Source organism: Streptomyces lavendofoliae, assembly GCF_014649735.1.
Classification (GTDB): Bacteria; Actinomycetota; Actinomycetes; order Streptomycetales; family Streptomycetaceae; genus Streptomyces; species Streptomyces lavendofoliae.
This window is the reverse complement of sequence record NZ_BMTP01000011.1, coordinates 1-226,308: the sequence shown is the minus strand read 5'-3', so window position 1 is coordinate 226,308 and position 226,308 is coordinate 1. Positions and strand designations below refer to the sequence as shown.

Below are 226,308 nucleotides of genomic sequence, written 5' to 3'. Positions count from 1 at the left end.
CTGGCTTTTGGCAACGCTGATCCAGCGCTCCAAACGAGGCCGCATCCCGTGTAACGGCGTAGCCATCACGCCGCGCGCTCACAACCAAGTGGCATGCCCACACGGCTGCTCCGCAGCCGAGTGACAAAAACAGCGTCCGGCGCCGACATCCCCAGCTCAGGTCGGCCCACAGCCGCCCAAACACCATCACCAGGACAGAACACTCTTCTACTGAATTTTTCGTTAGTTCTTTGGTGGTTGGGGATGAATGGCCAGGCCGGTGTGGGTGAGGAAAGACCACGGGAGTTGCTCGCTGTAGCAGACTCGGTGGATGCCACGTTCGGCTGCGTCAGCCACATCGGCGAGGTGGTCGCCGGCGAGGTTGGCCAGCTCGCAGGTCTTGATGGCCGACCACAGCAGATCGACCGGGTTGAGTTCGGGTGCGTAGGCCGGCAGCCGCTCGAGCGTCAGCCAGTCCCGCTCGGCCACCCAGGCCCGCATGCCCCGACTCCAGTGGGCGGACAGTCCGTCCCCTACCAACACCACCGACTCACCGGCGTAGAAGGTCTTGATCTGTTCCAGCACCTCGATCAGGGAAGTGGTGCTGCCCGGCTTGAGGGGGAAGCACAGCCGCGGGCCGCGTTCGGGGTCGGCGGCGTGATAGCCCAGGGCGGCAGCCATCCCGGCTCCTGTCCAGTTCAGCCGGTGCCGCAAGAGCGGAGTGCGGCCGCGGGGGTGCGTAGGTGCGACGTACCTCGGGCAGCAGCGAACGCCTGATTCGTCGAAGGACTGGATCCGGGCACGTTTCTTCACCGCCCCCCTTTCATGCGTGGCCACTCCTGGGCGACCCATCGGGCGATCTCGGACTCGTCCCGCTCGACGGCCTGACGCCTGGGCCGCCGCAGACTCCACCACTCATGACGACCCAAGAGAAATCACCCAGCGATCAGGATTCAAAGCGCTACGTGAGTTCGAGATGTCGGATCAAGGTTCGACAGGCGCGCCGCGACCTGGCGGAACGCGCGCCCACTCATGCCGTCGCCCGACCGAAGGCACCACACGGGAGTTGCTCGGCATCGGACAGCAGGCGAACCGCACCAGCCACGAGGTGACCGGCGTCGGAGATGCCTCCCGTCCGCGGCTGGACGCCCGTGAAGCCCGCGCATGTGCACGGTGCTGCCGCTCGGCCGCTTCGGAAGGCCGTCGACACGCGAGGCGTGCGCTGCCGCACGGGTCGGACGCGCCCTCGGCCGCCACTCCCGGCCCGCGCGGCCGGTCAAACGCACGCACAGCACAGGGCAGGCGAGCGGCCGCCCTCTCGACCTGTCCCCCTGCCTGAGAGCCTGTCGGGTGGCCGATCGTGAGCGGCGCGTGACTGAGCCTTGGTCGTCGGGCATGGCAACGGCCCCGGAATGATCACGTGGTGTGTGTGCCGGTGTGACAATTCCGAGGCCGTAAGCGGCTCATGCTATCCATCAGCCTGCGCGAGGAGGCGTGGGAGATCATCCAGCCGCTTCTTCCGTGTGTGACCAGCGAAAGGGCGGCGGGGTGCGCAAGTACGGAAACCGGTTGGTGCTCGACTCGGTCCTGACCAGGCAGGCGGAGGCCGGACACGACGGCCACTTCGACGCCCGCCCACGATGCTCACCTGGCTCGTCGGCGACGTGGACCCTGAGAGCTGATGCGGAGATGACGGGCGCCGGTGCGCCGGCTACGCCAGGGCGAGCAGGGCGACGGCGCCCAGCAGGTCGACGACGCAGCACCACTCGGACCAGGCCCGTGGCACCACCCGGCCGGTGCGGCGGTGGGCGAAGTCCCAGGCTGCGTGGCCGAGCCAGCCCGCTGCCAGGAGATAACGCGCGAGGGTGTCGTCGAGGGCGAGCGCCAGCAGGGCGACGGTACCGAAGGCGAGCAGCCCGTAGAGCTGGCGGGCGAGTGCGCCCCGCGGCCGGAACTCGCCGCGGGCGGCTCCGAAGAGCAGGTAGCAGACGGGCATGACAAACAGCAGCCAGGCCAGGAAGGCGAGGCCGGGCAGCCCGTCCGCGAAGGTGGCGACCGCCAGGGCGACGGCGAGCAGGGTGGGCCAGCGGTGTCCGGCCGCAATCAGCAGGCGGGCGGGCGCGGACCGCTTCGGGCCGGTCGTGTCGTCGCGTGCGGTGTCGGTCATCGTGCGGTCCCCCCGGATGATGGTGTCGGTGATGGTCCTGAGTCTCCGCCCTGGCGGCCCGCCGGGCCCCCGGTCGCTGAGTAAATGTCAGAAACCTTGGGCTGGTCGTCTTTAGCGCCTAGGGTCACCCGTGTGGACGACCGGTTGATCGTGATCGTCGGCTATGACTCGGCCGAGCTGCTGGACATCTCGTGCGTCTCCACCAGCCTGGCGATGGCGAACGGGCTCGGTGAGCCCGCCGTGCCGTACCGGGTCACCGTGGTGAGTCCGGGTGGCAACCCGATCACGTGCGGGGCGGGGCTGACCTTGCTGAGCCGGCAGCCGCTGGAGCGGCTGACCGGCCCGCTCGACACTCTGGTCGTCTCGGGTGGCCTGGGGCACGAGAGGGCCGCCGCGGATCAGCGGCTGGTCAGCCACGTCCGTCGGCTGGCCAGTGAGAGCCGGCGGGTGGCGTCGCTGTGCACCGGTGCGAGCGTTCTGGCCGCGGCGGGTCTGCTGGACGGTCGCCGGGCCACGACCCACTGGCGGTACGCACGCGAACTCGCCGCCCGCTACCCGGCGGTGACCGTGGACCCGGACCCGATCTACGTCCGCGACGGCAACGTCGCCACGGCGGCCGGCATCACCAGTGCGCTGGATTTGACGCTCGCTTTCATCGAGGAGGACCACGGCCCCGACCTGGCCCGCCAAGTCGCCCGGAACCTCGTCACCTACCTCCAGCGGCCGGGAAACCAGGCGCAGATGAGCCTGTTCACTGCAGCGCCGCCGCCCCGGAACGAGGTGGTGCGCGAGCTCGTCGCCTACGTCACGAGCCATCCGGAACACGACCTGGGCGCCTCCGCGCTCGCGGTCCGCGCGGGTGTGACCCCACGTCACCTGACCCGGCTGTTCCTGGAGCACCTAGGCCAGACGCCCGGCCGATTCGTCCGCCAGGCCAGGACCGAGGCCGCCGCGCAGCTGCTCGCCACCACGGCCTTGCCGGTGGGACGGGTGGCGGCCCGTTGCGGGTTCGGCTCCGCGGAGACGCTGCGGCTGGCGTTTACCCGGCAGTACGGCGTCTCGCCGTCGCACTACCGGGCGACGCAGGCCGGACGCCGTTACTGAGCGCCGGTGCCCGGGCGGACGTGGAGCAGCGCGCGACCTCCGTGCCCCTTGCGTCGGCGTCCGCACCGTCCGGCCGCGCAGGCCGACCCGGGACGGGGCACCCACCCGAAGGCCGGCTTCGCCCTCGCGAGCATCCTCGGCGGCCTCATCTACGGCGCCCGCACCTGGCCCGCACCGTAGAACACCCTCCTGCTCATCATCATGATCGCCGGAGTCACCGCCACCGCACTCGCCCCCACCTCGGCCGTGATCGCCATCCTCCTCGCACTCACCGGCCTCCTGCAGGCAGCCGTACTGATCACCCGCAACCTCACCCTCCGCGAACAACTCCCCGCCGGCCTCCACCCCGTCGGCTACTCCGCCCTGTACGCCGGCAGCGGCATCGGCTACGGCCTCAGCGCCGCCGCCACCGGGCTCCTCCTCACCACCACCCCCGCACTGCCGTCCTCATCGCTGGAGGAGGCCGAGTTCTGGGTCGGCACCTTCCACGGGAGCCACGACGGCCTCCCCGCCAAGGTCACCGCGACCCGCGACGACACCCGCCCCGAACCGCACGTCTGGACATGCACGTGCGGCGCGTCCCGCTCCTTCCCGACCGAACACGGCGTGTGGCCCGCCGCCTGGCGGCACACCCACCCGACCCGCTACGACCGGCTGCGGTCGTGGGCCACCCGCCGCTCCCGCACCGCCCGCTGACCTGTCGCCCTGCCTGGCCCTCGATCGCCCCGCACCCCGGGGCCGGGCGAGGACCGGACAGGCCGCCCGGCCGAACGCACCACCCACCGCGCCCCGCCGACACCAGGACCACGTCGACGGGGCGCAACGCTGCCCACAGACGACTGGAGGAGATCACTCGTGCTTATCCCCCGCCCGCGACGCCGGATCGGCCGGCCCGCCCGCAGCGTCCCGGCCCCGCTACCCGCAGCGCCCCGACCGGTTGCCCGGCGCCTGGAGCCGCTGATGCCCAGGAGGCGCAGGAAGCGGCGCCGCGCTCCGGCTCGTGAGGCCAGCAGTCTGGCGAGGTCACCGCTGCCGGATCCGACGTCCAGGGCGCTGTTGAAGCGTCTCGGGAGCCGGCGCAGGATCCGCCGCTGGTAGTGGGGATTGTGGTCCCAGGGGGGCATGGAACTTTGCACGTGCTCGAAACATGCGGGACAGCAGCGTCGTCATGGCATGAGTCCATCAGAGTGGCTTTGTTGGTTGACGACAAGACCCCGCCGGCGGGGTTACGCAGTGGAGCGCCATTCCCCTTCGAGGATGCTGAAGACCATCGAGTCTCGCCAGCCGTCGCGGAGCAGCGCCGTGTGGCGCATGCGCCCCTCATACGTCATACCTATCTTGGACAGCACTCGGGAGGAGCCGAGATTCCTCGGGTGACAGGTGGCATAGATCCGATGAAGCCCCAGCTCGTCGAACCCGTACGCGGGCCGCCGGCGACCGATCTCCGTGCCGATGCCCTGCCCCCCTACCCGGGGATGCACGATGTATGAGATCTCGCCCTGGCGCTGCTGATGGCTACGGACATGCAGTTCACCCATGCCCGCCACAGCCCGCCACAGCCCGACCGACACGAGCGACAAACGGGAACCGGCGCTGAGGGGTGCCCGACCACACCTTGACCGCGGAGGCCACGAAGTCCTGCGTCTGAACCTCTGTGTTCGGCCCCCAGGACTGATAGCGGCACACCTCCGGAAGGCACGCCCACGAGTGAACGGCCGGCCAGTCCTCCAAAACGATCTCGTCCAAGGTCACCGAGTGCCCGGTCATGCGACGATCATGAACGCGTCTCCCTGTGAAGAGCAAGCGTGGACCGGGTGCGCGCCTCGCTCGCATCGCCCAGCTTGCCCTCAGGTTCAGGACGACCTGAACGCCGACGACGTCGACGCCCGCGAGCTCGCCGCGCTCCTGCGCGAGCCCCAGGAGGACATCGACGTCCCCGGCCTCTTCTCGATGCTCTCCCAGGTGGTCAGCACCGTAGCGCGCCGGGCGGAACAGATCGAGCCGGACCGCGACGGCGACGCCTCCTGCCCCCTGCATGATGCCGCCGCCCTGATCACCGACAACGCCGGGCAGCGCCTGAACTGGGCTGCCCGCGCCCTCGACCCGCAGGGAGACGTCGAATGACCTCGGTGCTGCACCCGGAGCTGCCGGAGAACGGGTTGATCGTGCTGATCGGCGCCTCCGGTGCGGGCAAGTCGATGCTGGCCCGCACCTGGCCTGGCCTCCCAGGTCCTCTCCCTCGACGGCCTGCGCGGCGTCGTCAGCGACGACCCCGGATTTGCCCACCCACCACGTGAGCCCTTCAACCGGTGGGGCCGCCCCGGCCCTCTCCAATGCACCGACGAAAGTCGTTGACCTGGTCCCACGCAGGTGCTGTTGGAGATCGTCTCCCACACTCTGCGGCTCCTTTCCCACGGTCGAGGACACGGGCCGGAGGGCCGTCGGCAGCGCAGCCCCCGCGGAAGCTGACTGGCTGCGGGGGTGCGTTGCCGATCGTCAGGCGGGTACGGCGCCGACCAGGCCGCCGTCGATGACGAGATCCTGGCCGTTGATGTAGGACGCGTCGCACGAGGCGAGGAACGCGACAGCCGCAGCGACCTCTTCCGGGCGTCCGAAGCGGCCGGCGATGATCTGGCCGGTGACCGCCGCTGCCTCCGCTTCGGTCAGTGCGTCGGCGGGGTACATCGGGGTGTCGATATAGCCGGGACTGACGGAGTTGACGCGGATGCCGCGCGGGGCGAGTGAGGCAGCGAGGGTTCGGGCCAGGTTGTGCACGGCGGCTTTGGTCGCCGAGTAGAGGGTCAGGACGCTGTTGCCCCGGTGGAGCGTCCAGGAGGCGTTGACGACGATCGAGCCTCCGTGCGCCAGTAGCGGCAGCGCCTTTTGGACGGTGAAGAACACGCCCTTGAAGTTGACGTCGATAGCGTGGTCGAAGTCCGGCTCGGTGATGTTCTCGAACGGCAGGAATGTGCCGGTGCCCGCGTTCGCGAAGAGGCCGTCCAACTGGCCGTGACGGTTCCGGACGGTCTCCATCAGCGCTTCCACCGCGCCCAGGTCGGCGGCGTCGGCCACGATCCCCGAGGCGTTGGAGCCGAGCTCCTTGACTGCGGAGTCCACCCGCGCGCGGGTGCGGCCGGTGACGATGACGTGGGCGCCTTCGGCGACGAGGCGGTGTGCGGTCGCCAGGCCCATGCCGCTGGTGCCGCCGGTGATGAGGATGGTCTTGCCAGTGAAGCGGTTCATGCCGATGTTCCCGTCAGGGTGTGCGTGAGGTGGTCGCTGAGGTGGGGCAGCCAGTCGGGCCGGGCGTTGCCAAGGAGGTGGTCTCCGTGGGGGACGGACAGGTGGGTGCCGTGCGGCGCCAGTCGGGCCAGGGGCTCGCCGTTCGTCACGCCGGCGATGACGTCCTGGTCGCCGTCCACGACAAGCAGCGGGGTCGCGATGCGGGGGGCCAGGGCGGTGAGGTTCACGTGACGTACGAACTCGCGGGCGGCGTCGGCTCCTCCGGCGCGTTGGGCGATGATGTCCTTCACCGGCGGGGGTAGTTCCTCCCAGTCGAGGCGGAAGGGACCGCTGACGGTGGCGACGGCTGCCACGCGCGGCTCGAGCGCCGCGGTCCGGGCAGCGAAATAGCCGCCCAGGCTCAGGCCGACGAGCCCGATGCGTGCGACGCCGAGGGCGTCGATGACCCGGCCCACGATCCGCTCGTAGTCCGGCACGAAGGTCGTGGTGGCCGCGAGCACGCCCTGTCCGGGGCCGTCCATCGCGAACACCGCCAGCCTTCTGGCCAGCAGCGCGGACACCAGATCGAGGAACTCCTCCTTGGCCGAGTCCAGGCCGGGGACGACAACCACGGTCCCCGGCGCGTTGGAGGGGCCACGCAGCCAGCCGGTGAATCCCTCACCACTCACCCGCCGCGCACCGGGCTCCAACAGGGTGAGACCTCTACTCAAGGCGTGATCCGCCTCGACGGCAGCACGATGCGCTTCCGCGTACGGCGCCAGGGTGGCCAGGTGGAACCACCGGGCCACCATCAGCAGGTACTCACCCGCTGAGCGGGACGATCCCGCGTCCTCCGCGCGCTGGAGGTAACTCTGCCCGCTGCGCAGGAAGGCCGGCCCCCAGTCGACGACGGAGGTGAGGCCATCGGTGACGCGCTGGTACTCGTGCGGGTCCACGCCCGCACCGGTGGCGCGTGTCCACTGGGCGGCGGCGAATTCGGTGACGCTCATCGTGCTCCTCCGGTCAGCAGGACGGCCTTGCCGCGTATCCGGCGCTCTCGCAGGTCGACCAGGGTGTCTGCGGTCCGTGCCCAGTCGGTGGTGCGGCTGATCTCCGGGTGCAACCGGCCCTGTTCCACGAGGCTCACCAGTACCGAGAGATCGGAGCCGTACGGGGCGCCGGCGTAGTGAAAGTGCTGGATCGTGACCCCTTCGGATCCGCCGAGGAGTTGGAAAAAATCGAGGGACACCGGGGTACGGCTCGCCTGACCGAACCAGACGAGCAGGCCACCCGGGCGCACCTTCGACAGGGCGAGTGCCAGGTCGGGCCCACCCGTGGACTCCAGCACGACATCGAACGGCCCTTGAGCCGCCGCGACCTCGTGAACCACATGCGCACCCAGTTCCGCGAGGCGCTCGCCGCGCGCCGGCGTGGACGTCACCGTGGTCAGCTCGGCTCCTGCCCCAACCGCAAGCTCGGTGACGTAGTGGCCGACGCCACCTGAGGCGCCGGTCAGCAGCACCCGTCGGCCGACCAGGGAACCGGCCGTACGCAGCAGCCGCAGCGCAGTGATCCCGGCCAGGGGCAGAGCAGCGGCTCTCGCGCTGTCGATGCTGTCCGGGAGCACCGCGAGCGAGTGCGTGGGCACGGCGGCGTACTCGGCCCAGCCGCCCTGCGCCGGGTGCCCGACCACGCGGGTGCCGATGCCGGGGCCGGAGCCATCGGCTGCGGCCTGTACAACGAGCCCTGCGATGTCCTTGCCGGGCAGCAGCTCCGGCCGGGGCTGTTCGAGGAGGAATGTCTCGCCCCGGTTCGGAGCGAACGCCTCGACTTTGATCAGTGCCTCACCGGGCTCCGGCACGGGCTGGGGGACCTCGGCGAAGGCGACCGGGCGCGCCGCGTCTCCCGTGGGAATCAGTCTTTGCATGGTGATGATGCAACCCCCCGGGCCACCCCGCGATCCAACAACAGCTGAGCAAAGCCGACAACTTTTGGTTGTCACCTATGGTGGGAGCCATGGATCTCGACGTGGCGCAGGTGCGTGCCTTCGTGCACACCGCCGAGGAACTGCACTTCGGGCGGGCAGCCGGGACGCTCGGCATCTCCCAGCAGGCCCTGTCCAAGAGGATCGCGCGGCTGGAATCCCTGCTTGGCACCGAGCTGTTCCAGCGCGGCGGCAACGGCGTTCGCCTCACCGAAGCCGGACAGCGCTTCCTCCCACCAGCCCGGCAGACCGTGGCCGCCGCCGACACCGCAGTCGCGGCGGCAACCGACGAGGAACGCCCGCTGCACGTAGACGTCTGGGGGCACCTGTACGCGCCGATGCGGACGCTCGCCCAAGTCGCCGGACGAGCCGGGGAACTGGCGCTGGGGCACGGGCGCGATCTGCCGTCGGTGACAACGGCACTGCTGAACGGCGACATCGACGCGGCCTTCGGCCGCGTCCACCCCCCGCTGCCCGCCGGCCTTGCACACCGCCTCGTCCGCCTCGAACCGGTGGACGCCGTACTGAGCGCGGACCATCCGCTCGCAGCCGAACCGGCTCTGCGGCCCGACCAATTGCGCGACAGCACGCTGTGGGCACCCGGCGCGCTGGACCGGCTCGACTTCCTCCACCGGTTCGCCGACCGATTCGACATCCAGAACACGGCCACGAGCGTCAATCTGGGGCTCGTCCACTTCCTCGCCGAGGTCACGGCGGACCCGCGACGCTTCTCGCTGATGCCCGCCGATGTGCCACTGCCGCAGGTCCCCGGGTTGCGCTCCCTCCCCCTGGTCGATCCCACGCCGCTATACGCCTGGTCACTGCTGTGGCGCACCGGAAACAGCCACCCAGGGCTGAACGACCTCGCCGCCGCCTGCGCTGAGGAAGCAGGGCGAAGCCGATGGCTGGAGTACGACCCGACGCGCGACTGGCTGCCCGAACCACCCACGAACCATCCCCGGCGCGGGAGTAAGCAGCATTGAACAGTGCTGCCCCAAACCTGCCCTCCCCATCGGGTGCAGAACCGGGCCCGATCCGGGCAAGGCTGCCACGGCCGGTGAACATCGGCGCCGAGTTGGGCGGGGACCTTGGTAGGGAAACGGGCTCATCGTGATCAAGTGAGCCAGTTTCGTCGGCACTGCCAGACACCTTTCGCCGGTGTCCCTCTCCACGCCGGGGTGCCCCCACCCGATCCGCCCCTCCGTCAGAGACAACTCACTGGCTGGGCAGAGGAACTTGACAGGGAAGCCGACCGTCGCGGTGATCGTCACCACGCCGCTGCCGGTCTGCTGGGAGCGACCAGGGCCCGCGGCCGGAGAACCGGCGCGTGCCCGAGGGCGTAACCCGCGCCCAGAACCGGGCGACAATCCACTCGCACCAGCGGCCGGCCGCCGAAGGCTTCAACACCATCGTCTTCGCCAATGCCCTGTACTGCCTGGAGCCCTTCCTCAAGCCGCTCTCGCATGCCGGAAGACCGACCCTGGGCGCGACGGCAGCAACGGCCTGGGCGATCTGCTCCTGGTCCGCCGCTTCATCGGCCCGGAGATCCTGCCGCTGTGGTAGTGGCGGCCGGGCTCGGACCTGGTGACCGGCCGGGACCGCGTCGCGGAGATCCGCCTCGGACAGCAATACCTCACCCTGGCGTTCCGCGACGACGTCGACGGCGAAGGTGGCTTCGGCTTCGGCATCCTGCTGCCCTGCCCCTTCGACCCGGAGTGCACCCGGTAGGCGTGGGCGCCGGCCTACTCGGTCACCGACCTGCACAAGGCGCTGACCGGCGCCATGGACAACGCCCCGGACATCGTCTGCACCGTCCACGACGACAGCGTCGAGCACGAGGCCGCCGACTACGACCAGGATCGACGCCCCCCGAGGGCCGGACGGACCTGGCAGCGCAGTACGCGGACGCGGTCCGCGCGTGAGGCGCGTCGCCGGCGCCCCGCCGAACCACAACCAGAACCCGCCCCGACCCGCCTGGCGCCCGCTGTTACCCCGGGAAGGACACCCACGCATGAACATCACGATCACGAACACATACGGCACCGCGCATCACGTCAGCGAGACCAACCCGGCCCACGTCACGAGCTGCGACTACTACCGGCTACCCCCCGTCCGCACGATCGCTCCCGGAGTGTGTCGATGGACGAGATCCAGCCTTCGTTGTCACGGTGGCGGTCCAGCCCCACGGCCTCGAACTCGTCCTCACGCAGGCCCCTTCGCGCGCCCAGCCGCCCAAGGGCCTGGGAGATCGGGCTGACTGTTCGGGAGAACCACTTCTTCGTTGGCACATCCAGCGGCCCCAGCACCAGTGCCCCGTCAGCCCAGACGGCGGCTCGTTGCTCGCCGACGCCACCGAAGTACTCGGCCTCCACATAGGCAGCCGGCCCTGAGACCGACCACTGAGCGAGCAGTCTTTCGAAGCCACCCGGCAGCCGCCAGAATCCGAGATCCCCTGCGGAGCTGCCGTCCGTGACGCCGTCGAAGACCTCATCCGTCATCGGCATCAGCGACAGGCCCTGCCGAAGAGGCGCCACTCGTGCTCCCGGAACGTCCCGTGCCGCGGCACTCAGCAGCTCGTCCCCTGCGATCACCGCCTGCAATACATAACCCACCCCAGGCCCCTTCCCAACCCATTGGAGCCTCATCTCGCCTGACGCGTCGCGCACGAACCCGAGCGCCTCCCACTACAAACCCACAACCCGCCAGTGAGTTCCTGCCACGACTACCACCATATTCTGCGAACCCGCTGGTTTCCGAGTACGACCGCAGCGCCTTCCCCGAATGCTTAACCACCCGCCGTCGGTTACGGGACAGGGGCCTCAGCCCCGGTGACAACGAGGGCCCCGGTCGTGATCCTGCGCTGCAAGAGGAGCGTCACCGCCTCGATGCCACCATCCTGGTCGATCTCTGGCCAGCGGCCCTGGTTCCCTGTCATCGCCCAGACCCTACCGAGGCGTCCGCAGCAGTCAGCTTCCAGCCGGCGGGTCAGGAGGCTCAGTTCCTGGGTTCCGTTCCGGCCAAGAGTTCACTGCACTCGCTGGCGAAGGAACAGAGCTGGTCCACGACCTGCCGGTACTTCTGCGGATCCCGCAACAGGTACGGCGTGGCATCGGTCCAGTGCTGCCACAGGCCACCCGCGGCAAGGTATGGGGATGCTCGCTCGGCCCCAAGGACGGCATCAAGGTGAAGCAGTGTGCTGAGAGCGACGATCTGGTCGTAGACGCGGTCGGGTTGAGGCAAGCAGCGATCAAGGTATCTGCAGACCAGATCGGCGTCCGCGCCGGTGCCGAGTAGGCCCCGCCGCCGGGGCCTTCGCCGGCCAGCAGGAGTTCACCGATGCGGCTGCGGAACTCGGTCCTGCCGGCTACAGCAACCAACCAAGAGGCAGTCTTACGCTCTCGCCAACCGCCTTCGAAGAGGACGCCGAGCTCAGCGGGAGTGATCTCCCCGGCAGCCTGGACCAGCTCCCTCACGAACAGGTCGCGCTCAGGCCCGCTCAACCGCAGCGAGCTTCCACCCAGCCGCTGGTATCGCCGGCCAGGCGTGACGAACCGTCGGACCAGGTCCATCAGCTCGGGGTCAGTGCTGGCGTAACGCATGGCTGCATCCTTGCGCGGGGACTACCCAACTGCCAGCGGTTTACCCAGGCCCTGAGTAGCGATCGCTAGTTGAGAGAAGCCCGCATCCGCTGCCCGCTGCTGAGTATCAACCTGAAGATTCAGTCTCGCCTGGACGAACTGGAGGAGGACCTCCTCGCCCGCTGCGAACGCGCCATCGCCGAGGGACTGGCGAGGTGAGATCGACGGCTTCGACCTCACCCTCACCTTCCTGCGAAGCAAGTGAGAACAGACCCGACGTTTCGAGTGAACCGGCCGAGCCGCTGTCGGCCCGCACCCGCTCACCCCGGCTGTCCGGCCCGGCTTTACCGTTCGACAGCCTTGGGCCACCTGCCTTCTCGCCGGGAAGAGCCCGGAGAACAGGCCCGCCCCCTGGTTTATGTTTTGCTGAGCTGCGGTTTGCGGGGGTTGATCTGATGTTTCCCGTGGCGGACATGTCCGCCACGGTTACCCATCGGGAAAGCCGCCGATGTCGTGTCATGCGGCAGGCAGAGCCGGAACATCACCTACCGGTGGGTTGAGACGAGCGAAGCCTTCCTGGCGTTGGTAAGGGAAGTACGGGTAGGTCGCTACCTTGCTGCTCGCCGCGTTGAGTTTCGCCAACTGGTCGGGTGTAAGAGCCCAGCCGACGGCACCGAGGTTCTGACGGAGCTGTTCCTCGTTGCGGGCGCCGATGATGACGGAGGAAACGGTCGGCCGCTGGAGCAGCCAGTTGATGGCGATTTGCGGAATCTTCTTGCCCGTCTCCTGGGCGATCTCATCAAGGGCGTCGACCACGCGGTAGAGGTGTTGATCGTCGACCGGCGGGCCGTAGTCCGCGGTGTGGTGCAGTCGACTATTGGCCGGTAGGGGCTGGTCGCGGCGGACTTTACCGGTGAGCCGCCCCCAGCCGAGGGGGCTCCAGACGAGGGCTCCGAGGCCCTGATCCAGTCCGAGGGGCATCAGCTCCCATTCGTAGTCGCGGCCGATGAGGGAGTAGTAGACCTGATGCGCGACATAGCGCGGGTGTCCGTACCTCTCCGCGATCGAGAGGGACTTCATCGCCTGCCACCCGGAGAAGTTGGAGATGCCGAGATAGCGGACCTTTCCTGCTCGTACGAGATCGTCGAGCGTGGACAGGACTTCCTCGATCGGCGTGCCGGCGTCGAAAGCGTGCAGTTGGAACAGGTCGAGGTAGTCGGTACCGAGCCGGCGCAGGGCGTCCTCGCATGCGGTGATCAGACGCGAACGGGAGGAGCCCGCATCGCCTGGACCGTCACCCATCGGCAGGCTGGTCTTGGTGGACACGATCACCCGATCCCTGCGGCCTTTGATCGCTTCGCCCAACACCTCCTCAGAGGCGCCACCGGAGTACACGTCGGCGGTGTCGAACATCGTGATCCCGGCGTCCAAGCAGATGTCCACGAGGCGGCGCGCCTCTCGCGCATCGGTGTTGCCCCAGGCGCCGAACAGCGGCCCCTGGCCGCCGAAGGTGCCGGCGCCGAAGCTCAGCGCGGGGACCTTGAGGCCGGATGCACCCAGCCGCCTGTACTCCATGGCTGTTCCTCTCTCGCTGCCTGACTGTCTAATGGTTCTGCAGTTCCGTTACTGTGTGCCTCAACGTAGCAGGTTTGGGCAATTAACGAAACTGGAGTCCCGTTATGAGGTCTGAGGACGCGGAACCGGGGACCATCCGTCCTGGAGGGCGCACGGCGCGGGTGCGGTCGGCGGTGCTGCAAGCGGCTGGGGACGCCTTGGCGGAGCATGGCTTCGCCCAGCTGGATCTCGCCGACATCGCGCGCCGTGCCGAGGTGGGCAAGACCACCGTCTACCGCCGCTGGGGAACGGTGACCAGCTTGGTGGCTGACTTGCTTGTGGACATGGCCGAGCAGTCACTGCCGCGTACCGAGACCGGCTCGCTGCTCGGCGATCTCAAGGCCAACGCCCGGCTCGTGCAGCGCACCTTGGCCGACCCGCGGCAAGGAGCGCTGTTCAAGGCGGTAATCGCCGCCGCCACCTGCGAGGCTAAGACCGCTGAGGCCCTGCACACCTTCTACGACATCCGCGTCAAGGAATGGGCGCCCTGCGTTCAGCAAGCCATCGAGCGGGGCGAGGTGCCTGAAGGCACCGATGTCCAGGAGGTCATCCGTGCAGTCTCCGCCCCTCTCTATTACCGCCTGCTGACCACGGGCGACCGTCTCGACGAAGCCGCCGCGGACCAAGCCGCCGAGGCCGCCGCAGCCGCAGCGCGCGCGGGAGCATACCTGCGAGGGTGAGCGAGGTCTTGCGTGACCATCTCCTTGTACCGTCCGCCCGTCCGCTGATCCACCTGGACGCCAACCCGAACCTGCCGGCCCCGGGCCTGGGCACGCTACTTCACGAGCCTCGACGACCTGGTCCGCCAGCTCAAGGTCGCCGAGGCAGCCGGGCGCCTCAACAGCAAGCTCCGCACCTACCTCCGCCCCGGCGTCCTCGTGGTCGACGAAGTCGGCCACGAGCGACATGCCCGGCACCACGCCGCTCGAGCGATGACCCCGCACATGGCCATCAGCACCTTCGGCCCACGACTCCCCCAGCCGTGGAGCAACCTCGGGTAGCCACCGTTACAGCAACGGTGGCAGGCCCGTAACCCGCACCCCACTCCCTCCCTACCGGCATCCGGGTTACCGGCCCGGAGCGTGCTTACGCCTGGGGTCCAACCGGTAGTCGGGGCAGTCGCGGTTCTCACATGCACTCGGACCCCACACGGGCACGAACACCCCGAGGGTCTTGTGTCGGTGGGCTGCGGCTGGCACGGGCTGTCGGCAGGTCGGACACACGTACGCGGGGGCCTCACGCTTCATTTTGACCATTTCTTTACGATATGCCCCTATTGGCTTCTCGGGAAGTGGTCGGTTTGCTGATCGACCCGAGCGCGGGAGGGCGTCACTGCCCTGCCCTGATGATCCGCTGGGCGGCTCAGGGGCATCCACCACGGGTGGTGCGTTGCGCGCCTTGACCTGGCCGGTGGACGCGGAGGCGCCCCTACGCTCGTCAGCCTGTTCCGGAACACCAGTCGGGGCCGGCCTTCTGAGGCTGAGCACCACGGAACCCGCCAGGACGACGACGATGACCGCGAGGCTGATCGGTGAGGGGATCTCCGGGATACTGGGGCTGATCAGCTTGTGGGATGCCTGGAGGATGAGCTTGACGCCGATGAAGGCGAGGATGATCGCCAAACCCTTGCTCAGGTAGTGGAAGCGGTCCAGCAGGCCGGCGAGCATGAAGTAGAGGGCCCGCAGGCCGAGGATGGCGAACGCGTTGCTGGTGTAGACGATGAAAGCGTCGTCGCTGACCGCGAGAACGGCCGGGACGCTGTCGACGGCGAAGATCAGGTCGGCGGCCTCGATCGCGGCGACCACCGCGAGCAGCGGGGTCCCTACGCGCTTGCCGGCTTCCCGGACGAAGAATTTCGCCCCGGCGTACTCGTCCCGGACCGGGATGATCTTGCGGAGCATCCGTACGGCGAAGCTCTTGCCCGGGTCGAAGCTCTCCTCCTCGTCCTTGAGGAGTTTGTAGGTGCTGTAGAAGAGGACCGCCGCGAAGGCGAAGAGAACGGCGGTGAAGCGGCTGACCACGGCCACGCCGAGGGAGAGGAAGATGCCGCGGAAGACGAGGGCTCCGATGACGCCGAAGAACAGCACCCGGTGCTGGTAGGCGCGGGGCACCTTGAAGTAGGCGAAGATCACGGCGAAGACGAACAGGTTGTCGACCGACAGGCTCTTCTCCAGAAGCCAGGCCGTCGTGTACTCGGTGCCCGCCGTCGTGCCCAGGACGACGAAAACGACGGCGCCGAAGATCAGTGCGAGGCCTACCCAAAGGCCGCTCCAGGCAGCCGCCTCCTTGAAGCCGATGACATGTGCGGTGCGGTGGGACAGCAGATCCACCGCCAACGACACCACCACGGTCGCGGCGAAAGCCCCCCACAGCCACAGCGGGACCTCAAGCACACCGAACACCCTCATCATTGCCGACGCGAAATACGCCGACCCCATACATCGGAGTGTGAGGCATTACGCCCGCTGGCGCACGCGGAGCGGGTCTAGCCGCTCGCGTCTGGCGTGCCAGGGTCCGCTACTGGGGCCGGTCAGGACCTCGTACCTTTCCACCGCGGGGAACCCCTGGATCCTCCTCATGCCTGCTGACCGTCTCGCCGAGGGTGGTGACCTGCCCGGGCGATGGGCAGGGCCACGTCGTCGTGGCCACCCACGGCACGCAGACTGCGCAGAAGCAGGTCGCAGGTGGCGTCCAGCGAGCGGTCCAGGTCGTCGAGGACGTCGGGGAGAGCGCCCAGCCGTGCGTCGGCCGGTCGCGAGTCTCGACCAAGCCGTCGGTGTAGAGGACGAGCCGGTCGCGCGGCCCAATCCTGGCGGTGGCTGTCGGCGGGCCCGACTGCACGAAAAGGTCCTCCACCGCCTCGACGACGTCGGCCTCATGGTCATCATGAGGACCTCTTAGGGGTTCGCGACGCACCTCGCACGTCTTCGCCGGTAGCCAATCAGAAACCGAGCGTGGTTGCCTTGCTCAACGCGAACCAGGAGCCCGCAGCGGCGGCGAACCCGGGGCGGCAGGCCCCTCAGGGCCGCAAGATCAATTCATTGCCCCTTTGCCCGTATCTCGGCGATACCCCCAGATCCCTATGGGTTTAGGGGAAACCGACAATCACTCAGCGCAAACCCCCGGGTCCACCGGTGTGCGTCAGGCCAATGCATCCGTGGGTTCGGGTGAAACACGAGGATGCTGAGCGGTCCGAAGGGTCTCGGCGGTGACGTCGGCCCGGATGTCCTCGGTCATCACGAGCGCCTGCCGAACTGCCAGTTGTGCACCCAGGGTCGGGGTACCGGCCCGGGGTCGGGATGGCGCGTGTCGTGTCCAGGTCGGGCCTTCGGACCGACGCCGCCGTCCCCAGCCGGGTGGCGCCGTTGTCGGACAGCCGTAGGCGATCAGCTCGTCCCGGTCGAGCGGCACCCCGCGAGGTCGGCGGCCTGCCCCGTAACGAGGCCGGGCACCAGGTCAGGTCCGACCCGAGGCGCGCAGGGCCCGCGCCAGCCATTCCAGCTCCTCGGTCGCGTCGGGCGACGAAACCTGCCCGCGCACACGGGCGACGAGCCTGCGGTAATGCTCCGCTCCTGCCTCGATCCCGGCCTCCAGGCTGCGCAGCACGGCGGCCCGATCGGCGGCACCGAACAGCTGGGACAGCACCTCGGCCGCTGCCGGCCCCTCGGGGGCGACCCCGCCTTTTCTGACCTCCGCGACGGTCTGCACGATCTGCCTGGCCCACCAGATGGACGCCCCGCGGGGACGGCCCTGCCCCGGCACGGGCGTGTTGAGCTCCATCCATGTGCGCAACCGGGCGCGGAAACCGGGGTCCCGCACCAGTTCGGCCAGTTCGATCCAGGCGTCGACCTGCTCAGGTGTGGGATCGTCGGGCAATTCGATGCTGAAGGTGCGCATGCGGTCGCGCAGGCGCGGGTCGTCGAGGCCGCCGAACACCTCCTCCTTGAACTCGTCGATGATCTGCTTGCGCTCGGCGGCGGAAAGCCGCGCCAACCGGTTCATCAGTGCTGTCTCCTCAACGGTCGAACCCCGTTTCGCCACGGTGGACAGGACGGCCCGGCTCACCTTGAGCGAGCGGATCTGCGCGTCGAGCGCGGCCACATGCGCGTCGGCGACCTCGGCGACCGTGGTGCGGCCGCTCAGGACACGGCACACGTCGTCGAGCCCGAGGCCCAGCTCCCGCAGGGTGCGGACCAGCTCGACGCGGGCCACGGACTCGGCGTCGTACAACCGGTAGCCGCCCGCCGAGCGGGCCACAGGCGGCACCGCCCCCTCGTCCGACCAGAAGCGCAGGGTCCGCACCGGAACTCCGGTGCGGTGCGCGAGCCGGCCGATGGTGAGCACGTCGGGGCGTTCGTCGTCCATGAGTAAGATCCTGAACCCTCCGGCGGCTGGAGACTCAAGCGCCTCAGTGCGACATCCCGTGAGTTCTCCAGAGTTCTGCCGCGCTTCCTCACCACCGTCAGCGCCGACAACATGCGCCTCCTCGCCTTCGACCAGACTGCAGCCTGATCAGATCGGACGAGAAAGCTGCAGGAATCCCGAAGTCACGTCACCGACCGGCCGATCACGTGACGAGAGAGAAGCCCCAGGCCAGGGGCTCAGGGTTCCGGCAAGAACCACGGGAACCCACGGGATGTCGCACAGAAGGGACTGACAGCCCATCGCGGCCGCCTCATCCCGGAGCTGCGACACCCCAAGCCATGAATCGAACAGAGCCGGAGGCAGGTGCCTCCCGAAGTGGTGAACATTTGCTGTCCGTTCTCATGGACAAAGCCAGGCCGCGGCGGACGCCGCCGACGACATCGACTGGACAGTGTCGGTCGACTCCAGCGTCGTTCGGGCTCACCAGCATGCCGCCGGAGGCGCTCGATAGGGGGCAGGGGGGCGCCGGGAGCAGTTGATCACGACCACGGACGCTCCCGCGGCGGCCTGAGCACCAACGTCCATTTGGCGGCCGACGGCCGGGCCCGCCTTCTGGCCTTCACCGTCACCGCAGGCCCAGGCCGCTGACGCACCAGCCTTCGAGACCGTGATGGACCGTATGCGGGTGCCCCGCACCGGTCGGGGCAGGCCCCGGACCACGCCCGCGGTCGTCCTGGCCGACCGCACCTACTCCTCACGCGCTATCCGGGCCCATCTGCGGCGCCAGAGCATCCGGGCTGTCATCCCGCAACCGTCCGACCAGATCGGCCACCGCCAACGGCGAGACCGTCACGGTGGGCGCCCCCCGCCTTCGACCGCGAGACCTCTACACAACGGAACACCGTCGAACGCTGCCTTAACCGCCTCAAGCAGTGGCGCGCCCTTGCCACACGAACCTACAAACTCGCCATCGCCTACCAGGCCGCACTCCCCCTCGCCACCTGGACCGGACACTGGCCAAAGAGGCGGAACTAGGCGGTGTTGTCAAAGTGCCACATTCACATCAAGAGCGAGGGTCACGGCTGCTGGTAGAACTGGGCCGTGCCCGCTTCGGAGCCGGCACGGATGACTCTGTTTGGCGGCCCTTCCTCCCTCCGCCCCGGCCTTCACCCTGGAGCCCTCATGCCCCTGCGGACAGGTAGTGCCACCCGCCCGATATCCCTGGTCCTGTCGACCGCGCTTGCGGCCGCAACGCTCACCGGCTGCGCGCTGCTGGAACTCGCCAGCGACTGCGAGGGGACTGACGCCCGGGTGAAGAAGATGACGGCGCTCGACATCCTCGACTCCCGGCCCGACGGGGCCTCCATCGCCCGGGGGTTCGAGGAGGTGGACGCCGGCTGCTGGGCGGACAGCGGCGATGTCGTGGTGTACGCCGACCGGACGTACGCCTTCCCCGGCACACGGGCCGAAGTGACCGAGCACTACCAGACGGCGGTGGTACGAGACGGATGGATTCCGGACCCCGAAGCCTTGCCCGGCGAACTCTGCTTCACCAAGGAGGACATGGCCCTGTCGATCGTCTTCCTCACCGCCGAACGCCTTGAGGAGGACGGTCACGGTAACCGTCCCGACCTCACCACCGGGGCTGGCTACTCGCTCAGCGCCGATTCGTACGTCGGTAGCGGCGCCGAGGCGAGTTGTTAGGTTCTGTCGCCTATGTGGTGTCGGTTGATGGGTCGTGATCGGGTGATACGACGTCATGAACTGACGGATATCGAGTGGGACTTCGTGCGGCCATTGCCGGTGGTCTCCTCCCAGCGCTGGTCGGTGAACTTCTGCGCGCATCGGACGCAGGCTCACTCGCCGGTCCGGCGGCTTCGCGCCGGCCAGCTGGTCCTCGTAGAGGTCACGGATCACTGCTTCGAACCACCAGGGGACGGCGCCACGTGAGCTTGTCATGCTGGTTCTCCGGACAGGTCAGCTTCCACAACTGATCGGGCGTCGCCCTCTGGAAGATCCCCAGCGCTTGCAGCAGCAGTTCCACATCCGCAGTGACGCCGGCGCCGGGTACGTGCCGAGTGCGGCCTGAGCCGAACGGAAACCGGGTCAGCGCCCCGGGGGCGGAAAGTTCCCCGCCGGGCGCTGCCCTGTTTCGGGTGCAATGCCGCAGGTGGCGGAGGTGGGCAAGGGGCAACCGGAGCGTCGGTGTGGCGGCGCAGGCTAGTTGGCAAACGATGACGTCGGACTGCCCTCGCCAGCGCCGTGTGACGCCCTGCACCTGGCACGGATGCCGCAGGCTGGTTGGCGAGCCGCCATCACCGTGGGTGACCTAGCCGACCGGGGATACCGCCGGTGGAGCGGGGGACGTGCGGTCGCTCTGGTAGCAGTGCTGTTCCGCCTGCGGGTGCCAAGTAGCAGGATCAGCGAGGGCGGTGAGGATGGGGACACTCAGCGGCTTTACGGTTAGCCACGTGCCGGGTGCCGACCACCACTCGTGCGGGTGAACTGCAACATGGGACCTCGGGCGCCGCTGCCGAGCCGCCGGCGTCGACCGCACCCCCCCCCCGGCGACTTGAAGTGTTCGCTCAGTCACTCGATGTGGATATCGGGGTGGATGAACAGCCCTGAAGCTGGGCAGGTCCCGCCGAGTCAGCATGCTGAGGGGCCCGCCTGCCCGGCCTCTACCGACGTGCTGGCCGGACGAAGGGACTCCATGAGCACATTCATTAGCGCGGCTCCTTCTGAGCTGCGTGCACAGATCAACCGGCGCAGCGACGGCAAGCACCAGGTGTTCGGCATCCACCTACGCTGGCAGATCGGGGCCAACTCGCCCGATCAGGGGGAATGGCCCCCGCCGTCGGACTGGAACGAAGGCAACGCGCCTTACCCTCACACGTACGAAGTGTGGATCAACGGTCAACCCCGGCAGACCGTCTTCCTGCACTGGCCGACCTGGGACTGGACGCTGTCCAACTCCCACTGGGTGGACCTGGGCGAGGCACCCGACGCCCGGTACCGGGTGAAGATCCGCGCCATGGACCGCAACGGCGAGTTCACGGAGTTCACCAATGAGGTCACCGTCGCCTCCGAGGGGGCAGATTTTTGGGCCCCTCGCACACCCCGCTCCGGCTCGGGTTCGGCCGAACACAACGGCGCGCCCCGGCACGGCACCGTCAACCATCCGCGCAGCCGGGCCGCCGCCGCCATCCGCGACAACGACCCCTCTCCGATCTGCGCTGAGGCGCGGCGGCTGAACACCAGCACCACCTGGCAGGAGGTTCTCCCGGGTGCTGAGCGCATGCTCGCCGACTACCCCTGGAACCACTCACTGCGCTACCTGGAGTACCGCAAGTTCTTCGAGGGCAACACGGTCGCCTCCACCGGCAACCCGGCATTCCGCGGCCTTGACCTGGCCGGCGACTGGCCCGTGACCGAACTGCAGGCCGACGCCGACAGCCACACCTTCAGCTACGACTACACGGCCTACCACACCAATGAGACCTGGTCACATCGGTGGTTCATCACCCGTGACGGGTGGGACCCGGCCGACGGCCTGTCCTGGGAGGACCTCGATCCCACCCCCTTCCTGGTCGAGAACCAGGGCGCCGCCCGGCAGGAAGAATCCACTGACTGGCAGTTCGCGACCCTCCCGCGCCGGCAAGGGAGGGCCGCGATCGTGCAGATCTGGGGCGGCCACGGCGGTCCCGACACCCCGGACGGCGGCAACGGCGGCAAGAGCGGTGAGTTCTTCCTGTCCGTCTGCGACGTGATCTTCACCTGACAGCAGCGGCACGGAGCCGGAGACTGGCACTGCCGCCAGGCGACCAGCGCGTCAACCCCGCATACAGCCCGCCCTCGGCATCGGAATCGCCGAGGCCGGGCTTCTCCATGGCCAGCCCGCTGGAAACTGCCCCTCCCTCAACCGCAGCGCGGCAGACCGAGTCCCAGGATGCGACAACAGGCGCAGGGTGACTGACTTCGCAGAGGCACCCGACCGGTGAAGAGGTCTTCACACATCCCCGCCCAGTCCGTCCTTCCCGCTCCAGGGCCTACTTCGTCGGCAGCAGGCGGCCGACAGCGACCGGCCCGGGAGCACACGAGCATGTCATCTGGAATCTTGCTTGTCGCTGATCACGACGGATGGAGCGCCCGGCCCTCTCCGGTTGGGCCCGTCGGCCGTCGGCTTGGCCGGGTAGGTCAGGTCCACGGGGCAGGGGTCTTGCAGGGTGAGGCGCGCTGGGCGCTCACCGTGGACGACGTCGAGCGCCAGGCCCTGGTCACCGAGGCGGCGCGCTGCCCGGGGGCGACAGTGACGTACGAGCCGGTACCGTGACCGGCTGGCGGGATCACCCCCCGGTGAGCGCCTTGTCAGCCGCGCCGCTGTGCCCCGCTTCCGCGCGCTTTGGAACGAGGGCACGGGCGCCTTGAAGGCCGGGGCCGGCGAAGGCCCCCGCCACCGCCGGCAGCGGCCACGTGGGGGCGACGCCGAGGACGTACCCATCCCGGCGGGCGGCGTCAGGCGATACCGTCGCCGCTGAACCGACCATCAGGGGGAAACAGATGCGTGGGGAATGGCGATGGGTCGCTCTGGGCGCAGCCGTTGTCGGGCAACTGGTCGTTAACGCGTGGCCGCGTGCCGCTGACGAGTCGGATGAGGCGGTCATCGACAGGTTTCGCGATGACCCGGGCAGCTTTGGCACCCACGCGAGCAGCGGCTCCGGCGGGTACCGGGCGTGCGGCCACCAAGCGTGCAGCAAGAAGGCGAAGGAGTTCATCAGGAGTCACGACTGCTGTGGCCGGTGCCGGATCGCGCGTTACCGGGACTGCGCGGGGAGAGCGATGCGCGACTACGAGGGGCCGGGCACCTTCTTCCACGACTTCCACGACGGGATCATGGAACCTGGGGTGTGTACCGTCTGTGGTGAACCGCAAGAAGCGCACTGACGAAGCAGTCGAGCCCTCGAACGCCGCCCGTGGTCGGCCCTTGATCAACACCGCCGCCGCACAGTCCAGACGGGAGGGGCTGGCCGCGACAGATCCTCCAAGCACTCGAAGCACTCGAAGCACTCGAAGCACCCACTGATCACTAACCGTGACCGCTTCACGGAACTCGTGCGAGAAGCCGAGTTTTGACCGCGGATCGCGGCGGTGGCGGCTTCCCACGTGGCCTCGGCCCGCTGGGCGTCCCCCACCTGCCGTCCGCGCTCGGCGAGTCGGCGTCGTCGTCCGGCGAGGGTGCCGAAAGCGAGCAACTCACGCAGTCCGTCGACGACTTCCACCGTGTCGGCCGACAGCGTGGCGACGGCCGAACGGGTGCGGGCGCCGCGTACCGCCCGTCCGCGCGCGTCGGCGAAGGGAGCCGCTGCGAGGAGGGCCGCGGCCGGCAGCACCGCCGCGAGCAGCCACGGCTCCACGGTGGCGAGGACCGCACCGCCGCCGGCGAGGACCGTCCCCACCGCCAGGAGCTGGGCGGTGGTGTGGGCGTAGAAGAACTCCAGCGCCTCCACCCTGGCGATGACCGCCGCCGCGCCGACCGGCCTCGACGGCGACGCATGCGTCGACAGCGCCTCTCGGCACCCGGCAGAGTGGCCACCTGTGACGAGCAGTGAACTGTGGACCCGCGCGACCGCCGACCGCTACGACGCCGAGGAGGCCGAAGCGTTCTCGGCTGCCGTTCTCGGACCGGCCGTCGCCTTCCTCGCCGAGCTGGCCGGAGACGGCCGGGCACTGGAGTTCGCCATCGGAACCGGACGCGTGGGCGTCCCGCTCCGGGAACGCGGCGTGCGGGTGGTGGGCATCGAACTGTCCGAGCACATGGCTGCGGTGCTGCGGCGCAAGGTCGACGAGGACACCCTCCCGGTAGTCATCTTACGCAGGACGAGCAGGTCGAGTGCTTCCGCAACGCCGCACGGCATCTGAAGCCCGGCGGCCGATTCGTCATCGAGCTGGGTGTGCCGCCGCTGCGGCTCCTGCCGCCCGGCCAGGTCGCGGTGCCGTTCGACGTCTCGCGGCAGCATCTCGGCTTCGACACCTTCGACCTGGTCGAGCAGATCCTCGTCTCACACCACTTCACGCGCGACGGCGACGACAGCCACTACCGCCGCGAAACCTCCCGGCACCGGTACGCCTGGCCGGCGGAGCTCGACCTGATGGCACGGATCGCCGGGCTCGAGCTGGAACGTCGCGTTGCGGACTGGGACGGGTCTCCGTTCACCCAGGACTCCACGAAGCACATCTCCGTGTGGCGCAAGCCAGCCTGAGGTCGGCCACCGAGCCGTCAACGTTGGTCGTGCCTGTCTTGCACTTCTCTCGGGAGTCCAGGCGTCGCCAGCAGATCAGTGCGCATCCGAGAATGAGGAAGGCTTCGTTGATGTCGTCGCGGATCTCCCAGCGGATCCGCAGGCGGCGAAACCAGCAATAGTCAAGATCAATCAACGGGACCCTCCCCCACGCCTCGGCCCCCCGGCAGTGACCCTGTCGTGTCCGCCGGCATGAGCAACGCAGCGCAGTGGGGTGCGGTACTCGATGTCCGGCAGCTCGACCTCGCTCTCAAGGCGCTGGAGCCGCAGGCACGTCGGGAGCACAAAGAGCGCATGTTCCGGCTGGAGATGCAACAGGCGGCTGCCGAGCAGGAAGCTCGGGCGCGCCGTGAGGTCACAGCCCACAAGCGCTGCATGGCCGGCCTGGTGGCGGGCACGGTCGCGCGATCACGGCCAGCCGGTGGCCGGCTCCCGGCGTTCGTTCCGGCCGGCTACGAACCGCGCACCCCCGGGCGGAGGGCGCCGGCTCCTACGGAGCGGACGCCGCGGACCCGTCCGGGGCCCGTTCCGGCACCTGCGCCAAGGCCTGCTCCAGGTCCGCCCACAGGTCCTCGACGTGCTCGATGCCGACGGACATCCGTACCGTCCCCGGACCGATGCCCGCCGCGTCGAGGGCCACCGCGTCCAACTGGCGGTGGGAGGTGGAGGCCGGGTGCATCACCAGGGTCTTCACGTCACCGAGCGAGGCGGTCAGGGCGGCCAGCCGGACCGCCTCGATGAAGGCGCGGCCCGCCTCGCGCCCGCCCGCGAGGTCGAAGGAGACGACCCCGCCGCCGCCCCGTGGCAGAAGCCGTCGCGCGACCGTGTGGTCGGGGTGCCCGGCGAGCGCAGGGTGGCGAACCGCCGCGACCACCGGGTGCACGGCGAGCCGGCCGGCCAGGTCCACGGCGCTCGCGCACTGCCGCTCGATCCGCAGCGGCATGGTCTGCAGGCCGCGCAGCGTCAACCAGGCCGCGAACGGGTCGGTGATGGCGCCCTGTTCGATCGCGTAGTGGCGGATTCGACCGTACAGCTCCGGATCCTGGAAGACCGCGATCCCGCCGAGGACGTCGGCGTGCCCGGCGAGGTACTTGGTGGCGGAGTGGATCACCACGTCGGCGCCGTACTCGATCGGCCGGCACAGCAGCGGCGAGGCGAAGGTGTTGTCCACGGCGCTGAGGACGCCGGCCTCGGCGGCGACGGCGATCAGGGCGGGCAGGTCGGAGACCCGCGTGGTGGGGTTGGCGATCGTCTCCAGGTAGAGCAGCCGCGTTTCCGGCCGCAGCGCCCGTCGCACCTCCTCGGGGTCGCGACCGGAGACGTATGTGACCTCGACGCCCCAGCGAGCGGCGAGATCGCCGAGGACCGCGTAGGTACCTCCGTAGAGCCCGCTCTGCGCGACGACATGGTCCCCGGAGGAGAGCAGTCCGAGCAGGAGGCCGTTGATGGCTCCCATGCCGGAGGCGAAGGAGAGGGCGGCGGCTCCGCCTTCGAGGCGGGCGACGGCGTCCTCCAGCGCGCGGACGGTGGGGTTGCCGAGGCGGCTGTAGACGAAGGTGTCGGGCGAGTGGAAGGCGTCGGCCATCGCGTCGGCACTGTCGAAGGAGAAGATGTGCCCCTGGTGGAGGGGCACGCCGAGGGGCGTGCTGCCGGTGATCCGCACCTGGGGCGGGTGGACGGCGAGGGTTTCGGGCCGGAGGCCTGCGGTGTCGTCGCTCATGGTGTCCAGTGAAGGCGCGATCGACTTGCGTTCACAGGGCCAATCCCGGCAGATTGGTCCGGCGATGAAGCCAATCACTGTGCCGCTGGACGAACTCGTCGCCCGTCTCGGCCGCTGGTCGGCCGGACGGGGGCCGCTGTATCTGCTGCTCGCGGCCCGTTTCCGCCAGTTGATCGACGAGGGGCTGCTGGCCCCCGGCGTTCTGCTGCCGCCCGACCGGAGGCTCGCCGGAGCGCTCGCGGTGGGCCGGACGACGGTCGTGGCGGCCTACGACACGCTGCGGCAGGAGGGGCGGTTGGTGCGGCGGCAGGGCAGCGGCACGCGTGTGGCGTCCGCCGCGCTGCCGGCCGAGCCACGCGTGCGGGAGACGTCCAATCCGCTGTTCCTGCACCTGCTGGAGGCGACGCCCGACGACGTGATCCTGATGAGCTGCGCGGCACCGGTGGACCCGCCGCCCGAACTGGCGGAGGCGTACCGGACGGTGACGTTTCCCGCCGGCGACCTGGGCTACCACCCGGCTGGGCTCCCGCCTCTGCGCGAGATGATCGCGCAGCGGTACGGGGCGCGGGGCGTCCCGACCGGTCCGGAGCAGGTCCTGGTCACCACGGGTGCCCAGCAGGCCCTTTCCCTGCTGACCCGGCTGCTGGTCGCGCCGGGGGACGGAGTCCTGTTGGAGGCACCGACGTACCCCGGGGCGCTGGACCTGTTCCGGGAGGCGGCGGCCGTTCCGCACCCGGTGGCGGTGGGACCGGACGGTGTGGACGTGGCCGAGGCCGTGGCGGTGATGGAGCGTCACCGGACCGCGCTGGCCTATGTGATCCCCCGGTTCCACAACCCGACCGGATCAACCCTTCCGCCGCTGGCCGGCCGCCGGCTCGTCGAGGCGGCGAACGGTCTCGGGGTGCCGCTGGTGGACGACGAGGTGCCGGCGGACCTCGCTTTCGGGGCGGGGGCGCCGTCGCCGCCGCTCTCCTCCTACGGTGACGTGATCGGTGTCGGCTCGCTGAGCAAGGTGGTGTGGGGCGGTCTGCGGATCGGCTGGGTGCGCGGTCCGGCTCCCCTGATCGCGCGGCTGGCCCGGCTCAAGGCCATCCACGACCTCGGGACGGACGTGCCGGCGCAGTGGGTGGCCACACGGCTGCTGGCCGACTTCACGCCGATCGCGGCGGCCCGGACACGGACGCTGCGGGCCGGCCACGACCACTTGCGGGCCGAACTGGCTCGGTCGCTTCCCTCGTGGAGCTGCCCTCCGGCCGAAGGCGGCCAGACGCTGTGGGTCCGCCTGCCGTACGGCGACGGCGTCGCTTTCGCCCAGGTCGCGCTGCGCCACGGGGTGGCGGTGCTGCCGGGCGCCACGATGGACGCGCTGGGCGGCAGCACCCGATGTCTGCGGCTGCACTTCCTGCTGCCCCCCGACGTCCTGTCGGAGGCGGTGGCGCGATTGGCGAGCGCGTGGGCCGAGTACGCGCCCCAGGCGCGATCCGACGGCCCCCGGCCGGTCGCTCCGGCGACGCTGAACGCGATCGTCGTCTGAGAGACGGGACATCGGGAAGCGATGGCGGCCCGCGCGGACCGGGCGCGTGCTGGCCGGGCGCCTGCGGACCGGGGCCTGCGGATCGCGCCGCATTCGGGTCGGGCGCACACGGCCGGACCGGTTGTCGCCGACACACCAGGGCTTGGCCCCGGGACGCCGGCAAGATCATCCATTGGCGAGAGCACGTCCATGTCCTCCGGCAGGTCACGATTCGGACCGGGACGCTGAAGTCTCGCTCTGCACGGGCGGGTCCGGTCGGCGGCCTGGCAGGCCGGCACGCAGGCGGCCCCGCTCCCCCGGCGCGTTCCCGTGCCGACAACACGCTTGCCATGGCGACAACTGTCATGCCTCGGCTCACCTCCCGCGGATGCACGAGCAAGCCCCGGGCTGAGGTAGTCAGGGGCTGTGCTGGAGGGCTTGATCCGGCGTCGATCGCCAGGTGAAGCGCTCAACAGCATCCGGGTGCCAAGGCGGGAGAGGCAGCCATCCGGCGCCGGTAGTAGTGCACTGTGACGGCGCCCAGCAGCGGACCCCAGAATTGCCCGGCGGACGCTGTTCCGGAGTCGGCGCAGCGCCTGACATCGGGCGGCGGGCTTGGCTTCAACGACCGCAAAACGGGGGCTGACCTGCAATCGGCTGCTCGAGACGCGACTGGTCCTGGCCGACGGCTCCCTGGCGGGGGGCCGGCCAGAAGGAGAATGCGGACCTGTTCTGAACCTACCTCGGCTGCTGCCGCGTCCCTCACCACGAGTGACTCCCCGGGAAACACCGAAGGCAAGGAGAGAGATCTCCTTGCCTCTCCCAAGGTATAGCGCATCGGGGGGCTTGCGGCAAGGCCCCCATCATGGCGCAGAATCGTCGGCCAAGGCCACAACCTGCGGAAACGGGGACACGAGGTGCGTGTGTTGAATATGAGGACCTGCTCGGTGGGCGGTTCGGCAGCGCTGGAGACGCTGCCGGCCCGAGCTGCAGACGCAGGACGATGGAGCACGGCCGCGTCGGTGGTGTCGCGATGACCGAGCAGTTCGTACGGGGCCTCCAGGAGGTCGACGAGACACAGGTCGCGGTCGTCGGCGGCAAGGGCGCGCACCTGGGCACGTTGTCGCGGATCGAAGGCGTCAGCGTGCCGGCGGGGTTCTGTGTGACGACTGACGCCTTCCGGCGGATCGTGGCGGAAGCGCCGTCGATCGGGGACCACCTCGATCGGCTGTCGCTGCTGAACCCCGACGACCGGGAGGCGATCCGAAGCCTCAGCGCGCAGGTCCGCCGGACCATCGAGGAGATCGCCGTCCCCGGCGATCTCGCGGCGGCGATCACCGCCGCGCTCGCCCGGCTCGGCGAGCAGGCCGCCTACGCGGTCCGGTCCAGCGCGACGGCGGAAGATTTGCCGACGGCGTCGTTCGCGGGCCAGCAGGACACGTACCTGAACGTCGTGGGGCCGGAGGCGATCCTCCGGCACGTCAGCCGTTGCTGGGCCTCGCTGTTCACCGAGCGGGCCGTGACCTACCGTCAGCGGAACGGCATCGACCATCGCACGGTCGACATGGCCGTGGTCGTGCAGCGGATGGTCTTCTCCGAGGCGGCCGGGATCCTGTTCACGGCCGATCCGGTGACGGGGAACCGGAAGGTCGCGACCGTGGACGCCGGCTTCGGGCTGGGCGAGGCCCTGGTCTCCGGCCTGGTGAATCCGGACGTCTTCAAGGTGCGAGACGGCCAGGTCATCGCCAGGACGATCGCCGCCAAAGAGCGTGCCGTGCACGCGCTGCCGGACGGCGGTACGCAGACGAGGTCCGTCGACTCGCGGCAGCGGGAGCAGCCGGCGCTGACGGATGCGCAGGTCGTGCGGCTGGTACAGCTCGGGCGCCGGATCGAGGCGCACTTCGGCAGCCCGCAGGACATCGAATGGTGCCTGGCCGACGGCGGCTTCCAGATCGTGCAGAGCCGGCCGATCACGACGCTGTTCCCCATCCCGGAGACCGACGACCAGGAGAATCACGTCTACGTCTCCGTCGGCCATCAGCAGATGATGACCGACCCCATGAAGCCCCTGGGGCTCTCCTTGTGGAAGCTGACGGCCATGGCGCCGATGTGCGATGCCGGCGGGAGGCTCTTCGTCGACGCCACCCGCGCGCTGTCCTCGCCCGCGAGCCGCGCCAACCTCGTAAACCTGGTGGGGAGGTCCGATCCGTTGACCAAGGACGCCCTGGAGACGGTCCTCGACCGGGACGACTTGATCCCCTCACTGCCGGACCCGGAGCCCGGTGGCCGTCCCGCCGGCGGCGCGCCCGCCCCGATCGAGACCGACCCGGCCGTCGTCACCCGGCTGATCGAGCGCAGCGAGGCGTCCGTCGCCGCCCTACGGCGCGACATCGCAGCGAAGAGCGGACCGGCGCTGTTCGACTTCCTGCTGGAGGCCTTCGAGGAGCACAAGCGGGTCCTCACCGATCCGCTGAGTTTCCAGGCGATCATGGCGGGGATGGAGTCCACGTGGTGGCTCAACGACAAACTGCACGAGTGGCTGGGCGAGAAGAACGCGGCTGACACTCTTACGCTGTCCGCCCCCGGCAACATCACCTCGGAGATGGGACTGGAGCTGCTCGACGTCGCGGACGTGATCCGTCCCCATCCGGAGGTGGTGGCGTTCCTGCAGGCCGTCGAGGACGACAGCTTCCTCGACGAGCTGGCGAAGCTTCCGGGCGGGCCCGAAGCGCGCGACGCCATCGAGGCATACCTCGACCGGTACGGCATGCGCTGCGTCGGAGAGATCGACATCACGCGGCCCCGCTGGCGTGAACGCCCCAGCACGCTCGTGCCCGCGATCCTCGACAACGTCAGGAACTTCGAACCGGGCGCGGCCGAGCGGCGCTTCGAGGAAGGCCGGCAGAAGGCGCTCAAGAAGGAACAGGACGTGCTGTCCCGCCTGCGGGCCCTGTCCGACGGGGACAGCAAAGCGGACGAGACCAAGAAGATGATCGACCGGGTCCGGACCTTCATCGGATACCGGGAGTACCCCAAGTACGGCATCATCAGCCGCTACTTCGTCTACAAGCAGGCGTTGATGGCGGAGGCCGAGCGTCTCGCGCAGGGCGGCGTGCTCCGCGACAAGGAGGACGTCTTCTACCTCACCTTCCAGGAGCTCCACGACGTCGTGCGTTCGAAGCAGGTCGACGACCGGCTCATCCAGCAGCGCAAGGAGGCGTTCCGGTCGTACCACGCGCTCACACCGCCCCGGGTCCTCACCTCGGAGGGCGAGACCGTCAACGGTGCCTACCGACGCGACGACGTGCCGGCCGGTGCCCTGGTCGGCCTGCCGGTTTCCGGCGGGACCGTCGAGGGACGGGCCCGCGTCATCCTGGACATGGCGCAGGCCGATCTCGAACCGGGCGACATCCTGGTCACGGCTTTCACGGACCCCAGTTGGTCGCCCCTGTTCGTCGGCATAGCGGGCTTGGTGACGGAGGTGGGCGGCCTGATGACCCACGGCGCGGTGATCGCCCGGGAGTACGGCTTGCCAGCCGTCGTCGGCGTGGAGCAGGCCACCCGCTCGATCCAGGACGGCCAGCGCATCCGCGTACACGGAACCGACGGTTACATCGAGATCCTGCCTTGACCGGTCAGGCCGAGAAGACGCTTCCGTAGGTTCCACCAGGGATGACCACCGCATCGGACAGGGCGGTGCCCGGTCCTCGTCCAGGCGTCCTTCCCACCCTGCTGCCCGTGAGTCATATGTGTTGCAGCATCTCGCACACAAGCAGCGGGCAGCGGGTGGACGAGGGGGCCGGGGCCGATGCGGTTACGGCGCGGACCTGGTGGGCTGTGGCCTTCCGGGAGCCCGAGCCAGATGGCGTGGCTCGTTCTTCTGTGCCTCGCCGTCCACGGGGCTCATGGTGGTCCGCCGCGCCAGGTCCTCCACTGTCGCCACCGTCCCCGGTCGCCGAGCGCTGCGAGCGTGGTCCGCACACGAGGTACGACAACGGCGAGTCGGGCAGACAGACTCCCCTACCGAGCCGAGTGCCCGCACAGCGGCGTCCCGGGGCCGGTCGGGCCAGCCCCCGGCCGGCGCCGCTCGGCACGCGGCCAGCCAAGCGCAGCACCGCGTCCAGCGCCGCCCGGCACGCGGCCGCGACCACCTCGGCGCGCTCGGCGAGCCCGCATCGGCGCCGCTGCTCGCCGACGTGGGCGGGCGGCCGGGTCAGGTCCGTTTCTCCAGCATCGCCGCGGCAGTCGCGAGGTCTGCCTCGGTGCGGGTGATCAGCGCGTAGAGGGCGAACCCGATCGGGGCTGCCTCCCACAGGTGCTTGGCCTGCGCGGCCAGCCCCGGGTGCGGGCGCCCGCCGGCTGCGGCGTAGGCGTCCAGGGTGACCTGTAGCATCTTCTCTCCCGCTGCGCCGTATTGGGCGGACAAGTCGCGGGCCGGGTCGTCCACGCGCGCTGTGGTCCAGTCCAGCACTCCGGTGATCTTGCCGTCCTCGGCGAGCAGGACGTGTGCGGGGTAGATCTCGCCGTGGGTCATCACTGTGGCCTGGGGCCAGCAGGAGTCGTCGGCCAGCCATGCCTCCCAGTCCTCCGCGAGCTCGGGCGCGACGGTGAACTCCGCGCGCACCTTCTCGATGTCGTCCCGCCACGCCTGCCGGACCTGCTCGGGGGTGCGCACTTCGACCCCGGCGGCCTCGGCCTGGGCGGGAGTGATGGAGTGCAGGCGTGCCAGAAGGCGGCCCAGCCGTGCGGCGTAGTCCGGACTGGCCGGGTCCATGTGCCACTGGGGCTCGCCGGCAGCGCTCAGGGTCAGGCCGGGCGCTCCGGGCAGGGCCGGGTATGCGACGAGATCCGGCTCGCGCACCTGCCAGTCGGGCACAGCCACGCCGTCAACCGCCAGTGCCGGGCCCACGAGGTGGAGGATCCGTGCCTCGGCGGTCATCCCGGACGAGACGTCCGGACGACGCGGCACGCGCAGCACCCATCGTCGTCCGGAGCGCTCGGAGGCCATGACGACCTGGTAGTCCAGTCCTGCCTCGTTCAGATCCGCAGTCGTGGGAATCAGGTGCACGCCGTGGGAGGTCGCCAGGGCGATGATGTCGTCGATGTTGCTCATGCGCACACGCTCTCACCGGCCGGTGCCACGGATCCACCTGATTTCGCCGCTCTCAGACCTGTGTTGAGGGGAACGGTTGCCTGAGAACGCCTCCGTCAGACATGGCCTGTCTCCACCAGGAGGAGCGTGCTCCGTGGTGGCCGCCGGGTGACCGTGCTCTGCCCTGCTGTTCCGGCCGGAGCGCGGCGTGGAAGGCACCCGGGCACGACGTGGCCCTTCCCCGATGTCAGTACGTAAAGGCCAGGCCATGCGTGCGGGCGATGTGCCCGGTGACGTGCCCCGCGTGGATCACCACAGGGTTGCCCCACGTGTTCCTGACCTTCAGTGACACCCGGACCCGGGGGCAGCCGCCGAGGTCGGCGGTGGCAAGGTAGAGCGTGTTGGCCGACGCCTGGTGGTGCTTGGCATCCGAGATGCGCCAGGTGGCGGTCGTGCTCACCTTGGGGCTGCCGCACCGGGTGCCGTCCGGGCGCTGCGGCTGGGCCTCTATCCATGTCTGAACGCTGGTGCCGTCGTACGCGGTCGTGCCACCCGGGCAGATCTTGGAGCCGGCCTTGCAGGTGGTCAGGGCGGTGTCCTGTACGACGGCTATCCGGTCGGCGCCGGTGGGAGCGATCGTATAGCCGAGGGTTGTCGCGGTGGTGCCGGACTCCACCACCCGCTGGTTCTCCTCCGGCAGCGTCCAGCGGGCCGTGTACGGGTACGTGGCCCGGGCGAGTTCCGCGCCGGGGTCGACCCGCATGGTCACTTCGCGGCCGGAGGCGACGATGCTGGAGTAGCTGGTGACCGACAGGCGACAGCTGTACGTGCCTTGCTCGGGCGCGACGAACGCCCATCGCACCGTCGGTGATTGCGCCGTCTCCTTCGTGGGCAGGAAGTTGGCCGCCCAGTACGCACCGGCTTCCACCTTCGCGGGCAGCGGGGCGGTCTCCGGGGTCCCGCCGGCGTAGGAGCAGCGGATGGAGAGAGTGGTGCCCACCACGTCCTCCTCACGGAGGCTGGTGACGTTCGAGACGACGACGTTGCGGGACCAGAGGTAGGAACGCTCCCCTGCCACCGCCGTGAAGGTCACCTCCGTACCGGGGATGTCGCGGTACGGGTCGGCCCCGGGCGTCACCTGGTAGTCGAACGGCTCTGTCGGCGAAGCCCGCGCGGGAGCGGCGGTACCCACAAGGCAGCCGAAAGTGAGAACGGATGCGGCGAAGGTGCCACCGAAACGGGCGGTGAGCCGGCCTTTGAGACGCATGCGAGGCATCCCCCTTCGATGATGTTGACGCGTGAAGAGCAAGAGACTGTAGCTGTTGCGCTCGCCTCACCTTCAGCAGGTGACCGAAAGGCCCCGCGGGTACCGCACACCCCCTTGACCACGGTCTGCCCGGCGGCCGGGACGTGTTGTGTCGGGGAGAGACGTGGGAGTGCCGGCCATCGCCGGGTGGTGGGCGTGTGCGGGCGACTGCGCCCGCACTCGTGTCCCGGCCCGGACAGGCCGCGGCCCACCGCGTCCGCCCGGTCCGGCCCGGTCCACCAAGGGCCGATTCGCGCCAACCACCTGCGGTTTTCAGGCCCTCTTGGCCCTCGAAACGTTGAGTTAACCCTGCAAACGACTTTGCCGGGTAATGTATTTCTTGACCAATGGTTGACCATGTATTGGCACGCGCTATGGACGCGAACTGGTGGAAGGGGGGCGCATGTTCCGTGCTGTGACGCCCCGGGCGACGACCGGGGACCTGATGTCCGTCCCGTTCGCCTCCGGTTCTTCGCACCGCTCGCATCCTTCGCATCCGCGCACACCGTCCGCTCTACGGAGGCGCGGAGTCAGGCCGAAAGTGATCCTGCCGCGAAGGCGTGACGCCCCGGAACACCCTCTACCGGGGAGGCGCCGCGCGACGAGGTCGCCCTCTGCCGCGCCATCGGCCGTTCCCACGGCCCCGGCGCGGCCTCCGGCGCACCCGCGACCGGCTCCGCGTCCCGGACGCCGTCCCGGGAGCGCCCGCCCGTCCGCAGCTGACACCGAGCCTGTCGTCGATACAGGAAGCACTCCGGTCCGGGGCCGCCACCACCGCGCTCCGAGACCGCCGTCGGCCCCGACCCCGGCCGCGCTCCAGGTCTTCCGTTGCCGAGCAACAGAGAATCCACCCCGTCCCTGTCCTGCAGGCCCGACGCGCCCCCACGCGCGCCAGGAGGAGTTACCCCACCATGCAGTCCCTCATCGACAACGCCCGTACGTTCGGACGGCGCCCTGAGGAGTTCGCCCGCCTCGCCGAAGGGCAGACCCCCGACGTCCTGTTCATCACCTGCTCCGATTCCCGGGTCGTTCCGGCTCTGATCACGGGCGCCCGGCCCGGCGAGCTGTTCGAGCTGCGGACCGCGGGCAACATCGTCCCGCCGTACGCCTCCGCGCACCCCACCAGCGAGGCGGCCACCATCGAGTACGCGGTGGAGGTGCTCGGGGTCAGGGACATCGTGGTCTGCGGCCACTCCCACTGCGGGGCCGTCGGCGCGTTGGTGCGCGGTGACGACCTGACCCCCGTACCGGCTGTGCGCGAGTGGCTCACGTACGCCGCCGACGAACCCCGGTGCGCCGACAGCGGCGATCCGACGGTGGCCGAGGCGGTGCAGAACCACGTCCTGGCCCAGGTTCTGCGGCTGCGCTCGTACCCGTGCGTCGACAAGCGCTTGGCGGACGGCCGACTGGGACTGCACGCCTGGTACTACGAGGTGCACACCGGAACCGTGCACGCGTACCAGGCGGGGTCCGACACCTTCGAGAGGCTCTGAGGGGACCGGTGACCACCATGAACGTACTGTCGAAGTTTCCTTACTGGCGGCAGGACTTCACCGCCTCCCTCGTCGTCTTCCTGGTCGCCGTGCCGCTGTGCGTCGGTGTGGCGGTCGCCTCCGGGGTCCCGGCCGAACTGGGCCTGGTCACCGGTATCGTGGGAGGCATCATCACCGGGCTCATGCCCGGCAGCAGCCTCCAGGTGTCCGGGCCCGCCGCCGGCCTGACCGTGCTGGTCTTCGAGGCCGTCAGCGAGTTCGGGGTGTCCGCGCTCGGCGTCATCGTGCTGGTCGCCGGACTGCTCCAGCTCGCCATGGGCTTTTCGCGGGTGGGCCGTTGGTTCCGGGCGATATCCGTCTCCGTCGTCGAGGGCATGCTCTGCGGCATCGGCCTGGTGATCATCGCCGGTCAGATCTACGCGGCGGCCGGCCTGAAGGCGCCCGACACCGGCCTCGGCAAGATCGCAGGGCTGCCGGGAGCGGTCACCGACGCCCTGAGCAGCACCGCGGCCCTCACCTCGCTGGCGATCGGTACGGGAACCATCGCCATCATCGTGCTGTGGAAGAGGATGCCGAAGGCAGCGCAGGCTGTGCCCGGCGCCCTCGCGGCGGTGCTGTTGGCCACGGTGACCGCGCTCGTCTTCGGCCTGCCGGTCGCCACGGTCGAAGTGGAGGGGCTGCTCGGTGTGATCCAGCCGCCCGGCTCCGCGGCCTTCGGCGAGCTGGCTTCCCCGGCCATCTGGGGCACCATCGTCGCCTTCGCCCTGATCGCCTCCGCGGAGAGCCTGTTCAGCGCCGCCGCGGTGGACCGGCTGCACGACGGCCCGCGTACCCAGTACGACAAGGAGATGATCGCCCAAGGCGCGGGAAACACGATCTGCGGTGCGCTCGGCGCGCTGCCGATGACCGCGGTGATCGTGCGCAGCTCCGCCAACGTCGCGGCGGGTGCGAAGACCAAGGCGTCCCGGGTGCTGCACGGCGTATGGCTCCTGCTGTTCGCCGCCGCGCTGCCGTCCGCCCTGGCGTTGATACCGATTCCCGCACTGGCCGGCATCCTGATCCACGCGGGCTGGAAGCTGATCCCCTTCCGTCAGACCGCGGCGCTGTGGCGTTCCCACCGGGGCGAGGCTCTGATCCTGGCGGTCACGGCCGTCTCCATCGTCGCGGTGAACATGTTCGAGGGCGTGCTGATCGGACTGGCGCTGTCCGTGATCAAAACCGCCTGGGACGCCTCGCACAACAAGCTGGAGGTCATCGACAAGGGAGCCGGTCCCGTCCAGGTGTACCTGTCGGGCAACGCGACCTTCCTGCGGCTGCCGAAGATCCTCGGCAGCCTGGAGGCCCTGCCGCAGGACCGTCCGATCGAGCTGGACCTCACCGGGCTGCACCACTTGGACCACGCCTGCCGCACGGCGCTGGAGAACTGGGCCGAGCGGCACAGCGAGGCCGGTACGGAACCCGTGAAGGTCACCGAAACCGTCCTGGTCCCGGCAGCCGTGGTCACCGCGACCCGCGGCGAGTTGCAGAAGGCCGCGGGCGGGGCACCTCCCGTGTACAACGGGGGCCCCAGGGGCTGAGCGAAGTGGGAGCCGTCGCGAAACGGTGAGCGTTTCACGAGAGGGGCGCGGTTGCGGCCTGTCCGGCCGCCGGCGCAAAGGCACGTGGCCGGTGGCGAGGTGGAGTGGTTGTCGGCCCACCCCGGGGCCGCCCGATGGCCTGGACGGCGGGTTCGCCGACCGCGTCCCTCTTTCGCGAACCCGACCGTGTGCGACTCGCGGCCGGGGCGCGTCGCACACGCGCGTGCCCGCGGGGATGCGTCGCACTCCCGCGACCCGGCGGGCCCGCACAGCCGGCTCGGCTCGGCACCCGCATCCGGCACTCCGCCACCTCGCGTCACCGCCCTCGTGGTCTCAGCCGGAGCAGCGTCGCGTGAAGTGCCGACCTGCCCCCAGCCTGTCCCCCACCGGTTGAGTCAGCGGGATCCGGCCCCCCGACCAGCGACGACGGTCGCCGGGGGCCGCGCCGGCCGGCCCCGACCCGGGCCGCGGTGTTGTCTCCGTCGGGCGCCGCGCCCGGCGGAACCCGGTGGGGTCCGTCACGCAACTGGGTCGGCGCCGCACCCGCCCGCCCTCAGGAGGGTGAGGCGGAGAGGACGAAGCCGGTGTAGCCGCCCCGGCTCACGGCGTCGCATTCCTCCCGGTACCGGTCCAGTCCGCCGGCATAGGCCAGGAACACCCGGGGTTTGCCCGGAACGTTGGCTCCTGTGTACCAGGAGTCCACCGCAGGGTAGAGCGTTCGGGCGGCGAGGTCTGCCACCCGCGTGCCCCAGTCCGCCTCGGCCCTCGGGGTGGCGTCGATCTCGGTGAGCCCACGCTCCCGAAGGTGGGCGATGCAGTCGGTGATCCACTCGACCTGCTGCTCCAGGGACACCGCGATGTTGGTGAGCACGGACGGGCTGAGCGGTCCCAGGACGGTGAAGAGGTTGGGGAAGCCGGACGAGACGAGTCCCAGATAGTTCCGGGGGCCGTCCGCCCACTTCGTACGGAGGCTCACCCCGCCCTTGCCCACGATGTCGATGGCGAGCTGGGAGCCGGTCAGGGCGTCGAAGCCGGTGGCAAGGACGATCGTGTCGACGAGGTGCTCCCCGTCCGAGGTGCGGATGCCCCGGGGCGTGATGGTCTCGATCGGCGTCGTGCGGAGATCCACCAGCGTCACGTGCGGCAGGTTGTAGGTGGCGTAATAGCCGGTGCCCAAGCACGGTCGCTTGGTCGCGAAGGGGAACGTGCGCGGGGAGAGCAGTTCGGCTGTCGCCGGATCGGTGACGATCGACCGGATCTTGGACCGGATGAACTCGGCCGCGGTCTCGTTGGCCGTCTCGTCGGTCAGGATGTCGGTGTAGGTGCGCAGCAGCCCGTTCAGCAGACCTGAGTCCCAGGCTGCCTCGTAGGACGCCGTGCGCTCCGCCTCGTCCGCCTCCAGGGCCGACCGGGTCGGTGGCTCGAAGACGGTTCCTCCCCTGGACGACCGCTGGGCTTGCCTGAACCACGGGTACTGGGCCTTGAGTTCCTCGACCTCCGTGGTGCGCAGCGGGCGATTGTGGGCCGGGAGCACGTAGGCCGGGGTGCGCTGGAAGACGGTGAGGGCGGCCGCCTCGGCGGCGACAACGGGGATGGCCTGGACACCGGAGCACCCGGTGCCGATCACGGCGACCCGCCGGCCGGTGAAGGAGACGCCCTCGTGCGGCCACCGGGCGGTGTGGTGGATCTGGCCCGTGAAGCTGTCGGCGCCCGGTATCTCCGGGGCTTTGGGGGCCGACATGCAGCCCGTCGCCAGGATGACGAACCGGGCGGTGACCACCCGGGCGGTGTTCGTGGAGACCCGCCAGAGGTGTCTGTCCTCGTCGTACACGGCACGGGTGACCCGGGTGCCCAGTACGACGTCCCCGCGCAGGTCGAACCGGTCCGCCACGTGGTGGATGTACCGCAGGATCTCCGGTTGGGAGGCGTACCGTTCGCTCCATTCCCACTCCTGGTCCAGTTCCGGGGAGAAGGAGTAGGAGTAGGACATGCTCTCTATGTCGCAGCGGGCCCCGGGGTACCGGTTCCAGTACCAGGTTCCGCCGATGTCGGCACCGGCCTCGAAGACCACCGCCGTCAGGCCGAGTTCACGCAGCCGGTGCAGCTGGTAGAGACCGGAGAGTCCGGCCCCGACGACGACGGCATCGACCGAGTGGGGGGCGGAGGGCGGGCCGGGGGTGGCAACCATCGGGAATCTCCTGTTCTTCCGCGTCACCTCGCGGACCGGGTGTGGAGGCCTGCGGTGCGAAGGAGGCGGCGTGGCCGGTGGTGGTCTCGTCGTGACGGATGGCCGGGACCCGCCGCCGCGTGCTCCCGGCCCTTCTCACCGGCTTCGGCCTCTCCTGCTCAGCGCCACCGCGGGAATCACCGCGAGGGCGAGGGCGCCCGCCGCCATGGCCAGGGCCGGGTAGCCGCTGCCGCCGGCCACCAGGCCCGAGACCATGCCGCCCGTCGCGCCCGCCGCGGACATCCCCACGTCCGCAAGGCCCTGTACCGACGCGCGGTTCTCGGCGGAGGTGGCGTCCGTGATCAGGGCCGTGCCGCCGAGCAGGGCCAGGTTCCAGCCGACGCCGAGCAGTACGAGCGCGCAGGCCAGCAGCGGGACGGAGGTCGGTGGGGCAAGGCCCGCGAACAGGCCGGCCCCCAGCAGGACGACGCCGGCCGTGGCGGCGACCCGCCGCCCGCCGATCCGGTCCGCCAGCAGACCGCTCAGGGGGGACGGCAGGAACATCGCGCCCACGTGCAGGGCGATGACCAGACCCACCGCCTGCGTCCCATGGCCGTGGCCGGTCATGTGGACGGGCGTCATGGTCATCACGGCGATCATCACCAGCTGGGCAGTGATCATCACAGTGGCGCCGATGACGACACCAGGGGCACTGCGCACGGAGCCGTGGGGTCCGGCGCCGGGCTCGGCCACCGTACCGCCGGGTTGCCGGGGCTGGGCCGGGCCCAGCGGGTCCGGGCGCAGCCACGGCAGCAGCACCAGGGCTGCTGCCGTGTAGGCCGCCGCCGCCAGCAGGAAGGGCCCCGCCAGCCGCGGAACGCCCCAGGCGTGGGCGAGGGTGCCGGTGGGGCCGATCAGGTTCGGGCCCGCGACCGCGCCCAGTGTCAGGGCGAACAACAAGGTTCCGGCAGCCCGGCCGCGTCCCCCGGGCGGGGCGAGGTCGGCACCCGCGTAACGCGCGAGCAGCCCGGTGACCGTACCCGCCCCGTACACGAAGAGTGCGGCCAGGAGCAGGACGGGCCAGCGCGCCGCAGCTCCGGCGACCACGCCCGCGCTGCCCAGCGCGGCGACTCCATTGCCGAGCAGCAACCCACGGCGGCGCCCGAAGCGCTGGCAGACGCGTCCGAGGACGGCCGCTCCGAGGGCCGCTCCCACGGCGAACAGCGCGGCCGGCAGCCCGGCCAGGCTGGTCGAGCCGAGCAGGTCCTGGGCGAGCAGCGCGCCGACCGTGATACCGGCCGCCATTCCGGCACCGCCGAGGATCTGCGAGGCGACGAGGACCGTCAGAGCGCGACGCCGTTCCGGGGAGAGGCCCGGCACAGGGATCGGCGGGGCCGTCTGGGTCACGCGTGGGTCCCCACCGGAGCCGCGGTGCCGTCGGGCGTCCGAGCGTCGTCGGCCAGGGCGGCTATCTCCTCCAGGGACATGCCGAGTTCGTCGTGCAGGAAACGCACGATCGTCCAGTGCGGCAGGGCGTCGGCGTCGAAGGGACCGAACGCGACCGTGTAGAGGGGAATCCAGCGCAGGGCCTCCTCGACGGCGGTCTCCCGTCCGGGGGCTTCCCGGTAGTCGTCGTAGGAGATGCTCCGGTGGTGGATGAAGTGACCGCCGGGCAGCCGGCGCTCGCACAGGTCGCGGTACTCACGCGTCTGCAGGATCAGGTAGTGCCATATCTCGTCGATGTCCTGCTCGACGGGGAGGAAGAGGCCGCCGAGCCGGTCGGGGTGGCGGGAGAGGAGGTAGAGGTAGCGCAGGCACTCGCGGACCTGGTGCCGTACGACGGACGCGGACGGTGCGTCGGGCTTGGCCGTGAAGTGCCGCACCACCTCCTCGTGCAGAGCCGGGCCGAGCAATGTCTCGACGTCGGGCACTTCTCGGGCGGGGGTGCCCGAGGGGGCGGAGGGTGCTGTGGAAGTGGACATGGGACTCCTGTCGGGAAGCCGTCGCCGGGCGCGTCGGACGCCCCGCGCGCATGCAGGGCCGGTACGGACGGGGTCAGGACGGGTCGGACCTGGTCAGCCAGGCGTACTTGCCGGATCGCCCGATGGGGATTCCGGTGCGGTGTTCCACCTGGCAGGCACGCCCGGTCAAGGCGGTGACGGACTCCGACAGCTCGGCCGTCTCGCCGGGTGACAGCGGCGCGTCGTCGAAGGTCGTGTACGACAGGCGGGATCCGACTTCGCCGGTCAGGTGCAACTGGTACAGGAAGACGCGAGTGCGGATGCCGGCGATACGGGCGTCGAGGTCGGCCTGGGAGACGGGGCCTCCGGGAGTGGGCAGCAGTTCCTTCTCCCGCCCGCAGAAGGAGACGATGCGCTCCGGGTCGGCGCTGCCGTCGCGGGTGCGCACACAGTCGCCGGACCGGTAGCGGACCAACGGCATGTAGGGGTTGCGGACGCTGGTGACGATGAGGCTGTGGATGCCGCTGTCCGGTTCCACCGGGATCAGCTCGACGCTCATGTCCTCCAGGTAGGGCTGGTAACCGCCTTCGGTATCGCTGTAGAACAGGTAGCCGAGTTCGGTGCTGCCGAAGAGGTCGACCACCGGGCAGTCGAAATGGGCGCGCAGATAGGCACGGACGTTCAGCGGCGTGTACTCATAGGCGTGGACGATGCCGGCCGGGCGGGGGAACGCGTCCCACAGGCCCCATGCCGAGACCTTCCGGATCAGGTGCGCCAGGTGGTAGCCGGAGCAGTCCAGCAGATAGCCGGCGCCGGAGTGGGCGGTGGCGGCCTCGCGGATCTCGGCGAGCATGCGCTCGACCTCGTCACGGTCCCAATCGGCGGGGTCCAGCCGGAGGTTGAGATACAGCGTACGGTCGTCGAGCCAGCGTTCCCCGGGAGTCGCGCCGGGCTTGCGGGCGTTCACCCGCGCCACGTGTTCGGTGGCGAGGACGGTGGTCAGCGAGACCCGCCGGGCGCCCGCGTGCCACGAGGCGCCGAGGTCGGGGTGTTCGCTCCACAGGCGGTAGTAGGAGCGGAGCAGGAAGTAGGGCGGCCGGATGAGCTGCATGCGAGCGTGGTTGGTACCGGTGGACAGTACGAACTCGGCTTCTCCGGCCTCCAGCGCGCGGGCCAGCTCCGGGGTCATCCAGTTGTCGGGGAAGCCCCGGGCGATCTCCGCCTTCTCCAGGATCGGGAAGTGGCCGAGCTCGACGGAGGAACGGTAGATCGGGATGTCGCGCACCTTTTCCAGGACATCGGCGCTCGGCAGGCGGTTCAAGGGAGCTCTCCGGGACGGGTCGAGTGCGGGGAGGAGTGAGCGGGGCGTGCCGGCGCGGCGACAGCCGCGCCGGCAGCGCGGAGCATCAGCGGGTCAGGAGATGCAGCCGCTCTTGGGGGCGGCGCTGATGCAGCCGCTCTTGGACGTGGCGCTGATGCACCCGTCCTTCGCGGCCTGGGCGGAGTTGACAGCGACCCACTTGCGCCACACGGACTCCTCAGTCATGCGCTTGATGAGCTGTTCCATGGCGAAACCTCCAGGAGTAGCAGAAATGCGTCTTTTTTCATGAGGAAATGGTTTTGTGGCGATCAACCATCGGCATCGAAGGTAAAGAGACGGTCAATCAATCGTCAATAGATCTTCTGCCGATTGGCCGGAACCCCATCCTTCACGCGGGTCGGTCGACCGGGGAGCGCCACCGCGCGTGTCCCCCGGCGTACGCACCAGCCAGCGTGCTGAGCTGTTGCGAATGCGACCGGAATGTGCCCCGTGATCCCGATTCACTCCATCAGGGCCGACTGGTCCGTTTCGCTGCCCCTAGGCCCTCCCCTCTCTCAGGATCGGTCTGCGGAAGCTACGAGGGCGGCGTCTTCTCTGCGCTTCGTGGTGCTTGCCGCGCGGGTGAAGCGACGAACAGGAGAGGGGGATCGGCATGCATCTGACTCCGCACGAGCAGGAGCGTCTGTTGGTCCACGTGGCAGCTGATGTCGCCCAGCGGCGGCGCGAACGCGGTCTGCTGCTGAACTATCCCGAAGTCATGGCGCTGCTGACGGCGCATGTCTATGAGGAGGCGCGGGCCGGGGCGACGGTCGATGCGGTGATGGAGTCAGGGCGCCATGTGCTGCAGCGCAGCGAGGTCATGGACGGCGTGCCGGAGATGGTCGACAACGTCCAGGTCGAGGCGACGTTTCCGGACGGCACGAAGCTGGTGACCATCAGCAGGCCGTTCGACGAGGCGTCCACCGAGGTGGACGTCCATCCCGGTAAGCCGGAGCTGCTGCCGGACGAGGACGAACACCGGGTGGCCTTCAACGACGGGGCGACACCCGTGCCGCTGGTGGTGCGCAACCCCAAGGACCGCCCGATCCAGGTGGGCTCCCACTTCCACTTCGCCGAGGCGAACGAGGGACTCAGGTTCCGCCGTGAGGCGGCCCACGGAATGCGGCTGCACATCCCGTCCGGCACCTCCGAACGGTTCGAGCCCGGCGACAAGCGCACCGTGATGCTCGTGCCGATCGCCGGCGAGCGGATCGTCCACGGACTCCAGGCCGACAAGAGCGAGGAGGAGAAGCACCTCGATGCCGGACAGCACTGAGAAGGACAAGCCCTGGGACCCGCTGCCGCGTACCCGGTACGCCGACCTGTACGGGCCGACCGCCGGCGACCGGGTCCGGCTCGCCGACACCAATCTCGTCCTGCGCATCGACGCGGACTGGTGCGGCGGGCCGGGGCGCAGCGGCGACGAGATGGTCTTCGGCGGCGGCAAGGTGATCCGTGAGTCGATGGGCCAGTCGCACATCCCCCGCGACGACCCCCGCGAGCCGGTGGACACCGTGATCACCGGTGCGCTGATCCTGGACCACTGGGGCGTGGTCAAGGCCGACGTCGGCCTGCGCGACGGACGCATCCGGGCCATCGGCAAGGCGTACAACCCGGAGACCATGACGCCCCGTCCCAACGACGACCCGCGCGCCTCGGACTTCGTCGTGGGTCCCGAGACCGAGGTGATCTCCGGCAAGGGCCGCATTCTGACCGCGGGCGGCGTCGACACGCACGTGCACTTCCTGTGCCCGGAGCAGATCCACGAGGCGGTGGCGTCGGGCGTGACGACGCTGATCGGCGGCGGCACCGGACCGGCCGAGGGCAGCACGGCCACCACTGTCACCCCCGGCAAGTGGCACATCCAGCGGACCTTCGAGGCGCTGGACGCCTTCCCGGTGAACATCGGCCTGCTCGCCAAGGGCAGCACCGTCTCGAAGAAGTCGCTGTACGACCAGGTCTCGGCCGGCGCCCTCGGCTTCAAGATCCACGAGGACTGGGGAGCCACCCCGGCGGTGATCGACGCCGCGCTGACGGTGTGCGAGGAGACCGGCGTCCAGGTCGCGCTGCACGCCGACTCGCTGAACGAGGCCGGCTTCGTACAGAGCACCTTCGCCGCCACCAGGACCGACCGCAAGGCCAAGAAGGGCAAGTACCGCAGCCTGCACATCTTCCACATCGAGGGCGCCGGCGGCGGCCACGCCCCCGACATGATCAGCCTCGCCGGCAAACCCAACGTGCTGCCCGCGTCGACGAATCCCACCCGGCCCTTCACGGTCAACACCGTCAAGGAGCACGTCGACATGATGATCGTGTGCCATCACCTCAATCCGGAGGTCGAGGCGGACATGGCGTTCGCCGACTCCCGAATCCGGCCCTCCACCATGGCCGCCGAGGACCTGCTGCACGACATGGGTGCCATCTCGATGATGTCCTCCGACGCCCAGGCCATGGGCCGCATCGGCGAGATGATCATGCGGACCTGGCAGACGGCGCACGTCATGAAGTCCCGTTACGGCCACCTGCGCGAGGACGACGCGCACGCGGACAACTTCCGTGCCCGCCGCTACGTCGCCAAATACACGATCAACCCGGCCATCACCCACGGCATCGACCACGAGGTCGGCTCCGTGGAGACCGGAAAACTCGCCGACCTGGTGCTGTGGGAGCCGAAGTTCTTCGGCGTCAAGCCGCACATGGTCATCAAGGGCGGACAGATCTCCTACGCCCAGATCGGCGATGCCAACGCCTCCATCCCGACCCCGCAGCCCTACCTCCCGCGCCCCGTCTGGGGCTTCCAGGGTCGCGCCCCGGCGGCGAACTCCTGCAACTTCGTGGCCGAGGCCGCCCTCGACGGCGAACTCTCCCGGGCAGGGCTGCTCAAGCCCCTGCGCGCGATCCGTTCCACCCGGGGGGTCACCAAGGCCGACATGATCCACAACAACGGCGTCCCCACAATCGACATCGACCCCGACACCTTCGACGTCACCATCGGCGGCGCCACCACCTCCGACGTCCGCACCACAGTCGACGGGCAGGAAGTCGGACGCAACTACGCCACCGAGCTGCCACTGGCACAGCGCTACTTCCTGTTCTGACCCGCTCCGCCGGGGCCGGTCGCGCCCGCGCGGCCGGCCCCGGCACCTCCTTCGCGAAAGGCGGTGGCGCCACCTCATGAGCCGCACTGCCCTGCTCGTCCTGGCCGACGGCCGCTTCCCCGCCGGCGGGCACGCCCATTCCGGCGGGATGGAGGCAGCCGTCGCCTCCGGCCGGGTCCACGACGCCTCGAGCCTGGAGGCGTTCTGCCGGGGGCGGCTGCACACCGCGGGACTGGTCGCGGCCGGCCTCGCCGCAGCGGCCGCCGACGGCTACGACGCCCTCGCCCTGGACGAGGCCGCCGACACCCGCACCCCCGTACCGGCGCTGCGCCACATCGCGCGCCGCCTGGGCCGACAGCTGATGCGCGCGGCCCGGGCCACCTGGCCCAGCGCCGACCTCGACCACCTCGCCCGCCACCGGCCCCAGGGCGCCCACCAGCCGGTCGTGCTCGGCGTCACCGCCCGCGCCGCCCGGCTCACTCCACTCGACGCCGCACAGGCCGCCGCCTACGAGAGCGTGGGCGGTCCGGCGACCGCCGCGGTGCGTCTGCTGAGCCTGGACCCGTTCGACGCCACCGCCGTGCTGGCGCGGCTCGCCGGCGAACTCGACACCGTCGCCGACGCCGCCACCGATACGGCGCGACGCGTCGCTGTCGAGGGCGTCGGTGTTCTGCCTGCCTCCTCGGCACCCCTGCTGGACATCGCCGCCGAGCAGCACGCCGCCTGGACCGTCCGGCTTTTCGCTTCCTGACCAGCTTTGATCGACGCCTGGAGCACCTGTGCATCTCGACCACCCCGTGACCATGCCGCACCGCCACACCCACAGCGCCGAGCCGCTGCTCGCCGACGGCAGCCGCCGCGCCCTGCGCATCGGCTTCGGCGGGCCCGTCGGATCGGGCAAGACCGCGACCGTGGCCGCACTGTGCCGCACCCTGCGCGACCGGCTCTCCATCGCCGTGGTCACCAACGACATCTACACCCAGGAGGACGCCGCCTTCCTGCGCCGCGAGGCCGTCCTGCCACCGGAACGGATCACCGCCGTGGAGACCGGGGCCTGCCCGCACACCGCCATCCGCGACGACATCTCCGCCAACCTCGAAGCCGTCGAACACCTCGAACAGAGCCTGCGACCGCTCGACCTGATCCTCATCGAGTCCGGCGGAGACAACCTCACCGCGACCTTCTCCCGCGGGCTCGTCGACACCCAGGTCTTCGTCATCGACGTGGCCAGCGGCGACGACATCCCCCGCAAGGGCGGCCCCGGCATCACCACCGCCGATCTCCTCGTCGTCAACAAGACGGACCTGGCCCCCTACGTCGGCGTCAACCTGGACACCATGAGGGCCGACACCCGCAAACAGCGCAAGGACCTGCCGTACGCCTTCACCAGCCTCACCACCCCCGACGGCGTCCAACCGGTCGCCGACTGGGTCACCAGGTGCCTCGCCGCCTGGCACGCCGCCGGATCCACCCGGTGAACGCCACCACCGCGCGGATGCCGGCCCTGCGCTCGGCGCCGGCCGCCGAACCCCTCCGAACCGACGGTGCGCCATACGAGCGGCGCTCCACCGGACCCGCCCCGGCGCACCCTTCCGGAGTGATCGCCACCGCCCGGATCCGGGCCGGCCACAACGGCCGCACCACAACGGTCCCCCTCCTGCACCACGACGGCCCCTTCCACCTGCGCCGGCTACGGGCCCGCGGAGGACAGGCGCGCGTCCGCGTACTCGGCGCGATGAGCGCGCCGCTCGGCGGGGACCGGCTCGCCCTCGACATCAGCGCCGAGGCACACGCCCGTCTGGAGGTGACCACTGCGGCCGCCACCATCGCCCTGCGTGGCCCCACCACCGCCCCAGCCACCTACGACGTGAGGGTCAGGGTGGGCGATCACGCGATGCTGCACTGGCTCCCCGAGCCCCTGATCAGTACCCGGGGCAGCACTCTGCACCAGACGTTCGTCATCGACCTCGCCGCCACCGCCCACCTGCTCATGCGAGAAGAACAGCTCCTGGGCCGCTCCGGCGAGGCGCCGGGCCACCTCTCCACCCGCCTGACCGTCCGCCGCGGCGGACGACCGATCCTGGAGCAGCACACCGCCTACGGCGACCCGGCACCGGCATGGGACGGCCCCGCCGTCCTCGGAACCCACCGCGCCACCGGACAACTCCTCCTGGTCGACCCGCAGCTGCGCAGTCCCCGGGAACCGCATCTCATCGGCGACGACCCGGCCGAGGGCCACGCGGTACTGACTCCCCTGGCCGACCCCCAGGCCCTCATCGCGACCGCAGTGGCCCCGACACCGGCCCAACTGCGCCACCTCCTGGACGCCGCCCTCGCGTACGCCTACCAGACGCCGACGCCACAGGCCCAGGGCGAGCAGTGACTCCGTGGCGGCACATCCGGCCCGGGGGCAGGGCCCGGGGCAGGCATCGCGCCGTCCAACGACGCTGCCCTCTTCGCGCAGGACCACGAACTCTTCGAGCCGGCGGCGAGGACTTTCGGCCTCGACGCGCCCCGGACTTCCGCGCCAGCGTGGTCGCGAAGCAGTCGGCACGGCGGGCACCGCGCGCAGTGCACCGCCGAGGTCACCTCAGGGCGTGGGCTTCGGAGGACAGCGGCCACGACGGTCAGGTCACGACAGCGATGTCTCGTTCAGCAGGGTCCGTATGGCCGGGATGCTCCCTTTGACCCGAGCGTGGGCCGCCTGGCCTGCGGGGGTGATGTACAAGCGGGTGTCGGAGGACCGGCTGATCAGGCCGTCGGCAAGGAGGGCATCCGCCTCGGCTTGGAGGTCGTCGCCCGGGAGAACGTACTGCTGAAGAAGGTCGCTCAGTTCCTGGAGGGTACGGTCGGAGGCATCGGCTCCCAGATCGTTCGGGGCCAGGTAGCGAAGGATCCAGTACTGCGGCTGGGTGAGGCCCAGTGACGAGAGTTGGCGGCGTATGGAAGCGATGCGGTCCGTCTTTTCTGCAGCCATGTGCACAGGATTCAACCTCAAGCCGGGTCGAGGTCAAGCGAGGACCGACGACGGCCTGCTGCTGCCGCATCCGCGAACGGGCGGTAGCCCGGCGGGCGGGCGGTGGCTGCACCGGTTCCCGGCCGGGGCGACCGCCGCCGGGCCGGCCCTGGCCCGCGGTAGCGCGGGCCGGGGCCGGAGATGGTCATACGGCGCAGGCTGAAGGCCCTGCCCGGCGGCCGGCCTGTCGCGCAACGACGTCTTCGGCCTGGGACCGGACCTGTTGCGACACCTCCCAGGCATCGACACCATTGATCCGCCTGCGCCACCGGCTTCGTGGCATCACGGAGCAGTACACCGTGAACTCACGCTCGTGGAGAGTGACGTCGGCTACGACAAGGATGACCACGTCGGCACGGCCGATGCAGGTGTACGTGTGCGGCGCAGCGGACAGCTTTGCGCGCCCTTTCAGCCCGGCGGTGAAACGATCGGCGAGATCACCAGCGGTGAAGCCGTACGGGTTGATCCCAGCGATCTCGAACCGATGGTGGCCTTCGGTCATGTCAGGGGTCATGGGCCTGCCGACACGGCGGGCCGTGAGCTTCGAGGACAGCAGGTGAGCCGTGGCGAGCGGGACCGGGATCAGCAAGAGGGCGCAGGCGAGCATGAAGCCGAAGGGTCCGAGGGACTCCCCTGCGCTCACGTCAGGATCCAGCGCCAGGCCCGCAGCGAGGACCGCGCCCGCCAGGACGCCCACGGCCGTGGCCAGGACGAGAGCGGCACGCAGCGCGCGCAGCCATATCAGAAAGGGAGCGGAATTGCGCAAGACCGTACACCTCAGCGTGAATGCATCAGGGCAGGACCGCAAAGGGCCTTCCTGAAGGGGCAAGTAGCCGACGGTTGCCGACCCGGCAGTATCCCAGTGCCCCGGCACCCCCTCTACAGCCCGGTGGAGGACGACCGGATGCGAACGAGCCGGACGGCGAGCTGGTCGTATGGGACGCCGCGGGTCACCTCACGGAGAGCCCCGGTATGCGCTCGGAACGCATCGGGCGCCGCCGCGGAAGCCGTTGTGCTGTTCCACCCGCTCCACTACCCGACCGACCTGGCGGCGCAGTGCGTGGCGGCTATGAACCCGGGGTCCGTCCTGCAGGCAGGGTGATCAGTCCTGCTCCGCCGCCCGGGCATCGACCCTTGTGTCCTGCGGTGTGGGCGCGCCCCGGCCGTGCACGGAGGGGGAACCCATATGGCGCACAACCTGCCACCCCTGGCACACCGAGGTACGGGCGCGGCGCCCAGAAGCGGCGGCGGGCCCTCGCGGCCGGTCCGCGCACGGTCCCGACGCCACAGCCGCTTCCGGACAAGTCCTAGGCGTCGGCGAGGAGGGGGTCGTACGGGGCGCTCGTACGCCGGCCCGACATGAAGGAGAGGAATTCGCCCACGAAGACGCTCCGGCCGTAGGCGCCGTCGGTGGCGGTCAGGTCGCGGTGGAAGGCGGTGCGGAAGAGAGCTCGGTACTCGTCCGCGTCGATGGTCCCGCTGCCGTCCTTGTCGGTGGCGTCGAAGAGTACCTCGGCGACGCGGATGAGCGCGGGTCCGGCCAGGGAGGGGACGGCGGCGGCGTACTCGGCGGCGCTGACGCGGCCGTCGCCGTCCGTGTCGAGGGCGGCCTGGAGCTCTCGCCACCAGGCCGCGAAGGCGTCATAGAGACGGGTCTCCTCGGGTTCGTCCAGGTCGAGGCGGGTGGAGAGTTCGCGGGCCATGGCGGCGAGGTCGGGCCAGTCGAGGTGGCCGTCACCGGTCTGGTCCAGCACCTGGCGGAAGAACTCATCCGCCGAACGCCGGCCCTCTCCTGTGCCCGCCGAGGGTGCCGGGCCGGGACCGGGGTCGGCGTCGCCGCCCAGCGGTGTGACGAGGCGGATCAGGGCCGACGCCCGCTTCATGCGGGCGTGCAGGGCGGCCACGGTCCGGGCGCGGGGGTCGTCGCTGTCGGGCGCGAGCGAGAGGATTTCGATGATGCTCTCCGCGTTGATCCAGCCTGCGGGCAGGAAACGGGTGAGCCCGGCGGCGAGGTAGGCGCCCTGCATGAGGGTCGGCGCGCCGGGCATCTCCGGCAGGCCGGCCCGGCGCCGGTACGGCTCGGGGAGCGAGGCGACGGTGATCGCGCCGAGGAGCGGACCGGCGACGGCCCGGCCGGCCGCCCAAAGCGTTGGTGCGCCGTCGAGCAGCGCGGGGGCGGGCAGGTGGTCGAAGAGCCGGTAGAGGATGACGCGGGCCGCCTCCGTGTTCTCCAGTTCGTCCTCGACGACCCGGTCGAAGTACCGCCAGAAGTCGTGCAGGTCGTCGGGGAGTTCCCCGGCGTCGCCGTCGAGCGCGGCGAGGAACTGCCGGTACTCCGCGTACATCCGCTCCATCGTGTCCTGGTCGAGCGGCTGGCCGCTCAGCCGGCACATGGTGACGGCGCTCTCGAAGAGGGTGGCGACCACCCAGGCGCGGGTCGCGCGGTCCATCGCGTCGTAGGCACGGCCACGGGAATCGGAGCCGCTCATGCGGGCGTGCAGCCGGTTGAGCCGGGCGGCCTCGCGTTCGCGTACCGCCGGGTCGGCACCGAACATGCGCCGCATGCTGAGGAAGGTGTTGCGGAGCCGCCGCCAGGGGTGGGCGACGAAGGTCGAGTTGTCGAGGAGGGCGGCGCCGATCTGTGGGTGAGCGGCTTCCAGCACCGTGGCGCGGATCATGGCCAGGGCCCAGCGCGGATCGTCGAAGAAGGTGTGGAACTGCGATTCCGGGCCGAACAGGGGCGCCTCGTCGGCCGTTCCCGTGTTTCCGGTCGTCATGATGGGTCTCCGTCCGTCCGAGGCGCCACGCCGCCGTAGCGGCGGTCGCGGCACCGGTAGGTGTGCAGGCAGGCGAGGAAGTCGGGGGCCCGGAAGTCCGGCCAGAGCACCTCGGGGAAGACCCACTCGGCGTAGGCGACCTGCCAGAGCATGAAGTTGGAGATGCGCTGCTCGCCGGAGGTGCGGATGACCAGGTCCACGTCGGGGGTGTCGGGGAACGGCAGGTGGTCCGCGAAGAGCTGCTCGGTCACCTCGTCGGCGGGCGTCCCGCTGCGGATCAGCGACCTTGCGGCCTCGACGATGTCCCGGCGCCCGCCGTGGTCGAAGGCGACGGTCAGCGTCATCCCCCGGTTGTCGGCGGTCAGCGTGGTCAGGTCGTCGAAGTCGCGGGCCAGTTCAGGGGGAATGCGCGGGTCGGCGACCCCAAGGAAGCGACAGCGGATGCCGCGGGCGAGGAGCAGCGTCGCATGCTTCCGCACGACCTGCCGGACCAGGCGCAGCAAGTAGTCGACCTCGGCGCCGGGGCGGCTCCAGTTCTCAGTGGAGAAGGCGTACAGACTGAGCCACCCGACGCCGGCGGTCCGGGCCGCCTCGATGACATCGATGACGGTGGTCTCGGCGGCCCGATGGCCCGCCGTACGGGGAAGCGAACGCTGCTGTGCCCACCGACCGTTGCCGTCCATCACGCAGGCCACGTGCAACGGCAGCGCGTTCGCCGGTTCACCGCCGCGCCGCTGCTCGCCCGGCCCCCCGCTCCACCGTTCCCGGACCGGCCCGTCGCCCTGTCGCTGCCCGCCGGACCCGTCGCCGTACTGTCGCCCGTCCGGTTGGTCCCTCGTCGTCGCGCGCGGCCGCGGGGCGCTGTAGTCAGTCACGTCCGGCCCCGCCCCGCCGGAGTGGCACGACCCGTCCACCGCGCTCGGTCACGCCCACCCTGTCTCGCCGCCCCCGCCTCGCCTCACGCCCCACCGGCGCGTCTCTTTCGAGTCTGACAGCGCGGCGGAACCTGACCGGCTGATACGGGTGGCCATCACCCTTAGCTCGTACGTCCGAGTCCCTCGTGTCCGTACCGGGCGGCGTTCCTCCGGTGACCGCGATCGACCACCTCGTCCGCCTCTGCCCACCCCCGGTCGAGCGGCCGTCCCCCGCCGTCCGGACTCGGGTGGTACGCGCCCTCGGCCGCCACTCCCGGCCCCGCGCGGCTGGTCGACGCATGCACAGCAGCGGGGCAGGCGAGCGGTGGTCCGCTCGGCCGCCCGCTGTCCGAGGTGTGTGGTCAGGGCCGCACGAGGGTCCGGGGGTCGGTGCGTGGCGGTCGAGCCGACGCACGGTCGCGCGCTCGACGCCGTGACCGAGACCGGCCGCGCGGTAGACGTCCCGGCGGCGCTGGCCTGACGACCGCCTATGCCATCCGTTTCGGACGTAGGAGAGTGGGCCGATCCGAACTGGCGTGCTGCGAGCGCGGTCCGTCGCCGACCTGCCGTGGCGTCCGCGCCTCGGGTGTCACCACCTCGGCGGCTGCGCCCACCGCCTCCTCGACGGCGGAGTCGAGGTCGGCCACCGGCAGGTGGCGGGGCGGTACGCCTCGCCACCACCGACACCGGGCCCGCAGCGACCGCCTCGCCCTCGCGCTACCGCCCGCGCCGTGGCGGGCGGCGGTCCCGCCGGGCTCTCCCCACGCCGAAGCCCCGCGCGGCGGGGCCGGGCGGGGCTTCGGCGGAGACGTCGGGCTCAGGTGTCAGGCGTGTCGCCGGCCCCACAGAGGAGTGACCACGGCAATGAGGGCGGCGGCGATGCCGATCTGGAAGATGTGGCGGATCCAGTCGATGCCACCGGTGTCACGGACACCGAAGGCAGTGGCGAGCGCGTTGCCGCCGACGGCGCCGACGATACCCAGCAGAACGGTCAGCCACAGGGGAATGGGCTGGCGTCCGGGCAGCACGAGCTTGGCCAGCAGGCCGATGATGAGTCCCGCGATGATGGCCCACAGGAATGACAAGGCAGCTCCCTCAGTTGATCCCCGACCTTCGGTGTCCTCCTCGTGCCCCGTCATCGACCCGGTAAGCGTCGGAGATGACGAGGGCGCCGAGCACGCGGACGGGAGCGGGAGTGTCCCGGCGGCGTGAGCACTGTCGACGGCCGCTGCCGCCACGCTCGCAGGCCGCGCCGCCCCGTTCGACGGGGGACGGCACCGCCCGGGGAGGGATCACTCCAGCGTCATGTGCAGGCGTACGACGAAGCCCGAGTGGAGCGTGCGCGTCTCCACCAGGTCGCAAAGCTGGTGCATCATCCACACGCCCCGGCCGCCGGCCGCGGAGAAGGGATCGGGACGCCGCCGGCCCACGAGCAAGTCGGTCATCCTGCCGCGGTCGCGGGTTTCGGCGATCAGGGTGTCCGACGTACGCCACAGTCGTAGCGTCCCCTCCCCGCCGCCGTGCCGGACCGAATTGCTGGTCGCCTCGCTGACGGCCAGGAGCCAGTCGGTGCGGCGGGCCGGTGCCAGTCCCGCCGCCTCGGCCCAGTGCGTGGCCGTGTCCCGGGCGACGGCGAGGTCGTGCTCCGCGAAGCGCAGGACGACCGGGTCCTCCGGTTCGGGCAGCGTCGTGTCGCAGTCCCGGCACACGCCGTGAGGGTCCAGGTTCGCCGGACTGGGCCGGTACTCGCCGGGACCGCCGATGACCGGATGGGTGCGGTGTGCCAGCGCCAGCACCCGCCGCGGAAGCGCGCTGTCGTACGGGCACAGGATGGTGGCGTCGCGGTGAGCGAACGCGAGGTTGATCAGTGCCTCGTGGCGGGTGGCCTCACGGACCTCCGCGGCGCTGCGCCCCACCCATATCGGCTCGCCCACCAGGAACGGATGCCGATCGCCACTCCGGTCGGCGAACGCCTGCAACATCGACAGGATGCGTCCGGGGTTCCGGCCGGCGTCCCGCATGTCGACCCAGGTGACGCCCGGCCGGTCGGCCCCCAGGCTGTCCTTCAGGAGCCGCAGACGCTCATCCGGCACAGCGACGAGTACCGGCCGGTCCTCCAGGAGCGCGGCGCGGACGAAGTCTCCCACGCCGTTCAGGTAGTCCTCTTCGGTCGTGTAGAAGAGAGCCGGGTGGTGAAAGGTCGCTCCCTGCTCCGGATGGGAGGGCAGGTGTGTGGCTGCCGTCATCGGCCGGTCACCTCCAGGCCCGATGCCAGTTCGGGAAAGAAGTGCAGCATCCGGGTCAGCGCGGGCGGCGCTCCGAGGACGTGGACACGTGCGGGAAGCCGCCGCATCGCGGCCTGGGCGATGTCGGCCAGTGCGGCGACGTCGAGGTGATCGAGGGCCGACAGGTCCAGGGTCACCTGTTCCGTCGGGGACCCGGCCAGGGCGGCTGCCGCGGACTCCACCGTACGACGACTCTCGTAGCCGGCCGATCCGGAGAGTCGCAAACCGGGCCGGTCGGACAGAGGAGCGACGGCAACGCTCGGGGCAGGGCCGGCAGCGCTGCTCGCGCCGACCCGCGTCAGATGTGCTCCCGCCAGCACTTCGAGTGCGTCGTGCGGCACGACGCGCTGGTCGTAGAAGCAGGATGCCGTCAAGGGCAGGCGCTCGAAGACTTCCTGGTGAATGCGCAGTTCGTACTCGAGCAGACGATCGGCACCGGCGATGTCACGGACCGCCCAGGACATCTCACCGATGGCCCGCAGGGCCCGGTGCCCCCGCGACGCGGCCGATTCCACAGCCACCCGCCACAGCTCGATCATGGCGTCGGGATCGAAGCGGCCGCCGGTCAGGTACGTCTCGGCGGCGGTGGTCACCACGAACTGTCCGCGCCGCACGGCGGACGCCGCGTCGACGCCCCGATCCGTGAGTGTGCGCATGACCTGGCCGGGCTCGGTAGCGTCCGCGAAATACTGAACCTGTTCGCCGTGCTCCAGCCCCGCGCGAACGAAAGCCACGAGGTGGTCGGCCCACTCGGCGTCGGTGGAAAAAATAGCGGCCGTATGCCTGTCGGCGGCCGACTCCATGCCCTCAGCAGCGGGCACCCGCATCGTGACCACCCACCCTTTCCCGTGACCCCGCGGGCGCACGTCGCCCCGCCAGCGTACAAGCCGGACCGTTGCTCGCAGCGTCCGGCTGGACGCCGACGCCGCCGTGACGCGCACGGGGACCGTGCCGCGCGGCGGTGACGGCCTGCTCGGCAGGCGCGCGGGCGGCCGGACACGGGGAGCCTCCCCCGTCCCGGGCGCGGCGGCCGAGCCGAGCCGGTGGGCGTACGGCAGGCGTCCCGCCGCACCGCCGGTTTCCGTGCCCGGCACCCGTAGCCCGGCCCTCCGTCACACCTGGCAACATGATCCCTTGCCGCACCGGGTCACCTGCCCGGTCCCGCCGCACTTCGCCGCCGTCGCAAAGACCGAACAGAGGAGGGTGGGCTGTGCCTGCTCCACGGATGCGTACGACACCGCTGCCCGGTATAGGGGTCCAGTACGACCTCACCACCCGCGAACACCGGCACCTGTCGGTGATCGCCCATCGGGACGGGACAAGGACGGTGAACGTCTACCGGGCCGACGACCCCGATGCCTGCGCGCAGTCGCTGCACCTGACGGGAGCCGAGACGACCTCGCTGATCGACGCGCTGATGCCCGACCACCACAGTCCGAGCCTGCTCCACACCACCGAACTGGGCCTGGTCGCCGAGCGGATCGAGCTGTCCGCGCATTCGTACTGGAACGGCCGGGTGCTGGGTGAGACCCGGATGCGCACCGAGACCGGTGTGTCGGTGGTCGCTGTCCTGCGCCGGGCCGAGGCCCGTCCCTCCCCCGCGCCCGACTTCCGGCTCGCCGGCGGGGACACCCTCATCGTGATCGGCACCCGCGAGGGCGTCGACGCGGCCGCCGCGATACTCGGACGGGAGTGATCGCCCGTGCACTCCGCGGTCTTCCTGATCGAATTCGGCGCGATCATCCTCGGTCTCGGCCTGCTCGGCCGGGTCGCGGGCCGGCTCCAGTTCTCCCCGATCCCGCTGTACCTGCTGGCCGGCCTCGCATTCGGCACGGGCGGCCTGCTCCCGCTGGGCGCGAGCGAGGAGTTCGTCGCCATCGGCGCGGAGATCGGTGTCATCCTCCTCCTGCTGATGCTCGGGCTGGAGTACACCGCCAGCGACCTCGTCTCCAACCTCAAGACCCAGTATCCGGCCGGCCTGGTCGACTTCACGCTGAACGCCCTGCCGGGCGCCGCCGCCGCGCTGCTGATGGGCTGGGGCCCGGTCGCCGCCGTCGTCCTCGCCGGCGTCACCTGGATCTCCTCGTCCGGCGTCATCGCCAAGGTGATGGGCGACCTGGGCCGCCTGGGCAACCGCGAGACCCCGGTCATCCTCAGCATCCTGGTCCTCGAAGACCTCGCCATGGCCGTCTACCTGCCGATCGTCACCGCCCTGCTGGCCGGCGTGAGCCTGGCGGCCGGCAGCGCCACCCTGGCCATCGCGCTCGGCGTCGCCGGTGCGGTGCTGTTCGTCGCCGTCCGCTACGGACGGCTGATCTCCCGCTTCGTCTCCAGCGACGATCCCGAGAAGCTTCTTCTCGTGGTCCTCGGCCTGACCCTGCTGGTGGCGGGCATCGCCCAGCAGCTCCAGGTCTCCGCGGCCGTCGGCGCCTTCCTGGTCGGCATCGCTCTCTCCGGCGAGGTCGCCGAGGGCACCCACACACTGCTGAGCCCGCTGCGGGACCTGTTCGCCGCGGTGTTCTTCGTCTTCTTCGGCCTGCACACCGACCCGGCCAGCATCCCGCCCGTGCTGCTGCCCGCCCTCGCGCTGGCCGTCGTCACCGCCCTGACGAAGATCGCCACCGGCTACTGGGCCGCGAAGCGCGCCGGCGTCGGTGTCAAGGGACGCTGGCGCGCCGGCGGGACGCTGGTGGCCCGTGGCGAGTTCTCCATCGTCATCGCCGGCCTCGCCGTCACCGCAGGTATCGAACCGGCGCTGGGCCCGCTGGCCACCGCGTACGTGCTGATCCTGGTGGTGATCGGGCCCTTGACCGCCCGCTACACCGAACCCGTGGTGGCTTGGATCACCAAGCGCCACAGCCGTGACGAACAGCGCTCGGCCGCGAAGCAGTCCCCGGCCGAGCGGCGAGAGGCCGTCCCGGATCAGGACCCGGCCGGCCGCGCGTGAACGAGGACGACGGGGGCGCTCACCAGCACGGACGGCGTGGCCGGAAGCCGAGGCCCCCCGGGCTCGTCGATCGCCAGGTCGATGTGTCGTCCACACCCGGCCGACCGGCGGGGCCGGGGTGCGCTCACCGGGGCGGCTGGACCTGGACCCGGACCCACCCGTAGGGGCCGCCGGGCCACCGCCCCTCCGCTCGGTCAGCGGGGAGCGTGCCGCCCTCGTACGCCGGCACCTCACGTACCGCCCGGCCGAGGAACTCCACCACGTCCGTCAGGCTGTGCGCGGGCCCCGGGACCTTCCCGTCCGCGCGCACCCGCCGGCCGTCCGGGGGCGACGGCGGTGGACGATCACGAGCCGGTGACCGGGCGTGCCCCCCGGCCCCACCGCCGGCCCCTGGTGTCGGGGAGGCCGTCCGGCTCGTCGACGTGGGTGTGGACCGTGGTCCCGGGTGCCACGGGGGCCGCCGGGGGTCGGGCGGGCCGACCGATCATCCCGGTTCACCGGTGCCGCCGACGGGGTTCACCGAGGGTCCGATGGGATCGCGGGCTCGCCCGAGGGCCTCTCGGGTGTGGGGAGCAGCGGGATGACCTGGTCGATTCCCGCGATCCGGAAGACCCGCTCCAGGTGCGGCCTCAAGCCGGCGATGCTCAGCGTGGAGCCCGCGCTCTTCGCTTGGTGATGGCCGGTGATGAGCGCCGTGAGACCGGTGGAATCGCAGTAGTCCAGGCCCGACAGGTCGACGATCACACCACCGCTCGTGGCGAAGGGTACGGACGTGAACGTCTCGCGGAGCCGGTGGGCGGTGTGGTGGTCCAGTTCTCCCGCCACGCGAAGCCGGACCGGCCCGTCGGCGTCGGACTGCTGCGTGATGGTGAGAGTGCGCTCGATCTCGGTCACCGTTCGTCTCCTGTGCGGCGGATGCGGAATGCGGATACGGATGCGGATACGGGGCAGGGACCGTGAAGCAGGGCATGCGACAGGCCGGACGGGGGAGGGTGGGAAGTGTGCCTCCGCCGACGCCCGCCGTCGCCCCTGTGTGCGGTAGCGCTCCGATGCCGGGCCGGGACGGGTGCCCGGACCGTTGGCCTATTGTACGAAGTCGCATCGGCTCGCGGACGAAGCAGTGACCGGAGTGGACAGGAAGGTGTGGCGTGGCACGCTCGGAAGACGCTGGGCACGAGTTCCCGGCGGCGGCCGGCGAGGTGTTCGCGGCCGACTCCGAGGTCGGCGGGGACCTGACGGTCGTGGACTGGGCGGCGACACCCCTGGGGCCGCCGGAGGACTGGCCGCAGAGCTTGCGGACCGCGGTGAACATCCTGCTGTCCTCGAGGTTCCCGATGTGGATGGCGTGGGGGCCGGAGCTGACGTTCTTCTGCAACGCCGCTTACCGCCGCGACACCCTGGGACGCAAGTACCCCTGGGCGCTGGGCCGCCCGGCCGGCGAGGTGTGGGCCGAGATCTGGGACGACATCGGCCCGCGTATCGACACCGTCCTCACCAGCGGGGAAGCGACCTGGGACGAGGCACTGCTGCTGTTCCTCGAGCGCTCCGGCTACACCGAGGAGAGCTACCACACCTTCTCCTACAGTCCGCTGCGCGACGACGACGGTGCCGTGGTCGGCATGCTCTGCGTGGTCAGTGAGGACACCGAGCGGGTGATCGGCGAGCGCCGGATGGCGACCCTGCGTGATCTCGGTTCCGACCCCAGCGTCATCCGCACCGAGCAGGAAGTGCTGGACTTCGCCGGCCAGCAGCTCGCGGGGAACCGGCAGGACCTGCCCTTCACCCTCACCTACCTGTACGACGACGACGGTTCCGCCCGGCTGGCGGCGGCCACCGGGCTCTCCACCGACCATCCGGCCGCGGTCGGCACCGTGCCCGCCGACGCCCAGGACGCCCTGTGGCCGGCGGCGGCCCTGGCTCGCGGTGAGTCGGCACTGATCGACCTCCGGGGCGCCCCTTTCACCGGTCTTCCGACCGGAGCCTGGGAGCAGCCCCCCGTGCAGGCGCTGGTCGTGCCACTCCTGCAGCAGGGCAACTCGCCCTTCGGGTTCCTGGTCGCCGCCCTGAACCGCTACCGGACCCTGGACGAGGGCTACCGCGGCTTCGTCGAACTCATCGCCGGGCACCTCGCCTCGGGGATCGGCAGCGCCCGCAGCTACCAGAGTCAGCAACAGCGGGCGGAGGAGCTCGCCGAGCTCGACCGGGCCAAGACCACGTTCTTCTCCAACATCAGTCATGAGTTCCGCACCCCCCTCACGCTGATCATGGGACCGGTGCAGGAACTGCGCAGCCGCCTGGCCGACGACGAACCGGCCCTGCGCGACCTTGACATCATCCACCGCAACGGGCTGCGTCTCAGCAAGCTCGTGAACACCCTGCTCGACTTCTCCCGCATCGAGGCCGGCCGCATGCGGGCGGGCTACGAGCCCGCCGACCTGGCCGCGGTGACGGGGGAACTGGCCAGTGTGTTCCGCTCCGCCATCGACAAGGCCGGCCTCGACTTCCGCGTCGACTGCGTCCCCCTGGGGCAGCCGGTGCACATCGACCGTGACATGTGGGAGAAGGTGATCCTCAACCTCCTGAGCAACGCTCTGAAGTTCACCTTCGACGGCTCCATCGCCGTCACCGTGCGCGAGGAGGAGGGCCAGGCGGTCGTCACCGTCGAGGACACCGGCATCGGCGTTCCGGAAGCCGAGTTGCCCCGGCTGTTCGAGCGGTTCCACCGCATCGAGAACGCCCGGTCCCGCTCCAACGAGGGCAGCGGCATCGGCCTGGCTCTGGTCCGGGAACTGATCGGGCTGCACGGAGGCACGATCACCGCCCGCTCGGCCGAGGGCCGGGGCACCTGTTTCACCATCCGCCTGCCCTTCGGCACCGGCCACTTGCCCGCCGACTGCCTCGTCCCCGCGTCGGGCTCCGCCGCCGCACTGGCAGGCGCCGACCCCTATGTGCAGGAGGCCCTGCGCTGGCTGCCCGGCGACACCACGGAGGACTACCCGGCGCAGGTGCTCACGCAGGAGGCGGTGACCGCTCACGCCTCGGCGTCCCTCGCCCCGGCGCGGGTGCTGGTCGCCGACGACAACGCGGACATGCGGGAGTACCTCACCCGCCTCCTGACCGGCGCGGGCTACCAGGTACGGACCGTCAACGACGGGAGGGAGGCGCTGGAGGCCGTGCGCCGGGAGGTCCCCGACCTCGTCGTCAGTGACGTCATGATGCCCCGCCTGGACGGCCTGCAACTCGTCGCCGAGCTGCGCGGCGACGCCCGCACCGCGCTGCTGCCCGTGCTGCTGCTGTCCGCCCGGGCCGGGCAGGAAGCCTCCATCGAGGGGCTCCGGGCCGGGGCCGACGACTACCTGGTCAAGCCGTTCGCCGCGGCCGAACTCCTCGCCCGGGTCGAGACGAACGTGAAGCTCGCCCGGCTGCGTACGCACCAAGCGCGCTGGCGTACCGCGCTGGTGCACTCCCTCCAGGAGGCGTTCTTCGTCTGCGACGAGCAGGGCGCCGTCATCGAGATCAACACCGCGTTCACCGACATCCTCGGTTACGGCCCCGAGAGCCTGCCCTACGAGCCGATCCACCCGTGGTGGCCGGACGCGGAGAGGGACCCCGAGGCGTACCGTCAGGTGGGAAAGGCATTCGACCAGCTCCTGGGCGTACCGCAGGGCTCGTACACCATCCCCGTCACCCACCGCGACGGGCACCGGATCTGGGTGACCGCCAACTTCGCCCAGGCTCAGGACCCCGACTCGGGGCGCCGCGTGACCGTCGGCACCTTCCGCGACGTGACCGCCGAGCACTACGCCATCCAGCGCGAGAGCGCCCTGGCCTCCCTGAGCACACTCCTGTCGCGGGCCTCCAGCCTCCCCGAGGCGCTCTCCGGCGCCCTGCGCGAGCTGAAGACCCTGTGGCGCGCCCGGAGCGCCCTCGCCGCGGTCTTCCCGGGTGGCGGCGAACCGATCGTCACGGGCACCGACGACGCGACCTGGCACGAACTGCCCGAGGACCACCGGCGTGCGATCACCGACATCCGCGAGCGTCCCCTCCTCACCCCGGTGCCCGACCGCACGGGTGCCGGCATCGTCATCGAGCACCCCAGCGGGCCGATGGTCGTGTGGATCGACCTGGGCGAACACCGGCCCTTCACCGAGCAGGACCAGCTGCTGCTCTCCCTGCTGGCCGGTCATCTCGCGCAGGGCCTGACCCGCGCCCACCAGATCGACCAGCAGCGGGAGACCGCCATCGCGCTCCAGCGCGCCATCCTGGGCCCGTCCAACCTGCCCGACGGGTTCGCCGTCCGCTACGAGCCCGCGACCCGGCCGCTGGAGGTCGGCGGAGACTGGTACGACACCATCTCGCTGCCCGACGGCCGCATCGGCATCGTCGTCGGTGACTGCGTCGGCCGCGGCCTGGAGGCCGCGGCCGTCATGGGCCAGTTGCGCAGCGCGTGCCGAGCGCTGCTGTTGCAGGACGCCAACCCCGCCCAGGCGCTCATGGCCCTCGACCACTTCGCCGCGACCGTCCCCGGTGCCCTGTGCACCACCGTGTTCTGCGGCGTCCTCGACCCGGGCAACGGCCGCCTGACGTACTCAAGCGCCGGGCATCCGCCCGGCATCCTCACCCACCCGGACGGCACCACCCGGCTGCTGGAGGACGGACGCTCCACTCCCCTCGCGGTGCGCCCGGGCAGGACGCGTCCGGAAGCCGAGTGCGTCATGCCGGGGCGCGGCACCCTGCTGCTGTACACCGACGGCCTGGTGGAGCGGCGCCGGCGACCGCTGACGGTGGGCATCGACCTGGCCGCCGCGGCCGTCAAGGACGGTCGCGACGTCGCGGTGGACGACCTGGCCACCGAGGTCATGACCCGCCTGGCTCCCACTGACGGCTACGACGACGACGTGGCCCTGCTCCTCTACCGCCACCCGGCGCCCCTGGAGATGTCCTTCCCCGCCGAGTCCTCCCAGCTCGCCCCGGTGCGCAACGCGCTGCGCAGCTGGCTGGACCAGTGCGACCTGCCCCCGAACACGGTCCAGAACATCCTGGTCGCCGCAGGGGAGGCGTGCGCCAACGCCATCGAACACGGCCACCGTGACGCTCCCGGCGACACCGTGCGGCTGCGCGCCGAAGCGTTCGTCCACGACCTGCGCCTCACCGTCACCGACAGCGGCCGGTGGAAGACGCCCCAGCCGGAGCTCAACTCCCACCGGGGCCGCGGCGTCACCCTTATGCGTTCCCTGATGCAGCAGGTCACCATCACCCCCGGCTCCGCCGGGACCATCGTCGACATGCACACGAGGATCGCCTGATGACCACGCCTCTCACCCTCGTCCCCGGCCGGCGCCCCGACGGCACCCCGCATCTCGCCGTCACCGGGGAGATCGACATGAGCAACGCCGGGTCCCTCGCCGATGCCCTGAACGCGACGCCTGGTCCCCTGGTACTGGACCTGACCGCCGTCGGCTACCTCGACAGCGCCGGGCTGAGCGTGCTGTTCGCCCACGCCGACCGCCTGACGTTGATCGCCACGCCCCTGCTGGCGCCGGTTCTGACGGTCTCCGGGCTGGCGGACCTGGCCACCGTCCACGGCCTCGACGACGGTCGGCCCACCTCCTAGCCGCCGCACGGAACGCGATGGGACCGGGCCCGGCGGGGAGTTCCTCGCCCGCGGCCGGGCCCCTGTAGCAGGGGTGACGTGGTCGGGTTCGGGAAGATGGTTGGTGCGGCGTGCCTCAGCACGCCGCGTTGCGGGTCGACCGGGAGGAATCTGGTGGTGACGGTGACGCTGCAGGACGGGGACCTTTCGGTGGCCGTGCTGCCGGAGGAGGTCGACTACGACAACGCCCGACTGGTCGGAGCGCAGTGCGAGTTCCTGGTGCGGCACGGGTGCCGCACCCTGGTGGTGGACGCCTCCCGCGCGAAGCACCTGGACTCCTCGGCCGTCAGCATGCTGGTACTCCTGCACCGCATCATCGAGGAGCACGGCGGTTGCCTGCGCATCGCCGGCCTCGACGCCTACTACCGGTCGGTCTTCAGGATTCTGGGCGTCGACAAGGTGTTCAGCCTCTTCCCCACGGCTCAGGCGGCTGCCACGGAACCCTCCCCGGCGGCCGGCACCCGTACGCGCGACCAGTCCCACGAAGCGGTGTCATTGAGGGGCCAGGCGCGCGCCCTCAACGCCGAGGACAACACCCTGGCGTGAACGCCGCAGCCGAAGCCCGGCTTCCTTCGGCGGGCCTGACGGGGAAGCGGCGCCGGGCGGACGAGGGATTGCCTTGCCCCGACGCCCTGCGTCGCCGGGCCCGAATGCCGTCGCAGCGGCGGCTCCCCGGTTCCCCGGCCGGACGCAGGTGCGTAAGCGGGGTGGGCTCCGATCCTGTGCCGCGCACCGATGCCGAAGGCAACCGCCCATAACGGGAACAGCCGCTCGCCGAGACCCCGGCGGGGCCGGCGGCTGTGCGCGGTGACAACGTTCCGTCAGCGGATGTCATGGTCCGGGTGGGTTCGGTCGTACGCGTGCCGTGCTTCGGCGATGACGGCACGGTGGGCGAGCGACCAGTCGGCAAGCGCCTTGACCAGGTGGGTCAGGCCGGCTCCGGTCTCGGTCAGGCGGTAGTCGACCTGTGCCGGAACGGTCGGGTACACGGTCCGCAGCACCAAGCCGTCGCGTTCGAGCCTGCGGACCGTGAGGGTGAGCATGCGCTGGGAGATGCCGTCGATCGCGCGCTGCAGTTCGCGGAACCGGCGCGGTCCGCTCGCGAGTTCAACGATCACGAGCACCGACCATTTGTCGCCGATGCGGTCCAGGACATCGCGGATGCCGCAGTCGGGATGGTCTTCGCTGCCGCAGGGGTCGAGGTCGGCGGCGGTTACCCCGGTGTGCGTGAGTGACATGGAACTGCCTTCTTGTGGCCGGTGAGCGTGCGATCAAGGATCAAGCGTAGTTACCGATGAGAACCACGGCGGAAGAGGGCGATGACATGATTCTGGTGACGGGGGCGAAAGGGAACCTGGGCTCGGCCACGCTTGCGGCGGTGCGCGCCGGGGGCGCCGCTGCGACGGGCGGCAGCCGCACCCCGGGCGAGGGGACGCGGCGCCTCGACTTCGACGACCGCGCGAGCCTCGATCTCACCGGGGTGTCCACCCTGGTTCTGATCTCCGCCGGCTATGCCGAGGACGACGAGGTCGTCGCGCGGCACGAAGCGGTCCTGGACGCCGCCGTACGCGACGGCGTCGACCACGTCGTCTACACGAGCCTGACCACGGCCGGCGACCACCTCGGGTTCGCGGCGGCGCATCGTGCCACCGAGCGCCTGGTGCGAGCGAGCGGGTTGCCCTGGACGATCCTGCGCAACGGCCTGTACGCCGAACTCTTCGGCAGCCTGCTGATGTGGACCGCCGATGGTGTGGAGTCCGCGTTCGGGGAGGGCGCCCTGGCGGCGGTCGCACGGGAGGATCTCGCCGATGCCGCGGCGATCATCGCGTCGAGTCCGGCCCGACACAGCGGGCGCGTCTACGACCTCGTCGGTACACCGATCACGGCGGGTCAGGTGGCGGAACGGCTCGGGGTACCGCACCGCAGCGTGGGGCTCGGGGAATACCGGCGCAGGCTCCTCGAGGAGACGCGGGGACTGCTGCCCTTCCAGCCGCCCATGCTCGCTTCGATCGCCACGGGCATCCGGCATGGCTTCCTGGACGGCACCGCTCCCGACCTCACGGATCTTCTCGGCCGTCCGGCCCGTGATCCACTGCCTCCAGCCGTCGCAGCCGCGTTGGCCGCACGGCCCGAGGGGGGCCGCTGACGGTGACTCCGTGTCAGCACGTGCCCGAAGTGTCGTGGAGGGGAGGGAAACGCCCGACGCCGACGGGGACAGCCCGGTGGCCGGTATCAGGCGCGGTGACGGGCCGGCGCCGCGAGGACCCCGGCTCGCCCGCGCCGCTGCGGCGCCGAACGCGCGGCTGACCGGAACGAGAGCCGTGCCGGCGCCGGTGCGCAGGCGCTCCTCCGCCTCGGCGGAGGAGTGAAGGAGGCGACCGTTACGATCGCCTCCGTGGAACTCGAAGCGCAGATCTCCCGGTTGGCGGAGCTCGGGCTGCCCCTCGCAGCCGCGATCACCGTCGACGACCTGCTGTACTCCCTGCCCAGGGACATGTTCGAACGCGAACCGTACGAGTATCTGCTGTCCCTGCTGGGGGCCGAGGTCGAGCGGGAACCCTGGGGGCGGTGGTTCTGCGATCGGGCGTGGAGCTTCGACACCGAGTGCGTCTACGGACCTGGCGCGTACGTCACCATCGCCCGTAACCTGTGCCGGATCGCCGGCCGCCCCGACGCCTTCACCCACCTTCGTGATCATGTGGACCTCGAGTCGGGCGAGGCGTGGCTCGAGTACACGATCGGCGGCCGGCGGCAGCGTTGGACCGTCGAGGTGTGTGACGACTGGGCGGACACCCTGGTGGTCAGCTATCTGATGGACGACCTGGAACAACAGGGACGGCGCTTCTTCCAGAGGGACAACGGGCAGAGCACGCACCTGTACTTTCTCGACGAGGCCGCTGCGCACGAGATGAACGAGCTGCTCGACGACCGGCGCCCGCTCGTGCCCGTCCTCGGCCGCTGAGACCGAGCACCGCGGGGCTCGGTCCGCATCACGAAGGTCGTCCCTCCGTGCCCCTGAGGCCGGCGGCGAGGACGTGCGCCGACAAGTCCCTGCCCCACGGCCCGAAACCGCCGGTCCCCCGCGTCCGGCCCGCCGTGATCGGCACCCGGGTCCGCGGGACGTGAGTGGCTCTTGGTAAAGGTTCGGGCTGCACCGTGCCACGACCGGGCTAAGGTCTGCGATTCCCCTTCCGCGTACCGGACCGCACGAGCGATACTTGCCGCCAGACAACTGTTGCCTCCTCTCGGGAGTCGACCCGACAGGTATCCGCTGATCTGCCGGCGCGGACAGTGGGAGATGTGAGAACGATGGTCAAGCCAGGCCAGGGAGCGTGCGACGCCGCCTTCGGTGTGCTGCACGGGGCCCCTCCGGCCGGATTGCTGACAGATGTGTTCGAGTGCCTCCCGGACGCGGTGACGGTGTCGGTGGCTGTGCGGGACGCCGTCGGCGAGCCGGTGGACATGCGGCTGGAGTACATGAACGCGGCCGCCCGGGCCGGCGTGCCGGACGGTGTGGAACCCCTGGGGGGCCTGTGCAGCGAGATCTGGCCGCACATGGTCGAAAACGGTTCGTTCGCCGCGTGTATGCGGGTGTTGAGAACGGGCGAGGCGGAGCAGGGCGCGTTCACGTGGACCGAGGCGAGGACCTATCGGGCGGCCGACTACGAGTACCAGGCCACCCGCGTGGGACAGGACCGCCTGGTATGGGTGCTGCGCGACAACAGCGAGCGCGTGCTCAGGGCCGAGCTTCTCGCCGAGGTGACGGCGTCCCTGTCCCGAGCGGACACCCTGGCCTCCGTCATGACGATCCTCACCGAGAGGATCATGCCGGCGGTCGGAGCGACCGTCAGTGCCGCCGTTTTGAACGAACCCGGAAGCAACCACTACACGGTCCGGCACATCCACGACGTGGAACGCGGGGCGCTGCAGCCGGCACCGTTCAGCATCAGCGCGCCGTACCCCTTGGCCCATACCGCCAGGAGCGGGCAAGCCCTCTTCTTCGCCGATCCAGCCGAACGGACCAGGGCATTCCCGGAGGCTGCCCACCTCTTCACCCCGCGGCTCCACTCGACAGCGGTCCTGCCCCTCGCCGTGGAGGGGCGGCTGTTCGGCGCGGTGAGCTTCCACTTCGCCGTCCGCCACGACTTCGCCGACTCCGAACGCCGCTTCCTCGCCGCTCTGGCCGGGCAGTGCGCCCTGGCCCTGGAACGCGCCCGGTTGCAGCGGGAGGCCGCGGACAAGCAGGCCCAGCTACGTGCTCTTGCGGAGGTCAGCGCCGCGCTGGCCACATCGCTGGACCCCGCGACCACCTTCGCCAACATCGCGGCCGCGGTCGTGCCCCGGATCGCGGACGGATGCCTCATTCACGTCATCGGTGAAGCCGGGCAGCCCGAGCTCGCCACGCTGGTCCACCGCGACCCGCGCCAGGAACGCGCTTTGCGTGAGGTGGTGGACGAGTTCCCGCCGCGGCTGGACGCCGAAGGCGGGGTGGGCGCCGTCATCCGCACCGGAAGGCATGAACTGGTCACCGACGTTCCCCGCACCCTGGACCGCCTCGCCCGCAGCACCGAACACCGCTTGGCCCTGAGCAAGCTCATGCCGGCGGCGTCCTGGCTGGCCGTCCCCATGCGGCAGGCGGGGATCGTGATCGGCGCCATGGTCCTGGTCCAGGCCACTTCGGCACAGGCGTCGTTCACCGAGAGCGACATTCCCTTCGCGGAGGAACTCGCCGGCCGTGCCGCACAGGCGGTGGCCAACGCCCGGCGTTTCGCCGAGCAGAGCGAGGTGGCCCACTACCTCCAGCGAAGCCTGCTTCCTCCGGCCCTCCCCCACATCCCGCAAGCCGACATCGCCGCCTGCTACCACCCGGGAGAGCAAGGCACCCTGGTCGGGGGCGACTTCTATGACATCGTCCCCACCAGCCCCCGGCAATGGGGGGTCGTCATCGGTGACGTCTGCGGAAAGGGTCCTCAGGCGGCGGCACTCACCGGGCTGGTGCGCCACACCGCCCGCGCTGCTCGGCGATGGGATCCCGAACCGCGCAGCGTCCTGGAAGCCGTCAACACCGCGATCCTCGCCGACCATCCGGCGCAGCGCTTCTGCACCGCCGCGTACGCCGATCTGGACCTGAGCGCCTCACCGGCTCGCCTGCGCCTGGTCCTGGGCGGGCACCCGCACCCCCTGCTGCGCCGGGCCGACGGAACGATCACCCGACTGGGCAGGCCAGGCACCCTGCTCGGCATCGTGGGCGAGCCACTCCTGCACACCACCGAGGACGACCTCCACCCCGGCGACCTGCTCCTGCTGTACACCGATGGAGTCACCGAGCGCCGCTCCGGCACCGCCATGCTCGCCGAGGACGGTGTCCGCGACATCCTCGCCAGAACGCACCGCTCCTCCGCCGCCGTCACCGTCGCAGCCCTTGAGCGGGAAGTCCTCGGTTACGGGCCCACACCTCCGGGCGACGACTTCGCCATCCTCGCACTGCGCATCGGATGACCCGGCGCGAGCGTTCAGCCGTCCGTCCGGCCCGCGGCCCCGTACGGCGCGGGCCTCCGACCGCGCCCAACCGGCGGGCTCACACGGGAGGCGGGCACGCGTTCGCCCTACGGCCTCCCGTGCCAGTCGAGGCAGATCACCATGGCGTCGTCGGCGGCGGTTGCGGGAGCGCGGTGTCCGGCCAGTTCCTGAAGGATCGCGCGCGGCACTTGGGAGGGGGGCAGGAGCCGGGTGCCGAGGATGGCGCGGGCGAGGGCCTTCTCGCTGTAGCGCTCTCCGGCGGAAGAGGCGACGTCGTAGACGCCGTCGCTGACGAAAAGGAGCCGGTCACCGGGCTGCACCTGGAATCGCTGGGTGGTGTAGTGGGTGTCTTCGAACATGCCGAGAGGAAGTTGGGCGTCGAGTTCGATCTCTTCGGTCCGGCCTTGCCGTAGCAGCCACATCTTCGGGGAGCCGGCGTCGACGATTTCCGTTTCCCCGGTGGTGAGGTCGAAGCGCAGGAGCAAGGTGGAGAGGCAGGCGTTTCCGCGGTAGTGGCCGAAGACGGCCTGGTCCGCCATGTACGCCTGGTCCGCGAGGGACAGGCCTCCTCGGCGGGCGTTGCGCAGGGCGTTGATGGCGAGGTTGGTGAGCAGGGAGGCTTCGATGCCTTCGCCCATGCCGTTGGTCACGGTGAGGGTGAGGTGGTCTTCGGTGGTGGACCAGTCGAAGTTGTCGCCGTAGATGGCGTAGGCGGGTTCGAGTTGGGCTCCGATCTCGTATTCCGCCCGTTCGCAGGACCGGCCGGGCAGGAGTTGCCACTGCATTTCGGCGGCGAGGGTGAGCCGGCCGGCTCTGCGGGCCTGGAGGTAGAGGTCGGTGTCCCGCTCGGCGACGATGATCGCGTGGCCGAGGATTTCGGCGACTTCCTGGAGTTCTTGGGAGGACTGGGAGGTGTGACGCTCGGCCGGCAGGCGGACCGTCAGCACGCCCAAGCGGTCCCCGCGCACGCTGACAGGCAGGTGCACGGTCACTTGGGAGGCGTGGTGGTCGGTCTCGGCATACGGCTGCTGGGAACCGAAAGCGCGACCGGGAGCGCTGGAGTTCACCGGGATCGGCTCGTCGGTGTGGGGGAGCGTGCAGACCGGTTGCAGTATGGTCATCGCGTAGTCCGCCATGAGGAGGTCGACACCGGTCGCCCCGAAATCCTCGGCGATCGTGTCCTGTGCCGCTTCGAGAAGAGCGTGTGGCTCGGCTTTGCGCAAAGCGCGCTCGAACCTGGATCTGCCCACCGCTGATAACCGCCTATTCGATAAGAAAGACAAAGAAGGAGACGGACTCCATGCCGGAGCGTCTGGCCGGGCTGCCGAGCGCCGCGTTGGCAGGCACGCATTCCGCGAGTACCTCCGCCGAAGCCGGGGACGCCGCCGCGCTGGTGGCCCGCGAAGTGGTGGATCTGCTTGAGGTGGTCTGGAGTCGGACCCGGGACCGGGTGGCGACGGCTCCCGTCTCGTCGTCGCAGTTGAAGGCGCTGTACGTCCTTCATCGCTGTGAGGGAACCAACCTCAGGGCACTCGCGGCGGTGCTCGGAGCGGCGCCTTCCTCCGCCAGCCGGATGTGCGACCGCCTCGAGGCTTTGGGTTTCATCGAGCGTACGCCGAGTTCAACCAGCCGCCGAGAGGTGGAGCTGCGCCTGACGGGCCGGGGTGCGACCTACCTGGCCGACCTGCGGTCCAGGCGTGAGACGGCGCTGTCGGAGGTCGTCTCCACCATGCCGCCGGCCGCCAGGGCCGCTCTCGTACAGGGTCTGGCCGCTTTCCGCCACGCCGCGGACGGTCTCGCGTTCGGGGCGGGGGGAACGGCCGAGGCGATGGAAACGGCCTGACCGGAATCCACCGCTCGCGGCAGTGCTGTTCATCCTTCACCTTCCTTTCCCGCCGAGGCCGCCTGCCGTGTCGACGTGAGGCGGCCGTCCGACGTCCCGGATCACACTCTGCCCTGACAGGCCGGACGAAAACTGTTGGCCAGTGGCAAAGGTCTGGTCATGACCTCCTCCGTTGCCCCTCCTGGCCGGCGCGTGGCGGCGGTGTCGCGAGGCGCCGTGCGGCCGGGACGCAGGGCTCAGCAGTGCCGAGGCGCTGGAGAAGTTCCTCGCGCAGAACGGCGAGAGCCCGTGCGAACGCCGTGAGATCCCCGTCCGGCAGCCGCAGGAGCGTGGCGATATGACGGAGATGTTGTGCGCGGTACGTTCGCAGCCGGGCCTCTCCCCGTGGCGTGAGTTCGAGGACGATACGTCGGCGGTCGACGGGGTCCGGCCGCCTCACCAGCAGTCCTGCGCCTTCGAGTCGCCCGCACAGCCGACTGGCGGTCGCGGGGGCGATCCCGAGTGACCCGCTGAGCTCACCCAGGGACACCCGCACGCCTTCCTGGACGGCACCGAGGGCGCGTATGGTCGATCGGGGCAGGTCGGAGGGGTGCAGTGCGGCCCGCTCCGCCAGAGCCACCAGGATCGCCGCCAGATCGGCGGCGTGCCGCTCCTGCGCCGGGGTGAGGGGTTCACCCGGGCGCGGTCGTGCCGCCTCGCTGTCGCCCATGGCCCTTCACGTACGTGGGGGGTGCTTGTGTCGCGGGTGCCCCGGCCGGGTGGGCGCATGCGCGCGTCAGGCACTTCTCCTGATCATTTACGCTTGGCTAACATTTGTCACACGACAACTGTTGGAGGTTGGAATGACCATCGACGAGGCCGACGCCCGGCACCACCTGTGCGGCGCGCTGCGTGAGCACGCGGAGTACGTCGCGGACCGCTGGGTGCACCTGCAGAAGGAGCGGGCCGCCCTGGACGCGGGCCTGACCGAGGCTCAGCTGCGTGAGGAGGCCGACGTTCTCGTCGAGCAGCTCAGCTCCGGGCTGCACGGTGACCTGGCGGCTGATCGCCTGGTGACCGCTCACGCGGGCCTGCGTCAGGCGGTGATCGAGCTGTCGCTCCGCCGGGCCCGGGGCGGGGCCGCCCCCTCGGCCACGGCTCTGGCCGTACTGGCGCTGAAAGAGGCCCTGCTGGAGGCCGTTCAGCTCGGGACGAGCGACGCGGCGTCCCTGTACTCGGCCGCTCTGCTGATCAACCGGGTGCTCGACGCCGCAGGCGCCCTGTCCTTCGCCACCTATGTCGAGGGACGTGAGGAGATCATCCGGCGCCAGAGCCGGCAGCTGCTCGAAGTCTCGACCCCCGTGGTCCAGCTCTGGGACCGGGTCCTTGCCGTGCCCTTGGTCGGCACCCTTGACACCTCACGCACCCAGGTCGTGATGGAGAACCTGCTGGGCGCCATCGAAAGCAGCGAAGCCCAGGTCACGATCATCGACATCACCGGTGTCCCCACGGTGGACACGGCCGTCGCCCACCATCTGATGCAGACCGTCAACGCCGTACGCCTGATGGGAGCCGACTGCTTCATCAGCGGCATCCGCCCGCCCATCGCCCAGACCATCGCACAACTCGGCATCGATCTCTCCGCGATCGTGACCCGCGCGACGCTCTCGGACGCCCTCGGAGCCGCAATCGCCCTGATCGCCTCCCCCGTCAGCCGGACCATTCCCGTGGCCGCCCGATGAGCGATCCGGCGAACAGCGGAGTACCCATCCTGCGTCTCGGCGACGTTCTGGTGACCGGACTGCTCGACGAGCTCGACGACAAGGCCGCCATGGCCTTCACCGAAGAGCTGACGCAACGCATCGTCGCCGACCGGGCCACCGGTGTCCTCATCGACATCTCCCGGCTCGAGCTCGTCGACTCCTTCGTCGCCCGCATCCTGATGGAACTGGCCACCACCACCCGTCTCCTGGGCGCCCGCGTCATCGTGGCCGGCATGCGTCCCGCCGTCGCCATCACCCTGGTGGAACTGGGCCTCGGACTGCCGGGCGTGGCTACCGCCGTCAACGCGGAACAGGGCATGGCCGTACTCGGCTGGCAACGGCATCCAGGCAGCCAGGCGGCCGGACGGGAGGCCGCCCATGCGCCCTGGCGATGACCCCTCCCCCGGCCTCGTCGCCGTGGAGGACCACCACCCGCAAACTGCCGCCGTGGAGGACCACCACCCGCAGGCCGCCGCCACCCGACTCGGCCCCACGCATTCCGGTCAGGCAGCGGAAACGGCTGGTGGATCCGCCAGCCGTCACCCGATCCGCAGCGAGGAGCACCTCCTCACCGCACGCCACGCGGTACGGGCGGCCACCCTGGACGTCGGATTCACCCTCGTGGACCAGACCCGAGTCGTCACCGCGGCCAGCGAGCTCGTCCGCAACGCCTACATCCACGGCGGCGGAGGCACCCTCACCATCGAAGTCGTCCGCCGGGCGGACGTACGGGGTCTGCGGTTGACGGTCACGGACCATGGTCCGGGCATCAGCGATCTGGACGCCGCTTTCACCGACGGCTACACCACCGGTCCGGGCCTGGGTCACGGGCTGGGCGGCGCGCGCCGCCTCATGGACGACTTCCGCATCCACACCGCCGAGGGCCACGGCACGACCGTCGTCGCCACCCGATGGACCACACCGCCGTGAAGACCTGCTCAACAGCGGGCTACCACCCGCGTCCCCCACGACCACCACAGCGCCGTCGGGGTCGCCACCGGCCAGGCACCTTCACGACCCGCTCATGGCCGCGCGGCGAAGTCGCGGTGCGGCCGCCGCTGCCCACCGCGGGCACACCGACCCCGCTGAGTACCGCGAAACGGGTAGCATCCGGGCCGTTCCCCCGTTGACGGCACCCAGCCGGCACACCGGGAAGGCAGACATCCTCGGCCCGCACGCCCGCTCCGCGCGCCCCGGCCGTCACCCACCACGGCGTGACAAACCTCGTCGTGCCCCGACGGCACCGATCACCGCTGAACGCCGACCCGTTCCTCCGCACCACCGCACGTCCCGCCCGCGCCGCCGGCCACCCGCCCGGCCCGCACCCGTCGCCGGCACCGCGATGACGCCACCGTTCCCGCCCTCGGCACCCTGTAAGGGGCTGTATGACCCGAGACACCGTCCGCACGCTGCACGCGCTGCGCGGCACAGTACGCCGCATCGCGATCACGCATCGCCTCCCGGCCGAAGCGCGAGCCCGACTCGTACTCAGCCTCAGCGATCTGTGCGCCGCCCCCTTGAGCTCCGGACGCCTGGTCACCCTCACTTCCGATCGGCAGGCCGGCCGCGACGGCACGGAGTTCCTCACCCTCCGCTCAAGATTTCTGGGACGGAGTATCAGCCGGACCGCCGTGCGTCGTCTGCCGCTGCCCGGCGAGATCACCCCGTGCGGCGATTTCGTATGGCGTCTCGCCATTCCTCCCCTGCCGCCCGACCCGAACACTCCCGCCTCCCCCGGCACCGGGCCAGGTCCGGCAAGCGCGCTGACACCCCACACGAATCCCTTCGCGGCCGGCCCGGCGGTCGACATGGCGTTCGTTGAGGAGGAGCTGCGCGCGGCGCTCGACCACTCCGACGCCCTGGCCGCCGAACTGAGCCTCCTCGAACGTGAACTGATCGAGACGAACAGCGGTGTCCTGGCGCTGTACGTCCAGCTGGAAGAACGGGACCAGGCGCTGCGCCGCTCGCACGGCCAGGTCCTGCGCGCCCTGGAAGACGCCCTGCGTCCCAGACCACTCCACGTCAACGGCCTTGAGATGGCCGTCCACTACGCACCGGCCAGCGACGACTCCCCCACCGGCGGCGATCTGTACGACTGGTTCACCCTGCCCGACGGCACCGTCCACATCACCCTCGTCGACGCCCTCGGACACGGCGTCACCAGCACCCGGACCGCACTGACCGTCACCCACGCCGTGCGCACCCTCGCGCTGGAAGGCCACCCGCTGGACAGCATCGTGGCCCGCACCGACGCCATTCTCAGGCCCTACGACCACGACGTCATGGCCACCCTCCTCCTGGCCCGGCTCGACCCCGCCACCGGACACCTCGCCCTCGCCAACGGCAGCCACCCACCGGCGCTCGTCATACGCGGCAACCGCACCGCCGACTACCTCGAGGTACGCGGCCGGGGCGTCGGCTACCCCTCACCAGGGAGTGATCGGGTCCTGACCACGACTCTTCATCCCGGTGATCTCCTCCTGCTCTACACCGACGGCCTCACCGAAAGCCGCCGAGACCCCGTAGAAGGGGAGGCCCGGCTCATCGATGCCGCCCGCCGTCACCGGTCCCACCCCACCGCCGTCATCCCCGGCGCCATCGCCTCCGACATGCTCGGCGACGCCCTTCACAACGACGACACCCTCGCCATCGCCGCCCGGCTGCTCCCCCACCCCTTCGGCGGCGGACGACCGTGACCCTGGCGGGCCCGGGCGGCGGGGATGTCGAAGCGGCCGCCTCCGTACCGGAGGCGGCCGTTCGCGTCACGCCGTCGGCTGAGAGGGGTTTCTCCGTCCCGCCGAGGTCCTCGACCAGTTCCTCAGACGCGGTCCTGGACGACGGTGTACCAGGGGTGGACGCCCGCGACGCTGCCGTCCGCCCGCACGGCCTCCAGCGTGTAGAAGTACGTGTCGCCCCTGGTCGCGGTGGTGTCGGTGTAGGTGCGCGTCGTCGGGGGGAGCAGCCCCTCGTGCAGGGGCTCGTACGCCCCGGTCGCCGGGTTCCACCGGCTGGCCCGGTAGCCCGCGACCGGCGGGCACAACGTGGCGTTCTCGCAGCGCCAGTTGGCCGTGGGCCCGTAGCCACCGCCCGTCACCGTGTCGTGCGACACGAGGCCGAACGGCCAGTCCCGCGCGACCCGCACGGAGGGCCGGACGTCGAGTTCGATGGCCTCGACGAGGGTGACCTTCGGGTCGCCGGGGCGCAGCGCGTTGCCCCAGCGGTCCTTCGCGACGACCGCGAACACGTACGACCCGGAGTCCGGCAGGTCGCCGCAGAGGACCGCGAGCGGGTCGGACGAGCCCTCCCGGCAGTCGTACATCCACCGGATTGTGCCGTCGTCCTGGCGGACGCCGGTCCAGACCGTGTAGCTCGCCACGTCGTCCTCGGGCGAGGCTGCCCAGCTCACCAGCATGCCGTCCCTGCGCGGGGTGGCCTTCACGCCGGTGACCGGGCCGGGCGCGACGGTGTCGGCGGTGCGGACGGTGACCGGGCCGGACAGCTCGGACTCGTTCCCGGCGGCGTCGACCGCGGTGACCGCGTACGTGTAGTGCGCGCCCTGGGTCGCGCCGCTGTCCGTGCAGATGCCTTCCATGGGGTCGGAGCCCTGGACGTAGTAGTAACTGCAGTTGACGCGGGTGAGCCGGGTACGGTCGAGCGTGGGGCCCGGTGAGCGGTGGATGCGGAAGTGCCCGCCGTTGTCGTGGTCCTGGAAGAAGTCGCCCGGCATGTTCCAGTAGATGTTCACGCCGTGCCCGCGGTCGTCCGCGGTGATGTGGGTGGGGGCCTCCGGCGGGGTCCGGTCGACGCCGTCGCCGGCCGCCGTCGCGGAGAACGCGCCCGCGTTGCCCGCCTCGTCGAACGCGCGGACCTGGTAGTACCGGTACCGGTTCACCGGCGCGGTCCGGTCCTCGTACATGGCCCCGCTGGTGCTGCCGAGCAGCGTGAACGGGCCGGTGGCCGCGTCGGAGGCGTGGACCTCGTAGCGGACGGCGTCGGCCACGTCCTGCCAGCGCAGGGTGTTGACGTACGAGTCGCCCTGGACCGTGATTCCCGTCGGCGCCGCGGGACCCGTGCGGTCGACGGTCGCGGCGGTCACGTCGGCGCTGCCGGTGGACTCGCGGCCGGCCTTGTCGACGGCGCGGACCTCGTACAGGTAGGTCTGGCCGGTCGCGGGTGGCGCGTCGAGGAAGGACGGGGAGGTCAGCGGCGAAGCGCCGCTGACCCTCACCCAGCCGGTGGCGGCCGGCCGGCGGTACACCCGGTAACCGGCGAGGTCCATCTCCTTGCCGGCCGTCCAGCGCAGTGCGGTCTTCGCGGTCGCGCGGTCGTACGCGGCGGTGAGCCCGGTGGGCGCGAGGGGCTTGACGGTGTCGACGGTCGCGGAGGTGCGGGGCGCGTAGGTGAAGCCGACGTGGGCGTTGCCCGTCCAGGCGACGTAGTCGACCCGAATGGTGTGCTTACCGGCCGGGATGCCGAGGTCGAGGGTCTTGCGGGCGGTCGTGGAGACGTTCCGCCACAGGTCGATCTTCCGTACCCCGTCGACGTAGACGCGGACGCCGTCCTGTGAGGCGGCGTTGAACGTGAACGGGCCGCCGGAGCCGAAGTCCCGGGTGACGGACCAGCGGATCGAGAAGTTGTCCCTCGGCAGCGTCACCCCGGCCGGGTCGCCCGAACCGTAGTTCTCGGCGATCGCCGCGTCGCAGGCGGTCAGCTTCGGGGTGCCGCTGAACGAGGTGTTGCCGAAGTACTGCGCCGTCCAGACCGGGGAGGCGCAGGCGGCGGAAGCCGGAGTGGCGGCGGTGATCAGGCCGCCGGCGGCGGCGAGGGCGGCCGTCGCGGTCAGCGCGGTCAACCGGGTACGAGTCAGCACGGAGAAAGGGGCCCCTTCCGGACCAAGGCGGATCGCGTGAAACATCGGACGTCTGTGTGACTCGTGAGGCGGACGCGGGGTTGCCCCCGCCCTCGCACCTTTTTCGGGGGCGTCCGGGTTGTCGGAGGCGTTTTCGGCCACTCACCCCTGGGGCGCGGCGCGCCGTCGACCGTAAGCGGCTCGCTCACCGCGTCCCAGAAGTCATTGAGTGTGCCCATCAGACGACCGCGCAGGTCGACGATCGGCTCGCTCACCGTCGTCGCGGCGGACCGGCGGGGCCTGGCCGCGCTCGGGTTCGTCATGGATGGTCAGTGATCCGGCGAGGTCGAGGTCGGCGGCGGTGCCGTGTGCCCCGGCGCGGACGAGCAGCACCGCGCCGAGGGCGGTGCTCCAGAACGTCCGCGCCTCCACGCCGAGCGGTCGACGCGTTCCCCAGCCGCGGCTGTCGATGAGCCGGCTCACGAAGCGCTCGGACTGCCGGAACAGCAACTGGAGGTGCTGGTCGACCACAGGGGCGAGTTCGGGCCTGGAGATGCCGGCGGCGAGCGCTCGGGCGACCGATGGGAGCGAGGGCATGGCCAGTACGGCGCGGGCGACGTTGCGCCGGAACGCCGCCGCATCGGGGGCTTGGCGGCCGATGCGCTCGATCCGTCGGGCGTCGTGCAGCAGGCCGAGAAAGGCGGCGTGCACGAGCAGCGAGTCCTTGGAGCCGAAGTGGTAGGTGACCTGATTGGGGAAGACACCTGCCGCGTTCGCGATCTCCGCGACGCTCACCTCGGCACCGGGCCGCTCCGCGCAGAGCCGTGCGGTGGCCTCGATCAGTCGACGCCTCGTCGCGCGGCCGCGGTCACGCGACCGGGACGGCGTCGATCGCGCTTCGGTTCGCTTCTTTTCCACAGCCGGATTGTATGTGATACAACAAGGCCGTTAGCTTGTATCGCATACAAGAAAGGGCTTGAGGACATGCACCGGACCGAAGTCGTCGTGACGGGACTCGGCGCCATCACGCCACTCGGTGGAGACGTGAAGTCGACCTGGGACGCCCTGCTCGCCGGCGAGTCCGGCATCCGCGGTGGCGCCCTCCCCGGCCACGAGGCCGCCGGCCTTCCCGACACCGTCGCGGGGACGATGGCGGTCGATCCCGCCGAGTCGCTGCCGCCAGTGCGGGCCAGGCGGCTCGACCGCTCCCAGCAGGCAGCCCTCGCCGCGGCGGCCGAAGCGTGGGCCGACGCCGGTGCCCCACGGGTGGACCCGGACCGGCTCGCGTCGGCTATCGGCACGGGTATCGGGGGCGTACGGACGCTGCTGAAGGAGGACGACGCACTGGAGGCGGCCGGAACACGGCGGGTCTCGCCACGCACGGTCCCGATGCTCATGCCCAATGCGGCGGCAGCGCTGATCAGTATCGAATACGGCGCACGGGCGGGGGTCTACACGCCCGTCTCCGCGTGCTCTTCCGGTGCCGAGGCGATCGCCCTGGGTGCCAGGCTCATCCGCGCCGGCGAGGCGGACGTGGTCATCGCCGGGGGAACCGAGGCCGCGATCACCCCGATCACCGTCGCCGGCTTCGTCCAGGCGCAGGCGCTGTCGCGCTGGACCGCCGAACCCGCCTCGGCCTCCCGGCCGTTCGCCGCGGACCGCAGTGGCTTCGTCCTCAGTGAAGGCGCGGCTGTCGTCGTGCTGGAGAGCGCCGAACACGCCGAAGCCCGGGGCGCGCGCGTCCACGCGGTACTCGCGGGCGCCGGCATCGCCGCCGACGCCCACCACATCACGGCGCCCGCTCCCGACGGCTCCGGCCAGATCTCGGCCATGCGGAAGGCTCTGGCGCAAGCCGGCTTGGCACCCGGGCGGATCAGCCACATCAACGCCCACGCCACCGGAACCCCGGTCGGCGACGTGGCCGAGGCACGCGCGATCAGGGAGGTCTTCGGCCGCGCCACCGTGACAGCCCCCAAGGCGGCGCTCGGCCATCTCTTCGGCGCCGCCGGCGCGATCGAGGCGCTCCTCGCCGTCCTCAGCGTGAAGCACGGCACGATCCCGCCGACCCGTAACCTCACCGCGGCCGGTGTCGGTCCGGACATCGACCTCGATGTCGTCACAGAGCGACGAGACGTCCCCCAGGAAGCCGTGCTCAGCAACTCCTTCGGCTTCGGTGGGCAGAACGTCTCACTCATCGTCACCGGCGCGCCGCGCCAGGCGTCCCGTACGGGGACGACCACACCGTGACCACGTCGTCCATGGAGGGGACGCCGCCGGTGGATGGAGCGTCGGCGGAGTCGGCGCGGGCGTGGCGACGGTGCCCGCGCCGACACGGTCTCGCGCAGGTCACCGGTGCGAGGGCGCGAGGCGCGCGCCCGCGCCATCGCCGCCGATGCGCTGCCCCGCGACCGGGGACGGCCGTGCTCGACCGGACGGCGCCACTCGGCCCCGTTGGGGACGTCAGTTCAGGGCGTCGCCCCAGCCGCTCTGGATCATCGTCTGGAAGGCCCAGGTTCCCCCTCGCCGTACCAGGATGTCGGCGTACCGCAGTTGCCGCTTCTCCTCACCCATGGTCATGGTCGAGTCGGTGAACACCACGGCCATCGACGGGCTCAGGAAGACCGGGGTGCGGGTGGAGTCGAAGGAGATCGTCTCGTCGCCACCTTCGCCCATGACCTGGCTCATGGTGTCGATGAACTGTTCGCGGGTCCACTGGGCGGTGCGACCGTCCCCGTTGGAGTCGTCACTGACCAGGTTGAGCGGGAAGACCGCCATGTCGGCCATGCGGCCGATGTCGCGTCCGGCGCCGGCCGAGTCGTACGCGGCGAACCAGGCATCCAGGCTCGCGCGGTCCTCGGCGGACGGAACGAAGCCGGTGTCGGGCAGTACGGTCATGGGTCCCCCTCGTAAAGATCGCTGATTCTCGTGGACCATATCCCCGGCCGGGCGAGTAGTCAAACTTGATTAGTGGGGTCGCGCCCGGGTCCGGCAGCAGTTCGGCGCTCCCCGGCCGCGGCGAGGGGGCGGCGGCATGGCCGGGAGGACGGCGAGCGGCACGGCCTCGGGACGGCCGGCGGCGAACCCGCGCCTCGTCCAGGCATACAACCGCGCACCCCGGGCAACAGGACTCTTGACAGCTCGGCTCCCCCTCCGAGCACGAGGGCCCCGCCACCGTCCCCCCGTGGCGGGGCCCCTCTTTCGCGGACGTTCGGCGGCGGCGCGCGGACGTTCTGTCCGGCCGGTCCGCTGCTCACCTTCCCCCAGTACTCGCACGCCCCCCGATTCAGGGCGTAGCGGCGGCGAGACGACACGGCCATCGGGTAGGCCTCCCCCGGCGGGTTTGCAGGCGTGTGTGCGGGCAAGGAGGGCCGGGACAGGTCGCGGCAGGGCAGTTGAGGAGCATCGGGTGATTTCCCAGGAGCAGCTCACAGGTCTGGCCCGGCAGCCCGTCCACACGGCGGACGGGGTGAAGGTCGGGGACGTGGTCGACATCCTGCTGGACGACGCCACCGGCAGGGCGGAGTGGGCGCGGGTGCGCAGCGACTCGTCGGGGCCGGGTGACGTCTTCGTGCCCTTGCGGGAAGCCGTTCACGTCGGCGACCACGTACGGGTCCCGTTCGACCGGGCCACCATCGAGGCGGCGGCGAAGGTGGACGTCCAAGGGCGCCGGATTCCGTCCGTGGCCGATGAGGCGAGGCTGTTCGCGTGCTTCGGTCTGAGGGACATTCGCGAACAGGTCAACGCGGAGCAGGGCTCCGGATGGTCGCGAATGGACCGGGCCGACGGCGTCCGGGCGGGCGCCCAGGGGCAGGAAGAGGCCCGGACCCGGCTGCGTCTCCTTCAGGACGACAACGCCTGACGCCGCCGGCCGGCCGTAGCCGACTCCACGGAAAGCCGGAGCCCATGGGCTCCGGCTTTCGGTGTACGCCGGGACGCGGGGCCGGCTCGGGATCCCGCCCGCGTCCCGGCGTACGGCGGTAGCCGGACCCCCGGGACCAGGTTCCGGCGCCCGGTGTCGCGCCCGCGCCCGTGCTCGCGCCGGTGGACGGCACGGTGACCTGCCTCACCTCCCGGCCCATGTGCCGCCGGCCCACGCATGCGATCATGCGAGCGGCTCTTGATCACCTGGCGCACCGTCGGCTGATCGACGGCCGAGCGTATCGAGCACCGGGTGCCGGGCAGTCGGGTGAGGACGGGAGTGCGTGTGAGCGGGGCTGGGGGGCGGGACGGGTCGTCCGTGCCCGACGAGGAGTGGGAGCGGTTCCTCCGAGAATCGGTGACGGGTGCGGCCGGAGCCCCCGTGGAGCCGTCGGCGCGCGCCCGTGAGGTGGAGCGGAGGCTGCGGGAGCACACCGGACAGCCGGAGAGCCCGCGTACGTACTCTCCGGCCCGGCCCCGGCGCAGGACGGGCTGGTACGTGACCGGGCTGGTGGCGGCCTTGGCCCTCCTGGTGGTGGCGCTCTTTCCGCAGCAGGTCGTCGGCTGGTTCGGGGGCGGCGACGACGGCGGGCAGGACGCGCCGTTGGCCGCCGAGTCGGAAGCCCCGCGAGAGGCGCCCGGGGCCGAGCCCGGTCTACGCCCCACCCTCGCCGAGCCCTTCCGGGGTTCGCCCGCCGCCCGCTGGGCCGACGGGGCGGCGGGGATCACGGTGCCGCCGGCCAGGGCGACGGGCTGGATGGACGCCGCCCAGGTGGAGCGGGCACTGCGGCAGAGCCGGGACTTCCTGGTGGCGGCGGGGCTCGACCGCCGCGTGCTGCGCGGCGAGCGGCCCGCGACGGCGATCGCGCTGCTGAACCCGCACCAGACGGACGTCCAGGAGTACCTGCGTGCCGCCCTGTCGACGGCGGGCACTCCCGAACGCGACCCGCTGCTTCTGTTCAGCCGCTTCCGGCCGGAGCAGGCACGGCTCGTCGGTGACGTGGTCAAGACGCGCGGCCGGCTCACGTATCGGGAGGGGAAGCGGGGGGCGGTCGAGGTGACGGCGGACGTCACCTTCGTGTACCCGGTCGCTCCGGCGGGCGATGGTGGGCGCGACGCCGAGGTGGTCCGCACGATCGTGCGGCGTGAGGTGGTGATGAGCTGGGACGACCCGGCCAAGGTGATCACCGAGCCGGGCACGATGTCCCTCGTCTCGTACGCGCTCGACATGACCAACGGCGGCTGCTCCGCGCCCGCCGGCTACTTCGTGCCGCCCTTCGGCACGGCTGACGAGCAGCCCGCCGACGGAACCCGCCAGGTCGATCCGTACGACCGCAGCAAGCCGATCGACACGGGCGACGGCACGGCGGCCACGGACGACGGCTGCGCGACCGCCGCCCGCTCCTAGGCGGTGCGGTCGGGGTGGGACGTCCACCTGCCCGGAATGGGGATGGCGGCGAGTGGGGCTCCCTGAGCCCGGTGACTCCATGGCTGGACTCTCCCACCGTGGGAGGGTCCACCATGACGGCGTGCGAGACGAACCGACCATCGGGCGCTTCCGCCGGCGGCCGGGCCGCCTGGGCCGCCTCGGCGTGAAGCGGCTGAGCCACCTGGGCGATCACGGCACGGTCCGTGCGGCTACGAGGTGCCGCGGGCCCGGGATTCCGGGGTGCTGTCCGCTGGGCTCGCCGGCGGGACGATACGCACCCGGCCGTGCCCATACCCGCCGTGGGCCCACCACTCGCCCGCCGCCGCCCATCCGCGAGCGGTGCCGCGCCTGTAAGGATCCGTAGTGCGCGGCAGGTCTCCCCGGACCGGCAGGAGCCGCAGGAAGCATCGACGACCCGAACGATCGCCTTCATCCAGGAGTCTCGATATGTCCACCGTGATCGACATCGACACCCGCGGCGCGCAGCACTGCGAAACGACAGCACTGGGGGTGCTGCTGCGGCACCAGGGACTCGACCTGACCGAGCCCATGCTGTTCGGCCTCGGCGCCGGTCTGTCCTTCGTCTACTGGGACGGCAAGAACATGGGCTTCCCCTTCCTGGGGGGACGGGTCAAACCCTTCGACCTCACCAGGAATCTGGCCACCCGCCTCGGGCTGGAGCTGCTGGTCCAGGAGACCGGCTCCCCGCGTAGAGCCTGGGCCCATGCAACGGCCCTCATCGACACCGGCCGCCCCGTCGGACTTCAGCTCGACAGCTACCACCTGGACTATTTCGGCTCCAAGGTCCATTTCGGCGGCCACATCGTCGCCATGTACGGCTACGACGACCACAACGCCTACCTGGTGGACACCGACCAGCAAGGCGGAGCGGTCTCCACCAGCCTGGACAGCCTCGCCCGGGCCAGGGCCGCGCGCGGCCCGATGACCGCCAAGCACCGGTCCTTCGCCCTCACCGTTCCGGGAGGACTTCCCTCCCCGCGAGAACGGATCATCCCGGCCATCACCGCCTGTGCGGACGCCTTCCTCGACCCGCCCATCGCCAACCTCGGCCATCGCGGCATCGAGAAGGCCGGCAAGCTGGTACGCACCTGGCTTCAGCGCACCGACAACCCCCAGCGAGACCTGCCGCAGGCCGCCCTCCTGATGGAGAAGGGCGGTACCGGTGGCGCCCTGTTCCGCAACCTCTACCGCGACTTCCTCGCCGAATGCACCGATGTGCTCGACAGCAGCCACCTGCGCACCGGCCACACGCTGTACGCCGAGGCCGCCACCCTGTGGACTGAAGTAGCGCGACTGATCGGGACGGCTGGTGAATCGGGTGATGCGCAGCACCTCGTCCAGGCCGGCTCGCTCCTCGCAGATCTCTCCCGCGTGGAGCACGAGGCCATGCAGGTGCTCAGCCGTCTGGGCCGCGAGTCCCCTCGTACGATCCAGGGCTTGCCCGATAATTGATCTTGTGGCAGGCCGAGGTGAGTTGACGGACGCAGCGTGGGAGCGAAGAGAGCCGTGACGTGGTGGAACGACGCTTCGCCCGCCTGAAGCAGTTCCGTGCGATCGGCCTCGTCTGGGCGCCGGCACCGCGGATGGCGGCGGGCCCGGGTGAGATCGTGATTCGGGTGCGCGCGTCCGCGCTGAACCACGAGGTTCGACAAGGTCGCCGACCGCTACCGCGCCGGACTCGTCCCGGCCTCATTGGTCGTGTGGCTCGGCGAACCGGCTGGCCGATCATTTGTCACGCACGGCCAAGGCCGGCTCGCGCACCATGAACACGTCCACCGGTTCCTCGGTCTCACGTGTGAATCCGTGCCGCTCGTAAAGCCGCTGGGCCGGACTGCCTTGCAACACGTTCAGCCGAACCCGGGTGCCATCGCGGTCACACCGCTCCAGCAACCCACGCAGCACAGCAGTACCGATGCCACTGCCCTGCAGGTGCGGAGCCAGGTAGAAGTGCTCCAACCAGTGGGCGTCCTCGGCAGGCCGAAGCGACACACAGCCAGCGAACAGACCATCCACCTCGATCACCCACGTGTGCGCCGGCGTGAACCCCTCCCGCAGCCGCTGCCGCACTCGCTGCTCGTCGTACCGCCCGAGCCGCTCCAGATCCGTCCGCAGCACCACGGCCCGCAGCTCGGCCACCGGCTCGACGTCCGCCATCGAAGCCGGCCGAATCATCCAGTCCCCCATGATCGCCAGGCTACCGCGCCAAGCTCTTCCCACTCCCACTGACGACCTGACTCAGCGAACCGGCCGGCTGATCAATTGTCGGACAGCCCCTCGCCGGTGCCTCCGGCGATGGGGGCCCCGGGTCTTCCGGTGGCGGTGACCAGGGACGGAACCACGCGGTCGACGACGTGGGGTTGAGGGCCACGGCAAGCGGGATGGTGAACGGCGGCAGCCCGCCGGCTCCTCCCTCGGAACCCTCACGGATCACGTGCCGTACGCCCGTGCCAAGCTCTGGATTCGCTCAAGTGCCCTCGCCTCGCGGCCGTCCATGTGGTGCGATGCCGGAAACGATCACAGAGCGGGGGGCGTGATGAGGGCAGGTGCGAAGAGTCGGCTGTTCACGGCAGGGGCCGTGGTCATGCTGCTGGGGGCGGGCAGCGCGGCGTCCGGTGCCACGGCCGGAGGCAGGGCGCTGGAGGGTGGCGCCGAGTCGGCGTACAGCCAGGGTTTCGAGACCCTCGTGGCCGGCAAGGGCTACTGGTTCAACTGCCCGCCGCTGACCAATCGTTCCTCCGCGCCCGTCGAGGTGCTGGGAGCGGAGCTGGTGGACGCGCCGGCAGGCTGGCGGACCGGAGAGGTCCGGGCGGTCGACTGGCGCGGCGAGGCCGTGGGGTTGGGGGCGTACGACGAGACCTTCGCCACCACGCCCTTGATGAGGGAGGACCGCGCGAAGGCGCCGGTGCGTGTTGAGCCCGGTGAGCGCAGCACCGTCTGGTACATGGTGCGCGCCGAGCCCCGGTCCGCGTCCGCCGCCGGCCGGGCGGCAGGCTGCCGGTTCACCTACCGCTCGGCCCAACGGGTCTACACCCAGGAGCTGGGCGCCACCTTCTTCCTCGGCCCCATGCACGGCTGAGGGTCCGGGCGGAGGCCGCGGGCTCGCCTTCACCGGGAGCGTGGTGCCCGCTCTATGCCGTGGAGGTGCCCGCGCGGGGTCAGTCCATGCCGGCCGACGTGGCCGAGCGTACGAAGCCACGTGGCCGCGCCGGTTCCGGGCAAAGGCCGGTCCGAGACCCCGGACCGCGGCGCGGGTCTCGCCCGCCGGTGCCAAGATGGCCGAGTGACGGAAGAAGGAGCCCACCGGTCGTCCCGCATCCCGGTCGTCCGGCCGCCCCGGCCGGCCGGTTGGAAGCACACCACCGGCGGGCACTCCGGCGCGCCGGTGCCCGCACTCCTCGCGGTCGCCCGGCTGGGCCTCCGATCGCGCGACAGGCCGACGCCAGCGTGACCTCGTATCCCGGTAAGGAATCACGGCATGACCACCCAGCACGCCTTTCCCCTGGAGCCCACCTCGATCCATGTGTCCGACGAGGTCCTCGACGACCTGCGCGCCCGCCTCACATCGACCCGTCCCCCTCTGGACGAGGGCAATGAGGACTGGTCCTACGGCGTCCCGGACAGCTACCTGCGTGAGCTGGTCGCCCATTGGCGGGACGGCTACGACTGGCGCAAGGCCGAGGCGGCCATCAACGTTTACGAGCACTACCAGGTGGACGTCGCCGGTGTCCCTGTGCACTTCATGCGTAAGCCCGGCCGCGGCCCGGGTCCGATTCCGTTGATCCTCACCCACGGCTGGCCGTGGACGTTCTGGCACTGGTCGAAGGTGATCGACCCGCTCGCCGACCCGGCCGCTTTCGGCGGCGACCCCGCCGACGCGTTCGACGTCATCGTGCCGTCCCTGCCCGGATTCGGCTTTCCCGGCCCGCTCACCGGCTTTCCGGACGTCAACTTCTGGAAGGTGGCCGACCTCTGGCACACCCTGATGACCAAGACCCTGGGGCACGCGAAGTACGCCGCCGGGGGCTGCGACATCGGCGGGATCGTCTCCAGCCAGCTCGGCCACAAGTACGCCGACCAGCTGTACGGCATCCACATCGGTTCGGGGCTGCCGCTCGACTTCTTCAACGGCCCCCGGGCCTGGGACTTCGCGCGGAATCGGCCCCTCTCCGACGACCAGCCCGCCGACGTCCGGGCCCGCGTCATCGAGCTGGACCACCGCTGGGCCCCCCACCTCGCCGTGCACATGCTCGACGGCGCGACTCTGGCCCACGGGCTGAGCGACTCACCCGCCGGACTGCTCGCCTGGCTGCTGGAGCGGTGGAACGCCTGGAGCGACAACGGCGGCGACGTCGAGTCCGTCTTCAGCAAGGACGACCTGCTCACCCACGCCACGATCTACTGGGTGAACAACTCCATCGCCACGTCGATGCGCTACTACGCCAACGCCAACCGCCACCCGTGGGCGCCCGCCCACGACCGCACCCCGGTCGTGCAGGCCCCGGTCGGCCTCACCTTCGTCACATACGAGAACCCGCCCGGCGTCCACACCGCCGACGAGCGGGTGCGGGCGTTCGAGACCGGCCCGCAGGCCGCCTGGTTCAACCACGTCAACGTCAACGCGCACGACCACGGCGGCCACTTCATCCCCTGGGAGAACCCCGACGCCTGGGTGAGCGATCTGCGCCGCACCTTCCACGGCCGGCGGCCCTGACAACAGTGCGGTCACAGGCTGATGGGGTGCGGGGGCGAAGGGGTTCAGGTCGGCTCGGCCGTCCGGACGGTCCAGGGGTCGGGCTGTCGCCGTCCGCTCGGGGTGAGGCAGGGCGGTCCGGCACCGGACGCGCCCGATCCCGCACCCCGCAGCGGGGCCACCGCCCGGGGCACCGTTCAGGGTCAGAAGTCGACGACTTCGGAATGGACGTACGCCATGATCCAGAAGCCGGCCACGGTGAAGGCGCCGACGAGGCTCCACCCGGTGACGCCCATCGGGTTGAAGCCCATGAGGTGGTAGGCGACCATCAGGTAGGGCACGGTCAGCACCAGCCATCCGCCCAGCAGCGGGAAGAGGCGCAGGCCGAGCAGAGCGACCCAGGAGGCTCCCAGGAGAGCCCACCCCAGCAGCAGCCACCCCAGCGACGCCCACTCCGACGACGTCAGGTACGTCTCCGTGTGGCCCCGGACCACCATCCGCACCACCTCTCCGCGCCAGAGACGCAGTTCGGCCGTGTCCCCGCGTCGCACCACGCGGTAGGTCCGCTCCTCCACGTCCAGCCCCTCGCTGCGCCGGCCGAAGCGGACGGTCACGCTGTAGTGCGTGGTGCAGGACCGGAGACCATTGCTGTCCGTCGTGCAGGACTCGCGGGTTCCCGAGCCCGTGATCTCGGCCGAGGTCCGGTTGACGCAGTCGTCGGCCGCCTTTCCCGACGCACCGGCCGGGCACAGGGAGGCATTCCTGAACACGGCGATGACCCGCTGGTGCACCTCGACGCGATCGACGCACTCGACGATGCCCGGCACGGCGACCGCGAGGATCAGCAGGCGCAGCAGTAACCACCGCATGACGTCCTCCCGTCGAACGCTTCGGGTCGCTCACCCAACCGCTCCAGCCTGAGCCATCGGCGAAGGGGAGGGCAACGGCTCAGCCGCGCCGGCCCGGCGGTGGGCTGCCATGACGGTGCGGCCGGCTGAGGCGACGGCGCCACGGCGTCGGGCGAGCGGCCGGGCGGACGCGTGTCAGTCGCGCCTGGCGCGGTGTCGGCGGGGTATCCGGCGTGCATGAAAATGCCGAAACCGCTGAAGATCGCCTTACTGCTCCTGGGTGTGTACGTACTGTCGGTGCTGATGCTCCGGTTCGGGCGCAACGGCATGGAGTGGGACCGCGCCCTGCTCATCGGCCTGGTGATGGCCCCAGTCGTGCTGCTGTGGAGCCACGTCAGGGACCGCGTCGACGAGGGGGCCAGCACACGCGGCCGGCGCTGGCGCCGGCGCTGGCAGGAGAAGCGTCAGACCTGACCCGGCCGGCCCGGCATCCCCGACCGGGGGCGGCCGGGCCGGCGGCGGGGATCCGCTCGGCGATCGCCTCGCCGGCCGGGCCGGCCGCTGTCGGCGCCCCTGGGTTTCACTCCTGATGGGTCGCGTGGCGGGGCCGGGCCCAGGGGCGGACCGGCAGCTTCCCACCTGTTGGCGTGCGTGTACGCCGAGGGTGTCGTGCCTCCGGGGAACGCAGGGGGTTCGCCTCCGGCCATGGGGGGGCTAGGTTGCCCGGATGGAGGAGTGGGAGCGCTGGGAGCGACGGGTACAGACGGCCGCGCATCCCGTGGCCTACCGCCTGGTGCGGGCGGTCGCCGCCCGTGGACCCGTGGTGCGGGTACCACGGGTCGGGGTGGTGGTGAGCGATGCCCGCCTCGCTCGCGAAGTGCTCACGGACGCCGAGAGGTACACCAAGACGGGGCCGGGCGCGGCGGCCGCCCTGTGGGGTCCGGTGCTCGGCTCACGTGTGCTGATCGCCCTGGACGGCGCCGAGCACGCCGCGCTGCGCAGGCGGCTCGGGGGGCTGTTCACGCCCGGAGCCGTGGCGGCCGTCTGCGAGCGGGTGCTGCGCGCCCCGCTGGACGGGCTGGGGCGCAGGCTCGCGGCGGGCGAGCGAGTGGACCTGGTGCGGGTGGTCCGGGACGGGGCCGCGGAGGTGATCCGCGAGTTGGTCGGACTCCCCGCCGGCGGGCCCGACTTCACGGACGCCGCCGCGGTGGTGGCGTCCCTGCGGCTGTGGCGGACGACGCTGAGCGGACGGCAGACCGAGCGCGCTCGGGCCGTGTTGGTCCGGCTGAGCGAGGCGGCGGTGGCGGCCTGGCGGGCCGGCGACGAGTCCACGGTGCCGGGGAGACTGCGGGTCCTGGGCCTGGACGAAGCCGAGGCGCGGGGGGCGGTCGGGCTGTTCCTGCTGACCGGCACCGAGACGCTGGTCTCCTTCGTCCCCCGGCTGGTCGCGCTCGCCCACGACACGGGCCGGGGGCCGGACGCCATCACCGACGCCCTGGTGGAGGAGGCACTGCGGGTGACCTCCCCGACTCCGGTGATGCTGCGCAGCGCGGCCCGGCCCGGACGGATCGGCGGCGTCCGCGTGGAGGCCGGGGAACGGGTGGTGATAGCCACGCTGTTGTGCACCGGGGCGTACGGCCCCTTCTCACCGGACCGGGACCCGGCCGAGACCACCGACCTGCGCCGGCTCTGGTTCGGAGCGGGGCCGCATTTCTGCCTCGGCATGCCGCTTGCCATGGCGGAGACCCGGGCGGTGGTGGACGGTCTGCGCGGCTTCCCGCACCTGACGATCACCGACCGGCGCCCCGCGCGGGGGGTGCTGATCCCCGCGTACGCACGACTCACCCTCCAGGCGACAGGACGGGCGGGCGCCCGGGCGAAGGCCCCATCGAGGATCCCGCCGGCACCCGGACGTGGCACCGGCACACGGCTGCGTGCCCGGCGGCCCGGCGGCTGACAGGCACCGCCACCGCATGCCGTACGGCTGCGGCCGCGGTCACCGTGTGAGGGCGGGCCCGACCGCCCACGAACAGCGGTGATCGCTGCCGGCCGGGTCCTCGCTTCCTTCCGTGCCGCCGGACGCACGCAAGCGCGCATTCCAGGACGGCGGGGCACGGGTTGGCCGATTCGAGCCGTACGCGCGCGACCCAACGATTCGTCACCGCATGTCGAACGGCTGGACGGTGAGAACCGCGCCCCCACGACCTGCCGCTGCGTGTCTCGAAATGCACACGCCCGTCGGGAAGGTCATCACTCCTACCCCGGTTCTCGCGGAGTATTACCGACTGCACAGGCGGTAGTGCGGTACGCACAGGAAAGGTGAACGGAAGGTTGCGGGAACGCCTTGCCGATTGGCCTGTGTGCGCCGTTGCCGGAGGAAATGCGTCCACCTAGCTTTGTGCACTGCGTCGGCGGCGCCCCGCTCGATCAGGACGGGTCGCCGGCCCACGCATGACGCAGCACCAGTCCTGCTCATCCCACGACGAAAGGGTATGACGATGGCCTACGAGCGTCCCACTCTCACCAAGGTCGGCGACTTCCAGAAGGTCACCGGACTGGCCGGCCAGGGCAGCCCCGACCTGCTGGGCGGCCACAGCCTGCTTTGATCCGGCCCACCCGACGGCCCCGGGCGGCCTGAACTCCGACGGTTCGCCCCGGGGCGCGTGGGGCCGGAGCGTGGGCGGCGTATTCGCGCCGCCCACGCTCGTCCCCGCACCGCTGCCGAGACCGCGTCGACCAAGAGGGGCCTGTGCATGACGACCGGGATGTCATTTCCCACGGGGGCGAGTTGGTTCCTGGTCCTGCCGGACACCGATGCCGTCGCGGCCCTGGCCGCGCTGGTACGCCCCGGTGCAGCGCGGGAGATCCGGCACGCCTCGGGCCGACCCTGGCTGCTGGGGCGTTGGCCGGAGGGCGCCATGACGGCGGCGACCCGAGGACGCATCCGGTTGTGCGTGCTGGGACAGCACGCGGTGACCGAGCGGGAGGCGGCGCGTGCCGCCGGCGCCGGATCGCCCGAGGCTGCCGAGCGGCTCGCCCGCACATGGCCCGGCAGTCACCACCTGCTCGCCAGCTTCGACGGGGAAACCCTCGCCCGTGGCCCCGTCACCGGCGTACGCAGCCTCTTCGTGGCGCGGGCACGCGGCGCGGACAACGCGTGCGTCGTGGCCGACCGCGCCGACGTCCTGGCCGACCTGGTCGGCGCGGAGCTGGACGAGGGCCGGCTGGCCGTCCAGCTGCTCAGCCCCGGAATCCTGCATCCCCTGACGGCTCAGACGGTCTGGCGCGGCGTCGACGTCGTACCCGGCGACCACCGCCTGACGCTCGACCGCGACGGGCACGCCCGTACGAGCCGGCACTGGTCACCGCCGCCGGCCGAACTGTCGCTGGCCGAGGGCGCCCGGATGGTCCGCGACAGGCTGGCCGACGCGGTCGCCGTACGCGTCGCGGGCGGCAAGCCCGTCAGCGCCGACCTGGGCGGGGTCGACTCCACCGCCGTGGTCTGCACCGCCGCCCGCTCGGGAGTCGAGATCGTCGCCTACACCGCCGCCATCCACGACGTCCTCGGCGACGACGTCACCTACGCGCGGCGCACGGCGGAGGCGCTCGACTCACTGGAGCACCACGTGGTGCCCGCGACCGCCGTGCCCCTGACCTTCGACGGCGTGCACGAACTCGACGACGACCTCGACACCCCGTCGCTGTACGCCGTCAACCGCCACCGGCGCATGTACATCATCGAGCGGGCCGCGGAGCGCGGCTCCTCGCTGCACCTGAGCGGAATGGGCGGGGACGAACTGTTCAGCGGCGCCAGCGCCCACGTCCACGGCCTGGTGCGGCGACACCCCCGTACGGGCCGGCACCACGCCCGCGGCTTCGTCTCCAGGCACCGGTGGTCCCGCCGAACGGCATGGCGCCAGTTGCTCGACGGCCGCTCCTACGGAGCCTGGCTCGACCGGGTGGCACGCGACCTCACTCTGCCCCAACCTCCCATGTCGGTGCCCCTCTTCGAGTGGGGCACCCCGCCACGGCTGCCCCCCTGGGCCACCGGCCGGGCCGTCGAGGCCGTACGGGATCTCATCCGTACGCAGGCCAGGGAGGCGGAACCGCTCGGCAGCGGGCACGGCGTGCACCGCGAGCTGGCCACGATGCGCTCCCTCGCCCGCTTCGCCCGGCACGTGGGGCAGATGTCCGAGCCCCTGGGGGTCACCTTCGCCTCCCCCTACTACGACGACCTGATCGTCGAGGCGGCACTCGCGGTCCGTCCCGAGGAACGTGTGACCCCCTGGCGGTACAAGCCGCTGATCGAGGAGGCCATGCGGGGCGTCGTGCCCGATGACAGCCGCCGGCGGACGACCAAGGCCCACGCGGCCTTCGAGGAGGAAACCGGGCTGCGCAGGCACCGGTCCTCCCTGCTTGCCCTGTGGGAGGACGCCCGTCTGCACGACCTGGGGCTCATCGATGTGGAGGCCCTGCGCGCGTGGTGTCGCCGGCCGCTCGCCGCCGACCTGGAGAGCGCCCTGCTGCATGCCACGGTCGGCTGCGAGGTCTGGCTGCGTACCCGGGAGAATTTGGCCGGCCGAAGGGGCCGGACCCGAACCGATACAGGAGGCATCCCCGCATGACGATGACCCTGCGCCCCGGCGTGGTGACGGCCGACACCGAGTACGGGATGGCCCTGCTCGACCAGAGCAGCGGCGAGTACTACACCCTGAACCCCACCGCCGCCGTGATCGTGCGCGCCCTCCTCGACGGCACCACGACCGACCAGGCGGTGACAGCGCTCACCGACAAGTACGACGTGAGCGCCGAGCAGGTCGAGGAGGACATCGCCCGCATCCTGGAGGAGTTGCGCGCCGCCCGGCTGCTGACGGGCTGAGCCCCGGCGCCGCCACGCCCGCGCCCGCCGCGTCTTCCGTGTCCGCCGCGAGCACGGAGAACCACCCGCCGCGCCTTTCGAGCACGGCCCGCCGCCCGCGCCCCCGGACCGCCCGCCGCGCCGTCCACCCGTGCTCGTGTCCGTGCTCGTGTCCGTGTCCGTGTCCGTGTCCGTCATGGTGCCCGAAGGGGAGAGAGCAGTGTCCACCTCGCAAGTCGTCCCGTACGACCCCCGGTCGGTTCCGCTCGGCCCGCGGCTGGTGACCCGGCTGGTCGTCGTCTGCGCCCACGTCCTCGCACGCCGGTCCCCCGCCCGTATCCGCGACGTACTGCGGCGGTTGCGCAAGGGCGCCCGGCCGGCGACGCTCGCCGAGGCCGCCCGTGCGCGCGAGACCGTCCTGGCCGTCAGCCTGGCCGCCGGAGGGCAGCAGGGCTGCCTTCCCCGGTCGCTGGCAACCGTGCTGCTGTGCCGGCTGCGCGGTCAGTGGCCGACCTGGTGCGTCGGCGTGCGCACCCAGCCGCCGTTCGCAGCGCACGCCTGGGTGGAGGCCGAGGGGGTGCTCGTCGGCGAAGGGGCACCGGCCGACTACTTCCAGCGGTTCTTCACGGTGGACTGAGCGCAGGTGACCTCCTCCCCGCAGTTCGCGGAGCCTCCCCTCCGACCACCCGCGCCCGGGCGCACGGACCGCCGCGCGGAGCCGTCGCCCGCCTCGGAGGACCCCGGCGCACCGCCGGAACCGCCAGCGCCGAGCAACCCCGCGCCGGCCGGCGGCGTACGTTCCGAGGCAGCCGACGCACGCGCCGCACGCCCGGGAGCGCCCGCCGTGCGCGACGAGCGGGCGCGTCCCTGGCTCGTCCTCACCCACCTGCGGCCGCACCGCGCCGGCCTCCTCCTCGGCAGCGCGCTGTCCCTGGTGGGGAGCCTGCTGGCCCTGGCCCAGCCGCTGGTGGCCAAGCGCATGGTGGACGACCTTGACCACGGGCACCCCGCGCTGGGCGCACTGGCCGCGCTCAGTGCCCTGGTCGTCGCGGGCGCCGCCACCGCCGCACTGGGCCAGTACGTGCTGGAGCGCACCGCCGAGTCGGTCGCCTGCACGGCGCGCCGGCGCCTGTCGGAGCGCCTGCCGCGCCTGCGGCTGCCCGAGCTCAACCGCACCGAGCCGGGTGAGCTGATCTCCCGGGTGACGTCCGACACCACAGTGCTGCGCCAGGTCGCCACACGCTCGATCGCCACCGCCGGCAGCGGCCTGGTGGTCGTGGTGGCGACGCTGCTGCTGATGGCGCTCCTTGACCCGGTGCTGCTGAGCATCACGCTGGTCACCATCGCGCTCATTGGCGCGACCGTCGCCGTGGCCGTCCCCCACATCGGCCGGGCCGCCCGCCGGGCCCAGGAGGCGGTGGGCCGCATGGGCTCCCTGCTGGAACGCACCCTGGGCGCCCTGCGCACCATCAAGGCGTCGGGTGCCGAAGGCCGGGAGACGGCCGGTCTGCACCGGGCGGCCGAGGACGCCCGTCGGGCCGGGACCCGGGCCGCCCGGTGGCAGGCCCTGTCGGCCACCACCTCCACCGTCGCCGTGCAGCTGTCCTTCCTCGTCGTCCTGGGCGTGGGCGGAGCGCGGGTGGCGACCGGAGCCATCACCGTGTCGACCCTCGTCGCCTTCCTCCTGTACGTCTTCGCGCTCGCCCCGCGCGTCGGGCAACTGGTCGAGGCGGTCGGCCTGTTGCAGGCGGGATCGGCCGCCGCCGCGCGTATCGGCGAGGTCCACTCCATGGAGACCGAGCCGGCCGGTCCGCTCCCGGCCCCGGCCGGCGCGGCGCGGCCCCGCAGTCCCGCCCGCGTCGTCTTCCAGGGGGTGCGCTTCTCCTACGGCCCCGGCTCCCCGGCCGTGCACGAGGACCTGACCTTCACCGTGCCACCGCGGACCACCACGGCCCTGGTCGGCCCGTCGGGAGCGGGCAAGACCACCGTCTTCTCCCTGCTCGAGCGCTTCTACCAACCGGACGGTGGTCGCATCCTCCTCGACGGCCAGGACATCGCGCGCCTCCCGCTGTCCCGGCTGCGCGCACTCATCGGTTACGTCGAGCAGGACTCACCGATCCTGTCCGGCACCCTGCGGGACAACCTCCTCCTCAGCGCCCCCGACGCCGATGCGGCGCAGCTGCACGACGTCCTTCACCGCACCCGCCTGGACTCCCTCGTGGCGCGCCTGCCCGACGGAATCGACACCCCCATCGGCCATCGCGGCAGCACCCTGTCCGGTGGGGAACGGCAGCGGGTGGCCATCGCCCGCGCCCTGCTGCGCCGCCCGGGACTCCTCCTGCTGGACGAGGCGACCTCCCAGCTCGACGCCGCCAACGAGGCGGCGCTGCACGAGACCCTGGCGGACATCCGCCGCACCACCACGATTCTGGTGATCGCCCACCGGCTGTCGACGGTCACCACGGCCGATCAGATCCTGCTGCTGGAAGCCGGGCGGATACGGGCGGCCGGCACGCACGCGCAGTTGCTCACGACCGACGTCCGCTACCGCCGGCTGGCAGCGGCGCAACACCTCGCCTGACCCGCAAGAGGTGTGGTCCGGGGAGTTCCCCGCGAGGGGCGGGGCGTGGGGACGACGCTTGCCGGGGCCCGCGTGCGGGGCCGGCATGGGCTCGGGTCTGCGCCTCCGCGCAGAGGCGACGGGGTTACCGGCGGTTATTCGTACGGGCCGTCCGGTTCTTTAGTTCTGCGGTCTCAAAACGCAGGACCCAAAGGAAACCGAAGGCGGTGAGATACACCACAGAGAAAGATGTTAAACCGTATACGAACTCACCGTGAGAAGCGGTCGGCGCACCGCGACCCAAGGCCGTCGCACCGAATTGTTTCGGCCCCTGAGGCGGGTGCGGAACCGCCGCTACGAACGGTGGTTCCGGGAGTGGACCGACCGAGGAGGGACGCCATTCAGGTCACCGAGGACGCCACCCTCGCCGCCGGGCCCGGCCGACCCCAGAGCAACAGAACCGACCAATCACCCGCAGCGACTCTACGGACAATCTACCCATAGGGGGCATATCTTCCGATTGGCTGCGCCGTGACCCCGCTGTATGTTTCGACGTGCAACAAATCGAATGCTGCGTCGGTGAGAGGGAGAAACACGGTGAACCACGCTTCACGTCAGCAGAGTTGGAAGATCCAGACCGAATTACCCGTCGCATACGAGATAGTCGAATCGCACGGTCTGCTGAATCCGGAAAACCCCGAACTGCTCACCATTCCGGGCGGCGGACGCGGCTCCGGAACACGTCTGGTGATTCTCGACCATTCCGTCGACGAGCTGTACGGCGCCGCGGTGCGCGCGTACTTCTCGGAAAACGAAGTGAAGGTCGAGTATCTGACGCTTCCCGGCTCGGAGGAGAACAAGTCCATCGAGCGCGTGCTGGAAGTCGTCAACAAACTGAACGAGGTGGGCACCAATCGGCTCAGTTCGCCGCCGATCGTCATCGGCGGCGGGGTCGTGGCCGACGTGGTGGGGCTCGCCGCGAGCCTCTACCGGCGGGGCATCCCGTTCGTCCGGGTACCCACCACCCTGCTCGGTCAGGTGGACGTCAGCGTCGCCGCCAAGTCGGGAATCAATTACGGCGGATACCGCAACCGCCTCGGGGCCTACACGCCTCCCCCGAGGACCCTGATCGACCGGTCCTTCCTCGCCACCGTCCCGGACCGGCAACTGCGCAACGGTATGGGCGAGATCTTCAAGATGGCTCTGATCAAGGACCTCCGGTTGTTCGAACTCCTGGAGGAATACGGCGCGGAACTCATCGAAACGCGCTTCCAGGATCCCGAGCCGGGCAGTGACGGCCTCCCGGGAACGGTGGCCGACGAGGTCATCGGCCGCGCCATCGCCGGGATGGCCGAGGAACTCCAGCCGAATCTGTGGGAGAAGGACCTCAAGCGTTCCGTCGACTACGGACACTCGTTCTCCCCCCTGGTGGAGATGCGGGCGCTGCCCGAGCTGCTGCACGGCGAGGCCGTGGCCATGGACTGCGTCTTCTCCGCGCTGATAGCCGCGGGCCGGGGCCTGATCGACGGCGGCCGGCTGGAGCGCATCGTCGCCGTGGCACGGCGCATGGGGCTCGAACCGTCGCACCCGCTCTTCTGCGACGTCGCCCTCGTCCTGGAGGGCCTCGCGGACACCGTCCTGCACCGCGACGGCATGCAGAACCTGCCGATGCTCACCGCGATCGGCGAGGTGTGCTTCCTCAACGACGTGACGGAGGCCGAGATCGAGCGCGCCTGCGACGGCATGGCCCGCCTGCTGGGCACGGACGCCGGCCGGCCCGGGCGGCCCGTCGGGGCCGACCGATGAGCGACGGTGCCGCCCGGACGGCCCCGCCGGAGAAGGCGGTCGTCGTCGTCACCGGCGGCAGCGCGGGAATCGGCCGCGCGTCCGCACTCGCGTTCGCCGAGGCCGGGATGCGCGTCGTCATCGCCGCCCGCAGCGAGGAGCGCGGCGCCGGGACCGAGCGCGAGATCCTGGACCGGGGAGGCGAGGCGACCTTCGTCCGATGCGACGTCACCAGCCCCGACGAGGTCCAGGAGCTCTTCGCCCGGACCGTCGAGCGGTACGGCCGGGTCGACTGCGCCTTCAACAACGCGGGAATCCCCGGCGACGGGCGGCTGGTCGACCTGACCCCCGAGGACTTCGACCGCACCATCGCCGTCAACGCCCGCGGGCTGTGGCTGTGCATGCGGGAGGAGCTGCGGATCATGTCCGCGCAGGGCGGCGGCAGCATCGTCAACAACACCTCGGTGCACGGCGTCCGGACCGTCTTCCCCGGCATCGGCGCGTACGTCGCCTCCAAGCACGCCGCGGTCGCGCTGACCCGCACGGCGGCCATGGAGCACGCCCACGAGGGCGTCCGTGTCAACGCCCTCGCCCCGGGGCCGATCGAATCCGACATGCTGGCCGCCTCGGAGGCGGCCGTGGGCGGGGCCACCACCTGGCGCGGCCTGATCCCGTCCGGTGAGATCGGCACGCCGCGCCAGGTGGCCGACGTGGCGCTCTGGCTGTTCTCCGCCTCGTCGTCGTACGTCAACGGCCAGGTCATCGGCGTCGACGGCGGCTTCCTCGCGACCTGACACCGGACCGCCCCTCCCCCTGCTCAGCACAGTGAAGGGCAGTGAAAGAACACCATGGAACGTTTCAGCACCTACGACTACATCGTGGTCGGCGCGGGCGCGGCCGGCAGCGTCGTCGCCGCCCGGCTGAGTGAGGACCCCGACCGCGGCGTCCTGGTCCTGGAGGCCGGACCGGCGGACACCGACCCGCGGATCGCCCGGCCCGCCTCCTGGCCGTCGCTGCTCGGCGGCGAACTGGACTGGGGCTACCGCACCGTCCCGCAGCCCGCCCTCGGCGGCAGGCGCCTGGCCTGGCCGCGCGGCCGGGTCGTCGGCGGGTCCGGCGCCATCAACGCCATGGTGCACATCCGTGGCGCCGCCTCCGACTTCGACGCCTGGCAGCGCTGGGGCGGCGAGACCTGGAACGCCCGCCACTTCCTCCCCTACCTGGAGGCCCTGGAAGGCCCCGCCCGGGAGACGCCGTACGGCACGCTGCCCGTGGCCGAGAACACCGAGCCCCACCCCTTCGCCGCCGCTTTCGTCGAGGCCGCCCGGAAATACGGACTGCCGCACAACGCGGACTTCAACGCCGGCCGTCAGGAGGGCGTGGGCCTCTACCGCACGACCCGCACCGCCGGCGCACCGGGCGCGCCGGCCCGCCGGGGCAATACCGCCCGCACCCATCTGGGCCCCGCCCTGGAGCGCCCCAATCTCACGCTCGCCACGGACGCGACCGTGCACGGCCTCCTGCTGGAGGGTGACCGCGTCACGGGCGTGCGGGTCCGGCACGGTGGCACGGTGACCTCCGTACGATGCGCGTCGGAGGTCGTGGTGTGCGCGGGCGCCGTCGCCGCCCCGCAACTGCTGCTGCTCAGCGGCATAGGTCCGGCCGGCGACCTGGCGGCGCTGGACATCGGCGTCGCCGTGGACCTGCCGGGTGTGGGCGCCGGCCTCCACGACCACGTGCAGGTCTCCCTGGCGTACGACACCACCGAGGGCCACCCCGTCGCCGCCTTCTCCAACCTCGGCGAGGCCGGCGGCTTCGTCCGCCTCGGCGCGGCGTCGGAGGAGCCGGAGGTGCAGCTGTCCTTCGCCCCCATGAAGAACCTCAACAACGCCGCGCGTCTCGGTCACGGCTTCACCATCGGTCCGGGTGTGACCCGTCCCCTCAGCCGTGGCCGGCTCACCCTGGCCTCCGCCGACCCGGACGCACATCCCCTGATCGACCCGGCCTACCTCACCCACCCGGCCGACGTGGACGTGCTGGTGGAGGGGGTGCGCATCGCCCTGGACATCGCCGCCACCGATCCGCTCGCCGGTCTGACCACCGGGCGCGCCCCGCTCGGGGCCACGGCGAGCCGCGGCGAACTGGAGGGGTTCGTACGCGCGCACGCCCAGACGCAGTTCCACCCGGTCGGCACCTGCCGGATGGGGGTGGACGGGGACGGCGGCGCGGTCGTCGACCCGAGGCTGCGGGTGCGGGGCGTGGACGGCCTGCGCGTGGCCGACGCCTCCGTCGTCCCCAACATGATCACCGGCAACATCCACGCGGCCGTGGCCGCGGTCGCCGAACGCGCGGCCCGGTTCATCCGAGAAGACAACGCATGAGGCAGGACCACCACGTATGACAGCACCACAGCACCACCACGACACCCTGCGCTGGGGCGTACTCGGCGCCACCTCCTACATCGCGACCCATCTGATGCCGGCCATCGCGGCGACGGACGGCTGCGCGCTCTCGGCAGTCGCCAGCCGCCCCGAGCGGGCGGCCGCCGCGGCGGAACTCGGCCGCCGGTTCGGCGCCACCGTCCACCGCGACTACGCGGCGCTCCTGGCCGACCCCGGGATCGACGCCGTCTACATACCGCTGCCGAACACCGGCCACGTCGAGTGGACCCTGCGGGCGCTGGCGGCCGGCAAGCACGTCCTGGTCGAGAAGCCCATGGCGATGGACGAGGACGGCTGCGCACGGATCGAGAAGGCCGCCGAGGCCGCCTCACGGACCGTGATGGAGGCCTTCATGTACCGCTTCCACCCGCAGCAGCGGCGCGCCGCCGACATCCTCGCCTCGGGCGAGATCGGCGAACTGCGCCTCGTGCGGGCCTCCTTCGCGTTCCGCATCGAGAGCGGCAGCGACAACATCCGGCTGGACCCCGCCCTGGGCGGCGGCGCCACGTGGGACGTCGGCTGCTACGCCGTCGACGCGCCACTGCTGTTCTTCGGGCAGGCACCCGAACGGGTGAGGGCCCGGTTCAGCAGCCGCCCGGGCCTCGCGGTCGACACCAGCGCGGTGGCGACCATGGACTTCGGACAGGGCCGTTCGGCGGTCGTCGACTACAGCATCGACTACGGCCCCCGCGCCGCGTACGAACTCCAGGGCACTCATGGCACCGTCATGGTGCGCAACGCCTGGGCCATGGACGCCGAGGACGGGGTCGTCACCGTCCTCACCCAGGACGGCGTCCGCGAGGAGACCGTCCCGGCGGCCGACCACTACCGGCTCCAGGTCGACGCGTTCGCGCGGGCCGTACGCGACGGCGTCCCCGCGCCGATGTCGCTCTCCGACTCCCGGCGCACCGCCCGGGTGGGCAGCGCGCTGGTGGCGTCCGCGGCCGCCGGCGGCGCCGCCGTGGAGACCTCGGACGACGCGCCGGAGCCCCGGTGACCTCGACGGGATCGCCGGCGGTCACCCGCAGGCTCACGATCTTCGTCGCGTCCATCGGCGGGTTGCTGTTCGGTTACGGCACGGGCGTCATCGCCGGTGCCCTGCCGCTCGTCAGCGCCGACTACGGCCTCTCGTCCTGGGCCCAGGGCGCCGCCGTGTCCGCCGCCCTGCTGGGAGCCGCGCTGACGGCTCCCAGCAGTGGGCGGCTCGCGGACCGCTTCGGCCGGCTCCCCGTGATCGGTGCGGCGGCGGCGGCGTACGCGGTGGGTTCTCTCGCGTCGGCGGCGGCCGACGGCGCCGGGCTGCTCCTGGCCGGGCGCTTCCTCGTCGGCCTGTCGCTGGGCGCCACGTCGTTCGCGGTACCCCTGTACATCTCCGAGATCGCGCCACCGGCGCGCCGGGGCGCACTCGTGACGCTCAACCAGCTCATGATCACCATCGGGCTGCTGTCGTCCTATCTCGCCGCCTACGCCCTGGAACCGGCCGGAGCCTGGCGCACGATGATGGCCGTGGGCACCGTGCCCGCCCTCCTTCTGCTGGCCGGCATGTTCCTCGTCCCCGAGTCCCCGGACTGGCTGCGCGGCAGGGGGTACGGCCGTCGGGCGGCGCAGGCGGCGGCCCGGCTGGGCATCGAGCTGGGGGATGCCCCGGCCGAAGAGGGCCGGGAGGCGGAAGGCCGGACGCCGGGCAGCCGGACGGCGGCAGGGCGGACGGCTGCGGGCCGCTCGCGTGGTGTCGGACTGCGGTCGGCATGCCACCGTGCCGGCCGCCGGTGGGTGGCACTGGGCCTCGCCATCGCGGTCCTGGTGCACCTCACCGGCCTCAACACGGCCATCTACTACGCGCCGACGATCCTGGCCTCCAGTGGCCTCACATCGGCCGGAGGCATCATCGGCTCGATCCTGGTGGGTACGTGCAACGTCGCGGCCACGGTGATCACCGTCATGTTCCTCGACCGCTGGGGACGGCGGCCCCTGATGATCGGCGGCCTCCTCGTGATGGCGCTCACCGCCCTCGGCATCACCTTCGCCGGGCTCTTCGGCCACGAGGGCGCCGTCACCGCTCTGCTGCTGTGCGTCTTCATCACGGCCGGGGCGGTCGGCCCCGCCGCCGTGTTCTGGGTGTACATCTCCGAGATCTATCCCTCGGAGGTACGGGGAGCGCTGATGAGCCTCGCCACGGCGGCCCACTGGGCGGCCGACTTCGTGGTCGCCACGACGTTCCTGCCGCTGGTCCAGCAGCTGTCGCTGGCGGGCACGTTCGCGCTGTACGCGGCCATCACGGGCGCGTCGGCGCTGGCACTGGCACGCTGGATGCCCGAGACGCGGGGTACACCACTGGTGGCGACCGCACGCCCGGCCGCCGTCGCGTACCACGCCGACTGACCGCCGCCCCTCCCCCACCGCCTCCGGTCGTCCCACCGCCGAACCCGGCCCCCGCCAGGGACCGCCGCCCGACCCCGACCGACCGCCCCGCACGAACCCGTACCGACCCGAAACGATCCGTACCGACCCGACCCGACCCGGAAAGCGCCTCCCACATGCATCCCGACCTCGCCCCGCGCCACGCCAACTGCCTGCTGTTCGACTGGGACGGCACCCTGGTCGACAGCCAGTACGCCAACTACCGGGCCATGGCGTCCGTACTGTCCCCCGAAGGCGTCGACCTGGAACAGGAGTGGTTCGACGCCCGCACCGGCCTGTCCTCGGCCGAGATGATCCGTACCCTGGCCGACGAGCGCGCCCTCGCCCTGTCCCGCCCGGTCGACGCCCTCGTCGCCGACCGCGACCGGATGTTCCTGGAGAACGCCCATACCGTACGCCCCCACCCGGAGGTGCTGAGCGTCGTCGAGGCCATGCACGGCCGGGTCCCCATGGCGGTGGCGTCCGGCGGGGCCCGCCACGTGATCGAGGCGACCCTGCGCCACCAGCCGTTCCGCGAGCACTTCGACGCCCTGGTGACGCGTGACGACGTCGAGCGGGGCAAGCCCGCACCCGACATCTTCCTGCGCGCGGCCGAACTCCTCGGGGCCCATCCCTCGCGCTGCACCGTCTACGAGGACAGCGACGAGGGCATTAAAGCGGCCCACGCCGCGGGCATGACGGTCATCGACGTGCGCCCCTACACCGGCCCGCGCTCCCGGTCGGGCGCCTGACGTCGCGGCAGGCGGCGGACCGTAGGGCGCGCCCGGGCGGGGACGCGGGGCCCCGCGCGGTGACCGCCTGGCTTCGCCGGGTCGCCGGCACTAGAGTCGTGCCGGTGATTACCTGTGTGGTCGAGTACGTGATCGACCCGGCGAAGACCGAGGCGTTCGAGCGCTTCGGCCGCCGCTGGATGGAGTTGGTCGGCCGGCACGGCGGCACGCACCACGGGTACTTCCTGCCCGCGGAGGGCGCCAGCGACAAGGCAATGGCCCTGTTCAGCTTCCCCAGCCTGGCCGCGTACGAGGAGTACCGGACGCTCTTCGGCCGGGACCCCGACTTCATCGAGGCGGACCGCATCAGGGACGAGAGCGGCTGCGTACTGCGCTACGAGCGCACCTTCATGCGCCCGCTGCTGCCCGGCACGCCCTAGCGGACGGGCGGACACCAACCGCCCGCACGGGACGGCCTGTTCGTCCACCGCGTCAGGGGCCGGGCGTACCGCTTCCTCCGCCAGTACGCGCGGGTCGGCAGGGAGCACGGCGCCTGAGACGGAAGCCGGGGGGAGCACAGGGCCCCGGAGCAAGCGCTCCGGGGCCCTGCGCGCACCTGGCCGCGGGTGTCAGGCGGGGGTGATGTTCTCCGCCTGCGGGCCCTTCTGGCCCTGGGTGATGTCGAAGGTGACGGCCTGGCCCTCGGTGAGCTCGCGGTAGCCGTTGCCGTTGATGTTCGAGTAGTGCGCGAAGACGTCGGGGCCGCCGCCGTCCTGCTGGATGAAGCCGAAGCCCTTTTCGGAGTTGAACCACTTCACGGTTCCGCTGGCCATGCCGGTGCCTCTCAGTCGATTTCGGGCTCGCACCGCGCGGGCCCGGAGGTGATCGCCCTGGTCCCGCACTGCACACAGCAAGAAGCCCACGCTTCAACGTGGGCAGGAACTGCGAACCACGACATCTACCAATGACGCTACACCGCGACAGAGCCGATCACCAGAGAGCAACTACTTGTCATCCAGGGGACGTCGCCACTGGATGGGGATTCCCTCTTTCGCGGGACGGGCCGGCCGGCGGACGACCGGCCCCTGTACGGCTGCGCTGCTGCCCGGGACGACCCCGGGACGGAGGAGCTCAGGCGCGCCGCAGCCAGTCCCGGTCCAGGCGGCCGGCCAGCCCGGCGCCGGTGAAGGCGGCCTCCAGCACGTCGCGGCCCTCGGTGAAGTGGGCCCAGCTGTCGTGGTGGACGGGGACGACGCGGCGGGCGTCGAGCATCCGGGTGGCCTCGACTGCCTGGGCACTGTCCAGGACGATCGGTCCGCCGTCGAAGAGCACGGGGAAGCGGGGGGCGCCGGCGAAGAGGATGGCGGTGTCCACCGGGGCGAAGCGCGCGGCGATCTCCTCGACCGCGCCGAGCGAGGCGTTGTCGCCGCTGACGTAGACGGTCGGCAGCCCTTCCCCGGTCAGCACGAAGCCGACGACCTGACCGGTGAAGGGCTCGACCTGCTCGCGCGGGCCGGGGCCGTGGATGGCGGGGACCGCGGTGACGGTGATCGTGCCGCCGCCGGGGCGGTCCAGTTCCACGGACTCCCAGTCGGCCAGACCTCTGGCCGTGTCGCCGAGCCGCTGTCCGCCGCCAGGGGTGGTGAGGGTGAGGGGGACGTCGGCGAGCAGGGCGCGGCCGGAGTGGTCGAGGTTGTCGGCGTGCTCGTCGTGCGAGAGCAGGACCACGTCGATGGGACCGAGGTCGGCCGGGGTCGCGGCGGAGGGGGCGGTCTTGGTCAGCGTCGGGCCGGGCGTGGGGTAGTCGCCGGGGCCGTCGAAGGTCGGGTCGGTCAGGAAGCGCAGGCCACCGTACTCGAAGAGGGCGGTGGGGCCGCCGAACGTGCGGACCTGGATGTGCTCGGGGTGCTGGGACATGCCCCTCATTCCTCACGGGTAATTCGAATGTTTTCCGTGAGTGAGACTAGGCGGGCATCACGGAAAAGCGCAAGGCATACCATGAGGGCATGAAAGAGGCCCTGGATCACGAGATGGCGCGGAGCGCTCTGCCGCCCGCCCCGGGGGCCGACCGGTACCGGTCCCTGGACTTCGCGGACACCGCCGCGACCCTCCCCGCCGGCCAGAGCTACGACCTGCTCGCCGAACCCAGGACCGCCATGTGCTGGCTCGCCGCGCACGAGCTGACCACTCCGGACATCCGGCTCTACGAGCTGTGCGCGCGACGCATGCGCACACTGCGCGGTCACGTCCGGGCCCTGTTCGCCGCCGCCGTCGACGGCTCCACCCCGCCCGAGGAGTCCCTGCGGGCCGTCAACGAGGCGCTCACGGCCGTGCCCAGCGCCCCCCTGCTCGCCTGGGACGAGGCGCACGGGATGCGCCGGGTCCAGGCGCACCCCACCGACCAGGCCGTCGGCCACGCGCTGGCGACCCTCGCCGCCGACGCCGCCGACCTGCTGGCGGGTCCGGACGCCGGTCTGCTCGCGGCCTGCGCGTCCGCGCCCTGCGACCGCTTCCTGCTGCGCACCCACGGCCGGCGCCACTGGTGCTCCACCCGCTGCGGTGACCGCGCCCGAGCGGCCCGCGCCTACGCACGCCGCAACCGCGCCTCCACCTGACACCCCGGCACGTACCGCACCCGGCGCCGCCGCAGGAGCGCCGGCCGGGTGAGGCCCCGCGCCTCGGGTCCCCGGCCCCAGGCCGACGCCGCCCATCGGCACGCGTGGCCGGCGATCCCCGGGAGCGGCGGCCGACGCCCCGCTCGCGGCCGGGGCTCAACTCCCCGACACCACCGCAGAGAGCCGCAACCCGGACACCTCACGTGGTTGCGCGCAAACACGGGGAACACCACAACTTTCGTCCGCATAACGAACGTTGACGTACGCCTGAAGGACAAGAACTGGTCAAATACTTGATCAGTATCTGTCAACCGATGGCCATCTCCTGGCACTCTCGCAGCCATCCCCACCACCCCCACGGACCGAGAGAAGGAGACCATCGTGTCCCCGCACTCCCGCACCTCCCGCGTCTCCATACGCGCCGCCGCCCTCGCCGCCTCCGCCGCCATGGTCGTGCTGGGTGTCCAGGCCGGCACCGCCACCGCCACCGCAACCGCCTCCGTGGACCGTGCGGCGGGCACGTCCGCCGTCCCGCCGAGCACCTCCCCGCTCAACTCCTCCCCGTTGAGCGCCTCCCAGCGGGTGACCGCCCTGCGGCAGGCCCAGGCCGGCGCCGCCACCACGGCCCGGACCATCGGTCTGGACACCGCGGTGGAGAAGCTCGTCGTCCGCGACGTCGTGAAGGACGCCGACGGCACGGTCCACACCCGCTACGAGCGCACCTACGCCGGCCTGCCGGTGCTCGGCGGCGACCTCGTCGTCCACACCGCCAAGGACGGCAGGAGCAAGGGCGTCAGCAAGGCGACCGCCGCCCGGGTCGCCGTGGCGAGCACCGACGCGGCCGTCACCCCGGCCGGCGCCCGCAAGGGCGCGCTGACCGCCGCCGCCGATGACGCCCCGGCGGCCAAGACGACCACCGACGCGCCCCGCAAGGTGATCTGGGCCGCCACCGGCAAGCCCACCCTCGCCTACGAGACCGTCGTCCACGGCCTCCAGCACGACGGCACGCCGAGCGAACTGCACGTCATCACCGACGCCACCACGGGCAAGCAGCTCTACACCCACGAGGCGATCGAGACCGGCACGGGCACCAGCCAGTACAGCGGCACCGTCCCGCTGGGCACCACGCCCGGCACCTCCGGCTACACCCTCACCGACGGCGCCCGTGGCAGTCACCGGACGTACGACCTGAACGGCGGCACCACCGGCACCGGCACCCTGTTCAGCGACGCCGACGACGTGTGGGGCAACGGCCTGCCCTCCAACCGCCAGACCGCCGCCGCCGACGCCCACTACGGGGCGGCTCTCACCTGGGACTTCTACAAGAACGAGCTGGGGCGCAACGGCATCGCCGGCGACGGCAAGGCCGCCTACTCCCGCGTGCACTACGGGAACGCCTACGTCAACGCCTTCTGGTCCGACCAGTGCTTCTGCATGACGTACGGCGACGGCGCGGGCAACAGCAGGCCGCTCACCTCCATCGACGTGGCCGGCCACGAGATGACCCATGGTCTGACCTCCCGCACGGCGGGCCTCCGCTACAGCGGTGAGTCGGGCGGGCTCAACGAGGCCACCAGCGACATCATCGGCACCTCCGTCGAGTTCTTCGCCAACAACGCCAACGACACGGGCGACTACCTCATCGGCGAGAAGATCGACATCCACGGCAACGGCACCCCGCTGCGCTACATGGACAAGCCGAGCAAGGACGGCAGCTCCGCCGACAACTGGTCGAAGACCGTGGGCAGGCTCGACGTGCACCACTCGTCGGGTGTCGCCAACCACTTCTTCTACCTGCTGTCGGAAGGCAGCGGCGCCAAGACCATCAACGGCGTGAGCTACAACTCCCCCACCTATGACGGCTCCACCGTCACCGGCATCGGCCGCGCCAAGGCGTACCGGATCTGGTACAAGGCCCTGACGTCCTACATGACGTCGACCACGGGTTACGCCGGTGCCCGCACGGCCACCCTCCAGGCGGCCACGGACCTGTACGGCGCGGCCGGCGCCGAGTACCAGGCGGTGAACCGCGCCTGGGCGGCGGTCAACGTGAAGTGACGCTCCGCGTGTGAAGTAACGATTCCTCCCCCGTGGGTGCGGCGACCTCGTCCCTGTCGCCGCACCCACGCGCGCTCCCCCCGCCCATATCCGCGGGCGGCGTCACCGGGCGGCGTGCCAGGATGGGCCCATGTCGTCGCGACCGGAATTCGGGGACGGGTTACGGGCCGAGCTGGGCTCCCCCCGGCGCTCCCGCAGGCTGAGCAGCAGTCCGCGCTCCCGTGTCTGGCGGGTCGAGTTGCCGGACGGATCGGCTGTGGTGAAGCAGATCGTCGACGGCCCGGACGCGGACGAACGGTACGCCCGCGAGGTGGCCGCGCTCCGGCTCGCCGCCCGGGCGGAGCCGCCCGTGGTGCCCGCGCTGCTGGCCACCGATCCGGGCGAGCGGCTGCTGGTGCTGGAGCGGCTGGACCACCGACGCCCGTCCAGCGACTGGATCGTCGGCTACGCGGCCGCGCTGGCACGCCTGCACGCCACGGCCGGTCCGGGGGACGCGGGGGTGCTCCCCCGGTGGCGGGGCCCGAGCCGGGCCGACATCGACTCCTTCCTCGCTCTCGCCCGGGCGCTCCGGGTCCCCGTCGGCCCCGGCGTCCCCGGCGAACTCGACGACCTCGTGGCCCGCCTGGCCGACCTGCCCGGCCACGCCCTTCTCCACGGGGATCCCTGTCCCGGGAACGACCTCCACACCGCCACGGGCGTCAGGTTCGTCGACTTCGAACAGGCGTCGCTGGGCAGCGGCGTGATGGAGCTGGCCTATCTGCGCATCGGTTTCCCGACCTGCTGGTGCGTCACCGCCGCGTCGGCCCCGCTGCTCGATCGGGCGGAGCGCGCATATCGTACGGCGTGGCGGGCCGCGACCGGGTCCGAGTGCCGGGACGGCCTCGCCGACGCGTGCGCCGGCTGGCTCGTCCGTGGCGATGCGCTGGTCGAGCGGGCACGCCGGGAGAGCGTCGACCACCTGGCCCGGGTTCCGCACGAGGACTGGGAGTGGGGCACGGCGACAGCACGGCAGCGGCTCGTCCACCGGCTCGGTGTCGTCAGCGGGACGACCGCCGGCCATGCCCCGCTCAGCGGCCTGAGCGGCCTGACCGCCGGCATGCGCCAGGCCATGCTCTCCCGCTGGCCCTCACTTCGGCCGGTCCCGACGAGGCGTCCGTAGACGTCGTACGCCACCCCGGCGCGTCGGGGTGGCGGCGCGTCAGCGGCAGCCCGCCGAAACGGCGGGTGCGTGGGCCGCGACCCCGGCGCCCGCCACCTCGACGGCGGGATCGTGGCCGTCCCTCCGGTGATCGGACTCCGGCGCACCGGACGTACCCGGTGCGTCACGCTCCACCGGCCGGCGTCGAAGCGGTACGGGACGGCGTGGTGGGCGCGTGGCGGGGGCGGGCGTCATCGCCCGTACGTACCGGTGCGTCCGCTCAGTCCGAGGGGGACACGGGCGCGGCGCGGAGCTCGTCCAGCCCCGGGAAGGGGTTGTCCGGCCGGAGCATCCGGTACGTGGCGTCGATGAACGACATCGGCGCCCACTTCGACGGCTGGTCGTCGACCTGGTGGACCACCGCCTCCAGGATCCGCTCGCGCAGGTCCAGCCAGGGGAACGCCGACCGCGCGGCGTCGAGCACCGCCCGGTCCACCTCCTCGGCACCGAAGCCGAAGACGTCGGCGCCGACGCCGAGGTGGGTGAGGGCGACGACCGGCTGCTTGTGGGCGGCGATCTGGGAGGAGGTGTGCAGGGCGACGGCGTCCCAGACCAGGTCGGCGGCGGAGTCGGACAGGCCCTGCTCGCGGACGAAGCGGGCGGCCCGGTAGGCGCCGTCCACTTCGAACCGGTTCGGGCCGTTGCCCTCGTCCGTCAGTCCGATGTCGTGCAGCACGGTGGCGAGGAAGAGGGTCTCGTCGTCGAAGTCGGTCCCGGCGAGGAGTTTCCGCGTGGCGGCGATGCTGCGGGCGTAGAAGTAGCTGCGAAGGCAGTGGTGGAGCAGGTATGCGGGCGAGTGTTCGGTGACGAAGGCGACGGCCGCCTCGGTGGCCCGTGTCCGCGGCCACCTCGCGATCGCGTCGGGCAGGGAGTCGAGCAGGGTCATCGCGCGTCCTCCCCCCGTGCCCGGAGCCCGGCCGCGACCGCCGTGGACGACCACGGCTCCCCCGCGTTCCGGTGCTTCCCCGGTGGGGCGTACCGGACCGCCCGGGTCTCGTGCACGACGTGCATGTCTTCGCCTCTCTCAGCTGGTCCGAGGGGTGTCGCGGACACGCTACGAGGGGCGGGGAGCGGCCTACGATGGTCGGATGGACAACGTTCCCAAGGATCCGGCCAAGGTCGCGGTGGTCGTGCAGCCGGGCTTCGTGCTCCTGGACGTCGCCGTCCCCCAGCAGGTGTTCGGCCGCTGGCCCGACCACCTGGCCGCCGGCCGGTCCGGGGGCTCCCCCTACGAGTCGGTCCTGGTGGGACCGGCTTCCGCGGGCGGGCCGCTGTTGCCCATGGGGGTCGAACCGCTGGACCGGCTGGACGAGGCCGGCACCGTGATCGTCACGGGAGTGGAGGAGCCCGCGGTGCCCCCGGACCCGGAACTGGTCGAGCGGCTGCGGGACGCGTACGACCGGGGCAGCCGCATGGTGTCCATCTGTACCGGCGCGTTCGCCCTGGCGGCGGCCGGGATCCTGGACGGCCGGAGCGCGACCACCCACTGGTACTGGGCGGGGCTGCTGCGGGACCGCCACCCCCTGGTGACGGTCCGTGAGGCGGAGCTCTACGTCGAGGACACCGGCGTCTTCACGTCGGCCGGTGTCCTCGCGGGAACCGACCTGTGCCTGCACCTGCTGCGCCTGGACCACGGTCAGGCGGTGGCCAACGCGATGGCCCGTTTCCTGGTCAGTCCGCCGCATCGCGAGGGAGGGCAGGCGCAGTTCATCGAGTCCGTCCCGCGCCCGGACACGGAGGGCATCTCGGGGGTGATCACGTGGATCCTGGAGCACCTCGACGAACCGCTGACCCTGGAGTCGGTGAGCCGTCACAGCCACATGAGTACGCGCACCCTGCGCCGCCGGTTCCGGGCTGCGACCGGAACGAGCGTCATGACCTGGGTCGCCGCGCAGCGTGTGGCCCGCGCCCGCGTCCTCCTGGAGACCACTCGCCTCGGCATCGACGACATCGCGCACCGGTGCGGATTCGGCTCCTCCGAGTCGCTGCGCGTGCATTTCACCGCGCTGACCCGGACCAGCCCCTCGCGCTACCGCCGCACCTTCGCCGACTGATCGCGGGGTACGCGGGGCCCGGGGGCCAGGGCCTGCCACCGGGCGGGCGGACCTGGCCGCTCTCCGGCCAACCGGCGGCGCCCCCGCGGGCCGACAGGCCGGTCCCGCCCCGTACGCGCGTCACCTCCGCGGGCGGTCCGGGGCGGCGGCTTCGAGTTCGGTGATGCTGCCCGACATGAGGGTGCGAACGTGTTCGGTGATGTGCTCCGCGGGCCAGTCCCACCAGGCCACCGCCAGCAGCCGGGCGATGTCCCGGTCGTCGTACCGGGTACGGATGAGGCGGGCCGGGTTGCCGCCGACGATGCCGTAGTCCGGCACGTCGCCGGTGACCACGGCCCCGGAGGCGATGATCGCGCCGTGGCCGATCCGTACACCCGGCATCACCGTCGCGCCATGGCCGAACCACACGTCGTTGCCGACGACGGTGTCTCCTCGGTCGGGCAGGCCGGTGAGCAGGTCGAAGTGGTCGGCCCAGGAGCCGCCCATGGTGGGGAAGGGAAACGTCGAGGGGCCGTCCATCCGGTGGTTGGCGCCGTTCATGATGAACCGCACCCCCGTGCCCAGGGCACAGAACCTACCGATGATCAACTTCTCCGGCCCGTAGTGGTAGAGAACGTTCCGCGTCTCGAACGCGGTCGCGTCGTCCGGGTCGTCGTAGTAGGAGTACTCCCCGACCTCGATCAGCGGGGACTTCACCAGTGGCTTCAGGAGCACCACCCGCGGCTGGCCGGGCATCGGGTGGAGCACCGTGGGATCGGCGGGCACAGGCATGGGGATGCGGTTCCTCATCGGTAGCGGGGTCCGGTCCGGTCCATGATCGCGCCAAGGGCCGTCGCAGGACACCGATTTGTCACCCGGAGGAACCCGCCGCGCTCCCGTGGCTCGGAACCGCTGCGGGCGCAGGCCCTCGTTCCGGCCTTCGCCGCGTACCCCACCGCTGGAGTACCCCGAAGCGCCCGCAGCGCGGGGCCGGGCCCGGAGCGAACCGGGCTGGGCCACGGATCGCGTCCTCGGGCCCGACCGGTGGGGCCTGTCGGCAGGCCCCACCGGTAGGGGCTCCCGCCCGGTCCTGTCGGTTGGGGCCGGCCTCGGTGCGTCTCCCCACGAGCGGCCGGTCAGCCGCCGATGGGCTCCACGTCTCCACGCTTCAGGCCGCTCCGCACGACGGACACCAGGGGCGGCGTCGTCGGGCGGCGCCGGCCCGCGGCGCCGCTGGTCAGACCGACCATCTCGTCGACGCAGGCCAGCAGGTCGTCCCCGGCGGCCACCTGGCGGAGCCGGTGTGCGGCGCTGCCGTTGGCCAGTGCCCGTTCCGCGAGCTCGCTCACCGTCTCCCAGTCGCCGCACGCCTCGAGTTCGGGGCGCAGGCGCGTCAGCATCGTCCGGATCACCCGGGCCGCCGGTGCCGGCCGGTGGGACACCGGGTCGATCAGGTCCCCTTCCAGGCCGGATCGCGCGGCGCGCCACGTCGCCGCTCGCAACCACTCGTGACGGCCGCGGCAGCGGGGCCTGGGCTCGTTGGCCAGGCGCGTCTCCGCCCATGTGACCATGGCCCGGAACAGGCCGGTGATCATGACCGCCGTCTCGGCCTCGGGGCAGGCGTCGCAGACGCGCAGTTCCAGGGTGGGCTGATGGTCCGAGGGCCGCAGGTCGTAATAGATCATGCCGGCGTCGCTCACCACGCCGGAGTCGATGAGCTCGGTCACGGCGGCGTCGTAGGCCGCCGCATCCGGGTAGCAGCCGACCGGACCGGCGGTGGGCCAGCGCTGCCACACCATCGTGCGCCAGCTCGCGTATCCGGTGTCGGCGGCGTTCCAGAAGGGTGAGCTGGCGGAGAGGGCCAGCAGGGCGGGTATCCAGGGAGCGATCAGGCACATCATGCGAACCGCCGTGTCCCGGTCGGGCACCTCCGCGTGCACGTGGAGGCCGCAGATCAGCTGCTCCTGCGCCACTTGCCCGTACTCGGAGACCATGTGCCGGTACCGGCTGCCCGGCGTCACCGACGGGCCCCCCTGGGGAAGGAACGGCACCGTGCCGGCCGCCACCACCGCCAGCCCGTGCCGGGCGGCGGCTTCCCGAAGGTCGCCGCGCGACCGGTTCAGGTCCGCCAACAGGCCGTCGAGCGTCGTATGGACGTCGCTGTTGGTCTCGACGGCGCACTGGAGGAGTTCCGTCGTGTACCGCTTCTCCGGCAGGCCGTGCAGAACGGAACCGGCGCGGGGGACGGGCTCTCCGGTCTCCACATCGAGTACGTGGAATTCTTCCTCCACCCCGATACGAACCGTCACGGGCACTCCCTAAAGACAGGGTGCGGCGTCGCCGCACCTCATCGCTGCGCGTGCCCCGAAGATCCAGTACTACGCCTCGGATGTTCACGTGTTCCGCACGGTGCGCACATGAGCGTCACGGTCGCGTCGGTGGGTCCGGACGGTTTCGCTCCGCAGCGCACGGCGAGGCCGGTACCGCGTCTCGCGGTGCGCCGCGGAGGGTGCGCGGCGGTGGCCGGCTGCGGGTGGCACCGCTGCCGGGCGGTGCGGTGCGGAACGTGGAGGTGGGTCCTCCACCTGTCCCCCGCCGGCCGGGTCGCCGTGTCGTGCCGGGTCGTGCCGGCAACGCCGGCCGGTGGGGGGTGGGCCGGATCCCGTGGCCGTTACGAGACGGCTCCCCGGGTCCGCAGTTCTTCGTTGATGCGCTGGGCCTCTTCGAGCTGGTCTTCGAGGATCACGATGCGGCACGCGGCTTCGATGGGCGTGCCCTGATCGACGAGTTCGCGGGCGCGGGCGGCGATGCGCAGTTGATAGCGGGAGTAGCGACGGTGGCCGCCTTCGGAGCGCAGGGGGGTGATCAGGCGGTGCTCGCCCAGGGCGCGGAGGAAGGCGGGGGTGGTGCCGAGCATGTCGGCGGCTCGGCCCATGGTGAACGCGGGGTAATCGTCGTCGTCGAGGCTGTCGACGGGGCGGGTACTGCGAGGGGTCATAAACCTCTTCTTCCAGGGGACGCGTCGAGGGGCTCGGGTGCCGTGCGGCACCCGAGCCCCGAGCTTTCAACACCATCTACCGGCCGACTCACATCGGCCTTCGTTTTCCGCTGCGGTCCGCCTGGGAGGGCGGAGGAGCGGGGATCGCGGTTGCGTGACCGGGGACCACCTTCCAATCCGGGGCCTGCGGTACCCGAGCGGGTGTTCTGCTCGCCCGGGCGATCCTGATGGCGTCTGCTCCTTACCTCTTTCGATCAACTACTTGTACTGCTGGATGTTGCGGTACCGCTTCTGCGGCCCCTGGGGCCGCTCGGCCCGGCAGCCAGCGAGGGAACCCATCACTTCCGGCCCCGCCACTCCACTGCCGTTCCGCATCTGCTCGCACGGCAGTCCGTCTCTGCCGTGCCATCTGCGACTTCTTGGCTACGGGTAGAACCCTAGCCCTCTTACGACGGCATGTCTACCTTCGCCATGACAGATTTTCTTCCGCACACGAGACGGCATACCTCTGCCCCCAGGGACACCAGCCGGCGGGCCGTCCGCGTGACCGGTGACATCAGTCGTTTCGCCCGCACCTCCGACCAACCGTCCCCCACTGCGGCGCGCCGCTGGAAAAATACCCCCCAGGGGTATAATCTCGAAGCATGGGCCACCAAGGGCAGCGGCTCGCGCACGACGGAATGGGGATGACTGCCATGGACCACAGCGCACACGACCACGTCGGCGCTCCCGGCCACGCCGCACACCGCGACCACCACGGTCACGGCGGGCACGACGATGGCGGCCACCCCGCCGGGGCGTCGTGGAGCACGGCCGCCAAAGCGACCCTGCACTGCCTCACCGGGTGTGCCATCGGCGAGATCCTCGGCATGGTCATCGGCACGGCCCTGCTGTGGGGCAACGTCGAGACGATGGCCCTGGCGATCACGCTTGCGTTCCTCTTCGGGTACTCGTTCACACTGTTCGCCGTCCGGCGGGCCGGCCTGGACCTCAAGTCCGCGATCAAGGTCGCGCTGGCCGCCGACACGGTCTCGATCGCCGTGATGGAACTCGTCGACAACGGCATCATCGCCATGGTCCCGGGGGCGATGGACGCCCACCTGAGCGACGGGCTCTTCTGGGGCGCGCTGCTGGGGGGATTCGCGGTCGCCTTCGTGATCACGACTCCGGTCAACAAGTGGATGATCGGTCGCGGCAAGGGCCACGCCGTCGTCCACGCGTACCACTGACCGACGGCCTCTTCGTCGGACCGTGCGCAGGTGGAGGGCCCCGCCCGGGGCCCTCCACCTGCGCACGGTCGCACCGTCACCGCTCGGCCCCGTCGCGACGCTCCCCCTCCGGTCGGCGACGTCGCCGGCAGCGGCGCGAAGCCCGACCAGCCACCAGCGACCGGCAATCAGCAATGCGTGCACATATCTGAATACCGGTCAGCTCGCGGCCCGGCAGAGCGACTTCAGGTGATCGTGATTCCTGTTTCTGAATCCAATCGGTGCGCGGAGCCTTGTCACCCCCAGGGGCGGCCCCTATTGTCGCGGCCAGAAAGCGCTTTCCCGAGTCATCCGCCGTCGCCCGGCCGAGCCGACGGTGGCGAGCGGCCGCGCCATCGAGGCGCCGCCGGCAGGCGAAGACGAAAGGGCAGCCACCATGAAACGAACCGTCGGACTACGACTTTGCACGGCGCTGGCCACCGTGACCCTCGCGGGCGCGGCCGGCACGGTTCTGATACCCGAGGCGTCGGCGGCAGCCGGCGGCGCCACCGGCTACGCGACCCAGAACGGCGGGACCACCGGCGGCGCGGGCGGGCAGACGGTACGGGCCACCACGGGGACCGCGATCCACGCGGCCCTGTGCGGCCGGGCCAGCAGCAGCACCCCGATCACCATCCAGGTCGAGGGGACGATCAACCACGCCAACACGGCCAAGGTGTCCGGCAGCAGTTGCAGCACCGCCGCCGGCGTGATCGAGCTGAAGCAGATCAGCAACGTCACCATCGTCGGTGTCGGCAGCGGAGCCGTCTTCGACCAGCTGGGCATCCACATCCGCGACTCGCGCAACATCATCATCCAGAACGTGACGATCCGGAACGTCAAGAAGGCGGGCTCCCCCACATCCAACGGCGGTGACGCCATCGGCATGGAGAGCAACGTTCGCAACGTCTGGGTCGACCACACCACACTGGAGGCGTCGGGCGGCGAGTCGGAGGGCTACGACGGCCTCTTCGACATGAAGGACAACACGCAGTACGTGACCCTGTCCTACAGCACCTTGCGCAACTCCGGTCGCGGTGGCCTCATCGGCTCCAGCGAGACCGACACCTCCAACGGCTACGTCACCTTCCACCACAATCTGTACGAGAACATCGACTCCCGTGCGCCGCTGCTGCGCGGGGGAATCGCCCACATGTACAACAACTACTACAAGAGCCTCAACGAGTCGGGCATCAACTCCCGCGCCGGCGCCCGCGCCAAGGTGGACAACAACTACTTCGAGGACTCCAAGGACGTCCTCGGCACCTTCTACACCGACGCGGCCGGCTACTGGCAGGTCAGCGGCAACATCTTCGACAACGTGACCTGGTCCGCCCGCGAGGGCGACCACAACCCCGCCGGGCCCAACCCGCAGTCCAACACCACCGTGAGCATCCCGTACGGCTACGGCCTGGACGCCGCCGGCTGCGTACCGGCAGTCGTGAGCCGTACGGCGGGCGCCAACAAGGGCATGCAGGTGTCGGACGGCAACTGCACGCCCCAGACGCCCAACCCGACCCCCACACCCACACCCACACCGACTCCGACCACGCCGACGCCGACCCCGACGCCCACCCAGCCCAGCGGCACCAACCTCAGCATCGGGGCGGGCTCCGACGGATCCAGCAAGGCCGACGGCACCAGCTACGGCAACGTGCGGGACGGCAACCTGGGCACGTACTGGTCGCCGGCCGGCTCGACCGGGAGCGTCTCGATCAAGTGGGGCTCCCCCGCCTCGGTGTCCCGCGTCAACATCCGGGAGGCGGCCGGCTCCGAGGGGAGCATCCGTTCCTGGCGGCTCGTCAACGGCGACACCGGCGCCGTCCTGACCTCCGGCAGCGGGGCGGGAGTCATCTCCTTCGCACGCACCTCGCTCCAGAAGATCACCCTCGAGATCACCGGCTCCACCGGTACGCCGCGGGTCGCCGAGTACGAGACCTACGCCGGGTAGTCGCCCCTCCGCGCCCCTCCCATCCGGGTCCGACTCCGCCGGACCCGGCCACCGGTGCTCCCGCCCGGGCAGGGGGGAACGGCTCACAGGTGCCCGATCCCGGGGCGCCGGCCGCCGACGCAGTGGCTCGGTACGCGCGTTCGGCGCGTGGGGGGGTACGGCGGTCGCTCGTCCCTCAGCCGTGGCCGGGGCCCTGGCCGTGGTGCGGCGCCATGCCTTCCAGCAGGTGGCCGAGCGCTCCCACCACCAGGCGGCCGACCTCGTCGGCGTCCGCGCCGGCCAGCGGCTGCTTGGCGACGACCACCCGCATGAGGCCGATGCCGACGAGCCAGGCCAGGGCCAGGTCGGCACGCAGGCCGCTGTCGTCGGCGTCGCTCAGGGTGGCCAGCGCCCGGGCGTAGTCGTCGCCGAGCGCGGTGACCGCCGCGGACACCTCGTCGCCCGCCCCCACCGACCGCAGCAGGGTCTCCAGGGAGCGGCTGGAGCCGGTGTCGCCGCCGTCCGCGGTCGGCGGGGCGAGCATGCTCGCCAGTACGGTCTCCACGAGCCGTTCCGGCGCGGTGCTGCGCAGTTGCTCCGTACCGTCGCGTGACACCACTTCCCCGAACAGGGCCCGCTTCGAGCCGAAGTGGCGGAAGAGGAGCGCCTGGTTGACCCGGGCGCGGGCGGCGATGTCCCTTACGGTGGCCCGTTCGTACCCGCGTTCGGCGAACAGGGCGGACGCGGCGTCCAGCAGTCGTTCGCGGGTCGGCGCCCCGTCCCGTACACCGCCCTTGTCCCGGACCGGTGCGGGTGCGGGCGGGGGTGCCGGCGCGACCGGGGGTACCGGTCGTGCCCGCGGCTCCCCGCGCGACGGGACCGCCCCGGCGTCCGTCCTCCTGGCCACCACCTGCCACCCCCTGTCCGTCCGGCCCACCGCGCGTCACGAGCCCGCGCGAGGCGCCGTTGACCGCCCTGGTGCCCCACTCTAGGTTGGTAAGCAGCTGCTTACACAGGGAGGTTCGCCATGACCGCCACGCACGAACAGGGGCCGCTCACCTATCCGTTCAACGAACCCGAGGGACTGGGGCTCGCCGACGCCTACGCCAGGGCGCTGGAGCACCCCGGGCTCTTACGCGTACGCATGGCCTACGGCGAGCCCGCCTGGCTGGCCACGCGGTACGCCGACGCCCGGCTCGTCCTCGGTGACCGGCGCTTCAGCCGGGCCGACGCGCTGGAGCACGACGAGCCCCGCCAGTCCGAGGGGCAGCAGGACGCGGGCATCCTCAGCATGGACCCGCCCGAGCACACCCGGCTGCGTACCCTCGTGGCGAAGGCCTTCACCGTGCACCAGGTGGAGAAGCAGCGACCGCAGGTGCGGGAGCTGGCGAACGGGTTCCTCGACCGGATGGAGGCCATGGGCCCGCCGGCCGACCTCGTGGAGCACTACGCCCTGCCCATCCCCGTGGCCGTGATCTGCCGGATGCTGGGCGTGCCGGAGGAGGACCGCCCGAAGTTCCGGGTCTGGAGCGACGCCGCCCTGTCGACCAGCTCGCTGAGCGCCGAGGAAGCGACCCGCAACCGCGAGGAACTGCGGGCCTACATGCGCGCGTTGATCCAGGACCACCGCGACCACCCCCGCCCCGACCTGATGACCGGCCTGATCGAGGCCCGTGACACAGGTGACCGTCTGACCGAGCTGGAACTGGTCGATCTGTGCGTCGGCATCCTCGTCGCCGGGCACGAGACCACGGCGAGCCAGATCCCCAACTTCGTGTACGCCCTCCTCGAGCATCCCGAGCAGCTGGCCCTGCTGCGCGAACGGCCCGAGCTCATCGCCGGCGCCGTCGAGGAGCTGCTGCGCTTCGTGCCGCTGGGCAGCGCGGCCGCCTTCCCCCGGTACGCCAAGGAGGACGTCGAGGTGGGCGGCACGCTGGTACGCGCCGGGGAACCGGTCCTCGTCGCCGTCGGCGCCGCCAACCGCGACGCGCTGAAGTTCGGCGCGCCGGGCACGCTCGACGTCACACGCACAGGTGTGCAGCACCTCGGTTTCGGGCACGGCGTCCACCACTGTCTCGGCGCGCCGCTGGCGCGGCTGGAACTGCAGGAGGCGTTGCATGCCCTGATCGCCCGTTTCCCGGCGCTCCACATCGCCGGTGATGTGGTGTGGAAGAACCGGATGCTGGTGCGCGGGCCGCGTGAGATGCCGGTGGGATGGTGACTCGGATGTCCTGGACGACCCGGATCGATCGGGACCAGTGCCTGGGCTCGGGGATGTGCGCCGCTCTCGCCCCGGAGCTGTACCGGCTGGAGGGTGACCACGCCGAACCGGTACGGGAGGGGATCGGCGCGGACGAGCGCGCCCTCGACGCGGCCGACTCCTGTCCCGCGTCGGCCATCACCGTACGCGACGGGGGGCAGGTCATCGGACCCCGGCCGTAGCCGAGCCGGAGCCACCGGAGCCGTCCGGACCTCCGGGCCGAGGACCCCGCCGGGTCGTGCCGGCGGCCGGGTCCTGCCCGCCGCGTCCGGCCGCCGGTCCTGCCCGCGGCGGGGAATCGCCGCTCCGCGCGCGCATGGTGGGCCGATTCCGGGGCATCAGGACGCTGACCCGAGCTCGGACGGCTCACCCCCGACCGCCGCCGAGCACACCGGCCCCGCCCCTCACCCCCCGAGCGGCGGGGCCGTCTTCCTTCCGGCGCCGACGATGTGGCGTGGCCCTACGGTCCCCCGGGCGCCCGGTGCCGCCTTGTGCCGGCCGTCACGGGACCCCGGTGCGAGCAGCCGGACGTCAGTGGCGGCGGGGAGGACGGCCCGCCGCCGGGCGCCGAGGCGCTCGCCGGATCCGGTGTCCGCGTCGCCCCCGTCCCCGACTGCGGACACCACATCACGCTCGACAACCCCGAGGCGTTCGTACGAGCACCCGCCAAGGCCCCGGCGGTCACGGTCCCGCAGCCGGACCTCGCGGACTGACCGGTGCGGATGCCCCTCCCCTCCCCCGGTTCGGCGGCCGGGACCGATTGTCAGTGGTGGGTGAGACGGTAGGAGCATCCAGTCGGAAAGAGGGGGAGCTTCCATGTCGGGAACGCAGAACTACATCAATCACGTCGCCCTGGTGCTGGACGCCAGTTCGTCCATGTCGCACCTGAGCCGCAAGGTCGTCGAAGTCGCCGACCAGCAGATCGCGTACCTCGCCCGCCGGTCGGAGGAGCTCGACCAGGAGACCCGCGTGACGGTGTACGTCTTCGCGGACACGGTGGAGTGCGTCATCTACGACAAGGACGTGCTGCGGATGCCGTCACTCAAGCAGCTGTACCGGGCCGGTGGAATGACGGCTCTGCTGGCGGCCGCGCTGAAGTCGCAGCGTGAGCTGGCGCAGACGGCCCAGCTGTACGGCGATCACAGCTTCCTGACGTTCGTGCTCACCGACGGGCAGGAGAACGCGAGCCACCGCTGCCCGGACGCCCCTTCCAGGAAGCCGCGTGAACTGGTCCAGGCCGTGGCGGAGATGATCGCGACGCAGCAGGACAACTGGACGCTGGCCGTCCTGGTGCCGGACCAGATGGGCAAGCGCGAGGCGATGCAGTGCGGTTTCCCGAAGGACAACATCGCCATCTGGGACGCCACGAGCACGCAGGGCCTGCAGGAGGCCGGGCAGGTCATCCAGGAGGCCACCGAGAAGTTCATGGTGGGTCGCACGCAGGGCATCCGGGGTTCGCGGGCGGTGTTCTCGACGGGGGCGGACGCGATCAACAAGGACACCATCGAGGCGGCCGGCCTCACCCCGGTGGACCCGGCGGGCTACCAGCTGATCCCGGTGACGCGCGACGCGGCGATCCGGGAGTGGGTGGTCGAGTGCGGCCACACCTACCGCACCGGCGGCGCGTTCTACCAGCTGAGCAAGTCGGAGAAGATCCAGGCGGGGAAGCGGATCGCGGTACTGGAGAAGAAGACGGACCGGGTGTACTCGGGCCCCGAGGCCCGGGCCCTGCTCGGCCTGCCGGACGTCGAGGTCCGCGTCAAGCCGGATCACAACGACGACTTCACCATATTCGTGCAGAGCACCAGCGTGAACAGGAAGCTGGTGCCCAACACGAGGCTCCTGCTCATGGGCTGACGGTGTGCCCGACCGACGCGGCACGGGCGCGGCGGCCGCGCGTACACTGGCCGGCATGGCATGCCGCATCAGCGAGCTGATCATCGACGCCGCCGACCCCGACCGGCTCGCCGCGTTCTGGAGCGACGTCCTCGGCTATGTCGAGCTGGGCCGGGAGGACGACGGCAGCATCGAGATCGGGCCGCCCGACGCCGGCCCCGGCAGCCCGCGGCCCACCATCGTCCTCAGCCCCAGCAGCGCCCCGCGTACCGGGAAGCTCCGGTTGCACTTCGACGTCAACGCCACCGACCGGGACCAGGACGCCGAGCTGGAACGGTTGCTCGCACTGGGCGCCGAGCCGGCGGACGTCGGCCAGACCGGCGACGAGAGCTGGCACGTGCTGGCCGACCCCGAGGGCAACGAGTTCTGCCTCCTGCGCAGCCGCCTCCAGCCCCTCTGACGGGTCGACGCCCGGGGCTCCAAAGAGCGGCGCCCCGGGCACGGCTCCCGCTCCCGGGACGGGCGTGCCGCGGTCGGCGAAGAGGGTGGCAGCGGACCGTGCGCGAGGCGGCGGGGACCGGAACGGCCGGTCCGTGCCGCAGGGCCCGGACGGTTGACACCGCTGTGCGTCCCGCTCCGCAGGGCGGCCCGGACGCCCGGCCAGGACTTCGATGTGCTCCCGCCGGCCCGCGGCGGAGCGCGGCGGCGTCCTGTCGCCACGTCACGGCGGGGAAGGCCCCGCCATTCGCAGCGGGCGGGTGCGGGACGGCGGCACAGCCGGCTCCGTACGTTCCACGAGTACGACGACTTCGACACGTTCGGCGCCCGACTGCCGCGGACGATTCCGGCGTTTCGCGCGGCAGGGCCCGCTCGGCCAGTTCGACCGCACACTTTTTCGCCATCACGCGCCCATCGTGCGGGATGTCGCGCGCGGTCGGCCGATCGGTGGTCATGTCCGGCCGAAGTGATGCACCGCAGGGGCGTCCACGCCTTCGCCACTGGAACACTGGGCGCCGGGGGCGGTGGCGGCGAGGTCCGCCGGCGGTGAACGGGGGCAGGAAAGTCCGTATCGCATACGCCAGACGACAGGACGGTCGCCATGAGGAGCGGGAAGTCGGCACGATCGGCGGGGATTCCGGTGACGGTGGGGGTGGAGGAGGAGTACCTGCTGGTGGATCTGGTTTCCCGCGAAGTGAGCCCGGCGGCCGAGAAGGTGGTGGCGCACGCGGCGGTACGGCTCGGCGACCACGTCACCACCGAACTCACGCGGTACCAGGTCGAGATTCGCACCGATCCCCACACCAGCCTGGCCGGTCTGCGCGACGAGTTGCGCTCCGCCCGCGCCGCCGTCTCGGACGCCGCCGCCCAGCTGGGCCTGCGCGCCGTATCCAGCGGGGCCCCCGTGCTCGGCCTGCGCACACCGCCCCCCTTCACCCCCGGCCGACGCTATGCCCGGAGCGTCGCCACGTTCGGCGCCCTGGACGACGAGCAGAGCGCATGCGCCTGCCACGTCCACGTCGGCGTTCCCGACGAGGACACCGCCGTCCGGCTGAGCAACCACCTGCGGGTCTGGCTTCCCGCGCTGATCGCCCTGGCGGCCAACTCGCCCTACTGGGACGGGCGCGACACCGGGTACGCCAGTTGGCGCACCGTGACGTGGGGGCGCTGGCCCGCGGCCGGCCCGCCTCCGTACCTCACCTCCCGCGCCCATTTCCAGGACCTGGTCGACGGCCTCATCGCCTCGGGCACAGTCCTGGACCGCGGCGGCCTCTACTGGGACATCCGGCCGTCCCACCACGTACCCACCCTGGAGATCCGGGTCGCCGACGCCATGCCCACGGTCGAGGACACGGTTCTCCTCGCCGGGACCGTCAAGGCGCTCACCGCCTCCGCACTCGCCGCCATCCGCGGCGCCGAGCCCGCCCCGCGCCCTCGGCCGGAGATGTTGCGGGCCGCCTGCTGGCGCGCCGCTCGCGACGGTGTGACCGGTGACGCCATCGACCTGCGCACCGGCAGGCTCGAACCGGCCGCCGTGCTCGTCGACCGCCTCCGGAACGCCACCCGGGAGTTCCTCGGCGCCGGCGATCTCGGCCTCGTCCGTGACGCACACCTCCGGCTGCGTGCCCAGGGCAACGGCGCCGACCGCCAGAGGGCCGCCTACCGGCGGCGCCGTCGCCTCACCGACACGGTCGACCACCTCGTCCACGCCATGACCGCTCCCCACGCGTGAGGCGCGAGCCCCCGGCTCGGGGAGGTCACCTCGCCCGCACCTCGTAGGTCAGCTCGTAGCGGGCCCCGGCATCGTCGAAACGGGCCGTCCGGAAACCGTCACCGGCGAGCGACGTGACGAGTTGTACGCTGCCGATCACGTCCTCCACGCCGCCTTCCTGGTTGGGCCGCACCACCACGTCGACGGTCGCGGGGACCGTCAGGGGGCGCGTCACGTCCAGGGTCCACGTTTGGCCTTGCTCCATCTCACGCTGGGCGACCCGCTCGCCGTTCCACCGCAGGGTGACGACGTCGAGTTCCGGCACCCCGGGGATGTTGTGGTTCGAGCGCGGCGACTCGCAGAAGATCCAGCTGAGGACGCCGTCAGCGGGCGCGGGGTCGGGGGTGGGGCCGGGGCCGGGCGCGTCGTCGATCCGGCGGACCTTGTAAGTCAGCTCGTACCGCGCTCCGGCGTCGTCGAAGGTGGTCACGTGGAAGTCGGTGCCGGGAATGCCCGTGCCCAGGTCGGCCTCGCTCAGCCGGACGGTGCCGATCACGTCTTCGACGCCGCCGGCCTCATTGGGCCGGACCACCACCTCGACGGTCGCCGGGCCCGCCAGCGCCTGGGCGATCCCCAGGGACCAGGTCTGTCCCGTCTCCATCTCACGCTGGGCGATCTGCTCGCCGTTCCACCGCAGGGTGACGACGTCGAGTTCCGGCACCCCGGGGATGTTGTGGTTCGAGCGCGGCGACTGGCAGAAGATCGAGCTGAGGATTCCCTCGTACGACGGCATGGACGTGCCTCTCGGCTTCGACGGCGGGTCGTGACCACCGTCCGTCCTTCTCCCGCGCGCCGCCACCGCGTCTGCGCCATCCGGAGCCGTCGCGCGGTCGGCCCAGGTCCATCGGGTCGCCGGCGGCAGCCTTCTCGCCGGGCGCGACGAGTCGGTCCTGCTCGTGGGGGCCGCGGCCGGGCACGGCGCCGGGCTCGCCGCCTTCCCCCGGGGCCGGCGCACGCCGGCCGGGCGGCTTCTGGGTCGCCCCGCCCGTGACGCCCGGCCCGGAAGCGGCCGGGGTACCCGCGTGCCACTCGCGCCTCTGGCACGCTTGTACGGTGACAGCCGACGCGCGGCAGCCCGAGCGGACGCCCGACGGGCGGTACATCGTCGTCGGCGGGAGGCGCTGGCGGGCGACCGACCCGGACATCCCCGAGGACGCGGCGGCGAGGCTGCGCCGCCACCTGATGGCGGCGCGCCGGGCGGTCGGCACGGCCCGGCGCACCCGGGACGTGGCGGCCGAACGCGCCGCCCGGGCCAGGGTGCACACGGCGAAGGTCGCCCTGGGCGAGCGTGGCACCCCGTGGTGGGAGCAGGAGGACGCGGAGCGGCGCACCCGCTGGAGCGATGGGCTCGCGGCGCTCGACGACGGTACGGCCGACGCCTGACGCCCGGGGGCGGGCGGCGGGCGGCGGGCGGCGGGCGGCGGGCGGCGGGCGGCGGGCGGCGGAGGGTCGTCGACCGTACGCTGATCCGGTGCACAGTGTGGAGCTGCTGCCCGACGAGGCGACCGAGCGGGCCGTCCGCGACGTGTGGAACCGCCTGCGGCGGGCGGGGCTGCCCAGCCAGGCCACGCACCGGCACCCGACGAACCGTCCGCACCTCACCCTCGTCACCGCGGACGCCCTGGTACCCGAGGCCCGCGCACGGGTGGACGAGGCGTTGACGGCGGCCCTGCCGCTTCCGCTGGTCCTCCGGGGCAGCGTCCGGTTCACCGGGCGGGCGCACGTGCTCGCCTGGGCGGTCGCGCGCGACGACGCCCTGCTGCGCCTGCACGAGTCCGTATGGCGCGTGCTGCTGCACACGCCCGCGTGCGGCCGGCTCAACCCGCTCCACGAGCCGTCGCGCTGGAGCCCGCACATCACCCTGGGGCGGGGACGCGACACCGCCCCGGCCGTGCCGGACAGCGCGCTGTTCGACGCGCCGTCCGGCTTCCTCACGGGGTCGTGGGTCGCCGCCCGCACCTACGATTCGGCGACCCGCACGACCGCCCCTGTGGGACCGGTCCCATGAGAAGGGGTCGAGCCGGCCACCGCGCCCGGCGCCGGCCGGCGGCGGTGGTGTACGAAGTTGCCCATGCATGAGCAGAACCACGCCGCGACCGTCCGCGTCTTCATAGCCCTCGCCCCGCCCGACGACGCCAAGGGGGAATTGGCGCAGGCACTGCGGCCCGCCTACGCCGCCCATCCGCGCATGCGGTGGAACCGCATCGAGGACTGGCACATCACCCTGGCGTTCCTCGGGGAGCTGCCGAGAGCGGCCGTCTCGCTCCTCCGGCCGCCGCTCGCCGGGCTCGCCTCGCGACGCCCCCCGCTGAGCCTGCGCCTGTGCGGCAGCGGGCACTTCGACGAGCGCGTGCTGTGGAGCGGGATCGGCGGGGACCTCGACGGTCTGCGGCTGCTCGCCGGGGAGGTGCGCGCGCTGGTGAGGGAGCACGGCGTCACCTTCGCCGAGCGGCCGCTGAACCCCCATCTGACGCTCGCCCGTTCCCGCCGTGACGACGACGCGAGCGTGGTACGGGCCGCCGAGGGGCTCGCCGGTTTCACCGGCCGTACCTGGCGGGCCGAACGGCTGCATCTGGTGGGCAGCAACTACGGCCGCGGCCCCGGGCCGATCCACTACCGCGACATCGAGTCCTGGCCCTTCGCCGGCGCGTGACGGCCCGGCCCTGCTCCAGGAGCAGGCGTGGGGCCGGCTCGCGGGCGTGCCGCGCGCGGATCGGGGACCTTCGGAAGGCGACGCCGCCTTGTCGAAGCGCTTCGACTCCTCTGTCTGGACAGCCCCCCGCCGGTCGGATTACTGTGCGGCGAAACCCCGCTGTCGAAGCGCTTCTCAACCTGGAGATCCCGATGGTCACCCTTGCCGACGTGGCGCAGCATGCCGGAGTCTCCGCCAGCACGGTCAGCTACGTCCTCAGTGGCAAGAGGACCATCTCCGAGGTCACCAAGCAACGGGTCGAGCACAGCATCAGGGAACTCGGCTACCTTCCCAACGCCGGGGCCCGGGCCCTCGCCAGCAGCAGGTCCAACATCATCGCGCTGATGATGCCGTTGCGCACGGACATGTACGTACCGGTGATGATGGAGATCGCCATCGCGGTCGCCACCAACGCCCGGGAGCACGGGTTCGACGTCCTGATGCTCACCGGCGAGGAGGGGCCCTCGGCGGTGCGGCGGGTGGTCGGGAGCGGTCTCGCCGATGCCGTCATCCTGATGGACGTGGAGCTGGACGACGCGCGGCTGCCCCTGTTGCGGGAGAGCGGCCGGCCGGCGGTGCTGATCGGGTTGCCGGCCCAGACCACCGGGTTCACCTGTGTCGACCTGGACTTCGCCGGAGCCGGTTCCCTGTGCGCGGAGCACCTGGCGGGGCTGGGGCACCGCGAGATCGCCATGATCGGCGAGGCGCCGGCGGTGTACGAGCGCAAGACCGGGTTCGCCGAGCGGACCGTGGACGGACTGCGTTCCCGCGCGAGGGAGTTGGGCGTGCGCGTACTGCACCGCCCGTGCGAGGGCACCTACGCGGCGATGGCGAGCGCCCTGGGACAGATCTTCACCGAGCGCCCCGGCGTCACGGGGTTCGTCGTCCAGAACGAACAGGCCGTGGAGCCGCTGCTCAGCCTGTTGCGCCAGGACAGGCGTGCGGTACCCGAGGACATCTCGGTGGTCGCCGTCTGCCCGGAACAGGTGGCGCTCCAGGGATCGGTGCGGCTCACCTCCGTCACCATCCCGGCGCGCGAGATGGCGCGGCGGGCCGTCGACCACCTCATCGCCAAGATCGAGGGGAAGGCCGACGACGAGGTGGTCCTGCTTCAGCCGGAGCTCGTCACCCGGGCGAGCAGCGGACCCGCGCCGGTCTGAGAACCGGGCGGAGCGGTGGCCGTCCCGGTCGGGGCGGGTGTCACCCGCCCCGGCGGACGGTGAGGACCCGCCGCTCGTCGGCCACCAGCGTCAGGCGGTGATGGTCGTCCCCCGCGACCACGTCGATCGTGCGGCCGGCCGACGGCCTCAGTACCGCGGTGGCGTGCCGCTCGGACCAGCTGAGGTCGAGCCGGGCCCCGAAGCGCGTACGCACGCCCCGCAGGGTGCCTTCGGTGCAGCCGCCGGGCACGGAGGGCAGCAGGACCAGCCGGTCGGGGGTCGACTGCACCAGGCACTCGATCACCACGGCGGGGAGGGTGTGCGCGGCGTCCGCGTTGTAGACGTCCCGGCCGGGGTAGTGGGCGCTCATCAGGGAGTCGTGGAAGAAGTCGCCCCGCAGCACCCGGTCCAGTGCCCTGCCCGCGCGGCGTCCGTCGCGCAGCCGGGCGGCGACCAGGGCGGTGTGGAGGTGGCCGTGCGCCGAGTCGTTCTCGCTGCCGCGCAGGTCGAGGGCGCGGTGCGCGGCGGCTGCCAGGGCAGGTGTGTCGTAGGGGTTGATGTCGTCCAGCGGCCACACCGGGTACAGGTGGCTGAGGTGCCGGTGGTCGTAGGTGTCGCGCAGCCCGGGCCGGGCCCATTCGGCGAGGGCCCCGTCGTCGTTGACACGGTAGGCGGGGAGCCGGGTGGCGAGGGCGCGCCAGTGGGGGGCGCGCGGGTGGTCGGGGTGGAACGCGGCGGCTGTGGTCAGGGCGTGCCGGGCGGCGGCGATGTCCATGGTGGCGTCGATGGTGACCCAGCCGGCGTTGCCGGGCCGGTTCTCGGGCGAGTAGGAGGGGACGAGCGTGACGGGGCCGTCCGGGTGGGTGACGACGAGGAAGTCCTCGTAGAACGAGGCCACTTCGGCGAGGGCGGACAGCAGCCAGGGTTCGGGCGGCCGGCCGCTGGTGAGGACCTCGTCCACGAGGGGGTGCAGGAGCCAGTCGGCGCCCGCGGTCCACAGGTGCAGCGGATAGGCGCGTTCGAAGTGACGGGTGTGCCCGCTCTCCCCGTCGGTGTGGGACGGTGCGACGATCCCGCGCGTGCCGAAGATCTCGCGGGCGTTGTCCCGCCAGTCGGCCAGCTGGCCGCGGACCAGCTCCGCGTGGGCGCGGGACACTTCGGGAAGCGCCCCGGCCGCGGCGGAGGACACCTGGAGGTTGAGGTTGGCGTTGGTGGTGAAGGCGCCGGACCAGGCGGTGTCCCAGTCGCCCGTCCACAGGCCGGTGAGGCGGGGTGGCAGCATGCCGCTGGACGACAGCAGGTGGTAGCGGCCCGCCGCGAAGAGCCGTTCGGTGAGGGCGGGGCTGTCCGGGCGCCGGAGCAGCGCGCTGCCCGGCAGCTCCCTGTCCGCCGGGTCGGCGGCCAGGGTGAGTTCGGCACGCAGGTAGGCGTCGCGGTGGACGGGCCGGTGCCGGGCGAGAAGCCGCGCGTACAGCACGGCGGTGCTGTCCCGCAGCCCGGGGGCGAGCGACGGGTCGGCCCGGCCGGGGTTGTCCGGCCGGCCGGAGGCTTCGGGCCGGGTCACGTCTGGCTTGTCCGGCCGGCCCCAGCCGCCGGGGCGGACCGGCTCGTCGGGGTCGTGCGGCCGGCCGGGGCGGGGCGGCTCGTCGGCGTCACGCGGCCGGCCGGGGCGGGCGAGGAGGGCGCGGAGCGCGGTGGCCTGGTCCGCCGCCGGGGTCGCCGGGGCGGGGTGCCGTTCCACTCGGGTCAGCAGCAGGATCGCGGAGGCGCCGGTCACCCGCACACCGCCGCCGGTGGCCTCCGTACGACCGCCGGTGACGGTCACCAGGGTCGTCCCCGTGAAGGCGGTCCGGCCGTTCGCGTAGTCGGTGCGCAGGCTCAGCACGGCGGTGGCGGTGCCCCCCGGGTCCTCCTCCAGCGCGGCCGACCGGGAGAGGCGCAGGCCGTCGGGCAGTCCGGCCAGCCGTTCGTCGAGACGGATGCCGGCGCTCAGACCACCGGGCGGCGCGGCCATCCGGTGGACGATCACGTCGTCGGCGCGGGAGACGAAGAGGTCACCGCGCCAGTCGCCGTCCTCCGCGCTCACCACCCCGGTGGTGAAGTCCACCTGCCTGCGGTAGCCCCGGCCGGTCCCGGACGGCCCGGACCGGCGGATCCGGACCTGGAACGCCGGGTGGAAGGGCTGCACCCACAGGTGGGGGTGGTCCGCGCCGAATTCCTCCCCGGCCGTGGTGTCGCCGGCCAGCAGCGCGGCCCGCAGGGCGGGGAGTCCGGCGGCGAGGGCCGGGGGTCCGGCGGCTTCGCTGCCGTTGGGGCGGACCAGGGTGTGGTGGTTGACGACGACCCGCTCGTCGGCCGGGTCGCCGAACACCATGGCACCGTGCCGGCCGTTGCCGCTGAGGAAGGCGTCCTCCCACCGGCCGGCCGGGCGCGGCTCCCACGTTCCGTGCCTCATGCCAGGACCGCCACGCCGTGGCGTTCCAGGTGGACCGGACCGTCGACCAGGCCGCCGGTGAGCAGTTCGTGGTGCCGGCCGGGCACCGTGACGGTGAGCGGCCCGTCGGCGTGGTTGAGCAGGAAGAGCAGGTCCCCGCGGCGTACCGCCTCCAGTCCGGGCGGCGGGTTCTCCAGCACGGGCCGTACGCCCGCTTCGTCCGCGGCCCGCGCGAGGAGCTCGCGCAGGGCGGCCGGTTCGGGGAGGGTGGAGACGTACCAGGCCCGGCCGTTGCGCAGGACGGCGGGCATACCGGTGAGTTCGCCGCCGCGGTAGGTGGCGACGGTCCGGGCGGTGGAGGTCTCCAGTTCCTCGGCCCACAGGGTCGCGCGGAAGGGGCGGGGGCCGTCGCACGTCAGCCCCTCCCCCGCCGGCAGCGGCCACCACTCGTGGACGACGCGGATGCCGAACAGGTCCCGCAGGCGTTCGTCCATGCCGCCGGGGCGGATGCGGTCGTCCTCGTCCGCCGCGCCGGTGAGGAAGCCGGAGACGAGCGTGCCTCCGCCGTGTACGTAGGCGACGAGGTTGTCGACGGCGGTGTCGCCCAGCAGGTACAGGTGCGGGACGACGACCACGCGGTAGCGGGCCAGGTCGTGCTCGGGGTGGGCGAAGTCGGTGGTGACGCCCGCCTCCCACAGGGCCCGGTGCCAGGCGCGTACGACGGTGGGGTAGTGCACGTCGGCGGAGGGCCGGCCCTCCTGTTCGTCGGCCCACCAGGAGTTCCAGTCGTGGAGAAGCGCCACGTCGGAGGTGACGGTCGTGCCCGCGACGCGCGGGCCCAGCCGGGCCAGGTCGGCGCCGATCCGAGTGATCTCCCGGTAGGTGCGGCCGTGTTCGCCGGCGTGCGAGAGCATGGCCGAGTGGAACTTCTCCGCGCCCTGCCGTGACTGCCGCCACTGGAAGTGGCAGACGGCGTCCGCCCCGCGGGCCACGGCCTGGAGGGACCAGAGGCGGCCGAGACCGCGCGGCTTGGGGACGTTGACCCTGCGGAAGTTCACCGCGCCGGCCGCCTGTTCCATCACCATCCAGGGCCCGCGCGCCTGGGACCGCGTCATGTCCTGGATCATCGCTCCGTACTGGGCCGCGTGCGGGTCGGCGGGGTCGGGGTAGACGTCGACGGAGACGACGTCCTCCTGCGCGGCCCAGGTCCAGGCGTCCTGGCCGATCCAGAAGGGCATGAAGTTGGTGGTGACCGGCAGTCGGCGGGCGCCCGCGGTGACGATGTCGCGTTCGGCGGTGTAGCACTCCAGAAGGGCGTCGGAGGTGAAGCGCCGGAAGTCGAGCGTGCAGGCGGGGTTGCGCAGGTACTGGGCCTTGCGCGGGGGGATGACCTCCTCCCAGGTGTCGTAGCGCTGGCTCCAGAAGGCGGTGCCCCAGGCTTCGTTGAGCGCGTCGACCGTCGTGTACCTGTCGCGCAGCCAGCGGCGGAAGTGCCGTGCCGTGCCGTCGCACCAGCAGAAGGTGCAGTACTCGTTGTTGACGTGCCACATCAGGAGGGCCGGATGGTCGCCGTAGCGGGCGGCGAGGTCGCGGGTGATCGCCGCCGCGTACCTCCGGTAGACGGGCGAGCTGGGACAGAAGTGCTGGCGTGATCCGTACCAGACGACCGAACCGTCCTCCGCGCGCGGCAGGGTCTCGGGATGCAGGGAGCCCATCCAGGCCGGTGGCGAGGCGGTGGGGGTCGCGAGGACGACCCCGATGCCGTGTCGGTGCATCAGGTCCATGATCCTGTCCAGCCAGCCGAAGTCCCGCTCCCCGGGGCGGGGTTCGATCCTCGCCCAGGAGAACACCCCGACGGTCACGGACGTGACCCCCGCCCGCTTCATCAGCCGTACGTCGTCGGCCCAGGTCTCCTCGGGCCACTGCTCGGGGTTGTAGTCGCCGCCGAACAGGACGCGGGGGCCGGTGGCGTCGTGGAGGGAGGGCATGCGGGGACTCGCTTCGTCACGGAGGGAGCGCGCGCGGGGAGGTACGCGCGGGAACGGGTGCGGGCGGGGTCGCGGGAGGACGCGTGCGGGCTCAGGCGGGGTCGGCGTACTGGATGCCCCGGCCGTTGGTGCCGAGGTAGACGCGACCGTGCAGGCGCGGGTCGCCGGTGATCGTCTCGCCGATCCAGCCCCACTGATGGGCGTCGTCGTTGACCCGGATCCAGGTGGCGCCCTCGTCGTCCGAGCGCAGCACGGCGGTGGTCGGCCCGGTGGCGCCGACCTGGAAGACCGCCGGGTAGTCCGCGCCCGGGGCGGCCTTGCCGAAACCCAGGGTGTACGAGGCCCAGCAGCTGCCGGACTTGGTGAAGGAGCCACCGCCGTCGGTGGACCGGTACAGGCCGTTCCACTTGGCGGAGAGCCAGAGGTGGCCGGTCCTGCCGGGCGCTGCGGCGAGTCGGAACTGGGTGTCCCCCGAGGGCAGTTCCGTGGCGGCGGGGGCGAAGGTCAGCCCGGCGTCGGTGGACCTCAGGACCGTGCCGGTCGCCGTGTCGTAGGCGTAGAAGCACCGGGGATCGACGGGGTCGGCGACCGGCGTGGCGCCCCGGGGGAAGGTGGGGACCTCCGTCCAGGTGGCGCCGTTGTCCGTGGAGCGGTGGGTGGCGTGCGTGGAACCGTCCCAGTGGACGAACGACCAGAGCAGGACCCGGCCGTCGGCACTGGTCGCGATCGGGCCGGGCGCGGTGCTCGCGATGGCCGGCTGGCCGGCGAAGGGCCGCCAGGTCCTGCCCCCGTCACCGGACCAGGCACCGTTGCCGCCTCCCGAGGCCCAGCCGGTGCGTACGACGTACGAGGGCTTTCCGGCCGCCATGGCCAGTCCGGTGGCGGAGCCGAAGACCGGGTCGGTCGCCATGCCCCGGGAGGGCGAGGCGGTGAGGGAGTCGTGGTACATGACCCCGATGTCGCCCAGGCCGCTGATCAGGTGCGCGGTGCCGGCGGGAGGGGAGATCAGCTGCCGCACGGCGCTCTCCTCCAGCCCCCGGATCTCCGGCGCCCAGTGGACAAGGTCGCGTGTGCCGTAGAGGGTGGCGCCGGTGCCGTAGACGATGTGGTGGGAGTCGAAGGGGTCGATGGCCGCGGTCTGCATCCACCAGCCGAACTTGGGCCGCTGCTCTCCCCAGCGGAGGTAGGGCGTCGCGGAGACGTCCAGGACGGCGCGGTCCTTCAGGGACGTCCAGGTGCGCCCGCCGTCGGTGGAGCGGAAGACGGTGTCGACGGCGGCCCAGCGGTTGTTGGTCGTCACCACCAGGGTGCCCGGGCGGCGGGCGTCGACGGCGAGCCCGCCGTAGCCGAAGGTGTCGCGCGACCCGTCGGGCGCGGTGGCGCCGGGGCGGACGGGCGTGATGTCGGTCCAGGCCCCGGTGGCGGTGTTCAGCGCGTGGACACCGCCGTCGCTCTGGCCGTTGGGTCCCGGGGCGTCGGCGTAGCAGACGTACAGCACGCGGGTCGCGGCGTCGTAGGCGGCCCGGACGGGAACGCGCGCCGAGGAGCCCTCCGGCTGTCCGGGCACGGGCTCCCAGCCGGTGCCGGACCCGCCGCGGTACAGCGCGGGGCCGCCGTCGGCCCAGCCGGCGTACAGGGTCCGCCCGGCGGCGACGAGGAGGGTGACCCCCTGGCCGGCCGGCGACGGCTCGGGGGCGAAGTCGGCCCGTGCCCAGGTGGCGCCGCGGTCGGTGGACCGCCACAGGCCGTCGTGCCGGGTGCCGAGCCAGAGGGTGTCGCTGTCGCGGGGGTCGACGAGCAGGCGCTCGCCGGTGCCGCGGCCGTCCTCGTTGGCCCCGAGTCTGACCGGCAGGTCGGTGCGCTTCCAGGTGGCACCCCGGTCCTCCGAGCGCAGCACCGCCCCGTTGCCCGACCAGCTCTGGGTGTACGTGCCCAGGGCCAGGTAGAGGCGGTCGGGGTGGTGGGGGTCCGTGGCCATGGCCTCCACCCCGAGCAGGTTCCAGTCGTCCCAGCCGAGGTGGTCGGTGAGGGGCGTCCAGGCGCGCGTGCGGCTGTCCCAGCGGTAGGCGCCGCCGATGTCGGTGCGGGCGTAGGCCAGTCCCTTGACCTTGGGGTGGAACAGGACGCCGGTGATGAAGCCGGTGCCCCCGATGACGGCGGTGCGCCAGCGATGCCGTTGGGCGGCGCCGTCCGGCGTCGAGGAGGGGTGGGCGGGCGCGGGGGCGGAGCCCCGGACGGGGGCGGGGCCGGGGGCGGCGGTGGCGCTGCCCGCGGAGAGCGCCGGGAGGGCGGTGAGACCGGTGAGGGCGCCGGCGGTGAGGACGGCGCGCCTTCCTGGCTGGTTCGGGGGCGTGGGCATGTCGGAAGCCTTCCTTCGTGGAGGTCCTTCGGCGGCGGCGCGGGGCCGGTGGCCGCCGTGCCCACCCGGTGTCAGGTACGGGTGGACACGGCGGCGGTCCGGGGCGCCGCGGCGGCACGTCGGCGTGACGGGCCACGGGCGGCGGGCGGGACGGGGGCGGGGGCGGTGGAGGGGTGTGGGGGCCGGCCGCCGCGCAGGTGGCGGCGGGAGCCGGCCCGGGGGTCAGCCCTTGACCGCCCCCGTGAGCATGCCCTTCTTGAAGTGCCGCTGGACGAACGGCGACAGCACGGCCACCGGCAGCAGGGCGAGCACCATGACGGCCATCTGGATCGACAGGGGCGACAGGTGGCCGGTGTTGATGGCCTGCGCGAGTCCGGTGGGACGTTCCTGCTTGAGGACCAGCTGCATCATCACGTTCTGCAGCGGCATCATGTCCTGGTCGCTCAGGTAGATCGACGCGTTGAACCAGGCGCTCCAGTAGCCGACGGCGTAGAAGAGCGCGATCACCGCCAGCACCGCGCGGGACAGCGGCATGACGATCTTCCACAGGATGCGGAGGTCACCGGCGCCGTCGATCCGGGCGCTGTCGATGAGCTCGGGAGCCACGCTCATGAAGAACGAGCGCAGGACGAGGATGTTGAAGACGTTCACCGCGCTGGGCAGGATCAGCGACAGGTAGGTGTCCGTCAGGCCGAGACCCTGCACCAGCAGGTAGGTCGGGATGAGGCCCGCGCCGAAGAACATGGTGGCGAGCAGGACGATCAGCAGCGGCCGGTGCAGCAGCGATCCGCTGCGGGAGAGCCCGTACGCGCACAGGACGGACACCGTCATGCTGAACAGCGTCCCGACGGTCGTGATCCCCAGACTCACCAGCGCCGCCCGGGTGACCTGCCCCCCGCCGAGCAGTTCCTCGTAGGCGACGAACGTGATTCCCCGGGGGACGACGACGAGACCTCCGGCGGCCGTGATGGTCTTGACCGACGACAGGCTGGTGACGACCACGATCCACAGGGGGAACAGGACCGCCGCGCACGCCAGCGCGAGCACCGTGCCCTTGGCCGCGAGGCCCGTACGGCTCGGCTCCTCCTCCCACACCGGGCGCAGCCGGCCGCGGGTCCCCCCGGGGCGGCTGGTGCCCCACACGGCGCTCATCGCTTGTACACCCCCTGCTCGCCCATCAGGTGGGCGACTTTGTTGGCCGCCAGCACGAGGCAGAGGCCGAAGATTCCCTTGACGATTCCCACGGCCGCCGCGTAGCTGAAGTCGCCGAACTGGATGCCGACGTTCCAGACGTACGTGTCGAGGACCTCGGCGGCGGTGGAGCCGACGGCAGTCCGCTGGAGGAGGATCTGTTCGAAGCCGACGGTCAGCGCGTTGCCCACCTGGAGGACGAGCAGCAGGGCGACCACGGGGCGCAGCGCCGGCAGCGTCACGTGCCACATCCGCCGCCACCGACCGGCGCCGTCCATGGCCGCCGCCTCGTACAGGTCGGGGCTGACCGCCGACAGCGCGGCGAGGAAGACGATGACGCCCCAGCCCGCGTCCTTCCAGACCATCTCGAAGGTGACGAGGAACTTGAACAGGCCGGGGTTCGTCATCAGGTCGATGCCCTCGTGGCCGTGTTCGCGCAGGGTCTGCGCCAGCATGCCGGCTCCGCCGAACATCTGCTGGAAGACGGTCACGACCAGGACCCAGGAGAAGAAGTGCGGCAGGTACAGCACCGCCTGCGCCACGGCGCGCACCCGGGGCCGGACGAAGCTGTTGATGAGGAGCGCGAGCAGGATCGGTACGGGGAAGAACAGCGTGAGCTGGACGAGGAAGATCGCCAGCGTGTTCCGCAGCGCCTGCCAGAAGAGCCGGTCCTCCACCATGCGGCCGAAGTGCTCGATCCCCACCCAGGGGCTTTGGGCGACGGCCTGCCAGGCGTTGTCGCCCAGGTAGGGATCGTAGTCCTGGAAGGCGACGACATTGCCCAGCAGCGGTACGTAGTTGAAGACCAGGACCAGGAGGACCGCGGGCAGCGTCATCAGGATCAGCGTGCGGTCGCGGCGCAGCCTGATCCTCCAGCCGGAGCCCGCGGCCGCCGTGGAACGGGCGTCCCTCCGCCCCGCGGGACCGGGGGCCGGACGCGCGCCGGGGGCCGGATGCGCGCCGGGCGGGGCCACGGCCCTGGAGCGGTCGGCCGCTGCCGGTGCGCCGTCGCGGAGGTCGCGGCCGTCGCCGGCGGCAGCGGTGGCAGCGGTGGCGCTTTCGGCCTCCGCCGCCGTCCCGGTGCCGGCGACGCTCGCGCCCTCGGCCCCCGCCGCCGCGCCCTCGCTCCCCGCCGCGCCCTCGGTCGCCACCGCCGCGCCCTCGCCGCCCGCCGTACCGCCGGCCGCCGTACCGCCGGCCGGCGTGGCGCTGTCGTCGGCGGCCGGCTCGTGCCCCGCCACCCTGCTCTGCGACACGTTCTCTCTCCTCGCTCCCCTCGACCGGTCGGTCAGGACGCCTGACCGCCGGTCTCGTCGAGCAGCTTCCGGTACCAGTCGCGGAGCCGGTCACCGCCGCGCGAGCGCCAGTCGGACACGGCCTGCTGCACGTCGCCGACCTTCTTGCGGCCCCGCACGACGTCCTTCTCCAGGTCCTCGAACTGGCTGCTGAGCTCGGCCCAGCGGTTCGGCTCCTGGACCTGCATGCCGTAGAACAGCGGCCTGGTGACGAACGCGCCCATGCGCTGCTGCCAGCGGACAATCCCCTCGGCCACGTCGGGGTGGTTGGGGTAGGCGAAGAACTGCTGGGGACTGGCGACGTACTCGTACGTGGCGAAGACCTCGTTGTTGCCGGTCTCGGTCTTGGTGATCGTGCCGTCCTCGACGGTGTGGTGGATCCCCTCGACGCCGTACGCCTTGAGCCGCTGTTCCTTGGTGCCGTAGGGGGCTGCGGTGAAGTTGGCGATCGCCAGGACCTCACGGACCGTCTCCTCGCCGGCGTTCTTGTTGACGAAGGCCCAGATGTTGGAGGGCGACCCGGCGTAGAGGCGGGGCTTGCCGCCGTCGTGGTGGAAGTAGTCCATCGCGGCCATGGAGAAACCGGGCGTGTCACCCCGCTGGACGACGGTCTTGCCGTACCAGTCGGAGATGTCCGCGTTGTACATCCACACCCGGCCGGAGGTGAAGAGGTTGCCGATGTCCCCGCTCTCCGCTCTCGCGTCCGGGTGCACGAGGCCGGCGGAGTACAGGGAGCGGGACCACTCGAGGGCTTCGAGGTACTCGTCGGTCTCGACGCGGTGGACCAGCTTGTCGTCGACGAGCCGCCAGCAGGTGGGCTTCTCGTCGAGGACGCCGAAGATCCTGTACGCGGCCCAGGTCATGTCGCCGCAGCCCCACACCCTGTTCTTGGCGGAGGTGATCTCCTTGGCCAGGTCGAAGAACTCCTGGGCGGTGGTGGGCGGCTGGTAGCCCTTGGCCTTGAACAGGTCCGACCGGTAGAAGGGCGCGATGTTGGGGATGTCGCTGGCCGGCATGGGAAGGCCGCGGAGCTTGCCGCCGAAGACCGCCCGCTGCCAGGCGCCGGTGGGGATGGCCGCCAGGTTCGGGTACTGCTTGACCTTGTCACCCGAGAGGTACGGGCCGAGGTCGGCGAACTTGTTGCTGATGGCGCTGGGTATCTTGCCGCCCAGTTCCCAGGCGGGGATGACGACGACGTCCGGCAGGGAGCTGGAGGCGAGGACGGCTCCGAGCTTCTGCCCATAGGTGTTGCCGTCCTGGTTCTGCCAGTTCACCTTCACGCCGATGGCCTCGTCCATCGCCGTCCAGTACGGGTTGCCGGCCTTGGGCGAGGTGCCCCAGAGCGGCGCCATGATCGTGACGGTGCCGCCCTTGCCGAGTTTCGCGGGTACGGAGACGGCGAGCCGCGAGGCCGGCGGGGCGGTGGTGAAGCCGAGGCCGGAGCCGTTCTTGCTCGGCAGGTCCGGCTTCACGACGTCGGAGGCGACGAACGCCGGGAGGATGCCCTGGAGTTTCTTCCCGGTGGTGGCACCCTCGGCGCGGTCGTCGCCGGACGAACCGCTGCACGCGCCGAGCAGCGGCGCGCCGCCGGTGACGGCGAGGGCGGCGACCGCGGTGGAACCGAGGAACGCTCTCCGGCTCGGATCCTTGCTGACGGGCATGGGTTGCCCCTTTCTTCATGCGGTCAGCCAAGGGCGTGCGGGAGCGGCCGTACGCATGCGGGTCGGCGGGTGTGGCGAGGTGTGGGACACACGAAGCGGCAAGCGAGGTTTCGACCTTTCGTCGAAGCGCTTCGATGTTGCAGCGAGGTTAAGTGACGACGGCAGGCCGTTCAAGGGTCACGCCGGAAAATCTTCACCTTCGCTTCCCTTGCCGCGCTTGGCGACGCGTCGGCCGCAGACAGGAAACGCCCGTCCGGCGCCCGGCCTGTCTTGACACCCCCGTAGGACCGCCCCCAGCATCGAAGCGCTTCGAACCTGCGTGGAAGCTCGTGACGCTCACCCTTGGGGACCTTGTGACCGACATATCGCCGCCTTTCCGCGACGCAACGCTCTCCCTCGACGAGCGGGTGGACGACCTGCTCTCGCGGCTCACCCGTGAGGAGCGGATCGGGATGCTCCACCAGTTCGCGCCCGCCGTCGAGCGCTTGGGCGTGGGCGCGTTCCGCACCGGCCAGGAGGCCCTGCACGGCGTCGCGTGGATGGGCCCCGCCACGGTCTTCCCGCAGGCGGTGGGGCTGGGCGCCACATGGAACGAGGCCCTGGTACGGCGGGTGGGAGAGGCCGTGGGCGAGGAGATCCGCGCCATGCGGGCCGCCGACCCGCGCGTCGGCCTCAACGTCTGGGCACCCACCGTCAACCTCCTGCGCCACCCGCTGTGGGGCCGCAACGAGGAGGGGTATGCCGAGGACCCGCACCTGACCTCCGCCATCGCCGTCGCCTACACGCGTGGCCTGCGCGGCGACCACCCCGTCTACTGGCGCACCGCGCCGGTGCTGAAGCACTGGCTGGCCCACAACAACGAGACCGACCGGGACACCTGCTCCTCCTCGGTCCGCCCGCGCGTCCTGCACGAATACGACCTGCGGGCCTTCCGCCCCGCCGTGGAGGCGGGCGCGGTCGCCGGGGTGATGCCCTCCTACAACCTCGTCAACGGACGGCCGAACCACCTCTCGCCCCTGCTGCGCACCCAGCTGCGGACCTGGACGGACCAGTCCCTGGTGGTGTGCTCGGACGCCGGCGCGCCCTCCAACCTGGTGGACTCCGAGCACTACTTCGACACGCACGAGGAGGCCACCGCCGCCGCCCTGCGCGCCGGAGTGGACAGCTTCACCGACCACGGCCAGGACTCCTCCCCGATCGTCGACCGCGTGCGCGGAGCACTCGACAAGGGGCTGGTCGACGAGGAGACGGTCGACGGCGCCGTACGCCGGATCCTGCGGATGCGGTTCGCCCTCGGCGAGTTCGACCCCGGGCTGGACCCGTACGCCGGTGCCCGGGCGTTCGACACCCCCGAGCACCGGGCGCTGGCGCGGGAGGCCGCGGAACAGGCGGTCGTGCTGCTCCGGAACGACGGCCTGCTGCCGCTGGCCGGGGGCACGCGGATCGCGGTGGCCGGCCTGCTCGCCGACGAGTGCAAGCTCGACTGGTACAGCGGGACGCTGCTCCACCGCTCCACGCCCCTGGACGGGCTGCGCGAGCGCTTCGGCCCGGAGAACGTCTCGTACGCCGAGGGCGTCGACCGCGTGCGGCTGCGGACGGCGGCCGGCTGGGTGCGGGTACCGTCCTCGTCCGGCAGCGCCGCGGTGCGGGGGGCCGAGGGAGCCCTCGACCCGGCGCTGCTCGGCGGGCGCACCGACCTGCCGCCGCTGACCGCCGGCGGCGACCCCACGGAGTTCGCCATGGCGGACTGGGGCGAGGGGCTGATCACCTTCCGCGCCCCCGACGGCATGTACCTGTCGGTCGCCGAGGACGGGTTCGTGCGCGCGTCGGCGGACCAGCCCGGGGGGTGGGTGGTGCGGGAGACGTTCCGGCTGGAGGAACACGGTTCAGGCCACCTCCTGGCGCACGTGGGTACCGGCCGCTATCTCTCGGTGGCCGCCGAGGGCCTGAAGGTTGCCGAGGAGGGCGACGTCTTCGAGGTCGTCGTCACCGGCCGCGGCGCTGACGAGGTGGCGGACGCCGCCGCGGCCGCCGACGTGGTCGTCGTCGTGGCCGGCAACGACCCCCACATCAACGGCCGCGAGACGGAGGACCGCACCACGCTGCGCCTGCCGGAGCACCAGGAGCGGTTGTGGCGTGCGGCCCGCGCCGCGAACCCCCGTACCGTGCTCGTGCTGGTCTCGTCGTACCCGTACGCCGTGACCGACGCGGACGCCGCCCTGCCCGCCCTGCTGTGGACCGCCCACGGAGGCCAGGCGGCCGGAACCGCGCTCGCCCGAGTGCTGGCCGGCGACGTCTCGCCGGCGGGGCGGCTGCCGCAGACCTGGTACGCCTCCGACGCCGACCTGCCGGACCTGCTGGACTACGACGTCATCGGCAGCCGCCAGACGTATCTGTACGACGACGGCACCCCGCTCTACCCGTTCGGGCACGGTCTGTCCTACGCGGCCTTCACCTACGCGGGCCTGTCGGCCGTCCGCGCGGCCGGCACCGTCCGCGTGTCCTTCACCGTCGCCAACGGCGGCGCGGTGGAGGCGGACGAGGTCGCGCAGGTCTACGTCCGGGCCGCGACGTCCGGCGTGCCCCGTCCCCTGCGCCAGCTCGTCGCCCACCGCCGGGTGCGGCTGGCACCCGGGGCGGAGCTGCGGCTGGAGTTCGAGGTGCCGGTCGCCGACCTCGGTTTCTGGGATGTCGCCCGGGGACGGTGGACGGTGGCCACGGGGCGGTACACGTTCCTCGTGGGGGCCTCCAGCGCGGACGTCCGGCTGACGGCCGGCCTCCTGGTCGACGGTGAGGAGCCCGCTGCGCGCGACGTGCGACGGGACGGCCTGGAGGCCGCGGACTACGACGAGCAGCACGGCACCGTGATCGTGGACCGCGCCAAGGAGTCCGGCGACGCGGTGGCGGTCGCCGGCGACGGCCCCGGGGAACTGGTCTTCCGTCGCTGCGACTTCGGCGCCGCGGGTGGGGTGACCGCGTCGCCCGAGATGTCGGCGACCGGTCCGGCCTCGGTCGAGCTGCGGCTGTCCGACGGGACGCTGCTGGCGTCGTACGCCCCCGCCACCGGCGGCCCGTACGACTACGTCACCGCCGACGCCGCCGTCCCGCTCTCCGGGGTCCACGACCTGCACGTGCGGCTGCGCGGCCCGGTGCGTCTGGCACGGATCTCCTTCGGCGGCTGAGGGCCGAGGGCCGGGAAGGCGGGGACCCCGAGGCCCGGCACCGGGAACGTCCGGTGCCGGGCCTCGGCGTCCCCGCCCGCAGCGCGGGGTGCCGGGCGCCCGCGTCGTCCGTCAGCGCAGGGTCACCACCACCTCGCCCGCGCCCTCCTCGACGGCCCCGTCGGCGATCTCGACGCGGTAGGGCCGGTCCGTCCCCTCGGCCCGCACGCGCAGGCGGTCGCCGTCCCGGGTCACGTGGAAGACGGCCGCCGTCCGGCCCGTGCCGTCCGGCACGCCGACCGTGCGCGTGAGTGCCGCGTCCCCGGGGGCCGGGTGGACGCGCAGGGTCAGCCCGTCGAGCCAGTCGGCGTCCGGCCGCCGGTCGTCCGCGCCGAGCGGCAGCACCGCTCCGGGCCGCACCAGCAACGGCAGGCTGTCGAAGCCGTGCCGCTCGTGCCGCCACACCGGGCCGGTCACGGTCTCGCCGGTCAGCAGGTGCGTCCAGGTCCCCCGTGGCACGTAGTACTCCACCTCGCCGTCCGCGGTGAACACCGGGGCGACCAGCAGGTCGGGTCCGAGCATGTACTGCCGGTCCAGCGTGCGGCAGGCCGGGTCCTCGGGGAACTCCAGGAGCATGGGCCGCATGACGGGCACCCCCGTGCGGTGCGCCACGGCGGCGGCCCCGTACAGGTACGGCATGAGCCGGTGCTTGAGCAGGGTGAACCGGCGCGTGACGTCGACGGCCTCCTCGCCGAACTCCCACGGCACCCGGTAGGAGACGTTGCCGTGCAGCCGGCTGTGCGAGGAGAGCAGGCCGAAGGCGAGCCACCGCTTGAACACGTCCGGGTCGGGCGTGCCCTCGAAGCCGCCGATGTCGTGGCTCCAGAACCCGAAGCCGCTCAGCGAGAGCGAGAGCCCGCCGCGCAGCGACTCGGCCATGGCCTCGAAGGAGGCGAAGCAGTCACCGCCCCAGTGGACGGGGAACTGCTGGCCCCCGGCGGTGGCGGAGCGGGCGAAGAGCACCGCCTCGCCGGCTCCGCGCTCCTTCTCCAGGAGGTCGAACACGGTCCGGTTGTACAGCTGGGTGTAGTAGTTGTGCATCCGCTCCGGGTCGGAGCCGTCGTGCCAGACGACGTCGGTGGGCACGCGCTCGCCGAAGTCGGTCTTGAAGCAGTCGACGCCCTGGTCGAGCAGGGGCCGCAGCCGGTCCTGGAACCACTTGCGGGCCTCCGGGTTGGTGAAGTCCACCAGGGCCATGCCCGGCTGCCACAGGTCCCACTGCCAGATGTCGCCGTTCGTGCGCCGGACCAGGTAGCCACGGGCCGCGCCCTCGGCGAACAGCACCGACTTCTGGGCGATGTACGGGTTGATCCAGACGCTGATCCTCAGCCCGCGCTCCTTGAGCCGGGTCAGCATGCCCGCCGGGTCGGGGAACGCCCCGGGGTCCCACTGGAAGTCCGACCACTGGTACTCGCGCATCCAGAAGCAGTCGAAGTGGAACACCGAGAGCGGGATGTCGCGTTCGGCCATGCCGTCCACGAAGGACGTGACGGTCTCCTCGTCGTACACGGTGCAGAAGGAGGTCGTCAGCCACAGTCCGAAGGACCAGGCCGGCGGGAGCGCGGGGCGCCCGGTGAGGGCGGTGTACCGGGTGATCACGTCCTTGGGGGAGGGCCCCGCGATCACGTAGTACTCGAGGGTCTGGTCCTCGACGCTGAACTGGACCTGGCCGACGGACTCCGTGCCGACCTCGAAGGACACCTTGCCGGGGTGGTTGACGAAGACCCCGTAGCCGCGTGAGGAGAGGTAGAACGGGACGTTCTTGTACGCCTGTTCACTGCTGGTGCCGCCGTCGGCCTGCCAGATGTCCACCGTCTGGCCGTTCTTGACGAAGGGGGTGAAGCGCTCGCCGAGGCCGTAGACCTGCTCGCCGACGCCGAGGGTGAGCTGGGCGGCCATGTGGTGGGCTCCGTCGGGGGTGGTGACGAAAGAGGTGCCCTTGCGTTCGGCGGCGGTCAGCCGGCGCCCGTCACCTCCCCGGAACTCCAGCCCCCAGGGCCGTGCGGTGTCCAGACGCAGGGTGAGCGGTCCGCTGGACAGTTGGACGACGTCGCCGTCACGGCGCGTACGGGCCGGGGCGGTCCCGGCGTCCGCGCCCGGCAGGTCGAAGTCGGGGCCGGGGTGGACCTTGCCCGCGTGGTGCGTGAACCGTACGCCGATGACCCCTTCCGCGGGCGAGAACGCCTCGACGGTGATCAGGGCCGTGTTGAGGGTGGCCCCGCGGTGCCGCACGCGGGTGACGGCCGCGTAGGCGGTGATGCGGTCCTCGCTCACGTGGAGGTCGCGCACTTCGGTGGCGTACGAGGCGTGGACGCCGTCGCGCATGAGCCAGAAGCCGTCGGTGAACTTCATCGGACTCCCGTGTTCCTTGAGGTGGGGGCGGTACGTGGGCCGGGCGCCGCGAGGGTGGGGGCGGCCTCCATGGCCGGGTGCCGCCCGTCCGGGAGCCCGGAGAGGTGGACGCGGTTGTCCGGCCCTCCGGTCAGCAGGCGTCCGCTCGTCACGCCGACCGCTCCGAGGACGCCGCGGAGCCGGCGCGCGGCCCGCTCACAGGCGGTGTCGTGACGCCGGGGCGGCGCTCACCGCGCCCCGCCGGGAACGGCCGGGGCGGCCCGTCCGCCGCTGGGCATCTCCACCGCCATCGGGTGCGACGGGCGCCGGTCAACCGCACTGAACCCTCCTGGTATCGAATCGCTTCGACGAGCAGCGGTAGAGAGCGAAGCTCGGACACCGTTACAGCTCCGCAACGGCCTGTCAAGGGATGAGGCGCAAGGTGACTGCGCCCTGCGGGCACCGATGCGGCGACGGCCCACCGGAAGGTCGTCGTCCCGGGCCGCCCATTAGTCGAAGCGCTTCACCCACGGGTCGTGCCCCGTCGGTGAGGAGAGGGCAAGCGTCCGGCCCCGCACACGGCACCGCCCGCACCCGCGTTACCCGCGAGTAAGGTATGCAGCCGGTCGGCTGTACCGGGCAGCCGTGCACGAGGAGGCGGCGCCATGCCCCGCACCATGTCCGTGTCGGACCACATCGTCATCCGGACCGACCCCGCGAGCGTGTACGAACGCCTCAGCGACCCCACCGCCATGGGCCGGTGGAGTCCGGAGAACCAGGGGGCCACCGTGCTCGGGGAGCGCCGCGGGGCGTACGTCGGCATGGTCTTCGAGGGCCGCAACAAGCGCGGGCCCTTCACCTGGGTGACGCGGTGCACGGTCGTCGCCGCCGATCCGGGCGAGCGCTTCGCGTTCCGCGTGCACGCGATCGGGGTGCGGCGCCCCCGGCTGCGGGGCCCGATCGCCACCTGGGAATACCGCTTCGAGGCGGTCGACGGGGGCGCGACCCGGGTCACGGAGACGTGGACCGACGACCGGAGCGCCTGGCCCGACCCCGTGGCGCACGCGTTCGACCGGCTCGCCACGCGGGGGCGCACGTTCGCCGACTTCCAGCGCGGCAACATCCGCACCACCCTGAAGCGCCTGAAGCAGGCCATGGAGGCCGGCCAAGAGCCCGCCGCGGGCTGAACCGGCCTCCGGGGGCGGGCGGCCCCCGGGGGCGGGCGGCCTCCGGGGGCGGGCGGCCCCCGGGGGCGGGCGGCCCGGCCGGCCGGTGGTGACCCCTGGACCGGCGCGCCGGGTCAGCCCGGCGGCAGCGCCGTGTGGTCGGGGTGCCGGCGTGTGCGGCGCGCCTCCTTCAGCTCCGCCTCGTACAGATGGTCGCGGCCGTCCGCGAGTTCCCGGACGAGGCGCTGCTCGATGTCGGCGAAAGGCCGGTAGTAGACGCGGTTGTAGGCCTCGACGATCTGGAACGTCCAGTGCCCCGGGATCACGTTGCGTCCCAGGATCTCCCGCTCGACCAGGTCGGCCGCCTCCGCGTGGCCGGCCTCGCGCAGCAGCCGGACCGCGTTGTCCAGCTCCAGGTCGGCCGTGCCGGTCAGCTGGTGGAAGGAGTAGAGGTGGCCGCGGGCCCGCTCCGTCGTCTCCAGGGCCTTCGACAGCGAGCCCAGGGCCTCGACCGTCGTGTCGCTCACACCGTCCGGGCGCCGGTGCGCGGCGTCCGGCCCTTCGATCAGTTCGTCGTTCACGGTGGTCCTATGCCCCCGGGACCTCGCCATCATGACCTCGTCACCCGCCTTGCGGACGGGGAAGCGGGGCGGGATCCGCCGTGCGGTGCGTCAGCCGTGGGACAGCACGAACGCCGTCAGGAAACCCAGCACCGTGGTGAAGCCGGTGAGCAGGTGGGCCTGTTCGAAGGCTTCCGGGATCATCGTGTCGGCGATCATGGCGAGGATCGCGCCCGCCGCCAGGGCGGTGATCGCGGCCATCGTCGTACCCGACGCCCCGTCGAGGAGGGTGTAGCCGGCCAGTGCCGCGAGCCCGCTGACGGCCGCGATGGCCGACCAGAGCGTGAAGACGTACGCACGGCTCCGGCCCGCCCGCTGCATGCCGGTGGCGCTGGCCAGTCCCTCGGGCAGGTTGCTGAGGAAGACGGCGGCCACGGTGGCCGTGCCCACGCTCCCGCCGCCGAAGAGGCTGGTGCCGATCACGACCGACTCGGGAACGCCGTCCAGCAGCGCGCCCACCGCGATCGCGCTGCCGGATCCGGGCTGTTCCCGCTCCGAGGGCTGCTGGCCGCCGGAGCGCTTGCGGTGGCGGGCGCCGCGCCGGGCCAGCGCCACGTTGGCCAGGGAGTACAGCGTCGCCCCCGCCACCGCTCCGGCCGCCGTCGGGGCGAGGCCGCCCTGCTCGTGGGCCTCGGCCACCAGGTCGAAGGAGACGGCCGAGATGAGCACCCCGCTGCCGAACGCCATGATCAGGGCGACCCAGCGCGCCGGTACGGAGAAGAACGCGCCGACGACGGCCCCCACGAGCAGGGCCGCCCCCGCGAACAACCCCCAGCCGCCCGCCACCAATGCGTCCGCCATGCCCATCCCTCCGTCGCCGTCGCCGTCGCCCCTGCTGGTTCCGGCACCGATCCGTCGCGCCTTCCCCGCATCGGCCCGCGCACCCGCCGGCGGCACCGCTCAACAGGCGGCCGTCCGTGCCGTCCGCCGGGGCCTCCACCCGGCGGCGCAGCCGGCCCCCGGCCCTGACCCGCGTGGAGGACGGCGGTCGGGGGCCGTCGCCTTCTCCCGGCCCCGTGAAGCACGGACGGCCGTACGAGCCGGGCGACCCGTACGGCGAACGCCGGCCGGCGACAGCGGTGGCAGGGTGGAGGCGCGGCGCCCCGGAACCGCGCGCCGGGGAACGCGTACGAGCCGGCCGCGCGCCCACGCCCCCCCGCTGTCGTGCCGGCAGCCCTGGGTTCCACGCAGCGGTGAGCACCCTCCCCCGAGGACCGAAGCGTCCGTGAGCGGGGCGGTGAAGGAGCGGCGTCGTCCGTTCACGGACGCAGGATGCCACGCCGAGGCCGTCACTCCCCCGGAGGAGCGCTCGACTTCCCGACGTCGTGGTCGCGCACCGGCCCGGCGCCGGTCCGGGGGACGACGCAAACGTGCGGGACCGGGGCGGTCGCCGCCCCGGTCGCAGACGCCGAGTGGGCCGGCCGCGCGCACGCGGCTGCCGCGCCGGCGATACGCCGGCTCTCCTCGGCCCCTCGCCGTCAGTGCGAGGCGTGCCAGTACGGGACGGAGCCCAGCATGGCGGGGGTCATGGTCCTGGCGCGCTCCCACATGCCCTGCGCCTGTTCGGCGGGGCGCTGCTGCTCGCCGTGAAGGGCGTTGAGGATCAGCAGGCCGCCGGTGAGGGCCGGGATGGTCCACTGCATGCAGGCCAGCTGCCGCTGCGCCTTGTCGGTGTCGATCGGGTGCTCGGCGGCCTTGCGGGCGTCCTCGGGGTCCGAGGAGGCGGCGAGCTCGATCTTCTTGCCGAGCACCCGGCTGTAGGCGGTGGCCGCGAGGGCGGCGCCGGTCAGGACGGTCTTGGCGAGAGTGGAGGCGGCGACGCCCTGCTGGGCGGCGACACGCGGGGCGTTCACGGCCAGCAGCCCCCCGGCACCGAACAGGTGCGTGGCGATGGCGGCGGCGTTGACGGGCGTCCACTTCGCCCAGCCCGAGCTGGCGATCCGGGCGGTCGTCGCCCAGGTGCCGCCCTCGTCGCGGGCCGCCCCGTTCAGGCCGACCGCTCCCATCAAAGAGCCGCCGAACCAGGCGGCCAGGCCCACGTCGTGCAGGCTGCGCAGGATCGTGTTGCGTTCGGACATGCTCTGGCTCCCTTGCCCAGGCGGAAGGCACCGGCGAAGACCGGCGCCCTGTTCACCCTGGCCCAGGACGCGGGCGCGGGCCATCGCGGTTGGTGCGAACGGAGGAGGGGGCGGGGGCGGGGACGGCGCGACGGGAGGGCTTCGGGCGCCGGGGGGCGTGTTCACCGCTTCTCCCGCGTACGGGCGCGCGGCGACATACCCCGGGGGCGGCGGGGTACGGGCGGGGAGCGGCCGCGGTGTGCGACCGCCGTCCCCGATACCCCGGTTCCGCCCCCTCATCCGGGTCCGCCACGCCGACGTCCGCCGTACAGCGGCCGGTTCCCGTCGTTACGGGTGGCCCGGGCGGCCACCGGGCGGTGCGCCGCGTGTTACGGGGTAGTGGGGCGACAGCACACGATCATCGCTTCCGTCGAGGAGACGCGCATGACCGACGACGCCTACCTGTTCCTCGCCGACGGCACCGCCGCACGGCTGGGCGCACCGCTCGCCGCCGTGGGGGACCTCGCATGCCTGGAGACTCCCGCCGTACGGGCCTGGCTCGACGCCCACGGGGTCTCGGTGGCCTCCGGCGACCTGCGGGTCTCGCCACCCGAGGAGACGCGGCACATCCCGGAGGACGCGGAGAAGCTGCCGGTTCCGCTCAGCGAGGAGGAGCTGCTGCGGCTGCGACACGTCCTCGCGCCCGGTGCCGTCGCGCGGGTGGAGGACGAGCTGCTGGCCTACCGCGACTGCGCGGGCGAGCGGGACGCGTTGCTGTCGAGGGCCGTGCTCGCGGGCGTGCCGCAGCACCGGATCGTCGAGCTGACCGGGGAGGACCCGCAGACCGTCGCCTCCGTGGCGGGCGGCACCTCGCCGGAAGCGGCGTCCGGCCCGGCGGCGAGCCGTCGCTGAGCCTCACCGCCGGGGCGCCGTGCCCGCGCGCGACGCCCGGTCGGCAGGCGAGGCGCGGGCCGTGACGTACACCCGTCGGGGGACGCGGGGCCGGGCGGCGTACGCGGACGTACGCCGCCGCCCCCACACGGGCGGCCGTCGACGCTCGCCCGGGGCCCGTCCTAGGCGACGACGCCGCAGTCGTCGACGACGATCTTCTTGGCCGTGGTGCCCGAGCGGCTGCCGAGGGCCTCGATCGCCTTGACGACGTCCTGGCCCTCGACGACCTCGCCGAAGACGACGTGCTTGCCGTCCAGCCAGGGGGTGACCACGGTCGTGACGAAGAACTGCGAGCCGTTCGTGCCCGGGCCCGCGTTGGCCATGCTCAGCAGGTACGGCCGGTCGTGCTTCAGCTCGAAGTTCTCGTCGGGGAAGGTCCCGCCGTAGATGCTCCGGCCGCCGGTGCCGTTGCCGTTGGTGAAGTCGCCGCCCTGCAGCATGAACTCGGGGATGACCCGGTGGAAGGGCGAACCCTTGTAGCCGTAGCCGTTCTGGCCGGTGGCCAGCTCGCGGAAGTTGCGGGCGGTGTCGGGGACCACGTCGTCGAACAGCCGGAAGACGATGCGACCGAGGTTCTCGCCGTTGGCAGAAACGTTGAAGAAGACATTTTCGCTCATGGCCCTGATTCTTCACGACGGGTGGCGACAAGTCGAAACGGCCCCTCCCCCGGCGGTCGTGCCGGTGGTCGTCCGTCCGCCGCCCGCGGTGGCTTCCGTCCGGCATCGCGCCGCCTCCGGGCCGGCGCGGCGGCCGGTGGGCGCGCGGGCAGGATGAACCGGCGGGAGAGCGGGCGGATGAACCGGCTGGAGACCCGCGGCGTCCTCCCCCGTATGCGCGTATTTCTCGCCGGTGCGGGTCAGCTGGCCCGGTTCACCCTCCTACAGGTGCGGTGCTGTGCTTTCGCGGTGGCCCTCCTCGGCGGTATCGCCGCCTCACGGGCCCTGCCGGAGCTGCCGGTCGCACGCTACGACCTGGTGTTCGGCTACGGGGTGCTGCTGACGCTGGCCGCGAGCCGGATGGGGTGGGAGAGCCGGCGCGACACGCTGGTGGTCGCGGCGTGCCATGTCGTGGGGCTGCTGTTCGAGCTCGTCAAGGTGCGCCTCGGGTCGTGGAGCTACCCGGAGGACGCGGTGACGAAGATCGCCGGAGTTCCGCTGTACGGAGGATTCATGTACGCCGCGGTGGCGAGTTACCTCTGCCGGGCCTGGCACCTGTTCGAGCTGCGTTTCACCGGGTACCGCGCCACCGCGACGGCCCTCGTGGCCGCGGCGGTGTACGCCAACTTCCTCACCCACCACTGGGGGCCCGACCTGCGCTGGCCGCTGGCCGTGGCGATGGTGGGCGTGACGGCGGGGGCGTGGGTCGGGTTCACCGTCGGCCCGCGCCGCTACCGCATGCCCCTGGCGGTCTCCTTCGTCCTGATCGGGTTCTTCCTGTGGGTCGCCGAGAACGCCGCGACCTACGCCGGCGCCTGGAGCTACCCGCACCAGCTCGGTGGATGGCAGCCGGTCGGGCTCACCAAGTTCGGCGCCTGGGCGCTGCTCATCAGCGTCACCTTCGTCCTCACCGAGCGGGTGAAGGGGCGGGCACGGCGGCGGTTGCCGGGCGGTGGCGGCCGGGTGGACGCGCCGGGCATCGCCGCGCCCTGAGGCCGGGGCGGCGTGGCCGCAACCGGGTTCCGGCCGGTCGATCCGGCCGAAGCGCCCGGTGATCTGGCCGAAGCCCCCGCATCCCGAAAGCCGCTCGTCCGCCATGCTGGCTCGTGGGAGTTCGTCCGCCCGACCAGCGGACGAGTGGTGCCCTCGGGCGCCGACCGGTGACGGAGGGGGACATGGACAGGTGTTGCTGGAGCGCGACGAGGTGTGGGGCGCGGGCGCGGTGGCAGCGGCGGCCGCACGGGCCGGCAGCGGACGCTGGATGCTTCTCGCGGCGGAGGCCGGCATGGGCCGGACCGTCGCGCTGGACGCGATCGTGGGACGACAGGCCGCAGACGGCGCCATGCGGGTGGGACGGGCACGCTGCGTACCGGAGGAGAGCGCGTTCCCGTTCGGACTGGTCCGGCAGGTGTTCCCGGAGGACGCCGGCATCCCCTTCTCCGTACCGTCAGGTCCGGACGAGCAGCGGGTGTTCCACCGGCTGGTGACCCGCCTCGCGGAGTCCGCCGCCGAGCGGCCGGTGCTGCTGGCGGTGGACGACCTGCACCACGCCGACGAGCCGTCCCGGCGCTGGATCGGCTACCTCGCGCGACGCATCGCCGGCCTGCCCGTCCTGCTGGTGGCCACCGAGTGCCTCGACCAGTGCGATCCGACGCCGCTGCCGCCCGCCACGGGCACGGCCGTCGCCCTGCGCCCGTTGAGCGCGCCCGCCGTCACCCGCATCGCCCGCGCCGCCGGTCTGGGCGCGGAGCAGGCCGCCACCTGCGTCGAGGCGGGCGCGGGCAATCCGGCCCTGGTGCGGGCGCTGGTCGCCGACCTCGCCGAGGGGCCGCTCCCCCGCCCGGCGACTGCCCCGGCGCGCAGCCGCTACCGCGACACCGTCGCCGACTGGCTCCGGCACCGGGCCGATCCGCGTTCGCGTCACGTGTGCCTCGCCCTGGCCGTGGCGGCGCAGGGGGACGCGCCCGCCGCGCCCGGCCTCCTCGACCAGGTCGCCGACCTCTGCCCGCACCGGCGTCCCCCCAGCGCCCGCTCGGTGCGCCGGCTGGGCAGGCTGCTGCGCCACCCCCTCGCGCGGGAAGCCGTCCTCGCCGCCGCCGAACCGGGAGAGGCCGCCGCGCTGCACGCGCGCATCGCCGGGCTGCTCGACGAGGGCGGGGCGCCGGCGACGGCGGTGGCGTCCCGGCTCCTGCACGTCGACCGGCCCGGGGAGGGGTGGATGGCCCGCTCCCTGGCCGAGGCGGCGGAGGAGGCCGCCCGCTCCGGTCGCGTCGCCGAGGCCACCGCGTACCTCCGCCACGCGCTGAGCGGGCCGCTCCCGCCCGCCCGGCGGGCCGGCCTGACGCTGCGCCTCGGTGCCCTGGAGCTCCCCCACAGCGCGACCGCCGGTATCCGCAGGCTCCGCACCGGACTGGAACTGCACACCGACGTCCGGGACCGGGCGGCCGCTGCGCCCGCCCTCAGCGCGGCGCTGGTGGCGGGCCGGCGCACCGGCACCGCGCTGAGCGTCCTGCACCAGGCGGGCCGCGGCACCGACGACGACGAGCTGGTGCAGGTCCTGCAGACCCTCGCCGCGCTCATCTCCTCGCACGACGCCGTCGCGTGGCGCGGCGCGGTGGCCCGGCTGCACGTGCTCGCGCCGACCGCGCCGGTGACCATCGAGCCGCTGGTGTGCGGTCTGATCACGGAGTACGAGGCCGGGGCGGGGCTCTGCTCGGCGGCCGAGGCGCTCGGGCGGGTCCGGCAGCGCCTGGCGGCGCCGGTGGACCCCCGGTTGCGGACCGCCTGGCTGGGCAGCGCGGCCACCCTGCTCCAGTGGGCGGACCACCTGCCGGAGGCGCGCGACCTGGCCGACACGTACCTCCCGCCGGCGCCCGCGCCCCCGGACCTGACGGACGCGGGCACGCAGTGCCTGCTGAGCGTCCGGGCCGAGGCGGCCCTGTGGGCGGGCGACTTCGACCGGGTCGTCACCGAGAACGCACCGCTCGTGGCGGCGTCCGCGGGGCAGGGCGTGCGCCTGCCGCACCTGGCGGCGATGGTGGCGACCGCCCATCTCGAGGCCGGCCGGCGTGACGAGGCGTGGGAGGTCCTGGCCGGTCCGGGCCCGTCGGGTACCGACAGCTCCTGGGAGTGGAACGAGCTGCGGCACGCGCGGGCGCTGCTGCACGCGGCGGACGGCGACTGGCAGGCGGCGCTGGACGACCACCTGGCGTGCGGCGCCGGCCAGAGCGCCCGCGACTTCGTCGCTCCGTTCGCCACGCCGTGGCGCTCGGGGGCGGCGTTCGCCCTGGTGCGGCTGGGGCGGCGGCGGGAGGCCCGCGAGTTCGCCGAGGAGGAGCTGCGGCACGCCCGTACCTGGGGAACCGCCCGGACCGTCGGCCGGGCCCTGCGGGCGTACGCCGCGGCGGTGGGCGGGCGGCTGGCCGTCGACTCGCTGACGGAGGCCGCCGAGCTGCTCCGGCGGGGACCCGCGCCCGTGGAGCTGGTGGAGACGCTGGTCGATCTCGGCCGGGCCCGCATAGAGGCCGGCAACGGCCGCAAGGGACGGGACGCCCTGCGCGAGGCCCACGCCGTGGCGCTCGGGACGGCCGTGCCCGCCGAGGCGCCCGGGACCGGCGGCCCAGCGCCAACCGGCCGGCTCACCGGCCTGGTGGAGGAGGCCCTGCGCGAGGGGCGGGTACGCGGTGGCTCACGGGCCAGGACGGGCTGCCCGGCGCTGACCGCCGCGGAGCGGCGGGTCGTCGAGCTGGCGGCCTCGGGGCAGACCAACGCCCAGATCTGCGCCGCCCTGCACCTCACCCGCCGCACCGTGGAGACCCATCTGACCAGCGCCTACCGGAAGCTGGCCGTCACACGGCGCACGCAGCTGGCGGCGGTGCTGGCCCGGGAGGCGGAGCACACCGGTGCGCCCCTCCCCTCGCCCGGCACGCAGGCAGGGCAAGGGGAAGGGCGCGGGCGCGGGGTGCTCAGGAGAGCGTGAACACCGGGCTCGCGTTGTCACCGCTGCCGCCGGACCGGCGGCACTGGTATCCGGCGGGTGCGGAGCACTCGTAACCGTTGCCGCCGACATAGGGGTTGTTCCACTTGACCTTGACGTCGCCCACGCCCTGGAGCGCGAAGGTGGCCTCGCCCTGGGTGCCGGTCGCGAAGCCCTCGGACTCGCTCTGCCAGGAGCGGGTGTTGCCCGGCGGGATGGCCTCCGGCGGGTACTGGTTGGCCGTCCACACGCCCCACGAAAGGCGGGCGTCGGTGCGGACCATCAGGCGGTCGGTGTGGTTGTTGAACGTCACGTGCGTGCTGCGGGCGGCCTGGGCGGACCTCGGTCCGGCCGTACGGGCCTTGGCCAGGGACGGCGATCCGGTCAGCCGGAACCGTACCGTCGCGTTGTCGCCGCCGCCGGTGCCGGAGACCTTGACGCAGTCGTACCCGTGGGGTGCCGTGCAGTGGTAACTGTTGCTGCCGGCGTACGGGTTGTTCCAGTGCACCGCGACCTCGCCGCCGGGCACGGTGAACGACGCCCGCCCTTCCGTCCCGGTCAGCATGCCGCAGGACTCGCTCTCCCACGAGCGCAGTTGGTGGGCGGGGACGTACTCGGGCACGAAGGAGGTCCAGCAGCCGTGCTGGAGCTCCGCCTGCACGCGCTGCATACCGCCGGCGGTCCGGTTGTCGAACTCCACCCGGGTGCTGCGGGCGGCCTGCGGGCCCAGCGGTGCGGTGGCGCCGGCCTCCGCCCGCGGCGCGGCCGCGGTGGCCGGGGCGGCGAGGGCGGTGGTGCCGCCGAGGACGAGCATTGCGGAGAGGAGCACCCTCGCCGCGCGCGGGGTGCGGAGGGCGAGGGAGGGCTTGTCGGTGTTCACGGTGACCTTTCGCTGGGGTGGGACGCGTACGGGACGGGGGCGGGACTCCCGCCGGTCGGGAACGACGGGAAGGTCAGGTGTAGTGGATCCACCAGTTGGTGGTCTGCCGCACGGTGTCCCAGACCTGCACCAGGTAGTAGGAGGATGCCCGGCCGATGCCGATGGTGAGTTGTGCGGCCGCCGCGGCGATCCCGGGGTCGAGGTAGGGGCCTTCCCGCCATCCGGCGAGCGCGCCGGCCTGGTCGGACCGGCCGGTGGCGGTGGGCGTGCCGCTCGCGGCGGTGGTCGCGGTGGTGGTGTCCGGCTCGGCGGCGTGCGCGGCGGACGATCCGCCGACGACGGCCACGGCGAGGGCGGACACGACCGCGATGGTGGTGACGCGCATGGTGGGCTCCCGGCTCTGCGTAGAGGGAAGGTACGGGGCGACTGCCCGGACACCAGACTGTGGGGTACGACGGCTGCCGGGCATCGTGGAAATCCACGAACTCACGCCCGTCCGCTCGCCGTCGGCCGGGTGGGCGACGGGCCGGCCGCCCGCACCTGGACTCGCGCCTGGGCCGGCCCGGTCACGCCGACGCAGACGCCGGCGTCTGCGTGCGTCTGCGTCTGCGTCTGCGTCTGCGTCTGCGTCTGCGTCTGCGTCTGCGTCGAATTGACGTGCCCGGCCGGGCACGGGCGCGACATGATGCCGCAGTGAACGTTCTCCTGTGCGGCCTCGCCGGTAACCCCGCCCTGCCCGCCGGGCTGATCGACCGGCTGATCGCCGTAGCGGACACCGAGGTGGCGGACACGCTCGCCCGTCGTCCGGATCTCGGCCGGGACCAGGCGCTCGCCCTGGTGTCCCGGGTGGAGGACAGCGCCGTGCCCCTGGCGTACGCGGGACGGCTGACCGCCGCCGACATCGATCCGGTCGCCCGGCCCGATGCCGCGCTCGCCCTGCTCGACGCGGGTGCGGGCGATCCGCGCTGGGCCCGCCTCCTGGCCGCCGACCCGGACGCCCGGCGCCGGGAGCGGCTCGCCGCCTGTCCCGGGCTGCCTCCCGACGTGGTGGAGGCGCTCGCGGCGGACCAGGAGCTGGGTGTGGTGAAGGAGTTGGCGCTGTGGAACACCTCCGGCGTACTGGCCACGCTCGCCGCGCACCCCCACACCGCCGTCCGCCGCGCGGTGGCGGCCAACGCGGCGGCGCCGCCGGCCGTACTCGCGGCGCTGGTCACCGGCGGGGGGCTGCCGCCCGTCCGGCGGTGTCCCGGCTGCGACCAAGAGGAGACCCCGTTCGCCCACGGCTCGTGGGGTCCGCCGGAGGACGGCGATCCGCCGCCGGACGCCCCGTGCGACGGCACCCACCGGTCCGCCGTGCACGACCTGCTGCTGGCGGCCCTGGGGAACCCCGCCACGCCCGTGGAGGCCGTCGCCGGTCTCGCCGGCCATCCCTCCCCGCTGCTCCGCCGGGTGCTCGCGGGCCGCCCGGACCTGCCTCCGGACGTGTGCCGCCGGCTCGCCGCGGATCCCGTCACCGGCGTCCGGGCCGAGCTCGCCGCCGGGGGCCCGGTCGACGACGCCCTGGCGCGCGCGCTGGCCGGTGACGGCGATCAGGGCGTACGCCGCATGCTGGCGCACAACCCGCGCGTACCGCTCGACGTGCTCACCGCCCTGGCCGGCACCACCAGGACCGGCACCGGCCCGCTGCCGCGGATCGCCGCGGCGTCCCCGGGCGAGGTCGAGGAGCTGGCCCGGTCGCGGGATCCGGCCGCCCGCATGCTCCTGGGCCGGGTGCGCGGCCTGCCCGCGACGATCCTCGACGCCTTGGCGGCCGACCCCGACGCGAAGGTCGTCGCGTCCGTCGCCGCGCACCCGGGCCTGACGGAAGCGCGGTTGCGGGCCATGGTCGACCGGCACGGGGCCCGGGTGGCCGCCATGGTGGCGTCCAACCCTGACGCGACCCCGGCGCTGCTGGAGGAGCTGGCCGGGCGTGAGCCCCCGGTCCGTACGGCGCTCCGCGAGATCGCGAGGCACCCCCGGGCGAGCGCCCCGGCTCTGCTCGCCTGTCTGGAGGACGCGCGGGCGAGACCGGTGGCCGCCGCCCATCCGGCCCTGCCGCCCGCGGTCGTCATCGAGCTGCTCGGCGACGCCGACTGGCAGGTGGCGCAGTCGGCGGCGGCCAACCCGTCACTGCCACGGGCCGCGATGTCCCGCCTGCTTGCCGGAAGCCGGGTCACGGCGGGGCCGGCCGGCGTGCCGAGGTAGCCCGGCCCCGCGACCCGGGAGACATGGGCGCCGGCGGCGTCCGTGTCGATGTGGCGGCGGAGCTGACGAACTGCGGTACGCAGCCGGAACACGTCCGGCGATCGTCCGGGCGCGGGGCGTGCGCCGCCACCGGGGGTGGCCGGGCCCGGCCGCGTACCGGGCCGGCTCCGGGGTCGCGCGCCCGCAGGACGCCGGTGTCGGCCTGCCCGGCCGGCACCGATCAGCGGCTCCGTGTCCGGCGTTCCGGGATGCTACCGACGCTCCGGACGCCCCGTCAGACATGTGTGGCCGGTACGCCGGCCGCGCCGGCTCCCCCCTCGCCGTACGCGTCGGCCGGGGCGGCGGCCCGGGGCGCCGAAGGGCCGAGGGGCGCCTGGCGCGTGACGCGCCGGCGGCGGGCCGGCATGCCCAGCAGCGGATGGGCGACGCCCCAGGCCGCTCCCTTGCAGACCAGCTCCTTGTATCCGGCGGCGAGGCGGCCGGTGAGGGCCGCGCGGACGGCGCGGTCGTCGGCGGTGACGTACTGGATGAGTCCGTCGCGACGGCCCAGCGAGATGCACTGGTTGAAGTAGCGCAGCGGCACCTTCGGGAGCTTCCCGCCGGTCAGGCGCGCCGCGATGGCGTCGGCGGCCTGCCACGCGGTGGGGACGCCCGAGGCGCACGACATCCGCAGCGGCTTGTCGCCGGGGCCCGCGACCAGGGCGGCGTCGCCGATGGCGTAGACGTCCGGGTGGGAGACCGAGCGCATGGTCGCGTCGACCACGATCTGCCCGGTGCCGGTGACGTCCAGGGTGGTGGCCTTCGCGATCGGGTGGACGGCGAAGCCGGTGGTCCACACGGTCACCGCGGCCGGGATGGCCCCGCCGTCGCCGGTGGTGACGCGGTCGGCCGCCACGGCGGTGACGGTGGTGCGCTCGTGGACGGTGATGCCGAGCGCGGCGAACACCTTCCGCAGGTGGCCGCGGCCCTTGTCGGAGAGCGAGTCGCCGAGGGCGCCGTCGGTGGCGAGGGCGACGGCAAGGTCCGGGCGGGCCTCGGCGATCTCGGTCGCGGCCTCCAGGCCGGTGAGGCCGCCGCCGACGACGACCACCGGCTGCCCGGCGTCCAGGCCCGCCAGCCGCTCACGCAGCCGGAGCGCACCGGGGCGGCTCGCGATCTCGTACGCGTGCTCGGCGGTGCCGGGGACGCCCTGGTCGTTCCAGCCGCTGCCGAGGGCGTACACCAGGGTGTCGTACTCCAGTTCCTCGGCACCGCCGTGCGCGGCGGCGACGGCGACGGTCCCGCGGTCGACGTCGATGCCCGTCACCTCGGCGTACTTCAGCTCGACACCGGTGCCCCCGAACATCTCGCCGAAGGGCCGGGGCGTCAGGTCCTGCCCGGCGGCGAGCTGGTGCAGCCGGACGCGCTCGACGAAGTCGGGCTCGGCGTTGACCAGCGTGATGGTGACGTCGTCGCGGTGCAGCCGCCTGGCGAGGCGGCCGGCCGCGGTGGCTCCCGTGTATCCGGCGCCGAGGACGATGATGCGGTGCTGCATGGTGGGTGCTCCTGTCTGCGCGGTTCAGCCCCTTGTCTTGCGCGGCTTCGCCCCTTGAACCGGACAGCCCGCCGTTTCCTGACAGAACCCCGGTGTGAACCGGATCACACCACGGTCGCGGTGTCTCGCGGCCCGGTCAGAAGGCGTGGAACAGGGGCTCTCCGCGGTCGGTGGCCGCCCACACCCGGGTCGCGCGCCCGAGCTTGTCGGGGTTGACCTGGTTGCGGAACGCGGCGATGCCCTCGGCGGTGACCTCCGCGCACATGACACCGACGACCCGCCCGTCGACGACCGCCACGACGGCGGGGCCGCCGTTGGCGGTGGTGAGGTGGATCGCGGGCGAGCCGCCGACGAGGGCGCGCTTGGACAGTGCGGGCTTGAACAGGCCCCGGATGAACTTCGCGACCGCGACGGCGCCCTCGAACGCCTTGGTCCGGGCGGGCACCTTGCCGCCGCCGTCGCCGACCGAGATCGCGTCGGCGGTGAGCAGCCGCACGAGCGGCTCGGTCTTCCCCGTGGTGGCGGCGGCCAGGAACTCCTCGACGACCCGCCGGGCGGCGGCCTCGTCGATCTCGGTGCGGGCCCTGCCGTCCGCGATGTGCTTCTTGGCGCGGTGGAAGATCTGCTGGCCGGCGCTCTCGGTGATGTCGAGGATCTCGGCGATCTCCCGGTACGGGTACCCGAACGCCTCCCGCAGTACGTACACCGCCCGCTCGCCGGGGGCGAGCCGTTCCATGAGAGTGAGGACCGCGTACGAGACCGACTCGCGCTGCTCGGCGGTGTCGGCCGGGCCGAGCATCGGGTCGCCGTCGAGCAACGGCTCGGGCAGCCACTGGCCCACGTAGGTCTCGCGCCGCGCGCGGGCGGAGGTGAGCTGGTTGAGGCACAGGTTGGTGAGCACCTTCGTGAGCCACGCCTCGGGCACCTCGATGCGCTGCACGTCGGCCGCCTGCCAGCGCAGGAAGGTGTCCTGCACGGCGTCCTCGGCCTCGCTCGCGGAGCCGAGGAGACGGTAGGCGATGGCTTCCAGACGGGGCCTCGCGACCTCGAACCGGTTCACGTCCTGCGTGGTCAGCGGCATGGCCGGATCCTAGCCGGGCGGGGCGCGACACGGTCCGGGGCGGGGTGCGGTCGAGCCGGCGGGCGGCGCGCAGGACGGCGCGAAGACGCGAAGACGCGAAAAGCGAGAGGCAAGGAGGTAGGACACTCCTTGCCACTCTCAACCTATAGCGCACAGGGGACCTTGCGGCAAGGCCCCGGTCTGGGCGCAGAATCGTCAGCCGAACCCGTGACCTGCGGGTTCCCGGGGAGCACGCGGTACGGCGCGCGCTCCTGCTCTGCTGGGGGGACTCATGATCGATGTGATCGTCGTCGGTGGCGGACCGACAGGTCTGATGCTGGCCGGTGAGTTGCGGCTGGCCGGGGTACGGACCGTCGTACTCGAGAGGCTGGAGGAGCCGACCAGGCAGTCCCGGGCGCGGGGGCTCCACGCGCGCAGCATCGAGGTGATGGACCAGCGCGGCCTGCTGGAGCGGTTCCTGCCGCTCGGTGAACGGTTCGCCGTCGGCGGGTTCTTCGCCGGCATCACGAAGGAGTGGCCCGACCGGCTGGACACCGCGCACTCGTACGTCCTCGCCATCCCGCAGACCGTCACCGAACGTCTGCTGGCCGAGCACGCGATCGGGCTCGGCGCGGAGATCCGGCGAGGTCGCGAACTGGTCGGGCTGACCCAGGACGACCAGGGGGTGACCGCCGAGCTGGCCGACGGCACGCGGTTGCGCTCGCGCTACCTCGTCGGCTGCGACGGGGGCCGCAGCGTCGTGCGCGAGCTGCTGGGCGTCGGCTTCCCCGGTGAGCCCGCCACGGTGGAGACGCTGCTGGGCGACATGGAGGTCGCCGAGGATCCGGAGGTGATCGCGGCCGTCGTCGCGGAGGTCCGCAGGACGCAGCTGCGGTTCGGCGTCATCCCGGACGTGGACGGCGCCAAGGGCGTGCACCGCGTCGTCGTGCCCGCCGACGGGGTGGCCGAGGACCGTACGACGGCACCCACGCTCGACGAGTTCAGGCGGCAGCTCCGGGCGTTCGCCGGAACCGACTTCGGCATCCACTCGCCGCGCTGGCTCTCCCGGTTCGGCGACGCCACCCGGCTGGCCGAGCGGTACCGGGCCGGCCGGGTGCTGCTGGCCGGGGACGCCGCGCACATCCACCCGCCCACCGGCGGGCAGGGACTCAACCTCGGCATCCAGGACGCGTTCAACCTCGGCTGGAAGCTGGCCGCCGAGGTCAACGGCTGGGCGCCGGAGGGGTTGCTGGACAGCTATCACACCGAACGGCACCCGGTGGCCGCCGACGTGCTGGACAACACCCGTGCGCAGATGCTGCTCCTGGACCCCGAGCCGGGGCCCCGGTCGGTACGCCGGCTGCTGACGGAGCTCATGGACCTCGAGGAGGTGAACCGGTACCTGATCGAGAAGATCACCGCGATCGGTGTGCGGTACGACGTCGGGCAGGGTCGCGAGGGCGGCCACGAGCTGCTCGGCCGCCGGCTGCGGGACGTGCCGCTGAAACGTGGACGCCTCTACGAGTCGACGCACGGCGGGCGCGGACTGCTGCTCGACCGGACCGGCCGGCTGTCGGTGGAGGGGTGGTCGGACCGGATCGACCACGTCGTCGACGGCAGTGACGAACTCGACGTCTCCGCGGTGCTGTTGCGGCCGGACGGCCATGTGGTGTGGGCGGGCGAGGACCAGCAGGACCTGCTCGGCACGTTGCCCGTGTGGTTCGGCGCTGCCGCCGCCTGAGCGCGAACGGGGGGACCGGCGTACGGGGACGGGTGCCCGCACAGCCTCCGGCGCCCCGTTCGCCGTCAGACATTCAGCACGTCGGCGTACAGCGCGAACAGGCGAAGGGCGGGAGCCGGGGCGGCCCCCCGGACCGGGGTCTCGCGGAGGCGCTGCCAGCAGTCGGCCGACAGGCGGCGCGCCCGGCCGCCGGGCCAGGTGGCGGGCAGCAGTTCCGGGGGCAGCAGCGGGTCGGGGGTCATCGCCCAGGTGAAGTGGGCGGCGAGTTCCACGGTGGCGGTGAGCCGTTCGCCGTCCGAGGGCTCCGGGCCGCCGGTGAGCCGGGCGAGGCGGGAGGCGGCGAAGGCCGCGAGCCGTTCGTACCGGGTGGCGATCTCGTCCAGGGGCCACAGGGCGGCGGCCAGTTCCCGCGGGCCGGTGGTGCCACCGACCCGCAGGTCCGTCGTGGTGAGGCGGGTGAGCGTGTCGAGGACGCCGAGGTGGCGGGCCTGGGCCTCGACGAGCTCGGCGACGGGGTTGGCGGTGACGTAGAGGCCGCTCTGCACCGGTGCGGCGCCCAGGTGGAGGAGCCCCTCGCGGAGGGCGTCGCGGGCGGTGCGGCGGGATTCGGGGACGGCGAAGGCGAAGAGGTGCCAGGTGCCGTCCCAGGGGGCGCGTCCCGCGTCCTGCCGGTAGGCGTGGCGGACGTACGCGGCGTCCGGGGCGAGCGCCCCGGTGACGTCGGCGACGGCGCGGAGGGTGGCCTTGCGACCGCGGCCCTCCTGGATGAAGCGGCCCTCGCCGACGAGTCGTTTGACGCACAGCCGGACCTGCTGGTCCGTCATGCCCAGCGACCCGGCGACGGTGTAGAGCTCGCCCGCGTCGACGGTGCCGTCCTCACGGACCAGGGCGTGGACGAGCAACCGGGTGGGGATCTCCGGCCTGTCGGCCGCGTCGTCACCGTGGCCGGTGGTTCCGGTGCTGCCCGTGGCGCCGGTGGTGCCGGTGGTGCCTGTGGTGCCGGCGTTCGCGTTCACGGTGTCTCCTCTGTGCCCTGTGCGTCCGCCGCGGTGACCGGGCGGTGCATGGTCGTGACCGCGCCGAAGCCCAGCAGGCCCCGCAGGTAGGGGGTCCGCTCCGTGCGGACGGCGACGAAGCCGTGGCGTTCGTACAGCGCCTTGGCCCGGGGGTTGACGTCGATGACGTCCAGGCGGATCCGGTGGCAGCCGTGGCCGGCCGCGACGGCGGCGACCTCCGTCAGGAGCCGGCCGCCGATGCCGGCCCCGCGGTGGTCCGCGTCGACGGCGATGCCGTCCATGACGAGTTCGCCCTCGGCGGGCTCCCGTTCGAACAGGGCGAGGACGGCGAGCCTGGGCAGGCCGCGCAGCACCCCGTACGTCGACAGCACGTCCGTCACGCCGCCGCCGGTCAGCCCGCGGTCGCCGAGCCGGTAACCGGCCACGCCGACCACCCGGTCCCCGAGGAGCGCGGTCACCCCCCGGTCGTGCCGCAGATGGGCCGCGATGAACCGGCGACCCGTGTCGGGCGGGTCGAGCGCGGGGGCGAGCTTGCGGCCGAACGCCTCCCAGTAGAGCGCCGCCACCCGTTCCTCCGCGCCCTCGGGCACACCCCTGCGTATCGCCGTGTCCACCGTGCTCCCCTTCCTCCCGCCCGGCCCTCTTGTATGGTCATAGCTTATACGCTCATCTCCGAGACGAGCGTTTTCATTTCGAGCGATTTGGGGGCGGGCATGGTCAGGGGACTTCGGGCGCTCGGACGGCGGGGCCGGTGGGTGCGGGTCGCGGTGTGGGCGCTGGTCGGCCTGCTGGTGGTGGGCGCCGGGGCGGCCGGGGTGGCGGTGTGGCAGAACACCTACGCGCTCCGCGAGGAGAAGGTGTCCCTGCGGCACGACGGGAAGCTGCTCCGGGGTGTGTTCGCCCTGCCCGAGTCGGGCGACGGGCCGTTCGGCGTGGTCGTCTTCGTCCACGGGGACGGGCCGGTCGACGCGACGCACGAGACGTTCTACCGGCCGCTGTGGGAGTCCTTCGCCCGGGCGGGTTACGCGTCGCTGTCCTTCAGCAAGCCCGGGGTCGGCGGTTCGGAGGGCGACTGGCTCGACCAGAGCATGGCGGACCGGGCGGAGGAGACCCTGGCCGCCGTGGCCTGGGCGCGCGGCCGTCCGGACGTCGACGGGCGCCGCATCGGGTTGTGGGGAGCGAGCCAGGCCGGCTGGGTGCTGCCCCGGGTCGCCGCACGCGACCGGGGGTTGCGGTTCGTCATCGCCGTGTCCCCGGCGGTCAACTGGCTGCGGCAGGGCCGGTACAACCTGCTCGCCGAGCTGCGCCGGGACGGCGCCACCGCCGGACGGAGGGAGGCGGCGCTGCGCCGCCGGGAGACCACCCTGGCCCTGCTCCGACGCGGGGCGTCCTACGCCGAATATCGCGCGGCGGTCGGCGACGCCGCGGACATGACGGCCGCCCGCTGGTCGTTCATCGCCAGGAACCACACCGCGGACGCGACCGCGGACCTCCGGGCGATGCGCGGCACGCCGCTCCTGCTGGTGCTGGGCGGCCACGACGTCAACGTGGACGTCGCCGAGACGGAAGCCGTCTACCGCCGGATCCTGCCGGCCGCGTCCCTCCGGGTCGCCCACCACCCCGAGGCCACGCACGCGCTGGTGGACCACGAGGTGGAGCGCTCGGGGTGGCGTCTGACGGCGACCGCGGTCTTCGCGCCCCGGCAGCTGTACGCCGACGGGGTCCTCGCCGAGCAGGCAGCGTTCGTCCAGCGGTTCGGCGGGCGCGCGTCCGCGCCCGGCCCGACGGCGTAGCGCTCCTCCCGGCCCCTCCCCCACCCGGTGCCCGCGATCGGCGGCCCCCTCCGGTCGCCGGTTCCACACACGCGAGTCGGCGGGGACGGAGTCAAGGTACGCGGATATCCGGGGGTGAGTGGTGCGCGAAGCGTGTGACGTCGCGCTCCGGCGGAGTAACACCGCGCAGCCATAGCGGGAGGAATGAGCAATTCCGACCGCTACACCTCCCCGCATGGCTGTTTTCGGTCAGAACAGATCGGTAAGTTGACCGCACGGGCACTCAACCTGCCCCTTTCCGGCACAGCCCTGGTTCCGGGCCCCCGCCGCAGCCCCACCCCGGCGATTCATCCGGCGGCCACCCCGAACTGTTGAAAATTTTCCTGACTCACCACCGGACGACCGCAAGAAACGACCGAAACTGTCCATCGACTTTTGACTACTGATCGACGGTTCAGTGAAGGTCGTTCACATGTCCGTCACAACCCGCGCCGTGACCGGCGACCCTCTGCGCATGCGCGACTTCCGACTGCTGCTCGCCGGAGCGGCGGCCGGACAGCTCGGCGCCCATGTCACCCTGGTCGCCCTGCCGTTGGTGGCGGTACTCGAACTCAAGGCGTCCGCCTGGCAGGTGGGGATGCTCACGGCCGCCGAGACCGCCGCGTTCCTCGTGATCGGTCTGCCCGCCGGGGCCTGGACCGACCGCGTGCGGAGGCTGCCGCTGATGATCCGCGCCGACCTCGTCCGGGCCGCGGCCATGGCGAGCGTCCCCGCGGCGGCCGCGGCCGGGGTCCTGACGATGGCGCAGCTGTACGCCGTCGCTCTGGTCACCGGCGTCGCCACGGTCTTCTTCGACGTGGCCCACCAGAGTTTCCTGCCCCAGCTGCTGCCCAGGGAGATGCTCGTCAAGGGCAACGGGGCTCTGGAGGCCGTCCGTTCGACGGCGCAGGTGACCGGCCCGGGGCTCGGGGGCGGCCTGGTCCAGTTGCTGGGCGCCCCTCTCGCCGTGGTCGTCGACGCCGTCGGGTACGCCCTCTCCGCGCTGCTCCTGCGGGGCATCGCACGCGAGGAGCCGCGCCCGGAGGCCGCCTTGGGCACGTCGCTGCGGGCGGACATCGCGGAGGGGCTGCGCTTCGTGCTGGGTCAGCCGCTGCTGCGGGTGATCGCCGCCTCCACCGCCCTCGGCAATTTCTTCACCGCCGTGCTGATGGCCACACAGACCGTGTTCCTGGTGCGCGTCCTGCACCTGGGGCCCGGGGCGGTCGGCCTCGTGCTGTCGGCGGCGGCCGTCGGCGGCCTCGTGGGCGCGCTGGCCGCGGGCGCGCTGGCCGCGAGGCTGGGACAGGCCCGGATCATCCGCCTCTCCGCGCTGGTGACGGGGCCGTTCGCACTCCTGTGGCCGCTGTCGGAACGGGCGGGGGGCGCCGCGGTGTTCGCGCTCGGCTCGGGCGTCGTCTTCTTCGGCGCCGTGGTCTACAACGTCGCACAGGTGAGCTTCCGGCAGGCGCTGTGCCCGCCCGGCCTGCTGGGCCGGATGAACGCCACCCTGCGGTTCCTGATGTGGGGCACCCTCCCGCTCGGGGCGCTGGCCGGCGGGGCGCTCGCCGGCGGCTTCGGCGCCGGCACCGCGTTGCTGTGCTGCGCGGCCGGTTTCCTCGCCGTACCGCTGCCGCTGCTGCTGTCCCCGCTGCGCGGGCTGCGGGACCTGCCCGCCGGTCCGGCCTCCCCCGCCCGGGTCACCGAGGCCGCCGAAGTCACCGAGGCCGCAGGCGAACCGTCCCGGCCGGCCCCTCGCGACTGAGTCCGCCCGCCCGGCGGTCCCCGCCAACGACAGAGAGGATCACGTGCTCAGCATCTCGGGCCAGTACCTGGCTCGCTACCGGCGACTCACCACCGACACCGGGGCGACGCTGCCCGTCACGGGCGCCCAGCGCCGCTTCATCCTGGTGCGGGCCCTCGACCCCACCGGCCGGCCGGACCTCGTGCCCATGTTCTTCGCGTTCCCGCGCGGCACGGTGGACCTCGCACGCCTCACCGCCGCGGCAGAGCGCCTCGCGGCGCTGCACCCGGTGCTGCGCGGCCGTCCGGGCGTGGTGCGCGGCACACCGGTGCTCCGCGTGGCGGAGCCACGGGTGCCCGTCGTCCGCGTACCCAGGGCCCCGGACGAGGACGCGGCCACGGCCCTGCGGCGGGCCCTGCGTGCCTGGGCCCCCGACGGTCCGCCCCTGCGGCTGTTCCTCACCGACGGCGGGACCGGCGGCGGTACGGAAGGCGCCGCGGGCGCGGAGCGGTACGGCCCGGGGGCCGGGCGGGAGGCGGAGCCGGAGGACGAGGTCCTCGCGATCGTCCTCGACCACGCCGTGTGCGACGGCCGGTCGCTCGCCCGGCTCGTCGAGGAACTCGGCGTCGCCTACACCGAGGGTTCCCGCGCGCAGCCCCCGTCCCCGTCGGACACCGCCGCCGAACTGACCGCCTATCGCGAGGCCGTGCTGCTCCAGCTCGACGCCGAGGAACGGGCGGCCGCGCCCGAGGCGCTGGCGTACTGGGGCGGCCGGCTCCGGGCGGTCCGCGACCGGGCCCCCGCACCCCGGCCCGGCGCCCCGGCCCCCGGGACGCTGCCGAGCGGCTCGGCATCCGCGCTCCTGCGCCCGCCCGCCGGCACCGCCGGGGTGCCGTTCCCGGAGCTGCTCGACGCCTGCCGGGCGGCCATGCGCTCCCTGTACGGCCCCGGCCACGTGGTCCCACTCGGCTACCCGTGGGGCGGTCGCCCGCCCGGCGCCGAACAGCTGCTCGGCTGCTTCCTCAACACGGTGGTCTTCCCGGCCGCGACCGGTCCGGCCCCGTCCGGCGCGGAGGTGACAGCCGATGCCTGGTGGGACGACCTGGACCGGGCCGACGTCCCGTTCGACGCCGTCGTGCACGCCGCCCGGGAGGCCGGATCCGGCTGGAGCGGCCGCCTGGACGGCCTGCTGACCGTCGACGACGCCCGGCAGCGGCCCCCGCTGCGCCTGGCGGGTGTCGAGGGGCGGGAGGTCCACGTCGACGGCAGACCCGTGCGCGGCCCCTTCGCCCTCTCCGTCACACAAGGGCGCGAACTGCGCCTGCGCATGGCCTGGGACCGCGCCGTGCTGGACGACGACGCCGCCCGGGCCGCCTTCGGCGCACTCACCGACAGGCTGCGGCGGCCGGCCCCGACGGCACCGGCCGGCCACTGACCCCCGAACCGCATCGGTGTCCGGCGTCCGGCCGGCACCCGCGACGGCCCGGCCGGTCCGCGCGACCCGCGGCCGGCCACCCCACCCGCCCGGGCACGGACCTGCCCGGCGCACCTCGACCGACCCGACAACCAAAGGGATCGCCCATGCTTCCGCTCTCCTCCTCGCAGGAGATCGTCTGGCTGCACGAACAGGTGCAGCCCGGCAGCCGTGCCTACAACTTCACCGCGGCGCTCGACCTGTGGGGCCCGCTGGACCGCGACGCCCTGCGCCACGGCCTGGCCGCCACGCTCGACCGCCACGCCGGCCTCCGCCTGGAACTGGTGGCCGTCACCGGGGCGATGCCTGGCCAGCGGGTCGCCGAGAGCTGCGAGCCCCGGCTGCGCACAGTGGACCTGACCACGGAGACGGACCCCGAGGCAGCCTTCCAGGAGCTGCTGCGTACGGAGGCGGAGACCCCGCTCGACACGTACGAGGCGCCACTGCTCCGCTGGACCCTGGCGCGGCTCGCGGACGACCACCACCGGCTCGTCCACGTCGAGCACCACCTGATCCACGACGGACACTCGTTCGCGATCCTGCTCGACGACGTGTTCTCCGTCTACCGCGGTCACGTCCTGGGCGAGCCGGCCGCGCTGCCGCCGGCCCCCTCCTACGCCGACCACGTCGACGCGCAGGCTCGCGTCGGGCAGGACGCGGCGCGGCGCGCCGGGCTGGAGTTCTGGACCGCCGAACTGCGCGGCCGGTCCTACGACCTGCCGCTGCCGGGCCTGTCCCGGCCCGGCGCCGGGCGCCGCCACCACGGCGGCCAGCTGCGGCAGACGATCGGCGCGGACCTGGCGGAGCGCCTGCGCGCCCACACCCACCGGCGCGGTCTCACACCGTTCTCCACCCTCCTCGGGCTGTTCGCCGAACTGCTGCGCCGGCACAGCGGCCGCCGGGAGCTGGTCGTCGGCACCGCGGTCGGCAACCGCCCCCGCGGCCACGAGCAGACCGTCGGCATGTTCGTGAACACCATCCCGCTCCCGCTGCGGCTCGATCCGGCCGCCCCGGCCGAGGAGACCATGGACGAGGTGACCGACGTCCTCATCCGGGCGCTGCCGTACCAGGACGTGCCGGTGCAGGAGCTGACCCGGGAGCTGGGGCTCCACACCTCGGGGGCCGACAACCCGCTGTTCGACGTGATGTTCAGCGCCCATGACGCCGAGCTGCCCGAGATCGACGTCCCCGGACTGGACGTCACCCTGTTCGAGGGCTTCAACACCGGGACGACCCGGTTCGACCTGGACGTGGTGCTGCTGCCCGACGACCGTCGCGGTGTCGGCGTCCGGCACGGCGCCGCCGGGATGATCCTGGTCTGGGACTACGACGCCGACATGTTCCCCGAGGAGGTGGTACGGCTCCTCGCGGCGCGGTACCTGGATCTCCTGCGGGCATACCTCGACGCCCCGGACACCGCCCTGGCCGACCTGGCCCCCGCCGGCGTCACCGTGCCCGCCGTCGAGCAGGCCCCCGCCACCGCCCCCGGCGAGGTGCCCGCCACCACCGCGCCGCGACCGGACCCGCTCGGCGCGCTCACCTCTCACGACCCGTCCCTCCCGGCACTGCTCACCGGCGCCCGGCGCCTCACCTACGGCGAGCTGGACGCCCGCGTCACCGCCCTCGCCGAACGCCTCACGGCCGCCGGGGTGACCGCCGGGCGGCCCGTGGCGGCCGTCCTTCCGCGCGGCGCCGACGCGGTCGTCGCACTGCTCGCCTGCCTCCGCACCGGCGCGGTCCACTGCCCGCTCTCGCCCTCGGACCCGCCCGCCCGGCTGGAGCTGCTGCTCGGCCGCCTCGGCCCGGCCCTCGTCCTCACCTCGGCCGAGCACCTCGTGACCGTCCCCGACGGTCTGCCCACCGCCACGGTGGACGCCCCGGAGCTGCCGAAGGCGCGCCCCGGAGACCCGGTCCCGGGCGCCGCGTACATCATCCACACCTCCGGATCCACCGGTACGCCCAAGCCCGTCGCGGTGGGGCGCGCGGCGCTGGAGGCCCACCTGACCGGGGTGTCCGACCGGTTCGGGCTGCGCCACGGCGACCGGGTCCTGCTCTTCGCCCAGCCGTCGTTCGACGTGGCGCTGGAGGAGGTGCTGCCGTCGCTGTACGCGGGGGCGTGCCTGATCGTCCCGGAGCACGAGGTGCCCACGGGCGCCGAACTGGCCGACCTGCTGGTCCGGGCGCGCGTCAGCGTGGTCAACCTCCCGACCAGCTACTTCCTCGCCACCAGGGAGGAGTTGCGGCCCGCCCTGCGGGACGGCAGCTGGGCGCCCCGGCTGGTCGTGCTGGGCGGGGAACGCCTACCGGCCGGCGTGCTGCGGGACTTCCTGACGGACACCGACGCCACGGTGCTCAACGCCTACGGTGTCACCGAGGCGGCCATCAGCTCCACCGTCCACCGCGTCACCGCCGACGCGGTGGCGGCCGACGGGGCGGAGGTTCCGCTCGGGACCGAGCTGCCCGGCGAGCGGGTGTACGTCCTGGACGAGCACCACCGTCCGCTGCCCGACGGAGCGGTGGGCGAACTAGCCATCGCCGGGGCCGGCCTCGCGGAGGGGTACGCAGGCAACCCGGAGGCGACCGCCGCCCGCTTCGTCCACCTGGACGCGCTCGGCGGTGAACGGGTGTACCTGACCGGCGACCTGGGCTACCGCGGCCTGGACGGGCTGCTGTACTTCCTGGGCCGCCGGGACAACCAGGTGAAACTGCGCGGCCACCGCATCGAGCTGGAGGAGATCGAGGCCGCCGCCTCGGCCGCGCTCGGCGGCCGGTCGTGCGCCGTCGTGCTGGACCGCGAGGCCGGCGCGGACCCCCGGCTGGTCGGCTTCCTGGAGTGCCCCGACGAGCGCGACGCGTGGGACGAGCGGGCGCTGCGCGCCGAGCTCGGCCGGCGGCTCCCGGCCGCTCTCGTCCCGGGCCGGTGGGTGCGCCTGGACGCGATGCCCACGCTCGCGGGGGGCAAGCCGGACCGGACGGCCCTCGCCGCGCGGGCGGCGCGCCTCGGCCCGGCCGGTGCGGCCCTGCCACCGGGCGACGGCGGCCGGCCGGGTGCCGTCCGCCCGCCGGCCGGTGCGGGCGACGGGTCCGCGCCGCGCGGCGCGGACCTCGCCGAGGTGACGCCGGCCGACCCGATGACCGGGCTGCTCAGCGACGGCTGGCGCGAGGTCCTGGGGCACGACCGGTTCGACGGGGCCACCGACTTCTTCCAGGCGGGCGGGCATTCGCTGCTCGCCGCGCGGTTGGCGGCGTGGCTGGAGCCCCGGCTCGGGCACCGTCCGCCGATGCGGCTCTTCTTCCGCCACCCGGTGCTCGCCGACCAGGCCGGGGCCCTCGCCGCCGGCGCCGCTCCTTCGGCCACCACCGGCGCCGCTGCCTCACCCGGCCCCGCCGTCGCCACCGCCACCGCCACCGCCACCGCCTCTTCGACGGAGTCGTGATGACCCAGCCGACAACCTTCCTGTCCGACACGCCCGCCACCGCTCCTGACGGCGGTCCGCTCAGCGTCGCCCACGGCGCCGCGACCGGCGACGACGCCGCCACGGCCGGGGTGCTCGCCCGGTTCGAGACCTGGGTGCACCGCACCCCGCATGCTCCCGCGGTGACCGACGGCGGGCACACCTGGACGTACCGGCAGCTCGACGCCGCCGCCGACCGGACGGTGGCCGCCCTGCGCGACCGGGTCGGCGCGGGCGACCTGGTCGGCGTCTGCCTGGACCGCTCCGCCGCGCTGGTCGTGACCGCCGTGGCGCTCGCCCGGATGGGCGCCGTGTACCTGCCGCTGGGGCCACGCCCCGGGGAGCGCCGGATCGACGCCGTCACGGAGGACCTGGACGTCGCCTGCCTGATCGGTGACCCCGCCGTGCTGCCGCCCCGGCACCGGGGGGCCGAGCACATCGAACTGGCCCTGCCGGGCGAGGGCGTCAACGCGGCCGGGACGGTGGTGGCGGCCTTCGCCCCGCCGCGTGCCGGGGCGGTGCTCCGCGCACCGCGCGACGCGTTCTACGCCGTGCTCACGTCCGGCTCCACGGGCCGGCCCAAGGCGGTCGTCGTCGGCGAGCCGGCGCTCGCCTCGCTGCTGGACTGGTACCGGTCCGCGACCGGGCTGGCGCCCGGCGACCGGCAGTCCCTGCTCATCGGGGTCGCGTTCGACCCGCACCTGCTGGAGCTGTGGGCGGGCCTGACGTGCGGCGCGACCCTCGTTCCCGCGCCGGACGGCGTCCGCTGGGACACCGGGTTGCTGGTCTCCTGGTGGCGCGAGGCGGCCATGACCGTGTCGGTCGCCGCAACGCCCATGGTCGAGCCGCTGCTGGAGCGGCCCTGGCCGGAGGACCTGGTCCTGCGCCACCTCGTCGTCGGCGGCGACCGGATGCGTCGGCGCCCCGGCGCCGACGTGACCGCGACGGTCCACAACGCCTACGGTCCGGCCGAGGCCACCGTCGTGACCACCACCCACGCCATGCGCGCGGCGGACGCCGGCGCGGAGGGCCCCGGCGCGCCGCCGATCGGCCTCCCCGTACCGGGCGTGACCGTCGTGGTGACCGACGCCGACGGCCGCCCCGTGGCGCGGGGCGAGGAGGGCGAACTGCGCGTCGGCGGCCGGAGTCTGGCCCTCGGGTACCTGGACCCGGAGCTGACCGCGGCCCGTTTCACCGCGCCACCGCCCGGCGTCGCCCTCCCCGGCGTCGACCGGCTGTACCGCACCGGCGACCGGGTGCGGATGCGGCGGGACGGCCTGCTGGAGTTCCTCGGCCGTCTCGACGACCAGGTGAAGATCAGCGGCGTCCGGATCGAGCCGGCGGAGGTCGAGGCCGCACTGGAGAAGGACCCCGCCGTGCTCGGTGCCGTCGTCACCGCGCCCCGGACGCCCGACGGTTGGACGCGCCTGGTGGCGTACGTACGACTCGTGCCGGGTGCCGCGGCCTCCGCCGAAGCGCTGCTCACGGGGGTACGGGCCTGGCTTCCCGAACAGGCCGTGCCCTCGGCGGTACGGATCACCGACTCCTTCCCGCTGGACCCCAACGGGAAGGTGGACCGGGCCGCGCTGACCCGGGAGGCGTCCGGGCCGGACACGGCCGGCGCGCCGGACGCCGCCATCGCGCCGGACTCCGGGGACCCGGGCCCCTCCACGCCGGGTGAGCGGATCGTGCTCGACGCCGTGCGCGACCTCCTCGCGCGGCCCGAGACCGTGCTCACGGACGAGTTCAGCCGGATCGGCGGTACGTCGATCGTCACCGCCCGGCTGCTGACCGTCATCGAGCGGGACAGCGGCGTACGCCTGCGGGCTCCGGAACTCCTGCGCCAGCCGGACCTGCGGGCCATAGCCGCCCTCGTCGACCGCCGCCGCGAGGCGGCGCGAGCGGCGGGAGTCTGAGATGACGACCCTGGTTCCGCCCACCGACGCCGCCCAGGAGGAACAGACCGTGCCGATCCCGCCCGAGCAGGAGCAGCCCGCCCCCGCCGGTCCCAGGCCGCCGCTCGCCGCCGGGCTGCCGGCCCTGGTGGCGTGGCACGCCGCACGCCACCCGCGCGCCCTGGCCGTGGCCGACGGCGACACGACCCTCACCTACGAACGGCTCGTCACCTGGGCCCGCGCCCTCGCGGGACACCTGCACGGCCACGGTGTCCGGCCGGGCGACCGCGTGGCGCTGCTGATGCCGCGCTCCGCGCACGCCGTCGTCGCGCAGCTGGCCCTGTGGTGGGCCGGCGCCACCTGCGTACCGCTGGACCCGGCGCATCCCCGGCCCCGTTCCGAGGCGATGGCGGCCGACGCCGGCGTCACACTGACCGTGGGCGACGGCAAGCTGCTCGAAGCGGTGGCCCTCTCCGGCCCGAGCCTCGCCCTGCCTGCGGAGGAGCCGCTGTCCGGCTCCTCCGCGGCCGCCCCCCGGCTCGGGCCCGACGCGGTGGCGTTCATCATGTTCACCTCCGGCTCGACCGGGCGTCCCAAGGGCGTCCGCGTTCCGCACCGGGCCGTCGCCGAGCTGCTGGCGGAGCCCGGCTACGTCACCCTCACCCCCCGGGACCGGGTGCTGTTCCACTCCCCCATGACGTTCGACGCCTCGACGTTCGAGGTGTGGGGAGCCCTCGCCAACGGCGCGGCCGTGGTGGTGTGCACCGCCGAGCGGCCCTCGTTCGAGGACCTGGCCCGGCACGCCGAGCGCCACGGCGCGACCGTCGCCTTCTTCACCACCGCGCTCTTCCACCAGCTCGCCGCCCGCCGTTCCCGGGTGTTCTCCCTGCTGCGCACCGTCGTGGTGGGCGGGGAGGCGCTGTCGGCGGAGCACGCCAGGGGGGTGTTGCGCGCGTTCCCGTGGCTGGAACTGGTCAACGCGTACGGACCCACGGAGACGACGACGTTCGCCACCGCGCACCGCGTCACCGACGCGGACTGCGACGGCCCCGTGCCGATCGGCCGGCCCGTGGCGGGCGCGACCGCGCACGTCATGGACGACTCCGGCCGGCCCGTCCCGGACGGCGGGCGGGGCGAGCTGTGGATCGGGGGCGCCCGGCTGGCGCTCGGCTACGCCGGCCTTCCCGGGCTGACCGCCGAACGCTTCGTCGACCACCCGGACCTGGGACGCCTGTACCGCACCGGTGACGTCGTCTCCGTACGCCCGGACGGTGTCCTCGACTTCCACGGCCGCACCGACGACCAGGTGAAGGTGCGCGGCTTCCGCATCGAGCCGGGGGAGGTCGAGCACGCACTGCGCGGACAGCCGGACGTGGAGGACGCCGCCGTCACCGTGCGGCGGCCCGCCCCCGACGACGCCCGGCTCGTGGCGTTCGTCGTGGCGGCGCCGGGCCCCGTGCCCCGCCCCGGGGTGCTGCGTGACCGCCTCGCGGCGATCCTGCCCGCCCATCTGGTCCCCGACGAGGTGACGATGGTCGACCGCCTGCCGCTGACCGGGTCGGGGAAGGTCGACCGCCGGGCCCTCGCCGACCTCGGAACCGGCGACGGGACCGGTGCCCCGGCCGCGCCGCTGACGCCGCTGCAACAGGCGGTCGCCGATCTGTGGAGCCGGGCGCTGGGCCGTGAGGTGACCCGGCCCGACGCCGACTTCCTCGCCCTGGGCGGGCACTCCCTGCTCGCTCTCGTCGTCACCGACGACCTGCGCGAGGAACTCGGGGTCGAGGTGGCACTCGCCGACTTCTTCGCCGCCCCCACGGTGGCCGGGCAGGCCGCCCTGGTCGAGCAGGCCCTGCTCGCCGCCCACAGCGACCTGCGCCCGAGCGCCCAGGAGGACCCCGATGACCAGTGACTCCCCGACCGCCTCGGCCCTGGCCCTCCAGGCGGAGCTGTTGCGCCGGGCGCGGACGCGTGCCGGAGGCCGGTCCGCCGCGCCCGAGGCAGCCGGGGCGCCCGCCCCGGCCGGCGCTGCCGGCACGACCGGCACGACCGGCACGACCGGAACCACCGGCGCCCGGCGGGAGAGCCATGGCGCCGCCCCGCTGTCCCACGCCCAGCGCCGCATGTGGCTCATGGACCGGCTGGGCCACCACGACGCCTCCTACAGCGTGCCCTTCGCGACCCGGCTGCGCGGCCGGCTGGACGTCGACGCGCTGGGCACCGCGCTGACCGCCCTCGTACGCCGCCACGAGATCCTGCGGACGCGGTACGGACAGCGGGACGGCGAGCCCTTCCAGGAGGCCCTCCCGGCGCCCGACGCGATCGAGGCGCGCCTGGTGGAGGCGGACCCCGAGCGCGCGCCCGGCCTGCTCGCCGAGGAGGCCCGCCGGCCGTTCGACCTCTCCGCGGGCCCTCTGCCCCGGCTGCTGGTGCTGCGGCACGGCGCGGAGGACCACACGGTCCTGCTGACGTTCCACCACATCTCCGTCGACGGAGCCTCCCTCGAGGTCGTCGCCCGGGATCTCGCGCGGCTCTACACGGCCGCCCTCGGCGGCACGGCCCCCGAACCGCCCACCGCGCCGCTCCGGTACGCGGACTTCGCCCGCCGGGAGCACGAGGCGGCCGGCCGGTTCGAGGAGGGGCTGCGCCACTGGACCGCCCGCCTGGCGGGAGCCTCGGCGCCGGCCCTGCCCCGCCCGGTACGGCCGCCCGCCGACGCGGCCACCCGGCCCTCGCGCGCCCTCACCCTGCCGCTCGGGCCCCGTGTGCCGGGGGCCCTGCGGGACCTCGGCGCGTCGCACCGGGCCACGCTGTTCACCGTGGCGCTGGCCGCCTCCTTCGCGGCCCTGCACCGGCTGACCGGCGAGGACGATCTGCTCATCGGCGTCGCGGGCACGCACCGCAGGGGTTCCGGCATGCGCGACCTGGTCGGCCTGTGCGTCAACACCCTTCCGGTCCGGGTGGACGTGTCCGGGGACCCGGGCTTCACCGTCCTGGTGGAGCGGGTGCGGGACGCCCTGCTGGAGGCCCAGAGCCACCGCGAGGTGCCGTTCGACCTCGTGGTGGAGCGCCTCGGTGCCGCCGCCCGGGACGCGGACGGGACCGCCCTGGTGCGGGTGACCGCCGACGTCGTGGCGGAGCCCACGGTGCTGCGCCTGCCCGGCACGGAGGCGGAGTACGTCGACGTGGCCGTCGGCGCCGCGAAGTTCGACCTGTCGCTGGGCCTGCTCGACACCGCCGCCGCCCCCGCCGCCCTCGTCCAGTACAGCCGCACCGCGCTGGACGAGCCGACCGCCGAGGCGCTGGCCGGCGGCTTCGCCGCGCTGCTCACCTCGGTCGCCGCCGATCCGGGGCTCCGGCTGTCCCAACTTCCCCCGACGCTCCCGACCGTCCCGGCGCACACGGCCGTCCCGGCGGCCTCGGCCGCCCAGGCCGGTCCCTCCGCCTTGTCCGTCGCGTCCGCCTCGTCCGTCGCGTCCGCCTCGTCCATGCCGTCCGCCCGGTCCGTCCCGGCGCCGGGTCCGGACCGGTCGGGACCCGGCGCGGACCCGGCGGGCGGTCGCGGAGCCGACGACGCGGGTGAGCACCCGGCGCAGGCGCTGCTGAGGGCGCATCCCCAGGTCAGCGACGCGGTCGTCGTCGAGCCCGCAGGCGGGCCGCTGCTGGCGTACGCCGTGACCGGCGGACTCGGCGGGCCCACGCGCGCCGAACTGCTGTCCGTCCTGCGGGCGTCGCTGCCCGCCGAGCTGGTCCCGGTGACCGTGACCCCGCTGGACGCGGTGCCCCGTACGGCCCAGGGGGCGCCCGACCTCGCGCGGCTCCCGGGGCTGCCGTCCGCACCCGCTCCGGCGGGACCGCGGGCGGAGGCGGTGACCGGGGCGTTCGCCGCGGTGCTCGGGTGCCCGGCGCCGGGGCCCGACGACGACTTCTTCGTCCTGGGCGGCCACTCGCTGGCCGCCGTGCGGCTCGCCGAGCTGCTGCGAGGTGCGCTGAGGCTGCCGCTGACCGGCCTGGACGTGATGCAGGCCCGTACGCCCCGGGCGGTCGTCGCCCTGCTGGACGGACGCGCGGAGGAGCGCGCCGCGGCCGCCGCGCCCACCCGCCGGGCGCGTCCCCGGGGGACGCGGGAGGGGACGGTCCTGGTGACCGGTGGCACCGGCGGGGTGGGAGCGTTCGTGCTGCGGGAACTCGCCGCGCGCGGGCGTCCCGTGCTCGCCCTCGCCCGTCCGGAGTCCGCGCACCTGGTCGCGGGGGACGGGGTGGACGTGGTCGAGGGCGACCTCGCCGACCCGGACGGCCTGGCCGACGCGGTGGCGCGCGCCGACGCGGTGATCCACGCGGCGTGCACCTTCACCCGCCCGGAGGTCGACGTGGCGGCCATGGAGGCGATGGTCCGCGCCTGGGCGCGCGGTCCGTTCGTCTTCGTCAGCAGCGTCGACGCCTACGGGCACCCCGCCGGCGACCTGGTGGAGGAGGAGTCCCCGTCACGGCAGCCGCTGAGCCCCTACGGCCGGGCGAAGCTCGACTGCGAACGGCTGCTGCTGGACGTCGCCGGCACCGGGGGCCGGGGCGGCGCGAGCGCCGTGCGCTCCCCGCTGGTGTGGGGCCCGCACGACCGGCTGCGCGACCAGCTGCGCTGGGGTGCCACGGGGCTGCTCTACCAGGCCGTGCGGGAGGGCCGGCCCGTCACCCTGCCCCGGCCGGGGGCCCATGGGCACGCCTGGTACGGCGCGCCGTGGGTGCACGCGTCGGCGCTGGCCCGCGCCGTGACGTCGTGCCTGGACGCGCCCGTGCACGGGGTCGCGAACGCCGTCGGGGGCCACGTCTCCTGGCGGGACCTCACGGCGCGCCTGGCCGAGCTGCTGCACCCCGAGGACGCCGGCGCCCGGGACGGTGTCGTCCGGGCGATCCGTGAGACGGACGAGGTCCACCCCGACCTGGACCATCACTGGCGATACCGCGCCGACCGGCTGGCCGCGTCCCTGCGGGAGCGGCCGGGCGAGGGCTGGCGCGCGGTGCTGGCGGAGATGACCGGCACACCCGGCGCCTGACGCCGGCACCGTCCCGCCCGGGTGGTCCGGCACTCCTCGACCAGGGGTGCCGGACCACCCGGTGCCGCCGCCGGACCTCGCCGGACCGCCACGAAATATCATGAATCCCCATGAACCGGTGTCGACCAAAGACCGGCTGTTCGGGGTGTGTCCCGTGAATTCGCGGGTATCCGCGCCTCATGAACGCACGGGGGTACCGGATGGTGGATGCACACGACGAGGCGGACCGGGTGTCCGCCGGTGGTCACCCGATGGCGGCCTCGGCCGTCTACGAGGGCGATTCCTCCTGTATCGGCCTGGCGCGCGACTTCGCCCGCGACTTCCTCACCCGGATCCAGGCGGTGCACGGCCTGCCGGTGTCGGAGCGGGCCATGGGCATGGTGCAGCTGGTGGTCAGCGAGCTGGTCACCAACGTCTGCAAGTACGCGCCCGGCCCCTGCCTGCTGGACCTGGAGGTCAGCGGCGGACTGGTCGTGGTGACGGTCTGGGACAGCGCGCCCGAACTCCCCTTCCCCAGGGCCGCCGACGCGAGCCGGATCGGTCAGCACGGCATGGAGATCGTCATGGCCGTCTGCCAGAGCTTCACCATCGAACGCCAGCCGGTCGGGAAGCGGACCCGGGCCGCGATCGCACTGGCGGACGACCCGGGCGGCCACATCGCGGGCCGCACCGCGTGACCCCGCACGCGTGACCCCGCCCCCGTGAGGGGGACAGCCGGCCGAACCCGATGATCACCCGATCGGCGCAGCATGCCGCCCGCCGGGCCGGGCAGGTGCCGCACTACCGGCCGGTTCCATCCTTCCTGCCCGGTGCACGGGACGTACCGCGGCCGAACCCCGAGCCGTCCGCGGTTCGTCCTGCGGCGCGTCCGGCGGCCCGGGACGCCGGTCAGGTGACCGTGACCCGCAGCACGCAGGGTGCGCCCGTGCTGATCGCTGTGGCCTGTTCGCGCAGGTCGGCGTGGGTGAACTCCAGCAGAGCCCGGTCGGCGGCCCGGCGCAGCAGCGGCAGGATCTCCGTGACGGGCCGACCGCGGTGCGTCTCGGCCAGCTCGGTGAAGGTCCGCTGGTAGGGAACGCCGTACGTGCCCGCGCTGTCGGCGAGCAACCGGTCCAGGTGCCGCCTGTCCACTCGTATGTCACCCATGACCCGCTCCCGTACGTCCGGGGCCCGGCCTCTCCGAGCCCTCCCCCACGACGCTACGAGACGGGTCTGACAACGCGGCCGACCACACCTACTCGCTGTGCACGATCTGGATCAGGTTGCCGCAGGTGTCGTCCAGCACCGCGGTGGTGATGGGCCCCATCTCCAGCGGCTCCTGGGTGAAGCGCACCCCGAGCGCCCGCAGCCGGTCGTACTCGGCGTGCACGTCGTCGACGGCGAAGGAGGTGGCCGGGATGCCGTCCTCGACCAGGGCCGCCTTGTACGGCGGCACCGCGGGGTGACCGGACGGCTCCAGCAGCAGTTCGGTGCCGTCCGGGTCCTCCGGCGAGACGACGGTCAGCCAGCGGTCGTCGCCGATCGGGACGTCGTGCTTCTTCACGAAACCGAGCACCTCGGTGTAGAAGCGGAGGGCCTCGGCCTGATCGTCGACGAAGACGCTGGACAGGTGGATCTTCATGGGGTGCTCTCCGGTGCGTCGGGCCTGAGCCATCGGGTCACGATGCGCTCGAGGGGTTCGGTGTTCACGTCGTGGAACTTGTAGCGACCCTGCCGGCGCGTGGTGACCAGGCCCGCGGACTCCAGTACGGCCAGGTGCTGGCTGATCGCCTGCCGGGACAGCCCCGGCCCGCGCCCGGCCACCAGTCGCGCGCATATCTCGAACAGGGTCTGGCCGTCCCGCTGCACCAGCTCGTCGAGGATGCGCCGGCGGGTGGGGTCGGCGAGCGCCTTGAAGACATCCTCCGCCATGGACCCCACGATAGGCAAGTGAACACTTGCCTATCAAGTGCCAGGCCTCACGACCGACCTCACCACCGGCCCCGGCTTCCGATACGTCAGGAGGCGGCGGCGCGCGCCGCCGCCTCGTCGGCGAGGGCGGTGAGGTCCTCGACGGACATCGCGCCCGGCGGCAGGCCCTTGCGGGCGAAGATGTTCGCGGCGTGGCGCAGGACGTCGTTCACCGGGGTCGGTACGCCGTGCAGCCGCCCGAGCAGCGAGACCTCCCCGTTCAGGTAGTCCGCCTCGATCGAGCCGGTGCGCCGGGCCAGGCTCTGCCAGGACGAGCCGCCCCGTACACCGGGCGGCTGATCCACCTTGCCGTCACGGGCCTCGGCCTGCTCCGCCCGGGACGCGTGGGCGATGCCCGCCGCGGCGAAGGCGGCCTCGCCCTCCTCGACCGCCCGCCGCAGCAGCGCCGCCTTGGCGGGGTGGGACTCCGGGCCGGTCGTGGCCTGGATCGCGTTGCCCAGGTTGCCCAGCAGCTTCGCGTACTTCCACCGCATGACGTCGTCGACTACCGGCGCCTCGAAGCCGGCGGCGGTGAGGTCCGCCGCCACCCGGTCCGCCATCGGGTCGCGGCCGCCGGCCGCCGCCCCCAGGTGCAGGATGCCGGTCAGGGGGGCACACAGCGCCGACACGACACCAGGCCGCAGGAACGTCGACGGCAACCAGACGCACACCCCGTACACCCGGGCGAACCGCCGCAGTGCGAGCCGTTCGCTCTCCACGCCGTTCTGCAGGCAGAACACCGGCAGCCGCTGGGCCGCCGTCCCGCCGCCCGCCACCTCCGCGTCGCCCCACGTGTCGAGGGCGTCGATGGTGTGCTGGGTCTTCACGGTGAGCAGCAGGACGTCGTCCCGCCGCAGGGTATCCAGGTCGGCCGGTCCCGTCGCCACCGGCAGCCGGTGGACGTGGGTGCCGTCCGCGGTGGTGAGCCGCAGGCCGTCCGCCCGCAGGGCTTCCGCGTGTTCGCCCCGGGCGACCAGGACGACCTCTTTGCCGGCCCGGGCGAGACGCCCGCCGACGGTGGCGCCGACCGCGCCCGCTCCGATGATGATGTACCGCATGGAGGTGAGCCTCGCACACCGCTCACCCGCCCGGTCATCCGCAGTCGGCCGGCCGGCTGCCCGTACGGCACGGGGCTCTGGCCTCCCGGCCGTCCCCGGCGGTACCGTCGGGCCCCCGCACCGGGTGACACGGAGGAGGACGAGTGAGCCAGGCGCCACGGTCCGGAGGTGTGTCCGCCGCCGAGGTCTTCGACGCGGTGGGCGTCCGCTACGAGGAGGTCTTCGCCCGCGTCCCGGGTCAACTCGCGGCCCTGGACTGGCTCATCGGCAGCCTGCCGCCCGGCGCGCGCGTCCTGGACGTCGGCAGCGGCACGGGCCGGCCCGTCGCCGAGACGCTGACCCGGGCGGGGTACGCCGTGACCGGGATCGACGTGTCGGCCGAGATGGTCCGGCTGGCCCGCGAGCGGGTGCCGGCCGCGTCGTTCGAACAGGCCGACGTGCGCACCTACCGGGCGCCGGAGGGCGGGTACGACGCGGTGTGCGCCTTCTTCCCGCTGCTGGTGATGGACCAGCCGGAGGTGGAGCGGTCGCTGAGCGCGATGGCTTCGTGGGTGGCTCCGGGCGGGGCCTTCGCCATGGCCACCGTGCCCGGCGACGTCAGGGGCCTGGACACCGTGTGGATGGGCCACCGGGTCACCGTCAGCAGCCTCGCCACCGAGGACCAGCTGCGGGTGCTGCGGGAGGCCGGGCTGGAGATCGTCCACCACCACACCGCCCTCTACCGCCCCCACGGCCCCGAGGCGGAACCCGAACCCCACCTGTACGTCCACGCCCGCCGCCCCGCCTGAACGGGCGCGTGGGGGTGCGCGGCGCGGCGGCCCGCCGGACGGGCGCCTCCCGGGCGGGCGCTTCCCGCCGCCCGTTCAGGCCCTCCGGGGTGCGCCGCCGCTCCACCCGCGCCAGGGTGGGCGCCAGGAGGTGGTGCGCCGATGGGCATCGAAGAGTACGGGGGCGGCCAGTCGCCCCGGGCCGACGTCCTCGTCGTCACCACGAACGACGTGCCCGGCCACCAGGTCCAGCAGGTGATCGGTGAGGTTTTCGGGCTCACCGTCCGCTCGCGCCACCTGGGCAGCCAGATCGGCGCCGGGCTGAAGTCGATGATCGGCGGCGAGCTGCGGGGGCTGACCAAGACCCTGGTGGAGACCCGCAACCAGGCCATGGAACGACTGGTCGAGCAGGCCCGCGCTCGTGGCGCCAACGCCGTACTGGCCTTCCGTTTCGACGTCACGGAAGCCGCGGACGCCGGCACCGAGGTGTGCGCCTACGGCACAGCCGTCATCGTGAGCCGTACGGGCTGACCGAGCCGGTCGTACCCCGGATCGGCCCGGCCCAGCACCCGGGGGCCGCAGACGCGGCGGCCTCAGCGACCGTCGCCCCGCGGGCCGTGGCGCACCGGCCGCGCCGGTACGGGGCGAGCGGTGCCCCCTGCCCCGCCCCCAGCCCCGGTTCCCGGTCCCGGCGTCCCGCGCCGGGGCCTCTCAGCGATCGCCGGAGGGCTCCAGGAACTCCTCCAGCACTCCGGGCAGGGCGGCGACGGCGAGGGGCACCGCGTCGTCGGCCGCCAGGTCCCGCACGCGGTAGGCGTGTTCACCAGCGGCCACGGCCGCCGTGAGCGTGACGAGCCCGGCGCGGCGCGCGGACGGGGACGCCGAGAACGTCCAGGCGATGATTCCACGCTGCTCGATGTGCAGACGGGCGAGGAGGCTCTGGCTCGGCTGGACGCGCACCTGGACCGCGTGTTCGGCGACGGATGACAGGGCGGGTCGCGGGGGCTGCCCGGGGCCGGGCCGGTCACGGTCCATGGACCGGCCGGACGCCGTACGCACGGGACGGGCCGGACGCGCACGTGGAGCGTGGCAGCCCCTCACCTCGGCGGGCACCGGTGCGCTGCGCTCCGGGACGTGTCGCGGTCGTCGCCGGTCGAGCGGCGCGTGCCGCGTTCGGCCGGGGAACCGGCGGGAGCCGGACAGCGTTGTGTTTCCTGAGCGGGTGGGCCGGCCCATTCGCCAGGGGGAAAGGAACAGGGACGGCGTGATCAGCGACAAGGCCCGCAAGCTGTTCGAGGCACTCGACCTCGACATGAACGGGACACTCACCCGTGAAGAGGTGATCACCGCTCTGCGGACCAAGGGCCCGTCGCTGGCCGCGGCGGGGGATCTTCCGGTCTGGGGTCTGACGGACGCAGACGACTCCTCCGCGCTGTTCGACAGCGCGGACCAGAACGGGGACGCGGTACTGACACTGGAGGAATTCGCGGCGGTGGTCGACCGCCGTTTCGGCTGGCGCTGACGGTCTGCCACGGCCGGTTCCCGGCACCCTTCGCGGGCCAGCGCCGGCGAGCGGCAGGTGTCCCACGGGGCGCGGCCCCCGGAGCGGCGGGCCCCGGAAGGGCTCACCGGCTCCGGCGGCACATGGCGCGATGCCCCGACCGGCCGCGGGGGCGGTCAGTCGGTGGACAGCGCCTCCAGCAGGTCGCCGGCCTTCGGGTCCGGCAGGGCACGGGCGACGTCGGCCTGGGCCACGATGCCGACCAGGCGGTGGCCGTCGATCACCGGGAGACGGCGCACCTTGTGCGAGGTCATGGTGCGCAGGATCTCCTCGGCCTCGTCGTCGGCGCCGATGGTGACCGCCTCGCCCTGGGCGAGGTCACCGGCCTTGACCTGGGCCGGGTCCTTGCCCGCGCCCAGCACCTTCACCACGATGTCGCGGTCGGTGAGCATGCCCTTGAGCTTGTCGTCCGTACCGCAGATGGGCAGCGCGCCGACGCCCAGTTCGGTCATCTTCTTCGCGGCGTCGAGCACCGTCTCCTCGGCACCGACACACTCGGCGCCCTCGGTCATGATTTCGCGAGCCGTCGTCATACCGCAGCCTCCCTATGTCCTGGCCTTCAGGTCTCCGGGCACCCGATGGGTGGCCCGGGCGCAATGACAGGTGCCCCGCGAACGCCGCCGCTAACGCGCGCGTTCGCCGCCGCCCACCCCCGGCGGCCGGTAAGCCGGGCCGCCGACCGGGTCGCCGGCCGGGTGCGCGTACGGCGTTGATCACCCGATCGGCGCAGCATGCCGCCGGCCGGCCCGGGCAGGCGCGCTGTTGTCAGGCCGGTCCACTCCACCGGGCCTGGTGTGTGGGAAGTGCCGCGGCCGAACTCCCAGTCGGCCGCGGCGACCGCCGCCCCACCGCGCGGGATGCGTGCCGTCACCCGCACGCCGCCACCCGCGCCGTCCCCGCACCGCCTGCCGGGCGGCGCTCGCCGGGACGCGCGGGCGCCGACCGCCAGGTTCGTGGCCGCCTCGGCCCGCTGTGGATGCGCGCCAGCCGAACGGCGTCGCCGGCGGCCCGGCGCTGTGCCGACGGCGCGACGGGACGAGCCTGCCGGGCGGCGCTCGCCGACACGTGCGGGGCGGGGCGGAGCGGGGAATCGTTTCCTCGTTCCCGTACGGGTGACGCGGGCGTACCCGCCGGGCCGGTGTGGGTAGCCAGGGGCCGACTCGCGCCAAGCGGCGAGTCGCCCAACTGCACCCCGCTCCAGGAAGGAACCCCGCATGCGTCGCATCGCGGCCGTCGTCCTCGGAACCGCCGCGTTCCTCGGGTACGGAGCCCTCACCTCCGCGGCGGTGACCGTACCCGACCCCGTCGCCGCCGTCAGCTGCATCACCACGAGTACGACCGAGCTGACCACGCTCGTCGACCCGGCGTCGCCGGGGCTTCCGTCGGAGGTCCCCGGCGCGGCCTGCCTGGCGGTCTGAACGACGATGCGCGCGCCCGGGCGGTCGCCGTACGCCGGCCTCCCGGGCGGCCCCGGCGCGTCCCGGTGCGGCGGCCCCGGGCGCTCAGGGGCGCGGTCCGGCGAACTCCCGCAAGGTCTTCTCGTAATGGCCACCGAACTCCACGCGCGTGATGTCCTTGAAACGGAACGCGGAGACGCCGTCACGCCATCGCGCCTCCGTGTCCACCTCGCGCAGCCGCAACGACGCGCGGCGCAGTTCCGTCAGGGCGCCGATGTAGCAGACGTCCGGCATGTGCCGTTCGACATGCAGCGTGATCAGGCCGAAGGCGGCCGAGGCACTTTCCGCCAGCGCCGGCAGCGTGTCCAGCCGGACGGCGGGTTCGGGCATGCGCACCGGCCACCGGCCCCGTCGGCGCAGAGCCCTGATGGTGAGGCAGTTGCCGTCACCCCGGCGGCGCACCTTCACGATGTCGGCCGTGCGGACGGCGGTCCACCCGTCGAGCCGGATGTCCGTACAGCGGGCGATCAGCGTCCACCCGGCGTCGACGCCGACCACGAAGCCTTCGAACCGGTCGGCACGCGGAATCGCCCGGTGGACCCGTACGAGCCCTCCGGTGCGCACCGCCCTGTCGAGCCGGCGCAGGATGTCGCCGTCGATCGTGTCCGCCTGCGCGCCCTGGGTCCTCTTCACGGCGTCCCCTTCCCCATGCCCTGTTCCCCCGCCTTGTCCGTCCTGCGGATGTTGCCCGCCCCGGGCCGGCCCCGCACCCCGTTCACGCTCTCCGCCCGGCGCGAGGCGTCCGGCCGGCGGCCGTGTTGTCAGCGCCGGGTGCCATGCTGACGGCATGACCGCGTGGAGTCTGCACGACCTCGACGGAGCCCTGCGAGCCGGCTGGGCCGCCGACACCTGTTCGCCCGACGACCGGCCCTCCTGGGAGCCGGACAATCCGGCCTGGGGGCACTGCGACATCACCGCGCTGCTCGTCAACGACGTCTTCGGCGGCGACTTGGTGGTCGGCGAGGTCCACCTCGGCGGGACGCGACACGGTTTCCACTGGTGGAACCGGCTGCCGAGCGGGGTGGAACTGGACCTGACGCGTGAGCAGTTCAGGGCCGGACAGACCCTCACGGCCGCCCGGGTCGTCGAGCGTCCGCCGGGGCCCCTCCCCCGCCGCTGGGAGGACTACCTCCTGCTGCGCCGGCGCGTCGTCGCCCACCTCGGCGCGCCGCTCCCGGAGCCCGCCTGAGCGACCTCGGGCCGACGCGGCCACCGTCCGGCACGCGCGCTCCGGGGCGCGCGGACGGGACGAGGCCCCGCTCAGGTCAGAGCGTGACCGTACGAAGCCGCCAGGTCTCCCAGCTCCGGCTCGCCGAACACGGCGCGCATCGCCCGGAACGCGGCGGCCTTGTCCTCCCCGTACCGGCGTACGAAGGCGGCGTAGGTGTCCGGGGAGACGAACCTCGGCGGGGTGGTCTTGCTGTGGAACTTGTCCGCGTACATCACCAGCCGCTCCTCCGGCGTGACCGCCAGATAGTCGGACGGCGGCACGGGAAGCCCCTGGCGGAGCACGTCCTCCTTGGTCAGCCCGACACCGGTGTGGCAGGAGCAGAAGCGGCACAGCGCCTCCGGGTATCCCTCCTCCGCCAACAGCGCGTGCCCCAGCACCCCGTGCCGGACGTAACCGCTGCCGTCCAGGCGTCCCTCGGGGTCGTACAGCCGGTAGACCCCGATGTCGTGCAGCAGGCATCCGGCCCGGACCAGCTCGGCGTCGACGTCGTGCCCCGAGGCGGCGATCAGTCGCTCCGCGACCCGCCACACGATCTCGCAGTGCGTGAACACGAGCCGGAATGCCTCGTCGCTCGGAGCGTGCCTGGCGTGCAGGGCCCGGATGTCTTCCACCGTGGGAACGTCCATGCGCGTCATCCAACCACGGCACCGGCGGGCCGAGTTCACGGGCGCCCGCGCCCGTCGAGGTCGCCCGGGTCCGGCCGGGCCCTGGGCCCGGCCGGGGGTCCGGCGGGCGGACGCGGTCACCCCAGGACGAACGGCAGTCTTCCGGCCAGCTCGCCCAGAGCGGCCTGCTCCGCGCCGGTCGGGGCGCGCCGTCCGGTGCCGACGAGCAGCGCGTCCCGGTCGGAGAGCGACGGGGGGAACGCGGTCCCGGCGATCGACTCCAGCATCCCTCGCGACCGGGCGAGCGCCTCCGGCGGCGGACCCGCGACGTCCGGGAGGTGGGCGACCAGGTCGAGGTGGTGCAGGGTCCATTCCAGGACGTACGCGGAGAGGTAGTCGCCGGCCGTGAGGACCACGTCGCGGGTGGCGACGCGCAGCCGCGGGTCGGCGAGTCCGGCCGCGCGGCCGGCGGCCGAGCCGACGTCGTCGAGGTGGTGCTTGAGCAGCCCGGGCCGCTCGTAGGCGGCGGCCAGCCGGACGATCAGCGCGTCGAGCGGGTCGTCGCCGGACGGCGGCGTGCCGGCGACCTCCCAGTAGGTCACCGCGTCGCGGGTGGGCTCGGTGCCGGCGGGGGTCACCAGGGTGATCAGCACGTCCTGCGCGTCGATGACCAGGTGGCACACCAGGTCCCGGACGAGCCATCCGGCGCAGCCGGACGGCCGTGCGAAGTGCTCGTCCGGCAGCTCGGCGACCGCTGTGCGCAACGCCGTCCACGAGCGGGAGAAAAGATCCACACCCGGCACGGTAGTGCGGGGCCGGAGCGCCGGACAAGCGCCCGGCGCGAGGGAGACCGGCCGAGGAACGGTACGCGTGCCACCCTTGCGCCGGTCGCCCGCTCCGCCACGCGGGGGCAGGGGCCCGGGCGGCACGGGAGGCGCTCCCACGCCCCCTTGGCCCGTGCACCCGTGTCCCCGTGCCCCCGTATCACCGTGACGCACCGTCGGACCAGCCGGTGACGGGGGTGTCGCGTGGCGGACCTCAGCGCTTGTCGCCGATCTCCTGGTGCGTCCGCGGCACACGCCGCTGACCGTGCCGTGGCCGGCGGCGCTGGTCCGAACCGCGTCCCGCGCACGGACACGATCGGTGGTGCCGGCGGTGGTGGCAGCCCTGCGGGAGGGCCGGCTCGCGGTCCCGGTCGTCGTTCCGGCCGGGTGGATCAGGCGTCGCCGTGGCGCGCTGCGTCGAGGAGGCGGAGGTAGGCGGCGAGTGCTCCGGCGGCGGTGAGCATGGCCAGGCCCCGCTCGGTGAGCCGTCGGCGCCAGTCGTCGAGCGAGCGGGCGAGCGGCTCGGGGCCGCCGGCGTCCCGGACCTGGTCGAGGACGGCCGAGATGTGGCCGAGCGGGTTGCCGCCGCGCCGGAGCAGGTGGGCGAGTTCGGCGTCGCGGACGTCGCCCGGCGTGTACCGGCGGTGTCCGGTGCCGGGGTCCCTCGCGGGCCGGAGGATCCCGGCTCGCTCCCACTTCCGCAGCGTCGCCGGCGAGACGCCGAGCCGGTGGGCGAGGTGCCCGATCGCCAGGGGGCGGTCCGGGAGCCCGTCGGCCGGAACCCGGCCGAGGGCGTCGGCGGTGGCTTCGACGGCGTCGAGCGTCTCGCGGTCGCGCAGCAGTTGGGCGTGGCCGCGGTCGACGGCCCGGAGCGCGGAGTCGACGTCGCCGCGGTTGACCGCCCGCATGATCTCGGCGCCGGCCGCGTACCCGTACGCCGGGACGAGGGCGAGGTAGGTGCCCAGGGCGTGGCGGTGCACGTCGGAGTAGTCGCGGTAGCCGCCGGCGGTGCGCCCGGCCGGCGGAAGCAGGCCGTCGCGCTCGTAGTTGCGCACCGCCTGGGTGGAGATCCCGTGCTCCCGGGCGAGGTGCACGGGGCGGTACCGCTCACCCGTGACCTGCACGGCCGTTTGAGGGTTCACGGCGTGTTCTCCCAGTGCCGACCGTCGGAAATTCCGGCCAACCTTACACCGTTGGTTCAACGATACGGTGAAGGTCATGACTTCGACCTCCTCCCTCACCTCCGCCGTGCACGGGGCGTTCGGCCTCGACGACGGCCAGGGGCTCGCGGCCGCGCTGGCCGTCTTCTTCGAGGCCCACGACGCACCGCCGGAACTGCTGGCGTTCGGCGAGCCGACGCACTTCGAACCGGCTTTCGGGCACCTTCGCAACCGCATGCTGCGGGTGCTCGTGGAGCACGGTTACCGGTCCCTCGCGGTGGAGTCCGACCGGATCGCCGGACTCCGTGTCGACGCGTTCGTCCGCGGCGGAGCCGGGACACTCGACGGCGTCATGGCCGAGGGTTTCAGCCACGACTTCGGCCTCATGGCCGCCAACCGCGAACTGGTGACCTGGCTGCGCGCGTACAACGACGGCCGGCCGGCCGGTGAACAGGTGGCGTTCCACGGCTTCGACGCACCGACCGAGACGATGAGCGCGCCCAGCCCCCGCCGCTACCTGCGGCACCTCCACGGATATCTGGCCGAGCACCTGGGGCCGGACGCCTTCCCGCACGGCCGGGCGGACCTGGAGCGGCTCCTCGGGGACGACGCGCGCTGGAGCTCCACCGATGCGGTGCTGAACGCCGAGTGCTCCCCCGGCGCCTCGGCGGAGGCATCGGCGCTGCGGGTCGTCACCGACGACCTGCTGACCGTCCTGCACGCCCACGTGCCGCGGCTGGTCGCGGCCACCTCGCTCGACGACTGGCGGCACGCCGAGACGCACGGGCGGGCCGCGCTGGGCCTGTTGCGGTACCACGCGCAGCTCGCCGACCGGACGGCGCCGGGCGAGCGCCTGGCCCGGATCTGCGCGGTCCGGGACGCCCTGATGGTGGAGAACCTGGTGGACATCCGGGCCCACGAGCGGCGCCGCGGCCCCACACTGGTGTTCTCCCACAACCTCCACCTCCAGCGGAATCCCAGCGCGATGGCGATGGGCGACACGGACGTCTCGTGGTTCAGCGCGGGGGCCAACGCCGCCGCCCTGCTGGGCGACGGTTACGCCTTCATCGCCGGCAGCCTCGGGGCGAGCGCCGCGCTGGGTCTGCCGGAGCCCCCCGCGGGCGCCTACGAGGACGCGCTGCGGCCGGCCGCGCGGAACTGCGCCCTGTTCGACGCACGCCGGCTCATGGGCGCGCTGGGCGACACGGCACGGGACGTCCGCACGGACGTGCGCCCCGAACAGGGGTACTTCCCGCTCGACGCCGCGACGATCGGGCACTGCGACGCCGTGCTGCACGTCGCCGTCGCCCCGTCACCCTGACGGGCGGTACACCGCCCGCACCCGCCCGCCCCGGGTGCGGGCGGCGCGCCGGGCGGTCACGCTGGGACGGACCGGCGACCGTACGCAGCCGGCTTTCCGGACCGATGGGAACACGTGAGGCACATGGACAAGTCGAGGCTGATCGAGGCGACCGCGGAGAAGGCCGCGTCGGAGGAGTCCGGCCGGCCGCTGCGCACCGAGGACGTCGAGCGGGTCGTGGACGCCCTCTTCGGGACCGTGGAGCGGCCGGGCACGATCGCGGAGGCGCTGGCGGGAGGCGAGTCGGTGGTGCTCGGCAGCTTCGGCGGGTTCGACCACGCCGACGGCTCCGCCGCCTTCCGGCCGGGCCAGGCGCTCACCGAGTACCTGCGCGGTGAGTCGGGCTGACGGCACGGCGGCCGGGACGCACCGGCGGCCGGGCGGCCATGGATCGCGCCGAGGCCGCCGCTCGCGGAGCCGGCGCCGCCGGGCGCCGGGCATCCGGGCGGTACGAGGCGCCGGTGCGGCAGGTGGGCCGGTGCGGCCGGTGGACCGGTGCCGCAGGCGGACCGGTGCCGCCTTCGGCGGGCGCGGCTCCGGACGGTGCCCGGCGGCAGCCGGCCCGGGGCCGGGCATCCGGGCACGGCGGCCCGGTTCAGGACGCGCCGGGCGGTGCGAGGCGTCGGCGCAGCCGGTGAAGTCCACGGCGGGCGTGGCTCTTGACCGTGCCCAGCGGCAGCCCGGTGCGACGGGCGATCTGCGCCTGGCTCAGGTCGTCGAAGAAGGCCAGGCGCAGGACGACGCGCTGGGCTTCCGGCAGGAGCGCCATCTCCTCACCCACGCGCACCCGGTCCAGGACGTCCTCGGGCCGGGGCGCGGCGGGGGCCGTGTGCCGCGCGCGTTCCGCGCGGGCGGCGAGGTCGGCCCGTCGGGTGCGGGCGGCCAGCGCGTCGGCGATCTTGCGGCGGGTGATGCCGACGAGCCAGGCGGACAGCGGGCCGCGGTCTGGCCGGTAGCCGGCACGGCCCCGCCAGGCGGCGAAGAACACCTGCTGGGTGACGTCCTCGGCTTCGGCGGCGTCGCCGAGCGCGCGCAGGGCGAGCCCGTGGACGAGGGCGCCCCACCGGGCGTACGCGGCCGTGACCGCCTCCTCCTCGCCCCGGACGAGCCGCTCGGCGACGTCCTCGTCCGGCGGCCCCGGCCGCGTGGCGGTGACAGTGGCGGTGACAACGGTCTTCTCCGTCATGGTGGCTGCTCCTCGGCACCGGTGCGGAGCCCGGGTCGTTCCGCCTCCGGCGCCCGGGGTACCGCGCTGAGGCCACCGTGCGGAGAGCAAGATCACCCGGGCAACTCGCAACGCTTGTGCATCGGATAATCGATGCGTGAACGATTCCCCGGAGCCCGGTATGACCACCGGAGCCGTGGCGCGCCTGCTGGGCGTCTCCCCGGTGACGCTGCGCTCCTGGGACCGGCGGTACGGCATAGGGCCGGCGGACCGGCGGACCGGCGGCCACCGCCGGTGGCGGCGGGCCGACCTCGCGGTGCTGAGGGAGATGTGCCGGCTGACCGCCGCGGGGCTCCCGCCCGCAGAGTCGGCCCGTGCCGCGCGGGAACGGTACGGCGACGCGGACGGCGGGGACGTCGGGCCCGGCGGCAACGGCGCGCACGGTGTCCACGGTGTCGTCGACGGGCCCGGCGTCGGCGGCGGGCCCGCTCCCGCCCGGAACGGCCCTCCCGGTGCGGCCGGCACCGACGGCGTGGTGCTGCCCCGGCCGCCGGCCCCGCCCCGCGCGCGACCGAACGCGAACGGAGGGCCGACGGCGGAGGAGGCGCGCCGGGAGTGCCGGGGGCTCGCGCGGGCGGCGGTCCGGCTGGACTCCCCGGCCCTGGACGACCTGCTGGAGGCCGTCCTGGCCCGGCACGGGCCCGTCGTCGCCTGGGAGAGGGTGATGGTCCCGGTGCTGCACGCGGTGGGCCGGACGTGGGAGACGTCCGGCGACCGGTACGTGGAGGTGGAGCACCTCCTGTCGTGGCACGTGTCGACGGCGCTCCGCCGGGTGACGCCGCTCCCCGCTCCCCGCCCCGGGGTCGCCGCGCCGCCCGGGCCCGTGCTGCTCGCCTGCGTACCGGACGAGCAGCACTGCCTCGCCCTGGAGGCGCTCGCCGCCGGGCTGGGTGGCGCCGGGGTGCCGTACCGGATGCTGGGGGCGGCGGTGCCGGTCGAGGCCCTGGGCGCGGCGGTGCGGCGGACCGGGCCGGCCGCGGTGGTGCTGTGGTCGCAGTCGCGCTCGACGGCCAACGTGCCGCTCGCGCGGGACCTGGCCGCCACGGGCTGGGGTGTGCGGGGCGCCAGGAACGCCCCGGCGGTGCTCACCGCGGGTCCGGGATGGGCGGGGCCGCGGCCGGCCGGGGTGCTCCGGCCGCTGTCGCTGCGGGAGGCGCTGTCCGCCCTGGCCGGACCGCACGGGCCGGCACAGGCGCACGCACCGGCCGGGGCGCCGGGGCACGCACCCGCGCGCGGACCCGCCGGGACACCGGGACCCGACGGGGGGCCGGGGCAGGCCGGGACGCGCGGGCTCAGTCCCGCTCCCGGGCCCGCCTGAACCGGGCGAGGGCCTCGGCGAGGTCCACGACCGGATCCGGGTAGTCGTGGCGGGCGCGGCGCGTGTGCGGCAGCTTCCAGGGCTCGTGGACGGCCGGGCCCTCCACGCCGGCGAGTTCGGGCACCCACCGGCGCACGTAGGCGCCGTCGGGGTCGTAGCGCCGGCCCTGGACGACCGGGTTGAGCACCCGGTTGGGGCGCGAGTCGGTGCCGGTTCCGGCCACCCACTGCCAGTTGAGCTGGTTGTTGGCGATGTCGCCGTCGACCAGCAGGTCCAGGAAGTGCCGGGCGCCGACGCGCCAGTCGACGTAGAGCGTCTTGGCGAGGAAGCTCGCCGTCAGCAGTCGGCCCCGGTTGTGCATCCAGCCCTCGTGGGCGAGCTGCCGCATGGCGGCGTCCACGACCGGGTAACCCGTCAGGCCGCGCCGCCACGCCTCGATGTCGGCGGCGGCGGTCCTCTCGGTGCGCCAGTGGTCGTGCCTGGTGCGGTAGTCCCGCACGGCGGCGGCCGGACGGGCGGCCAGCACCTGGCGGTGGAAGTCGCGCCAGCACAGCTGCCGTACGAACGCCTCGGCGCCGGGGCCGCCGTGGCACCGGGCCCGGTGGACGGCCTCGGTCGCCGAGACGGTGCCGAAGTGCAGGTGCGGTGAGAGGCGTGAGGTGGCGTCACCGGCCAGGTCGTCCTGACGCCCCTCGTAGGCGTCCACGCCGTCGCGCAGCCACGCGGCCAGGCGCCGGCGTCCTTCCGTCTCGCCGCCCGGCGCCAGCGCCGGGGAGGTGCCGTCCACGTCCGCGCGGGCGGGCAGCGGCTCGGAGGTCACCGTGCCGGGCACCGGCACCCGGCGCGGGGCGGTGAGGGGTTCGCGCAGCCGGTGGCCCGTCCAGCGCCGGTAGTACGGGGTGAACACCGCGAAGTGGTCCGACCCGGCCGGGGTGAGCGTGCCGGGTTCCACCGCCGTCACCACGCCGTCGTGGACGTACAGGCGCCGGCCGTCCGCCTCCAGCGCCGCGCGCAGGCGGTCCTCCCGGCGGCGGGCGTGCCGGGTGTGCTCGCCGGACATGTGGACCTCGTCCGCGCCGGCCTGTGCGGCGACCGCGCAGGTCTCCCGCACCACGTCGCCGGAGCGGACGACCAGCCGCCCGCCGCGCCGGCGCAGGCCCTCGTCGAGGTCCCGCAGGCAGTCGGCGAGGAACGCCCGCCGGTTGGACACCGCGAAGCCGGCCGCCTCGATGGCGCCGTCCCGGACGAACAGCGGCACCACCTGCCGGCCGCCGCCGAGCGCGGCCCGCAGCGGCGGGTGGTCGTGCAGTCGGAGGTCACCGGTGAACAGCACGACGGAGACGCTCATGTCGCCGCTCCGGTACGCCGCCGTCCGGAGCGGGGACGGGCCCGCTCCTCGCCCTCCGCCGCGCGGGTGATGTTGCGGGCCATGCCCCCGAAGACCATGGCGTGGAACGGGGACACGCTCCACCAGTAGGCGTGGCCCAGCAGGCCGCGGGGATGGAACAGGGCGCGCTGGCGGTAGCGGCTGCGGCCCTCGCCGTCCTCCTCGGCGTACATCTCCAGCCAGGCCAGGCCGGGCAGCCGCATCTCGGCGCGCAGCCGCAGCAGCCTGCCCTGCTGGATCTCCTCGACGCGCCAGAAGTCCAGGGAGTCGCCCACTCTGAGGTGCTGGGCGTCGCGGCGGCCCCGCCGCAGTCCGACGCCGCCGACGAGCCGGTCCAGCCAGCCGCGCACCGCCCAGGCCAGGGGGAAGGAGTACCAGCCATTCTCGCCGCCGATGCCCTCGATGACCCGCCACAGGGCCTCGGGCGAGGCGCCGACGGTCCGTTCGCGCCGGTCGGTGTAGAGGCTGCCGCCCGCCCAGTCGGGGTCGGTCGGCAGCGGGTCGCTCGGCGCGCCGGGCACGGAAGCGGACGACCACCGGGTGGTGACCTGGGCCTCGCGGACCCGCCGCAGGGCGAGGGCGAGCGCCTCGTCGCAGCCGATGGGGTGGCCGGGCGGATCGGGGACGTGGTCGGCGATGTCGTGTTCGCGGCACACCACCTCGTACCGCAGTGACTCGGCGAGCGGTCGCGCGATGGCGGGCGGTACGGGGGTGACCAGACCGACCCAGTGGCTCGACAGGCTCGGGGTGAGGACCGGCACCGGCAGGATGACCCGCCGGGGCAGTCCGGCGACGGTCGCGTACCGGCGCATGAGGTCGCGGTAGGTCAGGACGTCGGGGCCGCCGATGTCGAACGTGCGGTTCACGTCGGGGGGCAGGCCGGCGCTGCCGACGAGGTAGCGCAGCACGTCCCGCACGGCGATGGGCTGGATGCGGGTGCGGACCCAGCTGGGCGTGACCATGACCGGCAGCCGCTCGGTGAGGTAGCGGAGCATCTCGAAGGAGGCGGAGCCGGACCCGAGGACGACGGCGGCGCGCAGCGCGGCGGTGGGCACGCCGGAGTCCAGCAGGATTCCGCCGACCTCGGCGCGCGAGCGCAGGTGCGGGGAGAGCTCCCTCGCCGGTACGCCGTCCGGGGTGAGGCCGCCGAGGTACACGATGCGCCGTACGCCCGCCTCCCGGGCGCAGCGGCCGAAGATCCGCGCCGTGGTGCGGTCGGTCTCCTCGAAGCCGCGTCCGCCGCCGAGGGCGTGGACGAGGTAGTACGCGACGTCCACACCGCTCATCACGGCCCGCACCGACTCCTCGTCGGTGACGTCGCCCCGCGCGACCTCGACCTGGCCCACCCAGGGGTGGTCGCGGAGTTTGCCCGGTGAGCGCGCCAGGCAGCGGACGCGGTGACCGGCGGCCAGCAGCTCGGGGACGAGCCGCCCGCCGATGTAACCGGTGGCGCCGGTGACCAGGCACAGGCCCGTGCCGTTCGGGTGGGTCATGGGGGCTCCTCGGCGGATGGTGCTGTCACGTCCACGTTCCCCCCTGCCCGTCCCTTCCGCCCGGCGGGCCCGTCCGGATGCGCCCGGAAGGCGCGGGGCGGCGGGCGGTGATCCACTGCGGGTACGGCTGTCGCGGGGCCGCGTCGCGCGACAGCCGTGCCACCGGTGGTGCGCCGGGTGCATCCGAGGGGCGTGCCGGTGGCGAAGAGCTGAGGACGGTGCCGTCGACGCGTGAGGGGATGCCGGATGAGGACCGTGCCGGGACGTACGGACCACGTGGTGGTCGTCGGTGCGGGGCTGGCGGGGCTGGCGGCTGCCCTGCACCTGCTCGGCGCGGGGCGCCGGGTCACGGTGGTGGAGCGCTGCGCGGTGCCGGGCGGACGGGCGGGGCTGGAGACGCGGGGCGGCTACCGCATGGACACCGGTCCGACCGTGCTGACGATGCCGGACCTGGTGGAGGAGGCGTTCGCCGCCGTAGGTGTCCGCATGGCCGACCGGCTCGACCTGGTGCCGCTGCACCCGGCCTACCGGGCGCGGTTCGCCGACGGTGCCGCGCTGGACGTGCACACCGGCGCGGACGCCATGGAGGCGGAGGTGGAACGGTTCGCCGGGAGCCGGGAGGCGCTGGGCTACCGGCGGCTGAGGGAGTGGCTGGAGCGGCTGTACCGGGCGCAGATGCGCCGGTTCATCGACGTCAACTTCGACTCGCCGCTCCAGCTGTTCGGCCCGGATCTGGCGCGGCTCGCGGCACTGGGCGGCTTCGGGCGGCTGGAGGGCCGGATCGGCCGGTTCCTGTCGGACGAGCGGCTGCGCCGGGTGTTCTCCTTCCAGGCGTTGTACGCGGGCGTGCCGCCGGCGCGGGCGCTGGCCGCGTACGCCGTGATCGCCTACATGGACACGGTGGCCGGGGTGTACTTCCCCCGGGGCGGCATGCACGCCCTGCCCCGCGCGCTGGCGGACGCGGCGGCCGGGGCGGGCGGGGTGTTCCGGTACGGCGAGACGGCCGCCCGCCTGGAGCGTTCCGGCGACCGGGTCACCGCCGTGGTCACCGACCGGGGCCGGGTGCCGTGCGACGCGGTGGTCCTCACGGCTGATCTCCCCGTGGCGTACCGGCTGCTGGGGCGCCGCCCGCGCCGGCCGGTGCGGCTGCGTCACTCCCCGTCGGCGGTGGTGCTGCACCTGGGGACCGACCGCGCCTGGCCGGAACTGGGGCACCACACCCTGTCGTTCGGGTCGGCCTGGGCCCGGACGTTCGGGGAGATCACCCGTGAGGGGCGACTGATGTCGGACCCGTCCCTGCTCATCACCCGTCCCACGGCCACCGACCCGTCGCTGGCGCCGCCGGGCCGGCACCTGCACTACGTGCTCGCGCCCTGCCCCAACACCGACATCGGGCCGGGTGCCCGCGAGTGGCGCGACCTGGGACCCCGCTACCGCACGGCACTCCTCACCGAGCTGGAGCGGCGGGGGCTGTCCGGCCTCGCCGGTTCCGTGGAGGAGGAGCTGCTGGTCACCCCGGCCGACTGGACCGGCTGGGGCCACGCGGCGGGCACGCCGTTCTCCGCCGCGCACACCTTCGCGCAGACCGGCCCGTTCCGGCCGCGCAACCTCGTGCGGGGCACCGGCAACGCGGTCCTCGCCGGGTGCGGCACGACGCCGGGCGTGGGGGTGCCCACCGTACTGCTGTCGGGCAAGCTCGCCGCCGCCCGGATCACCGGGGTGCGGCCGTCGGGGAGGGCCGGATGACGGTGCGTGAGCTGGACGCCGCGGGGATCACCGACCCGGCGCTGCGGATCGCCTACGCCCGGTCGCGGCAGCTGAACGCGCGGCACGGCAGGACGTACTTCCTGGCCACCCGGTTGCTGCCGGCCGCGCGCCGCCCGGCCGTGCACGCGCTGTACGGCTTCGCGCGGCGGGCCGACGACATCGTCGACGACCTGGGCGACACGGCCGGCCCCGCCGAACGGGCCGCCGCCCTGCGGGCGCTGGAGGAGCGGCTGGACGCGGCGCTGGCCGGGGTTCCGGTGCGGGAGCCGGTGGTGCGGGCGCTCGCGCACACGGCCGCCGCGTACGCCATCGAGCCGTCGCTCTTCCGGGACTTCCTGGTGTCCATGCGCGCGGACCTGGAGGTGACCGGGTACGCGACGTACGACGACCTGCGCGCCTACATGCACGGGTCGGCGGCCGTCATCGGGCTCCAGATGCTGCCGGTGCTCGGCACCGTCGTGCCCCGCGAGGAGGCGGCGCCGCACGCCGCCGCGCTGGGGGTGGCGTTCCAGCTGACCAACTTCGTGCGGGACGTCGGCGAGGACCTCGACCGGGGCCGGGTCTACCTGCCGGCCGACCTCCTCGCGGCGCACGGCGCGCACCGGGACCTGCTGTTGTGGAGCCGGCGCACCGGACGCCGCGACCGGCGGATCGTCTCGGCGCTGGCGGCCGCCGCGGCGCTCACCCGTGACGTGTACCGGGAGGCGGCGCCGGGGCTGGCCATGCTCGACCCGGTGGCCCGGCCGTGCATCCGCTCGGCGTACGTGCTGTACGGCGAGATCCTGGACGCGGTACGGCGGGACGGCTGGTCCTCGGTCCACCGGCGCTCGGCGGTTCCCCGGCGCCGGCGGGCGGTGGTGGCCGCCGCGGGGGTGGCGGGGGTGACGGCCGCCCGGTTGGGCGCGGCGATGCGCAGGGAGGCGGTATGAGCCCGAAGGAGCCGCGGGCGGCACGGAGGCCGCGAAGGCCGGGCACGGGCCGGTTTCCCCTGGCGCTGCGGAAGACGCCCGTGGCCTGGGAGCGGCAGCGTCCCACCTGGCGCGAGGCGCGCCCCGGGCTCATCGCGGACGCGCTGAAGCGGGCCGTGGCACGCCCGTCCGGCAACTGGTACGTGCTGTGCGCGGCCCGGGACCTGCCGGTGGACCGGCCCCGGGGATCGACGGTGGCCGGGGAGGAGGTGGTGGCCTGGCGCGGCGCGGACGGCGGGGTGCACGCGGGGCCGGGCGCCTGTCCGCACCTCGGGGCGCCGCTGGCCCGGAGCCGGGTGCGGTGCGGGACGCTGGTGTGCCACTGGCACGGGCTGGCCCTGGACGGCGGCCCGTTCGCCGGGTGGGAGCCCTTCCCGGCGTACGACGACGGGGTGCTGGTGTGGGTGCGGCTGGACCGGTGCGGTGGCGAGGAGCCGGCGGACCGGCCCTCGGTGCCGGTCCGTCCGGACCCCGGCCGGGCGGTCGCGGCGGTCTGGTCGGGTGTGGGGCGGTGCGAACCGGAGGACGTCGTCGCGAACCGGCTCGACCCGTGGCACGGCGCGTGGTTCCACCCGTACTCGTTCGTCGACCTGACCGTGCTGGACGCCGGCGGGGCGGAGGACTGCTTCCGGGTCGACGTCTCGTTCCGGGTGGCGGGCCGGGTGGTGGTGCCGGTCCGGGCGCGGTTCACGGCGCCGGGACCGCGGACCGTCGTGATGGAGATCGAGGAGGGCGAGGGGCGCGGCTCCGTCGTCGAGACGCACGCCACGCCGCTGGGCCCCGACGCGCTGGGCCGGCCGAGGACCGCCGTGGTGGAAGCGGTGGTCGCGGCCTCCGACCGGCCGGGGTTCGCCGTGGCGCGGGCCGCCGCGCCCCTGGTGCGGCCGCTGATGAGGGTGGCGGCGGGCCGGCTGTGGCGCGACGACCTCGCGTACGCGGAGAGGCGGTGGGAGCTGCGCTCGAAGGGGCGGTTCCCGGGCTGAGCGGGACGGGTCGAGAGGCGCGGTCGGCGGGGCGGACCGGGCGGGTCGCGGGTCAGTCGGCGGCCAGCCGGGCCAGCGCCCTCAGCGGGGCCGATCTGCCGCGCGGCGGAACCGTCCAGAGCGTCTGCCCGCGCACGCCCCACCGCTCCAGCAGCGCGTTCGCCGCCAGGAATCCGCTGGTGGCGGCCCGTTCCATCAGGGCCACCGGCAGGCCGGTCCGCACCAGGTCGCCCGCCACCATCACGGCGGGGTCGGGCGTCCGCACGGTGGGGCGGTCCTCGTAGCCGCCCACCGGGAAGTGGGGGCAGTCGGCCCGCCATTCGTGCCGCTCGTCCAGGACCAGGGCGTCCCTGATCTCCGGGTACAGGGAACGCAGCCGGGTGAGCATGCCCTCCTGGACGGCGGGCCGGTGGATGCCGGGGGCGGTGGCGTAGGCGTGCAGCTCGACGACGCCGCCCCCGGTGCGGGACGCCCACCGCGCCGCCTCGCCCTCCCAGCGCTCCAGGACGCTGACGTTGTCCAGCCCGTCGTACCCGCTGGTGGCCAGGAAGCCGGGGCGGTGGCGGTCGACCGGGCGGTCGAGCCAGTACCGGGACACCAGGAACGGCGGTGCCGTGCGCAGGCGGCTGATCCGGGTGCGCCAGGCCCGGTCGCCCAGCCGGGGCGACCGCGCGACGACGCGGCGCAGGCCGGCCGTGTCGAGCGCGAGGACCACGGCGTCGTGGTGGTCGGTCCGGTCCGCCGCCGTGACCGTGAACCCGCCGTGCGGCCCGGGCTCCACCGAGTCGACGGGGCGGCCTTCGAGCAACTGGACGCCGTGCCCCGCGAGGTAGTCCCCGAGCGGCTCCCACAGCGCCTGGGGGAAGGGCTCGTCGGGGACGTCGAAGAGCAGGCCCTCGCTGGAGCCCAGGAAGTAGATGTGGAACATCAGCGCCAGTTCGGCCGCCGACAGGGTGCGCGGGTGGACGAAGAAGCTGCGCGAGAACACCTCGAAGGCCAGGTGGTGGGCCGCCTCGGGGAACCGGATGCGCTCCAGGAGGTCGAGGGCGCTGAAGCCGTCGAGCCGCCGGTACACGTCCGGGACCCGTACGTCGAACAGGGGCAGGGCCGCCCGCGCGTCCATGCCGGCCAGGTCCGCGGCCCGGAAGCTCGGGCTGAGCGCGGCGAAGGCGAGGGCGTTCCACGGCGGGGTGCGCGGGATGCGGGCGAAGCTGTCGCGCAGGCCGCCGCTGTGCCACAGCGGGTAGTCGGGCAGCGCGCGCAGCCGGTCGAGCCCGGGATCGGCTCGGCGCAGCAGTCCGCGCAGGTTGTAGTACTGGCGGAAGAAGGCGTGGAAGCCGCGGCTCATGGTCGCGGTGGAACCGTCGGACAGGGTCACCGGCCGGCCGGCGAGCCGCCCGCCGAGCTGCTGCTCGCGTTCGTACAGGGTGACCCGCACGCCGCGTTCGGCGAGCCCGGTCGCCGCCGCGAGGCCGGCGATGCCGCCGCCGACGACCGCCGCGCGGGGCGGTTCGCCGGTGACGCGCGGGAGGCCGGGGAGCGGCGCCACCATCCGCGCCCTGCGGTCCCGGCCCCGCCGGGGCGCTCCGGTGGCGCGGCGCGGGGCGGCGGGGGCGGGGGCGGGGTGCGGCGCGGGCGCGCGGCGCGGCCGGTGTGCGGCGCCCGGGGCGTCGTCGTGCGGCGCGGTCATGGGCGGTTCCCTTCTCGGCGGTCGGCCGGCGCGTGGCCGCGGGCCAGGACGGGGAGTTCGGCGACGGTACGCAGCATGGGCAGCACCGGGGTGCGCAGCCCGATGCCGAGCTCTTCGAGCAGGTGGGTCCCGCCGTCGAGGAAGCGCAGCAGGCGTTCGGTCGGCACGGTGCGGAACAGTGCGGTGAAGAAGGCCGGACCGTCGATGCGGCCCGTGTCGAGCGCGCGCAGCACCACGGCGTCCATGGCCATGGCCCTGCGCGGGTACGCGGGGGGCGGCAGCGGGACGCGTCCTTCGCGCAGCGCGCCGGCGACGGCCCGGGTCTGGCGTTGCAGGCCGGCGAACGTGTAGCCGGTGGAGGGCCGGGTCGCACCGCCAGCGGCTCCGATACGGAAGACCGAGTGTCCGGCGCGGCGCGGGTGGCGCCCGTCGCTCATCGGGATCACGCCCTGCTCGTCGCCGGTCACTTCGTGGCGCCCGATGCCGAGCACGTCGCCGACGTAGTGGCGCAGCGCGCGGTCGTATCCGGCGGTGGTGAGCGGGGCCGCCGAGAACGCGGTGTACTCGACGAGCGCGTGGTGGGTGCCGAGCGGCAGGACGTATCCGAAGGCGAGCCCGTGGCGGGGCTGGGGGACGCGGAAGTCCATCAGCTCCACGGTCGTGGGGTCGAACGCCGGCCGCTCGGTGCGCAGGAACCAGCCCCGGAAGTGCTGGAGGAGCAGGGTCCGCGCCGGCGGTGGGCGCCGCGGACGGCGCGAGTCGAAGACCCAGCGGGCGCGCACACGGAGACGACGGCCGTCGGCGGTGACACCGAGCACCTCGGCGCCGCCCGGCCGGTCACTGACGGCCCGGACGGCGGCTTCCACGCGGGTGACGGCGCCGGCGCCCACGCGTTCGTGGACCGCCCGGGCGAAGGTGTCCGAGCGCAGCATCTTGTAGCGGAGGGGGCCCGGGCTGCCGGTGAAGGCCGCGCCGTCCGGGCCGCGCACCCGCAGCCGGTCCCAGCTCCGGAGCAGCAGGTCGTCCCAGTCGCCGCCCGGTTCCTCCCAGAAGCACCAGGTGCGTTCGGGCGGCCGGAGGGGGCCGGCCGGAGCGTCGACCAGCACGACCCGCGCCGGTCCGGGTCCTGCCCGCGGCCGGCCGCCCGGCCCCGGCGCGCACAGGTGGTGGATCAGGGACAGTCCCGCGGCGCCCCCTCCCACGACCGCCACCTCGGTGTCCATCACCAGGGGCGTGTCGTGTCGGTCGTGTGTCCCGGGCACGGGCGGCTCCTTCTCCTGCTGCGGCTGCCCCTCCCATTCGGCGGGAGGGCCGCGGTCGGATGCGGATGTGCCCCGATCGTACGGATCGACCACCCATCGGGCCTGGGTCCCGGGCGCCGTCCGGGGGCGGCACGGAGTCCTCCGTCAGACGTCCAGGAAGGCGAAGGGGGCGCGGTGTTCGGTGCCGTCCGGGAGACGCCAGGGGGCGGTGACGCAGATCCGCGCGGGGTCGGGGGCGGAGGGGCGGAGCACCCGGACCAGGGTGAGGGCCGCCGGGCCGGAGTCCGTGGGGACGGTGACGACGGTGCCGTCCCCGCCCTCGGCGACGGTGCCCGGGCCGGTCGGCGCCGGCCGGGGGCCCTCGGCGCCGTGCCGGGTGACGGACGGGTCGGGCGTGTCCGTCTCGCTCTGCGCCTGCGGCTGTGCCCGGCCGTGGAGGAGCGCGAGGAGCTGGGCGACCAGCACCGGGTCGCCCGCGCCGTCGTAGATCCAGCGCGTGCCCAGCACCCCGTGCTCGGACGTGCCGACGAGCGCGGCCCGGTCGTCGTTCCCGGCCCCGTCGAGCGGGGCGCCCCGGTAGGCGAGCGGCACGTGGTAGGTGACCGGCCGGTCGCCGGACGCGTCGGTGACCACCATGAACTCCATGCCGACCTCGCCCTCGGGGTCGTCGAGCCGGAAGCCGCCCGCCACGGACAGGGCCGGCACGGCGCCCGTCGACACGTACCAGGGGCGCGTGGGCAGCCAGGACGTGAGCAGTTCGAGCTTGCCCGGGGTCATCGTGGTCCGGTGAACGACAGCCATGCCTTCGCAGTCCTCCCGTATCGGTGTGTCCGTCGATGGGTACGAACACCATCCGTCCGCCACGCTACTTGGTTCACTTCCGTCCCGTGCGGGGGTTTTTCACTGGCGGGTGGGTGCCATGCGCTCTGGGAAGCGGCTCGGTCCCGTGGCACGATGGACGGACGAACAGTGCCGACGGTCGGCACGCGTTCCCTGGGGCAGTAATGAACGTCTGGCTCCGCTTCCGCCTCATCGGTGTCGCGCTCGTGACCGGTTCGTCGCTGCTGGCATGCAGCGGCGCGGACGGGCGCCAGGACGCGCCGACGACGTCGTCCGCCGCGCCGAGACCGTCCTCGTCGGCACAGCCGGCGCCGACGCCGACGCCCACCTCCGGTGGCCTGCCGTCACCGACGGGGGCCGCCCCGGCCACGCCGGCGCCCGACACGTCCACCACGCCGGGGCCCGACGGCAGCGCTCCGGTCACCGGCCTGGGGAGCCTGCAGCCCATCTGGCCCTTCACCACACTCGGCCAGGCGCAGGCGTGGCAGCGTGACCACCGCGCGGGCGGCCATCAGCCGTGGCACCTGGACCCGGAGCAGACCGCCCTGTCGTTCACCCGCGGCTACTTGGGCTTCGGGGAGATCGATCGCGTCACCTCGCGGTCGATCGGCGCGGCACGGGCCCGCGTCGGCGTGGGCCTGAGCGGCTCCGAGGACTCGGGCACCGCGGCGGTCGTCCACCTCGCGCGGTACGGCACCGGCCGCGACGCGCCCTGGGTGGTCGTGGGCACCGACGACACCGACTTCACCCTGACCCGGCCCGTGTACGGATCGGTGGTCCGCTCCCCCATGACCGTCGGCGGACGGATGAGCGGTGTGGACGAGAGCATCCGGGTGCAGGTGCGCCAGCCGTCGTCGGCGGCGCCGCTGGGCGAGTCCTGCTGCACTCCGGCGGGCGGTCACCGGCAGCCGTGGTCGTCCACCGTCACCTTCAAGGGCGCCAAGGACGCGGTGCTGACGGTGGTGGCCATGACCGGCGGGCACATCGCCGAGGTGGAGCGCTTCACGGTCACGGCGGTGCGCACCCGCTGACACCGCCCGCGGCGGGGGCCGCTGACACCGCCCGCGGCGGGGCCGGGTGTCAGTGGCACTGGCTACCGTGTGGCCCATGATCGACGCTGATGACGTCCGCCGAATCGCGCTCTCCCTCCCCGAGACGGTGGAGAAGGAGGCATGGAGCATGCCCACCTTCCGGGTGGCCGGGAAGATGTACGTCACGGTCCCCGACGACCGGACGTCCTTCGCGGTCCGCTGCCCGAAGCTGGAGCGCGCGGAACTGATCGCCGCCGAACCGGAGAAGTTCTGGGTACCGCCGCACGAGGCGAGTTCGGCGTGGGTGCGGGTACGGCTGGCCGCGCTGGAGGACCTGGAGGAACTGCACGACATCCTCGTCGACTCCTGGAGACAGGCGGCGCCCGACCGCCTCGCCGAGCAGCACCCCGACCTGCGCCCGGGCGCGGGCGGCCCTCGGTGAACGGCCCGGTGAGCGGCGGAGCGGGCGGCGCCGGCGCGCACCCGGGGGCCGGCGGCGGGCGGGAGGCGCGCCGCCCGCCGGGACGCGCCGGAGGGCACCGCCGGCCGCGCCTCGCCCGACAGCTCCGCCGTACGCGAGCCGCCCGGTGACACCGCCGCACGCACCGGGGCGGCGTCAACCGGCCTGCGCCAGGCGGTGGAACAGCGGCTCCGCCGAGACATCCCGCGGCAGGTCGCTCACCTGACCGTCGCCCACCTCCACCACCCGCCACTCGCCGTCCTCCCGGAGGGCGAGGTCGGTGGTGACGAAGCGGCAGCCGAGCGCGGCGACCAGCGGCCGGACGGCGTCGGTGTCCGGCTCGGGGCGCAGGCCGGGGCTGTCGGGGTGTGCCGTGAGGAGGACCGGGTCGCCGTCCACCCACCACAGGCGCGCCTCGCCGAGGCCGGCGCGGAAGTGTTCGAAGGCACGGACCACCACACCGCCGACAAGGGCGTCGTCGCGCAGTTCCACGAAGCGGGCGACGACCGACGCCAGGCGCCGGGCGTCGGTCAGGTCGGGTACGAAACAGGCCTCGTCCCACTCGTGCTTGCGGGACTTCACATAGTCCTTGACGATCCCCGGTCCGCCGCCCAGCGACGCCACCGCCCGGACGAGCGCCGGACGGGCGGGGGGTACGAGGGGCGAGGCGGGGAGCCACACGCTGCGCGGGGTGACCGGGGCGAACACGTCGTACCAACCGGGCAGTTCATGGGCGCGCCGGTAGCGCTCAGGCGTGGTGAGCAGGGTCACCCCGCGAGCGGCCAGGGCTTGGCGCAGGGCGCCGTACTGCCCGGCCGTCAGCATCCAGCCCCGGTACCAGGCCGCCCCGCTCCCCTCCGGGACCCGCGCCACGGCGGCGGTGGCGTCACCGGCCACCAGCGCGTCGTGGTCGATCAGCGCGACGGTACGGCCCGGTCCGCCAGCCGCCCGTGCCTCGTCCGCGAAGTGCCGGTCGGTATGGCGCGGCCGCAGCGGATCCGCGCAGAAGATGAACGTCGCCCCCATGCCCGGCACCCTATCCGCGCCACTCGGCGACAACCCGCGCCCGGCCGTACGGCGCCCGTTGTCAGTGCCGGATGTGAAGCTGACCGGTATGGACGACAGCATCCTCCGGCGCCGGGTCTACGGCGCCGATCACGACGACCCGGATCCCGGCCCCCGGCCCGGCCGGGCCTACGGCGAACTGGTGGGCGGCCCCCTCGACGGGCTCCTCCTCGACGTCACCGGCTGGAGCGCGGCCCGGCTCGCCGAGGAGGCCCGGCTGCCGACCGAGATAGGGCGGTACGGCTCCGGCGGCCGCGCGCACTACCGGCGCCGTGCGACCGACCCGGCGCACTGGGACTGGACGGGCGACAGCCCGTGAACCCGTCCGCAGGCCGGGCCCCGGTCGCGGCGGCCCGCCGCGCTCAGGACAGGCGGCCCACGACCTGCCGGACGCGTGCGGCCACGTCGTCCGGCAGCGGCGCGTAGTGGATCCGTGAGAGGTCCTTCTGTCCCTCCGCGCTCGCGGTGTAGGTCAGGAAGGACTTCAGGGCGGGCAGCACGTCCGCCTGGTTGCCGGTGTCGCAGACGATCTCGTACGTGACGAGGACGATCGGGTACGCTCCGCTCGCCCTGGTGCCGTAGTCGAAGGCCAGCGCCAGGTCCTGGCCCTCGCCCTTCACACGGGCCGTGGCGATGCCCGCCGAGGCGGTCTCGGCGGACACGGCGACCGGTTCCGGCGCGCCGGTGTCGAGCCTCACCGTCGGGAGGCGTTTCGCCTTGGCGAAGGACAGTTCGACGTAGCCGATCGCGCCGTCGGTGATCTGCACCCGGGAGGCGACGCCGTCGGAACCGGCCGCCGACTGGCCGCCCCTGGCCTGCCACGCCTTGTCCTTCGGATACGGCCACTGCTCGGGTGCGGCGCCGGCGAGGTAGGCGTTCAGGTTCTGCGTGGTGCCCGACTCGTCGGAGCGGTGGACGGCGGTGATCGGGGTGGCGGGGAACTCGGTGCCCGGGTTGAGGCGCCGGATCTCGGGTGCGTTCCACATGGTGATCTCGGAGTCGAAGATCTTCGCCAGGGTGGGGGCGTCCAGGACGACGTCCCGCACCCCCGAGAGGTTGTAGCCGATGGCGATGGGCCCGCCCACCATGGGCAGGTCGATGGCCCGGCCGCCCCGGCACACCTCGCGGGACCGCTCCACCTCGTCGGGCTTCAGCGGGCTGTCGGTCCCTCCTATCACCGTCGCCCCGCGCAGGAACTGGGCGACACCGCCGCCCGAACCGATGGGCACGTAACGGATCTCGACCGCCGGGCAGACCTGCTGGTACCGGCGCGTCCAGTGCTTCATGGCGTTCTGCTGCGCGCTGGAGCCGGACGCGGCCAGCCGGCCCTGCCGCGCGCATACGATGCTGCTCGTGCGCGTGGGCCCCGGGCCGTCGTCGGTGACGGCGGTGGTGGTGCCGCAGGCGGACAGCAGCAGCGCACCCCCTGTCACCGCCGCAGCCACGCGTGTTCCCACCGGACCTCCGCGATGTGCCCGTCGACGCTGCACCTGTCGTTCCTCTCCTCGGGCGGGAGCCTCGATGCTCGTCCACCCGGACGGTCGGACGGTGACGGGCCGGCGAACGGACGCTGTCGTTCGGACGAAGGGCGAGACCATCTCGGTCGCGTCGAGCGTCACCGCCGGGCCGCCGCCTCCGTCCAGGCGCCGGCGAAGAGTTCGTGGAGGGGCAGGGGCGGCAGGAGGCGGGAGAAGGGGCCCTGGACGACCCCGCCGTCCGTCGTGGCGCCGTACGCGGCGGGCTTGGCCGCCTCCAACGGCAGGTGTGGGGTGGCGAGTTCGGTCCACGGCCCGGGTACGAACGCCGTCCGGCCCGCGCGGGGGCGTTGTCCGGTGTCGACGGCGCCGACGGCCACCAGCTCGGCCTGCGCCTTCTTGTGGCGGGCCGGCGGCCAGCCGTTCCAGCGCCGTACGTTCCGGTCCGTGGGCCGGGCCAGGGCGAGGAGCTGGAGGTACAGAGCGGCGGCGTCCGGTCCCACGGCGAGGGTGTCCGCGACCTCGGCGGTCAGACCGGGCACGCTGTGGCGCGGGTTCGCCTCGTACGCGCCCGCCGGCACCGGGGTCCGCTCGGCGCGCCCGACCATCCGGGCCAGTCCGCCCTCCTCGGCGTACAACACCTCGATCCGGCGGGCGGCCCGGTCCGCCCAGGCGCTCTCCCTGCGCGTGGCCAGCCCCGACGGGCGGAGGAAGACCTCCTGACCGGGTACGGCGACGACGACGCAGCCGTCGTCGTACACCACCGGCGGGTTGTCGCGCCCGTGGGCGGACCAGGTGCACGGCAGTACCGGACCCGCGTACGGCGCGAACGCGGGGTCGGCCGGCGCGGTGCGGGCCGGCTCGGGGTGCCGGCCGGCCGGGACGAGCATGCCCGGGTCGTGCAGGGTGCGGAGCACCTCGGCGTGGAGCGCGCGGACGTGTGCGCGGGCCGGGTCGCCGACCGGGCGCTCGGTGAGGAGCCAGGCCAGAAGAGTGGCGGGCCGGGTGAAGGGGAGGTCGGAGGAGCGGACGACGTCACCGGGGCGGCCGTCGTCGCGGGTGTGGTGGAGGCTCAGGCCGCCGGTGCTGCCTCCGGCGAGGACGAAGCGCGGTGCTGCGCTGTCCGGCTCGGGGACGGCGACGGCCTCCTCGTCGCCGGCTGCGACGGGGTCCGGCGCGGGAACGGGGCCGGGCTCGTGGACGGGGAGGGAGCTGCCGGGCCCGTGGGCGGGGGCTGGGGCGGGGGGCGCGGAGAGGCGCCGGGCCCATGCGATGTCGAGCCCCAGCTCGGTCTCCAGGGCGACGGCCAGGTCCTCGTCGGCGTAAGGGCGGCGGCCGATCAGCCGGTTCCACTCGTCGGCCATCCGCTCGGCGGCGCGGACCCCTCCGCCGTCCGCCCACAGGTCGGCCGGGTCGTCGGGGACCCCGGCGGCGAGGATGGCCGCGGTGCCGGCGGGGCCGATGGTGTGCGGCAGTCCGTCGTACACGGACGCGGCGTCCTTGTCCGCCCTGTACGGCGCCGAGCGCAGCAGCTTCTTCCGCTCCTCATACCCCATGGGGCGCGGCAGTCCCGCCAGGACCAGGGTCGCGAGGGAGCGCCGGGCTCCGGTGCGGCGGCAGAAGGCGAGGACGGCCTCCGGGGCCACCGGCAGCGGTCCGTGCTCCGCGAGGAGTGCGAGGAAGCGGGTCAGCCGGGAGGCGTCGTCGCGTGTCACCGTGACCGTGACGGTGTGGGGCGCGGACGCCCGGTCGCGGTTGGTCACCTCCTCGGCGGGGATCGTCCCGGCCGGTGCGGGGGCGTCGGCCGGCTGGACGAAGCGCACGGTTCCGGCCCAGTTGGGCGGTCCGGAGACGGCGGCCCGCAGGTCCGGGTTTTCGGCGGCGCCGGCGCGGCCGGGGGCCCCGGAAGGGGAGCCTGGGCCGGTGGAGGAGACGGCGGGGGCCCGGCCGGTGCGCCAGGCGCTGCCCCGTACCGCGAAGGGCTGCTGGGCCCAGATCTCCAGGAGGGCCGTCAGCGCGGCCCGGTCCCGGTCGCCGGTGGTGTGCACGGCCGCCCGCCAGGCCGCGGCGTCGATGTGCCCGAGGAGGACGCTCCAGTCGTAGGGCGGCGTGGGCGGGGCGAGCCGCCGGGTCTCGTCGTCGAGCGCGCCGCGCAGGAAGGCGCCGTCCGCGGCGACGGAGGTGAGGGTGGCCGGGTAAGGCTGGGGGGCCCGCCGGTCGCTGTGGGCGCGTGATTCCGGCAGGAGGCCCCACAGCGCCGGTACCAGCTCGGTGTCGGGCACCTGGACCGGCAGATGGACGGCCGGCCCGGAGCGCATGATGCCGACCCGCCGGGACAGTTCCTCGCGGCGGCGCAGCACGTCGGCCGCCAGCCGGGCGGCCCGCCGGACGGAGGCCGCGATCCTGGCGTCGGACACGCCGGGCGGCACCTGCTCGGGGTCGGCGAGGAGGGCGCGCGCGTCCTCCTCGGTCAGCGCGCGCAGGGCGGCGGAGGAGGCGGCGTGGCGGGGCGCGAGGAAGTGCCAGAAGGCGGGCGGCGGGAAGGGGCCGCCGGCGTGGCCGCGTCGGGTGGCCCGGTGGCGGGGGGCGTTCGGGGCGGGGAAGCCGTGCACTTCCCAGAGCAGGGAGCCGTCCTCTCGGGCGTGGCAGCGGATGCTCGCCTCCTCGGCGAGGACGCCGTCCTCGCCGCCCTCGGGCATACGGACGATGCCCCAGGGTTCCTGCCCCTGTTCCGAGACCCGGTAGGTGGCGCCGCGCCCGTCGATGCCCTGGAGGACGAACTCCGTGGGGGCGGGGGTGCGGTGGTCGGTGCGGTGGAACACCCGGCAGCCGGCCAGGCGGCCCTCCTGTCCGAGCGGGGAGGCGGGGGCGCCGGGCGGGAGCGCCGCCAGGGTGGAGGCCCGGGCGAACAGGGCGGTGCCCGGGGGCGTGCCGCCGGACGTGTGGAACGCGGGGAGGGTGGTGTCCCGGGTGCGGGCGCCGGTGGCGGGATCGAGGCGGGCCCACCCCTCGGAGTAGGTGTCGGAGCTCCACAGCCGGTGCCCGTCGGACATCTGCAGGTCGAACCCGCCGATGCCCTCGCGGCTCCCCGGTCGCAGGACGCGCTCCCCGTCGTGGCGTCCGCCGCCGTCGGCGGTCTCGAAGTGGAAGCCGAGGCCGCCCTTGATCGAGCCGCCGAACGGGATGATGCCGAGGACGTTCTCCGGTGCGAAGACGTCCTCGGGCCGGTCGGTCCAGAAGGCGTGCTCGGCGTATCCGGCGCCGGTGGTGGTCCAGCCGACGAGGAAGTGCCCGCCGGCGAAGTGCGCGGAGTGGGTGGTGGCGTCGTCCGGGACGGAGAAGGCGCGGTCGGCGCGCCGGCCGGCGTGGTCGACGGCGACCGCGCGGGTGCGGCTGTACACGGTGAGCACGGGCCAGGTGCAGGTGACGCCCGCGACCTGGTCGCCGCACCGCGCGAAGTCGGCGAGCACGTCGTCGAGGGCGGGCCAGCCCAGCTCGTCCGGCAGCCCGGCGCGCAGGGAGCGGGCCAGCGGGCCCACCAGGTCCAGTGCGGCAAGGGCCTCCTCGATGCCGTCCAGCGCGGTGGCGGTGGGCCGGTCGAGGAGGGCCGCCAGTTCCCGCACGGCCTCGTCGGCCGCGCCGAGCCCTCCGCCGCGCAGTGCGTCGAGCAGCCGGTTCACCCGGCGGTGCACCTCGGCGGCGATGCCCGAGTTCTCGGGGAGGCGGGTGATCGCCGTACCGGCCGCGCGGGGGCCGGAGAAGGGCCCCCGGAGCAGCTCTTCGTGGACGGTGCCTTCGAGCCGCGGCCCGAAGACGGGGTCCTCGGCCAGGGCCTTGAGGTCGCGGCGCGACCGGTCGCCCCAGAAGCGCAGCCCGACCCGTCCGCCCGGGTCCTCCACGGGGATGCCCTCGGCGAGGCAGGCGTCGAGCAGGTCGGCGTCCAGCCCGGTGTACTGCCACTTGGTCCTGTGCATGCTCACGGGGACCCCGGCCGCGCGCAGCCGCGGGGCGAGCCGGGTGACGAGCTCGAACAGTTCCGGCGGCATGGGCTGGCGCATGATTCCGCCGCCCGCCGGGCGGAAGGCGTAGTCGCCGGCGTACCGGCCCAGCCACGCGGCGGGTCCGCCGTCGGGAACGATCCGGCCGTCCGCCATGGCCTCGGTCGCTCCCGAGCCGGCCAGCAGCCGCAGCCAGGAGGCGGCGTCGTTCCTGGAGGTGGGGAAGAGGGCGACGAGGGCGGCGTTCACCTCGTCGCCCTGCGGGTGTTCGGCCAGTACGGCGGTCGCCGCGCCGAGGAGGGCGTCCGGCAGGGCTTTCCCGCTCGCCCGGGCGAGGACCGCGCCCAGGACCCGGGCGTCCTCGTCGGCGCCCAGTCCCGCCGACCGGGCCGAGGCCCGCACGCGGCGCGCCAGGTCGGCCGGGAGGTCGCCGGGGGACGCGGCCCAGACGGTCAGCAGCCGGACGTACTCCTCGTGGGCCTCCTTCGGGGGGAAGCCGGCCGCGAGCCACCGCTGGTACGCCGTCAGCTCAGCGGCGGGCAGGGCGCCCGCGCGTGCGAACAGCAGGGTGTTGGCCCGGTGGAAGTCGGCGTCGACCGCCAGGGCGTGCACCCGCTCGGCCTTCCTCGCCTCCCCGTACGCCCGGGCGGCGTGACGCGGCGACCGGACCGCGGCGGTGAGCCGGTGGCCCACGGTGTCCCAGAACCACGGCAGATGGGCGGGCGGCAGCCGCCGGGCGCGTATCGCGACTCCGTCCAGGAACCGCCCGGGCTTCTCGCGCGCCACGGAAAGGTCCCTGCCCACGGCACCGAGCAACTCCCGCGCGGCGGGCGCGGTTCCGGGGTGCCGGGCCAGCACCCAGTCGACGTACAGCGTGGAGGAGAGGGGCGTCGTGGGCAGCGCGACAATCATGGAAGGCATCCTGGCACGGGCCACTGACACCCCCGGCTGCTGCCGATCCACCGCTCGGCCGCCGGTACGCGCCGGGACGGGCGGCACCCGGACCGGCTGCCGGCTCCGGGCGGCCGAACGGCGCACCGCACACGTGCGCCGGACGCGGCCGGACGCGCGCGTGCCGGTGCGGTCGGCTGCGGTGCGGTGCGTTGGCTGCGCGTGCGGTGCGTTGGCTGCGGGCGGTGGCGCCGGTGCGGGGGGCGTGCGGGGCGGCCGGTACGACCGGCTCGGGCGGGGTGTTGGCGCGCGGGTGGCGGGTAGGTGGCCGCGTTGGTGGGGTCCACGCGGCAGCAGGTCGGTCGGCGGGGAGGGGCGGGCGGGGCCCGCCGCAGGGGCGACCGGCCGTGGACGGCGGGCGGTCAGGGTGCGTCGACGAGGGGCGGATCTCCCCACGGGGCCGTCAGGGCGGCCCGCAGACCGGTGACGGCGTCCTGGCCGATGCGTACCGCCAGGCGGTCCTCGAGGACCTCCAGCGTGGCCAGGGCGCGGCGGTGGACGCGGGCGCCCTCGGCGGTGGTGCGGATCAGGCGGCTGCGGGCGGAGGCCGGGTCGGGGACCTGCTCCAGCAGGCCGATCGCGATGAGACCGTGGACGGCCTGGTGGGCGGTCTGGCGGGTCACACCGACGCGGCGGGCCAGCTCGGAGATGGTGGTGCCGCCGTCGTCCAGGGTGGCGAACACCGCGCCCTGGGCGGCCGTCACCGGCTCTTCGCCCGCCGCCCGCATGCTCTCCCGCAACGCCTCGTCGAACCAGCGCTTGGCCTCGATCAGCAGCTGGGGCAGGCTCGGTGCGGGCGTGGTCATGGCTCCTCGGATGGCACGGGGGCTCCGAGCATAACCGCGCCGCCGGGTACTCCCCCGACGAGGTGACGATGGGCCGCCTCCCGGCGCGATCCGCTTCTCGAACCGGTGCCGGCTCACGGCTCGTCGTCGAAGGCACGCGTTCGTGGAGGACGCCCATCCGCTCGGTGACCCGGCGGTTGGGCCGCCGCCATACCGCGGCCACCGGTGGCGACTCCGCATGTGCCGCGGCTCAGTCGTCCGGGTGCGCCTGCGTCCTCACCGACCACGAGCCGCCCGTGCAGCCGGCCGGCAGGGGCGGGAAGCGGTGCCCCTTGACGTCGGTGCTCCAGTGGTGTCCGGCTCCGCAGTCGCACTCGTAGATCCCGCTGGCCGGAACGATCTCACCGGGATGCCACCACGTCTTCTCCTCGCTCATGCCCTCTGTCTACGACGCCGTCCCGCGCTCCGCGACCCCGACCGGTCGACGGTCGACTCCCGTCCCGTCCCGACATGTCTCGACACGATCGCGTCATGGCCGGCCACCGATCCATCATCTTCGATCTCTTGTGATCACGCGTTAATGTCCCGGCCCTCCGAGACGTCCAAGGGTGACGGCGCGAACCGCGCCGCGCCCTCTCACGGAAGATCGGGAGCCCTTGCATGACGTCGTCCCTGGACTGGGTCGGATGGGTCACGGCCGCGTTGGGCGCCGCTCAGGCACTGGATGCCGTGCGGCGCCGGCTCCGGAAGCGGCTTGCCCGGCGCCCGCCGGGTGCGGGCATCGGCACGGACCGCGGAACGCACTTCGGCACGGATTCCGGCACGCGCGGCGGCACGGACTTCGACGCGGAACGCGTGACGCCTCAGCGGCCGTGTGGGCGCCTGGTGCCCTGGGTGGTGCGGTACGAGGCGGCCGACGGCAGCGCGCTGACCGTCTGGACGGCGCGGCCGGCCCCGGACGGGGGCCGCGAGGAGAGCGGCCTGTGGTGACCGACGTACCGCCCGGTGAGCCACTCGGGCTGCGGGGCAGCCTCGGCCGTCGCCTGCTGGAGATCTATCCGGCGTACATCGAGCAGGCGCCGTACGCCCTGCGGCGGACCTTCCGCATCTCGCTGGTCCAGGGGCAGGACGTGGCACAGGAGGCGTTCCTCCGGGTAGCCCGCGCGTGCGTCACGGGGCGGGCCGCCCCGGGCGAGCGCCTGATGTCCTACCTGCTGAGAGCGGCGCACAACATGGCCGTCAGCACGTTCCGCGGCGAACGGTCGGTGCTGGTGGCCGACGCCGAGCTGACCCGTCTGGAGGAGCGGCGGTCGCCCGCGCCGGCCGGGGACCTGCGGGTGCTGCACGAGTTGGTGGTGCCGGCCATCGAGGAGATGGCGCCGGGTTCGCGCAGGCGGATCGTCGAGCTTCAGGCCCGGGGGCTGGAGGACGAGGAGATCGCCGAGGTGCTCGGGATATCGCTGGAGAACCTGCGGGTCCAGCGGCACAAGGCGGTCGTCGAGCTGCGGCGCCGGCTCGGACGGCATTGCCGCCCTCAGCGGCGGAAGGACACGGCGATGCACGGAAAGGGAATCAGGTGAGTGATGTGAGCAGGTACGACGGTCCGCGGGACGAGTGCTCGAAACCGCCGGTTCCGGCCGGGCTCACCGCACTGCTGAGGGAGTTGGAGGGGGCGGGGGACTTCTGGGACCGGCCGTACGGGGCGTGCGGCCCCGTCTCCGACGACACGGCGGAGGAGGAGCGGGCCATGGCGAACTCCCTCTACCGGCTGGGCACCAAGGCGCTGCGGCGCGGCGAGCTGGCCACGGCAGGGGACCTGCTGGGCCGGGCCGGCGAACAGGGCCACCCCGGAGCGCTGTTCCGCCTGGCGGTCGTCGTCCACCGCCGGTTCGGGGACGAGGGCCGTGACGACGCGGAGTTCCTGGTGGCCGAGGCGGCCCGGTGCGGGCACGGCGACGCCCGGGAGCTGCTGGGCCCGGGCGTCGCCGCGGGTGGGGCGGGGCGGGTGGGCGCGGCGCAGGACCCGGAGTTCGCCGACGAGGTCCGCGCCGCCCTCGGACGGCCGCCGGCCGCGTCGCCGGGCGGCGGGCGCCCGGGCCGCCCCCGGGACGGCCGCGCGGACACGCAGCCGGTGGCACCGGTGCCCGGCCGCGCGGACACGCAGCCCGGCCCGGCGGTGCCCGCACCCGGGCGGCCGGTGGCCGCGCCGGTCGCCGGCCACGGGGCGGACCGGCCGTCCGGCCCGGCGACTCGGGGCGGCGGGCTCGCGCCCGCGCCCGCACCGGCCGGGGGCCTGTGGGTTCCGGGCGGCCACGCGGGGCGCAGCCGCTTGTGGACCCCGTCGCCCATGCGGTCCCCGTCCCTGACGGACCTCGCCCAGCGGGTGCCGTCCGCACACGAGTCGGCCCAGCGGTGGCAGCACGCCATGCGCGTACTGGACGTGCTCCACGCGATCGGCGGCGCGGACGGGCCGGTGAGCGCCGCCGAGCTCGCGCGCGGCACCGGCCTGGAGGCGCCGGTGCTGGAACGCCTCCTGGCCTGGCTGGCCGAACAGCACCTGGTGGCGGTCCCGGAACCGGGGGTGTACTCCCCCGGACCGCTCCTGCGCGTCTGGGCCGGGCACCGGGGCACCGAGCGCGAGGAGGCCCTGCGGACGGTGCTGTCCGAGCTGCGGGACAGGGTCGGCGCGGCGGTCTACGTGAGTCGCTACACCGACGGCGAGGTCCGCATCACGCAGTACGCCGCCGGGCCGGGCGCTCCGGCGGTACGCGAGTGGGTGCCGTTCCGCGAGGCCGCGCACGCCAGCGCGGTCGGCAAGAGCCTGCTGGCGCAGCTGGACTTCGAGGAGCGGATGGACCACCTCGACCGGCGCCGGCCCGTCCCGCTGACGTCGCGCACCATCACCGATCACCGTCATCTGTTCCAGGCCCTGGACCACCACGGGCCGCTGGCGGCACAGTTCGACCTGCTCGAGTACTCCGAGGACGAGGTGTGCGTGGCGTTCCCCCTCACCGTGGCCGGCCGGGCCGGATGCGTGGCGCTGTCCCTGCCCCTCGCGCACCAGCACCGGCTCCTCGAAGCGGCCGACGCGCTGAGCAACCGCTCGGCGGCGCTCCTGGCGACCCTGCTCCTCGCCGAGGAGCCGTCCGCCGCCGGTCAGGGCGCGCCCCCCGGCGACGACGGTGCGGCGGCCTTCGCCCGTACGGGCGTTCCCGGCGGTTCGGAGCAACCGGTGCCGCTCGGGAGGCATGCGGGCGGGGCGGGAGGGGCACGCGGTCGGCATGGCCGGTGACACGGACGACGACACACGGGTCCGCCGCCCCGGGGCGAGCGGGCACCGGACGGTGCCGCACACGGCTGACGTGCGCGTCGAGGCGTGGGGCGGAAGTCGCGAGCAGTGCCTGGTGGAGGCGGTGCTCGGCATGGTCGAGTGCTTCGCGGACCTGTCGGGGCAACGGGCGACCGCCGTACGGCAGGTGCAGGTGACGGAGTGCAGCGACGACGACCTGCTGGCGGCGTTGCTGGACGAGGTGGTGTTCCGACTGGAGGTGGACGGTGATGTGCCGGTCGACGTCGAGGTGGAGACGGTGGAGGGCGGGCTGGACGTCCGCATGGCGGTGACGGACGTGGCGTCGGTGCCGATCACCGGTGCGGTGCCGAAGGCCGTGTCCTGGCACGAGCTGCGACTGGCCCCGGACCCCTACGGATGGTCGTGCGCGGTGACGGTCGACGTCTGACGCCGACGGGTGGGCGAGTGCGGGCACGGCCTAGCCCTTGACCACGCCCAGCGGGACGAGGCGGGCCACCTTCCGTCCCAGCCCCGCGCCCTCGCTCGCCGCCACCACCTCGGTGACGTCCTTGTAGGCCTCGGGGGTCTCCTCCGCCAGGCCGCGCCACGACACCGGGCGCACCGCGATGCCGTCCGCCTCCAGCCGCTCCCGCAGCTGCTTGCCGCCGACGGTGCGCGCGGCCTGGTGGCGGCTCATCACGCGGCCCGCTCCGTGGCAGGTGGAGTGGAAGGCACCGCCACCGGGAACGCCCGTGAGGACGTACGAGGCGGTTCCCATCGTGCCGGGGATGAGCACCGGCTGGCCCACCGCGCGCAGGTCCCCGGGCAGTTCGGGGTGACCGGGCGGGAACGCCCGGGTGGCTCCTTTGCGGTGTACGCACAGCCGGCGCGGGCGGCCGCGCACCGGGTGGGTCTCGATCTTGGCGAGGTTGTGGGACACGTCGTACACCAGCGCCAGGCTCGCGCCGGCCGCGCGGCGGAACTCCCGTCGTGCGGCCTCGGCCAGCAGCTGCCGGTTGGCGCGGCCGTAGTTGGCGGCGGCGGCCATCGCGCCCAGGTAGGCGCGGCCCTCGGGCGAGTCGACCGGGGCGCACGCCAGCTGCCGGTCGGGGACGGTGATCCCGTACCGCGCCATGGCCCGGTCCATCAGCCGTACGTGGTCCGAGCAGATCTGGTGGCCGAGCCCCCGCGAGCCGCAGTGGATCATCACGCACACCTGGCCGGCCGCGAGGCCGAACGCGGCGGCCACGGGCTCGTCGTAGACCTCGGCCACCTGCTGGACCTCCAGGAAGTGGTTCCCCGAGCCGAGGCTGCCGACCTGGCCGAGCCCCCGCTCCCGGGCGCGGTCGTCCACCCGTTCGGGGTCCGCGTCGGCGACGGCTCCGCCGTCCTCGCAGCGCCACAGGTCCCGCTCCTCGCCGTGCCCCTCCTCCACCGCGTACCGCGAACCGTCCCGAAGGATCCGTTCCAGCTGGGCGCCGGTCACCGGCCAGACGCCGCCCGGCCCGGCGCCGCGCGGGACGACACGGCCGAGTCCGTCCATGAGCGAGGGGAGCACGGGCTCCAGGCTCCGGCGGTCGCAGTCGGCCGCGAGCAGCCGCACCCCGCAGGAGATGTCGAACCCGACTCCGCCGGGCGAGACCACACCGCCGTCGCCGACGTCGGTGGCGGCCACTCCCCCGATGGGAAAGCCGTAGCCCCAGTGGACGTCGGGCATGGCGTACGAGGCTTCCACGATGCCCGGCAGGGCCGCCACGTCGACGACCTGTTCCAGCGACTTCTCGGCGTCCCTCAGCAGCGCCCGGGACGCGAACACCACACCCGGCACGCGCATGGACCCTCGCGGGGCGATGCGGTAGCGGTAGGGGCCCTCTTCGACGTACTCCATCCCAGCCTCCCGGGCGGCCTGCGTCCCCCCGGCGCCGTGTCGTGCTTAGCCGGCACCCGTGCCGCGTTTCCCGCGCCGCACGGGGTAAACGCGGCCGCCGTTCCGGTGTGACGTGGGCGCGTCGGGGTGACCTCGGCCGGTCCGGAGCGTCGGGAGTGGCGCAAACCGTACCGCCACCGCGCGACATCGGGCAGGAAACTTGAGTCCGAACTTGTCAACTTGTCTGGTGCGAGCTATATAAATGTCGAGCGAGCCACCGCGCTTGACTCACCACGACTAAGGATGACGACGACGAGGAGGCGACGACTCGATGCTGATGCGGACGGACCCCTTCCGTGAGCTGGACCGCTTCACTCAGCAGCTCTTCGACGGTGCGCGGCGCCCTGCGGCGATGCCGATGGACGCCTGGCGCGAGGACGGCTCGGTGCGGGTCATGTTCGACCTGCCGGGCGTCGACCCCGACACGGTGGACCTGAAGGTCGAGCGGAACGTGCTGACCGTCCAGGCCGAGCGCAAGCCCGTGGCCGGCGGGGAGGGCGTCGAGCCGGTGATCTCCGAGCGGCCCACCGGCACCTTCACCCGCCAGGTGTTCCTCGGCGAGACCCTCGACACGGAGCGCATCGAGGCGGCGTACGACGCGGGAGTGCTGAGCCTGCGCATCCCGCTCGCCGAGCAGGCCAAGCCACGCAAGATCGAGATCACCACCGGCGGCGGCCGCAGGGAACTGCTGTCCTGACCCTGACCGGTGGGCGCGCCCCGCGCGGGGCGCGCCCACCGGCGCGCGCGTTCCTCGACCGATCCGAAGGGAGATCACTGTGGCCGCACTGGCCTGGCTGGCCGTCCCCCTGCTGACCGGCCTCGGCGCGAGTGCCTGGGCCTGGTACGTGTCACGTCCGCACCCGGCCGACGTGTGGACGGACGTGCGGCGCCACGACCGGGTCCGGTCCGCGTTCGGGCGCATCGCGCCCGGTCGCGGCTGACGGGCCGGGACGGCCCCGGCGGGGCCGGCCCGGCCCGCTCACAGGGACGCGGCCGGGACGAGACTGCTGGGCGGGGCCGGGGTCTCCCCCGACGACGCGTTGAGGATCATCGTGAGGAACAGCCCCACGAGGGCGATGACCACCAGAACCAGGACGGTCCGGGCGCGACGGCTCCGCCTCGCTCTCGGCGGGACGGGCCCGCCGCCCCGGCCCTCCTCGGAGAACCGGGCGTTGAGCGTGTCCATCCGGGCGGCGAGTTCCGGATCGTCGCTGGTGAGCCCCCGCTCGATCCGTCCGATGATGCGTGCTTCCGGTTCGTGCTCCATGGCAGCCCCGCTTCGTGCCGATGGACTCGTACGCGGGAGCAACGGCGCTCCCTGTCCGTATTGTCCCTCCATGCTCCCCATACCGCCCCGCCCGCTCCCGCCCCGGGCGGGAGCGGGCGGGGCGGGGGGCGGGCGGAACGGCGCGAGGGACGTCTCAGCCGCCGGTGACCTTGGCGGCGAACGCGTCCAGGTTTCCGGCCATGCGGGAGACCCGCTCCTCCACGGTGAGGGACTCCTCGTACCGTCCGGAACGCAGTTTCGGCTGTCGCTTCCCCCGTACGTACAAGGGGCAGGCGAGGTCGGAGCAGACGTAGACGCCGACGGTGTTGCCCTCGCGGCCCCGTGCGCCCGCGAGCGGGGCGGCGAGCAGGGTGACCCCCGAGGAGGCGTGTCCGGTGAGGCAGATCTGGCACAGGCTGGACTTCACCGCACTGGTCCGTCCCACCGCCGGCACGCGCAGGGTGATCCCCAGCGGACCGTCCGCGCGGGGCAGGACGAGATGGGCCCTCAGCGGAGCTCCGGGGTCCACCCAGCCCAGGAAGTCCAGGTCCTCCCAGGGCAGGTCGGCGAAGTCGGCGGGCAGCTTCAGCCGCATGGCCTCGCCCTTGGTGCAGTTCACGAAGGACGAGCGGATCTGTTTCTCACTGAGCGGTTCCACGGGCGTCGACCCTACGCAGGGGCCGGTCGGGCCGCATCCCAATAACCGCCGCCGTGCCGTGCGGCCGGCCGTCCGTGCCGCGTAAAAGCGTTCGAGGAAAGGGCGTTGGCGGCCTACGATGACCGGTCATGCCCGCCAACGCAGAGATCATCACCCGCGCCCTGGACCGGATCACCGCCGGATACGTCTTCCCCGGCAGGACCGCGGCCATCGACACCGCGATCCGTCGGCGCCTCGGCGCCGGCGCGTACGAGGGCCTGGAGGGCCCGGCGCTCTGCGAGGCGGTCACCGCCGACCTCCAGGAGGTCTGCCCGGACAAGCACCTCCGGCTGCTGTGGACGGACGAGCCGCAGGACATGGACCCGGCGGTCGCGGACGACGGCCGGTCGGCCTTCCTCGAACTGCTCAGGGCGGAGAACCAGGGCATCCGCCGGTTCGAGCTGCTGGACGGCGGCGTCGGGCTCGTCGACATCCGGCGCATCGCGGACGCGGGCGAGGGCGGGCGGGCGATCGGCGCGGCGATGGAGCTGGTCGCCCGCAGTTCGGCCCTGATACTCGACCTCCGCGGCTGCCGGGGCGGCGCCCCCGAGGGCGCGGCGATGTGGTGCAGCTACTTCTTCCCGGACGACCAGGTGCACCTCAACGACATCTACGACCGCCCGACCGACTCCACCCGCCAGTTCTGGACCGTCGCCCACCTCCCCGCCCCGCGCTACCTGGACCGGCCGGTCCACGTGCTGACCAGCGCCCTGACGTTCTCGGGCGGCGAGGACGTGGCGTACACGCTCCAGGCCCACGGCCGGGCGACGGTGTACGGCGAGACGACCCGGGGCGGCGCCCACCCCACCGCCCGGTACCCGGTGGCCGAGCACGTCCTCGTGACGGTCCCCAGCGCTCGTACGGTCAACACCGTCACCGGCACCAACTGGGAGGGCGTCGGAGTGATCCCCGACGTACCCGTCCCCGCCGACCGGGCACTCGACACGGCGCACGAGGCGGCCCTGCGCGCCCTCGCCGCAACCGGAGCCTGACGAGCCCGGCTGCGGGGCGGCGCACCGCCACCCGCTAGCCGTCGATGACGCCCAGCTCGGTGTCCGGGCGGCACACCGAACACGCCTCCACCTGCTCCGCGAGGGCGCGCCGCGCGGTCTCCCCCGACACCCCGGAGGCGCCCCGGCCGGCCAGCGCGCAGGTCCCGATGTGCACCTTCACCGGGGTGCGGGTGGCGTCCAGGCTGCGCTGGAGGCGGTACGGCGGCGGGGCCGGCGGAGCCGTGCGCTGCTGGATCTCCCGCTCCCTGGCCTTCGCCGCGCGCTGCTGTCTGACGTGCATGATCTGCACGGTCAGATACGCCTCGATGGCGGCCAGGCGCTCGTCGTCGGGCGGGTACGGGGACGGCAGTGGATCGGACACGGTCCTGTCCTGTCGGACGTCGTGGGCGGGGGCACGGGGTCAGGCGGCTTCGGTGGTGCCGCGCTGCGGTGGCGTCCGCGTGACGGCCTTCAGTTCGGAGCGCGCCCGTACGCGCTCCTCCGCCTCGAACGCGTACCAGTGGGCGTGGGTGCTGATGCGGAGGGACAGCTCGACGCACTCCGTGCGCAGCCGTGCGACGGCTTCCTTCTCCTCCTCCGTCCAGCCGGGGCCGTCCGGGCGGCCGGGCAGGGGCTCGGCGCTCCGGGGGAGCTTGCGGCACAGGGCGGTGAGTTCCGCGGTCGCCCGGTGCAAGCGGGTCTGCGCGGCGCGCAGGTCGTCGGGGAAGCGATATCCGGCCATGGCAAGAATCATACGCCTGTTCGATTCGCCGGGGAGGGGCAGGGCACGGATGGGCGGGGCGGCACGGGCCGGCATGACGGCGGGGCGGCCACGGCGGCGCTCCGCGCCGCTGCGCGCTCGCGCGGTCCATGGCCGCCCCGCCCAGGACGTCAGGCCGAGACGATGTTCTCCGCCTGCGGGCCCTTGCGGCCGTCGGTGACGTCGAAGGTCACCTTCTGCCCCTCGAGCAGCTCGCGGTACCCACCCCCGGTGATGTTGGAGTAGTGGGCGAAGACGTCCGGCCCGCCGCCGTCCTGGGCGATGAAGCCGAAGCCCTTCTCACTGTTGAACCACTTGACCGTTCCGGTAGCCATATCGGCCTCCTATGAGTGAACGGCCCGCACCGTGCGGGCCCGGAGAGTGCGGGCCCGACATGGGGTGTGACAGCACGAACGCCCGTGATCGCGATCACGGGCGCACACTTCGGAACCACGACTTCTCTGTCCTCGACCGTACCCGAACAGTGGTCGCGCCGCTACGCAGCGCACACGGCCGGTGCGTGTCACGCCGCGTGTCGCGCGGTGCCCCGCGTGCGGGGGCCGGGCACCGGGCGCACCCTGGGATGAGGGACTCCCCCGATCCTTCGCACCCGAGGAGGTGGCTACCTCATGACGGAGCCGAGCGGTTCGAGGAACCCCGCTGCCGACCCGGCGGCGCGGGGCAGGACGACCATCGCGGACGCGGTGGTCGTCAAGATCGCCGGAATGGCGGCCAGGGAGGTGGACGGGGTCCACGCTCTGGGCGGCGGCCTGGCCCGTACCGTCGGGGCCGTCCGTGACCGGGTACCGGGCGGGCGCGCGAGCATCACGCGTGGGGTCAAGGTCGAGGTGGGCGAGCGCCAGAGCGCCGTCGACCTCGAACTCGTCGTCGAGTACGGCGTCCCCATCGCGGACGTGGCCGGAGCCGTGCGCGAGAACGTCGTGGAGGCGGTGGAACGCATGACGGGCCTCGAGGTCGTCGAGGTCAACATCGCCGTGGACGACGTCCACCTGCCCGAGGACGACGACGAGGAGGCCCCGGAGGGACGCGTCCGCTAGGACCGCGACCCCGACCGCCCGCGTCCACCGGCCGGGCGAAGGGGCGGGCGGCGGCCGGCGCCGGGCCGCTGCCGCCCGCCGCGCCTCGTACGGCCGCCGTGTCGGCGCGCCGCGCCCCGGGAGCGTGGGCCCGGGCGAACCTGCGAGAGGTCGCGGTGGGTCTGGGTCACCGCATCGGGTCGGTGCCCCCGCCGGCCATGCCGCCCTCCTGCTCGCTCTGGTCCTTGAGCCGGCGGGCCTTGTCCCGCAGCCGCCGGCTCTCCTGCGGGTCGGTGGCGTGTTCCGCCGCCTGCTCCAGCTCCTGCGCCTTGGCGCGCATCCGGCGGATCCGGTTGCCGGGTTCGTCCGCGATGCTCATCGTGATCCTGCCTTCCGTCCGGTTGACGGCCACTGGGGCCGGGCCAGATCAGACAAACAGAGCCTCCCCGCATCCGCATCCCGGACGGTCACCCATCGTCACGGCGCGTGCCCTGCCCCGTCGGGGGTAACGGAAGCTGAAGCGGACCGACCTGAGTTGGGGGCCTGTGATGGCGCGGACGGAACTGCGCGGCAAGGGAGTACGGGACGGACGGGGAGCGCCCCGCTGGGGCCGGGCGGCGGCGATGCTGCTGGCCTTCGCGGCGATGGTGGCCTTCGCCGTGGTGCTGGGCAAGCTGACCCTGGAACCATCGGCGGCCTCCGAGCCGATGACGCACACCAATCTGCGGCCCGGCGACTCCATCCGCGACTACCTCGCACAACCGGCCTTCCGGGACACCCTCAAGCAGCTCGGCGGCAACGTCCTGCTGGGCGTCCCCTTCGGCGTCCTGCTGCCGGTGCTGGTGCCCCGCGCACGTGGACTGGTGCGCGTGGCGGTGGTCACCGCGCTGGTGATGCTGCTGGTGGAACTCGTCCAGGGCGCCCTGATCACGGGGCGGGCCTTCGACGTCGACGACGTCCTGCTCAACACCTCGGGCGCGCTGCTGGGTTACCTGCTGCTCGGCCGCCGGCTCGGCCGGGCCGTGCACCCCAGGCGGCACCACTGGTGGCACCGCTTCACCGGTGGGCCGGCGACGCCGCCGGCCGAGCGGTAGCGCACGGAGGAACGCGCCCGCCCGGCCGGACGGACCGTCAGAAGAACGCCGCGTCACCTCCGAGGCTGACGGCCACGTAGTAGGCGCGGGCCGCGTTCACACAGTTCAGGCCGGCCAGGTGGGAGACGTAGGTGTCCTGGCAGATCCGCTCCATCTCGGTCCGGAACCGGCTGTCGATCCAGTTCTTCGTCTCGCGGGTCGGGCTGAGCCTCAGTTCGTGGTTCGCGCCGTAGTTGCGGTAGCCGAAGTCGTGCTGCACACAGGCGGGACGGAACACCTGGCTGTAGGGGGCGAATCCGACGGGTACGGAGCAGCCGTCCGTCGTCCAGTCGAACGGCTCGACGTGCGGGGTGCGGGCGAACCCGCGGTAGGTGAGGTTCATGATCCGGTCCGCCTCCGCGCGCAGGGCCGGGTCCGCTACCGGAACGGGAAGGATGCCGGTGCCGGTGGGGACGATGCCGACCGGGACGACGCCGACCGGGATCGTCCCGGTGGGCACGACGCCGATCGGGATCGTGTCGGCGGGGGCGGTGTCGGCCGGCGCGGTGTGGGTGCGGACGGTGTCCGCGGCGACGCCGGCGCCGGCCGTGGCGACGACGCCGCTCAGGGCGGTGAAGGTGGCGAACGCGAGTGCGGCGACGGTCGTCGGGAGCTTCCGGCGCATCGGGCCTCCAGTGAGTGGGTCATGGGCGAAGGGGTACGTCCATGACCGCAAACGATCAGCCGGGTGCGAGGTTGCCGGCAGTAGCCTGTACGGGGCACATGCCACCGGCATGCGCGGCCCGTCGCGCCCCCCGCGCGCGGGGAGCGGGGCCCGCCGGCGGTCAGATCCGCCAGCCGCGGAGGCGGTCCGCCGCCTGGTAGACCGTGGCCTTCGCCGCCTGGATGTCGCGGACCAGTTCGACCAGCGCTCCGTAGGGGGCGTCGATGCCCTCACCGGCGGCGTGCATGTAGGCGACGGCCACCTGGCACGCGTAGAGGGAGTTGCGGTGCGGCAGCGGCTGGAGGCGTACGAGGGTGTGGAGGAGGGCCGCCGCGCGCCACGCGGGGTCGGGTTCGGCCGTCGTGGGGCGCGGGATGCGGGTCTTGTGCCGGGCGACGGCCGCGACGAGGGCGGAGTAGTCCGACACGGACACGTCCTCCGGCACGGCCTGCTCCTGGACGTCGAGGAGCCAGGGCACGTCGATGTAGAACACCATCAGGCGGCCGCGCCTCCCCGTCGCTCCTCGGCCCGGGGGATCTCGTCGGGGAACGCCTCGTCGAACTCGGTGCGGTGGGCCTCGCCCCAGGAGACGGCGTAGCGGACGAACTGCCGCCGTTGCCGTTCGCGGAGGGGGAGGTCGTGGACGTACTGCTTGAGCGATTTGCCTTCAGCGGCCGCCGCGGCGCGGACCTCCTCCAGCTCCTCGTCGGTGAAGGTGATGTTCAAGGACGGCATACCGGTGATGGTACCTAGTAGGTACCGGACCGGCCAGCGCGACGACGGGCGCCCCGGGCGGTGACTCGTACGGCCCGGCGCCGGTCCCACGCGCACCGGCCACCGGGCCCGAGGTGCCGCCCACGAAGGGGCGACCGGCGTCAGCGCACCCGGACGTTGATGACGGGTGAGACGACCCGCTTGCGGCTGTCGACGAGGCGCAGCTTGTTGTGGCCCTTCATCCCGAGCACGACGCGCATGCTGTAGGTGGAGCGGGACGTCGTCCTCACCGAGGCGGGGAGCGTCGTCCACTGCCCGTGCTGCTTCTGCTGGAGGGTGACGCGGCTGCCCGGGCGCAGGCTCTTGACCACGCCGCGGATGCGGAACTGCTGCCAGGCGCGCACGCTCTTGACCGTGGCGTCGGCCGTCGCGGCGGTGTGCCCGGCGGTGACCGCGGGCTTCTTCGGCGCGGAGGACGGGGACGAGACGGCGACGGCCGTTCCGACCGAGCCGGCGATCAGCGCGGCGGTGGAGATGACGGCGCCCCAGGTACGTGCGGACTGACCCATTGCTATGTCTCCCAGGCTAGGGGGTGGCTTCGGAGGGCCCACCATAAGCACGTAGGTCGATAACCGGATTATCCGACACGAACCGGGTAATCCATCCAGCGTCAGCCCCAGTGCTGGGAGTAGTGCGCACGGAGGTGGTCGCGGTCGGCGCGGTCGGCCAGAAGCCGGCCGACGGCGAGCAGGGCGAGCAGGCTCACGCCGATGATCCCCAGGCCCGGGACGAGCCGGCGCGCCTCGACGATGGGGGTGACCGGCCCCCGGACCGTACCGCCCGGCGGTGCGACGGCCTCGGCGGGCGGCGCGGCCCCGCCCGGGGACGGTGTGCCCGCCGGGGGCGCGGACGGAGCGGCGGCGGTGTTCCGGTCTGCGGCCGTGCGCCCGTCGATGACACGGACGCCGAGGGCCGTCAGCGCGGGGATGACGGGCTGGAAGAACGTCATGCCGCCCTCCACGCAGTCGCCGTTGCCGCCCGAGGTCACCCCCAGGGCCAGACCCTCGGCGAGGAGCGGGCCGCCGCTGTCCCCCGGCTCGGCGCAGACGGTGGTCGCGATCAGTCCGCCGACCGTGCCCTCGCGGTAGTTCACCGTGGCGTTCAACGCGGTCACCCGGCCCGAGCGCAGCCCCGTGGTGCTGCCGCTGCGGAAGACCTCCTGGCCGACGACCGGGTCGGCGGCACCGACCACCGGCACGCTCCGGCCCTGGCCGATGTCGACGGCGTTGCCGCCGTCGAACGCGCCGCGGTCGTCGTACCGGACGAGGGAGAAGTCCTTGCCCGGGAAGGTGCGGGCGACCGTCGTCCCGAGTCGTGCGTCGCCCGCCGCGCCGCGGAACCAGGGGGTGCCGACCGGGCCGCAATGTCCCGCCGTCAGCAGGTAGTTGTCCCGCCCGTCGGTGACGTTGAACCCGACCGAGCAGCGGCCGGTCCCGTTGAAGATGGGGACCGCGCCGTCGATCCTGGTGGTGAAGGCACCCCCGGTCCGCCGCATCCGGACGAAGTCGCCCGCCCGGTGCGCGACGCCGGACATGCGCGACCAGTCACCGGCGGACACGGTGCGGTCCGCGTACACCGTGACCTGATTGGAGGCGTAGTCCACCGTCCACGCGGTGCCCGGCACCCTGGGGGCCCGTTCCAGGGCATCGGTGGCCGAGCGGAGGTCCGCCATGCTGTGCCGCTTCACCTCGGCCCGCACCCCCGCCCGCCGCACCTCGGTGGCCGTGGCGTCGTCGGTCACGGCGACGACCGGGCGGCCGTCCGCCCCGATCCAGCTGCCGGCGGTACGCGACGTCCCCAGCCGGGCCACGAGTCCGGCGGCCGTCGCTGCGGGCGGGACGGCGGAGGTGGCCTGCCGGCCGGCCGCCGGCGCCGGCTCGCCCGCCACCGCGTTCGACACCATCAGCCCGCCGCAGAGCAGTCCCCCGACGGCCGCCAGCCTGATGGCCCGCCGGAGGGTGCGCCGCCCGTGCTTCATCCATGGCCCCCAATGCCGTACCGGTGCGAAACAGAAAGGTCGCCCTCCCATACGTGCCGCCGCACCGTTCGGTTCACCGGGTCAGCCGCCTCCGGGTGTCACCGGGGGTACGACGTGCCCCGCCCTCCTCGGGGGGGGTGCCTCTATGTTCCTCGTCAAGCGTGTGGGCAGCTTCGGCCCGAGGTTCGATCT

At 73.0% G+C, this 226,308-nt stretch carries 199 protein-coding genes and 8 pseudogenes; 109 read left to right on the top strand and 98 right to left on the bottom strand.

What is annotated here, in order from left to right; genetic code table 11:
• Positions 1-222: 222 nt before the first annotated feature.
• Together IE109_RS21575 and IE109_RS21570 are read right to left on the bottom strand one after the other, a co-directional pair.
• Complete coding sequence (locus IE109_RS21575) at positions 223-831, bottom strand: transposase (RefSeq protein WP_229891398.1); 609 nt, start codon at positions 829-831, stop codon at positions 223-225.
• A gap of 859 nt (positions 832-1,690) precedes the next feature.
• Positions 1,691-2,146, bottom strand: coding sequence for a hypothetical protein (locus IE109_RS21570; RefSeq protein ID WP_229891396.1), 456 nt, complete (start codon positions 2,144-2,146; stop codon positions 1,691-1,693).
• 132 nt (positions 2,147-2,278) lie between these two features.
• Between IE109_RS21570 and IE109_RS21565 the strand changes: the two genes are divergently transcribed.
• Positions 2,279-3,250 carry a GlxA family transcriptional regulator gene (locus IE109_RS21565; RefSeq protein WP_229891394.1) on the top strand — a complete coding sequence of 324 codons (972 nt, stop codon included), beginning with the start codon at positions 2,279-2,281 and terminating at the stop codon, positions 3,248-3,250.
• Positions 3,251-3,451: 201 nt separating this feature from the next.
• Entirely contained in the window at positions 3,452-3,946 is a 495-nt protein-coding gene (locus tag IE109_RS33280) for an MFS transporter (protein ID WP_229891392.1), read from the top strand.
• A gap of 293 nt (positions 3,947-4,239) precedes the next feature.
• On the opposite strand, the pseudogene IE109_RS33275 reads toward IE109_RS33280, so the two are convergent.
• Together IE109_RS33275 and IE109_RS33270 are read right to left on the bottom strand one after the other, a co-directional pair.
• A pseudogene (locus IE109_RS33275) lies at positions 4,240-4,420 on the bottom strand (SAM-dependent methyltransferase); the annotation flags it as partial.
• A gap of 56 nt (positions 4,421-4,476) precedes the next feature.
• Positions 4,477-4,788 (bottom strand): GNAT family N-acetyltransferase, encoded by a 312-nt coding sequence (locus IE109_RS33270; protein ID WP_229891390.1) that lies wholly within the window; start codon positions 4,786-4,788, stop codon positions 4,477-4,479.
• A 238-nt stretch (positions 4,789-5,026) separates the two neighbouring features.
• On the opposite strand from IE109_RS33270, the gene IE109_RS21550 reads away from it, so the two are divergent.
• Both IE109_RS21550 and IE109_RS33265 read left to right on the top strand, forming a co-directional pair.
• On the top strand, positions 5,027-5,374 hold the full coding sequence (locus IE109_RS21550) for a hypothetical protein (RefSeq protein WP_229891388.1): 348 nt from the start codon (positions 5,027-5,029) through the stop codon (positions 5,372-5,374).
• A pseudogene (locus IE109_RS33265) lies at positions 5,371-5,527 on the top strand (ATP-binding protein); the annotation flags it as partial. The gene IE109_RS21550 and the pseudogene IE109_RS33265, both read left to right, overlap by 4 nt.
• Before the next feature lie 219 nt (positions 5,528-5,746).
• On the opposite strand, the gene IE109_RS21545 reads toward IE109_RS33265, so the two are convergent.
• The 3 genes from IE109_RS21545 to IE109_RS21535 are packed head-to-tail and all read right to left on the bottom strand — an operon-like array spanning position 5,747 to position 8,399.
• Positions 5,747-6,493, bottom strand: a complete 747-nt coding sequence (locus tag IE109_RS21545; RefSeq protein ID WP_189552640.1) for an SDR family NAD(P)-dependent oxidoreductase — start codon at positions 6,491-6,493, stop codon at positions 5,747-5,749.
• Positions 6,490-7,482: an alpha/beta fold hydrolase gene (locus tag IE109_RS21540; RefSeq protein ID WP_189552639.1), complete on the bottom strand. Its 993-nt coding sequence runs from the start codon at positions 7,480-7,482 to the stop codon at positions 6,490-6,492. The genes IE109_RS21545 and IE109_RS21540 overlap by 4 nt, the downstream gene beginning before the upstream one ends.
• A complete protein-coding gene (locus IE109_RS21535) occupies positions 7,479-8,399 on the bottom strand; it encodes a zinc-binding dehydrogenase (RefSeq protein WP_189552638.1) in 921 nt (306 codons plus the stop codon). Before IE109_RS21535 ends, IE109_RS21540 begins: the two co-directional genes overlap by 4 nt.
• A gap of 89 nt (positions 8,400-8,488) precedes the next feature.
• Between IE109_RS21535 and IE109_RS21530 the strand changes: the two genes are divergently transcribed.
• Positions 8,489-9,439, top strand: a complete 951-nt coding sequence (locus IE109_RS21530; RefSeq protein ID WP_189552637.1) for a LysR family transcriptional regulator — start codon at positions 8,489-8,491, stop codon at positions 9,437-9,439.
• Positions 9,440-10,040: 601 nt separating this feature from the next.
• Positions 10,041-10,184, top strand: a complete 144-nt coding sequence (locus tag IE109_RS33260) for a hypothetical protein (protein ID WP_229891386.1) — start codon at positions 10,041-10,043, stop codon at positions 10,182-10,184.
• Positions 10,185-10,534: 350 nt separating this feature from the next.
• Here IE109_RS33260 and IE109_RS21520 read toward each other — a convergent pair whose 3' ends face one another.
• The 3 genes and pseudogenes from IE109_RS21520 to IE109_RS33880 form a co-directional block, all read right to left on the bottom strand.
• Positions 10,535-11,068: a hypothetical protein gene (locus IE109_RS21520; RefSeq protein WP_229891384.1), complete on the bottom strand. Its 534-nt coding sequence runs from the start codon at positions 11,066-11,068 to the stop codon at positions 10,535-10,537.
• 382 nt (positions 11,069-11,450) lie between these two features.
• A complete protein-coding gene (locus IE109_RS33885; RefSeq protein ID WP_308431380.1) occupies positions 11,451-11,696 on the bottom strand; it encodes a DUF6000 family protein in 246 nt (81 codons plus the stop codon).
• 113 nt (positions 11,697-11,809) lie between these two features.
• Positions 11,810-12,025 (bottom strand): annotated as a pseudogene (locus IE109_RS33880) (DUF6000 family protein); the annotation flags it as partial.
• A gap of 99 nt (positions 12,026-12,124) precedes the next feature.
• On the opposite strand from IE109_RS33880, the gene IE109_RS33740 reads away from it, so the two are divergent.
• Complete coding sequence (locus IE109_RS33740) at positions 12,125-12,253, top strand: hypothetical protein (protein ID WP_268251480.1); 129 nt, start codon at positions 12,125-12,127, stop codon at positions 12,251-12,253.
• A gap of 297 nt (positions 12,254-12,550) precedes the next feature.
• Here IE109_RS33740 and IE109_RS21515 read toward each other — a convergent pair whose 3' ends face one another.
• The gene (locus tag IE109_RS21515) at positions 12,551-13,609 is read right to left on the bottom strand and encodes an aldo/keto reductase (RefSeq protein WP_189552635.1); all 1,059 of its coding nucleotides are present in this window, start codon (positions 13,607-13,609) and stop codon (positions 12,551-12,553) included.
• 104 nt (positions 13,610-13,713) lie between these two features.
• Here IE109_RS21515 and IE109_RS21510 point away from each other — a divergent pair, with 104 nt between their 5' ends.
• Positions 13,714-14,328 carry a TetR/AcrR family transcriptional regulator gene (locus IE109_RS21510; protein ID WP_189552632.1) on the top strand — a complete coding sequence of 205 codons (615 nt, stop codon included), beginning with the start codon at positions 13,714-13,716 and terminating at the stop codon, positions 14,326-14,328.
• 72 nt (positions 14,329-14,400) lie between these two features.
• A pseudogene (locus IE109_RS21505) lies at positions 14,401-14,571 on the top strand (ATP-binding protein); the annotation flags it as partial.
• Positions 14,572-15,093: 522 nt separating this feature from the next.
• On the opposite strand, the pseudogene IE109_RS21500 reads toward IE109_RS21505, so the two are convergent.
• The 3 genes and pseudogenes from IE109_RS21500 to IE109_RS21490 form a co-directional block, all read right to left on the bottom strand.
• Positions 15,094-16,041, bottom strand: a pseudogene (locus IE109_RS21500) (TerC family protein); the annotation flags it as partial.
• 182 nt (positions 16,042-16,223) lie between these two features.
• Positions 16,224-16,444, bottom strand: a pseudogene (locus IE109_RS21495) (SpoIIE family protein phosphatase); the annotation flags it as partial.
• A gap of 660 nt (positions 16,445-17,104) precedes the next feature.
• Positions 17,105-18,013, bottom strand: a complete 909-nt coding sequence (locus tag IE109_RS21490) for a helix-turn-helix domain-containing protein (protein WP_189552631.1) — start codon at positions 18,011-18,013, stop codon at positions 17,105-17,107.
• Positions 18,014-18,428: 415 nt separating this feature from the next.
• Here IE109_RS21490 and IE109_RS21485 point away from each other — a divergent pair.
• Together IE109_RS21485 and IE109_RS21480 are read left to right on the top strand one after the other, a co-directional pair.
• Positions 18,429-19,048: pseudogene (locus tag IE109_RS21485) on the top strand (IS5 family transposase); the annotation flags it as partial.
• A gap of 147 nt (positions 19,049-19,195) precedes the next feature.
• A complete protein-coding gene (locus tag IE109_RS21480; RefSeq protein ID WP_189552629.1) occupies positions 19,196-19,717 on the top strand; it encodes a hypothetical protein in 522 nt (173 codons plus the stop codon).
• A 202-nt stretch (positions 19,718-19,919) separates the two neighbouring features.
• On the opposite strand, the gene IE109_RS21475 is transcribed toward IE109_RS21480, so the two are convergent.
• Positions 19,920-20,057: a hypothetical protein gene (locus tag IE109_RS21475; RefSeq protein WP_189552627.1), complete on the bottom strand. Its 138-nt coding sequence runs from the start codon at positions 20,055-20,057 to the stop codon at positions 19,920-19,922.
• A gap of 669 nt (positions 20,058-20,726) precedes the next feature.
• On the opposite strand from IE109_RS21475, the gene IE109_RS21470 reads away from it, so the two are divergent.
• Complete coding sequence (locus IE109_RS21470) at positions 20,727-21,794, top strand: lytic polysaccharide monooxygenase auxiliary activity family 9 protein (RefSeq protein ID WP_189552625.1); 1,068 nt, start codon at positions 20,727-20,729, stop codon at positions 21,792-21,794.
• A 1,207-nt stretch (positions 21,795-23,001) separates the two neighbouring features.
• Here the strand turns inward: IE109_RS21470 and IE109_RS21465 are convergent.
• The gene (locus tag IE109_RS21465) at positions 23,002-23,520 is read right to left on the bottom strand and encodes a hypothetical protein (protein ID WP_373297748.1); all 519 of its coding nucleotides are present in this window, start codon (positions 23,518-23,520) and stop codon (positions 23,002-23,004) included.
• An 88-nt stretch (positions 23,521-23,608) separates the two neighbouring features.
• Between IE109_RS21465 and IE109_RS21460 the strand changes: the two are divergent.
• Positions 23,609-24,273, top strand: a pseudogene (locus IE109_RS21460) (class I SAM-dependent DNA methyltransferase).
• Positions 24,274-24,802: 529 nt separating this feature from the next.
• Here IE109_RS21460 and IE109_RS21450 read toward each other — a convergent pair.
• Positions 24,803-26,032 (bottom strand): trans-sulfuration enzyme family protein, encoded by a 1,230-nt coding sequence (locus IE109_RS21450; RefSeq protein WP_189552622.1) that lies wholly within the window; start codon positions 26,030-26,032, stop codon positions 24,803-24,805.
• 64 nt (positions 26,033-26,096) lie between these two features.
• Here IE109_RS21450 and IE109_RS21445 point away from each other — a divergent pair, with 64 nt between their 5' ends.
• Together IE109_RS21445 and rph are read left to right on the top strand one after the other, a co-directional pair.
• Entirely contained in the window at positions 26,097-27,566 is a 1,470-nt protein-coding gene (locus tag IE109_RS21445; protein WP_189552620.1) for an aminotransferase-like domain-containing protein, read from the top strand.
• A 1,012-nt stretch (positions 27,567-28,578) separates the two neighbouring features.
• Entirely contained in the window at positions 28,579-31,176 is a 2,598-nt protein-coding gene (gene rph, locus IE109_RS21440; protein WP_189552619.1) for a rifamycin-inactivating phosphotransferase, read from the top strand.
• A 582-nt stretch (positions 31,177-31,758) separates the two neighbouring features.
• On the opposite strand, the gene IE109_RS21435 is transcribed toward rph, so the two are convergent.
• Entirely contained in the window at positions 31,759-32,658 is a 900-nt protein-coding gene (locus tag IE109_RS21435) for a macrolide 2'-phosphotransferase (RefSeq protein ID WP_189552617.1), read from the bottom strand.
• A gap of 226 nt (positions 32,659-32,884) precedes the next feature.
• Positions 32,885-33,904: a hypothetical protein gene (locus tag IE109_RS21430; protein ID WP_229891382.1), complete on the bottom strand. Its 1,020-nt coding sequence runs from the start codon at positions 33,902-33,904 to the stop codon at positions 32,885-32,887.
• Between the two features lie 950 nt (positions 33,905-34,854).
• Here IE109_RS21430 and IE109_RS21425 point away from each other — a divergent pair.
• Together IE109_RS21425 and IE109_RS21420 are read left to right on the top strand one after the other, a co-directional pair.
• Positions 34,855-35,436 (top strand): carbonic anhydrase, encoded by a 582-nt coding sequence (locus IE109_RS21425; protein ID WP_189552615.1) that lies wholly within the window; start codon positions 34,855-34,857, stop codon positions 35,434-35,436.
• 17 nt (positions 35,437-35,453) lie between these two features.
• On the top strand, positions 35,454-37,013 hold the full coding sequence (locus IE109_RS21420; RefSeq protein ID WP_189552613.1) for a SulP family inorganic anion transporter: 1,560 nt from the start codon (positions 35,454-35,456) through the stop codon (positions 37,011-37,013).
• Between the two features lie 553 nt (positions 37,014-37,566).
• Here the strand turns inward: IE109_RS21420 and IE109_RS21415 are convergent.
• The 5 genes from IE109_RS21415 to IE109_RS21395 form a co-directional block, all read right to left on the bottom strand.
• Complete coding sequence (locus tag IE109_RS21415) at positions 37,567-39,201, bottom strand: flavin-containing monooxygenase (protein WP_189552611.1); 1,635 nt, start codon at positions 39,199-39,201, stop codon at positions 37,567-37,569.
• A 135-nt stretch (positions 39,202-39,336) separates the two neighbouring features.
• Positions 39,337-40,587 (bottom strand): MFS transporter, encoded by a 1,251-nt coding sequence (locus IE109_RS21410; protein ID WP_229891380.1) that lies wholly within the window; start codon positions 40,585-40,587, stop codon positions 39,337-39,339.
• A complete protein-coding gene (locus IE109_RS21405; protein ID WP_189552609.1) occupies positions 40,584-41,162 on the bottom strand; it encodes a glycine-rich domain-containing protein in 579 nt (192 codons plus the stop codon). Before IE109_RS21405 ends, IE109_RS21410 begins: the two co-directional genes overlap by 4 nt.
• A 73-nt stretch (positions 41,163-41,235) precedes the next feature.
• Positions 41,236-42,462 carry a phenylacetate--CoA ligase family protein gene (locus IE109_RS21400; RefSeq protein WP_189552607.1) on the bottom strand — a complete coding sequence of 409 codons (1,227 nt, stop codon included), beginning with the start codon at positions 42,460-42,462 and terminating at the stop codon, positions 41,236-41,238.
• A gap of 93 nt (positions 42,463-42,555) precedes the next feature.
• On the bottom strand, positions 42,556-42,708 hold the full coding sequence (locus IE109_RS21395; RefSeq protein ID WP_189552605.1) for a hypothetical protein: 153 nt from the start codon (positions 42,706-42,708) through the stop codon (positions 42,556-42,558).
• A 406-nt stretch (positions 42,709-43,114) separates the two neighbouring features.
• Here IE109_RS21395 and IE109_RS21390 point away from each other — a divergent pair, with 406 nt between their 5' ends.
• The 5 genes from IE109_RS21390 to IE109_RS21370 all read left to right on the top strand — a co-directional run bounded on the left by IE109_RS21390 (position 43,115) and on the right by IE109_RS21370 (position 47,982).
• Positions 43,115-43,777 (top strand): urease subunit gamma, encoded by a 663-nt coding sequence (locus IE109_RS21390; RefSeq protein WP_189552603.1) that lies wholly within the window; start codon positions 43,115-43,117, stop codon positions 43,775-43,777.
• On the top strand, positions 43,761-45,599 hold the full coding sequence (locus IE109_RS21385) for an urease subunit alpha (protein WP_189552601.1): 1,839 nt from the start codon (positions 43,761-43,763) through the stop codon (positions 45,597-45,599). The genes IE109_RS21390 and IE109_RS21385 overlap by 17 nt, the downstream gene beginning before the upstream one ends.
• Positions 45,600-45,675: 76 nt before the next feature.
• Complete coding sequence (locus IE109_RS21380) at positions 45,676-46,350, top strand: urease accessory protein UreF (protein WP_189552599.1); 675 nt, start codon at positions 45,676-45,678, stop codon at positions 46,348-46,350.
• A gap of 28 nt (positions 46,351-46,378) precedes the next feature.
• Positions 46,379-47,077, top strand: a complete 699-nt coding sequence (ureG, locus tag IE109_RS21375) for an urease accessory protein UreG (protein ID WP_189552597.1) — start codon at positions 46,379-46,381, stop codon at positions 47,075-47,077.
• A 119-nt stretch (positions 47,078-47,196) separates the two neighbouring features.
• On the top strand, positions 47,197-47,982 hold the full coding sequence (locus tag IE109_RS21370; protein ID WP_229891378.1) for an urease accessory protein UreD: 786 nt from the start codon (positions 47,197-47,199) through the stop codon (positions 47,980-47,982).
• A 249-nt stretch (positions 47,983-48,231) separates the two neighbouring features.
• Here IE109_RS21370 and IE109_RS21365 read toward each other — a convergent pair whose 3' ends face one another.
• The 7 genes from IE109_RS21365 to IE109_RS21335 all read right to left on the bottom strand — a co-directional run bounded on the left by IE109_RS21365 (position 48,232) and on the right by IE109_RS21335 (position 55,418).
• A complete protein-coding gene (locus IE109_RS21365; protein ID WP_189552595.1) occupies positions 48,232-48,576 on the bottom strand; it encodes a winged helix DNA-binding protein in 345 nt (114 codons plus the stop codon).
• Between the two features lie 184 nt (positions 48,577-48,760).
• Positions 48,761-49,381 carry a hypothetical protein gene (locus IE109_RS21360; protein WP_189552593.1) on the bottom strand — a complete coding sequence of 207 codons (621 nt, stop codon included), beginning with the start codon at positions 49,379-49,381 and terminating at the stop codon, positions 48,761-48,763.
• Positions 49,382-49,922: 541 nt separating this feature from the next.
• Positions 49,923-51,392: an oxygenase MpaB family protein gene (locus IE109_RS21355; RefSeq protein WP_189552592.1), complete on the bottom strand. Its 1,470-nt coding sequence runs from the start codon at positions 51,390-51,392 to the stop codon at positions 49,923-49,925.
• Positions 51,389-52,075: a polyprenyl diphosphate synthase gene (gene uppS / locus IE109_RS21350; protein WP_229891408.1), complete on the bottom strand. Its 687-nt coding sequence runs from the start codon at positions 52,073-52,075 to the stop codon at positions 51,389-51,391. Before uppS ends, IE109_RS21355 begins: the two co-directional genes overlap by 4 nt.
• A gap of 1,055 nt (positions 52,076-53,130) precedes the next feature.
• Positions 53,131-53,391 (bottom strand): GlsB/YeaQ/YmgE family stress response membrane protein, encoded by a 261-nt coding sequence (locus IE109_RS21345; RefSeq protein WP_189552588.1) that lies wholly within the window; start codon positions 53,389-53,391, stop codon positions 53,131-53,133.
• A gap of 207 nt (positions 53,392-53,598) precedes the next feature.
• A complete protein-coding gene (locus IE109_RS21340; protein WP_189552586.1) occupies positions 53,599-54,552 on the bottom strand; it encodes an anti-sigma factor RsbA family regulatory protein in 954 nt (317 codons plus the stop codon).
• A complete protein-coding gene (locus IE109_RS21335) occupies positions 54,549-55,418 on the bottom strand; it encodes an MEDS domain-containing protein (protein ID WP_189552696.1) in 870 nt (289 codons plus the stop codon). The genes IE109_RS21340 and IE109_RS21335 overlap by 4 nt, the downstream gene beginning before the upstream one ends.
• Before the next feature lie 383 nt (positions 55,419-55,801).
• Between IE109_RS21335 and IE109_RS21330 the strand changes: the two genes are divergently transcribed.
• Together IE109_RS21330 and IE109_RS21325 are read left to right on the top strand one after the other, a co-directional pair.
• Entirely contained in the window at positions 55,802-56,287 is a 486-nt protein-coding gene (locus tag IE109_RS21330) for a cation:proton antiporter regulatory subunit (RefSeq protein WP_189552584.1), read from the top strand.
• 6 nt (positions 56,288-56,293) lie between these two features.
• A complete protein-coding gene (locus IE109_RS21325) occupies positions 56,294-57,538 on the top strand; it encodes a cation:proton antiporter (protein ID WP_189552582.1) in 1,245 nt (414 codons plus the stop codon).
• Between the two features lie 516 nt (positions 57,539-58,054).
• Here IE109_RS21325 and IE109_RS21320 read toward each other — a convergent pair.
• Positions 58,055-58,432 (bottom strand): STAS domain-containing protein, encoded by a 378-nt coding sequence (locus IE109_RS21320; protein ID WP_189552581.1) that lies wholly within the window; start codon positions 58,430-58,432, stop codon positions 58,055-58,057.
• A 254-nt stretch (positions 58,433-58,686) separates the two neighbouring features.
• Here IE109_RS21320 and IE109_RS21315 point away from each other — a divergent pair, with 254 nt between their 5' ends.
• The 3 genes from IE109_RS21315 to IE109_RS21305 all read left to right on the top strand — a co-directional run bounded on the left by IE109_RS21315 (position 58,687) and on the right by IE109_RS21305 (position 63,737).
• On the top strand, positions 58,687-62,844 hold the full coding sequence (locus IE109_RS21315) for a SpoIIE family protein phosphatase (RefSeq protein ID WP_189552579.1): 4,158 nt from the start codon (positions 58,687-58,689) through the stop codon (positions 62,842-62,844).
• Entirely contained in the window at positions 62,844-63,152 is a 309-nt protein-coding gene (locus IE109_RS21310; RefSeq protein ID WP_189552577.1) for an STAS domain-containing protein, read from the top strand. The genes IE109_RS21315 and IE109_RS21310 overlap by 1 nt, the downstream gene beginning before the upstream one ends.
• A gap of 156 nt (positions 63,153-63,308) precedes the next feature.
• On the top strand, positions 63,309-63,737 hold the full coding sequence (locus tag IE109_RS21305) for an STAS domain-containing protein (RefSeq protein ID WP_229891376.1): 429 nt from the start codon (positions 63,309-63,311) through the stop codon (positions 63,735-63,737).
• A 275-nt stretch (positions 63,738-64,012) separates the two neighbouring features.
• Here IE109_RS21305 and IE109_RS21300 read toward each other — a convergent pair whose 3' ends face one another.
• Positions 64,013-64,429: a winged helix-turn-helix transcriptional regulator gene (locus IE109_RS21300; protein WP_189552573.1), complete on the bottom strand. Its 417-nt coding sequence runs from the start codon at positions 64,427-64,429 to the stop codon at positions 64,013-64,015.
• Positions 64,430-64,515: 86 nt separating this feature from the next.
• Here IE109_RS21300 and IE109_RS21295 point away from each other — a divergent pair, with 86 nt between their 5' ends.
• From IE109_RS21295 to IE109_RS21285, 3 genes are all read left to right on the top strand, one after another.
• The gene (locus IE109_RS21295) at positions 64,516-65,337 is read left to right on the top strand and encodes a Rossmann-fold NAD(P)-binding domain-containing protein (RefSeq protein ID WP_189552695.1); all 822 of its coding nucleotides are present in this window, start codon (positions 64,516-64,518) and stop codon (positions 65,335-65,337) included.
• 249 nt (positions 65,338-65,586) lie between these two features.
• Positions 65,587-66,153 carry a hypothetical protein gene (locus IE109_RS21290; protein ID WP_189552571.1) on the top strand — a complete coding sequence of 189 codons (567 nt, stop codon included), beginning with the start codon at positions 65,587-65,589 and terminating at the stop codon, positions 66,151-66,153.
• 347 nt (positions 66,154-66,500) lie between these two features.
• Positions 66,501-68,690, top strand: a complete 2,190-nt coding sequence (locus tag IE109_RS21285; RefSeq protein WP_189552569.1) for a GAF domain-containing SpoIIE family protein phosphatase — start codon at positions 66,501-66,503, stop codon at positions 68,688-68,690.
• A gap of 107 nt (positions 68,691-68,797) precedes the next feature.
• On the opposite strand, the gene IE109_RS21280 is transcribed toward IE109_RS21285, so the two are convergent.
• The gene (locus IE109_RS21280) at positions 68,798-69,832 is read right to left on the bottom strand and encodes a PP2C family protein-serine/threonine phosphatase (protein ID WP_229891374.1); all 1,035 of its coding nucleotides are present in this window, start codon (positions 69,830-69,832) and stop codon (positions 68,798-68,800) included.
• 179 nt (positions 69,833-70,011) lie between these two features.
• On the opposite strand from IE109_RS21280, the gene IE109_RS21275 reads away from it, so the two are divergent.
• A complete protein-coding gene (locus tag IE109_RS21275; protein WP_189552566.1) occupies positions 70,012-70,554 on the top strand; it encodes a MarR family winged helix-turn-helix transcriptional regulator in 543 nt (180 codons plus the stop codon).
• A 157-nt stretch (positions 70,555-70,711) separates the two neighbouring features.
• Here IE109_RS21275 and IE109_RS34075 read toward each other — a convergent pair whose 3' ends face one another.
• Positions 70,712-71,263: a MarR family winged helix-turn-helix transcriptional regulator gene (locus IE109_RS34075; protein WP_189552565.1), complete on the bottom strand. Its 552-nt coding sequence runs from the start codon at positions 71,261-71,263 to the stop codon at positions 70,712-70,714.
• Positions 71,264-71,396: 133 nt separating this feature from the next.
• Here IE109_RS34075 and IE109_RS21265 point away from each other — a divergent pair, with 133 nt between their 5' ends.
• The 4 genes from IE109_RS21265 to IE109_RS21250 all read left to right on the top strand — a co-directional run bounded on the left by IE109_RS21265 (position 71,397) and on the right by IE109_RS21250 (position 74,992).
• Positions 71,397-72,275 (top strand): STAS domain-containing protein, encoded by an 879-nt coding sequence (locus IE109_RS21265; RefSeq protein WP_189552563.1) that lies wholly within the window; start codon positions 71,397-71,399, stop codon positions 72,273-72,275.
• The gene (locus tag IE109_RS21260) at positions 72,272-72,691 is read left to right on the top strand and encodes an STAS domain-containing protein (RefSeq protein ID WP_189552561.1); all 420 of its coding nucleotides are present in this window, start codon (positions 72,272-72,274) and stop codon (positions 72,689-72,691) included. The genes IE109_RS21265 and IE109_RS21260 overlap by 4 nt, the downstream gene beginning before the upstream one ends.
• Positions 72,675-73,226 carry an anti-sigma regulatory factor gene (locus IE109_RS21255; protein ID WP_189552560.1) on the top strand — a complete coding sequence of 184 codons (552 nt, stop codon included), beginning with the start codon at positions 72,675-72,677 and terminating at the stop codon, positions 73,224-73,226. The genes IE109_RS21260 and IE109_RS21255 overlap by 17 nt, the downstream gene beginning before the upstream one ends.
• 878 nt (positions 73,227-74,104) lie before the next feature.
• Positions 74,105-74,992: a PP2C family protein-serine/threonine phosphatase gene (locus IE109_RS21250; protein WP_308431379.1), complete on the top strand. Its 888-nt coding sequence runs from the start codon at positions 74,105-74,107 to the stop codon at positions 74,990-74,992.
• Positions 74,993-75,114: 122 nt separating this feature from the next.
• On the opposite strand, the gene IE109_RS21245 is transcribed toward IE109_RS21250, so the two are convergent.
• Together IE109_RS21245 and IE109_RS21240 are read right to left on the bottom strand one after the other, a co-directional pair.
• Positions 75,115-77,166, bottom strand: a complete 2,052-nt coding sequence (locus tag IE109_RS21245; protein ID WP_189552557.1) for a fibronectin type III domain-containing protein — start codon at positions 77,164-77,166, stop codon at positions 75,115-75,117.
• A gap of 201 nt (positions 77,167-77,367) precedes the next feature.
• Positions 77,368-78,063 (bottom strand): TetR/AcrR family transcriptional regulator C-terminal domain-containing protein, encoded by a 696-nt coding sequence (locus IE109_RS21240; protein ID WP_229891372.1) that lies wholly within the window; start codon positions 78,061-78,063, stop codon positions 77,368-77,370.
• Positions 78,064-78,129: 66 nt separating this feature from the next.
• On the opposite strand from IE109_RS21240, the gene IE109_RS21235 reads away from it, so the two are divergent.
• A complete protein-coding gene (locus IE109_RS21235; RefSeq protein WP_189552555.1) occupies positions 78,130-79,392 on the top strand; it encodes a beta-ketoacyl-[acyl-carrier-protein] synthase family protein in 1,263 nt (420 codons plus the stop codon).
• A 213-nt stretch (positions 79,393-79,605) separates the two neighbouring features.
• Here the strand turns inward: IE109_RS21235 and IE109_RS21230 are convergent, their stop codons facing one another.
• Positions 79,606-80,040 (bottom strand): nuclear transport factor 2 family protein, encoded by a 435-nt coding sequence (locus tag IE109_RS21230; RefSeq protein ID WP_189552553.1) that lies wholly within the window; start codon positions 80,038-80,040, stop codon positions 79,606-79,608.
• A gap of 511 nt (positions 80,041-80,551) precedes the next feature.
• Between IE109_RS21230 and IE109_RS21225 the strand changes: the two genes are divergently transcribed.
• From IE109_RS21225 to IE109_RS21215, 3 genes are all read left to right on the top strand, one after another.
• On the top strand, positions 80,552-81,004 hold the full coding sequence (locus IE109_RS21225; protein ID WP_189552551.1) for a PRC-barrel domain-containing protein: 453 nt from the start codon (positions 80,552-80,554) through the stop codon (positions 81,002-81,004).
• 378 nt (positions 81,005-81,382) lie between these two features.
• Complete coding sequence (locus tag IE109_RS21220; RefSeq protein WP_189552694.1) at positions 81,383-82,471, top strand: hypothetical protein; 1,089 nt, start codon at positions 81,383-81,385, stop codon at positions 82,469-82,471.
• A 468-nt stretch (positions 82,472-82,939) separates the two neighbouring features.
• Positions 82,940-83,965 carry a BtrH N-terminal domain-containing protein gene (locus IE109_RS21215; RefSeq protein WP_189552550.1) on the top strand — a complete coding sequence of 342 codons (1,026 nt, stop codon included), beginning with the start codon at positions 82,940-82,942 and terminating at the stop codon, positions 83,963-83,965.
• Positions 83,966-84,238: 273 nt separating this feature from the next.
• Here IE109_RS21215 and IE109_RS21205 read toward each other — a convergent pair whose 3' ends face one another.
• Positions 84,239-84,697 (bottom strand): GNAT family N-acetyltransferase, encoded by a 459-nt coding sequence (locus IE109_RS21205; protein WP_189552548.1) that lies wholly within the window; start codon positions 84,695-84,697, stop codon positions 84,239-84,241.
• A 397-nt stretch (positions 84,698-85,094) separates the two neighbouring features.
• Here IE109_RS21205 and IE109_RS21200 point away from each other — a divergent pair, with 397 nt between their 5' ends.
• Entirely contained in the window at positions 85,095-85,589 is a 495-nt protein-coding gene (locus IE109_RS21200) for a hypothetical protein (RefSeq protein WP_189552546.1), read from the top strand.
• Between the two features lie 399 nt (positions 85,590-85,988).
• Complete coding sequence (locus IE109_RS21195) at positions 85,989-87,224, top strand: epoxide hydrolase family protein (protein WP_189552544.1); 1,236 nt, start codon at positions 85,989-85,991, stop codon at positions 87,222-87,224.
• A 182-nt stretch (positions 87,225-87,406) separates the two neighbouring features.
• Here IE109_RS21195 and IE109_RS21190 read toward each other — a convergent pair whose 3' ends face one another.
• Positions 87,407-88,072: a hypothetical protein gene (locus IE109_RS21190; RefSeq protein ID WP_189552543.1), complete on the bottom strand. Its 666-nt coding sequence runs from the start codon at positions 88,070-88,072 to the stop codon at positions 87,407-87,409.
• Positions 88,073-88,288: 216 nt separating this feature from the next.
• Here IE109_RS21190 and IE109_RS21185 point away from each other — a divergent pair, with 216 nt between their 5' ends.
• The 14 genes from IE109_RS21185 (at position 88,289) to IE109_RS21120 (ending at position 103,266) form a co-directional block, all read left to right on the top strand.
• Positions 88,289-88,525, top strand: coding sequence for a hypothetical protein (locus tag IE109_RS21185; RefSeq protein WP_189552541.1), 237 nt, complete (start codon positions 88,289-88,291; stop codon positions 88,523-88,525).
• A gap of 253 nt (positions 88,526-88,778) precedes the next feature.
• On the top strand, positions 88,779-90,008 hold the full coding sequence (locus tag IE109_RS21180) for a cytochrome P450 (RefSeq protein WP_189552539.1): 1,230 nt from the start codon (positions 88,779-88,781) through the stop codon (positions 90,006-90,008).
• 541 nt (positions 90,009-90,549) lie between these two features.
• Positions 90,550-90,657: a keywimysin-related RiPP gene (locus IE109_RS21175; RefSeq protein ID WP_165995458.1), complete on the top strand. Its 108-nt coding sequence runs from the start codon at positions 90,550-90,552 to the stop codon at positions 90,655-90,657.
• Between the two features lie 159 nt (positions 90,658-90,816).
• Positions 90,817-92,676 carry an asparagine synthase-related protein gene (locus IE109_RS21170; protein WP_229891367.1) on the top strand — a complete coding sequence of 620 codons (1,860 nt, stop codon included), beginning with the start codon at positions 90,817-90,819 and terminating at the stop codon, positions 92,674-92,676.
• Entirely contained in the window at positions 92,673-92,930 is a 258-nt protein-coding gene (locus tag IE109_RS21165) for a lasso peptide biosynthesis PqqD family chaperone (RefSeq protein WP_229891365.1), read from the top strand. Before IE109_RS21170 ends, IE109_RS21165 begins: the two co-directional genes overlap by 4 nt.
• Before the next feature lie 199 nt (positions 92,931-93,129).
• Positions 93,130-93,546, top strand: coding sequence for a lasso peptide biosynthesis B2 protein (locus tag IE109_RS21160; RefSeq protein WP_229891363.1), 417 nt, complete (start codon positions 93,130-93,132; stop codon positions 93,544-93,546).
• Positions 93,547-93,753: 207 nt separating this feature from the next.
• On the top strand, positions 93,754-95,490 hold the full coding sequence (locus IE109_RS21155; RefSeq protein ID WP_189552536.1) for an ABC transporter ATP-binding protein: 1,737 nt from the start codon (positions 93,754-93,756) through the stop codon (positions 95,488-95,490).
• Between the two features lie 576 nt (positions 95,491-96,066).
• Entirely contained in the window at positions 96,067-97,275 is a 1,209-nt protein-coding gene (locus IE109_RS21150; RefSeq protein WP_229891361.1) for a sedoheptulose 7-phosphate cyclase, read from the top strand.
• Positions 97,272-98,048 (top strand): SDR family NAD(P)-dependent oxidoreductase, encoded by a 777-nt coding sequence (locus tag IE109_RS21145; RefSeq protein WP_189552533.1) that lies wholly within the window; start codon positions 97,272-97,274, stop codon positions 98,046-98,048. The genes IE109_RS21150 and IE109_RS21145 overlap by 4 nt, the downstream gene beginning before the upstream one ends.
• A gap of 54 nt (positions 98,049-98,102) precedes the next feature.
• A complete protein-coding gene (locus tag IE109_RS21140; protein WP_189552531.1) occupies positions 98,103-99,635 on the top strand; it encodes a GMC family oxidoreductase in 1,533 nt (510 codons plus the stop codon).
• Between the two features lie 16 nt (positions 99,636-99,651).
• Positions 99,652-100,692: a Gfo/Idh/MocA family protein gene (locus IE109_RS21135; RefSeq protein WP_229891359.1), complete on the top strand. Its 1,041-nt coding sequence runs from the start codon at positions 99,652-99,654 to the stop codon at positions 100,690-100,692.
• Positions 100,689-102,077 carry a sugar porter family MFS transporter gene (locus IE109_RS21130; RefSeq protein WP_189552529.1) on the top strand — a complete coding sequence of 463 codons (1,389 nt, stop codon included), beginning with the start codon at positions 100,689-100,691 and terminating at the stop codon, positions 102,075-102,077. Before IE109_RS21135 ends, IE109_RS21130 begins: the two co-directional genes overlap by 4 nt.
• A gap of 155 nt (positions 102,078-102,232) precedes the next feature.
• Positions 102,233-102,847: an HAD family hydrolase gene (locus IE109_RS21125; protein ID WP_189552528.1), complete on the top strand. Its 615-nt coding sequence runs from the start codon at positions 102,233-102,235 to the stop codon at positions 102,845-102,847.
• A gap of 104 nt (positions 102,848-102,951) precedes the next feature.
• On the top strand, positions 102,952-103,266 hold the full coding sequence (locus tag IE109_RS21120; protein ID WP_189552526.1) for an NIPSNAP family protein: 315 nt from the start codon (positions 102,952-102,954) through the stop codon (positions 103,264-103,266).
• A 189-nt stretch (positions 103,267-103,455) separates the two neighbouring features.
• On the opposite strand, the gene IE109_RS21115 is transcribed toward IE109_RS21120, so the two are convergent.
• The gene (locus IE109_RS21115) at positions 103,456-103,659 is read right to left on the bottom strand and encodes a cold-shock protein (RefSeq protein ID WP_189552525.1); all 204 of its coding nucleotides are present in this window, start codon (positions 103,657-103,659) and stop codon (positions 103,456-103,458) included.
• 298 nt (positions 103,660-103,957) lie between these two features.
• Positions 103,958-104,743 carry an MBL fold metallo-hydrolase gene (locus tag IE109_RS21110; RefSeq protein ID WP_229891357.1) on the bottom strand — a complete coding sequence of 262 codons (786 nt, stop codon included), beginning with the start codon at positions 104,741-104,743 and terminating at the stop codon, positions 103,958-103,960.
• Between the two features lie 89 nt (positions 104,744-104,832).
• On the opposite strand from IE109_RS21110, the gene IE109_RS21105 reads away from it, so the two are divergent.
• The 3 genes from IE109_RS21105 to IE109_RS21095 all read left to right on the top strand — a co-directional run bounded on the left by IE109_RS21105 (position 104,833) and on the right by IE109_RS21095 (position 108,658).
• A complete protein-coding gene (locus tag IE109_RS21105; RefSeq protein ID WP_189552523.1) occupies positions 104,833-105,441 on the top strand; it encodes an ABATE domain-containing protein in 609 nt (202 codons plus the stop codon).
• Positions 105,442-105,822: 381 nt separating this feature from the next.
• The gene (locus IE109_RS21100) at positions 105,823-107,499 is read left to right on the top strand and encodes a M4 family metallopeptidase (RefSeq protein WP_229891355.1); all 1,677 of its coding nucleotides are present in this window, start codon (positions 105,823-105,825) and stop codon (positions 107,497-107,499) included.
• 130 nt (positions 107,500-107,629) lie between these two features.
• Entirely contained in the window at positions 107,630-108,658 is a 1,029-nt protein-coding gene (locus IE109_RS21095) for an aminoglycoside phosphotransferase family protein (RefSeq protein WP_189552522.1), read from the top strand.
• Positions 108,659-108,917: 259 nt separating this feature from the next.
• Here IE109_RS21095 and IE109_RS21090 read toward each other — a convergent pair whose 3' ends face one another.
• Positions 108,918-109,583, bottom strand: a complete 666-nt coding sequence (locus IE109_RS21090) for an HD domain-containing protein (RefSeq protein ID WP_189552521.1) — start codon at positions 109,581-109,583, stop codon at positions 108,918-108,920.
• 202 nt (positions 109,584-109,785) lie between these two features.
• Between IE109_RS21090 and IE109_RS21085 the strand changes: the two genes are divergently transcribed.
• Entirely contained in the window at positions 109,786-110,751 is a 966-nt protein-coding gene (locus tag IE109_RS21085; RefSeq protein WP_189552520.1) for a GlxA family transcriptional regulator, read from the top strand.
• 120 nt (positions 110,752-110,871) lie between these two features.
• Here the strand turns inward: IE109_RS21085 and IE109_RS21080 are convergent, their stop codons facing one another.
• From IE109_RS21080 to IE109_RS21070, 3 genes are all read right to left on the bottom strand, one after another.
• Positions 110,872-111,522 carry a CatB-related O-acetyltransferase gene (locus IE109_RS21080; RefSeq protein WP_189552519.1) on the bottom strand — a complete coding sequence of 217 codons (651 nt, stop codon included), beginning with the start codon at positions 111,520-111,522 and terminating at the stop codon, positions 110,872-110,874.
• A 344-nt stretch (positions 111,523-111,866) separates the two neighbouring features.
• Positions 111,867-113,039, bottom strand: a complete 1,173-nt coding sequence (locus IE109_RS21075; RefSeq protein ID WP_189552517.1) for a carboxylate-amine ligase — start codon at positions 113,037-113,039, stop codon at positions 111,867-111,869.
• Between the two features lie 362 nt (positions 113,040-113,401).
• Entirely contained in the window at positions 113,402-113,728 is a 327-nt protein-coding gene (locus IE109_RS21070; RefSeq protein ID WP_189552516.1) for a MerR family transcriptional regulator, read from the bottom strand.
• Positions 113,729-114,423: 695 nt separating this feature from the next.
• On the opposite strand from IE109_RS21070, the gene IE109_RS21065 reads away from it, so the two are divergent.
• Both IE109_RS21065 and IE109_RS21060 read left to right on the top strand, forming a co-directional pair.
• On the top strand, positions 114,424-114,957 hold the full coding sequence (locus IE109_RS21065; RefSeq protein ID WP_373297745.1) for a DUF4396 domain-containing protein: 534 nt from the start codon (positions 114,424-114,426) through the stop codon (positions 114,955-114,957).
• Between the two features lie 415 nt (positions 114,958-115,372).
• Entirely contained in the window at positions 115,373-116,926 is a 1,554-nt protein-coding gene (locus IE109_RS21060) for a pectate lyase family protein (RefSeq protein ID WP_189552515.1), read from the top strand.
• 175 nt (positions 116,927-117,101) lie between these two features.
• On the opposite strand, the gene IE109_RS21055 is transcribed toward IE109_RS21060, so the two are convergent.
• Entirely contained in the window at positions 117,102-117,812 is a 711-nt protein-coding gene (locus IE109_RS21055; RefSeq protein WP_444545562.1) for a TetR/AcrR family transcriptional regulator, read from the bottom strand.
• 120 nt (positions 117,813-117,932) lie between these two features.
• Here IE109_RS21055 and IE109_RS21050 point away from each other — a divergent pair, with 120 nt between their 5' ends.
• The 6 genes from IE109_RS21050 (at position 117,933) to IE109_RS21025 (ending at position 123,231) form a co-directional block, all read left to right on the top strand.
• Positions 117,933-119,126, top strand: a complete 1,194-nt coding sequence (locus IE109_RS21050) for a cytochrome P450 (protein ID WP_189552513.1) — start codon at positions 117,933-117,935, stop codon at positions 119,124-119,126.
• 5 nt (positions 119,127-119,131) lie between these two features.
• Complete coding sequence (locus tag IE109_RS21045) at positions 119,132-119,347, top strand: ferredoxin (RefSeq protein WP_229891353.1); 216 nt, start codon at positions 119,132-119,134, stop codon at positions 119,345-119,347.
• A 309-nt stretch (positions 119,348-119,656) separates the two neighbouring features.
• On the top strand, positions 119,657-119,878 hold the full coding sequence (locus IE109_RS21040; RefSeq protein ID WP_189552510.1) for a hypothetical protein: 222 nt from the start codon (positions 119,657-119,659) through the stop codon (positions 119,876-119,878).
• Between the two features lie 103 nt (positions 119,879-119,981).
• Positions 119,982-121,022, top strand: coding sequence for a vWA domain-containing protein (locus IE109_RS21035; protein WP_189552508.1), 1,041 nt, complete (start codon positions 119,982-119,984; stop codon positions 121,020-121,022).
• Positions 121,023-121,077: 55 nt separating this feature from the next.
• Positions 121,078-121,461 (top strand): VOC family protein, encoded by a 384-nt coding sequence (locus IE109_RS21030; protein ID WP_189552507.1) that lies wholly within the window; start codon positions 121,078-121,080, stop codon positions 121,459-121,461.
• A 639-nt stretch (positions 121,462-122,100) separates the two neighbouring features.
• Entirely contained in the window at positions 122,101-123,231 is a 1,131-nt protein-coding gene (locus IE109_RS21025) for a carboxylate-amine ligase (RefSeq protein WP_189552506.1), read from the top strand.
• Positions 123,232-123,256: 25 nt separating this feature from the next.
• Here the strand turns inward: IE109_RS21025 and IE109_RS21020 are convergent, their stop codons facing one another.
• Complete coding sequence (locus IE109_RS21020; protein ID WP_189552504.1) at positions 123,257-124,003, bottom strand: hypothetical protein; 747 nt, start codon at positions 124,001-124,003, stop codon at positions 123,257-123,259.
• A gap of 320 nt (positions 124,004-124,323) precedes the next feature.
• Between IE109_RS21020 and IE109_RS21015 the strand changes: the two genes are divergently transcribed.
• The 4 genes from IE109_RS21015 to IE109_RS21000 all read left to right on the top strand — a co-directional run bounded on the left by IE109_RS21015 (position 124,324) and on the right by IE109_RS21000 (position 127,122).
• On the top strand, positions 124,324-124,653 hold the full coding sequence (locus IE109_RS21015) for a hypothetical protein (protein WP_189552503.1): 330 nt from the start codon (positions 124,324-124,326) through the stop codon (positions 124,651-124,653).
• Positions 124,654-124,741: 88 nt separating this feature from the next.
• Positions 124,742-125,278: a 2'-5' RNA ligase family protein gene (locus tag IE109_RS21010; protein ID WP_189552502.1), complete on the top strand. Its 537-nt coding sequence runs from the start codon at positions 124,742-124,744 to the stop codon at positions 125,276-125,278.
• Between the two features lie 63 nt (positions 125,279-125,341).
• The gene (thpR, locus tag IE109_RS21005) at positions 125,342-125,923 is read left to right on the top strand and encodes an RNA 2',3'-cyclic phosphodiesterase (RefSeq protein WP_189552500.1); all 582 of its coding nucleotides are present in this window, start codon (positions 125,342-125,344) and stop codon (positions 125,921-125,923) included.
• 191 nt (positions 125,924-126,114) lie between these two features.
• Positions 126,115-127,122 carry a LacI family DNA-binding transcriptional regulator gene (locus IE109_RS21000; protein ID WP_189552499.1) on the top strand — a complete coding sequence of 336 codons (1,008 nt, stop codon included), beginning with the start codon at positions 126,115-126,117 and terminating at the stop codon, positions 127,120-127,122.
• Positions 127,123-127,162: 40 nt separating this feature from the next.
• Here IE109_RS21000 and IE109_RS33250 read toward each other — a convergent pair whose 3' ends face one another.
• From IE109_RS33250 to IE109_RS20965, 6 genes are all read right to left on the bottom strand, one after another.
• On the bottom strand, positions 127,163-129,577 hold the full coding sequence (locus IE109_RS33250) for a glycosyl hydrolase family 95 catalytic domain-containing protein (RefSeq protein WP_229891351.1): 2,415 nt from the start codon (positions 129,575-129,577) through the stop codon (positions 127,163-127,165).
• Positions 129,574-131,544 (bottom strand): beta-galactosidase, encoded by a 1,971-nt coding sequence (locus IE109_RS20985; RefSeq protein WP_189552498.1) that lies wholly within the window; start codon positions 131,542-131,544, stop codon positions 129,574-129,576. Before IE109_RS20985 ends, IE109_RS33250 begins: the two co-directional genes overlap by 4 nt.
• 91 nt (positions 131,545-131,635) lie before the next feature.
• A complete protein-coding gene (locus IE109_RS20980) occupies positions 131,636-133,903 on the bottom strand; it encodes a 1,4-beta-glucanase (protein ID WP_189552497.1) in 2,268 nt (755 codons plus the stop codon).
• Between the two features lie 222 nt (positions 133,904-134,125).
• Positions 134,126-135,055, bottom strand: a complete 930-nt coding sequence (locus IE109_RS20975) for a carbohydrate ABC transporter permease (protein WP_189552495.1) — start codon at positions 135,053-135,055, stop codon at positions 134,126-134,128.
• The gene (locus IE109_RS20970) at positions 135,052-136,068 is read right to left on the bottom strand and encodes an ABC transporter permease (RefSeq protein ID WP_189552687.1); all 1,017 of its coding nucleotides are present in this window, start codon (positions 136,066-136,068) and stop codon (positions 135,052-135,054) included. The genes IE109_RS20975 and IE109_RS20970 overlap by 4 nt, the downstream gene beginning before the upstream one ends.
• A 314-nt stretch (positions 136,069-136,382) precedes the next feature.
• Positions 136,383-138,050 (bottom strand): extracellular solute-binding protein, encoded by a 1,668-nt coding sequence (locus IE109_RS20965; RefSeq protein ID WP_189552494.1) that lies wholly within the window; start codon positions 138,048-138,050, stop codon positions 136,383-136,385.
• A gap of 353 nt (positions 138,051-138,403) precedes the next feature.
• Here IE109_RS20965 and IE109_RS20960 point away from each other — a divergent pair, with 353 nt between their 5' ends.
• Positions 138,404-141,232, top strand: a complete 2,829-nt coding sequence (locus IE109_RS20960; RefSeq protein WP_229891348.1) for a glycoside hydrolase family 3 C-terminal domain-containing protein — start codon at positions 138,404-138,406, stop codon at positions 141,230-141,232.
• A 111-nt stretch (positions 141,233-141,343) separates the two neighbouring features.
• Here the strand turns inward: IE109_RS20960 and yicI are convergent, their stop codons facing one another.
• Positions 141,344-143,623, bottom strand: a complete 2,280-nt coding sequence (gene yicI / locus IE109_RS20955; protein ID WP_189552493.1) for an alpha-xylosidase — start codon at positions 143,621-143,623, stop codon at positions 141,344-141,346.
• 644 nt (positions 143,624-144,267) lie between these two features.
• Between yicI and IE109_RS20950 the strand changes: the two genes are divergently transcribed.
• Positions 144,268-144,789, top strand: a complete 522-nt coding sequence (locus IE109_RS20950; RefSeq protein ID WP_189552492.1) for an SRPBCC family protein — start codon at positions 144,268-144,270, stop codon at positions 144,787-144,789.
• A 113-nt stretch (positions 144,790-144,902) separates the two neighbouring features.
• Here IE109_RS20950 and IE109_RS20945 read toward each other — a convergent pair whose 3' ends face one another.
• The 3 genes from IE109_RS20945 to IE109_RS20935 all read right to left on the bottom strand — a co-directional run bounded on the left by IE109_RS20945 (position 144,903) and on the right by IE109_RS20935 (position 147,466).
• Positions 144,903-145,349, bottom strand: a complete 447-nt coding sequence (locus IE109_RS20945) for a hypothetical protein (RefSeq protein WP_229891346.1) — start codon at positions 145,347-145,349, stop codon at positions 144,903-144,905.
• A gap of 90 nt (positions 145,350-145,439) precedes the next feature.
• Positions 145,440-146,189, bottom strand: coding sequence for a ZIP family metal transporter (locus tag IE109_RS20940; protein ID WP_189552491.1), 750 nt, complete (start codon positions 146,187-146,189; stop codon positions 145,440-145,442).
• A 677-nt stretch (positions 146,190-146,866) separates the two neighbouring features.
• Complete coding sequence (locus tag IE109_RS20935; protein WP_189552490.1) at positions 146,867-147,466, bottom strand: hypothetical protein; 600 nt, start codon at positions 147,464-147,466, stop codon at positions 146,867-146,869.
• A gap of 423 nt (positions 147,467-147,889) precedes the next feature.
• Between IE109_RS20935 and IE109_RS20930 the strand changes: the two genes are divergently transcribed.
• Entirely contained in the window at positions 147,890-148,357 is a 468-nt protein-coding gene (locus IE109_RS20930) for a DUF6003 family protein (protein WP_189552489.1), read from the top strand.
• Positions 148,358-148,518: 161 nt separating this feature from the next.
• On the opposite strand, the gene IE109_RS20925 is transcribed toward IE109_RS20930, so the two are convergent.
• Complete coding sequence (locus tag IE109_RS20925; protein WP_189552488.1) at positions 148,519-149,013, bottom strand: peptidylprolyl isomerase; 495 nt, start codon at positions 149,011-149,013, stop codon at positions 148,519-148,521.
• Between the two features lie 177 nt (positions 149,014-149,190).
• Between IE109_RS20925 and IE109_RS20920 the strand changes: the two genes are divergently transcribed.
• Entirely contained in the window at positions 149,191-150,045 is an 855-nt protein-coding gene (locus tag IE109_RS20920) for a DUF817 domain-containing protein (RefSeq protein WP_373297744.1), read from the top strand.
• Between the two features lie 190 nt (positions 150,046-150,235).
• Positions 150,236-153,031, top strand: a complete 2,796-nt coding sequence (locus IE109_RS20915) for a LuxR C-terminal-related transcriptional regulator (RefSeq protein ID WP_189552486.1) — start codon at positions 150,236-150,238, stop codon at positions 153,029-153,031.
• On the opposite strand, the gene IE109_RS20910 is transcribed toward IE109_RS20915, so the two are convergent.
• Both IE109_RS20910 and IE109_RS20905 read right to left on the bottom strand, forming a co-directional pair.
• Positions 153,018-153,908: an aegerolysin family protein gene (locus tag IE109_RS20910; protein WP_229891343.1), complete on the bottom strand. Its 891-nt coding sequence runs from the start codon at positions 153,906-153,908 to the stop codon at positions 153,018-153,020. The genes IE109_RS20915 and IE109_RS20910 overlap by 14 nt on opposite strands.
• A 73-nt stretch (positions 153,909-153,981) precedes the next feature.
• Entirely contained in the window at positions 153,982-154,293 is a 312-nt protein-coding gene (locus IE109_RS20905; protein ID WP_189552485.1) for a hypothetical protein, read from the bottom strand.
• Between the two features lie 308 nt (positions 154,294-154,601).
• Here IE109_RS20905 and IE109_RS20900 point away from each other — a divergent pair, with 308 nt between their 5' ends.
• Entirely contained in the window at positions 154,602-156,152 is a 1,551-nt protein-coding gene (locus IE109_RS20900) for a hypothetical protein (protein ID WP_189552484.1), read from the top strand.
• A 274-nt stretch (positions 156,153-156,426) separates the two neighbouring features.
• Here the strand turns inward: IE109_RS20900 and IE109_RS20895 are convergent, their stop codons facing one another.
• Both IE109_RS20895 and sigJ read right to left on the bottom strand, forming a co-directional pair.
• Complete coding sequence (locus IE109_RS20895; RefSeq protein WP_189552482.1) at positions 156,427-157,686, bottom strand: NAD(P)/FAD-dependent oxidoreductase; 1,260 nt, start codon at positions 157,684-157,686, stop codon at positions 156,427-156,429.
• A 136-nt stretch (positions 157,687-157,822) separates the two neighbouring features.
• A complete protein-coding gene (sigJ, locus tag IE109_RS20890; RefSeq protein WP_189552481.1) occupies positions 157,823-158,767 on the bottom strand; it encodes an RNA polymerase sigma factor SigJ in 945 nt (314 codons plus the stop codon).
• A gap of 271 nt (positions 158,768-159,038) precedes the next feature.
• On the opposite strand from sigJ, the gene rox reads away from it, so the two are divergent.
• On the top strand, positions 159,039-160,487 hold the full coding sequence (rox, locus tag IE109_RS20885) for a rifampin monooxygenase (protein ID WP_189552480.1): 1,449 nt from the start codon (positions 159,039-159,041) through the stop codon (positions 160,485-160,487).
• 65 nt (positions 160,488-160,552) lie between these two features.
• Here rox and IE109_RS20880 read toward each other — a convergent pair whose 3' ends face one another.
• Positions 160,553-161,389, bottom strand: coding sequence for a PaaX family transcriptional regulator C-terminal domain-containing protein (locus IE109_RS20880; RefSeq protein ID WP_189552682.1), 837 nt, complete (start codon positions 161,387-161,389; stop codon positions 160,553-160,555).
• A 110-nt stretch (positions 161,390-161,499) separates the two neighbouring features.
• Positions 161,500-162,117: a GNAT family N-acetyltransferase gene (locus tag IE109_RS20875; protein ID WP_229891342.1), complete on the bottom strand. Its 618-nt coding sequence runs from the start codon at positions 162,115-162,117 to the stop codon at positions 161,500-161,502.
• A 99-nt stretch (positions 162,118-162,216) separates the two neighbouring features.
• On the opposite strand from IE109_RS20875, the gene IE109_RS20870 reads away from it, so the two are divergent.
• The 8 genes from IE109_RS20870 to IE109_RS20835 all read left to right on the top strand — a co-directional run bounded on the left by IE109_RS20870 (position 162,217) and on the right by IE109_RS20835 (position 177,604).
• Complete coding sequence (locus IE109_RS20870) at positions 162,217-163,296, top strand: alpha/beta hydrolase family protein (protein ID WP_189552479.1); 1,080 nt, start codon at positions 162,217-162,219, stop codon at positions 163,294-163,296.
• A gap of 451 nt (positions 163,297-163,747) precedes the next feature.
• Entirely contained in the window at positions 163,748-165,076 is a 1,329-nt protein-coding gene (locus IE109_RS20865; protein ID WP_189552478.1) for an MFS transporter, read from the top strand.
• Between the two features lie 43 nt (positions 165,077-165,119).
• The gene (locus IE109_RS20860) at positions 165,120-166,490 is read left to right on the top strand and encodes a condensation domain-containing protein (protein ID WP_189552476.1); all 1,371 of its coding nucleotides are present in this window, start codon (positions 165,120-165,122) and stop codon (positions 166,488-166,490) included.
• A gap of 146 nt (positions 166,491-166,636) precedes the next feature.
• Positions 166,637-169,966 carry a non-ribosomal peptide synthetase gene (locus IE109_RS20855; RefSeq protein ID WP_189552475.1) on the top strand — a complete coding sequence of 1,110 codons (3,330 nt, stop codon included), beginning with the start codon at positions 166,637-166,639 and terminating at the stop codon, positions 169,964-169,966.
• A complete protein-coding gene (locus IE109_RS20850; protein WP_189552474.1) occupies positions 169,966-171,900 on the top strand; it encodes a non-ribosomal peptide synthetase in 1,935 nt (644 codons plus the stop codon). Before IE109_RS20855 ends, IE109_RS20850 begins: the two co-directional genes overlap by 1 nt.
• A 1-nt stretch (position 171,901) precedes the next feature.
• A complete protein-coding gene (locus IE109_RS20845; RefSeq protein WP_189552473.1) occupies positions 171,902-173,788 on the top strand; it encodes a non-ribosomal peptide synthetase in 1,887 nt (628 codons plus the stop codon).
• Complete coding sequence (locus IE109_RS20840) at positions 173,778-176,927, top strand: condensation domain-containing protein (RefSeq protein ID WP_189552472.1); 3,150 nt, start codon at positions 173,778-173,780, stop codon at positions 176,925-176,927. Before IE109_RS20845 ends, IE109_RS20840 begins: the two co-directional genes overlap by 11 nt.
• A gap of 200 nt (positions 176,928-177,127) precedes the next feature.
• Positions 177,128-177,604, top strand: a complete 477-nt coding sequence (locus tag IE109_RS20835) for an ATP-binding protein (RefSeq protein ID WP_189552680.1) — start codon at positions 177,128-177,130, stop codon at positions 177,602-177,604.
• A gap of 211 nt (positions 177,605-177,815) precedes the next feature.
• Here the strand turns inward: IE109_RS20835 and IE109_RS20830 are convergent, their stop codons facing one another.
• The 4 genes from IE109_RS20830 to IE109_RS20815 all read right to left on the bottom strand — a co-directional run bounded on the left by IE109_RS20830 (position 177,816) and on the right by IE109_RS20815 (position 179,935).
• Positions 177,816-178,073, bottom strand: coding sequence for a hypothetical protein (locus IE109_RS20830; protein WP_189552471.1), 258 nt, complete (start codon positions 178,071-178,073; stop codon positions 177,816-177,818).
• A gap of 88 nt (positions 178,074-178,161) precedes the next feature.
• The gene (locus IE109_RS20825; RefSeq protein ID WP_189552679.1) at positions 178,162-178,548 is read right to left on the bottom strand and encodes a VOC family protein; all 387 of its coding nucleotides are present in this window, start codon (positions 178,546-178,548) and stop codon (positions 178,162-178,164) included.
• Entirely contained in the window at positions 178,545-178,838 is a 294-nt protein-coding gene (locus IE109_RS20820; protein ID WP_189552470.1) for an ArsR/SmtB family transcription factor, read from the bottom strand. Before IE109_RS20820 ends, IE109_RS20825 begins: the two co-directional genes overlap by 4 nt.
• A gap of 86 nt (positions 178,839-178,924) precedes the next feature.
• Positions 178,925-179,935, bottom strand: coding sequence for a ketopantoate reductase family protein (locus tag IE109_RS20815; protein ID WP_189552469.1), 1,011 nt, complete (start codon positions 179,933-179,935; stop codon positions 178,925-178,927).
• A 143-nt stretch (positions 179,936-180,078) separates the two neighbouring features.
• Between IE109_RS20815 and IE109_RS20810 the strand changes: the two genes are divergently transcribed.
• The gene (locus tag IE109_RS20810) at positions 180,079-180,723 is read left to right on the top strand and encodes a class I SAM-dependent methyltransferase (RefSeq protein ID WP_189552468.1); all 645 of its coding nucleotides are present in this window, start codon (positions 180,079-180,081) and stop codon (positions 180,721-180,723) included.
• A gap of 141 nt (positions 180,724-180,864) precedes the next feature.
• Positions 180,865-181,233 carry a YbjQ family protein gene (locus tag IE109_RS20805; protein WP_189552466.1) on the top strand — a complete coding sequence of 123 codons (369 nt, stop codon included), beginning with the start codon at positions 180,865-180,867 and terminating at the stop codon, positions 181,231-181,233.
• Between the two features lie 180 nt (positions 181,234-181,413).
• Here the strand turns inward: IE109_RS20805 and IE109_RS20800 are convergent, their stop codons facing one another.
• Positions 181,414-181,737: a hypothetical protein gene (locus IE109_RS20800; protein WP_229891339.1), complete on the bottom strand. Its 324-nt coding sequence runs from the start codon at positions 181,735-181,737 to the stop codon at positions 181,414-181,416.
• 232 nt (positions 181,738-181,969) lie between these two features.
• Here IE109_RS20800 and IE109_RS20795 point away from each other — a divergent pair, with 232 nt between their 5' ends.
• Positions 181,970-182,224: an EF-hand domain-containing protein gene (locus IE109_RS20795; protein ID WP_189552677.1), complete on the top strand. Its 255-nt coding sequence runs from the start codon at positions 181,970-181,972 to the stop codon at positions 182,222-182,224.
• A 155-nt stretch (positions 182,225-182,379) separates the two neighbouring features.
• Here the strand turns inward: IE109_RS20795 and IE109_RS20790 are convergent, their stop codons facing one another.
• On the bottom strand, positions 182,380-182,796 hold the full coding sequence (locus IE109_RS20790) for a CBS domain-containing protein (RefSeq protein WP_189552465.1): 417 nt from the start codon (positions 182,794-182,796) through the stop codon (positions 182,380-182,382).
• 681 nt (positions 182,797-183,477) lie between these two features.
• Here IE109_RS20790 and IE109_RS20785 point away from each other — a divergent pair.
• Complete coding sequence (locus IE109_RS20785) at positions 183,478-183,681, top strand: hypothetical protein (RefSeq protein ID WP_189552464.1); 204 nt, start codon at positions 183,478-183,480, stop codon at positions 183,679-183,681.
• Between the two features lie 84 nt (positions 183,682-183,765).
• On the opposite strand, the gene IE109_RS20780 is transcribed toward IE109_RS20785, so the two are convergent.
• Positions 183,766-184,353 (bottom strand): hypothetical protein, encoded by a 588-nt coding sequence (locus IE109_RS20780; RefSeq protein WP_189552462.1) that lies wholly within the window; start codon positions 184,351-184,353, stop codon positions 183,766-183,768.
• A gap of 154 nt (positions 184,354-184,507) precedes the next feature.
• Here IE109_RS20780 and IE109_RS20775 point away from each other — a divergent pair, with 154 nt between their 5' ends.
• Positions 184,508-184,909 (top strand): YunG family protein, encoded by a 402-nt coding sequence (locus IE109_RS20775; protein WP_189552460.1) that lies wholly within the window; start codon positions 184,508-184,510, stop codon positions 184,907-184,909.
• A 71-nt stretch (positions 184,910-184,980) separates the two neighbouring features.
• Here the strand turns inward: IE109_RS20775 and IE109_RS20770 are convergent, their stop codons facing one another.
• From IE109_RS20770 to IE109_RS20760, 3 genes are all read right to left on the bottom strand, one after another.
• On the bottom strand, positions 184,981-185,577 hold the full coding sequence (locus IE109_RS20770; RefSeq protein WP_189552459.1) for an HD domain-containing protein: 597 nt from the start codon (positions 185,575-185,577) through the stop codon (positions 184,981-184,983).
• A gap of 116 nt (positions 185,578-185,693) precedes the next feature.
• A complete protein-coding gene (locus IE109_RS20765; protein ID WP_189552458.1) occupies positions 185,694-186,350 on the bottom strand; it encodes a maleylpyruvate isomerase N-terminal domain-containing protein in 657 nt (218 codons plus the stop codon).
• A gap of 422 nt (positions 186,351-186,772) precedes the next feature.
• Positions 186,773-187,522 carry a TioE family transcriptional regulator gene (locus tag IE109_RS20760; protein ID WP_229891338.1) on the bottom strand — a complete coding sequence of 250 codons (750 nt, stop codon included), beginning with the start codon at positions 187,520-187,522 and terminating at the stop codon, positions 186,773-186,775.
• A gap of 76 nt (positions 187,523-187,598) precedes the next feature.
• Here IE109_RS20760 and IE109_RS20755 point away from each other — a divergent pair, with 76 nt between their 5' ends.
• Together IE109_RS20755 and IE109_RS20750 are read left to right on the top strand one after the other, a co-directional pair.
• Positions 187,599-188,861, top strand: a complete 1,263-nt coding sequence (locus tag IE109_RS20755) for an erythromycin esterase family protein (protein WP_189552456.1) — start codon at positions 187,599-187,601, stop codon at positions 188,859-188,861.
• Between the two features lie 123 nt (positions 188,862-188,984).
• A complete protein-coding gene (locus IE109_RS20750) occupies positions 188,985-189,248 on the top strand; it encodes an HU family DNA-binding protein (RefSeq protein ID WP_189552455.1) in 264 nt (87 codons plus the stop codon).
• Positions 189,249-189,495: 247 nt separating this feature from the next.
• Here IE109_RS20750 and IE109_RS20745 read toward each other — a convergent pair whose 3' ends face one another.
• Complete coding sequence (locus tag IE109_RS20745; RefSeq protein ID WP_189552454.1) at positions 189,496-190,086, bottom strand: sigma-70 family RNA polymerase sigma factor; 591 nt, start codon at positions 190,084-190,086, stop codon at positions 189,496-189,498.
• Positions 190,087-190,246: 160 nt separating this feature from the next.
• Here IE109_RS20745 and IE109_RS20740 point away from each other — a divergent pair, with 160 nt between their 5' ends.
• Positions 190,247-191,443, top strand: a complete 1,197-nt coding sequence (locus tag IE109_RS20740; RefSeq protein WP_189552676.1) for a MerR family transcriptional regulator — start codon at positions 190,247-190,249, stop codon at positions 191,441-191,443.
• Here IE109_RS20740 and IE109_RS20735 read toward each other — a convergent pair.
• Positions 191,418-192,791 (bottom strand): cryptochrome/photolyase family protein, encoded by a 1,374-nt coding sequence (locus IE109_RS20735; RefSeq protein WP_189552453.1) that lies wholly within the window; start codon positions 192,789-192,791, stop codon positions 191,418-191,420. The two genes, IE109_RS20740 and IE109_RS20735, sit on opposite strands and share 26 nt — an antisense overlap.
• The gene (locus IE109_RS20730; RefSeq protein ID WP_189552452.1) at positions 192,788-194,323 is read right to left on the bottom strand and encodes an SDR family oxidoreductase; all 1,536 of its coding nucleotides are present in this window, start codon (positions 194,321-194,323) and stop codon (positions 192,788-192,790) included. Before IE109_RS20730 ends, IE109_RS20735 begins: the two co-directional genes overlap by 4 nt.
• A 246-nt stretch (positions 194,324-194,569) precedes the next feature.
• Here IE109_RS20730 and crtI point away from each other — a divergent pair, with 246 nt between their 5' ends.
• The 3 genes from crtI to IE109_RS20715 are packed head-to-tail and all read left to right on the top strand — an operon-like array spanning position 194,570 to position 198,041.
• Positions 194,570-196,069, top strand: coding sequence for a phytoene desaturase family protein (gene crtI / locus IE109_RS20725; RefSeq protein ID WP_189552451.1), 1,500 nt, complete (start codon positions 194,570-194,572; stop codon positions 196,067-196,069).
• Positions 196,066-197,019 (top strand): phytoene/squalene synthase family protein, encoded by a 954-nt coding sequence (locus IE109_RS20720; protein ID WP_189552450.1) that lies wholly within the window; start codon positions 196,066-196,068, stop codon positions 197,017-197,019. Before crtI ends, IE109_RS20720 begins: the two co-directional genes overlap by 4 nt.
• Entirely contained in the window at positions 197,016-198,041 is a 1,026-nt protein-coding gene (locus IE109_RS20715) for a Rieske (2Fe-2S) protein (protein WP_189552449.1), read from the top strand. Before IE109_RS20720 ends, IE109_RS20715 begins: the two co-directional genes overlap by 4 nt.
• A gap of 52 nt (positions 198,042-198,093) precedes the next feature.
• On the opposite strand, the gene IE109_RS20710 is transcribed toward IE109_RS20715, so the two are convergent.
• From IE109_RS20710 to IE109_RS20700, 3 genes are all read right to left on the bottom strand, one after another.
• Entirely contained in the window at positions 198,094-199,593 is a 1,500-nt protein-coding gene (locus tag IE109_RS20710) for an FAD-dependent oxidoreductase (RefSeq protein WP_229891406.1), read from the bottom strand.
• Between the two features lie 134 nt (positions 199,594-199,727).
• Entirely contained in the window at positions 199,728-200,957 is a 1,230-nt protein-coding gene (locus IE109_RS20705; protein ID WP_189552675.1) for a lycopene cyclase family protein, read from the bottom strand.
• A 180-nt stretch (positions 200,958-201,137) separates the two neighbouring features.
• On the bottom strand, positions 201,138-201,794 hold the full coding sequence (locus tag IE109_RS20700) for a maltokinase N-terminal cap-like domain-containing protein (protein ID WP_189552446.1): 657 nt from the start codon (positions 201,792-201,794) through the stop codon (positions 201,138-201,140).
• Between the two features lie 203 nt (positions 201,795-201,997).
• Here IE109_RS20700 and IE109_RS20695 point away from each other — a divergent pair, with 203 nt between their 5' ends.
• Together IE109_RS20695 and IE109_RS20690 are read left to right on the top strand one after the other, a co-directional pair.
• Complete coding sequence (locus tag IE109_RS20695) at positions 201,998-202,864, top strand: hypothetical protein (protein WP_229891411.1); 867 nt, start codon at positions 201,998-202,000, stop codon at positions 202,862-202,864.
• A 76-nt stretch (positions 202,865-202,940) separates the two neighbouring features.
• Complete coding sequence (locus IE109_RS20690) at positions 202,941-203,306, top strand: MmcQ/YjbR family DNA-binding protein (RefSeq protein ID WP_189552444.1); 366 nt, start codon at positions 202,941-202,943, stop codon at positions 203,304-203,306.
• 174 nt (positions 203,307-203,480) lie between these two features.
• Here the strand turns inward: IE109_RS20690 and IE109_RS20685 are convergent, their stop codons facing one another.
• Entirely contained in the window at positions 203,481-204,350 is an 870-nt protein-coding gene (locus IE109_RS20685) for an ATP-grasp domain-containing protein (protein ID WP_189552443.1), read from the bottom strand.
• A gap of 88 nt (positions 204,351-204,438) precedes the next feature.
• On the opposite strand from IE109_RS20685, the gene IE109_RS20680 reads away from it, so the two are divergent.
• Positions 204,439-204,708 (top strand): hypothetical protein, encoded by a 270-nt coding sequence (locus IE109_RS20680; protein ID WP_189552442.1) that lies wholly within the window; start codon positions 204,439-204,441, stop codon positions 204,706-204,708.
• Between the two features lie 43 nt (positions 204,709-204,751).
• Here the strand turns inward: IE109_RS20680 and pstS are convergent, their stop codons facing one another.
• From pstS to IE109_RS20660, 4 genes are all read right to left on the bottom strand, one after another.
• Positions 204,752-205,834, bottom strand: a complete 1,083-nt coding sequence (gene pstS / locus IE109_RS20675) for a phosphate ABC transporter substrate-binding protein PstS (protein WP_229891336.1) — start codon at positions 205,832-205,834, stop codon at positions 204,752-204,754.
• 170 nt (positions 205,835-206,004) lie between these two features.
• A complete protein-coding gene (locus IE109_RS20670) occupies positions 206,005-210,774 on the bottom strand; it encodes a hypothetical protein (RefSeq protein WP_189552441.1) in 4,770 nt (1,589 codons plus the stop codon).
• A 401-nt stretch (positions 210,775-211,175) separates the two neighbouring features.
• A complete protein-coding gene (locus tag IE109_RS20665; protein ID WP_189552440.1) occupies positions 211,176-211,619 on the bottom strand; it encodes a MarR family winged helix-turn-helix transcriptional regulator in 444 nt (147 codons plus the stop codon).
• A gap of 229 nt (positions 211,620-211,848) precedes the next feature.
• Positions 211,849-212,034, bottom strand: a complete 186-nt coding sequence (locus IE109_RS20660; protein ID WP_189552439.1) for a hypothetical protein — start codon at positions 212,032-212,034, stop codon at positions 211,849-211,851.
• 224 nt (positions 212,035-212,258) lie between these two features.
• On the opposite strand from IE109_RS20660, the gene IE109_RS20655 reads away from it, so the two are divergent.
• From IE109_RS20655 to IE109_RS20640, 4 genes are read left to right on the top strand one after another with little or no spacing between them, the layout of a single operon-like run.
• Positions 212,259-212,588, top strand: a complete 330-nt coding sequence (locus IE109_RS20655) for a hypothetical protein (RefSeq protein WP_189552438.1) — start codon at positions 212,259-212,261, stop codon at positions 212,586-212,588.
• Positions 212,585-213,178: an RNA polymerase sigma factor gene (locus IE109_RS20650; RefSeq protein WP_189552437.1), complete on the top strand. Its 594-nt coding sequence runs from the start codon at positions 212,585-212,587 to the stop codon at positions 213,176-213,178. The genes IE109_RS20655 and IE109_RS20650 overlap by 4 nt, the downstream gene beginning before the upstream one ends.
• A gap of 5 nt (positions 213,179-213,183) precedes the next feature.
• On the top strand, positions 213,184-214,890 hold the full coding sequence (locus IE109_RS33245; RefSeq protein ID WP_229891335.1) for an IclR family transcriptional regulator domain-containing protein: 1,707 nt from the start codon (positions 213,184-213,186) through the stop codon (positions 214,888-214,890).
• A complete protein-coding gene (locus IE109_RS20640) occupies positions 214,880-215,335 on the top strand; it encodes an archease (RefSeq protein WP_189552436.1) in 456 nt (151 codons plus the stop codon). The genes IE109_RS33245 and IE109_RS20640 overlap by 11 nt, the downstream gene beginning before the upstream one ends.
• A gap of 30 nt (positions 215,336-215,365) precedes the next feature.
• Here IE109_RS20640 and IE109_RS20635 read toward each other — a convergent pair whose 3' ends face one another.
• Positions 215,366-216,775: an RtcB family protein gene (locus tag IE109_RS20635; RefSeq protein ID WP_189552435.1), complete on the bottom strand. Its 1,410-nt coding sequence runs from the start codon at positions 216,773-216,775 to the stop codon at positions 215,366-215,368.
• Positions 216,776-217,085: 310 nt separating this feature from the next.
• Here IE109_RS20635 and IE109_RS20630 point away from each other — a divergent pair, with 310 nt between their 5' ends.
• Complete coding sequence (locus tag IE109_RS20630) at positions 217,086-217,511, top strand: Hsp20/alpha crystallin family protein (protein WP_189552434.1); 426 nt, start codon at positions 217,086-217,088, stop codon at positions 217,509-217,511.
• A 79-nt stretch (positions 217,512-217,590) separates the two neighbouring features.
• The gene (locus IE109_RS20625; RefSeq protein ID WP_189552433.1) at positions 217,591-217,755 is read left to right on the top strand and encodes a hypothetical protein; all 165 of its coding nucleotides are present in this window, start codon (positions 217,591-217,593) and stop codon (positions 217,753-217,755) included.
• Between the two features lie 38 nt (positions 217,756-217,793).
• On the opposite strand, the gene IE109_RS20620 is transcribed toward IE109_RS20625, so the two are convergent.
• Positions 217,794-218,081, bottom strand: coding sequence for a DUF3040 domain-containing protein (locus IE109_RS20620; RefSeq protein ID WP_189552432.1), 288 nt, complete (start codon positions 218,079-218,081; stop codon positions 217,794-217,796).
• A gap of 154 nt (positions 218,082-218,235) precedes the next feature.
• Positions 218,236-218,739, bottom strand: coding sequence for an FBP domain-containing protein (locus IE109_RS20615; RefSeq protein WP_189552431.1), 504 nt, complete (start codon positions 218,737-218,739; stop codon positions 218,236-218,238).
• 128 nt (positions 218,740-218,867) lie between these two features.
• Here IE109_RS20615 and IE109_RS20610 point away from each other — a divergent pair, with 128 nt between their 5' ends.
• The gene (locus tag IE109_RS20610; RefSeq protein WP_189552430.1) at positions 218,868-219,770 is read left to right on the top strand and encodes a S41 family peptidase; all 903 of its coding nucleotides are present in this window, start codon (positions 218,868-218,870) and stop codon (positions 219,768-219,770) included.
• Between the two features lie 34 nt (positions 219,771-219,804).
• Here the strand turns inward: IE109_RS20610 and IE109_RS20605 are convergent, their stop codons facing one another.
• The 3 genes from IE109_RS20605 to IE109_RS20595 all read right to left on the bottom strand — a co-directional run bounded on the left by IE109_RS20605 (position 219,805) and on the right by IE109_RS20595 (position 220,865).
• The gene (locus tag IE109_RS20605) at positions 219,805-220,152 is read right to left on the bottom strand and encodes a DUF6233 domain-containing protein (RefSeq protein ID WP_189552429.1); all 348 of its coding nucleotides are present in this window, start codon (positions 220,150-220,152) and stop codon (positions 219,805-219,807) included.
• A gap of 39 nt (positions 220,153-220,191) precedes the next feature.
• A complete protein-coding gene (locus IE109_RS20600) occupies positions 220,192-220,512 on the bottom strand; it encodes a DUF8825 domain-containing protein (protein WP_189552428.1) in 321 nt (106 codons plus the stop codon).
• A 149-nt stretch (positions 220,513-220,661) separates the two neighbouring features.
• Entirely contained in the window at positions 220,662-220,865 is a 204-nt protein-coding gene (locus IE109_RS20595) for a cold-shock protein (protein WP_189552427.1), read from the bottom strand.
• Between the two features lie 294 nt (positions 220,866-221,159).
• Between IE109_RS20595 and IE109_RS20590 the strand changes: the two genes are divergently transcribed.
• Complete coding sequence (locus tag IE109_RS20590; protein WP_189552426.1) at positions 221,160-221,588, top strand: Asp23/Gls24 family envelope stress response protein; 429 nt, start codon at positions 221,160-221,162, stop codon at positions 221,586-221,588.
• A 166-nt stretch (positions 221,589-221,754) separates the two neighbouring features.
• Here IE109_RS20590 and IE109_RS20585 read toward each other — a convergent pair whose 3' ends face one another.
• Complete coding sequence (locus tag IE109_RS20585) at positions 221,755-221,946, bottom strand: DUF6381 family protein (RefSeq protein WP_189552425.1); 192 nt, start codon at positions 221,944-221,946, stop codon at positions 221,755-221,757.
• Positions 221,947-222,115: 169 nt separating this feature from the next.
• Between IE109_RS20585 and IE109_RS20580 the strand changes: the two genes are divergently transcribed.
• On the top strand, positions 222,116-222,661 hold the full coding sequence (locus tag IE109_RS20580) for a VanZ family protein (RefSeq protein WP_229891333.1): 546 nt from the start codon (positions 222,116-222,118) through the stop codon (positions 222,659-222,661).
• A 37-nt stretch (positions 222,662-222,698) separates the two neighbouring features.
• Here the strand turns inward: IE109_RS20580 and IE109_RS33240 are convergent, their stop codons facing one another.
• The 5 genes from IE109_RS33240 to IE109_RS20555 form a co-directional block, all read right to left on the bottom strand.
• Positions 222,699-223,325 (bottom strand): phospholipase A2, encoded by a 627-nt coding sequence (locus tag IE109_RS33240; protein ID WP_229891331.1) that lies wholly within the window; start codon positions 223,323-223,325, stop codon positions 222,699-222,701.
• A 160-nt stretch (positions 223,326-223,485) separates the two neighbouring features.
• Positions 223,486-223,860, bottom strand: a complete 375-nt coding sequence (locus IE109_RS20570) for a toxin Doc (RefSeq protein WP_189552424.1) — start codon at positions 223,858-223,860, stop codon at positions 223,486-223,488.
• Positions 223,860-224,099, bottom strand: a complete 240-nt coding sequence (locus IE109_RS20565; RefSeq protein WP_189552423.1) for a type II TA system antitoxin, ParD family — start codon at positions 224,097-224,099, stop codon at positions 223,860-223,862. Before IE109_RS20565 ends, IE109_RS20570 begins: the two co-directional genes overlap by 1 nt.
• Before the next feature lie 140 nt (positions 224,100-224,239).
• Positions 224,240-224,647: a hypothetical protein gene (locus IE109_RS20560; protein ID WP_189552422.1), complete on the bottom strand. Its 408-nt coding sequence runs from the start codon at positions 224,645-224,647 to the stop codon at positions 224,240-224,242.
• Positions 224,648-224,748: 101 nt separating this feature from the next.
• Positions 224,749-226,116: a S1 family peptidase gene (locus IE109_RS20555; RefSeq protein WP_189552421.1), complete on the bottom strand. Its 1,368-nt coding sequence runs from the start codon at positions 226,114-226,116 to the stop codon at positions 224,749-224,751.
• Positions 226,117-226,308 lie beyond the last annotated feature (192 nt).

What these genes read in the sequence shown, in the direction of transcription:
- IE109_RS20985 (WP_189552498.1), bottom strand. Translation starts at nt 131,544, where the DNA reads ATGCCCTCCCTCCACGACGCCACCGGCCCCCGCGTCCTGTTCGGCGGC.
- IE109_RS21265 (WP_189552563.1), top strand. Translation starts at nt 71,397, where the DNA reads ATGACCATCGACGAGGCCGACGCCCGGCACCACCTGTGCGGCGCGCTG.
- IE109_RS20805 (WP_189552466.1), top strand. Translation starts at nt 180,865, where the DNA reads ATGGGCATCGAAGAGTACGGGGGCGGCCAGTCGCCCCGGGCCGACGTC.
- IE109_RS20850 (WP_189552474.1), top strand. Translation starts at nt 169,966, where the DNA reads ATGACCCAGCCGACAACCTTCCTGTCCGACACGCCCGCCACCGCTCCT.
- IE109_RS20790 (WP_189552465.1), bottom strand. Translation starts at nt 182,796, where the DNA reads ATGACGACGGCTCGCGAAATCATGACCGAGGGCGCCGAGTGTGTCGGT.
- IE109_RS21105 (WP_189552523.1), top strand. Translation starts at nt 104,833, where the DNA reads ATGAAAGAGGCCCTGGATCACGAGATGGCGCGGAGCGCTCTGCCGCCC.
- thpR (WP_189552500.1), top strand. Translation starts at nt 125,342, where the DNA reads ATGCATGAGCAGAACCACGCCGCGACCGTCCGCGTCTTCATAGCCCTC.
- IE109_RS21115 (WP_189552525.1), bottom strand. Translation starts at nt 103,659, where the DNA reads ATGGCCAGCGGAACCGTGAAGTGGTTCAACTCCGAAAAGGGCTTCGGC.
- IE109_RS21405 (WP_189552609.1), bottom strand. Translation starts at nt 41,162, where the DNA reads ATGTCCACTTCCACAGCACCCTCCGCCCCCTCGGGCACCCCCGCCCGA.
- IE109_RS21215 (WP_189552550.1), top strand. Translation starts at nt 82,940, where the DNA reads ATGTCCACCGTGATCGACATCGACACCCGCGGCGCGCAGCACTGCGAA.
- IE109_RS21365 (WP_189552595.1), bottom strand. Translation starts at nt 48,576, where the DNA reads ATGGCTGCAGAAAAGACGGACCGCATCGCTTCCATACGCCGCCAACTC.
- IE109_RS33270 (WP_229891390.1), bottom strand. Translation starts at nt 4,788, where the DNA reads ATGGGTGAACTGCATGTCCGTAGCCATCAGCAGCGCCAGGGCGAGATC.
- IE109_RS21050 (WP_189552513.1), top strand. Translation starts at nt 117,933, where the DNA reads ATGACCGCCACGCACGAACAGGGGCCGCTCACCTATCCGTTCAACGAA.
- rox (WP_189552480.1), top strand. Translation starts at nt 159,039, where the DNA reads ATGATCGATGTGATCGTCGTCGGTGGCGGACCGACAGGTCTGATGCTG.
- IE109_RS21175 (WP_165995458.1), top strand. Translation starts at nt 90,550, where the DNA reads ATGGCCTACGAGCGTCCCACTCTCACCAAGGTCGGCGACTTCCAGAAG.
- IE109_RS21165 (WP_229891365.1), top strand. Translation starts at nt 92,673, where the DNA reads ATGACGATGACCCTGCGCCCCGGCGTGGTGACGGCCGACACCGAGTAC.
- IE109_RS20730 (WP_189552452.1), bottom strand. Translation starts at nt 194,323, where the DNA reads ATGACCCACCCGAACGGCACGGGCCTGTGCCTGGTCACCGGCGCCACC.
- IE109_RS21025 (WP_189552506.1), top strand. Translation starts at nt 122,101, where the DNA reads ATGAGGAGCGGGAAGTCGGCACGATCGGCGGGGATTCCGGTGACGGTG.
- IE109_RS21000 (WP_189552499.1), top strand. Translation starts at nt 126,115, where the DNA reads ATGGTCACCCTTGCCGACGTGGCGCAGCATGCCGGAGTCTCCGCCAGC.
- IE109_RS21415 (WP_189552611.1), bottom strand. Translation starts at nt 39,201, where the DNA reads ATGGTTGCCACCCCCGGCCCGCCCTCCGCCCCCCACTCGGTCGATGCC.
- IE109_RS21235 (WP_189552555.1), top strand. Translation starts at nt 78,130, where the DNA reads ATGCACCGGACCGAAGTCGTCGTGACGGGACTCGGCGCCATCACGCCA.
- IE109_RS21430 (WP_229891382.1), bottom strand. Translation starts at nt 33,904, where the DNA reads ATGCGTCTCAAAGGCCGGCTCACCGCCCGTTTCGGTGGCACCTTCGCC.
- IE109_RS20565 (WP_189552423.1), bottom strand. Translation starts at nt 224,099, where the DNA reads ATGCCGTCCTTGAACATCACCTTCACCGACGAGGAGCTGGAGGAGGTC.
- IE109_RS20685 (WP_189552443.1), bottom strand. Translation starts at nt 204,350, where the DNA reads ATGGGGGCGACGTTCATCTTCTGCGCGGATCCGCTGCGGCCGCGCCAT.
- IE109_RS20835 (WP_189552680.1), top strand. Translation starts at nt 177,128, where the DNA reads ATGGTGGATGCACACGACGAGGCGGACCGGGTGTCCGCCGGTGGTCAC.
- IE109_RS21480 (WP_189552629.1), top strand. Translation starts at nt 19,196, where the DNA reads ATGCCCCTGCGGACAGGTAGTGCCACCCGCCCGATATCCCTGGTCCTG.
- IE109_RS20665 (WP_189552440.1), bottom strand. Translation starts at nt 211,619, where the DNA reads ATGACCACGCCCGCACCGAGCCTGCCCCAGCTGCTGATCGAGGCCAAG.
- IE109_RS21510 (WP_189552632.1), top strand. Translation starts at nt 13,714, where the DNA reads ATGAGGTCTGAGGACGCGGAACCGGGGACCATCCGTCCTGGAGGGCGC.
- IE109_RS20630 (WP_189552434.1), top strand. Translation starts at nt 217,086, where the DNA reads ATGCTGATGCGGACGGACCCCTTCCGTGAGCTGGACCGCTTCACTCAG.
- IE109_RS20670 (WP_189552441.1), bottom strand. Translation starts at nt 210,774, where the DNA reads ATGATTGTCGCGCTGCCCACGACGCCCCTCTCCTCCACGCTGTACGTC.
- IE109_RS21285 (WP_189552569.1), top strand. Translation starts at nt 66,501, where the DNA reads ATGGTCAAGCCAGGCCAGGGAGCGTGCGACGCCGCCTTCGGTGTGCTG.
- IE109_RS33250 (WP_229891351.1), bottom strand. Translation starts at nt 129,577, where the DNA reads ATGAGGCACGGAACGTGGGAGCCGCGCCCGGCCGGCCGGTGGGAGGAC.
- IE109_RS21335 (WP_189552696.1), bottom strand. Translation starts at nt 55,418, where the DNA reads ATGCGGGTGCCCGCTGCTGAGGGCATGGAGTCGGCCGCCGACAGGCAT.
- IE109_RS20620 (WP_189552432.1), bottom strand. Translation starts at nt 218,081, where the DNA reads ATGGAGCACGAACCGGAAGCACGCATCATCGGACGGATCGAGCGGGGG.
- IE109_RS20980 (WP_189552497.1), bottom strand. Translation starts at nt 133,903, where the DNA reads ATGCCCACGCCCCCGAACCAGCCAGGAAGGCGCGCCGTCCTCACCGCC.
- IE109_RS21490 (WP_189552631.1), bottom strand. Translation starts at nt 18,013, where the DNA reads ATGGACGACGAACGCCCCGACGTGCTCACCATCGGCCGGCTCGCGCAC.
- IE109_RS20570 (WP_189552424.1), bottom strand. Translation starts at nt 223,860, where the DNA reads ATGGTGTTCTACATCGACGTGCCCTGGCTCCTCGACGTCCAGGAGCAG.
- IE109_RS21110 (WP_229891357.1), bottom strand. Translation starts at nt 104,743, where the DNA reads ATGTCCCAGCACCCCGAGCACATCCAGGTCCGCACGTTCGGCGGCCCC.
- IE109_RS20755 (WP_189552456.1), top strand. Translation starts at nt 187,599, where the DNA reads ATGACTTCGACCTCCTCCCTCACCTCCGCCGTGCACGGGGCGTTCGGC.
- IE109_RS20770 (WP_189552459.1), bottom strand. Translation starts at nt 185,577, where the DNA reads ATGGACGTTCCCACGGTGGAAGACATCCGGGCCCTGCACGCCAGGCAC.
- IE109_RS20640 (WP_189552436.1), top strand. Translation starts at nt 214,880, where the DNA reads ATGGCCGGTGACACGGACGACGACACACGGGTCCGCCGCCCCGGGGCG.
- IE109_RS20830 (WP_189552471.1), bottom strand. Translation starts at nt 178,073, where the DNA reads ATGGGTGACATACGAGTGGACAGGCGGCACCTGGACCGGTTGCTCGCC.
- IE109_RS21535 (WP_189552638.1), bottom strand. Translation starts at nt 8,399, where the DNA reads ATGCAAAGACTGATTCCCACGGGAGACGCGGCGCGCCCGGTCGCCTTC.
- IE109_RS21420 (WP_189552613.1), top strand. Translation starts at nt 35,454, where the DNA reads ATGAACGTACTGTCGAAGTTTCCTTACTGGCGGCAGGACTTCACCGCC.
- IE109_RS20800 (WP_229891339.1), bottom strand. Translation starts at nt 181,737, where the DNA reads ATGGACCGTGACCGGCCCGGCCCCGGGCAGCCCCCGCGACCCGCCCTG.
- IE109_RS20585 (WP_189552425.1), bottom strand. Translation starts at nt 221,946, where the DNA reads ATGAGCATCGCGGACGAACCCGGCAACCGGATCCGCCGGATGCGCGCC.
- IE109_RS20975 (WP_189552495.1), bottom strand. Translation starts at nt 135,055, where the DNA reads ATGAGCGCCGTGTGGGGCACCAGCCGCCCCGGGGGGACCCGCGGCCGG.
- IE109_RS21195 (WP_189552544.1), top strand. Translation starts at nt 85,989, where the DNA reads ATGACCACCCAGCACGCCTTTCCCCTGGAGCCCACCTCGATCCATGTG.
- IE109_RS20690 (WP_189552444.1), top strand. Translation starts at nt 202,941, where the DNA reads ATGATCGACGCTGATGACGTCCGCCGAATCGCGCTCTCCCTCCCCGAG.
- IE109_RS20595 (WP_189552427.1), bottom strand. Translation starts at nt 220,865, where the DNA reads ATGGCTACCGGAACGGTCAAGTGGTTCAACAGTGAGAAGGGCTTCGGC.
- IE109_RS21380 (WP_189552599.1), top strand. Translation starts at nt 45,676, where the DNA reads ATGAGCCGCACTGCCCTGCTCGTCCTGGCCGACGGCCGCTTCCCCGCC.
- IE109_RS21310 (WP_189552577.1), top strand. Translation starts at nt 62,844, where the DNA reads ATGACCACGCCTCTCACCCTCGTCCCCGGCCGGCGCCCCGACGGCACC.
- crtI (WP_189552451.1), top strand. Translation starts at nt 194,570, where the DNA reads ATGAGGACCGTGCCGGGACGTACGGACCACGTGGTGGTCGTCGGTGCG.
- IE109_RS21395 (WP_189552605.1), bottom strand. Translation starts at nt 42,708, where the DNA reads ATGGAACAGCTCATCAAGCGCATGACTGAGGAGTCCGTGTGGCGCAAG.
- rph (WP_189552619.1), top strand. Translation starts at nt 28,579, where the DNA reads ATGACCGAGCAGTTCGTACGGGGCCTCCAGGAGGTCGACGAGACACAG.
- IE109_RS20845 (WP_189552473.1), top strand. Translation starts at nt 171,902, where the DNA reads ATGACGACCCTGGTTCCGCCCACCGACGCCGCCCAGGAGGAACAGACC.
- IE109_RS20635 (WP_189552435.1), bottom strand. Translation starts at nt 216,775, where the DNA reads ATGGAGTACGTCGAAGAGGGCCCCTACCGCTACCGCATCGCCCCGCGA.
- IE109_RS21300 (WP_189552573.1), bottom strand. Translation starts at nt 64,429, where the DNA reads ATGTCACTCACGCACACCGGGGTAACCGCCGCCGACCTCGACCCCTGC.
- IE109_RS20775 (WP_189552460.1), top strand. Translation starts at nt 184,508, where the DNA reads ATGACCGCGTGGAGTCTGCACGACCTCGACGGAGCCCTGCGAGCCGGC.
- IE109_RS21190 (WP_189552543.1), bottom strand. Translation starts at nt 88,072, where the DNA reads ATGCGGTGGTTACTGCTGCGCCTGCTGATCCTCGCGGTCGCCGTGCCG.
- IE109_RS20735 (WP_189552453.1), bottom strand. Translation starts at nt 192,791, where the DNA reads ATGAGCGTCTCCGTCGTGCTGTTCACCGGTGACCTCCGACTGCACGAC.
- IE109_RS20925 (WP_189552488.1), bottom strand. Translation starts at nt 149,013, where the DNA reads ATGAGCGAAAATGTCTTCTTCAACGTTTCTGCCAACGGCGAGAACCTC.
- IE109_RS20935 (WP_189552490.1), bottom strand. Translation starts at nt 147,466, where the DNA reads ATGTCCGAACGCAACACGATCCTGCGCAGCCTGCACGACGTGGGCCTG.
- IE109_RS21095 (WP_189552522.1), top strand. Translation starts at nt 107,630, where the DNA reads ATGTCGTCGCGACCGGAATTCGGGGACGGGTTACGGGCCGAGCTGGGC.
- IE109_RS20710 (WP_229891406.1), bottom strand. Translation starts at nt 199,593, where the DNA reads ATGGTGGCGCCGCTCCCCGGCCTCCCGCGCGTCACCGGCGAACCGCCC.
- IE109_RS21185 (WP_189552541.1), top strand. Translation starts at nt 88,289, where the DNA reads ATGAAAATGCCGAAACCGCTGAAGATCGCCTTACTGCTCCTGGGTGTG.
- IE109_RS21515 (WP_189552635.1), bottom strand. Translation starts at nt 13,609, where the DNA reads ATGGAGTACAGGCGGCTGGGTGCATCCGGCCTCAAGGTCCCCGCGCTG.
- IE109_RS20840 (WP_189552472.1), top strand. Translation starts at nt 173,778, where the DNA reads ATGACCAGTGACTCCCCGACCGCCTCGGCCCTGGCCCTCCAGGCGGAG.
- IE109_RS21140 (WP_189552531.1), top strand. Translation starts at nt 98,103, where the DNA reads ATGGAACGTTTCAGCACCTACGACTACATCGTGGTCGGCGCGGGCGCG.
- IE109_RS20965 (WP_189552494.1), bottom strand. Translation starts at nt 138,050, where the DNA reads ATGCCCGTCAGCAAGGATCCGAGCCGGAGAGCGTTCCTCGGTTCCACC.
- IE109_RS33280 (WP_229891392.1), top strand. Translation starts at nt 3,452, where the DNA reads ATGATCGCCGGAGTCACCGCCACCGCACTCGCCCCCACCTCGGCCGTG.
- IE109_RS21445 (WP_189552620.1), top strand. Translation starts at nt 26,097, where the DNA reads ATGAAGCCAATCACTGTGCCGCTGGACGAACTCGTCGCCCGTCTCGGC.
- IE109_RS21035 (WP_189552508.1), top strand. Translation starts at nt 119,982, where the DNA reads ATGTCGGGAACGCAGAACTACATCAATCACGTCGCCCTGGTGCTGGAC.
- IE109_RS21295 (WP_189552695.1), top strand. Translation starts at nt 64,516, where the DNA reads ATGATTCTGGTGACGGGGGCGAAAGGGAACCTGGGCTCGGCCACGCTT.
- IE109_RS20680 (WP_189552442.1), top strand. Translation starts at nt 204,439, where the DNA reads ATGGACGACAGCATCCTCCGGCGCCGGGTCTACGGCGCCGATCACGAC.
- IE109_RS21280 (WP_229891374.1), bottom strand. Translation starts at nt 69,832, where the DNA reads ATGACCATACTGCAACCGGTCTGCACGCTCCCCCACACCGACGAGCCG.
- IE109_RS20870 (WP_189552479.1), top strand. Translation starts at nt 162,217, where the DNA reads ATGGTCAGGGGACTTCGGGCGCTCGGACGGCGGGGCCGGTGGGTGCGG.
- IE109_RS21435 (WP_189552617.1), bottom strand. Translation starts at nt 32,658, where the DNA reads ATGAGCAACATCGACGACATCATCGCCCTGGCGACCTCCCACGGCGTG.
- IE109_RS21205 (WP_189552548.1), bottom strand. Translation starts at nt 84,697, where the DNA reads ATGGGGGACTGGATGATTCGGCCGGCTTCGATGGCGGACGTCGAGCCG.
- IE109_RS21260 (WP_189552561.1), top strand. Translation starts at nt 72,272, where the DNA reads ATGAGCGATCCGGCGAACAGCGGAGTACCCATCCTGCGTCTCGGCGAC.
- IE109_RS21200 (WP_189552546.1), top strand. Translation starts at nt 85,095, where the DNA reads ATGCTGCTGGGGGCGGGCAGCGCGGCGTCCGGTGCCACGGCCGGAGGC.
- IE109_RS21135 (WP_229891359.1), top strand. Translation starts at nt 99,652, where the DNA reads ATGACAGCACCACAGCACCACCACGACACCCTGCGCTGGGGCGTACTC.
- IE109_RS20555 (WP_189552421.1), bottom strand. Translation starts at nt 226,116, where the DNA reads ATGAAGCACGGGCGGCGCACCCTCCGGCGGGCCATCAGGCTGGCGGCC.
- IE109_RS21085 (WP_189552520.1), top strand. Translation starts at nt 109,786, where the DNA reads ATGGACAACGTTCCCAAGGATCCGGCCAAGGTCGCGGTGGTCGTGCAG.
- IE109_RS20950 (WP_189552492.1), top strand. Translation starts at nt 144,268, where the DNA reads ATGCCCCGCACCATGTCCGTGTCGGACCACATCGTCATCCGGACCGAC.
- IE109_RS20940 (WP_189552491.1), bottom strand. Translation starts at nt 146,189, where the DNA reads ATGGCGGACGCATTGGTGGCGGGCGGCTGGGGGTTGTTCGCGGGGGCG.
- IE109_RS21145 (WP_189552533.1), top strand. Translation starts at nt 97,272, where the DNA reads ATGAGCGACGGTGCCGCCCGGACGGCCCCGCCGGAGAAGGCGGTCGTC.
- IE109_RS20660 (WP_189552439.1), bottom strand. Translation starts at nt 212,034, where the DNA reads ATGAGCGAGGAGAAGACGTGGTGGCATCCCGGTGAGATCGTTCCGGCC.
- IE109_RS20655 (WP_189552438.1), top strand. Translation starts at nt 212,259, where the DNA reads ATGACGTCGTCCCTGGACTGGGTCGGATGGGTCACGGCCGCGTTGGGC.
- IE109_RS21090 (WP_189552521.1), bottom strand. Translation starts at nt 109,583, where the DNA reads ATGACCCTGCTCGACTCCCTGCCCGACGCGATCGCGAGGTGGCCGCGG.
- IE109_RS20700 (WP_189552446.1), bottom strand. Translation starts at nt 201,794, where the DNA reads ATGGCTGTCGTTCACCGGACCACGATGACCCCGGGCAAGCTCGAACTG.
- IE109_RS21275 (WP_189552566.1), top strand. Translation starts at nt 70,012, where the DNA reads ATGCCGGAGCGTCTGGCCGGGCTGCCGAGCGCCGCGTTGGCAGGCACG.
- IE109_RS21550 (WP_229891388.1), top strand. Translation starts at nt 5,027, where the DNA reads ATGAACGCGTCTCCCTGTGAAGAGCAAGCGTGGACCGGGTGCGCGCCT.
- IE109_RS21540 (WP_189552639.1), bottom strand. Translation starts at nt 7,482, where the DNA reads ATGAGCGTCACCGAATTCGCCGCCGCCCAGTGGACACGCGCCACCGGT.
- IE109_RS20600 (WP_189552428.1), bottom strand. Translation starts at nt 220,512, where the DNA reads ATGGCCGGATATCGCTTCCCCGACGACCTGCGCGCCGCGCAGACCCGC.
- IE109_RS20895 (WP_189552482.1), bottom strand. Translation starts at nt 157,686, where the DNA reads ATGCAGCACCGCATCATCGTCCTCGGCGCCGGATACACGGGAGCCACC.
- IE109_RS20750 (WP_189552455.1), top strand. Translation starts at nt 188,985, where the DNA reads ATGGACAAGTCGAGGCTGATCGAGGCGACCGCGGAGAAGGCCGCGTCG.
- IE109_RS20560 (WP_189552422.1), bottom strand. Translation starts at nt 224,647, where the DNA reads ATGGGTCAGTCCGCACGTACCTGGGGCGCCGTCATCTCCACCGCCGCG.
- IE109_RS20930 (WP_189552489.1), top strand. Translation starts at nt 147,890, where the DNA reads ATGACCGACGACGCCTACCTGTTCCTCGCCGACGGCACCGCCGCACGG.
- IE109_RS21070 (WP_189552516.1), bottom strand. Translation starts at nt 113,728, where the DNA reads ATGACCCCTCGCAGTACCCGCCCCGTCGACAGCCTCGACGACGACGAT.
- IE109_RS20865 (WP_189552478.1), top strand. Translation starts at nt 163,748, where the DNA reads ATGTCCGTCACAACCCGCGCCGTGACCGGCGACCCTCTGCGCATGCGC.
- IE109_RS20820 (WP_189552470.1), bottom strand. Translation starts at nt 178,838, where the DNA reads ATGGCGGAGGATGTCTTCAAGGCGCTCGCCGACCCCACCCGCCGGCGC.
- IE109_RS21575 (WP_229891398.1), bottom strand. Translation starts at nt 831, where the DNA reads ATGGGTCGCCCAGGAGTGGCCACGCATGAAAGGGGGGCGGTGAAGAAA.
- IE109_RS21045 (WP_229891353.1), top strand. Translation starts at nt 119,132, where the DNA reads ATGTCCTGGACGACCCGGATCGATCGGGACCAGTGCCTGGGCTCGGGG.
- IE109_RS21425 (WP_189552615.1), top strand. Translation starts at nt 34,855, where the DNA reads ATGCAGTCCCTCATCGACAACGCCCGTACGTTCGGACGGCGCCCTGAG.
- IE109_RS21450 (WP_189552622.1), bottom strand. Translation starts at nt 26,032, where the DNA reads ATGAGCGACGACACCGCAGGCCTCCGGCCCGAAACCCTCGCCGTCCAC.
- IE109_RS21470 (WP_189552625.1), top strand. Translation starts at nt 20,727, where the DNA reads ATGAGCACATTCATTAGCGCGGCTCCTTCTGAGCTGCGTGCACAGATC.
- IE109_RS21255 (WP_189552560.1), top strand. Translation starts at nt 72,675, where the DNA reads ATGCGCCCTGGCGATGACCCCTCCCCCGGCCTCGTCGCCGTGGAGGAC.
- IE109_RS21530 (WP_189552637.1), top strand. Translation starts at nt 8,489, where the DNA reads ATGGATCTCGACGTGGCGCAGGTGCGTGCCTTCGTGCACACCGCCGAG.
- IE109_RS33240 (WP_229891331.1), bottom strand. Translation starts at nt 223,325, where the DNA reads ATGCGCCGGAAGCTCCCGACGACCGTCGCCGCACTCGCGTTCGCCACC.
- IE109_RS20785 (WP_189552464.1), top strand. Translation starts at nt 183,478, where the DNA reads ATGCGTCGCATCGCGGCCGTCGTCCTCGGAACCGCCGCGTTCCTCGGG.
- IE109_RS20610 (WP_189552430.1), top strand. Translation starts at nt 218,868, where the DNA reads ATGCCCGCCAACGCAGAGATCATCACCCGCGCCCTGGACCGGATCACC.
- IE109_RS21570 (WP_229891396.1), bottom strand. Translation starts at nt 2,146, where the DNA reads ATGACCGACACCGCACGCGACGACACGACCGGCCCGAAGCGGTCCGCG.
- IE109_RS21065 (WP_373297745.1), top strand. Translation starts at nt 114,424, where the DNA reads ATGGACCACAGCGCACACGACCACGTCGGCGCTCCCGGCCACGCCGCA.
- IE109_RS20590 (WP_189552426.1), top strand. Translation starts at nt 221,160, where the DNA reads ATGACGGAGCCGAGCGGTTCGAGGAACCCCGCTGCCGACCCGGCGGCG.
- IE109_RS21170 (WP_229891367.1), top strand. Translation starts at nt 90,817, where the DNA reads ATGTCATTTCCCACGGGGGCGAGTTGGTTCCTGGTCCTGCCGGACACC.
- IE109_RS20720 (WP_189552450.1), top strand. Translation starts at nt 196,066, where the DNA reads ATGACGGTGCGTGAGCTGGACGCCGCGGGGATCACCGACCCGGCGCTG.
- IE109_RS20740 (WP_189552676.1), top strand. Translation starts at nt 190,247, where the DNA reads ATGACCACCGGAGCCGTGGCGCGCCTGCTGGGCGTCTCCCCGGTGACG.
- yicI (WP_189552493.1), bottom strand. Translation starts at nt 143,623, where the DNA reads ATGAAGTTCACCGACGGCTTCTGGCTCATGCGCGACGGCGTCCACGCC.
- IE109_RS20920 (WP_373297744.1), top strand. Translation starts at nt 149,191, where the DNA reads ATGAACCGGCTGGAGACCCGCGGCGTCCTCCCCCGTATGCGCGTATTT.
- IE109_RS21390 (WP_189552603.1), top strand. Translation starts at nt 43,115, where the DNA reads ATGCATCTGACTCCGCACGAGCAGGAGCGTCTGTTGGTCCACGTGGCA.
- IE109_RS20905 (WP_189552485.1), bottom strand. Translation starts at nt 154,293, where the DNA reads ATGCGCGTCACCACCATCGCGGTCGTGTCCGCCCTCGCCGTGGCCGTC.
- IE109_RS21180 (WP_189552539.1), top strand. Translation starts at nt 88,779, where the DNA reads ATGGAGGAGTGGGAGCGCTGGGAGCGACGGGTACAGACGGCCGCGCAT.
- IE109_RS20825 (WP_189552679.1), bottom strand. Translation starts at nt 178,548, where the DNA reads ATGAAGATCCACCTGTCCAGCGTCTTCGTCGACGATCAGGCCGAGGCC.
- IE109_RS21125 (WP_189552528.1), top strand. Translation starts at nt 102,233, where the DNA reads ATGCATCCCGACCTCGCCCCGCGCCACGCCAACTGCCTGCTGTTCGAC.
- sigJ (WP_189552481.1), bottom strand. Translation starts at nt 158,767, where the DNA reads ATGCCGCTGACCACGCAGGACGTGAACCGGTTCGAGGTCGCGAGGCCC.
- IE109_RS34075 (WP_189552565.1), bottom strand. Translation starts at nt 71,263, where the DNA reads ATGGGCGACAGCGAGGCGGCACGACCGCGCCCGGGTGAACCCCTCACC.
- IE109_RS21355 (WP_189552592.1), bottom strand. Translation starts at nt 51,392, where the DNA reads ATGACGACCGGAAACACGGGAACGGCCGACGAGGCGCCCCTGTTCGGC.
- IE109_RS21545 (WP_189552640.1), bottom strand. Translation starts at nt 6,493, where the DNA reads ATGAACCGCTTCACTGGCAAGACCATCCTCATCACCGGCGGCACCAGC.
- IE109_RS20580 (WP_229891333.1), top strand. Translation starts at nt 222,116, where the DNA reads ATGGCGCGGACGGAACTGCGCGGCAAGGGAGTACGGGACGGACGGGGA.
- uppS (WP_229891408.1), bottom strand. Translation starts at nt 52,075, where the DNA reads ATGGACGGCAACGGTCGGTGGGCACAGCAGCGTTCGCTTCCCCGTACG.
- IE109_RS20815 (WP_189552469.1), bottom strand. Translation starts at nt 179,935, where the DNA reads ATGCGGTACATCATCATCGGAGCGGGCGCGGTCGGCGCCACCGTCGGC.
- IE109_RS21230 (WP_189552553.1), bottom strand. Translation starts at nt 80,040, where the DNA reads ATGACCGTACTGCCCGACACCGGCTTCGTTCCGTCCGCCGAGGACCGC.
- IE109_RS20855 (WP_189552475.1), top strand. Translation starts at nt 166,637, where the DNA reads ATGCTTCCGCTCTCCTCCTCGCAGGAGATCGTCTGGCTGCACGAACAG.
- IE109_RS21250 (WP_308431379.1), top strand. Translation starts at nt 74,105, where the DNA reads ATGGCGTTCGTTGAGGAGGAGCTGCGCGCGGCGCTCGACCACTCCGAC.
- IE109_RS21080 (WP_189552519.1), bottom strand. Translation starts at nt 111,522, where the DNA reads ATGCCTGTGCCCGCCGATCCCACGGTGCTCCACCCGATGCCCGGCCAG.
- IE109_RS21340 (WP_189552586.1), bottom strand. Translation starts at nt 54,552, where the DNA reads ATGACGGCAGCCACACACCTGCCCTCCCATCCGGAGCAGGGAGCGACC.
- IE109_RS21020 (WP_189552504.1), bottom strand. Translation starts at nt 124,003, where the DNA reads ATGCCGTCGTACGAGGGAATCCTCAGCTCGATCTTCTGCCAGTCGCCG.
- IE109_RS20745 (WP_189552454.1), bottom strand. Translation starts at nt 190,086, where the DNA reads ATGACGGAGAAGACCGTTGTCACCGCCACTGTCACCGCCACGCGGCCG.
- IE109_RS21060 (WP_189552515.1), top strand. Translation starts at nt 115,373, where the DNA reads ATGAAACGAACCGTCGGACTACGACTTTGCACGGCGCTGGCCACCGTG.
- IE109_RS20695 (WP_229891411.1), top strand. Translation starts at nt 201,998, where the DNA reads ATGAACGTCTGGCTCCGCTTCCGCCTCATCGGTGTCGCGCTCGTGACC.
- IE109_RS20715 (WP_189552449.1), top strand. Translation starts at nt 197,016, where the DNA reads ATGAGCCCGAAGGAGCCGCGGGCGGCACGGAGGCCGCGAAGGCCGGGC.
- IE109_RS21385 (WP_189552601.1), top strand. Translation starts at nt 43,761, where the DNA reads ATGCCGGACAGCACTGAGAAGGACAAGCCCTGGGACCCGCTGCCGCGT.
- IE109_RS21030 (WP_189552507.1), top strand. Translation starts at nt 121,078, where the DNA reads ATGGCATGCCGCATCAGCGAGCTGATCATCGACGCCGCCGACCCCGAC.